Consider the following 230686-nt stretch of genomic DNA (forward strand, 5'->3'; position numbering starts at 1 on the left):
GCAAAAGGCCGCGCTCGGCATGCTCTCATCGTTGATGGGATTCGAGCTTGGTCACATTCATCAGGGGCTGATGGTCAATTTGAAGGCCGATAATGCGAAATTGCGCGAACGCGCGCGCGGGATCGTCGCAACAATCGCCGGCGTCAGCGATGCCAAAGCGGAAACGGCGCTGCGCGAGGCCGGCGGCGAGGTCAAGCCGGCAATCCTGATTGCCTGCGGTATCGTCAGCATGAGTGAAGCCGTGACGAGGCTCGCTGCTGCCGAAGGCCGGATAGACGACGCGTTGCGCGGCGCACGCGCAAGAGCCAACGGGATCAAGGGCGAAGGCCCGAACAAGGGAGCGTAGCATGAGACGGACATTCAAGGCTGCAATGGGAGCTGAGGTTGCCGCGTTGGCGTTGCTTGCGGGGCTTGCGTCGGCCCAGGCAGGTTCGCTGAAGATCGAGAGCTGGCGCAATGACGACGCCGACATCTGGAACGCGAAGATCATTCCTGCCTTCAACAAGCAATATCCCGACATTAAGATCGAATTCGCGCCTTCGGCACCCAAGGAATACAACGCCGCCCTCAACGCGCGGCTCGATGGCGGCACCGCCGGCGATCTCATCACGTGCCGTCCATTCGACGCCTCGCTCGCGCTCTATCAGAAGCATCAGCTCGACGGGGTCGACGGCCTCAAGGGCATGGATAATTTCTCTGATGTCGCAAAGGCCGCATGGCAAACGGACGACGGCAAAACCACCTTCTGCGTTCCGATCGCCTCCGTCATCGCCGGGTTCATCTACAACAAGGAAGCCTTCGCCAAGGTCGGCGTGTCCGAGCCGAAGACGCTCGAGGAATTCCATGCCGTACTCGAGAAGCTGAAAAAGGACGGGGCCTATGTCCCGCTGGTGATGGGCACGGCTGACCAATGGGAGGCCGCGACTATGGGCTTCCAGAACGTCGGTCCCGATTATTGGAAGGGCGAGGCCGGTCGCGCCAATCTGATTGCCGGCAAGGAGAAGCTCACCGACCCACAATACGTCGCGGCCTTCAAGGAGATCGCCAGCTGGGCGCCGTATCTCGGATCGGGCTTCCAGGCGCAGACCTACGCCGACAGTCAGAACCTGTTCTCGCTCGGCAAGGGCGCAATCTATGCGGCTGGCTCGTGGGATATCTCGACGTTCCGCGGCCAGGCGAAATTCGCCATGGGTGCATTCCCGCCACCGCAGCCGGCCGGCACGACGGATTGCTATATCTCCGACCACACCGACATCGCGATGGGCGTCAACGCAGCGTCGAAGAACAAGGAAGACGCGAAGAAGTTCCTGGAATGGCTGACGACGCCGGAATTCGCAACGATCTACGCCAACGCGCTTCCCGGCTTCTTCCCCCTCGCCAAGACTCCGGTGAAGGTCGACGACGACGTCGCGGCGACGATGGTTGGGTGGCGCCAGACCTGCAAGTCGACGATCCGCAACTCGTATCAGATCTTGTCGCGCGGTACGCCGAATCTCGAAAACGAGCTTTGGAACGTGTCGGCGCAGGTCGTCAACGGCAAGCTGACGCCTGATGCCGCCGGCAAGCAACTGCAGGACGGCCTCGACAAGTGGTACAAGCCCGCTAAGTGACGCCAAACCCTCTCCCCGCTTTTGCGGGGAGAGGGACTTTCCTCGTACTATTCGATAGTTGCTGCACACTCCGCTAACGCATGGCGCGAGCCTCAAGCGCGGAGAGGGACGACACGCACGGTAGGTTAATCTCTTTCCATCATGCCCGAATCGGTATCGAACATCACCGCCCAGATGCCTCGCGCAAAACTCGCGGGCCTTCTGCTGTTCTTTCTCGGACCGGCGGTCGCGATCTACACCCTGTTCTCGATCTATCCGCTCGTCGCGACGATGGCGCTCTCCACCTACACAAGCGATCCGTCTGGAGCCCGGTATTTCGTCGGGCTTGCCAACTTCGAAACGCTGCTCGGTGACGCGCTGTGGTCGAAGCCGTTCTGGAACGCTCTCGGCAACAATCTGATCTTCTTCGCCGTGCACATGTGCGTGCAAAATCCGATCGGTATCGCGCTCGCAGGATTGCTGAGCCTGCCGGGCCTGAGGTTCAAGGGCTTCTACCGCACCGTCATGTTTCTGCCGACGATGCTTTCGGTTGTCATCGTCGGCTTTTCCTGGAATCTGATCCTTTCCCCGCTCTGGGGCGTAGCTGCCGGCGCTTTGAAGGCCGTGGGGTTGGGCTCACTGTTTGCTCCCTGGCTGGGGCTCGAATCGAGCGCGCTCGTAACCCTGTCCCTCATTTCCGTCTGGCAATTCGTCGGCATCCCGATGATGTTGATCTATGCCGCGCTGCTCAACATCCCCGAAGAGCTGATCGACGCGGCACGTGTCGACGGGCTCGGACACTTCCGCATCTTCTTCCACATCAAGCTTCCGCTCGTCCTGCCGACGATCAGCCTGGTCTCGGTCTTGACCTTCGTCGCCAACTTCAACGCTTTCGATCTCATCTATTCGGTCAAGGGCGCGCTTGCGGGGCCGAATTTCGCGACCGACATTCTCGGCACGTTTTTCTACCGCACATTTTTCGGCAACCAGCTCCAGCTCGGCAATCCGACGATGGGTTCCGCGGTCGCGACCGTCATGTTCTTCATCATCCTCGTCGGCCTCTGCCTCTATCTCTTCCTCGTGCAGCGGCGCATCCGCCGTTACGCTTTCTGACGGGGCGGCGGCATGACGGCGGAGCAGCGTGCAAGGAGCTTCAGTGTTCATCTCGTCCTGATCGCCTACAGCCTGCTTGCGGTCGGCCCAATCCTGCTCGTCGTGATGAATTCGTTCAAGGTGCGCAGCGCCATCTTCGGTAGCCCGCTCGCGCTGCCGGACGCCACAACTTTCAGCCTCGTCGGCTATGAGAAGGTTTTCCGCTCCTCCCATATCCTGACCTACTATTCGAATTCGCTGATCGTGACCCTGGTCAGCATGGCGCTCGTGCTGCTGTTTGGCGCGATGGCGGCATGGGCGTTGACCGAATACCGCTTTCGCGGTTCAACGGCGCTCGCACTGTTTCTGTCGATCGGCATCATGGTGCCGATCCGGCTTGGCTCCGTCGCGATCCTCAACATGATGCGGTCCGCAGGCCTCAACGACACGCTGACGGCCCTGATCCTCGTCTACGTTGCGCAGGGCCTGCCAATGTCGATCTTCATATTGAGCGAGTTCATCCAGCAGATCCCCAAGGACTTGCGCGACGCCGCGCGCTGCGACGGTGTGCCGGAAACCCGCATCTTTTTCGAGGTGGTCGCGCCGCTCCTGCGCCCGGCTATCGCGACGGTCGCCGTCTTCACCATCGTGCCGATCTGGAACGACCTCTGGTTTCCGCTGATCCTGACGTCGAGCGACTCGACCCATACCGTCACGCTCGGGGTGCAGCAGTTTCTTGGCCAGTACATCACCGACTGGAATTCCGTGCTCGCCGCGCTGTCGATGGCGATCCTGCCGGTCGTCATAATCTACGTGGTCCTCTCGCGCCAACTCATCGCAGGCCTCACCTCCGGCGCAGTCAAATAGGTTGTCAGAATGGCCAATCTGCGCATCGAGCATCTCAACAAGCGCTATGGCGCGACGACTGTGCTCAACGACGTCAACCTGAGCATCGAAGACGGTGAATTCGTCGTTCTCGTCGGCCCTTCAGGCTGCGGCAAGTCGACGCTTCTGCGGATGATTGCCGGCCTTGACGGCGCGTCGGGCGGCGATATCCATATCGCCAGCAAGCTCGTCAATACGCTCGCACCCGCCGAGCGCGGCATCGCGATGGTGTTCCAGTCCTACGCGCTCTATCCGCACATGAACGTGCGCAAGAACATGACGTTCGGGCTGAAATTCACAGGGGTGCCGCCGGCCGAACGCGAAAGGCGCGTCGCGGAAGCGGCCCGAATGCTGCGGCTGGATGAGTTGCTCGAGCGCTATCCGCGCGATCTCTCGGGCGGTCAGCGTCAGCGCGTTGCGATCGGCCGCGCGATCGTGCGCGAGCCCGCCGTTTTCCTGTTCGACGAACCGCTCTCCAATCTCGATGCGGCCTTGCGCGTCTCGACACGCGTCGAGATCGCTAATTTGCACAGGTTGCTGAAATCGACGATCGTCTATGTCACGCACGACCAGGTCGAGGCGATGACGCTCGCCGACCGGATCGTCGTGATGAACAAGGGCTGCATCGAGCAGGTCGGCAGGCCGCTCGATCTTTACTATGCGCCGGCCAATCTGTTCGTTGCCGGCTTCATCGGCTCGCCTGCGATGAATTTCTTCGAAGCCAAGGTTGGCAGTGTCGAGGGCGGATGCGCGCGCGTGGCCGGGCCCGGCTTTCGCAGCTTCGATTTGCCGGCAACTTCATTGAAGACCGGCGACACGCTGACGGTCGGCGTCCGTCCGGAGCATCTTGGACGAGGGGAAGACGGTCCCTTCGCGGTGGAAGGCGCCGTCGAACTGGTCGAGCGGCTCGGCGAATCCTCCTTTGCTTATGTGCGCCGCGCCGACGACAGGCTGTTCGTTGCCGAGGTGCGCGGCAGGCAGACCCCGATGCCGGGCGAACGAGCTACGTTCTTTGCCGCAGCTCGGGACGTGCACGTCTTCGATGCCGCGGGCCTTCGGGTCTCGACGCAGAACGATGCTTAGCTCATGACGGGCTTCGTACGCTATCTGACCCATCCCCAGGTGAACATTGATCCGGCGATCCCCGTCCCATCGTGGGGCCTGAGTGAGATCGGGAGGGCCCGCACGGAGGCAGTCGCGGCTACGAGGCAGCTCGCACGCACCACGCAGATCATCTCCAGCGGCGAGCGGAAGGCGATCGAGACAGCCGAGATCATCGCCGCGAAGCTGAAGCTCGAGGTAGAGGTGCGGGAGGCGATGCATGAGAATGACCGATCGGCAACGGGCTTCTTGATGCCGGACGAGTTTCAGGCGGTCGCCGATCAGTTTTTCGCGCAGCCTCAAATCAGCGTTCGGGGCTGGGAGCGGGCGGTTGACGCCCAGTTGCGCATCGTCCGCGAGGTCGAACACGTCCTGGCTCGCAATCAACCGGGCGATGTGCTCTTTGTTGGCCACGGTGGCGTCGGCACTCTGCTGTATTGCCACTGTTCGGGCGTCGCGATTGATCGAACGCATGACCAGCCCGGCGCCGGCGGTTACTATTTTGCGTTCAGCAGAGAGGACCGCCGCGTACAACATTCATGGCGTCTCCTCGAAGACCTCTGATCTGATCGCGGCAAATCTCAATCGCAAATGGTCGGGTGAGGGTAGCCTGTGAGCGGCTTCGCAAATAGTCCTTTTGCCGTTAGCCGATCTTTGGACGGTCCCAGGTCGCACTTCGCGGCCGGTCGAGTTGGCGTGTCGTTGCGGGCGGCCTTGTGTCGGGGTGGACATAGGTAAAGCCGAGCCAGTTATTCGGCCGCGCGCGGATGTATTGAGGCGCATAGTCGATATCGACGCCGAGCACTGCGGCGGCGTGAAGACCCCAGCGCGGATTGTCGAGCATCGGGCGTGCGAGCGCGACGAAGTCCGCCCGATCCTCGGCGACGATCGCCTCGGCCTGATCCGGCCGCGCGATCATGCCGACCGCCATCGCGGTCAGGCCGGTGCGCTGCTTGATTTCGGTTGCAAACGGAACCTGATGGCCGGGGGATGCCGGCGGGATCGCGATGCCGGGCGCGATGTTACCGGCGGACATTGCGACGTAATCAACGCCCTCCCGCTCAAGTCCCTGCGCAAGCAGCACGGCATCCTCGAGCGTCACGCCGTCGGGATGCCAGTCGGTGCTGTTAATGCGGAAGCCGAGGGCTCTTTCTTTTGGCCATACACGCCGCACGGCGCGAGCGATCTCGACCGGAAAACGGATCCTGTTCTCGATCGAGCCACCCCATTGATCCGTCCGCCGGTTGGCGATGGGCGAAAAGAAGTTGTGAACGAGATAACCGTGAGCGCCGTGGATCTCGATCAGATCAAATCCCGCGCGGGACGCTCGTTCCGCTGAAGCCGCGAACATGCCGATCAGCCGATCGATGCCCTCGTCATCGAGTTCGTCCGGAATTGCCCAGCCTGCGTCAAACGGAAGTGCGGACGGTGCCACGGGCGTCCAGGCGCCTTCCTCGGGCGGAAGCGGTTCGCCTCTCCAGCGTTCGGGAATGGTGCGCGTCGAGGCCTTGCGGCCGCAATGCGTCAACTGGAGGCCGAGCCTGGCGCGCGACAATCCGCGAACGTTCGCAACGAGCGCCGCAAGCGCAGCTTCTTGCGCGTCGGTGTAGAGGCCGAGGCAGCCGTGCGTTCCGCGGCCGACAGCCTCCACCGCGGTCGCTTCCATGATGACCAGCCCGGCACCGGACAGCACGAGATTGCCGATGTGAATGAGATGCCACGACTGGGCGACGCCGTTGACGGCGCTGTACTGGCACATCGGTGACACGACGATGCGGTTGTCGAGATCGAGCCCTCCGATACGTCCGGGGCTGAATAGCGCGCTCATCCTGTCGTTCCCTCGCTCCCGCAATCTGGTTGACACCATGATGGCGCAGGGAACACTCCAGGCGAAGACGATGCGATCGTCGCCCCGGCATTTTCAAGGATGTGAAATTCGCCTTCGTGCGGATCGTTTCGTTTGACAGTGTGCACCTCCACCAAGAAATGTCCGGGAGAGGACGGCAAGATCAAACAAGGGCCGCCCGCAGCTGGGGTTACGGAGGAAGCTCGGTGCTCGGATTGATGCAGGATCGACCGTTACTGATCTCGAGTCTGATCGAGCACGCGGCGCGTTTCCATCCCAGGACGGAGATCGTCAGCAAGACCTGCGAGGGGACGATCCATCGCAGCAACTATGCCGGATTGCGGTCCCGCGCGGCAAAGCTCGCAAAGGCGCTGATCAAACTCGGCGTCAGGCCGGGCGATCGCGTCGCGACGCTCGCCTGGAACACCCATCGTCACATGGAACTCTATTTCGCCGTATCCGGGATCGGCGCGGTGCTGCACACCGTGAATCCGCGCCTGTTTCCCGAGCAGATCGACTACATCATCAACCACGCTGAAGATCGGGTACTGCTGTTCGACATCACCTTCGCCGATCTCGTTCAGAAGCTGCGTTCCAATCTCGTCACCGTCGAGCATCTGGTGGCGATGACGGACAGCGCGCACCTTCCGGTCCAGATTCCGGGCTGCCTCTGTTATGAGACGCTCGTCGATGCGGAAGACGACATCCTGACTTGGCCGGTGCTTGACGAGCGAACAGCATCGTCGCTCTGCTATACATCCGGCACGACCGGCAACCCCAAGGGGGTGCTCTACAGTCACCGCTCGACCATCCTGCATTCGTTTGTCGCCTGCGCGAATGATGGTCTCAAGCTGTCCAGCGGCGACAGCGTTCTTCTCGTTGTTCCGCTGTTTCACGTCAACGCATGGGGGATTCCCTACGCGGCAGCGATGTGCGGGGCCAAGGTCGTGCTGCCCGGTCCAACCTTGGATGGCAAGAGCATCTTCAACCTCGCGGCGCAGGAAGACTGCAATTTCTCGCTGGGGGTGCCGACCGTGTGGCTCGGCTTCTTCAACTACGTCGAGGAAAACCCAGAGCTCGATCTTTCCGCGATCAAGCTCGAGCGTGTGGTCGTCGGAGGATCCGCCGCGCCGCGCAGCATCATCGAAAAATTCCGCAGTGTCTTCGGCGCCTTCGTTGTCCATGCCTGGGGCATGAGCGAAACAAGCCCGCTGGGCTCCATCGGCAATCTTCTGCCGGTTCATCGCGATTTGCCGGTCGGCGACCAAGTGTCCGTTCAGTGCAAGCAGGGGCGCGCGATCTACGGCGTCGAGCTCGGGATCGTAGGCGAAGACGGAGCGCCGCTGCCGCATGACGGCGCAAGTGCCGGAAACCTGATGGTGCGCGGACCCTGGGTAGCCTCGGGCTATTTCAAGGGAGAGGGCGGGGCGGTGCTGGATGCGGAGGGATGGTTTGCGACGGGAGACGTCGCCGCCATTGACACCGACGGTTACATCCAGATCACGGATCGCTCGAAAGATGTGATCAAATCCGGCGGCGAGTGGATATCGTCGATCGACCTCGAGAATGTCGCGATCGCCCATCCGGCCGTGCAGGAGGCGGCGGTCATCGGACTGCCGCATCCGAAATGGCAGGAGCGGCCGCTCTTGGTCGTGGTCCGAAGGCCGGACACCGATCCTGCACGCGAGGACATCCTGGACTACATGTCCGGCCGTGTCGCGAAATGGTGGCTGCCCGACGATGTCGTCTTCGTGAACGAGCTGCCGCACACCGCGACCGGAAAGCTGCAGAAGACCAAGCTGCGCGAACTGTTCAAAGACCATGCATTGCCGACCTGACGTCGGCGCTGGCGTCACCGAAAAGCAGAGACCATGCCCGAACTGTTGCTGGACGATCCCGACGGTACTCTCGTGATGCTGCGAGACAGCGTCACCGGCTTTGCTGCGCGTTTTCCAGGTGCAAAGGCCCTGCGCGAGAAACGCGGGCGCGGCGGGACCATGGATCCGCTGATCTGGTCCGCAATGGCGGAAGCCGGCTGGATCGGGCTGTTGCTGCCGGAAGAATGCGGCGGCGCGGGTCTCGGGTTGCGCGAGCAGGCGGTTCTGAGCGAGGCGCTGGGGCGCGCGTTGATCGCCGAACCGACTGGCACGGCTTCCGTCTTTGCTGCGACGCTGCTTGGCGGCGCTTCGCCGGGCGCAGAGCGCAGCCGCCTGGCAGCCGGAGTGGCCGGCGGCGAGATTGTCGCGGTGCCGGCATGGACGCCCGGTGCGAAGCCGATTGTCGCACGCAACGTCGATGGCGGCGTAGCGTTGTCAGGCGAAACGCGCTTCGTCGAGGCTGCGCGTGCCGCAACGGATTTCCTTGTGGTCGCCCAGGACGCCGACGGCGTCATACTCCTGAGTGTCGCCGCGGATGCGGACGGAGTGACGATATCGGAACAGGCCGGAGTTGATGGCGGTGCGATTGCAACGGTCTCATTTTCCGATTGCGCGGTGCCGGCGGATCGCATGCTGTCGCGCGCTAACCGATCCCAGGATCTGCTCCGTCAGGCGATCCTGCATACGCGGCTGGCGCTCGCGGCCGAGCTGACTGGCGTCGCGTCGAAAGCGCTCGAGCTCACCATCGCCTATGCAAGCGACCGCGTGCAGTTCAGCAAGCCGATTGGCAGCTTTCAGGCTATCCAGCACCGCCTGGTCGACATGTGGATCGAAGCGCAACTTGCGGCCGCCGCCGTGGTCAACGCCATAGATGCGTTGCAGGGGGACGATGACGATACGGCGGAGCTTGCCGTGTTGGCGGCCAAGGCGCGGGCGGGCGAAGCCGCATTCTCGATTTGCCGGCGCGCGGTGCATCTTCATGGCGCCATGGGGTACACCGATGAATGCGACATCGGCCTCTATCTGAAGCGCGCCATCAATCTCAATGCCATGCTGGGACAGCCTGAACAACTGCGCCTGGAGTTTGTCGAACGCGAAAGCGGCTATGGCCGCGGGAGGACCTAATGGACAACAATCTGATCAAGACCGAGATCAAGGATCACATTGCGGTCGTGACGATGGATGCGCCGCCGGTGAACGCGCAATCCAAGGAGTTCGTCGAGGAGTTCATTTCGACTTTCGACGAATTGAACGAGACCCCGACGGTGCGGGTGATCGTGCTGACTGGTGCGGGAAAAACCTTCTCGGCGGGAGCCGACATCAAGTCGCGCGGAAAGGTCGGGGCGGTGCCGGGCGACACGTATCGTCATCTGCGGCGGGCGCGCGAGGTCGGGTTCTGCATCATCGAATCCAACAAACCGGTGATCGCCGCGGTGAACGGTCCGGCGCTGGGCGCTGGCCTCGGCCTCGCGCTCTGTTCGGACATCATCCTGGCGTCCGAGAACGCAGTGTTCGGCCTGCCGGAGATCGACGTCGGGTTGATGGGCGGGGTGCGGCATACGATGCGCATCATTCCTCATACGCTCGCGCGCCGCATGGTGCTGACCGGCTACCGGGTGCCGGCGGCCGAACTCTATCGCCGCGGGATCATTGAGGATTGTGTGCCTCGGGAAGAACTGATGCCTGCGGCCATGAAGATGGCCGCCGAGATCGCAAAGAAGAGCCCGATGGCACTCAAGCTCGCCAAGCGCGCGATCAATACGGTCGAAACCATGGGCCTGAAGGACGGCTATCGCTTCGAGCAGAACCTCACGGTGGAGATGACGCAGCACGATGATTCCAAGGAGGCGATGCGGGCTTTCATGGAGAAGCGCACCCCAGTCTTCAAGGACGTGCTTTGATGGCGTCCGACTGGAACGACATTCCCGACGAAGAGTTCAGGTCGGCGTTTCGCGCGTGGGTCGACCTGAACTGCCCGGCCCATCTGCGCTATATGCGCAAGCAGCGCCCGCTCTTCAACGAAGTCGCCGAATGGTATCATGCGCTGGCCGCCAAGGGCTGGCTGGCGCCCACCTGGCCGCAGGAGTATGGCGGCATGGGCCTCTCGGCGGCCAAGCACATGATCTATGTCGAGGAATGGGGACGGCTCGGCTGTCCGCGCATACCGGATCATGGCATCGGGCTTGTCGGTCCACTCCTCATCGAGTACGGCACCGAAGAGCAGAAGGCCCACTACCTGCCGCGAATCCTGTCCGGCGAGCACGTCTGGTGTCAGGGTTACTCCGAACCCAATGCGGGATCCGATCTCGCAAGCCTGAAGACATCGGCCGTGCAGGATGGCGATGAGTTCGTGGTCAACGGGCAGAAGATATGGACGACGCTGGCCCATTGCGCCAACTGGATCTTCGTCCTCGTTCGTACCGAACGTGATGCCAAGGTGCGCCAGAAAGGCATCACCGTCCTGCTGCTCGACCTGACTTCGCCCGGTGTTCGCGTCCGGCCAATTGAAAATCTGCGTGGCGAGGCCGATTTTTGCGAGGTCTTCTTCGACAATGTGCGTGTGCCATTGAAGAACCTGGTCGGCAAGGTCAATGAAGGCTGGACCGTCGCGAAGTCGGTACTTGGCCACGAACGCATCTTCCTGGGGGCGCCGACGCGCCCTGAATATGCGCTCGAGCGCCTGCGGCGGCTTGCGGATGCTCGCGGGGCGTTCGAAGATCCTGCGTTCATGTCGCGCTTCGCTCGCCTGCGACTCGATCTCTACGATCTCGGATCCGCCTTCGAGCGCTATGCAAAGGTCTTGCGCGCCGGCGGAGAGCTCGGCGCCGATGTTTCTGCTCTCAAGATCTTCACGACCGAGCTCTACCAGCGGATCACCGAAGAAATGCTCACTGTCGCCGGCGAAGAGGCGCGGCTTGCCGACGATCTCGCCGCGGGGGATATCGAGATCGATGCGATGAATCTCTTCCTCGACTCGCGTTCGCCCGCGATTTTCGGCGGCTCCAACGAGATTCAACGCAACATCCTCGCCAAGGCCGTGCTGCGGCTTCCCGGTTGAGTGCTGCGTCAGAATTCGACGTCGATCTGCTTGTCGAGGTGATCGTCCATCTTGACCGACTTCGCCGCCCGCTGCAGGACGGTGAGGTAGCGATTGAAATTCTGACGTATCCGCTCGGCGGCGCCGCCGAGGCCGATGACCATGGGCTGATTCTGGATCGTCACGGGTAACAGGACGCAGATCGTCGCGCCGCCCTGAATGGGAATGTTCTCGGCGGAGCAATATCCCTTTCCGCGGATCTGTCGAATGCGACTCATCATGTCGGGAAGCTTCACGCGATCCGGCGCGTTGGGCGTGGCGATGTTCGCACGGCGAATGATGTTGTCGACCTTCTCGTCCGACATCGTGGACATCAGGAGCCAGCCCAATGCCGATTGAGTCAGTGGTCGCAACGTTCCCTCGTCGACGTGGAAGCGAAGCGGGTGGATCGATTGCACGATCTTGACGTATTGCAGGTAGACGTCGTTGGTCGTGCCGATCGAAACGGTTTCGCCGGTGGCCGCGTGGACGTCATGCATGGCCTCGAGCGTCCGGCTGTTGCCGAACAGAGCCCGCGGAATCCAGTCGCCAAGCGATGTCACCTTGGGCGTCGGGAAGTACACGCGCATGCGCCGGTCGTAATTCAGGTAGCCCATGCTCACGAGGGTCTTGAGCAGAACGGTCGTGCTCGACGGCGGATAACCGAGGGCGAGCCCAATCTCGGACATCGCGCGCGGTTCTCGAACGTTCATGAAGAACTGAAGGATCTCCAGCGCGCGTAGCGCTGACTTCACGGTGGATGGTCCACCCGGTATCGCTGCGGATTTCGTTACCGCCGCCTGCATGTTTCGCATCCCCATCGCCGCTAACAATTCACGGATGTGAAAGTCGGCTTCACAAATGAATTATATTTTGTTTGCCCCAACTGCGCATGACAAGGTGCCTCCAGTCAAGGCCAAGGGCGCGAAAGAGTGGCCGAGCTGGAGAGGGCGTCGTGGGAAGCGGCAGGTTGCAGGGGCGCGTGGCGCTCGTCACAGGCGGAGGGCGGGGCATCGGCCGCGCTATCGCGGAAGCGTTCGCGCGTGAGGGCGCTGCGGTCGGGGTACTCGACCTGAAGGTGGACGTGGCGGAAGCCGTGGCGCGCGCCATCGTTGCAGATGGCGGCAAAGCCGTCGCGATCGTTGGCAATGCCGGCGCGCGGGCCGATGTCTTTGCTGCGGTCGATCGCCTTGTCGAGGCGTTTGGTCCGCCGACCATCCTGGTCAACAACGCGATGTGGAATCGTTACGGTCCGCTGGAGCAGCAGACCGAGGAGATGATCGGCCGAATGATCGATGTCGGCCTGAAGGGCGTGATCTGGGGTTATCAGGCGGTGCTCGCGCCAATGACCGCAGCCGGCGGCGGAGCCATCGTGAATATCGGATCGCCGTCTGCTGTGCTCGCGATGGCAAATGGCGTGATGTACAGCGCGGTGAAGGCCGCGGTGGCGGGCGCGACGCGCTCCGCCGCGGCTGAGTTCGGGCCACGCGGGATCCGCGTCAACGCGATCGCGCCGGGGCCGACGCCGACCGACGGCGCCAATCTCGTCGTCAGCGAAGAGGCGTGGGAGCGGCGCCGCGCGCGTGTGCCGATCGGGCGCCTCGGTGAGCCACGCGATGTGGCGAACGCAGCAGTGTTTCTTGCGAGCGACGAGGCGAGCTTCATCACCGGCGACATGTTGTTCGTCGATGGAGGGATTACCTACGCGTTCTCTTGAGCGCGCATCAAATGATCTTTGGCCGCCCGCAACAAGAAGAAGATCCGGGAAGATCCGCGGGCTATAGGGAGGAAGAAATGAGACTGTCGGCCGCCTATCTCGCCGTCATGGCGATCCTATCGGGTGCAATAGCGTTTACCGCGTCACCGGTCTTGGCGCAGGCGATTTCCGGGGACGTCATCAAGATTGGCGTCATGAACGACCAGACCGGTCCTTACTCCGACAATTGCGGGCCGGGTTCGGTCGTGGCCGCGCGACTCGCGATCAGCGATTTTGGCAGTGCCGTCAATGGCAAGAAGATCGAGCTCGTCGTGGCCGATGATCAGAACAAGCCGGACATCGGCGTTTCCATTGCCTTGCGTTGGCTGGACAATGAGGGGGTGGATGCGATCGTCGGCTGCTCAGCGTCCTCGATTGCGCTTGGCGTGCAAGACGTCATGAAGAACCGGAAGAAGCCTTACCTCCTGGCGGGAACAGCAGCCTCGGTGTTCACCAACGAGAAATGCTCGCCGATGACGACGCAATGGGCGATGGACACCTACGCGCTGCCGAAGGCGACGGTGAAATCGCTGTTGGCGCGAGGGCTCGACACCTGGTTCTTTGTCACCGTCGACTACTCGTTCGGCAAAGCCTGGCAGGCCGACACCACGAACTTCATCAAGGCCGATGGCGGCAAGGTTGTGGGCTCCGTCCTGCATCCGCTCAATTCCTCGGACCTCTCCTCGTTCCTGCTCACGGCGCAATCGAGCGGCGCGAAGGTCATCGCGCTGGCGAATTCGGGCTCGGACTTCGCCAATGCCATGAAACAGGCGCAGGAGTTCGGGCTTACGCAGAAGCAGCAGCTCGTTCCGCTGGGGCTGATGCTCAACCAGACACATAGCATCGGCCTGCAGCCGCTGCAGAACGTGCGCCTGACGACGCCCTTCTACTGGGATATGACCGACGAGACGCGCGCCTTCGCTAAGCGCTACCAGGCGGCGTTCAATGGCCGGGTCCCGAACGAGGCGCAGGCCAGCACCTATAGCGCCGTCACGCACTATCTCAAGGCGATTGCCGCGACGCAGACCGATGAGGGCGATGCCGTGATGCGACAGATGAAGAGCACGCCAATCAACGACTTCGAGATGAAGAACGTCAGCATCCGTGCCGACGGCCAGGTGATGCGGCCGCTCTATGCCGCGCGCATCAAGACGTCGACCGAGTCGAAATATCCTTACGACTACTACGAGATCACTGGGACCATTCCTGCCGAGGAGGCCTGGCGCCCGGCATCGGAAAGCGCCTGCGAACTCTTGAAGACACAGTGAACTCAGGGACGGGCGGGCACGACCCGCCCGTCGCCCGCTCGCGTGCCCGCGAGATGATTGAAGTGGACGTATTGGAAAATCGCTCGATGGCGCTGCAAGTGAGCAGGATATCGAAGACGGCCGCACAGCTTGGTGAAAGCCCGGTCTGGGATGTCACGCGACAGCGGCTCTATTGGGTCGACGGAGTCTCGCGCCGAATCCACGCCTACGAACCCGAGCGCGGGATCGCGCGGCACTGGGATGCGCCGTCCATGGTCGGCTCGGTCGGGCTCGGCCAAGGCGATACCCTCGTCGCAGCGCTCGCGGATGGCATCTACCGGTTCGATCTCGGCTCAGGCGAATTGACACCGCTCTTCCGCCCAGATCCGTGCGATCCGCGCCTGCGCTTCAATGACGGCAAGGTCGATCGCTGGGGGCGGTTTCTCTGCGGCACTATGGGCGTCCACGCCGAGCCGCTGGGGCAGCTCTTTCGCATCGATGCCGGTGGTGCACACACGGTGCTCGCCCACGGCATTCGTATTTCGAATGCGCTCTGCTTCAGCCCCGACGGCCGCATGATGTATTTCGCCGACAGCCTCGACCGCGCGATCCGCGCCTATAGTTATTGGCCCGGCGAGGCGTTCGATCCGGAACCGCGGATCGTCATCGACACCGGGCCATATCAGTCGGGGCCGGACGGGGCGACGGTCGATTGCGACGGTTGTCTCTGGGTTGCGCTCGTGCAGGTGGGCAAGATTGCCCGCTTCACCCCCCAAGGGAAGCTCGATCGTCTCATCGACGCGCCGACCGACTTGCCCTCATCGGTCGCCTTCGGCGGTCCCGAACTGTCGACGCTCTACGTGACCTCGATCAAGGATTCAGGATCGGGACGCGCCGTCTCGCGGCATCCGGACGGCGGCTTTCTGTTCGCGATCGACGGCCTCGGCGCGACCGGCCTGCCGGAAGCGCAATTCGGACTCCAGCCAACCCCTCCCAGTTGAGAACTCGCCTTGATGCGCCATCAACCAGCCTCGCTCGATCCTCTGTTCAAGCCGCGATCCATCGCCCTGATCGGCGCATCTGATGATGTTACGCGCATTGGCGGGCGTCCCTTGCGCTATCTGCGCGAGGGCGGTTTCGAGGGCGCGGTCTATCCGGTCAATCCAAAGCGGGACACCGTCCAGGGCATCAAGTCCTACGACTCAGTTGCGGCGCTTCCGGAGATACCTGACGTCGCCATCCTCGCAGTGCCGGCGCAGGGCACGGTCCAGGCGCTGAGAGACTGCGCGGATCGCAAGGTCAAGGCGGCGGTGGTGTTCTCAGCCGGATTTGCCGAAGCAAGCGAGCAGGGACGTCTCGCGCAGGACCAGATCGCCGGCATTGCCCGGGAGAGCGGCATGCGCGTGCTCGGCCCGAATTGCCTTGGACTGTTCAACGCCGGCATCGGCTACTACGGAACATTCTCGGCGATCCTCGATGCCGCGTTCGTCGAGCCCGGTCCGATCGCCGTCGTCTCGCAAAGCGGAGCTTATGGATCCCACATTGCCCACTTGGCGCGCCAGCGCAGCCTCGGCATCGGACAATGGATCACCACCGGGAACGAGTGCGATATCGACGTTGCGGAAGCGCTGCGTTGGGTTATCGACCAGCCCGACGTCGGGGTCGTAATGGCCTATGCGGAAGGCATTCGCGATCGCGATACGTTCATCGAGGCACTGGAGGTTGCGCGGGCGAAAGAAAAGGCGATTGTCTTCCTGAAGGTCGGCCGCTCCGATGTCGGCGCCCAGGCGGTGAGTTCGCACACCGCGGCGCTGGCGGGATCGGATGCCGTGTTCGATGCGGTGTTGCGGCAATATGGCGCCTATCGCGCGCGGACCACCGCTGAGCACCTGGACGCGACCTATGCCTGCGCGCGGGGGCTTTATCCCGCGGGCAACAGGTTCGGCATCTTCACGCTGTCCGGCGGCTTCGGCATTCAGATGGCCGACGACGCATCGGCGTGCGGGCTCGACGTCGCGCCAATGCCCGAGGCGGCGCAGGACGAGCTGAAGGCCATGCTGCCCTACGCATCGCCGCGCAATCCGGTGGACGCGACGGCGCAGGCGCTCACGGACCTCCCGCTGATGACGAGCTACATTGCCGCGATGCTGGAGAAGGGCGACTATCACCTCTTCGCCGGCATTTTCGGCAGTGGACCGGCGAGCCCCACCTTTTCGGCCTCGCTGCGCCAGGCGCTGCGGACTGCGACGGCCGGACATCAAGGTCGGATACTTGCGCTCTCGATGTCCGCGCCGCCGGAGATCGTCCGCACCTATGAGGACGACGGCTTCCTGATCTTCGAGGATGGCTCGGCGCTCGTGAACGCGTTGGCGGCGCTGGTCTGGTTTCGCCGCAGCTTCGACGCGGCGAAGCAGGCGCGCACGGCTCTGACAGCCGGCTCGCGCATCGCGCCGCCGGACGGCGCGCTCAGCGAGCACGAAGCGAAATCGCTGTTGCAGGCGGCCGGTATTGCATTTCCGAAAGAAGCGCTGGTGCGACCGGATGAGGATGCCGGCGCGGCCGCCACCGCGATCGGCTTCCCGGTGGTGGTAAAGATCTGCTCGCCGGACATCGCGCACAAGACCGAGATCGGTGGTGTGATCGTCGGTCCGCGCGACGAGGCGCAGGCTCGCGAAGCAGCCCGCACCATCCTGTCCAACGCCCGTCACAAGCGGCCCGACGCGCGGATCGAGGGCGTCATCGTCTCACCGATGATCAGGGGAGGCGTGGAGACCATTGTCGGCGTGGTGCGGGATCCGTCCTTCGGTCCTGTGGTGATGTTCGGGCTCGGCGGCGTCCTTGTTGAGGTGCTCAAGGATGTGACCTTCCGCGTCGCGCCGTTCGATGTCGCCGAGGCGCAGCGGATGATCCGCGAGATTCGCGGCTTTGCCGTGCTGGAAGGCGTGCGCGGTGCGCCGCCGGCCGACGTCGATGCGCTGGCGGCGATGCTGTCGCGGCTTTCGCAATTCGCGGCCGACAATGCCGACGTGATCGAAAGCATCGATCTCAACCCGGTTCTGGTGATGCCGCGCGGCGAGGGCGTCATGCCGCTGGACGCGTTGCTGGTGCCACGCAGCGCCGCGTCTCGCGATTGACGACTGGTTGTTAAGAAGAGGGATAGATGGCTGACGAAGCAAAGCTGACCGAGTTCTTGGACCGGGAGGCGATCCGCGACTGCATTTACCGCTACTGCCGGGGCATCGACCGGGCCGATGAAGCCACGCTGCGCAGCTCCTATTGGCCCGACGCGACCGATCGGCACGGCGTCTATTCCGGACCGGTCGAGGGGTTCTTTCTCTGGGCCCGCGAGGTGTTCAAGAGCGGCGCGCGCAACGTCCATCAGGTCGGCAACATCCTGATTGAGCTCGTCGGGCCGACGCGTGCCGCGGTGGAGACCTATTTCCTTGCCTTGCAGCGTGGTCCAGGCAAGGACGGAGTCGTGCGGCAGTTTTTCATAGCCGGGCGCTATTGCGATCTCTTCGAGAAGCGCGGCGGCGAGTGGCGCGTGGCGCGGCGCATCGTGGCGTTCGACTGGCTCGAGGAGCAGGCGGTGCCGACCGAGAGCGAGGAGGTGCGTTTTGGCCCGCGCATGCCGATCGGCGCGCCGCACCCCAACGATCCCATCCATGAAATTTTGGCCGAAGCGCGCCGTACGTAAGACGTAGGCCGTCGCGGCGAGGGAAGACAATCATGGAAAAGCGGAGGCGCGTTGTCGTCATCACCGGAGCGGCCGGCGGCGTTGGCCGTGCGCTGCTCGAAGCGTTCCATCGTGACGGCGATATCATCGTGGCCGTCGACCTGCCGGGTACCGACGTCGTCAACATCACGGCTTCGCTCGGCGGCGAGCATGCGGCGTTCTACTGCGACGTTGCTTCCGAAGACGAAGTCGTGGGTCTCGTCGCTGCGATCGAGCAACGATTTGGACAGGTCGACGTCCTCGTCAACAACGCAGCACTTGGACCAACCATGGCGGCGACCGTCGACACGGACGTCGCCTCGTTCCGCAAGGCATTGAGCGTCAACCTGCGCGGCCCGTTCGTACTCGCGCGCGAGGTGGCGAGGCGCATGATGGAGGTCGGTGGTGTCATCGTGAACGTTGCGTCGCTGGCGGGTGTGCTCGGTAATCCGAAGCGCAACGCCTATGCGGCGTCCAAGGCAGGATTGATCTCGGCGACGCGGTCGCTAGCCTGCGAATGGGCGAAGCATGGCATTCGCGTCGTGGCGATTGCACCGGGCTATGTCCGCACTCCGATGGTCGCGGAGCTTGAGCGCTCAGGCAAGGCGAATCTCGATCTGGTTCGGCGGCGCATTCCGCTCGGGCGCATGGGGCGGCGGGACGAGATCGCTGCTGTGGCGCGCTTCCTCGCCTCGCCGGAGGCAGGCTATGTGACGGGGGCGGTTCTCGCCGTCGATGGCGGCTGGCAATCCTTCAATCAGCCGGGCGATGCGTATCCACCGGTTAACGGAACGCCGGACGCCGAACTGGCGAGACCCGAGCGGCCTTCGCGGGAGCGCATCGTGCTGGTGACCGGCGGCGCCAACGGCATCGGCGAGGCGATCGCTCGGAAATTTGCCTCCGGCGGCGATACCGTGGTCGTCGCAGACATGGATGGCGATCGCGCCGCCAACCTGGTGCGCGCGCTCGGCACGAAACACATGGCCTTCGCCCTGGACGTCTCGTCGGAGCAGGACGTGCTGGCGCTGTTTGCCGCGATCAGGCAGCGCTTTGGCCGCATCGACGTGCTGGTCAACGATGCGGCGGTGGCCGATCGTTTCGTGCCGGCGCTCGATCAATCCGTGGCGGATTTCGACGAGGTTCTTGACGTGAATGTAGTTGGCGCATTTCTCTGCGCCCGCGAGGCGATCAGGCTGATGAGTGGCGGCGGCGTCATTCTCAATCTCGGTTCGATCAACACGTTCCTGCCGTTCGCGCCGCGCCACGCCTACGGCGCTTCGAAGGCAGCCATCGACATTCTGACACGATGCATGGCGGCTGAACTTGGTCCTGCCGGGTTGCGCACCGCCACCATTGCGCCGGGCTATATCAACACGCCGGGCGTGGCCGCATTGCGGGCGTCGGGCCGTATCGACGGCGCGAGGATCCGGCGCCGCATTCCGCTCGGCCGCTTCGGCGAGCCGGCGGAGGTTGCGAAGGCTGCCTATTTCCTGGCCTCGCCGGAGGCATCCTACATCAACGGGTCGATCCTCTATGTCGACGGCGGCTGGACCGCGTTCGGCGACGCCGGCGATGCGAGCACCACGAGCGATTGATGACGAGACGATGTGCGGTGATTGCTGGTGCGTCTCGGCAGGGCATGACCTTTGACGCCCTGGACGGGTCTCGTGACACGCTCGTTCTCTTTCATAGATGTGAAACTGAACCCACACGCCGTCAAAGCGGTAGTGGTGCTGCAGAACTCATGAGATGTTTTGCAAAGCGAGGCCGCGATCCAGCGCAAATGCTTTCGCATGTGGCACATCGTCGATCGCCGCGCCAACCGGAATCAATGATGCAAGCGAGGAAATGCCCGAGATGAGCAGCTCTGAGATGGGTGCACAACGCCTTGACGTCGTCGTCGTGGGCGCCGGTTTCGGCGGTTTGTATGCCGTGTACAAATTCCGGGAAATGGGCCTCAAGCTCGCGGCATTCGAGGCGGGGGGCAACGTCGGGGGCGTGTGGTACTGGAATCGCTACCCGGGCGCGCGGGTTGACCTTCCGAGCGTTGACTACAGCTATTCGTTCTCTCCCGAGATCGAGCAGGAATGGACGTGGTCAGAGGAATTCGCGTCCCAGCCGGAACTTCTCGCCTATTTCAACTTCGTGGCCGACCGGCTCGATCTGCGCAAGCACTATCAATTCAACACCCGCGTCACCAGCGCCGTCTGGGACGGGACGCGCAAGCTCTGGAAGGTCACGACTGATCGCGGCGAGACGGTCGAGGCAACCTACTGCGTGATGGCCACCGGACCGCTGTCGGTCCCCATGGATCCCCAGATCCCGGGCATTGCGCGCTACAAGGGCGAGCTGCTGCGCGCCGGCAAGTGGCCGCATCATTCGGTGAGCTTCGCCGGCAAGCGCGTCGGCGTGATCGGCACTGGATCGAGCGGCATCCAGATCGTCCAGGAAGTTGGCCGGAAGGCCGGCGAGCTCTTCGTCTTCCAGCGCACGCCAAGTTTTACCATGCCGATGCGCAACCAGAAGCTGGAGCCGGACTATGTCGCCGAGGTCAAGCGCAATTACGCTGGCCTTCGCGAGGCTGCCCGCAACAGCCCGAACGGCGGCGTGCGTCCCTGGACCACCCGCGCCTTCTTCAGCGTGACGCCGGTGCGACGTCGCGAGCTCATGGAAGACGCCTGGAAGGCCGGCGGCCTTGCAATGCTCGGGACTTTCACGGATCTGCTGAGCAATGAAGAGGCCAACGAGCATGTTGCCGAATTCGTGCGGGGCAAGGTCAACGAGGTCGTCAAGGATCCCGTCACGGCGGAAAAGCTCAAGCCGCGCGGCTATCCCATCTTCGCGCGCCGGCCGTGCCTCGATACCGAGTATTACGAGACGTTCAATCTGCCCAACGTCCGCTTGATGGACTGCGTCGCCGATCCCATTCTCGAAATCACCGAGAAGGGCGTACGGACCGAGACGGGCGAAACCGAGCTCGACATGCTGATTCTCGCGACCGGCTATGATGGGCTCACCGGCGCGCTGACGGCCTTCGATGTCGTCGGCCGCGGCGGCGGCAAGGTCAACGATAAATGGAAGCACGGTGCGAGGTCCTATCTCGGCCTGATGATGGAAGGTTTCCCGAACCTGTTCATGACCACCGGGCCGAACGGCCCGGCTGCGCTGGCCAACATCGTCAGGATCAGCGAGAACGACGTCGACTGGATCGCGAACCTGATCACACACATGGCCGATCACGACCTCGCCACCGTCGAACCGTCCAAAGCTGCGGAAGATGGATGGATGGAGCTCGTCGTCAGGATCGCGCAGCGCTCGCTGCTCAACAAGGCGAAGACCTGGTATCTCGGTGCCAACGTCAAGGATAAGCCGCTCGGACTCACGCTCTTCACGGGCGGATTTCCGAAGTATCGGGACTATTGCGCCGCGGTCGCGCAGGCGGGATATCGTGACTTCGTCTTCGAGCGCGGACGAACCCCGGTCGCGGCCTGAGGGGCGCTCCGGGATCTCACTGCAATACGATTGTCAAAGGAGGAATGCTCAAGGAACCTCCTTCCACATTCCAGCGCGATTCGATGCGTGAATGGTCTCGACGAGCGTTTGAATGCGCAGGCCAGCGCGGAAGTTGAATGGCTCCGGCCGGCGTCCAGCGATAGCGTCAAGGTAGCCCGCGGCTTCGATCGCCTTCAGGTCGTTGAAGCCAAGCTGGTGGCCGGGCGCAACGCAGAACAGGCCGTATGGTCGATGGTCAGGGCCTGCCTCGATCCGGCGGAATCCCTGACGGCCACGGTGATCATCGGTCGAGAAAAAATGCAACTCGTTGAATCGTTCCTGGCTGAAGGCGAGGGCGCCTCTGCTTCCATAAACCTCGAAGTCGTGTTGCATCTTCCGCCCTGTCGCAATCCAATTCGCCTCGATCGAGCCGGAGGTGCCGTTGGCGCAACGGAAGAAAGCTCGGCCGACGTCGTCGACCTCGACGCGCCTCCGGCCGCCCTTGCCATCCGGACGTTCCCCGATCATCGTGACGCAATCGCCCATGACGCGAGTGATCGGTCCGGCGGCTGGACTCAACAGGAATTCGGCGGTGGCTAGGGCGTGGCTGCCAATGTCGGCCAGCGCGCCGCCGCCCACCGGGTCGTGCCGGAAAGTGAACGGACCAGTGGCGTCGGCCATGTAGTCTTCGGCGTGGACCCCGCGGTAGCCGCGTATCTCGCCGAGTTCCCCGGCCGCGATCATGTTGCGTGCGAGACCCAGCATGGGGTTGCAAAGATAGTTGAAGCCGACCTGCGTCTTGACGCCGGCCGCTTCGGCTGCCTCGGCCATGTCGCGGGCGTCTGTCGCGAGCGGCGCCAGCGGCTTTTCGCAATACACATGTTTGCGCCCGGCAATCGCAGCCAGGGCCATTTCCTTGTGGAGTGCGTTGGGCGTGGTGATGTTCACGACGTCGATACCTGGGTCCGCCACGAGCGAGCGCCAGTCCGAGGTCGCGCGCGCGAAGCCGAGGGCCGAGGCTGCTTTCGCGGCTGCCTCGTCGCTGATATCCGCGATCGTATGCAGTTCCAGCTCGAACGGGAGGTCGAAGACACGCGCGGCGATGGAGTAGCCGAAAGCGTGGGTCTTGCCCATGAATCCGCTACCGATGAGGCCAATGCGAAGCTTCGGCTTGTTCATGTCGGAAATCCCTGTTCACGACGAGGTCGGAGCTGAGGCGACCTACGAAAAAATCGAGCACGTTCTGAACGGAAGACGTCTTCCGCAATAATTGTTGCGGAAAAATGTCATTGTCAATATTCAATGCAAGAGGTTATCTTCCCTGACAAACCGTCGAGGGAGGAGACCACATGACCGGCGCCACGATCCGCCTCACCATGGCCCAGGCCCTGGTGCGATGGCTGACTCAACAGTTCACAGAAATCGACGGAGTTCGCGTGCCCCTGTTCGCCGGCGTCTTCGGTATTTTTGGTCATGGGAACGTGACCTGCCTGTCCGAGGCCCTGGAGGCAGTGCAGGATCGTCTGCCCACCTGGCGCGGACAGAACGAGCAGTCGATGGCGTTGGCGGCTATCGGTTTCGCCAAGGGCAAGCTTCGGCGGCAAATCATGGTAGCGACGTCGTCCATCGGCCCCGGAGCTCTGAACATGGTAACGGCGGCGGGAACGGCTCACGCAAATCGCTTGCCCCTCCTTCTCATCGCTGGCGATACGTTCACCAATCGGCTGCCGGATCCGGTTCTCCAGCAGGTCGAGCATTTTGGTGACCCGACCGTCACTGTGAACGACGCTTTCAAGGCGGTCACGCGCTATTGGGATCGGATCACTCATCCCGCGCAGATCATCTCTTCGCTCCCGCAGGCCGTGGCCGCCATGCTCGATCCGGCCGACTGCGGCCCGGCATTCCTCGCACTCCCACAGGACACACAGGAGGTGGCCTTCGACTATCCCGAGGTCTTCTTCGAGCCCCGAACCTGGGCCATTCCGCGTCCGCGCTCCGATCGTCAGAAACTCGCGGAAGCAGCCACGCTGCTCAAGACCGCGAAGAGGCCGATCCTCATCTCCGGCGGTGGCGTGCGCTACTCGCTGGCGGGAAACGTCGTCGCAGATTTTGCGGTGAAGCGTGGAATTCCTATTGTGGAGACGATCGCCGGCAAGGGCGCGGTGACCCACTATCACCCGGCCCATGCGGGGCCGATCGGAATTATCGGCTCAACCTCAGCGAATGCACTCGCAGCCGAAGCCGACGTGATCCTTGCGGTGGGGACGCGCCTTCAGGATTTTACGACAGGATCATGGACCGCCTTCAGCGCGGATGCGCGTTTCATCTCGATCAACGCGGCCAGGTTCGATGCGGTGAAGCATCGTGCGCTGGCGGTGGTGGGCGACGCGCGGGAGACGATTGAAGAACTCGATGCGGCGCTCGGCGCGTGGCGCGTCGACCCCGCCCACATGGCGCGTGCTCAGATGCTCTTCAGGGAATGGGACGTGCTGCTCGAGTCACTGCAGGCCCCCAGCAACGCTCCGGTGCCGACCTACGCGCAAATCGTCCAGGCAGTGAATGCGTCTGCCGGCGAGAAAGACACCTTGATTTCAGCCGCCGGGGGCCTGCCTGGCGAAGTGGCAAAGGGCTGGCGCGTCAAGGCACCGAACACCTTTGACCTCGAGTTCGGCTTCTCTTGCATGGGCTACGAGGTCGCGGCCGGTTGGGGCCATGCGATGGCCAATTCCGGGCCCGGCGGACTCGGCGGCACGCCGATCGTGATGGTCGGCGACGGTACCTATCTGATGATGAACTCCGACATCTACTCGACGGTCCTGAGCGGTCACAAGATGATCGTTGTGGTCTGTGACAATGGCGGGTTTGCGGTGATCAACCGGTTGCAACAATTCAAAGGCGTGCCAGGCTTCAACAATTTGTTGACCGATTGTCGCGTTCAGAATCGCGACAATCCCCTTCACGTCGATTTTGCCAAGCACGCCGAGTCGATGGGGGCGGCTGCGCGGCATTGCGAGAGCCTCGCCGACCTTGTTGCCGCGCTCGAATGGGCCAAAGGCAACGACCGCACCACGGTGCTTTCGATCGTCTCTGATGCCTATTCGTGGGTTCCTGGCGATGCCGACTGGGACGTCGGCGTTCCCCAAATATCGTCGCGCGAGACGGTTCGAAGCGCGCGCAGGCAGCAAGACGAGATCCGCGCGAAGCAGCGCATCGGAGTGTGATGAGACATGAAAGCGAAACTTGGAATTGCCCCCATAGCCTGGTGGAACGACGATCTTGCAGAGCTGTCCGATGACGTGAGTCTGGAGGAGTGTTTGCGCCAGGCGAGCGTTGCCGGTTTTACGGGGATGGAGACCGGACGGCGCTTCCCCATGAATATGGAGGAACTCGGCCCGATACTCGCTCGATTTGGCATTTCCGTATGCGGCGGCTGGTTCTCCGGCCTTCTGCTCGACGGTGACATCGAGCGGGAAAAGGATCGCATTCGCGCCCAGATGGATTTTTTCATTGCGGCCAAGGCGCCCTGCATCGTCTACGGCGAAACTGCGCGTTCGATCCAGGGCATTCGCGCCGCGCCGCTCGATACCAAACCCAGGCTTTCGGACGAGGAGATTACGGCCTACGGACGCAAGATGACGGTGTTCGCCGAGTGGTGTGCCGGACAGGGAATGCCGATCGCTTACCATCACCACATGGCTGCGGCGATCGAGACCGAAGCTGAACTCGACCTGCTCATGGCAAATTCTGGTGAGGCGTTACCGCTGTTGTTCGATGCTGGCCACATGGCGTTTGCCGGCGGCAACGTTTTACGTGTCATCGACAGGCATCATTCCCGCATCAGCCATGTGCATACCAAAGACGTCCGCAGCAGCGTCGTCGACAGGCTCGACCGGAAACGGGAGAGCTTCCTCGACGCGGTGGTGAAAGGGGCGTTTACCGTGCCGGGTGACGGCTCGCTCGACTTCGCCGCGATCATCGCCCGCCTCGCGTCCTACGGCTACGAGGGGTGGTTCGTCGTCGAGGCGGAGCAGGATCCGAAGATCAGTCCGCCGCTCGAAATGGCCAAGAAAGGACACGCGGCGCTGATGCGCTTGATGGCGTCTGCCGGATACGAGGTCGTGCAATGAACCGTAAGGATCGGATGTCGCCGTACTCGAAGACGCGCTCAGGTCTTGCCCTGCTCGGGCGGGTTCACCCTGGTGCGAAGTCGGGATGGGAGGTGAAATGAGCATCGGGATCGGAGTCATCGGGACAGGTGTCATGGGCGCCGAGCATGCTCGGATACTCCGACGCGAAACTCCCGGTGCTCATCTTGCTGGAATTTTCGATGCCGACGCGGCTCGGGCGCAGGCAGTGGCCTCTGGAGCAACGGTCTTTTCGGATCCTCAAGCGTTGATCGCGTCGGATCGGATCGACGCGGTCGTGATTGCGTCTCCCGACGCCACACATGCGGCCCTAACACGAGCCTGCATCGAGGCGGGGAAGCCTGTTCTCTGCGAAAAGCCTTTGGCGTCTTCGGCAGCTGATGCGCTAGACGTGGTGCAGGCGGAAGTCGCTCTGGGGCGCAGGCTCATCCAGGTTGGATACATGCGCCGGTTTGACCCTGGCTATCGGGAGATCAAGCGCATGAAAGACACCGGTGAATTGGGCGGAGCCGTGTTGTTGCACAACGTGCACCGAAACGTTCGCGCGCCGGAGTGGTTCAATGGTTCGATGGCCATCACGAATTCTTTCGTCCACGAGATCGACATCAGCCGTTGGCTGTTGGCATCGGAGATGGTTTCTGCGCATGTGGAGGCTGGGCCGGGCGGCGAACCCCTCATGATCACGATGAAGACCGACAAAAACGAGATCGTTTCGACTGAGGTTTTCGTGAACGCCAGCTATGGCTATCACGTCCATGTCGAGTTGGTCGGTCGGCAGGGCACGATAGCGCTGGCTCCGGCATCGCTGACGCTGTTGAACAGAGACAGAGCTGGTGGGCATTCGTATCCGGATAACTGGGTGCCGAGGTTCGAAGAGGCGTACCGCAGGCAGATGGCTGATTGGGTCTGCGCTGTGAAGACCGGAGCGTCGGTCGGGGCGAGCGCATGGGACGGCTATGTTGCCTCGGCCATCGCAGAGCAAGTCGCTGAGGCTCTCGCCGGAAATGGTGTGGCTCCTTTGAGATATGGGCCACGTCCCTCGCTGTACGACTGATTGATAGCTGGCGAACGTGGTTGCAACGCGAGTCGTGGGAGAGGAAATGATGATCAAGTACGCAGTCGTCGGCGCGGGCTGGATTTCGCAACAAGCCTTCTTGCCGGGAGTCGGACAGTCCACAAACTCGAAGGTTACCGCAATTGTGACGGGCAATCCGGACAAGGCCTCGCGGTTGGCGGAGTTCCATGGTATTGGCCAGATTGTCGGCTATGACGGATACGATGCCCTTTTGAAGGGCTCTGACGTCGATGCGGTGTATATCGCTCTGCCGAACCACTTGCATGCTGACTACGCCGTTCGGGCGGCTCGTGCCGGCAAGCACGTCTTGGTCGAGAAGCCGCTGGCTACCAACGAACAAGATGCACTCGCCATGATTGCCGCTGCGCGCGAAGCCGGCGTGTTTCTGATGACCGCCTACAGGCTCCACAACGAGCCCGGAACTGTCGCGGTCCTTGAGCACATCCGCAACGACGCGATCGGCCGGCCGCTCTTCTTTCAATCGGTGTTCAGTTTTCAGGCGCCACCAGAGAACCACAGACTGAAAGCTGCGAGTTGGGGCGGACCGCTCCAGGATGTCGGAGTCTATTGCGTCAACGCGGCTCGTCACATCTTTGCTGAAGAGCCGATCGAGGCCATGGCGATGGCGCACCGACCGAACGATGACTCGCGCTTTCGCGAGGTGGAAGCGTCCGTCGCAGCTATGCTGCGTTTCCCTTCGGGCGGTTTGGCGCAATTCGTCGCCAGCTTCGGGGCGGCCGCCGTCGACAATTATAGGGTCGTCGGGACGGCGGGCGATCTTGAACTCGATCCCGGCTTCAGGTTCGAGACCGCAACAAAACTACGTCTGCGCCGCGACGGCGAGGTCAGCGAAACGCAGTTTCCGCAAATCGACCATTTTGGCGCGCAGGTGGAGTATTTTTCAGATTGCATCAAGGCTGGAACGCCGCCCGAGGCCGATGGCGAGGAGGGGCTGGCGGACCTGCGCGCACTGGTCGCGATTGAAACGGCCGCCCTGACGGGGCAACCGCAAACCATCACATCCCGCCCACGTGCCCGCCATCCAACGCCCGACATGGTGCGAGCTACCCCTGTAACCGACCGACGACTGGTTTTTTGAGAGTGTGACGAGTACCTTAAGCTTGGGCCAGCCCGAGTTATTCTACTTGCCGGTAACCGTTGGAATCCGCGGATTGACGTCGTTTTTCTGTAGTCGCGCTGCCAGCGCTACCGTCAAAGCCTGTGCAAGGCACATCGGAGCGGCGAGTGAGCGCGAAAACGTGTATTCATGCTCTGGAACCGCGAACAGAACGCGAGCGTTTTTAGCCAGCGGCGACAGCGTGCTGTCTGACATCGCAATGATGGGAACCCCATTGCGCCCGGCTTCTTCCACAACGTTGACGACCTCGTTTGCGTAAAAGCGGAACGACACCGCCAGGAGAACGTCCTTCTTGCGGATCGTACGCGCGATGTGCGTAGCAAGTCCGCCGCCTGCGTCGAGCAACACGCAACGCTTGCCCAGCATGGTCAATATGTAGCGAAGGAATTCAACTACGGGCGCTGAACGCAGCTGGCCGATCAGAAAAACCGAGTCGGCTCTCTCAAGAAGGCTTACCGCTTCCGAGAGGGCTTTTGGGGAAATGTCCGCGAGCATGTCCTGAAGGGAGGCAATGTCACGGACGACTAGGTCACGCAGGAAACCGACTTCGCTACGATCGGTGCGGGCGCCCAACTCGATTTCCAGAGCTCTAATGCGCGCCTCGAAGCCCGGGGCAGCGGTTGACAAGCGCCGTTGAAACAACGCCTGAAGCTCCTTGAAACCTTCATAGCCGAGTGACTGGGCGAAGCGCACGAAACTCGAGGCATGGATGCCGCAGCGATCGGCGATGGCGTTTACCGACAGGACCGCGACATCATTCGGGTTCTGGGTCAGATAAACGGCGATCTTCTGATAGGACTTGCTCATGTCATCATGGCGATCGTGGATGACACGGATCAATTCCTCATAGTCTTCCGGTGTCTTCACGTCCTGCATTTAAGGTGCTCTCGCCGTTGGTATTGGTTTCATCGTGTGAGGATGCCGACAACTTCGCTTTCGTTCGGAACGCTGTCCTCCCTGAGAGTCAGCAGTCCAAGGCATCTGCGTAGGTCAAGTATCCAGCGGTACGGCCTGACCGTTGACCGGACGGGCTAGGGACCCAAGGAGACTCTCGCGCCACTCCGTCGTTGCGCTGGTTGCGCAGCAGAATCATTGACGGGTCAGCGAACGATTATTGACACTTTTGCATATTCGCAATAACTCTTGCAAGCAAATCGAACATTCGTCGGCGGAGGAAATGGTGGCGATCAAATTCGCATTGCTCGGGTGCGGGCGCATTGGCGTCTTGCACGCCCGGAATCTTGCCAAGGCGGACGGGGCGCGCCTCGAGACGGTATTCGATCCAAACACGACTGCCGCTGAAGCGGTTGCCAGAGCGCATGGCTGCAGGATATCGACGAGTGCGGAAGATGCGATTGATAAGGCCGACGCGGTTCTGATTGCGACATCGACTGCCACGCATGCCGATCTGATCGAACTCGCGGCAAGGGCGGGCAAGGCGATTTTGTGTGAGAAGCCGATCGATCTCAGTCTCGATCGGGTACGAGCATGCCGCAGGGCCATTGAAGGCTGTAACGTGCCAATTCAGATTGGCTTCAATCGCCGCTTCGACCCCGGGCACCGGGCCGCGCGCGATGCCTGTGCCGCCGGTAAGATCGGAAAACTTGAACAGGTGGTTATCACGTCGCGTGATCCGGGGATGCCGCCGCGGGGCTACACTGCGGTCTCGGGCGGTATCTTTCGTGACATGACGATCCACGATTTTGACGTGGCGCGCTTCATGTTGAACGACGAGCCGACCGAGGTCTTCGCGACCGGCAGCGCGCTTGTTGATCCCACCATTGGATCGGAGTTCGGTGACTTCGACTCCATCATGGTGATCATGCGCACTGCAGACGGAAAGCTGTGTCACATCAACAACTCGCGACGAGCTGCCTTTGGCTACGACCAGCGGATCGAGCTCTTTGGCAGCGAGGGGATGGTCATCTCCGACAACAAGAAGGCGCACGAGCTGAAGTTTTACGGCTCGACCACGACTGATGCGGCAGAGCCTTACCTCAACTTCTTTATCCAGCGTTATGAGGAGGCCTACGAGGCCGAGATCGCAGCGTTCATTGCCGCCGTTCGCGACGCTACGCCGACCCAAGCGACGTTCGACGACGGTTACCGCTCGCTCGTGCTTGCGGAGGCGGCGGTGGAGTCCGCCAGGACCGGCAAGAAGGTCGAGGTCCGCAATTTCGCGTGACGTGAAACGTGCCTCCGGCTCTCGAATAGCAAGGATCAATCCGCACGAGGTCTCATCACCGAGAGCAGCCATGGAGAGACTGACAGTGCCCGAACCGATCGTTGGAGAACTCATATGACTTCGATGCTTGGAAAGATCGCGATTATCACGGGCGGTACGCAGGGGCTCGGTGCCGCCATCGCCAAGCTTTTCGCCGAACGCGGTGCGAAGGGCATCGTAACGTGCGGTCGTGACGAGACGAAGGGGCGGGCAAGGGCCGATGCGATCGCCACGGCCACGGGCGCGGCAGTGGTATTTGTGCGCGCTGACCTGACAAAGACCGAGGATTGCGCCAGAGTCGTGGTCGAGGCGGACAAGGTCTTCGGGCGCGTCGACGCCCTGGTGAACGCCGCGGGCGACACAAGCCGCGGCACCATCATCGATACAAGCCCCGAATTGTTCGACAAGATCTTCGCCGTCAACACGCGTGCCCCCTTTTTCTTGATGCAGGACACGATCAAGCTGATGCGCCGCGACAGAGTGCAGGGCACGATCGTCAACGTCTCTTCAATGTCGGCGATGGGTGGCCAGTCCTTCATTGCCGCTTATTGCGCATCGAAAGGCGCGCTCGACACGCTGACGCGAAATACTGCCCATGCGGTGCTGCGCAATCGCATCCGTGTGAACGGTCTCAACATTGGTTGGATGGCCTCGGAAGGCGAGCTCAACACGCAGCAGGTCTACCATGGCCGGTCTGCGAGTTGGCTCGAAGAAGCTGCCGCGCGGCAACCCTTCGGCCGACTGCTCGATCCCATCGAAGTGGCGCGCGCCGTTGCGTTCTTATCTTGCGATGAGTCCGGAATGATGACGGGAGCCACGATCAACTTCGACCAAAGCATCTGGGGCGCCTACGAGACGTCACCGCAGCCGGAAGCGCCGCTCTGAGACGATCCGGGGCCAGGGGCGTTTCTCTCTAAGATGCGTGCGCGGGCGTGACATCACGCCAGGCAAGCAGGACGTGGTCTCCCGCACTTCCGATGTCCACGCTTTCTGGTCAGGCTGCAACGGATGTCCGTGCAAGGGCACCATCCGTCACATGAAATAGACGTTGCGAGATTGCCGTTTGTGCAATATTAATTGCGCATATCGAGGAGGTGAAGCGGCCGGATAGAGCTGCCACCGCACGATGGAGGGAACGCGTGGCTTTGCTTGATGTTCGAAGCATCTCGAAGAGCTTTGGTGCCATTCGGGCACTGCACGACGTCAGCTTTTCGGTCGATGCAGGGGAAGTGGTCGGGTTGATGGGCGACAACGGCGCCGGCAAATCAACCATGGTGAAATTGATTGCCGGAAACTTCCCGCCGACCGAGGGCGCCGTTGTCGTTGATGGCAAGGCATGCCATTTCCACAGGCCGATCGAGGCGAGGGCCGAGGGCATCGAAGTTGTCTATCAGGAGCTCGCGCTGGCCGACAACCTTACGGCCACGGAGAACGTCTTCCTCGGCCGCGAAATCAAGAAGGGTTTCTGGCCGTTCCGCATCCTCGACAAGCAGGCGATGATCGGGCGCGCCGGCGAGCTCTTCGCCGAGCTCAAATCGGAAACGCGTCCCCGGGACCTCGTGAAGAAGATGTCGGGGGGGCAGCGCCAGGCTGTTGCGATTGCCCGGGCCCGGCTGTCTAATGCCAAGCTGGTCCTGATGGACGAGCCGACCGCGGCCATTTCTGTGCGACAGGTCGCCGAGGTGCTCGAGCTCATCCGCCGGCTGAAATCTCGCGGAGTATCGGTGATGTTGATCAGCCACCGCATGCCCGACGTTTTTACCGTCTGCGATCGCATCATTGTGCTCCGGCGCGGCTCAAAGGTGGCCGACAAGGAAACTGCAGCGACTTCGCCGGAGCAGATCACCGGCCTGATTACGGGGGCGATCCGTGAAGCCTAGTTCCGCCAAAGCGATGGAAGAAACGCACGCCGCAATCAGTGACGTCGTCAGCATTCGCGAGCAGACGACCTTCCAGCGAATGATGACCAGTCAGGCATTCTGGGTCGCGGCCGCACTCCTGGCTCTGGTGATCTTCATGACCTGGCTGGAGCCGAGCTTCGGAACAGCCGACAACGTAACGAACATTACGCGCAACTTCGCTCCGCTTGCGATCATGAGCCTCGGCATGACCGTGGTCATCATCACGGGCGGCATCGATCTGTCCGTCGGCTCGGTGATGGGGCTCGTTGCCATTGTCACAGGGTTGCTGCTGACCGGGCATCATTCCTGGTACGTCGCCTTTGCAGCCGGGCTCTTGGCGGGATTGGCGTGCGGAGCCTTCAACGGCTTCTTCGTTGCCTATATTGGCATGCCGTCCTTCGTCGTGACGCTCGGCATGTTGTCGATCGCCCGCTCGCTTGCTGTCGTGCTCTCCGGCAACCAGATGCTGTATCAGTTTGGTCCGGACGCGCCCATCGTCAGGGCAATCGGCCAGGCGAAATGGCCGCTCCATGCGCCAGCCAGCTGGGCGCCACGCTGGTTTCCGGAGCTCTCCTCCCATTTCTGGGTGATGGTGATCATTGCCCTCATCCTCGGCGCCATCTTTATCTTTACGGCGTGGGCGCGTCACCTCTATGCGATTGGCTCCAACGAGAACGCCGCGCGCCTGACCGGCGTGTCGGTCGACTGGATAAAATTCCAGGCGTACGTGTTTTCGTCATTCACGGCCTCGATCGCCTCGCTGCTGCTCCTCGGCTACAGCGGCTCGGCCATCAACGCGATGGGGACCGGCTACGAGCTTCGAGTCATCGCCGGTACCGTCATCGGCGGTGCCAACCTGATGGGCGGCTACGGAACCGCATTCGGTGCAGTGATAGGCTCGGCCTTCCTCGAGGTGATCCGCAACGCGCTTCTGATGGCCGGCATCGACTCGAACTGGCAGGGCGCCTTCGTTGGCATGTTCATCGTCATTGCCGTGCTTCTCGGCATGCAGACGAGTGGAACGTCGCTTGTTGCGACGATCCGCGAGTGGGTCGCGTGGAAGCGTAGTTAGGAATCCGATGGTAGTTCGGAGACTTGGAATCAACAAAGAGGGAGGAGAAACGTGCATAAACATCTATTGATGGCCGCCGTGGCGTTTTCAGCGCTCATGGGAGGACAGGCCAGCGCGCAGCAGAAGTTCACCTTTGCGCTCGTTCCCAAGAACATGAACAACCCGTTCTTCGATCAGGCGCGGGACGGCTGCAAGAAGGCGGAAGCCGAGTCCAAGGGCGCCTTCCAGTGCATGTATATCGGCCCCGGAGAGCATGGCGGCGGCGAGGAGCAGGTGCAGATCGTGCAGGACCTCGTGGCCAAGAAGGTGGACGGCATTGCCGTGGCACCGGCCAACGCGGCAGCGATGGCCGTTGCGCTCCAGGCCGCCAAGGGCGCCGGCATTCCCGTGTTGACCTGGGACTCCGACGTTCTCCCCGAGAACAAGGAGCTGCGTCTTGCCTATATCGGCACCCACAACTACGAGATTGGCGTCAACATCGCCAAGATCGTTCAGACGATCAAGCCGAAGGGCGGCACGATCTGTATCCAGTCCGGTGGCGCTGCTGCAGCAAACCACAACGAGCGCATGAAGGGTATCCGTGACACGCTGGCCGGCAAGGAGTCTGCCCAATCGCCCGGGGAACGGCTGACTGGACAGAATGGCTGGAAGGAGATCGACGGCTGCCCGCTCTACACCAACGACGATTTCCCTCTGTCGGTGCAACAATTCCAGGACATCATGGCAAAGAACCCGACTTTGGACGCATTCACGCCGACGGGCGGCTTCCCGCAATTCGTGCCGGACGCCAACCGCGCTGCGGTCGCGCCCTTCAAGGACAAGATCGCCAAGAAGGACCTGGCGTTGGTGGTTGCCGACACACTGCCGGTTCAGATCGACCAGATGAAGGAGGGGCTGTCGCTCGGCCAGGTCGGTCAGCGTCCGTTCGAGATGGGCTACAAGACCATGTTCGCCTTGAAGGACGTCAAGGAAGGCAAGGCTCCGCCTAAAGATCCGACCTATACCGGCCTCGACGTCTGCACATCCAAGAACGTCGATACCTGTATCGCGAAGTAGTCATGACGACGGCAGCGGGCTGGAAAGCCTGGCCCGCTGACCACGGCGATGCAGCAGGCCTGCTGCCAGCGCGCCGGACGCGCCTAAGCCGAGCAGCCGGTCAGTGCCGAGCCTTTCCGCTAGGAGATGGATCGCCGGTGCTGCATCACACTTGGAACACTTGCCGCGGGCAGCGCGTCAGACATTCATGCCCGGTCTCGGTGACCAGCACGGTCTCGCTGATCGCGATCCCATCGGCGGACACGTACATGTGAAACACCATACCTTCCTCAAGTGTCCAATCCGCCGTGGGCAGGAAAATGCGCGAGAAGTCGCTGGTGCGCGGGGTATGAAGCGGATAGCAGCCGAGCGCATAGCCAGTGATATTCGGGTAGTTGGGCCTCAGGCCCTCGGCCAGCATCGCGTTTCTCGCGACCGCGTCGACAGCGGCGGCAGCGGCCCCGGGCTTCACAGCATCGAATTGCAGATCCTGGATCTCGATCAGACGCTTTGCGAGATGTGACCGCTGTGACGTGATCTCGCCGATCACCGCTGAGCGCATCAGGCGGGCGCTGTAGCCGTCGACATAGGGCAGCAGCTCCATATGAAGGATATCGCCCTCGGCGAGCGGCTGCTTGGTCAGTCCGCCATGCAGGAAAGCATTGCCGACGCCTTTCGTGATGATGCCCGCGCGCGCGGCGTCTGCACCCTCTTGCAAGAACACCTGGTGGACGGCCGCTGCGACATCTCGCGCCGATCTGCCCGAACCGGCGGTCTTGAGCGCGGCTGCGATACCGAGATCGCCGATCTTGGCGGCGCGCCTGAGCACGGCGATCTCCCTTTCGCTTTTTCGCGCGCGGAGCGTCGCCATGACGCCCGAGAAGTCCACGAAATTTGCGTCCGGCAGTCTACCCGCGAGTTTCTTGAACCGACGCAGCGGCATACAATAGGACTCTTCGTCGATTCCCACGCGCGCCCTGGCGTAACCCAGGCGGGCGATCGTGTCGGCAAGGACCTGGATCGGGTCTTCCCAATCAGCGAAGGCGACGGAATCCGTCACCCAGGAGTTTTCGGTGAACGGTCCGAGGTCGACGGCCCGCAGGATCATGATCGGCTCGCCCTCGCGCGGCAGAAGGCATGCCCGGTACATGTTCTCCGAAATCGGGAAGCCGGTGAGATAGACGAGGAATTCGCTCTGGTCGATGATCAGGACATCGATGTTGCGCGCTGACATGTGCTGGCGTGCGCGCGCCACGCGCGCCTGATATTCGTCGATCGGGAACGACATCGGGAAAGTCACCCTTTTGTGTGATCAGATACGCGGCCGAGAACTCTATCCGCAGATGTCCAATATGGCGAGCATGTAGATGCGGATCATGTCGATGAAATCGACGATGTCGACGCGCTCATCGGGCATCGTGTTGTAGCGGCCGCCGGGGCCGCAGACGATGCCCTCCATGCCGCCGAAATGGTGAAGATGACCGGCGTCGGTCCCGTAGAAGCAGCTCGGAGCGACCGGCCCCGTCGGCTGGTCTTCGCCGCGTACCGTGCGATAGGCGCGGTTGACGGCAGCCACGATCGGGCTCGCGCGTGCGACCTCGAAGGGCGGCATGGTCGGCACGCCGGCGCGGTCCTCCGACATGATCTCCGCTTTCAGGCCCGGAAAGCGCGCCACCAGGGCGTCGAGTTCGCGGCGCATGTCGGCCAGCGCTCCCGCTTCGGTTTGGCCCGGCGCATAGCGGCCCGAGCCCTTGATCCGCACGTAGTCGGCGACCTGGGGCGCGCGCCATTCGTGCAACTCTCGGCCGAGCGCGCCGTGGACGACGCCGACATGGACGCGATTGATGCCTTCATGTTCCGGCGTAAGGGCGCCGGAGAACTTCATCGCATTGAGGCGCGGAATGAGATCGCATGCGGCCGCGATCGCGTCGACCGCCTCTTCGCGCTTCGACAAATGACGGGTATTGCCGGTCAGTTCAATGATGAACATGAAGGCCGCCGCGTGCATGGTCATCGCCTTCAGATCGGTCGGCTCGGAGTTGATGAAATAGTCCGCGCGCAGCCCTTGTTCGACAAGCGAGTATGTACCGACGCCGCCTTGCAGCTCGCCGACCACATAGGTCAGGATGACGTCGCCTTTGAGTTTGACGCCGGCATCGATCAACGTCTTGACGGCGCAGAAATAGGCGGCATCGCCGGCCTTCATGTTGGAGACGCCGATGCCGTAGATGAAGGCGTCGTCGACTTTGCCGGCCCAGGGGTCGACGGTCCAACCCTCGGTCACCGGGTTGGTGTCGAGGTGGCCATTGAACAGCAGGCTCTTGCCGCCGCCCACGCCTTTCCAGCGGCCGACGGCATTGACCCGGCCCTCATCGCCGAAAGAGGCGAGTTCGGTCTCGAGGCCGATCTCGCGCATGCGGCCAGCCATGAAGGCGGCGAGCTGCTTCTCTCCATCCGACTTCGAGTAGCTCTTGTGCTGCACCATGCGGGACAGGAGGTCGAGGGCCGCTGGAACGTCGATCCGGGCGAGAAGTGCGTTGTGATCCATCGAAGCAATCCTTGTCGTCAGCCGACCGGTACGGGGGAGGCGGCCATCAGTTCGCGAGTGTAGGGATGAATGTGGTCCGCATCGAAATCTTCGATCGGAAGCAGGTCGACCATCTCACCCCGGCGCATCACAGCGATACGGTGAGCGATCTGGCGGATGAGGTTGAGATCGTGGGTGATGAAGAGGAAGGCGGTGCCGGTCTCCGCGCGCAGTGCGAGAAGCAACTCGATGATCTGGGCCTGCACGGAAACATCCAGAGGCGCGGTGATCTCGTCGCAGATCACGAGCTTCGGCCGCGCCGCGAAGGCCCGTGCGATGGCAACGCGCTGCTTCTCGCCACCCGAAAGCTGGTGCGGCCAGCGGCCGGCATAGGATGCCGGCAGGCGAACCTGATCGAGCAGGCGCGGAATGTCGGCAAGACTGCCGCCATAGAGCTTGAGGGGCCGCGATAGGATCTCGCCGATCCTGTGACGTGGATTGAGCGAGGAATCCGGATGCTGGAACACGATCTGCATGTCGCGGCGATAGGCGGCGTTCATGTCGCGCGTGCTGTGGATCACTTGATCGTCGAAGGAGATTTTACCCGAGAAGTGGGCGAGCCCGGTGAGTGCGCGCGCCATCGACGATTTGCCCGAGCCGGATTCGCCAACGAGGCCGAGTATCTCGCCGGCACGGACATCCAGTCCGATCTTCTTCGTGGCTGGCGGCGGTGCGGCGCGGAACAGTCCGGCCTTGCCATAGTGGACTTCGATGTCGTAGGCAGCGAGAAGGACGTCGTCATGCGGCTCGTCATGGACGAGACGGCGTTCTGGCCTGGGCACGGCCTCCACGAGCACGCGCGTCTCTGCATGACGCGGCGCGCGGAAGATCTCGGCGGCCGGTGCCTGTTCGACCAGGCGGCCGCGCTTCAGGACCGCGACTCGGTCGGCGACCCGGCTCACGAGTGCGAGGTCGTGAGAAATATAGAGCGCGGCAACGCCAGTCTCCTGCCGCAATCGTGCGAACAGTTCGAGGATGCGCGCACCGGTGATGACGTCGAGTGCCGTGGTCGGCTCGTCGAACAGGATGACGTCGGGCCGGCAGCCGAAGGCCGTGGCAATGACGACACGCTGCTTTTCCCCGCCGGATATTTCATGCGGATAGCGCCGCATGATCGCAGCGGGATTGCTCAGATCGACATGGCCGAGCAGGTCAATGGCCAGCGCGTCGGCGTCGCGCGGCTTGAGGCCGCGATGCCGGATCAGCGCTTCGGTGATCTGCGTTCCGATGGTGAGCGTCGGATTGAGCGAGGTCGAGGGATCCTGAAACACCATCCCAAGCCGGCGTCCGCGGATCTTGGTCAGCTCTCGCGGACCCAGGCGCTGAAGGTCGATGTCGCCAAGCCGTAGCGAACCTGCCACTTCGCGGGCGTTGCTCGGTAGGTGGCGCATCAGCGCCCAGGCAAGCGAGCTCTTGCCGGATCCGGATTCCCCGACGAGCCCGAGGACCTCGCCCGGTGCGATCTCGAGCGAGATGTCGTGCAGCACATGCACCGCTCCGGCGGACGTGATGTAATCGAGCGTATAGTTCTGGATCGAAAGGGCAGGGGTCACCGCTCATCCTTCGGATTGAGAGCGTCGCGAAGGCCATCGCCCACCAGGTTGAAGGCGATGGCGGTGAGCGCGATCGCGGCCGATGGCGCGACCAGCCCCCACGGCGCCTGGTGCATGTATTGGCGAGCATCCGCTACCATCAGCCCCCATTCGGATGCTGGCGGCTGGGCGCCGACGCCGAGGAAGCTCAGCGTCGCGAACAGCATCACGGCGAAGGACACGCGGATGGTGGACTCGATCACGACCGGCGCCATGACATTGGGCAGCATCTCGCGGAAGATGATCCACGACGCGCCTTCGCCGCGCGCGATTGCGGCCTTCACATAGTCCTGATTGCGCACATTGAGCGCGACCGAGCGCGTCACCCGCGCCATGCCGGGTGCAAAAGCGATCGCGATGGCAATGACCGCATTGCCGGCGCCGTTGCCGAGCGTGGAGACCAGGAGCAGGGCCATCAGAAGACCCGGGATCGCCATCACGGCATCGTTGGTGCGCATGATCGCTTCGTCAGTGCGTCCGCCGAGATAGGCGGAGCCGACGCCGATGATCGCGCCAGCCGCGCTGCCGACGAGGGTGGCGAGGAGAGCCATCGGCACGGTCGATCGCGCCCCGACCATCAGGCGGCTCAGGATGTCGCGGCCGAATTGATCGGCGCCGAGCCAGTTCTGCCAGCCAGGCGCGCGGAACCTGCCGAGAAAATCGATCTTCTCCGGTGCATACGGCGCCAGTGCCGGCCCGAACAGGCAAGCGACAGCGACAAGCGCCAGAAGCACCACACCGACAAAACCCTGCGGCCTCCGCATCAAGCGGGTGAACAGCTCAGTCATAGCGAATCCGCCGGTCGAGAAGCGCATAGGCCATGTCGGCGAGCGTATTGGTAAGGGCGTAGGTCGTCGCCATGATCAAAGCACCCGCCTGGATCGACGGCAGGTCGCGCGTGGTGATGGCAACCATCAGCGCGCGGCCGATGCCAGGAATGGCGAAGATCTCCTCGATCACGATGATGCCGCCGAGCAAGTAGCCGACGTCGAGCGCGATGATGGTGATGACCGGCAGCAGCGCGTTGCGCAAGGCATGGCGAAACAGTACGGTCCGCTCAGGGAGTCCCTTCAACCGTGCGGCACGGATATAGTCGGACTTCAGCACGTCGAGCGTCTCGGAGCGCATCATGCGCATGACGTGGGCGATCAGGATCACTGAGACAGTGAGCACCGGCAGCGCCAGATGACGGATGCCGCCGCCGAAATCCTCGAGCGGCGAAACATAGCCGGTCGCCGGAAGCCAATGCAGCGTGTCGGCGAGCAGGAGGGCAAGGAGCGTTGCGGTGACGAACTCCGGCAGCGAGACGCCGAGATAGGCAATGAGGCTGACGCCTGTGTCGGCGAACCTGCCTTGCCGCAACGCCGCCACGACGCCGAGCGGCACCGCGATGGCGAGCGTGACCAAGATGGACGACGCGGCAAGCAGCAGCGAGCGCGACAGCGCGGCCAGCATTTCGGGGCCGACCGGCTGGCTCGTGCGCATCGAGACGCCGAAATCGCCGGTGAAGACGTGGCCGGCCCAGCGCGCATATTGCAGCCAGGCCGGATCGCCGAGTCCGAGCTTGGCCCGGAGCGCGGCCAGCACCTCGGGCGTGGCGTTTTCCCCGAGCAGCGACTGGGCTGCATCCGCCGGCAGGACCTGCGTGATGGCGAATACCAGCATCGAGACCACGACGACGGTGTAGCCCATCAGCAAAAGGCGGCGTGCAAACCAGGCCAGCGTCACCAGGCAACTCCGGTGTCAGGCGCGCTTCGGCGCGCCGGCACCGAGCGAGACGATGTCGAGGCGGAACACCGATCCGCGCGGATGCAACACATAGCCTTCGACGTAAGCCCGTTGCGCCGCCAGCAGGTCGAAGAACGCTGAAATCACCGTCGGGACCTCGGTGTTCATCATGTCCTGCGCCTTGGCGTAGAGCGCGGTGCGCTTGGCCTCGTCGTTCTCGACGCGCGCGGCATTGATGACGGCGTCGAACTCGCTGTTGTTCCAGCGGGTCTCGTTCCAGGCCGCGTTTGACGTGTAAAGCAGGTTGAAGATGGCGTCCGCCGTCGGCTGCATGTTGTAGAAGCCGACGTAGAAATTGCCTTTCTTCCAGACCTGGTCGAGATAGGTGGCGTGCGGCATGGTCTGCACGTTGATGCGGAAGCCGGCGGCCGCCGCCATCTCGCGGACGGCGACGCCGAGTTGGGTGCGGGTCGCCGGCTTGTCGGAGGCGATCAGCGTCAGATCGATGCCGTTGGGATAGCCCGCGTCGGCCAGAAGCTGCTTCGCCTTGGCGATGTCGGTCTTCTTCAGTGGAATGTTCTTGTAGAAGTGATAGGCGGAGCTCAGCGGCGTATCGTTTCCCGGCGTGCCGTAGCCGCCCGCGACGAAGCCCACGGTCGCCTCGCGATCGACTGCCAGGGCCAGCGCCTGGCGAACGCGCACGTCGTTGAACGGTTTCTGGTCGCATCCGAGATTGATGTTGAGGAACTGGCCGGAGGGCGTGCGTAGCGCCTTGACGCCATCGGCCTTGACGAGGCGCTCATACTCGCCCGGCGTGGTCGTGAGCAGCAGGTCGATCTCGCCGGAGATCATCGCCGAGGCTTCGGCTGTGCGGTCCGGATAGACCAGCAGCTCGATGCGGTCGAGGTACGGCCGCATCGGGTCGTAGTAGGCGGGGTTGCGCTCGACGATGATCCGGCGATCGGGCTCGTAGGTCGTGAGCTTGAAGGGGCCGGTGCCGTTGGCGGTGGTCGAAAGGCTGGCGAGGTCTCCGGTGACGACCTTGGCTGGAACGATGCGCGCGTTGAGGTAGGTGAGCGCCACCGGAAGGTCGGCATAAGCGCCGGAGAGCGTGAACTTGACGGTCAACGGATCGAGCGCCGCGACCTCCTTGATCGGGCCGACATTGGTGCGGCCGGGGGAGGCGGTCTTCGGATCGAGGATGGCGTTGATCGTGGCGACGACATCGTCGGCGGTCAGTGGCGAGCCGTCATGAAATGTCACACCAGGGCGCAGCTTGAAGGTCCACTCGGTCAGCGTCGCATTCGGCTCCCACGAAAGCGCGAGGTCCTGCTCGACGGTCATGTCCGGCTTCAGTCGGGTGAGGTTGGAGTAGAGCAGCTCGGTGACGAGGTATTCCGGATTCACGCGCGCCAGCATCGGATGGATGACCGATGCCGCCTGGTCGATCGACATCTGCAAGACGCCGCCGCGCCTGGGGGCCTCGGCGAGGGCGATTCTCGGCAGGATGGCGAGGCTGAGTGCGGTTCCGGCAAGGAAGTGACGGCGCGTGACGGACAGCATGGATGCGTGCTCCTTGAGTTAGCGGGCGACGACTGTTTCGGGAGACAGATCGGGACGGAATTCGGCGGACAGATAGGCGAGGACCGATTTCGCCAGCGCGACGATGTCGGAGTGGGTGGTGAATTCGCCAGGTGCATGAACTTGGTTGTCCGGCCGGCCAAGTCCGGTCAGCAGGATCTCCTGCATACCGGTCTGCTGCACCCAGCCGAAATCGGAGCAACTCGTCGCGCCCCATTTGGCGAAATCGTCCGGCGCATAGCCAAATCCGGCCGAAAGCGCCTCCTGCCAGCGCGGCCAGTGCGGGCCCGTCGGATCGGATGTCGGCATCAGGTGGCCGGTGAGGACCACCTCGACGTCAGCTCCAGGCGCAGCCGCGGCGATGGCGCGCTCGATCTCGGCACGCGCGGCCTGAAAATCTTCTTCCGGCGCATAACGCCGGCAGATGAGGACTTCGAAGAGCGACGGAATCTGGCCGCCGCATTGGCCGCCATGGGCGGCGGAAATATCGAGCTGGGCTGCGAGCGGACGTGTTGCGTGCGGCGGCGCGGGCAGGGTGGATATCCGTGCGGCGATTTTCGGTTTCAATGCCGCGAGAGCATTCAGGATCGGAAGCGCAGTCTCGATGGCGTTGGCGCTTGAGCCGATGGTCCCGGCTTCGCTTGCGTGAACGGTCTTGCCGTGGACGCGCAGCAAAAGCGTGAAAAGGCCGAAGCAGCCGGCCCAAATGCGCGACGCTGCGGCACCGTTGAAGTTGAGGATATGGCCTTCGAGAAGACCCTGTTCGGCAAGGTAACGCACCCCGGGATAGAGCCCGCCTTCCTCGTCGGTGCAAAGCAGCAGCATCGGGTCGTAGCCGAGCGGAAGGCCGATCGAATCGGCGGCGCGTAGCGCCAGCAGCACGGCTGCGATTGTGCCCTTCATGTCGGCGGCGCCAAGGCCGATCAGGCGATCGCCATCGCGCGTCAACTCGAAAGGATTAGTGGTCCAGCCGGGCGCTGCCGGCACGGTGTCGACATGGAAATACAGCCCGAGCACCGGCTTGCCCGAGCGGCGCCGCGCGATGAGATTGGTTCTGCGCCCATGCGCCGGGCCACCGGTCACGCGCCACAAATGCTCGGGCACATCGATGCGCTGACGATCCAACCCGAGCGCCGCAACGGTGCGCTCCATCAATCCGGCAAAGGCTTCGTAGCCCGCGCCGGGTGGGAAGGTCGTGTCGACCGCTACCATCCGCGCGAGATCGTCGACCGCACGTTCAACTGTCCGCTCGATTTGGGCAAAACCGTCGGCAAGCGTCGGGCTGGCCTGTCCTGGACCTGGTGTCGGAGAAACCATTTGCGATGGCTCATTTCTATATTCTATATAGAAATAGGTGAAGCTGATGGCTGTCAATTCCAAAGAATGAGGCAGACGTGACCGGTAAACAGGCAAAAGCAGCGGTAAGCGGTCCGCCGAGCCTGCCGGTTCCGTTGTACGAGCACGTCAAGCGCCAGATCGCCGAAGCGATCCTGGTCGGCGAACTGTCTCCGGGCACGGTGCTGCCCGGCGAAGTGGCGCTCGCCGCGCGATACGGAGTCGCGGTCGGTACCATTCGCCGGGCGCTGGCGGACCTGACAGCCGACGGCATGCTGGTGCGGAGGCGCAAGACCGGGACATTGGTGACAGGCCGCGCACCGCAGCACAGCCTGCGCTTCTTCTTCCAGTACTTCCGACTGCACGGCGAGGACGGCAGCCTGCAGCGTTCCGTGCCCGAAGTGCTGTCCGTCGTGTTGCGGCCAGCCGATACGGAGGAGGCTGTGCTCTTTACGGAAGCCCCGGGTGAGCCGCTGCTATGTCTCCATCGCGTGCGACGTGTCGGTCGCGTGCCTGTGATGCACTCGCGGATACGGCTCGTTGCGCGTCGCGTGCCCGATTTCCCGCGCGAGGCCGCAAACGTGCCCGCGCTGCTCTACCTCCATCTGCTCGATGCCTACGGCATCCGTATTGCCGCGGTGCGCGAGAAGCTTCTGGCAGAACTCGCCGACAAGGAGGACCGCCGCCTGCTCGCGCTGCCTTCGCCGAATGCCGTTCTGGTGATTCAGGAGGAAGCGTACGATCAAACGGGCGGGCTGGCGCTTCTGAGCGAACACCGCGTTACGACCGCGCATCATCACTACGTCAATGAGATCCGTTGACCAGGTCTTGTCGTGAGCCTCTCCAATGCGGAGCACGGTCTGCGCACCAAGCATTTCGTCTTGAACGTGCGCCAAGAGTTGCAACGACTGATCAGCTTTCTGGATGGTGACAGGCGATACCCCCATCACCGTCAGATCGCCATTCGGGATACACAGTCCTGCACACGTCGGACGCCCGGGGGCAGCGGGGATGAAAGTGGCATCCTGCTGGCGGATTGGCGGCGGAAGGAATTTCGCCGACGATGCGCGGCAGTTGGCCTCGGATGGTCGGATCGGGGATAGGTGAAGCATCACGCAGCATCCGCGTATAGGGATGTCGCGGTGCGCCGAACACGCGTGAGACAGGGCCGTCCTCCACGATGCGTCCGAGATACATGACCGCAACGCGCGAGCAGAACCATCGCACGACGCCAAGATCGTGACTAACGAATACGAACGTCAGGCCGCGCCGCGCCTGCAGATCTTTCAGCAGCAGCAGCACCTGCGCCTGCACGGAGACGTCGAGTGCGGAAACCGGCTCGTCGGCAACGATCAGCTCGGGTTCGACGGAAAGCGCACGGGCGATTCCGACACGCTGACGCTGCCCACCGGAAAACTCGTGCGGGTGGCGGTCGTAGGCGGTCGGCGGCAGGCCGACCTCCTCCAGTAACGCGATTGCGCGGTCGCGCGCGGCTCGGCCGCGGGCAAGACCGTGCACGCCAAGCGGCTCGGTCAAGGCCTGGCCGATCGTGCGTCGCGGATTGAGCGACGAATAGGGGTCCTGGAACACGATCTGCATGCGGCGGCGCAGCCGCCGGAGCGCGGATCCCCGGGCGTCAGTCACGTCAACACCGGCGAAGCGCACACGGCCGGCATCCGGCGGAATCAAGCGCAACACGGCGCGCGCTGCGGTCGACTTGCCGCAGCCGGATTCGCCGACGAGACCGAACGCCTCGCCGCGCGCGACTGCGAAGCTGACGCCGTCCACGGCGCGGACCGTCGTCGTGACCGGGCGAGGGAAGCCCTTCGTCACTGTGAAATGCTTGGCGAGATCGCGGACCTCGAGCAAAGTTTCGGACGCGGTCATTGGGTCGCCTTGGGATCGGTGACGTCGCAAAGGCCATCACCGACGAGGTTCAATCCGAGGACCAGGACAAGAATGGCCAGGCCCGGCCATATGCACAGCCATGCCGAATCCAGGATGTTCTCAAAACCATCTCGCATCATGCCGCCCCAGGTCGGCGTCGGCGGCTTGACGCCAAGTCCGATGAAAGAAAGTGAGGCCTCGGTGCGGACTGCGGTCGCCATCCAGAGCGTGCTCATGACTAGGAGATCGGTGACGATGTTGGGCAGCACATGCACGAGCAGGATACGCAGATGCGAGAAACCGAGCGCGCGGCCGGCCTCGATGAAGGCGCGCTCCTTGAGAAGCAGGACCGGTGCGCGCGCAATGCGCGCGAATGGGGCTATCGCCGTGAGCGCAATCGCCACGACGAGATTGGTGACACTCGAACCGAGCAACGCCACCATGATCATGCCGAGGATCAGGCTCGGAAACGACAGCAGGACGTCCATCACCTGCATGGTCACGAGATCGAAGCGCCCGCCGACATAGCCGCTGATCATGCCGATCGCGCCGCCAACGACGACGGCGCTGGCGATGGAAAGAAAGGACACCAGGAGGGACACCCGCGCGCCCCATAGTAGCCGTGATAGCACGTCGCGGCCGAACTGGTCGGTGCCGAGCAGGTAGTCGGAACCTGGTCCCGCCAGTCGCTCGAGTATGTTCTGTTCGAGGGGATCGTGAGGGGAAAGCCACGGCGCCAGTAGCGCGCCGGCCAGGATGATCGCGCAAAGAACGACGCCGGCGACGGTCGTTGGATCGCTCAAGAGCCGGCCGATCATTGCGCGCCGGGGTGAAGGTGCTGCGGAAAGGGCTACATCTGTCATTGCTTAACCCTCGGATCGATGAGGCCATAGCTGATGTCGGTGATCAGGTTCACGACGACGATCAGGAAGCAATAGATCACCATCATGCCCTGCAACATGGTGTAGTCGCGCTGGGTCAGCGCGCTGACGATCACCTTGCCGAGGCCGGGGCGGTTGAAGACGATTTCGGTGAGCACCGAATTGCCGATGAGGATGCCGACATATAGGCCGACCACGGTGACCACCGGGATCAGTGCGTTGGACAGACCGTGACGCCAGATAATGCTGCGCCGTGGCACGCCCTTCGCGCGCGCGGTGCGGATGTAATCTTCGCCGAGGACCTGTAGCATCGAGCTGCGCGTCACCCGGACGACATAGGCGGCCATCACGATGCCGAGGGTGACTGCGGGCAGAACGAGCTTGTGTAGGCCGTCGATCCAGTCGCCGGGGCGCGGATTGCCGATCACCGGAAACAGGTGGAGCTCCAACGCAAAGACGATCAACAGAAAAATGCCGGAAACAAAGACAGGGAAAGACAAACCGAGCAATGACAATAGGCGCGTCAGCACGTCGATCGGGCCGTTGCGGTGGAGGGCCGCCCAGACACCTGCGGGAATACCGATCAGGCAGCCGATCGCCATTGCCGCCAGCGTCAACACGATGGTGTGCGGCAAGGCTTCGGCAATCTCGGTCCAGACGGGACGATGCGTGACCATGCTGGCGCCAAGATCGCCGCGCAAGGCATGACCGAGGAACTCGAAATATTGCGTACCAATCCAGCGATCGAGGCCGAGTTCGGAGCGCAGGGCCGCGAGGGTTTCCGGAGTGGCTCGATCGCCCAGGATGGCGATCGCGGGATCGCCCGGAACCACGCGCACCAGCAGAAAGACGAGCGTCAATACCGCGAGGAGCGTCGGTATCGAAGCCAGCAACCTTCGGAGAATGAAGCCAATCACCGGACGATCCCCCAGCTTTGTCGCGGCTACGTCACTTGAAGTGCGTCGCTTCCGTCAAGAGCGGACCAAGCGACAGCGAGGCCTTCAACTCGTAGCCGTAATCGAGGTCAGTGCGGTGCGCCCAGATTTGCAAGGCCTCGGCCAGAGGAACGGCGCAGACAGCTGCGACGATCTTCTTCTGAGCCTCGACCCAGAGCGCAACCTGCTTCTCGGTATCGGTCTCGGTCTTGGCGGCGTCGATCTCCTTGTCCGCCACGTCGCAGTGGCTGAAATTGGTGACCGCCGTCGGCTTTCCGACGATGCTTGCCGAATGGAAGAACTGGGTCAGGTAGATGTCTGCCACCGGAAAGCGCGCCGCCGCGTAATAGACGATCGGGCTCAGATCCTTGCGGATTTGCTGATGGAAGGTGGCGTGATCGACGACCTGGATATCGAGATTGATGCCTGCCTTGCGGAGTTGCGCCTGCACGACCTGCATGCTGCCCAGCATCTGCGGCAACTGGGTGTGGATGATCTTGATCGTCAGGCCGTCGGGATAGCCGGCCTCCTTGAGCAGCGCCTTGGCCTTGGCGACGTCGGTGTTGACGAGGCCGACATCCTTGGAGGATCCGAGATAGCCCGCCGGAATCACGCTCTGGCCCGGGCGTGCCGTGTCAGTGCCCTGCCACTTCACGAGCTCGGGCCTGTTGACGGCGTAGGCGACAGCCTGCCGCACGCGGATGTCGTCGAGCGGTTTCGCCGTGATGTTGAGATTGAGATTGGCGAGTTCGCCTGGCTCGAACACGTCGACGATCGAGTTCGGCAACGCGCGGATGCGGTTGATCCAGGCCTGATCCTGCTTGCCGTAGATGAGGTCGATTTCGCCGTTCTGGAAAGCAAGGTCGCGCGAGGAATCGGAGGGAATGTAGCGATAGCTCACGTGCTCAAGTTTCGGCTTGCCTCGGAAATAGCCGTCGAAGGCAGCGAGCTCGAGCGACTGGTTCGGGGTGTCGGAGACGAAGGCGAAGGGGCCGGTGCCGACCGGATTGCGCGTGAAGTCCGCGCCGTATTTCTCGACCGCCTTGCGGCTGACGATATAGCCACCCGAGTAGTTGGTGACCAGCCCGAGCAAGCTCGGCACCTGTCGCGCCAGGACGATGTGGACCGTGGAGGGATCCGTCGCCTCGATGGTCTTTAATGCGGCGAAGTCGGCGGAGAAGGCAGACGTCTTGGCATCGCTTGCTCTCTTCAGGCTGAAGACGACGTCATCGGCGGTCAGCTCGCCAAAGTCGCCGTGAAACTTGACGCCGTGACGCAGATGGAACGTCCAGTCGAGCTTGTCGGAACTCGATTCCCATTTCTCCGCGAGGTCCGGCTCGATCTGCGCAGGATCCATCGTTCCCGGTTTGAAGCGCACGAGGCCGTTGTACATCCATGCCACGACGGTGCGGTCGATCGTGCTGACCGCGCGATGAGGATCGAGTTGGCCGACATCCTGGGCGGCCATGCCGACTCTTAGATCGGTCCTTGGCGCTGCCGATGCAGGTATCGCGATGAGGGTGGCGGCCGCGAGTGCCGCGCTAAGCGTGATGCGAAGCGTCATGTCTCTGTCCCTGCTGGTTGAATGATTGGTCCGCTGCAAAACGATCGATACGGAACGGCTCGAGCGGGACGTCCGTGTGTCCATCGAGGACGAGCTCGCTCATGATGGCCCCGATGGCCGGGCCGAGCTGGAAGCCGTGACCGGAGAATCCGAAGGCATGAAACAGCCCGGGCGTTGTGCGACTCGGTCCGATGACCGGAATATCGTCCGGCATTTCGCCGTCGATCCCGGTCCAGCTACGGATCACCTGAACGCCCGCGAGTTGCGGAACGAGCTGTAGCGCCTTGGCCATGACGACATAGCTTGCCTCCGGCGACGGTCGTGACGACGGAACGTCCGGATCGGAGTGCCCGCGGCCGCCGCCGAAGATCACGTTGCCGCGCCGGATCTGACGCAGGTAGACGTCGCCGCCGACGACGCCCAGATTGGGCGCAATGAAATAGGGCAAGGGCTCGGTTACGAGCAAATTGGGGTTGAGCGGCGACACCGGAACCTGTTCGCCGAATGCGCGTGCAACCGCGCCGCCCCAATAGCCGGCCGTGTTGACGAGATATCGGGCATGAAATTCGTGCTCGCCCGACGTGACGATGAACTGCGTGCCGTCGTGGGCTAGCTTGCTGACCGGCTTGAACTCGCGGATATCGGCGCCCGCATCGCGCGCGGCGCGCGCCAGAGCGGGGCTCAATAGACGCGGGTTGGCGGCGCCATCATCGGGCGCGAACGAACCGGCCACGACGTCGGGGCCGAGCCAGGGATATTGCTGATGGATCGCGTTGCCGCCAATCATGATCAGCGGAAGTCCGTTGGCCTTGGCGACGTCGAGATAGGCAATGAGGTCGGCTTCCTCGGTCTGGTTGCGCGCGAGCTTCAGGTGTCCGGTCACCTCGAATTCGCAGTCGGTGCCGATGAGCTCCGGCAGTCTGGCCCAAATGTCGCGGGAGCGTCGGGCGAGCGGCAGTTCCGCCGGATGCCGGCCCTGTTGCCGCACGCCGCCATAGTTGACGCCCGTGGCCTGGCCGCCGATCTGGCCCCGTTCGAGCAGGATGCATCGCGCGCCGCGCTTTGCAAGATGCAGGGCCGTGGAGCAGCCTGCGCCGCCACCCCCCACGATCAACACGTCGGTCGCTGTCGCGCTCATGCGGCCTCCGCGGGAAGGATGGGGATCGGCTTCACCGGCGGCTGTCCGCGCAGGCGGCCGACCTCTTCGACCGGGCAGGACAGCGTGGCCGCCAGTACCTCGGCTGCGGCTGCGCCGCAGACTCGACCCTGACAACGTCCCATCCCGACACGGGTCAACGCTTTGGCCCGATTGACCTCCGATGGCGGAAGCGTCGCGAGAGCTTCGTTCGCGGCTGCGCGCAATTCACCCGCCGTGATCGCCTCGCAGCGGCAAAGGATCGTATCAACGGCCATGTCTGCGGCGAGTTGTGTTGGAAACGGAAATGCAAGCTCCAATGCGGCGCGGAAGGTGGCGCCGGCTACCAGCGTTGCGTCGAGGCGCGCCACCGCATGCGCATCAACGGCCAGACCGCGCGCTGCGATCACAGCCCAGGCGGCGCGCGCGCCAGCCGCCTCCGCAAGATCGGCTCCCCGAATGCCGCTGCCGTCGCCGGCAAGGAACACACCTTCGACCGACGTGCGCCCGCTGGGATCTCTGCGCGGTACCCAATTGTGCTGCACGGGATCGAAGTCGAAGGGCACACCAGCGAGGTCGGCGAGTTGCGCCTCCGGCTTCAGTCCAAAGCCGAGCGCAACGGCATCGACCGCTGCCTCGTGCGTGATGCCGCGCGTGTCGCGCCAGCTCAGCGATTCGACCTGGCCGTCGCCCCCGATCGCAAGCGGTGTACCCCCCTCGATGATGGGGATGCCGTGCGCGCGCAGCCAGGTGATGTAGTAGAGGCCCTTGGCGAAAGTTGTCCCGCCCCGCATCAGCCCGAACGCTTGTGCCGCCTTGGTGGAAAAGGGCGTCGTGTCGAGCACGGCTGCAACTTGGGCGCCGGCGCGGGCATATTGATAGGCAACGAGATAGAGCAGGGGCCCCGTTCCGAGAAAGGCGACACGCGCTCCGATGGCGCAGCCCTGCGCCTTCAACGAAATCTGCGATCCGCCCAGAGTGAAGACTCCCGGCAGTGTCCAGCCCGGTAGCGGGATCACCCGATCCATCGCGCCCGTGCAAAGGATCGTCTGGGCGAATGGCACTGCCCGCGCCTTGCCGTCGCAGATCGTGTCGATCACGCCGGACCGCAAATTCCACGCAAGCGTTCGCGGGCGGAAGTCGATCGACGCGCGTAGCCGGTCGAAAGCGGCGTGTATGGCGTTCGCTTTTGCGGCCTCAAAGCCGTAGAGCGCTCGCGCAGTGCGGTGAAACCCGGTCGGTTGACGTTGATAAATTCGCCCGCCGTTCTCCGGCGCTTCGTCGATCACGGTTGGGCGCAGGCCTGCGCCGACGAGAACCTCCGCCGCACGGGTGCCGGCCGGACCGGCGCCGACGATGACGACGCTCATGGCTGCACCATCTCGCGCGACACGCGCATGCCTTCGGCTATGGGAGTGGTGCAGGCGCGCACGCGGCCGCCTCCTTCGACGCTTACCCAGCAATCCTGGCAAGCTCCCATCAGGCAGAACCCCGCACGCAGACCGTCGCCGAATTCGCTGGCGCGCAGGTGGCCGCTTTGCGCGAGAATGGCTGTAAGGAGGCTGTCGCCAGCGAGCGCGGCCGCGGGCGCGCCATCGAGCGTGAATGACACGGCGGGCCGGTCCGTCTCCGCCAGGCGGCGTAGCCTCATAGCATGTCCTCAAGCCGGCAATTGATCAGCAGTTCGGCGATGGTCGCGGTGTTGGGCAGCCGCAGAACCGTCGCGATCAGTTCGGCGATGTCACGCGGATCGCTCATTTTCTCGCGCGGCCATTTGGTGACTTGCGCGGTCATGTCGGTCGCGACGAAACTTGGGCAGATCGCAGTAGCCCGGATGCCGCGATCCCAGCCATATTGCCGCACCGCATGTGTGAGCGCGATGAGCGCAAACTTGCTCATCGCATAACCGGCGTTGGGGTTACGGACGCGCTTGCCCGACATGGAAGCGACGTTGATCACGCGTCCTTCGCCGCTCTTGGCAAGGTACGGCAGCGCAAGGCGGATGAGCCGCATCGGTGCCTTGACGTTGATCAGCATCATGGCGTCGAGCGCCGTTTCGTCGGGATCGGTGAGATCGGCTTCCGGATTGATTCCGGCCGCGTTGATCAGTCCGTCGAGCCGGCCGAAGCGGTCGATTGTCGCCGCGACCCACGCTTCCGCCGAAGGTAGTGCCTCCGCGTCATAGCGATGCAGCATCAGCCGGTCGGACTGCACCAGTCCGCGGGAATCGCGCACGCCGGCCGAGACGTGATACCCGCCGCCGATCAGGCGCTCCACCACGGCGCGGCCGATGCCGCGCGAGGCTCCGGAAACCATCACGACCCGGCCAAATGCTTCAAGCACGGGCAAGCTCCTCGGCGAAAGTGTTGGTTACGATATGACAGCGGGCAAGATGCTGTGGGGCAGCTGCCGCCAGAACCTGCGGCGCCTCGCACCCTTCGCGGCGCAAAGGGCAGCGCGGCGCGAAGCGGCATCCTGTCGGCATGTCGTTGAGAGGGGGCACGCGGCCCGGAATGGCGGCGAGCATCTGCTCTGCGCGGTCCATGCGCGGAATCGCCGAGAACAGCGCGCGCGTATAAGGATGGGCGGGCTTCGTGAAGATCTCTCGCACAGAGGCTTCTTCGACAATCTGGCCTGCATACATCACCGCAACGCGATCGGCGATCTGAGCGACCACGCCGAGATTATGCGTAATGAACAGCATGGCCATGCCGTGGCGTTCCTTCAGGTCGGCCAGCAGCCCGAGCACCTGCGCCTGGATGGTCACGTCGAGGGCGGTGGTCGGCTCGTCGGCGAGCAGCAGCGTCGGTTCGCACGCGAGCGCCATTGCGATCATCACGCGCTGCCGCATGCCGCCCGAGAATTGATGCGGATAATCGTGGAAGCGCTGCGTCGCGGATGGAATTTTGACCTCCTCGAGAACCGCAAGCGCCTTCGCCTCCGCATCCGCCCGAGACAGCGCGCGATGGACGCGCAGCGTCTCGGCAACCTGCGACCCGATGCTCATCACCGGGTTCAGACTGGTCATCGGCTCCTGGAAGACCATCGCCATGCGGTTGCCGCGCAGAGTTTCGAACTTCGTCTCACCGAGCGTTCGTAGATCGGTTCCATCGAAGAGGATACGGCCCGCCGACACGCGACCTTGCGGCTGTGGTACGAGGCCCATGATGGAGAGCGCCGTGACCGATTTTCCGCAGCCGGATTCGCCGACCAGAGCCAGGGTCTCGTTGCGTTCGAGCGTGAAGGAGACGTTATCGACGGCCGGATACCACTCCGCACGGATGCGAAATTCCGTCTGGAGATCTTCGACACGCAAGACCGGTTCGCGCATGGGACGGGGGCTGCCAGAGCGAGGACGTCACGCGCTATTCAGGTCTTTGCTATGCGTCGTGTCAATGCCATATTCCACTATACGCAAACGCAAGGTGCCATTTTTCCGCTATATATAATGGAAGGCCTTCGTGCAGGGGAGTATTTCCATTTGATGGATGATGTTTCCGGCGTTGGACCTTCTGGAAGCCTGCCGCGCGCCGTGGCCTTGCTGCGTGCGCTGGCCGCGAGCGGCGGTGAGGGGATGCGGCTGACGACCGCGGCCCAGATAGCCGGCGTGACACCGGCTTCGGCGCACAGGTTGCTGCGTATGCTGATCGACGAAGGTTTGGTGGAGCAGGATGCGCGCAACAAGTACTATCGGCTCGGTATCGAGTTCTTTTCGCTTGCCGCCCGGGCCGGAAACCCCGGCAATCTGCGGGAGGTGTGCCGGCCCGCGCTGTTGCGGCTATCGGCTTCGTTAGGCGACACGGTCTTCCTGCTGGTGCGCAGCGGATATGATGCCGTCTGTCTCGATCGCTGTGAGGGGCCGATGCCGATCCGCTCCTTTACAGGCGATATCGGGGGCAAGGTCATCCTCGGAGTCGGGCAAGGCAGCATGGCGATCCTCGCTCACTTGCCGGAAGCCGAACGCGACGAGGTGATCCGCTTTAACTTGCCGCGTCTGCTCAATTTCGGTCCGTTCGATGAAGTGTTCTTCCGCAATGAAATCGAACGGGTACGGGAAAGCGGCTGCGCGGCGCGCGGGACGGGGCTCCTGCCGGGCATGGCCGGTGTTGCCGTTGCGATCCTCGATCGCGAGCGGCGACCGCTCGCCGCGATCAGCATCGGCACCACTGTCGAGCGGCTGAATGCCGAGCGTTTGCCAACTGTGGTTCAGGTGCTAAAACGCGAGGCCGAAGCGCTGGCGGCGAAGATCAACCCGTTCGACGCTGGCTTGCGCAGGCCGGGGCAACATGCCGGCTCGTATTGAGATGTGCCACGGGTTCCGGCACGTGGACTACAAGATTTCCGAGGGCAAGCCGATCCGCGTCAGCGCGTGCCCTTCGGCTTCGAACCAAACAGATCGTGCGTTCCACTGATGCTGACCGTTCCCGAGCACTCGAACCCGCCGAAAAATCCGCAGGAGCCGGTGACCGTGACGCGCAAGTCTTTGCGCTGATACATGTCGACAGATATGCCCACGCGCGAAAAGTCGTTCGCGCTGTTCGGGAGGATCAGATCGATGTGTTCGGCCGCCCAACGTGGCACGTGCGGGTTGCTCTTCCAGAACAGTTCATTGCCGGCGTGGTGCTCGAAGTTCGGACCGACGGTGAGCGCACCGTCCATGCCCTCGAACAAGAAGCCTGTTTCGTCGATGTGAACGTTCACTCGATCGGGGGCCACTGCGAAATGCAGCGAGGTGATGTCTTGCGGCTGCGGGTCCTTGCCGAATTGCGAACTGTAGGCGTCGCTCCACTGCCCGCGGTCGCGTCCAAGTCCGAAGCCGTGCCGGCCCGGGAGGTCCCGCGTTGAAAGTGGCCTGTCGGACAGCTTTGGGCGCCAGATCTCTCGAAACCCCTTGCCGATCGTCGCGGCCATCGACAGATCGAGGGCCCAATGCGACGGTTTCTCTGGGCTTTGCCCTTCGGCGAAGGCGTCGAAGCCGTCCGTCGTCTTGGCAATGCGCAGCTTCTTGATCAGGTCTTCCCAATCCTTCGGCAGGAAGGTGACGCCGTCGAGCGTGTTCGTCGCGGCAGCGACACCGTACTTCTCGAGTTGGTGTCGAATGTAGGGCTTTTCGTCGTAGAGGCGTACATCCGGGTTGGGTCCGGCGAAGTATGTCGTCAGATCGATCTGCGGCCGAAACATGGTCAGTCGCGCCGCGATCTTCCGGTAGGTGTCGGTCGTCGTCGGGTTGGTGGTCGTCACGGGGCCGCCCTCCAAGTCGAGACTAATCTCTGTTTGGTCTAACCCGGACAGGCCCGGGTTCACGGCCGCGCGCCGAATGATGCTGCCGGCGCTGCTTAGCTTGTTGCCGGTGGAGGTCGAGTTCCTGTCGTACCAACGTAGAACTCGTTTGAACCTCCTGACTGGAAGCGTCGACAACCATCCGGGGGGCGGTATCAACAGCGAGGACGAACCGATGTCGCTGCGGAGCAGGGTACTGGATGTCCTCAACGGCCCGGCGGTCGCACGGATCCGCTTCCGGTTTCCGATCCGCGGCAGTCATGTGACGATTGCGCCGCAAACGTTCCATCATGTCGCGCGCGCGATCCGGTTGGGGCAAGTCAGTATCAGGGTTCCGACCGATCTCGCGGCAGGCGTCGCTGCGCAGTATAACGATGTCGCGCGAACCCGAGCGGACGGTACAGCGGTCGCGGCGAATACACTCGAGGTCGTGTCGGCCGCGGGGCGAATGGACGAGGCCTATATCGTCCATGAGGCCCTGCATGCGGCCTATGATCTGTTGCGTACCGGCCTTGACGCCAATGCGGAAGAGGCGTCCGCCTATGTCTGCACCGCGCTCTATTGCCGCATGACGGGCCTGCCGCGACCTCGTTGGGCGAACGGGCCGATCTACGCTAATGCCGCAGAGGTCGCTCGAACGCTGTTGTCGCAATATCAGAAGGGTGATCCCGGAATTCCCTGGGTCGGCGAGCATGAATGGCGGCTGCTGCGCGCCGGCGTGGGCTTTGATCCAGTGTATGCCAGCGGGCCCGCCGGCATTCTCACCGGATGGCTCTTCGGCCAGCAATACACCCACGATGGCTGAGCGACGGGGCCGCATCCGTTCTAACAAGCGGCAAGAGTTTCCAGCTCCTTGCCGCCATTTCCTCATCAGGATCGACGCCGCGCGGCGTCAGGCGACCAATAGGCCCAGCTTGCCAACCATGGCAAGCGAACGTTGAACGCTTTCTCGAGTCGACAGCAGCAGCGACTCGGTGGGCTGTCCGGCACTATCTGTTTGATCGACCCGGGTGGTCGGGCCGAACCTTTCGGTCATCTCGGTAATGATCTGGTCGATGGTCCGGGCACCGTCGAGCAACTGCAGGAAATCGCGGGTCCGATCGTCCTCCAACTGCACTGTTTGATGGAGGAGGTTGGTGACCAACCGACCTGTTTGCGCCTGCTTCCGTGCGAGCAGGCTTGCCTGCGGGCGGTCGGAAACTTCCTTCAAAAGAAAGGGTGGAGATACCAGGAAGGAGACCTCGCCGCTGCACGCCAGGATGAACATCGCCTCCGTCAGAACCCGTTGGTCATCGTCTGCCTGCCGGCCGCCCAGCAGCGCACGGGCGCCATCAAGCAGTTCGCCGAACGACAATGCGCGCGGCCAAGCCCGACCGAGACACAGATTCGCAGCCTTCAAGAGTGGATTGGTCACCGTGACCTTGTTGCCGTCCTGGTTCTCGAATTCCATCGCGGAATCGTCGGTCACGCAGGCGTCGGGATCTGTCGGGCTCGTGGTGGTCAGCAAATGGAACCGGGTGACGAAATCGAGGTCGATCTGGCGGGAGAGCGAAACGCTGTCGTGACAGAGCAAGGTACGCCGAAAGCCGTTACCGTCGATAAAGTCCTGATACTGGTCGCGCGCCATGAACTCATTCTCCGGGAAGCGCTGCAGCGTCGCGCGAACCTCCTCGGAATAGCCGGCAAGATAGCGTCGTGAAAAATCGGCGTCGCTCAGATATTGCAGGCCGTGGCGGCCCGCGTCCTCAACGACCTCGTGCAGTAAGAAGGCCGTAGCGCCCTCGTCGAGATCGTCGTGAAACAACAGCTCGTCGGGGGCCTTGAGGACGCGGTTGCACTGGTCGCGCATGACCGCGCCGTGCACCGTGTTGGCCTTCGAGCCCTCGCTCAGGAACTTCAGGATCGCGCGGGCCTGTCCCACCTTCTCCTTCATGCCGGTGAGGCGGCGGGTGTGATACCGCATCATGTCGCGGACCATGTCGCGAAGATGCGAGAACGGGTGCGCGTTGTAGCTGACGTAGCAGATCCCGCTTGGCGCCAGGTTCTGCTTGAAGATCATCATCATCTTCTCGCGCACCGCCCGCGGTACCCATGAATACACGCCGTGCGCGATGATGTAGTCGAACTGCCCGAACCTTGCGTCGACATTCATGATGTCGCAATGCAGGAGCTTGATGTTGCTGAGGCCCAATGTGGCGATATTTCGCTGGCCGCGCTCGATCGTCACGCCGCTCAGGTCGACACCGATGAATTCGCTGTCCGGATATTGAAAGGCCATCGGCAACAGATTGCCGCCAACGCCGCAGCCGAGCTCCAGCACCCGGCAGCGCTCGACCGGGGCCGGTTGCATGCCGTAGACGGCAGCAATGGTTGCGAGATGGTTCGGATGAGTGAGTCCGTAGACGTGGCCGGGGTAATAGACCTCGTCGTACGGTGTGGGGCCGGTGGTCGGGTGGCGATGCTCGGTGTGAATGTTCATCGTCGTCAATTCCACGAATATGCAAACTTGTCGTTCTCGATCGAGACCCGTGCTTGCTTAACCTCCTCCTTAGCGAGCGATTTGCGGAGGAATTCGCGGGACAACTCCGGCAGCAGTGTATTGGTGATGATGTTGTCAATCATGCGCCCGCCTGAATCCGGATCGTTGCAACGTGACACGATGTGCGCGACGACCGCATCGTCGTAGCTGAAGGCCGCATTGTGATTGTCGCGGATGCGCCGCCCGATCCGGTCGAGCTGCAGCCGGACGATCCCGGCGAGCACTTCGTCCGATAGGGGAAAGTAGGGGATCGAGACGATGCGTCCGAGGAGCGCGGCCGGAAATACCTTCAGCAATTCCGGCCTCAGCATCTTGGCGAGCTCTTCCGGCTCGTTGCGATATTTTGGATCGCGCGACAAACCCATGATCAGATCAGTGCCGACGTTGGTGGTCAGAATGATCAAGGTATTCTTGAAGTCGATCCGCCGCCCGTTGCCGTCCTCCATGAGTCCCTTGTCGAACACCTGGAAGAAGATCTCATGAACGTCAGGATGGGCCTTCTCCACCTCGTCGAGCAGTATCACGCTGTAAGGCTTGCGACGGACCGCCTCGGTGAGGCGACCGCCTTCGCCATAGCCGACATAGCCGGGAGGTGCGCCTTTCAAGGTCGAAACGGTGTGAGCCTCCTGGAACTCCGACATATTGATCGTGATCATGTTCTGCTCGCCGCCGTAGAGGGTCTCGGCAAGCGCAAGGGCGGTTTCGGTTTTGCCCACGCCGGATGGTCCGGCCAGCATGAAGACGCCGATCGGCTTTGACGGGTTATCCAGTTTGGCGCGGCTGGTCTCAATTCGCTTGGCGATCATCGTCAGCCCATGGGACTGGCCGACGACGCGGCGGTTGAGAATCTCCGGCAATTTCAGCACGGTTTCGATCTCGTCCCGCATCATCCGGCCGACCGGGATGCCGGTCCAGTCAGACACGACGGACGCAACCGACTGCTGGTCCACATGAGCATAGACCATCCGCTTTTCCGGATTGATGCCCTCCAGCGTTTCGAACTTGCCGCGCAGTTCCGCGCGCTTGGCAGTCGGATCCTCGCCTTCCTTGGGCTCGGACAGGATCTCGCGGACGCTGCGGATGTCCTTGACGAGCTCCTGCTCGGTGGCCCAATCGGCCTCGAGGCTCGTCAGCTTGTCCTTCAGTGCTGCGATGTCACCGTCGATGGCCACAATGCGCTCGTTGTCCTCGATGCCCAGATCGCCGTCGCTGACGAGCGCCGATCTCTCCGCCTCGCGAGCGGAAATCGCAACGCGGGCGTCCTCGATCAGGGCTGGCGTCGCGCTCTGGCTGATGGCCACGCGTGCCGAGGCGGTGTCAAGCAGGCTGACCGCCTTGTCCGGCAGCTGTCGTGAAGGAATGTAACGGTGCGACAGGTTGACGGCTGCAACGATTGCAGCATCCGAGATGCGAACACCGTGGTGCTTTTCCATCGGACCGAGAAGTCCGCGCAGCATGATGCAGCAGGTCTCGACATCGGGTTCATCGATCTGGATCGGCTGAAAGCGTCGCGTGAGTGCGGGGTCCTTCTCGATGTACTGGCGATATTCGGCCCACGTGGTGGCGGCGATCGTACGCAGCGTGCCACGGGCGAGGGGAGGTTTCAGGAGATTGGCCGCATCACCGGTGCCGGCCGCGCCGCCGGCGCCTATCAGCGTGTGGGCTTCGTCGATGAACAGGATGATGGAGGTGGGTGAGCTCTGGACTTCGTCGATCACCGAGCGCAAGCGCTGCTCGAACTCACCCTTCATGGATGCACCGGCCTGCATCAGGCCGATGTCAAGCGCACAGAGCCTTACATTGCGCAGCGGTGGCGGCACGTCGCCGGCGGCGATACGCTGGGCGAAGCCCTCGACCACCGCGGTCTTGCCGACGCCGGCCTCGCCGGTGAGGATTGGATTGTTCTGCCGCCGGCGCATCAGCACGTCGATCAATTGGCGGATTTCTTCATCCCGGCCGAGGATCGGATCCATCTGGCCCGACTTGGCCTTGGCGGTGAGATCCTGGGAGAACCGGTCGAGCGGTGTCGTCCCCTTGGGACCGGCCTGGTCTGCGCCTTCCGTGCCGGCGCCGACCAGTCCCGAGCCGTCCATCGGCTGCATGGTCTCCTCGTCAGAGCCAGCCCAGACGGCGCGGCGCTCCGCGGCCAGCGCGTCGACGTTTACCTTGGCGAATTCCTGCGAGAGATTGTTCAGCGCACGACGGATATCGTTCGACTTCAGTCCTGCCACCAGCAGATGGCCGGTGCGGATCTGGGTCTCGCCGAAGAAGAGTGTGGCATAGTGCCAGCCCCGATCGAGGAGATCGATGACCGAATTTGCGACACCCGGCATGTCGGTTTCGTTCTTGCGAAATCCATTGATGACACCGGCGAGGTCCGACAACAACCGCGACCGGTCGAGCTTGTAATGATCCACCGTGAGGCTGAGGTCGTGGCGTTCCTGTTGCAGGATATGAAACAGCCAGTGTGCAAGCTCGACGTTGCGGTTACCGGCGCTCTTGGCGTGGCGCAGCGCCTGGATGAAGGCATCGTAGCCAGCCCGGTTCAGTTTGCCCGTTACAGCTTCAAGGCTGATATCGGTCACGGCGGCACCTCCTGCTCAATTCCTCCGCGGATGCCCGGGACTTGGCGGAAATTGCCTCGAATCCCATGGAGTTAGGCGATCCGCGCGGTAGATAGGTTCAAAGCGCTGCGGCATCGGCTGCGGCATTCCGACGGGCCCTCAAGCGCTCGCCGAGCTGAAAGCGTGCATCGCGACGATATTCTTCCGTGGAGGTCCAGTTCGGCGACACCCAGGTGGTCCATCCAAGGCGTCCGCTCTGTCCGAGCCTGACCGGGACGACCTCGCCCGCTGGAATGGCGAGCTCCACCTCCCATTCGAGTTCGTCGCCGATATAGAAGAAAACGGCGTCCGCGAGCGGCTCCGACAAGTTGCGAGTCTCGGTCGGCAGGAACTGCTCGTACTGGACAAAATTCTTGACGAAGACTCGAACCCTGATCTTGTCCTCGACGCTGAATACGCGTGAGCCCAGAAGGGCGTCCCGGCCGAGCCTGGCATGCGCCCCCCCGAGCCGGCTGCAGTGACTTGGGTCGAACGAGAGCCAGGAGCCGACAAACTCGTCGATCTCGACTTTGACCTCGAACAGCCCCTGCAGGAGGCGGGTCAGCCGTGACGCACACTTCGCCCTGGGCGCGACCAGCCCGGCAAAGCTGAGCTTCGCCATGTCCGGTACGGTGTCTCGATCGGCGAAAACGTCGGAGCCCAGGCCAGCGAAGGAGCCGACATAGGCGATGAAGCGATCCTCCGCCGGCCGGTCGTGCTGTGCAATCGGCCGCGCATCGGCCCAGGCGCGAAAGAATAACTGCAGGAAGCGTCCGTTAAGGAGGTCGAGAAAGCGAGGGAAGGCGTCATCCCGCATCAGCCACCAGCCGAGACTTTCATCGGTGGCGGCAAGCGGTAGCGCGCCCTGCGGCCCCAGGAGTCCCAGAAATTTGACGAGTATCCTGAGCCGGCCATCCCGGTCGTCGACCGCCGCGAGGTTGGAGGCGGGGAACTCCAGATAAGGGACCTGACCGAGGTCGACATACTCCTCGCGGCGCGCGGCGCTGTCGCCGATCCGCGGTCGATCCGGGTTGCTGCGCTCGAGCTGCCGCAGCGTATGGAAGAAATCGAACCTCCAGGGCTCGGCCTTCATCAGGTCGATCAGCATCACAGCGGTCTCCGCGTGCCCATGCGCGGCGGCCACCGCATGATCTCGCCGCGTTCCGGCGTCGAGATGACCGTCTGGGTGAAGGTGTTGAAGCCCGAATAGTCGGCGAAGAAGCGCTCCAGCACGGCCCCGAGCAGGAAAACGCCGCTGCCTTCGAATGCCCTTTCGTCGAGAGTGACGGTGATCTCCAGGCCGCGCGCTGCACCACTACCGGTGCGCTCGCGGACCCGCCGCACCACGGGCCGGCTTTCTATGCTGCGCACGCCGCGGATCTTGCGTTCCGTGGCGTCATCGAACTGGTCGGCGAACAGGGACAGCATCTCGCGCAGTGCTCCGGCGTTCTTGCCGCCACCACGCTCGACGAGGCCAAGATAGTTCAGGCTCAGCATGTTGATCAGCCGCCAGCTGACAATTCCGCTGTTGGCGATCTCGCTGCGGCTGCGCAGCTGGGTCACCACCGGCTCACGTGGCCTGGTGGGACCAGCGATGCACATCAGATCAAGAGAGGTATCGTCCAGCAGGCGGAAGTCCGCGCCGCCCTGGCCAACCGGCAAGTGCTCCGTGAGATGCCGATTGGAGCACAGCGCCCGGACGCTGAGTTCGGCGACCGAGCCTTCGCCGCTCAGTTCCCCGGGCTCGAGCAGTGACAGGAACATATCCGTTCCGGTGTAGTCGGAGGATGCGCCGTACGTCTTCTCTTCCACCGTGCGCCGCCGGGGCAGGCGGCGCACGGTGAAATAAAGGCCTTCGACTGTTCCGCTGGTCCGGTCGACGGAAGCCGAATAGAGCGGGCGCACTGGCCGCTTGTCCTTCTCTGCCGGAAAGTGCGCGTAAACTTCGAGTACCTGGTGCGGCTCGTATTCGAGATAGCGGCTGCGATCGGGCACCACATGATACTCGTGGGTGTTCGGCTTGACGGGGATGCGATCGCTCGTCTTCTCGAACAGGTTGATCGCCGGCGCGGTATACAGCCTGAAGGTATCGGGGCGTACCGAGGCGGCAAGCCGCGAATTGTGTTCATCGAAGGCGAAGACGATATCAATCGATTTGCTGCGCAGCCGTGGCATCACGGTGCGAAGTCCCGTCAGGTTGATCCCAAGGAACTTGCGGGGAAACATGAAATATTCCCGCAGCAGCTCCGAGCCGCGAAAGATCCGGTTATCGTTGGGAAACAACGATTCGTTCTCTTCGAAGCCAACCTGCTGGACGCAGTCGGAGGGCGCACGAGCAACCACGGGATCACCGAAGTCGTCGAGATGACGGAAGTAGACGCCGCGGCAGTTCGAGATCAATTGCTCGTAAAGCGCGACGGCGTCGGATTCCGCGCCGGACAGGTAGATCGGCAGTTCGCTCGCGCGGCAGCCTGCAAACCAGGTTTCCGGCTTGGTCCGGGCTTCTGCGTCCGGCAGTTCCTCATCGAGCCGGGCCGCAGTCCGATGGGTCAACGACAGCCTGAGCCCGGCGATGACGTCGCCGCCGACGGGAATCCCGAGCGCTTGCAGCGCGCCCGCCGTCGAGAAATATTCGGCGCCGGTGACATCAAACGGCCAGAGCACGATTTCGCGGCAAAGTCGAAATCGGCAGGCGAGACTTCGTTCTCTCTCGCGGTAGGTGGCGTCGAAATAGGCGCCGCGCGCAATCTTCTTTCCGTCGCGCAACGCCGGGTCGGCATAAGGGGGCCGTGCCGTAACCAGCATGGCCGACGGGGTGGGTGCAAGGTAGTTCGGAACCAGTTGCTCAAGCAGGTTTGCAGTGAATTCCGGGAATTCGTGCTTGAGCTTGAGCTGAACACGGGCGGCGAGAAACGCGGTGCCTTCCAGCAGCCCCGTAATCATCGGATCCGAGCGATCCCGGATCAGGCCGCCGAGGCGCTCTGCGATGCCAGGATACTCTTCGGCGAAATCCCCTGCCTGCTCGTACAGCAGCGACAGTTCACGATTGTAGAAATCCAGGAATTCGCGGTTCATGCTAAAGTCGGTTGATCTGGATATCGCCGCTGTCGAGGTCGACGTCGGCGACGAATTCCACGGGGACGTTGAGCGGTTCGGCCTTCATGTCGGCGTGAACGATAAAGCGCAGCTTGAGCTGCTCGGGGCCGACCGAGCCGTCGCGGCTGACGCGGATCGTCTTGCGGTCGAGCCTTGGTTCATAAGTCGTCAGCGTCGCGCGCAGCGCGTCGGTGAGCTCGTCGTCGGTGACCTCGTCGATCGAACGGTGGGCGATATCGGGGAAGCCGTAGTTCAGGATCGATGTTCGGACGCAATCCCGACCGCTCAGATCCAGGGTCGATTCCAAAGCAATGGTATTGAGGAGCGTTTCCAGGTCATGGGAGACCTCGCGCCGGAGCAACGTTTCCGAGATCGGAAAACGGCCCGCGCTGCGCCTCCCTGCAATGACCCGCTCGCCGAATTCATCGCGCAAATTGAGCTTGTTGCGCGCATCGCGCGCTTCATGGGCCGAGCGAAAGGCCAGCATCAATGGGGGAGAGAGCCGATCCCTCTTTGGTGTAATGCTCATTTACGGTCCCCATCACGCCCGACTCGCATGCAATTCCGTGGGGCGCCAGTTGGTCTGTGACGTGACATCGCCTCAGCGGGCGATTGGGCCCGCAACGGGGCCGGTCGAGAGGTGCGATCGCAAATCGCACCGCTTGGCGCCGATTCCCGCTATTCGCAACCGGCGCCAGGCGAGGGGGCGACAATCAGGCCCATTCCTTGTTGGCAGGAACGTCCCAGCCAAACGTCGGCGAAGCTCCGGCACCGCCTTTGTCCGTCTGGGTCTTGTAGGTCATCTTCACTTTTGCGAAGTTTAGACTCACGTTTTCGGTAAGGCGGTCTTCGCCGTGCGAGCCGCCGGTCGAAACGCTGGTGACCAGAACGTGCTTCATCTCGATCTTGAGATATTCCAACGGATGCTCCCCGGCCTTGCGGACAGTCAGGATCGCGTTATCGATGTGCTTGCCGTTCGCGCAAACCTTGAAAAGTTCGGGCGTGGCCTTGTCGACGAAGTGCGTGAAGTGGAGATCCTGCACGCTGACCTTGCCCGCGCCGCCGCCCGAACCGCTGTGGAAAGTGCCGGTCTGGCTCTCGCCGAACGACCAGCTCAAAATATCGATTTCGTCCTTGTGCTTGTCGTCCAGCGACTCGCCCTTGATCGGTTCGAGCTTCAAGAAGATATCGACGGCCATTGCATGGTCCTCTCAAAATTCTACGTGTTTACGGTTGCGATGTTGCAGCATCAGGAGCTGGGGCCCGGCAGGCGTGAAACCAGGCTGAGGCCGACGTCCATCGCCTCCAATTGAAAGTGTGGACGAAGAAAAAATCGCGCGTTGTAATATCCCGGGTTCTCCTCGTTTGCTATGACCTCAACCTTCGCAGCGGCCAGCGGCTTGCGCGCTTTCTGAGCTTCTGACGACAGGGCTGGGTTGGCATCAACGTACTCGTTGATCCAGGTCTGCAGCCAGACCGTCAGCTCATCCTTCTCCTTCATGGATCCGATCTTGTCGCGAACCATGCACTTCAGATAGTGCGCAAAGCGAGACACTGCGAACATGTAGGGCAGACGTGACGACAGGTTGTCGGACGCGGTTGCATCCACGCCCTTTTCGCCGAAATATTTCTTCGGCTTGTAGAGCGACTGGGCGCCGATGAAGGCGGCCTTGTCGGTGTTCTTGCGATGGATCAGCGGGATGAGGCCCGCCTTTGCAAGTTCGTGCTCGCGACGATCGCTGATGGCGATCTCGGTGGGGCATTTCAGGTCGACGCCACCGTCGTCGGTAGGGAATGTGTGCGTCGGCAGGTTGATGACCTCGCCGCCGGACTGCACACCGCGGATGCGAGTGCACCAGCCAAACTCCTTGAAGGCGCGGTTGACGTTGACTGCCATCGCATAAGCGGCGTTGATCCAGCCGTATTTGTCGCCGGTATGCCCGTCGGTCTCCTCCTCGAAGGCGAACTCTTCGACGGGCTCCGACTTCGCGCCATAAGGGAGGCGACCCAGCGCACGCGGCATGCACAGGCCGAGATAGCGTGAGTCGTCCTGATCGCGCAGTCCCTTCCATGCGGCATATTCCGGCGTGTCGAACACCTTGCCGATGTCGCGAGGGTTGGACAGTTCGGTCCACGAATCCATTCCCATCAGCGTAGGCTCGGCGCCGCTGAAGAAGGGGGCGTGTGCGGCGCCGGCGATCTTGCTGAGATCGCGCAGTAACTGCACGTCGGTGGGGAGGTGGCTAAAGTAGTAGTCGCCGATCAGGCAGCCGAACGGCTCGCCGCCCAACTGGCCGAATTCGTACTCGTAGATCTGCTTGAACAGCGGGCTCTGGTCCCAGCGCGCATCGGGGTAAAGCCGCAGATTGCGATACAGCTCGTTCTTGGAGACGTTCATCACCCGGATCTTTAGGTTGGCGTCGGTCTCGGAATTGAAGACGAGGTAGTGGAGACCGCGCCAGGCACTTTCGATTGCCTGGAACTCGGGTGTGTGAAGGATCTCGTTCATCTGCGCGGTCAGCTTTTGGTCGATCCGCGCGATCATCTCCTCGATGGTGTCGAGCACGTCCGACTTGATGACGCTCGTGTCCTTCAACGCTTCTTGAACCAGCGTGGATACCGCGTTCTCGACCTCGGTCGCTGCGCGTTCAGTGCGCGGCTTGAAGCTTTGTTTCAGCAGAGCTGAAAACTCGTCGGCCTCGACGGTCCTGACCTGGGTGGTGGTCTCCTTATGGGCGGCTTCTTTTGCCATGGTCCCCATTCCTTCCCTTAGCTCTTGGTGTCGGGTTCGGTAGACTGGCTCGTCGCGCGCTCCCGCAGCGCAGCCATCAGTTGAGGATCGGCGAGAAGTTTCTTCAGCTGGTCCTCGGCGGCCACCTTGCCATCCATGTAGCGCAGCAAGTTGGCGAGTTGTTCCCGCGCTTCGAGCAACTTGGCGGTCGCCGGCACCTGGCGGGCGACCGCCACCGGCGTGAAGTCGGCCATCTTGTTGAACCGTAGGTTGACGGAGAGTTTTTCGTCGGATCCATCGCTGAGACGATTGGCGACGCGCGCGGTCACGCCGGGCTGAATTGCCGCCATGCGGTTGTCGAAATTGTCCATGTCGAACTCGAGAAACTTGCGTTCCTCGACCTTCGTCTTCTCGACGCCGGGGTTGTTGCCCGAGAGATCAGAGAGGACACCCATCACGAACGGAAGTTCGATCAGCCTTTCGGCGTCGTAAGGATCTTCGTACGTGATGTGCACGCGCGGTGCGCGGTTTCGCCGAATGAATTTTTGACCGCTGTCCGTAGCCATGGTTCCCTCTCTACGAAATCGCTTTGGAAGCTGATTGCGCGACGCAGGGTGACAAGGCGCCTCAGCTCACAGTCGGCAAAGCTTCCTTATGTCCAGTTAGTCCCCCCGAGCGAAACGCGGGTTCAATGCGATTTGTCGATTGTCTTGAGGGCGCCCTCGGGGAGGACATCATTCAACAGGCTAAGGAAGTCTCGCTGCGCGAGATCGCGCGCGCGATCGACCAAAAACGGGATCGGGCTGGACGGTTCGGCGGTTCGGAAAAACGACGCTACCTTCCCCAGCAGGCTCAAAGCCTGCGCCCTATTTTCTATCGAAAAAACAATATCTTGCACGTCGCTCTCGATCGTGGATGAAGGCGAGGTGGCAAGCTCAGCCATCCGTTCGATCGGCAGGTCGAAGACCTTGTCACGTCCGATGTTGATAGCAGCGCTCTCCACGTGGGAGGGCACCAGCATCCGCATCACCTCGATGAACGATTTGCCGACCATCTCCTGCGCCTGACGCACCAGCAACAGCGCCGGGTTGGATGGTTCCATTCGAGCAAAATAGTCGGCCGCCGCAGCGAGTGCTGCGGAGGCCTGCGCCGACGAGGCCAGAGCGCCGGTCGTGTCCAGCGGCACTTGTGCTTCGACGGAAGCGGCATCTTCCCCAGCTGCTGCGATCGCGGCCGGATCACGCGCCGTGACGAGACCCGCGAGCCAGGCAGCCATGCCGTTTACGAGGCCGGAGAGCCTGTCGAGGCTGACGGGTTGCCCCGAGTTCAACTTTTCGTGCCAAGCCGCCTTCATGCCGGCGACTTCAGCAGCAACCGCGGAGCACCGCGCGCTGGCGGCCTTGAGAGTGTCGAGGTCCGTCTCGCCGACGATACGCTCGATGGTCGCGAGATCGGGTCCGTCGACGTCGGCATCACCGGCGGGAATTTCGCCCTTGGCAATCTGATAGGCACGGTAGTGGAGGCTACCGTGCCTGCGGTTCTCGATCAGAGGAAGGAATTGGAGCGGGTTGATCACGGTCGGAAACACGTCGATCGCTTCGACCGTGACGGCGCGAAGGGCATAGTCGCCGTCCTCGCCCCGCGGATGCACCGCTTCCCACTGTTCACGCAGCAGCAGGTTGGTTGCCTTCAGGCAGCTGAGAAAGCCATCGAGATCGCGGTTGAGGATGGAAAACTTGGCCAGCAGCATGTTCAGACGCAGATCGCGGGTACGCGCCAGAAGGGGCTGGGCGGCAGCAAACTGGCCGGCAAAATCGACCGCTTTCGGATCGAACCGTCCGCGCTCTCCGTTGGCATTGACGACTTCGAAGAACGACATCGGCAGCAGGGATTCCGCACCTGCGAAGAAGTTGAGATACTGGACGTCTCCGATGGCATCGAGATCCGGCCCGCAGGGATCGTCGGCGGCTATGGGCTGCGTCAGGGAGGCGACATCAAGCATGCGAGGATCGTCCTCTGCTCGGCCATGGCCCCTCTACCGATCCCGTGACATCTGGCGGATCACGCAGGGGGGATCATGATCCCATTCCCTTATGGGTTAGATGCCTGCTGGTCTCGGTTCATTCCCGGCGATCATGACATTTTCGCGTGAACCGGCAAGCTCTTGGAGCCGACTACTTGAGGGCCGGGGTGGTTCTTTGGACGGCCGCTGTGGCGCGTCAGGAGGCCCGGCCCGGGGCGGACTTGCCGGCACTGCCAGTGGTGGGCAGGATTCCGTGGTTCTTGCACGACGCCTGATCTGCTCTTTGCAGCCGATCATGTGGTTAGCCAGGGAGTTTAACGCCCACATGGGCCAGCTTACCCAGGATACCCGCCTCTGCGAACTCAAGACACCTCTCGGCAAGGACGTTCTGGTTTTTGTCGGATTCGAGGGCTCGGAAGGTCTCAGCGAACTGTTCGAATATCGCATCGAGTGTCTCAGCGAAGATGCCGATCTCGACTTCGACCGTGCAATCGGCCAGCAGTGCACGCTGACGATAAAGCTGCATGAAAAGGAGCGCGAGTTCAGCGGCGTTCTGACGGAAGCCCAGTGGCTCGGGGTGAAGAACGACTATTTCAGCTACCGCATCGTCCTGAGGCCTTGGTTGTGGCTGTTGTCGCGCACCACCGATTGCCGGATCTTTCAGGACAAGAAAGCACCCGACATCATCAAGGAGGTCTTCGACGAACGCGGTTTCACCGACTATGAATCCAAGCTGACCGAAGAGGGCTCCTGTCCGAAGCTCGAATATTGCGTTCAGTACCGCGAGACCGACCTGAACTTTGTTTGTCGGCTGATGGAGCTGCACGGCATCTACTATTTCTTCAAGCACGAGGGCGGCAAGCACACACTGGTGCTGGCGGACTCCAAATCGTCGCATCGCCCGATCAACGGTCTTGCCACGATTCCCTACATCCCGCTGACGGGAGCCGACCGACGTGGCGAGCAGCACATCTACGAATGGGTCTCGGAGCGCCGGTTTCGAACCGGGAAGATCGAGCTCAACGATTACAACTATCAGAAGCCCAACGCGCAGATGATCAGCGACGCCAAGGGCTCCGAGCATTACACCCGGTCGGAGATGGAGTTTTACGACTACCCCGGCAAGTTCAAGGAAAAATCCGACGGCGAACGCTACGCGAAAATCCAGCTCCAGGCCGAGCAGGCGATGGATCGGCGGCGCCGCGGCAACGGCGACGCCGTCAACCTGTTCCCCGGTGGGCTGACGAAGCTCGAAAAGCACTCCAAGGACTCGCAGAACGTTGAATATCTCGTGGCGCGAGCCACCCATTCGTTCTCGATCGAATCCTATCGCACCGGCGGTCCCAGCGACGCCGGGCAACACGTCTATTTCGGTAGCTACGAGTTCCTGCCGAGCGATCGGCCGTTTCGAGCGCCGATGATGACGCCGAAGCCAAGGATCAACGGCATCCAGACGGCCAAGGTGGTGACCAAAGACGACAATTCGAGCGAGGAAATCGACGTCGAATCGCTTGGCGAAATTTATGTCCGCTTTTTCTGGGATCGGAAGAAGAAGCGGTCGTGCCGGTTGCGCGTGGCCCAGGTCTGGTCTGGCAAGCGCTGGGGCGGTCAGATCATTCCGCGCGTCGGACAGGAAGTGGTCGTCGAATTCCTGGAAGGGGATCCGGACCGGCCCCTGGTGATCGGCACCGTGTACAACGACGAGTACAAGCTGCCCTACGATCTGCCATCGAAGAAGACGATTGCGGGATTGAAGTCGGACTCCACCAAGGGTGGCGGCGGCTTCAACGAGTGGAACTTCGAGGACAAGAAAGGATCCGAGAAGATCACGGTGCATGCCGAGAAGGACCACGACGTGACGGTACGCGACACCGAGACACGGACCATCGGCGAAGCTGCATTCGGCGGGGACACCCGCAAGACCACGCTCAAGAACGGCAATGACAAGCTCGATATCGAATTGGGCGGGCAGCACGTCACGCTGGCCATGGACCAGTCTGTCGATGCAGGCATCAGCATCACGCTTACGGCCAATGCCAACATCACCCTGCAAGTTGGTCCTAGCCAGATTATCCTGACCCCGGCGGGCATCGTGATCAACGCGCCGACGATCGCCATGACTGCGCAAGCCGCCATGGCGCTTGCAGCCGGTGGTCCGCTTGCCGCCCACGGCACTCCAACCCTTGTCGGTTGACGGTCATGGGTCAGGTTCGGTTCCGCACGGTTCAGGATCTGCTTCAAGCCTATCCCATGGCGCGCTATGATGTTGGCAAGGCCGACGCCGACAAGCCTTCGCTGGATTTCCTTCAGGAGGCCGCGGATGCGCGCAACTGGCATCAGGCCGTATCTTTCTGCGCCTATCTGCTGCCCAGGCGCGTGGCCGTTGCCTGGGGATGTCGCTCGTTGCGACGGATGTTCGATCACTTCGACGCCAACGATGCCAGGTCGCTGAACTACGTGGAGACCTGGGTTCGGCAACCGGACGAGCAATCCCGGAACAAGGCGCTCGCCGTCGGGAATGCCAACGATCCCGAGCAGCCGGCGACATGGCTGGCGCTGGCGGCCGGCTGGTCCGGCGGAAGCGTGGTTCCCGCGGAATTTCCGCCGGTCGAAGCCAAGCCCGATCAAGCCGCACGGGCGGTACGTGCAGCCCTATTGATAGGCCTCTGCCGGCTCCCTCGTGACTCCCGTGACCGGATAATGACGGCATGCCTGGAGGATGGTATTCAATTGACACGCGGCGAACCGCGCCCTTCACGCGAACGAGAGATGTGATGGTGCTTCGCTTTGATATCGAGAACGAACCGAACCTTCCGGACGGCGGCCCTGTGTCATTTTCGGTCACCGGCAGGCGTTCGGTCGATATTGGCCGGGACCGTCACCTCGACTGGACGTTGCCAGATCCGGCGCGGATGATTTCGGGAAAGCATTGCGAGGTGCACTTTCGCGACGGCGGCTACTGGCTGCACGACGTCTCGACCAACGGCACCTTTCTCAATGGCGCCGATCAGCGCATGCGGGGGCCGCACCGGCTGCGCGACGGCGATCGGCTCACCATAGGCCACTACATCGTCGCGGTTTCGCTGGAGGATGAGGCTGGCGGGCGTGCCCCAAACCATGATGCGCAACTGCACGCACCCGTCGTCCAGCAGCATGCGAACTACCAGGAGCTTTGGGCGGCCGACCGCGACGTGCCGCCGCCGATCGATCCGCAGCAGTTGAAGAAGCCTCGCGAGGCTGCGCGACCCGTCAATCCGGAGTTTCTGGATTGGGCGGCGAGCGTCCCGGCGGCGGGTGTGGATCCTGTTCGACGTTCACCGCCGATGCCTCCATACCAGCCGTCCGCACAGGACGACATAAGCTGGGCAGCCGGTGCGGTCGCCGCGTCCACACAAGTCGAGCCGCCGCCCGCCGTGCCGACCCCGCGCCGGCCATCGGTGTGGACCGATGATGAGCCGGCGGCTGCCCGGCCGGCCCCATCGCCACCGCGACCGTACGTCGAGACGCCGCGCCCGGCGCAGGCGGCCGACGAAGGACCTGCCACCGCCACGCCAGTCGGCCGTGGCGAGTTCGCGGGGCTGGTGGCACGCGCTGCCGGATTGCCGGACAATTTCTTTGCCAACAAGACCGATCCCGAACTCGCTGAACAGCTTGGCATCATCTTGCGCATGACGGTGGATAATCTGATGGCGCTGCTGCAGGCGCGAACACAGGCCAAGCAGCTGACTCGCAGCACCAGCCAGACGACCATCCAGGCAATTGAGAACAATCCGCTGAAATTCTCGCCGACTTCCGAAGAGGCGATGCGTATTCTGTTCGGACCGCCAACGCGTAGTTACCTCGACGCGCAACGCGCCTTTGCGCAGGGCTTCAGCGACCTCAAATCACATCAGTTGAAGACGTATATGGCGATGCAACATGCTGTCCATGAGCTCATCGCCGGTATCGATCCGACACTAATGGCGCGCGAGCTCGAGCTTCAGCGCGGCGCAAGCTCCTGGCTCGGCACGAACAAGAGCAAACTCTGGGACGAATTTCTGACGCGCTGGAAGGCGCATCTCGGGCGCGACAACAGCGCACCGATCGATACCTTTATGTTGCATTTCTCGGACTATTACGACCGCGCCGACAAGGCTGGGTCAAAGTGAACTATCGGCGACCACGCGGTCGCCGACAAATTGCTAAGTGGATGCAGGAATGTCTTGGTACAGCAAGGTTTTCTGGTCAGAAGGTCTGTTTCTGCGACCGCATCATCTGCAGCAGAACGATCGCTACATCGAACATTTGCTGGAAAAACGCGTTCGCTACACAACGCCATACCCCTGGGGCTTCGCCCAGCTCGAGATCGACAAGGATCTCACCGAACAGTGTAAGTTCGCGCTGCGCAACGCGTCCGGCGTCATGCCGGACGGAACGCCGTTCGATATTCCTGCGGACTGCCCGATCCCGGAAGCGATCGAGGTGCCGGATTCGGCCGCAGGCCAGATCGTCTGGCTGATGATGCCAGTCGCGGCGCCGAACACCCGCGAGGTCGATGACGACCGCGCCGACAGTGCCAGTCGTTATGTTCGTAGTTCAGAAACCTTCATCGATTCGACCTCGGCATTGCGCATCGAGGAAGAGATCGACATCGCTTATCCGCGGTTGTCGTTCGAACTGCGCAAGACGAGCAAGCCGGGATACATGGGCCTCGGCATCGCGCGCATTCTGGAGGTGCGCGACAAGAATATCCTTTTCGACGACCGGTTCGTGCCGCCGATGCTGGTCTGTGCCGCACATCCGATCATCGAAGGCTGGCTCAATCGTATCATCGGCTGGGTCGATACCAAACTCGACGAGCTGGCGCGTTATGCGGTCGATCCGTCCTCTGGTGGCGGCTTGCAGAGCGTCGACTATCTGGTGCTGCAAGTGCTGAACCGCACGATTCCCGTGCTGACCCATTTCCAGCGTTCCGGCAGCGTGCACCCCGAGCGGCTGTACGAGGAGTTGCTGAGGTTCGCGGGTGAACTGGCGACATTTGCCACGGCGGAACGGCGCGCGCGCAACTATCCGGCGTACGATCACGACGATCTCGAGAACGTCTTCACTCCCTTGGTGAACGACATCCAGGACTTCTTGAGCGCGCGGCTGGGCCGGCGGGCGATCCGCCTCGAGATCATCGAGCGCGCGCAGAACGCGTTCGTGTCGCCGATCCGCGATCGGGCTCTGTTCCGGAATGCGACCTTGGTGCTGGAGGTTGCCGCACGGCGGCCACTGGTGGAGATCCAGAACGATTTCCCGCATCTGTTCAAGGTCGGCCCAAACACCAAGATGAGCGAGATCGTGCACGCAAATCTGCCGGGCTTGACGTTGGTGCATTTGCCGACGCCGCCGCCACACATCCGGGCCATCACGGATCACGTCTATTTCTATCTCGACCGCAAGTCGCCGCTATGGCCCGAGTTCAGCACGGCGGGCTCGATCGGGATGCACTTCTCCGGCGACTGGCCGGAGCTTGAGCTGTACCTTTGGGCTATCCTGGAAGACAGGCCATGAGCGACAGGGACAAGCCGGTCAATCCTTTCGGTCGGGGCGAACGGACGATCATCCGTCCCAACCCCGGCGGGAAGTTGCCGCCGACGCCGACCTCTCAGCCTCCTCCGGGTGAGGGACCTGCGGCACGTCCGGTCTATTCGCCATCGCCCCTGCCTTCTCCCGGCGCGCCTGCGCCAGCACCGCCATCATCATTTTCCCCTGTCCCGCAGGGCTCGAGCTACGCCGCCGCGCCGGTCAGCCATCCGACTGAGGAATGGATCTCGACACCCGCGCAAACACCGGCGCCGCAACCGATGCTGCCACCCGGACCGCCGTTGCGCGTCGACGATCTGGTCGCGCCAAACGCCAATCCGGTGATGCGTGCCGCGGGCCCATTGCTGCAACTGCTTGGCCGGTTGCGGGTGGCGCTCATGCGAGCGTCATTCGCGAGCCTGATGGAGCAGGTTGCCGACGCTATCAAATTCTTCGAGAAAGATATCCGTTCAGCCGGTATTTCCGAGCACCAGGCCAACACTGCGAAATACATCCTGTGCGCCACGGCCGACGATATCGTGCAGCACATCCCGACCGAGGAGCGCCACGTCTGGACGCAATACTCGATGCTCAGCCGGTTCTTCGGCGAGCGGGTCGGCGGCGTCCGCTTCTTCGAGATCCTCGACCATCTGAAGGCTGATCCGCTGGTCAACTATCCGGTGCTCGAACTTCAGCATGCCTGCCTTGCGCTCGGTTTCCAGGGTATTCACCGCACGTCGTCCGGCGGGCTTGCGAGCCTTCAGGTGATCCAGCGCAACCTCTATGAAGCGCTGCGCAGGGTTCGGCCGAAGACGATGAGCGACTTGTCGCCCAACTGGCGCGGGCAGGCGCTGGCTGGTCGCCGGCAGCGTCTGCGTGTACCAGTCTGGCTGGTGGCGGCCGTTGCCGCCGCGCTGCTTACCGGGTCCTATTTCGTCCTGCGGACGCTCCTGGACGGCCGGGCAGAGAACGCTGCCGAGGTAGCGCTTGCGCTCCATCCGGCCGATCCGATCGAACTCAAGCGCCGGGTCGTTGCACCACCGCCACCGCCACCGCCACCGCCGCCACCGGATCGCATCACACAGTTGCAGCGCATCCGCAATGCGCTCGCGAAGGAGAATACGGCCTGTGCCATGACGGCGGACCAGACCGCGAGCTTCATTGTTATCAGGGTCTGTGACCTGGCGTTGTTCGCGTCGGGGCAGGCCACCATTCTCGACGGCTTCAAGCCGGTTGCGGTCCGCATCGCGGCAACCCTCGACAAGGAGCCGGGACGAATCCGGGTCGTCGGCCATACCGACAGTTCGCCCATCCGCACAGTGCGCTTCCCTTCGAACTTCGAGCTGTCGGTCGAGCGCGCCAAGGCGGTTGCCGCCGCACTGAAGCCGGGCCTGACCGATGGTTCGCGCATCGACGTCGAGGGCAAGGGAGCCGATGCGCCAATCGCCAGCAATACGACCCCGGAGGGACGCGCCAAGAACCGGCGTGTCGAGATCTTTATCGAACGTAGCGAATAGGCAGACACCGCCAGCTCAGGCGGTTTGCGACAGGTAGGGTGAGATGCTTGCCAAGGACATTCTCCGCATCGTCCTCTACGGAGTTGGGCTCAGCTCGCTCGGGGCGGTGATCTATTTCGCGGGTCCCTTCATCGCGTTCGGCGACTGGCGGCCGCTGGAGAACCATATCGTCCGCCAGATCGCTATTCTGCTGCTCACCACGGCCGTGGCAGGCATCGTTGGCCTCAATCTGTTCAAGCGGCGCAAGAGTGCCAAGGAGATTGCCGACGGCATCAGCGGTGCGGATCAGCCCGTCAGCGACGAGCCGGTGCTCAAGGAGCGCATGAAGGATGCGCTCGCGACGCTGAAGACCGCCAGCGGCAACAAGTCGGGCTATCTCTACGATCTGCCCTGGTACGTCATCATCGGTCCGCCTGGCGCCGGGAAGACCACGGCGCTGGTCAATTCCGGGCTCAAATTTCCGCTCGCGCGCGGGGCGACGCCGGCGGCGATCGCGGGGGTCGGCGGCACCCGCTACTGCGATTGGTGGTTTACCGAGGAAGCGGTGCTGATCGATACGGCCGGCCGCTATACCACTCAGGATTCCAACAGCAAGGCCGATAAAGATAGCTGGCTGGCGTTCCTGGACATCCTCAAGAAAAGCCGGTCGCGCCAGCCGATCAACGGCGTCCTCGTCGCCATCAGTATCGAAGACGTGCTGACGCTGCCGAAACAGGAGCTCGCGCTTCACGCCGACGCCATCAGGATGCGCTTGCTCGAGCTTCATCAGAGGCTCAAGGTCAGCTTCCCGGTCTACGCGTTATTCACCAAGGCCGATCTCGTTGCGGGCTTCACCGAATATTTCGCCTATCTCGGCGAGGCCGGCCGCCGTCAGGTCTGGGGCGCTACGTTCCAGACCGCCGACAAAACGCAGAATCTGGTGGGGCAGATCCCGGTCGAGTTCGACCGTCTGCTGGAGCGCCTGAGCGAGGAGACACTCGATCGTCTGCAGGACGAGCCGACGCCGCAACACCGAGTGCAGTTGTTCGGCTTCCCGGCGCAGATGGCCCGGCTCAAGCCTCAGATTCACGATTTCCTCAATCAGATCTTCGAGCCGACGCGCTATCACGTGAATGCGAACCTGCGCGGGTTCTACTTCACCTCGGGTACACAGCAGGGCACGCCGATCGACCAATTGATCGGGTCGCTGGCGCGTACGTTCGGCGCAGAGGAGGTCGGTTCCGGATCCTATTCGGGCACGGGCAAGAGCTACTTCCTCGCAGACCTGATTTCCAAGGTCATCATCGGCGAGGCCGATTGGGTCTCGACCGATCGTGCCGCGGTGCGCCGCGCACTGATCCTGAAAACCGCAGCGCTGTCATTGATCGGACTGGTTTCGATCGGGCTGATCGCAGCGTGGTTGACGAGCTACAAGCGTAACTCCGATTTGATCGAGCAGAGCCTGCAGGCGGACAGCGAGTATGCAGCCGCCGGAGCGCCACTCATCAAGCAGACGCTGATCGCCGATCATGATCTCGACAAGGTGCTGCCGTTGCTCTACCGGCTGCGCAACGCCCCGGCGGGCTACGGATCGCGCAGCGAGCCGGTGACACTGTCGGCGCGCTACGGGCTCAGCCAGCACGCCCGGCTGCTGTCACCCTCGAAGGCGGCCTATCATATGGCGCTCGAGCGCATGTTCCGGCCCCGCCTGCTGTATCGCCTGGAGGAGCAGCTCAATGAGCGCATCAACGAACCTGCCTTCGTCTATGAGGCGCTGAAGGTCTACCTGATGCTCGGTGGCCTGCAGTCGCCGGACCGCGAGCTGATCCGCTCCTGGATGCAACGTGACTGGGCAGACAACCTCTATCCCGGTGCGACCAACGCGGAAGGGCGGCGTCTACTCGATGAGAATCTCGTGGCGATGTTCGACCTCGAGACCGAGCAGCCGCCGCTGGTCGAGCTCGACGGTCGGTTGATCAAGCAGGCCCAGAGCTCCTTGGCGCGCTTGAGTGTGTCGCAACGTGCCTATGAATTTTTGAAATCGGAGGCGCACGCGTCCACGGCTGGTGACTGGATCGCCAGCCGGCACGGGGGGCCCGACATGGCCGTCGTGTTCGAAACCACGACGGGGCAGCCGCTGGACGTCGTGCGGGTGCCTGAATTCTTCACCTATAACGGGTTCCATCAGAAGTTCATCGCCCGGCTGTCGGGATTGTCGGAGCGCATGAAGCGGGAGCGGTGGGTTTTGGGTGATGCCGGCCAGCAATCGGCCATCGACCAGCAGTACGACAATCTGGCCGGCGATCTGCTCAGTATCTATTCCAACGATTTCGTGACGACCTGGCGAACGGCACTCGGGAGCCTGCGCCTGAAGAAGCTGCTCGCTGACAAGCCGAAATACGAGGTGCTGAGAGCGCTTTCAGCGCCGACCTCACCGATGCGGCAAATCCTGGAATCGGTGCGCGACGAGACGATGCTGACCAAGGAACGGGCGAAGCCGGCGAACACTGCGGCGCCCGGGGCCGCCGCCGCGCCGGCACCGGCACTTTTCACCAATGTTCAGGATGGGCCGCCCGGCGCGGCGATCGAGGCACAGTTCAAACCTTATCATGCGGTGCTCGAAGGTGAGAGCACCCGCCGACCGATTGACTCGACTATCGCCAACCTGAACGACATCGCGCAGAACCTGACGCTGATCATCGAGAATCCGCAACTGACCGCACAGGCGACCGCTGCGCTTCAGACCCAGGTCGCAGCGCTTCGCAACAATGCCTCGCGCATGCCGCCGCCTTTTTCCGACATGTTGCGAGCGGCGGCCGCGGAGTTCGAAGGCAGTATCGCGGCCTCAACCGCCGGACAGATCCTGCAGACGTTGCGCGATCAGGTCACGCCGGTCTGTCAGCAGACGGTGACCAACCGTTATCCGTTTGTCCGCAGCAGCAACCAGGAAGTCCCGCTCGCGGACTTTGCGAAATTGTTCAGTCCGAACGGTATTATGGACAAGTTCTTCGCCCAGTACCTGGCACCTTACGCCGATACGTCGCGGTCGGACTGGGTCTGGCGAAAGGAGAGCCCCGTCGGCCGATCGTTCTCGCCTGACACGCTCAAGCAATTTCAGAATGCGGCCTATATCCGCGATGCCTTCTTCCAGACTGGCGGCGGCGTGCCGGCGGTATCATTCGCGATCCGGCCACCTGGGGCAGCAGGGCCAGGCGTGACCGTCAAGACCGAGATCGGCGGCACCACGATTACGAGCCCGACCACTCCTGGGCCGACTCCTGGACCGGCAGCTCCGTCCTTGTTCGGCGGTCAGCAACCCGCGCCACCGCCGCAGCCGCAGAGCAACGCACCGACGACCGTCCTCTGGCCGGGCCCGTCGCCGCGAACGGCAATTTCAGTCAGCAACGACACCGGCTCGCCGTCCGTGCTTGAGCGCGTCGGTCCCTGGTCGTTGTTCCGGATGCTGGAGGCAGGCTCGTTGGTGGCGAAAGCGGAAACCGCCAGCGCGACTTTCATCGTGGCCGGGCGCGAGCTCAACTACCAGATTTCGACCGGATCGTTGCGCAATCCGCTGAACCTGTCCGTGCTCCGCGAGTTTCGTTGCCCGACCGGAATATGACCATGCGTTGCGGCTTATTCGGCAAGATCGGTGCGAAGCGCGATTTCATCGCGATCGCAACTCCGCGCAGTTTCCTGGAGGCCTGGGAGCCATGGGTGCAGGCTGCGCTGTCGGCAAGTCGCCACCAACTCGGCTCGGGCTGGCAGCAGGCCTTCCTGACCGCGCCGGTTTGGCGATTCTGGCTCGGCGCCACGATCTGCGGCACCACGGTTGCAGGTGCAATCATGCCCTCGCTCGACGGGGTAGGACGGTATTATCCATTGACGCTACACACAGTGATGGGCGAGGGCGCCTCGCTGCCGCCGCCGAACATCGATCCGCAGGACGAATGGTTCGGGCAAGCGGAGACATTCCTGCTCTCGACCCTGGATCAGGCCGCGACCTTCGAGCAGATCTCCGATGCATTGGATCGTCTCGCGGTACCGCGACTGCAGGCGACCGTCGTCGATGGTTCACCCATCACGTCAGTGGGTGCATCAGCGATGGGGATGGCCTCGCCGGCCGACACATTCGCAGGGTCGTTTTCCGCACTTTGCGCCGCCAACCCACAAGTCTACTCCTCGGCCAGCTTCTGGTGGACCGCCGGAGGTGAAGGCTTTCCGTCAATGGCACTGTGTTGCCGTGGACTACCGGATCCGTTTCATTATTCCACGCTGCTGACTGGCGATCTCGGCCGCGCGGCATCCGGGACGGGATAACGTGCGATGACACACAACCCGTCCTTTTTCGAAGTCGGGAGCGTCACGCATACCGGACGAGTGCGGGAGCGGAACGAGGATTCGTGTCTGGTACGAACCGACGTGGGCCTGTGGGCTGTCGCTGACGGTATGGGCGGTCATGAGGCCGGCGATCTTGCCAGTGGCATCGTCGTGCAATCGCTCGATGCGATCGGCATGCCGGAGTCAGCCGCAGATCTGCTGGCGGAATGCGAGGAGCGGCTGTTCAGCGCGAACCGGCAGATCCTGGCGCTGAGTCATGAACGACACGGGGCCACCGTCGGGACCACGGCGGCGGTTTTGCTCGTACGCGACGGCTATTATGCCTGCATATGGGCGGGCGATAGCCGGGTCTACCTGATTAACCGCGGCGGCATCAACCAGGTGTCGCACGATCACAGCGAACTGGAGGAACTGATCGCCGAAGGTGCGCTGTCGCGCGAAGACGTGAAGGATTGGCCGAGCAATACCATTACCCGCGCCGTCGGCGTCGCCGATGATCCCGAGTTCGAGGTGGTGACAGGCCCGGCCGAGCCGGAGGATATCTTCGTGATCTGCAGCGATGGCCTGACCAGGCACTTGCAGGACGACGAGATCCTGCAGCACGCCGCCACGCGGCGCGCCCAGGCGGCCTGCGATGACATGCTCGCTCTGGCTCTTGATCGCGGAGGTCTCGACAACGTGACGATCGTGATCGTGCGGCTGCTGACGCCGCGATCCAGGGAGCCGACAAGATCGCCGCTCAATCGGGAGCCGCAACCATGACCCCGAACGATCCATTCCGATCGTCCTACCACGGCGTGCCGTCAGGCACCCGGCTCAATGGCATCTACGAGATCGAAGCCATGATCGGCGCGGGCGGCATGGGTGAAGTCTACAAGTGCCGCGAGATCCAGACCGGATCGCCGGTTGCGGTGAAAATGCTGCTGCCCGACATGGTTGACAACGAGGCGGCGCTCGCGCTGTTCCGTCGGGAGGCCACGGCGCTCCACAATCTTCCGCACGACGCGATCGTTCGCTACTTCCTGTTCACTGTGGAACCGGTGCTGCAGCGGCCGTATCTCGCGATGGAATTCGTGAACGGCCGCTCGCTCTCGAACATGCTCAACGAAGGGCCGTTGACCTTCGAGGCGCTGATCAAGTTGATGCAGCGCGTCGCATCGGGACTGGAGGCCGCCCACGAGCATGGTATCGTCCATCGCGACGTTTCTCCGGACAACATCATCGTGCCGCTCGATGACGTCAGGCGGGCCAAGATCATAGACTTTGGCATCGCTCGGTCGACCCAGATGGGTGACAAAACCATCATCGGATCGGGCTTCGCCGGCAAGGACAATTACGCATCGCCGGAACAGGTCGGGTTATATGGGAATGAGGTCACCGCGAAATCCGATGTCTACAGCCTCGGTCTCGTGCTGTTCCATGCGCTGACCGGACAGAAGCTCGACATGGGCGGCAGCCAGTTTCAACTGGTGGAGAAGCGCCGGCGTGTGCCCGATCTCGGTGCGGTGGACATGCGCATCCGGCCTTTGCTGGAGCAGATGCTACAGCCTGATCCGGCATTGCGTCCGACCATGGCCGAGGTCGCCAACTGGAGGCCGGCTGGTTCGGCTCAGACACCCGCCACGCCGTTGTATGGCTTCGATCCGCTGCGGCGGCCGGAAAGCGGGGCGCCGGCGCCGCAGGACAGGATGCCATCAGCCGCGCGGAGTCGGCGTAGCCGATGGCTGGGTGCGGGCGCGACGGCGGTACTGCTTCTGCTCGGCGGGGGTGGATATGCCTTCTACAAACTGGTTTGGTCGGCGCCTGGCGTAGCGGCCTTGCCGCCACCTCCGAAACTCGCCGGGACAATGTCGCCGCCGAAGGTCGACTCCGCCGGACCACAGTCGGGACGCCAGGAGCAGGTGAAGCTGCCTGCGCCACCGACGCCGACGCCGTCTCCGGCGCTCGAGGGGGCAGGGCGAGCCGAACGCATCCGCAAATATGTGGCTCAATATGCCGGCGGCGACTGCTTCTTCATCCTGCCGGTTGCCGTGAGCCAAAACGCCGCCGTCATCGAAGGCTTCGGCGCCTCGACCGCCCCGTTCGACACCTTCGACAAGGCGTTTCGGCGGGAGCAGGGATTCGAGGCTTCGGTCGGCGTCAGGCAAGTGACTGAGGCGCAATGCCCGGCCGTCAAATTCTTGCGCGAGGTCGGGAGCGATCAGGCGCGAGCGCCGCGTATCACCCTGTCGGCGACAGAGCTGAAGGCCGGCGAAACCCTCAACGGCACCATTGAGAACTTCGCCAACCGCGTGGTGGAGCTGCTCATGGTGTCGGATCGCGGCGAGGTACAGAGCCTGTCTTATCTGCTGAAGCCGGGCATCGACTCGCTATCGTTCACGCTCCCGACAGCGCGCGCGAGCGGTCCGCAACTGCTGTTGGTCGTGGCGACCCCGCAGGTCCTGGACTCGCTGCGTCAGCCGCGACCGACGGCTGCCGACACGTTCTTTCTGCAGGCGCTGAGTGAGGCTCAGCGCAACAAGGTCACGATGATCGCGGCCGCGCGCTACGTGCTGCTCACAAACTGATCGGGTGTTCAGAACTTTCCGATCACCAGGATCTTCAGATCGGCATCCGGCTTGAAGTCGCTTGCGTTATATTCGAGCGTGTTTCCGGAGGATGCCTTGAGCCGCCCCGGACAGAAGCTGACCAAGCGGTCGCTGCCACCTGGGTCGATGGTCAGCTTGAACGAGCGGATCGGCCCGGCCCAATTCGCGCCGGTCTTGAGCACGTAGGATATGCGCCGCTCCTGCAGCTTGGCGGTGTTGGCTTGGCTGTTTCCTGCGCGCCTGTCGAGCTCGGCGAGGAACGTATCCTGGACGCAATACTCCTTCCGGTAACGCGCGACTTCCTGACTGAGTGCGCTGCTACCGCGCAGGCTCGAGCGCAGGATGGTGTCAGGGCTGGAGCCGACGCTCGGCCGATACTGGTGTTCGACGATGACGGCGCGCGTGGGCGGAAACACCTGCTTGCGCACCGCCGAGGTCTTGATAACCCAGCCCGGCACATATTGCTGGCGACCGTTGTCGCTCATGCCAGCGGGCATCAGAAGCCCGTCATCCACGAGCCGGGTTCGGGTCGCCGCGGGCAGGTCGGCCACCCGGATCTCGCGGTCGCCGATCGGCAGCAGCGGCAGCTTGAGATCACGGAGCAGGGCACTGACATCCTTGCTGCCAACCATTGCACGCTGATCGATTGTCAGCGGCGCCGGGCTGCCGTCGACCTTGGTTTCGAAGTCGACGAAGTTGACCGGATCGTTTGACGGCAGTGCAATGTTCTCGGCCTCCGACAGGTCGATGTCGGGCAACGGAAAGGCGACAGTGAGCGTAACCGGCTTGGTGGTGACGTTCGTGAACTGGTAGCGAACCCTGATGCTGTCGAGCGCGATACGAAGATCCTCGCTCTCCATGGCCACATCGTTGGTGCGAACGAACTGGAGCCCACCGATCGACAATTCGGCGGCCGAGTCGTTGGCGCGTGCCGGCCAGCCGGTCGCAACCAATAGCGCGACCATCAAGGTCCTTGCCCGGAACGAGGGGCGGCTCGATGGTCCGTCCACCATGCCGGTTTCAATGCGGCGTCGCAGCATATGCCGGTTCCGTCCGGCGATCGGTCAGTCGATCGCCTTGTAAAGATCGCCCCACTCAGACTTCCAGACGCCGTCCGGATCGCACACCACGATCGCGAGCTTGACGTCGTTGGCCAGCCGGATCGCGCCGCGAAATGCGTCCTGCGCCGGCAACTGGGCGCTGACCTGGTCATTGGTCAGCCGCCCCTCGCTTGCGGAGGCCGGCAGCACGATCGCCCCGGAGGCGCCGTCATTGTCGCGTTTCAGGACCAGCGTGATCGCGTCGGGCTGGACTTCATTGACCTGCTCAAATCTATTCCTGGCCATCGTTTTGCACCGTACGCTGAAAAAGTTCGGACTATCACCGTCCAGTGATAGAATTGAACGCGATCGAGATCGCTCACCACTAATTGACGCGCCGCATTACGGCCATCTCGGATTAGTCGATCCGACGCGGCGATCGGTTCGGGGTACACTGAGGCGAACATGCTTCGTCCAACTAATTGGATCCGGGTATTCATCGTTGGCGCCGGCATTTTCGTAGCCAGCGCGCACGCCGACGATACGGTCGTACGCAGCTTTGCCGGCGGTTCTGCTGCTTCAATGGTCGGCATCATTCCGGCCGGCGAGGACGTGGAACTCGCAGGGCCGCAAGCGCTCACGGCGGATGGTCAGGGCAACCTGTTTGTGCTTGATCAGGTTAACGCCCGGATTCTCCAGTTCGATCCCAAATTGCCGAATTCCGATCCTGATGTCCTCAAGATGCCGAAGGACGTTCAGCCGACCGACCTCGTCGTCCACAACGACGACATCATGGTTTGGGACGGCGGCATACGGACGCTGAAGGCGGCGCCGGGACAGTCCACACGTGGCATCGGTGGCGACGTGATACAGCTTGAGGAGGTCTCGAGCCGTGGTGCGGACGATCAGGTCGCTGTCTCGGCTTTCGCCCAGATGGGATCGCGAGCGCCCGGCAGCGCAACCGATTTGCTTGATCAGAACACCCGCACGGCCATCATCAAGACGACGCGGCAACCCGACCGGCAATATGTTGCTTCCCGAAGCAAGGGTTCGGTGATCGCCGATGTCATTCCGGACAAGGGCAATGCCAGCGTACGGATCGAGATCCAAACCATGGTCACCAACGAGACCATTGGCCAACTCGGCCTTCGCGTGCGCAATCAGCTTGGGACGGTGGACTTTCTCGAGATTGACAACAGCGACCGCTTCTACGTGCTGGCCGAGGACGTTCCGCCATCGGGGAAGAACGCCTCCACATTCGTGGCACGCTATGCCGCGAACGGGCGTCTCGAGGGAATCTACGAGCTGCCTCTGGAAAATACCCCGCTGACCAGGCGGTTCGTCACGGTTTCGGGCGATGGCGACGTCTATTTCCTGCGAACCAAGCCGGACGGCATCGAAGTGGTGGGTGTCGGCTTCCGGCCTCTGGCCAACGCTTCGATTATCGACGTGCGGCCGTCGCGAACGGCAACCGCCCCGGCAGCGCAGCCTGACGTCAAATTCAACGCGACGGCCGCCGTGCGGCCGTCCAATCGCCAACAGGCGATCGAGACCGCGTTTGCATTCGAAGGCATCCAGTGGAAGCTGACGCAGGCGAACTACGGCAGCGATCCCGACAGCCAATGTAGCGGCTTCAGCCGCATTCGCCGGCCGTGGTATCTCCAGGGCAAAGTCAACCAGGAGGTGCGCGGCGTACCCTATTGCTGGGGCTGCCACGGTTCGCTCGCGAACTTCCGGCAGCGGATCGAGAGCGGAACGCTGGCTGGCAATGTCTGCACCCGCAACGCGCCACGGCCGGATGTTGCCGGCGTGGACTGTTCGGCATTCGTCAGCGCCGCGTGGGGACTTTCCGTCCACTACACGACCGCCGCCATCCCCGCGATCGCAGCGCCCGTGGCAAATCCCTGGGACCTCAAGCCCGGCGATGCACTGAACAAGCCGGGCTCGCACGTGATGTTGTTCCTGCGTTTCACGCCTGATCGCAAGGCGGAGGTGATGGAATCCTCGACCGGCGGCTGCAACGGCCGCGTCTGCCGCAACGTCTATCCGTTGGCGAGCCTGCTCGCGCGCGGCTACGCTCCGGTCCGCTTTCGCGCCTTTGCGGATGATCAGACGACAGTTTCGGCGAGCGTCTATCAAGAGACTGAACCGCCGGCAGGCCGCAAAACGGCAAGCAAAAGGCGCTGAACCCGGTGTGTCGTTGACGCTACAGAATGGGTAGGCATGAAGTCGAGGTGGATCACGATGCGGATGCACAGAGGACTTGATGGCAAGATCGGGCGGCTATGCGCCGCCATCGGGGTTGCCGCATTGCTCGGCCTGACAGTCCAGAACGCGCAAGCGGCGGTAGGGTTGGCGATCAGCAATCCGGACGGGGCGGCCGTGCGCGCGCTCGTGATAGGGATCGACGACTACCAGCATGTGCGCAAACTGAAGGGCGCGGTCGCCGACGCCACTGACATCGTGACCAGCTTGAAGTCCATGGGAGTTGGCGATGTCGTCGAATTGACCAACACCCAGGCCGACAGGGCAAGCGTCCTGCGCGAGATCAGCGCACTGGTGGAGCGGACAAAGACCAACGACCTCATTTTTCTGTCGATCGCCGGTCATGGCACCCAGGAGCCGGAGCGCGTCAAGGGCTCGGAGCCGGACGGGATGGAAAACGTGTTCCTGCTGCCGGGCTTCGAAACCACGCCGACTGGGTCCGTTGAACGCGTTCTGGGCAACGAGTTCAACCATTTCATCCGCCAGTTCGAGCTGCGCGGTGCGAAGGTGATCTTCGTGGCTGACACCTGCCACGGCGGTGGAATGGTGCGCGATATCGATCCGCGTGCTGCGGAGATGAGCTTCCGGCAGGTGCCGCGCTATACGTTGCTGGTCGATGAACTGAAGCCGGTGTCGGACAGCAACGATCCGAAGTCCGAGCTCGATCTCGATCACACGGCGTTCCTGGCTGCGGTCGATCGCAACACCAAGGCGCCGGAAGTGCGGATCCCCGGCATCGATGGCCTGCGCGGGGCCCTCAGCTATGCGGTCGCGCGGGCGGTGGAAGGCAGCGCCGACATCAATCACGATGGGAAGGTGACGCTCAAGGAGCTCTTCAGCAATGTTCGGCAGGTGGTCTATCAGCTCTCTGACCAGCGCCAGAACATCGTGACGATATCATCGCAGGCTCAGACGCCGGATACCGACGTCGCCTTCGAATTGACGCGCGGTGTGGTGCTGATCCAAGGGCCGGCTGCGAGAGCGGCCGCTGGTCAGGCCGGAGCGGCTGCTCCCGTCGAGGGAGAGGCGCCCGCGCCGCCGGCTGTCGCGGCCACGGCACCAACTGCTCCGACCCTTGCCGCGGCCACCAAGGAAGTTCCGACCGGCACTGGGCCGACGCCCCTCCGCCTCGCGGCACCGATCCGACTGGCCGCGCTCGACGGCAAGACGAATTATTTTGCGAGCGTGACGCCAAAGGACGTCACAGTGCTGGCTGTTCAACCGACGGACAATCCCGACCTGATCTGGGACCCTGTGTCCCACGACGTGATCGCGTGGGGTGATGTGGTTGCCTATGGGGTGGACGTTGCCAGTTTGCCGACGGTGGTTGACCGGACAGCGGCAATTCGTGAACTCAAGCGCATGGCGACCCGGTCGCCGCAGATGATGCGTATCTGGCCTGACGATCGTCAGCAGCGAGCTGGCCAGACCGTCGAAGTTGACCTGTCTGATGTGGCATCAAGGGCGGTGCTGCTGTTCAATGTGTCTGGCGATGGCACCATCCAGATGTTGTATCCGGTGGGTTCTGATGCGGCGCTGGCCCGATCGGCGAGCTTGCGGCTACCGCTCAGGGTGGGCGAGCCGTTTGGTGCGGAGCAAGTCGTTGCGGTGACCTCGCAGCAGCGCATGGTTGATCTCGAGACGGTCCTGATACAGCTCAACCGGCGCCGCGCCTCGGGGCAGATGATCAAAAGCCTCGAGCACCACTTGCCCGCGGACGCGCGGATCGCCTCGATTGGCTTTTTTAGCGCTCCCTGACTTTTGGGGGGAAGCAGGCCATGCCGCCGTCGAAGCCGATCCGCCACGAGGGATCATGGCTCGCAATTCTGCTGCTGGTGGCAGGTAGTGGGGCTGCGTCCGCAGCGCTGCTGCCGTCGGCATCTCTGCATGTCAGGACGGCAAATGCACCATGGCTTTGGCCTGTACAGGCAACGCGCGGAAAGACCAATGCCGCAAGTGTGTCCCTTGAAATACTGCCGAGCCAGACTGTGAACGTTGGCGGCAAGGTGTCGTTCGGTGTGACCGTCAGGAAGCCGGGATATCTCATTCTGGTGGATGTCGATGCGACGGGGCGGATGTCCCAGATCTTTCCGACTCCCGAGCTATTGGCGCAGTCGGACGGACGCGACATCAATCTCGTCAAGCCCGGCGTCGAATTCGTCGTTCCGACCGCGGCGGCACGGCAGCGTGGCTTCGAGTATGTCGTCGCACCGCCGACCGGGTCAGCGGTGATGGTTGCGATCCTGAGCGAGCGGCGTGTGCAATTGCTCGACTTGCCCGATTTGCCGAGCAAGCTGCAAGGGCAGGCTGAGGCGTTGAGCTATCTATCGGCCTGGACCAGTGAGCTGCGGGTGCCGGACGCCGGCAGCGGAAAGCTGGTGACCAACAATTGGTCGTTTGACGTAAAATCCTATTCCATCAAGTGAGCGTGTGAGGCTAAGGCTCTGTGAAGGCTAAAGTTTGCTTAGCCGGCTGAAGAAGCCGCCCCGGGCGATCATGTAATGAATGTCCTTCGGAAAGGGAAAAGCGCTGCGAACGTTGGAAATCGCGTGCTGGAGGAATTCCCCATGCTGTGGCGCTGGCTTATGGCTCAGCCGGGGCTGGTCGGCGACCTGCGGAATCATGAATTGATCCACGAAAGCCGGGTCCAGATCGTTCACTCTGACCAACTGGCCAAATGCCGGGAACACGTCGTAGTGACCCAAGCTCACGTTGAGAGTCTTGAGTGCAGGACGCTGTGCCTGAGCTCTGTTGCCGTCGGCCGTTGCCAGCCCGCGGCCCATCAGGTCCAGCTTCACCGATTGCGGGAGAGTTGACGGACCATAGACGATCTCGAGCGAAAGGCCGCTCCGCCCCGACAGCCACTGGTACCAGAACGTCGCATCGTCGGGCTGGGCTCTGGCGCCGTAGAGGCAGTCAAATCCCCAACATGCCGTCAGCTTCGACTGATACTTGCCGAGGCTCCCCACGAGGTTGCGCATGCCGTTACCGCCGCCGGAGTGGCATGCGATGATGAGCTTGCCGATCTGGAGCTGAGGAATGGACGTCGAGGAAGCGCCCAGGAAGTTTGCGAGAGCTCCAAGGATCTCGTCGAGGTAGCGCTCGCCCCATGTCGGGGCTGCCAGGTCCGTCACGTTGTAGTTTCCGGCAAAGCTGTCGCCGACGGCATATTCGTAGCCCAGGAAGGGCGCGATGAGCACCACGTCCTTGCCCGAATCCCGCACCTGCTCGCGCAGTCGTGCAGGATCGTTGTGGAACAGGAATTCATGGTCTTTGACGTAGAAGCCATGCAGCCAGATCACGACATCGAACTTGGTGGCTGCTGTTGCGTGCTTTGGTGGAAGGTAAAGCGCCGTCGGTTTCATGCCGGGCGCCTGCCGCTTCGTGAAGAGCGTCACCCCGGGAAAGACGTTGACGTCCTTCTGCTCAAGCTCACACGCCACCACGCAGGTCGCTCCGCTTCAGCCAAGTCAGACACAAGCTCGTCGACCGAGCCGAGGTCTTGCTCGGCGGCTCGGCACACTCGCCGCGCTAGTTGCAGACCTCGGCATTGGGATCGGCGTAGGGGCCACCTCCGCCGCGATATTCGAGATGGCAGCCGCGCTTGACGGGGCGGCACGTGAGGGAGTTACAGTAGATCTGCCCTCCCGCGCCTGATGCGCTGCGCCTGGAACCATCCGACTGCGACTTCGGGCTCGCCTGTCGCGGCGGAAGGTCCGCTGTCGGCTGCGGACTTTCGCGGGCCGAACGATCCGCGCGCGACGGGCGGTCATTCGTATTGCGCTTGGCGACCGGTTGCTTCCCGCGCCGCTTCTCGCATTCATTGTCGTCGTTGAGGAACGAGCCCTCGGCACAGGTGATCTTGCTGCACTGGTCGCCGTCGGGCCTGTAGCCGTGATCACAGATCAGCGGGCAGACCCGCGATGGCCTGAGTTTGATCGTGTCAAGAGCATCGAGACTTGCAAGCTTGACGTCCAGTTTGGTGCCCGCGTGCCGGTTGAACAGGGCGAGCGAGCGCTGCGAAGCCGCATTCCATGCGCCATCGACGGCACCGGTGAAACAGCCAACGCGACTCAACTCGCTCTGTACCGATTTGGCGAGATCGGCCTGGAGCGGCGGGGTGCTCAAAGCGGCTACCTTCGCGCCCTTGTCATCCTGGCTGGAGGCAGCGGCTGCTGCATTATCAGGGGCTGCATTCTCAATGGCAGGCTTATTGCCGGAGAGCATGCCGGCTGCCGAAGTTTCAGATGCAGTCCGCTTGCGTTCGGCCTCGGCTGCCTGCTCCTGCGCCGCCTGTTTTGTCCTTTCGGCGGCAATTCTGGCCTCATCGGCAGCCTTCAAATCCGCCGCCGCCTTCTCCTGATCAGCGCGCTGCGCCCCTTCCGAGGCAAGCCGAGCTCGCTGCTGTTCGGCCTGCCGCGCTTTCTCGGTCGCTGCAACGCGTGCGTCCTCTGCGTCGATTTTGTTCAGCTGAAGCTTGGCCAGACTTGCGTAGTATCCATCGGGATGCTGGGCAAGGAACGCGCTCAGGGCGCCCTTGTTGCCGAGCTGCAAGGCCAACTCGTAGTCTCGACGAACCTCCGACTGGGGGTTGGTCGCCGGTGTCGGTTCCTGTGTCTTGGGAGCAGGAACCAGTGCAACGTCCTCGCCGCCCAGCGAGCCGTAGACATAGGGCTCTTGTCGGTTACCCGTGGCCTGCAGAACATCGTCGCGGATAAAGCCGAAAGCCCTCCGCAAGTCGAGCCCCGGCTTTGCGATATACTTGACCAGGGCCATCGCGTACGGGCTGTTCTTGCTGTTGCCGTCGAGCGCCGTCAATCCGGCTTTCGCGGCAAATGCGATCAGCGTATTGGACACCGTGGGTTCGACCCTGGCGAGCCCGCGGCTAATTGATCTCGAGGCGACCGTCCGTTTCATCGTGTCGGCAAAAGGATTGTTGCGGCAGGCGTCGACGATCACGACCCGTAGCTGCCTCGCAGGCTCGATCGCTAGCAGGACACGGTCGAGAGAGAACGCCTCGTCGTAGATATCGGTGTCACGTTCGAGTCGCGCGTCTGTCGGGATCAGATAGTTCGTCCCATCAATCTCAATGCCGTGACCCGCATAGTATACCAGGGCAATATCGGCATCGCGCGCTTGATCGGCGAATTCTCTCAGTGCCCGCCGCATGTCGGTCGCAGCGAGGTTGAGTCTTGAGTCAACCACATCAAAACCTGCGCCCTTCAAGGTCGCGGCGATGGCCGCAGCGTCGTTGGCCGGGTTTGGAAGCAGTGGGGCATTTTGATAGCTGGAATTACCGACCACCAAAGCCACGCGCTTTGTCGCCCAAGCTGGCTGAGAGGCCAGGAACAGCGAAGCAACAAGAAGAAGACAAACTCGGAGGTGCTTGTAAAATGTCATGGCGAAACATCCAGCATCTGCCCGAAGCATGGTAGCGTCGCGAAGATCGCCGCGCAGAAAATGCTCACCGAATTCATTCGTACGCTATTGGCGGCCACCTGTCTGCGTACAGTAACAATTTCGAGCCCGATCCATTCCTTAAGTTGTCGTTCGGCCAAGTGAACGCGTTCAAGCCCGCACCGAAGATTGTGATGGGGCGCCCGCCTTGAATTGGGGCAATATCCTCCAGTGCTGTCCGCTGCCAAGTAAGGGATTGATTATAGGAGTATTTTTGGGCTTGGGTTTGACCCTTCCGCAGAACGTCGCTCGAATGACGTTTTGGCGAGCGGCGTGTGAAGGGGGCGGGAACCAGTCACGATCATTCCACCTTCGACGAGGGCGCCAAGTGGAATTTCCGACATGCTGATGCCCATATCCGCGACGCCGGACGATGTGAAATTCGGACACTCGTTTGGCTCGCAAGTCCTTCACCGGAGCGCGAAGTGCGCCGCAAGGGAGATGAACTCGAAATCCAACTTTGGAGGATTTTATGCCCATTCCGCTGAAAATCTATATCACGCCATTTGCCGAGAGAGGTGTTGTGGAGCCTGGAAAATGGAGTTGCGACATTGCAAAAAAGGCGCTGGATGTGGTCAATACGATCTGGTCAAAGGCCAAGATTTCGTTCGCGATCAACGATTGCGTGATCGACAAGCCGCTCGATATGGCAAAGAGCGCCCGCAATAATGATAAGCGGGTGCTGGATGTTCTTAGCCTCCGTCATGATCCGGACAATGCGGTCCATATTTATCTGGTCAATCCGATCCAAAATCTCTCAGCAGGCGGCAGCTCATACCTTCATAGCGATCCAGAGCCGGCGAGCTTTGTGCAGTGGTACGGCGATGACTTCGCCAATGGACGCGCCTGGGCCCATGAACTTGGTCATCTGATGAGTGTTGATCACGTCGAGATTGACTACACCAACGAGAGGCAGGCGGCGGCACTCGGCAAAAACCTGATGACGAAAGGATTGAGCGTCGGCAGCAACTTGACCACGCAGCAAGTCGAGACGGCTAAGGGCTCAAAACTGGTCAAGCGATTTGGCGGCTGACGGACGCTTGGGTACAATTGCTGCTGATCTCGCAACGCGGTGCGAGCCTCTTGCGATGATCGATTCCTATGCGTTGCCCTGCGGAGCTTTGTGAGGACGCACCAGATTGTCCGACCATGTCTCGGCGATGTGGGGAAGAGTCAGGTCGCGCTTCCGATCGAGCAGAAGTTCGAGGACGCGCGGCGGTGTCAATGGCAGCTCTTGGATACGCTTTCCGGTGGCGTTTGCAACCGCGCATGCGACGGCCGCTCCGACATTTAGGATTGGCACCTCGCCGGCACCCTTAGTACCGAGCGGCCCCATCGAGGGCGCGCCCTCGTAAAGGCTGATCTCGACCGGCACGACATCGAGCGCCAGTGGCACGCGATAGGTCTCGAAGCCGCTTTGGCAGACCCGACCGTTGCTGCCGATGGTTACTTCTTCATGCAAGGCATAGCCCAGACCCTGCACGACACCGCCCTGGATCTGGCCGTGGATCGCGCGCGGGTTCAGTGCCCGGCCGACGTCCTGAACCACACGATAGTTCAGTACCTCGACATGTCCGGTCTCCGGATCGACTGCGACCTCGCAGTCGTGGACGGCGAAGACGGGGATATCGATCGCGTCGATGAAATGGCCGGCGACGCATCCGGGCATCGCCGGCACGCCCGTGCCCGTGAAAGCGCCGGTCCCCGAGACTGGGCCATTCTTTGCCTGGGCACGGGTCGCGACCTCCGCGACGGTGCGTCCCGAGCCAGGCGCGCCAGCGATCTCAATCCGCCCCTGGCGCATGACAAGATCCTCGGGTGCCGCCTCGATCATCTCTGAAGCAACTTTCAGGAGTTTCGTGCGCACTTCCTGCGCCGCCGAGAGGCTCGCCGCACCAAGCGAGACAGTGGTGCGGCCGCCGCCGACGCCGACATCGTAACCGGCGGCATCCGTATCGGCGGCACGCACGATAACATTCTCTGGCGGTATGCCGAGCGTGCTCGCGACGATCTGCGGCAGGCTTTGCATCATCGAGCCGGATCCGATCTCGACGCCCGAGGTTACGAGCGTCGCCGTGCCATCGGCATTCATGTTCACGGTCGCGGCCGACGGACCGACAAAGACGAACCAAGTGCCAACCGTGGTCGCACGGCCATAGAGCCGCCCGTCGGCGCGATGGGATGGCCTCGTGGCCGAATCGCGCAGCGTATCCATCCGGTCGAGCATCGGGCCGAGCACGTCGGCTTCGAACACCTGGCCGGTAGCACCGAGATCCTTATCGCCGAGCACGTTGCGGCGGCGGAAGAGCAGCGGATCCATGCCGATCCTGGCGGCGATCTCATCGGTATGCCGTTCCAGCGCGAAAGTATTGTAAACGCCATTGCAGCAACGGAAGGCGCCATTTGGCGTGGTGTTGGTGTAGATGGCGCGTGAGACGAGCCGAACCGCGCCGAGCCGATAGTTTCCGCCGAGTGTGTGCGCGGTCATGGTGGTCAGGAAAATCTGCTCGCCGCCATAGGCGCCGCAGTCCATCAGGACGACGGCTTCGCGTCCGATGATATCGCCCTGCCGTGTTACCGCGGAACGGATGCGGATATCGGCATTCTCGCGAAACAGGCAGGTCAGCATTTCTTCCTCGCGGGAATTGACGAGCCGAACCGGCCGGCCACTGGCACGGGCGAGGAGGGCGGCAAAGGGCTCGATCGCGAGATCGAACTTGAGCCCGAAGCCGCCGCCAACGGGCGGCACCGTGACGCGGACCTGCGACGCCGGCACGCCCAGGAGGCGCGCGGTGGCGTTGCGGATGCCCCAGGGGACCTGCGTCGATGTCTCGATGTGGAACCGCCCGTCTTCGTAGCTTGCGACCACCGCGCGCGGTTCGAACGCGACGTGGTTCTGGCGACCGACGCGGAAGGAGCTTTCCACGATCTCGACGTCCGGCCGGGCAAAGGCGGCATCGACATCGCCGCGGACGACGGTCGCCTCCCAGGCGACGTTGCCTTCGCGCGCGCCGCCTTCGAGCAGAACCTCATAGTTGCGCCAATGGGGATGGACCAACGGTGCGTCAGGCGCGAGCGCGTCCGCCATCGTGAGCGCGGCGGGCAGAGGTTCGATCTCAAGATCGACTGCTGCGAGCGCAGCTTGGGCCTGCGCCAACGTGACGGCCGCGATCGCGGCGAGCGGTTCGCCATCATAGCGGATGACATCGCGAGCGAAGAGCGGGTGGTCAGCGATGCCGATCCCCATCATGCCGGGTGCGTCTGCTGCCGTCACGATCGCACGCACGCCGGGCATGCGGGCGGCCCTTGAGGTGTCGAGACGGGCGATACGGCCCGACGGCACGCTGGCGCGCAGCACCGCGGCGTGCAGCATGCCTGGTAGATAGCGATCGATGGTGTAGCGGGTACGCCCGCGCAGCTTGTCGGCAGCGTCGCGCCGACGGAGATCCATGGTCGCGGAAACATCGGACATGTCAGGGTCTCCCGATTATCAAGTAGCCAATGCGAGCAGCGTCGCGTCGATGATGCGTTCGTAGCCGGTACAGCGGCAGATGTTACCGGTCAGTGCCGCACGAATGTCCTCGCGCGTGGCGTCGGGTCTGGTCGTCAGGAGATGCGTCAGGCTGACCACCATGCCGGGAAAGCACATGCCGCACTGAACTGCATCGCAGGCTTCGAGCACGGCCTGGATGCGGTTCAACTGGCTGCGTGTCGCAAGGCCTTCGACCGTCTGGATCTCGCAGCCCTCGACGAGCGCGGCCGGCGTCAGGCAGGAGGGGGCAGGCTTGCCGTCGATGAGCACCATGCAGGCGCCGCAAAAGCCCTCGCGACAGACCGGCTTTGCGCCGGTCAGATGAAGTTCCTCACGCAGGATATCGACGAGCGGGCTGGCAGGATCGGCGGTGGAGGTAACGCGGTCGCCATTGACGGTCAGGCTGAGAGCCATGTGCATCCCCGATGGTCTAGGCGCCAAGCGCGGCAGCTGCCGCGCGGCGAACAAGGCCCGGCAGCATGCTGACGCGATACCAGGCTGGCGCGTCAACGCCGTCGCGCCCGACGAATTCGTCTGCCAGTTCCGTTGCGGTCCGCGCCGCTCCCTCGGCGTCGAGCGGGCGTCCAATCAGGGCGGCCTCGAGCCGCTCCCATCGCCGCGCGATGGGCTCGACAGAACCGACCGCAATCCGTGCGGCCTGCACCCGACCCACCGCATCGATGGTGACCGACAGGCTGACGATGGCCACCGGATAATCACCGGCTTTGCGCAAGGGAAGGCGGGCATGAGCAGTCTTGCGCTCGCTGCGCGGCACGACGATTTGCGTGACCAGTCGGCCGGGCGCCAATGTCGATCGGATCTTGAGAAAGTGCTCCAGCTTCATCCGTTCGCGACCGTCCCGGCCGGCGATCTCGATCTCGGCATCGAGGCAGAGCAACGCCGGTACGCAATCGGCTGCGGCGAAGTCCGGCGTTGCAAGATTGCCGCCGATCGTCGCCATCTCGCGGATCGCCGGGTTCGCGGAGCGACCGGCGGCTGCCGCAAGGACGTCGAATTCGGAGAGATCGGCCAAAGCGGCCGCGAGTGCCGCGTGCGTCACCGCGGCACCGACCTCGACCACATCGGTGCCGATCCTGATCGCTCCGAGTTCGGCGGTCCTGCCGATGGCGACATAGTGTGCTCTCAACGGTTCGTGCCGGATCGGTGATCTCATGATCCATGTGCCGCCGGCAAAGACGGCGCCGGCCGCGCCGTATTCGCTCAGCGCATCGAGCGCGTTCGCAAGCGAAGGCGCGACATAGATTGACGCCGCCGCATTGTGCGCCTCGGTCGGGGCGCTTTGCACGGAAAAGCCGGGGATCATTGGCTACGCTCCAGTCGCAGGCGATCGAGCAGCACGCCGATAATGACGATCGCGCCCAGCACGACCATCTGGACGTATCCGTCGATGCGGGTGAGGTTCATGCCGTTGGACAGGATCGTGATGAACAGCGCGCCGAGCACGGCGGTGCCGACCCCGCCGCGTCCGCCCGCCAGGCTCGTTCCGCCGACCACGGCACCCGCGATCGCCTGAAGCGACAGCGCGCCGCCAAGGTTCGGCTCGCCCGATCCGGTCCGCGCCGTCATCATGATCGCGCCGAGCGCGGCAAGGGCCGAGCACAGCACGTAGGTCGCAACCAGGATGCGTTTCACCGGCAGGCCGGCGACCGCGGCCGCGCGTGGATTGGTGCCGATGATATAGAGCGATCGCCCGAACACCGTGCATGACAGGACCAGGTGGAGTGCGATGCCGATGGCGACGGTGATTACGATGGCCGCTGGCACGCCGAAGATGCTGCCGCCATAGAAAATTTGCGAGAATAGCTTCGGCACGCCTTGCACGGGCCGACCGGAGGAGAGCGTGGTCGCAATCCCGATCGCGATGTTGTAGCTGCCGAGCGTTGCGACGAAGGGATTGACGCCGAGCAGCGCGATGACCACACCATTGAAGAGCCCGCAGGCGATGCCGAGGCCGAAGCCGGCGCCGAGCCCGGCGACCAGCACCACGCTGGTGTCGTGACCCGTCGCAGTGGCGCCGGCCATGGCGAGTGCGGCGCCGACGCTCACCATCGACACCGTCGGGCCCAGCGCGAGGTCGAAGCCGCGCGTCAGGATGACCACGGTCTGGGCCATCGCGAACAGAGCCAGGTAGCTGGTCTGCTGCGCAATATTGAGCAGGTTGGCTGGCGAGAGCACGCCATGGTCGAAGGCGGCGAAGCCGAGCAATAGCGCCACCAGCGCAGCCGGCAGCACCGCATTCCAGATCCAGCGGCCCGACAGCGGCTTGGCGCGATCCGTGTCCTTCGTCATGACGGACAATTCGAGGTCAGACACGAGCCTTCCTCCGCCGGCTGAGTTCGTCCAGCGCCACGGCCGCCACCATGATCACGCCGAGAAAGACCGGTTGAAGGCGGGAGTCGACGTGCAGAAGGTTGAGTGCATTGCCAAGGATGGTCAGGAACAGCGCGCTGATGGCGACGATCTCGACCCGGCCGACGCCACCACGCAAGCTGACCCCGCCGATGACGGCAGCCGCAATCGATTGCAGCATCATTCGGTCGCCGCCGAAGCTTGCCTGTCCGGAGCCAACCTGCGCGGTGAGCAGGATACCGGTCAACGCCGCAAGCACGCTCGAGACGACATAGGTGCCCACGATGTGGCGCTGGATTGACACGCCCGACACGACCGCCGCATCGACGTTCCCGCCGATCGCGTAGACGTAGCGGCCGAACAGCGTGCGTCGCTGCGCGAATACCATCACGAGGATCACGATTAGTGCGACATGGACGGCGGTCGGCAGGCCGAACGCCTGCGCGCGCCCAAAGCCCTTCACGAAGATGTCGGGCATGCCGTAAACGGGAATGCCGTTGGTGATCATGAGGCCGACACCTGCGGTCGCCGACATCGTGCCCAGGGTCACCACGAAGCCGGATACCTTCAGTTTTGCCACGCAGAATCCGTTGACGAGCCCGACCACGATCCCGCAGCCGAGCCCGGCTGCCACACCGCTTGCAATGATGAGAGTGGTGTTCCCGGGAAACGCGGTCGCAGTGGTCGCCAGCGTCTTGGCGGTGACGACACTCGCAAGGGCGACGACGGCGCCGACCGAGAGATCGAAGCCGCCTGCAACAATCACGAGCGCCTGGCCGCAGGCGACGATCGCCAGCAGGGAGGCGTTACGCAGGATGTTGAGGATGTTGATGATGCCGTAGAACTGGGGATCGGTCGCCGACATGCCGGCCACGAGCAGCAGCAGAAGTGCCGGCAGAAATCCGATTCGGCCCGCTATCGATCGGAGGCCGATCGAGCTCTGCGGTCCTGCGGTGACCAGCACCGTGCTCATGCAACCTCCGCCGTGAGATGATCCCGGAAGAAGCTCGAAAGCACGTTCTGCTCGGTCTTCTCGTCACCTCTCAGTTCCGCGGCAATGCAGCCGTGATGCATCACATAGAGGCGGTTCGACAGTGCCAACACCTCGGGCAATTCCGAGGACACTACGATCACGGCGGCGCCAGCCTCGACCAAACGCTTCATGAACTCGTAGACCTCGAGCTTGGCACCGACGTCGATGCCGACGCTCGGCTCGTCGAACAGGAATACGGTCAGCTCGCGCGTTAGCGCGCGCCCGAGCATCACTTTCTGGCGGTTGCCGCCGGACAGCGCACCCGCGATGCGTTCGATATTGGGCGGCCTGAGCTGCAACTGCGCCATGATACCGCCGATCCTGGCGCGCTCCGCGGCCTGTCGCAGCACGCCGAAGCGGGCGAAGGCGGGCAGGTCGAGCACCGTCATCGAGGCGTTCTCGCGGATCGGTCGTGACAGCGCGAGCCCTTCCGCGATCCGATTGGCGGGGAAATAGGCGATGCCGCGCTTGAGGCTGCGCCGTGGGGCAGGGAACTCATACGGCGAGCCGTCGATCCGGATCACGCCGGACGTCGCCGGCTCGATGCCATAGATGGCGCGGATCAGCTCCGACTTGCCGCAGCCGACAAGACCGGCGATGCCGGTGATCTCGCCGGCCCGGGCGTAGAGGTTCACATCGCGAACGCTGCCGTCGGCAAGGGTCAGGTTTTCGACGTCGACCACTACCTTGTCCGGCTTGTGCGTGATGGTCGGAAACAGCAGATCGATCTTCCGGCCGGTCATCAGCTCCACCAGCTCTCCGTCGGTCGATGTCGCAGCATCGAGGGTGCGGATGTGGCGGCCGTCGCGGAGCACGGTGACGCGGTCGGCCAGCGCGCGGATCTCGCGCATGCGGTGCGACACGTAGATCAGCCCGACATTCTGGCTCTTCAGCCGGGCGATCAGCTCGAACAGCCGCCCGGTCTCGCGCTCCGTGAGCGAAGCGGTCGGCTCATCGAGGATCAACAGGCGTACCTTGCCGAGCAGCGCCTTGGCGATCTCGGCCATCTGCTGGTGTGCGCGCGAGAGGTCATCGACCCGTCGCGACGGATCAAGGTCGAAGCCGAGCTCGTCGATGAGCGCTTGGGCGCGCTTGCGCATCTCGCGCGCACGCAAGACACTGCCGTTCGTGATCTCCCGGCCGAGAAACAGGTTCTCTTCCACGGTGAGGCTCGGAACGAGCGAGAATTCCTGAAAAACCGGGCTGATGCCGATCGCGCGCGCTCGTTGCGGCGTGAGATGGCTGATCTGCTGACCGTCGAAATGGAACCTGCCTTCGTCGGGTGGAAAGGTTCCCGACACGACATTGATCAAGGTCGACTTGCCGGCGCCGTTCTCGCCGAACAGGACGTGCAACTCACCGGCACGGACATCGAGATCGACCCGGTCGAGCGCGCGGACGCCCGTGAAATGCTTCGAAATGCCTCGCAATTGAAGCAGAGGCGCTACCGGATTCGGGGCGACGTCGACGTCCATCTGCTGCTCCGCAGGCCGTTGGGACCAGAGGCGGGAGACGCATCTCCCGCCTCGAGCTTTATTCGCAGGCTTACTTGGCCTTGACCGAGTAGACCGGGGTCCAGCTTGCCGGCGCCAGCACGAGATCCATCTGCAGTTTCGGAACGGTGGTCTTGTCGATCACCGCCGCCACCGGCTGGACAAGGCTCATCACCGGTTTCTTCTCGATGAGACGCACCGCCTGATCGATCGCGATCGCACCTTCGCCGACCGGATATTGGGTTGCGAAGGCGAGGATATCGCCGCGGTTCAGCGCGTCGAGCATGGCCTGGTTTTCGTAGGACGATACGATCTTCAAGTCGCTTCGGCCGGCCTCGGCGACGGCACCGATCGCGGCCTCAGCCGTTGGCGCGGTGCCCCAGATCACGTTCATGCCGGGATAGGCTTGCAGCGCGTCCTGGATCAGCTGGAGCTGTACAGCGACGCCGGAGTCGCCGAATTTCTCGGCCAGAACCTTGGCGTTCGGGTTCTTGGCGACGGCCTTCTTGAAGCCTTCGTTGAAAGATTCCGCCCAGCCCGAGCCAGCCGGTCCGGGGAAGGTTACGATGTTGAGCTTGTCGCCTGACTTGGTCTGCGCCAGCAGGCCTTCGCCGGTGACCTCACCCATGGCGACGAAATCCACATAGTTGGCCGCGGGCAGGGCATTGGGCGGCAGCGGGTTGGTGACGCCGACGACCGGAACGCCCTTGGCCTTCGCCTCTTCGAACTTCTTGCTCAACCCGGCGCCGGAGATGGCTCCGACGATGATGGCATCGGGACCGCTCGCCATGCAGTCATCGAATTGCGAGAGCTGCTTGGGCAGGTTCTCGTAACCGCCGGCTTCGTAGAGATTCATGTTGACGTTCATCGTCTCCGCCTGCTTGACGATGCCGTAGGCGACGGCGACCCAGAAACTGTCCTTCATGTGCGGAAAAAGGACGCAGAGCTTGTACGGTTTATCTGCCTTCGGCAGCGGCGTGTACTCCGCGGCCTTGGGCGTACCCGACGACGTGTCGTAAACCTTCATCGGGAACCATGGCGTTTCGGCTGCGGCCGGTGTCATCGCAGTGGCCGCAAGTGAGAGAGCAGCCAGGCCGAGTGCGGAGCGGATCGGCCGAAGTCGGTTGGGTGAAAGGCATATCGTGCTCGTCATAGCGCAATCCTCAGGGTTCGAATGACAGGTAAGGACCGACGACTTCGGATCCTTTTTTATGCACGCGCCACGCCGCCCGTGGGCGGCGTGGTGGCCGATGGAGATCAGGTCCACATCGCGACAGAGCGACGCTCGAAAACTTCTCGGAACTGCCGTGTGGATTCAGGGAGCAACGCACCGGTGCCCCAGTCGAGGATCACCGCGTGCTTGCGGATCACATCGAACACGTCGATCGCGCCGCTGCGATAGCGTTCGGCCACGACTTCCGGGTCCAGCCGGACATTGGCGACGCGTTCGGCTTTGATCTTGGCGCGCAGAGCTTCGGTTGCGATCTTGTCGACCTCGTAGCTGCACAGCTCTGCATCGATCGTGTGCACCACAACGCCATAGTCCTTGGCGGCGCGCTCGACCGAGACGTAGTCGTCCTTGATGTCCTCAATCACGAGATTCAGATCGCGCTCGAGAGGATCGCCGAATCCGCCGCCGCCCGCCGTTGGACGCGAAAAGATGTCGCCTTCACCGATCGGTACATCCGAGAAGATCGAGCCGAGCCGCTCCTCAGCCTTGCCGCCCGCGCGCTTCAAAGTCAGGCCGTGCGGCATGGAAGGCAGGCCGCCCTCGATGCCCCACACCACGGCGCGCTCGCGGTCGCAGATGTAGGAGATCACGGTCTTTTCGGCCTGGAGCATGCGCGACGTCTTCACCACGCCGGCGCCACCGCGCCATTTGCCGGGGCCGGGGGAGTCTTTCAGGATCTCGCATTCAGTGGTCAGGATCGGATTGGCGCGCTCCTGGCCTTCGACCGGTTGCGACATCAGCCCGGTGCCGAAGCAGGCCGTGGTGACATTGCTGCCGTCCTTTCCGTTTCTGCCCCCCCAGCCGCCCGGAAGCCAGTCGTAGAACATGAAGATCGGCTTGTCGGAGCTGCGCGCATCAAGTCCGCCGGTGAGCAGGTATTCGAGATTGAAGGCGCAGGCGAGCGCTCGTTCCGGCATGAGCTTCGACCACATTTCGTAGATCGAGTTCATGATCTTCTCGAAGGGCATAAGGAAGCCGGTGACTGCGATCGGCCATTTTGCATCGACGATCGAGCCTTCGGGCGCGATGATCTCGAAGCAGCGGTAGAAGCCGGAGTTCAGCGGCAGGTCGGGGAAGAAAGTCTTCATGCCGGCGGCGACGGCCGAGAATGTCGAGCCGAACGCCGAGTTGTAGATCGAACCGATAGTCGGATGGCTGCCGGTGAAGTCGTAGATGACGCGGTCGCCCTTGATCGTCATCTTGATGCGGATCGGGATCATACCTTCGCCGCCGGCCGGATCGCGGTCGATGAAGTCGACAGTTTCCCACTCACCGTCGGGCAGCGCCGCGATCCGCTGGCGCGCGGAGCGTTCGACATAGTCCTGCACGGCGGCAAGTCCGGTCTCGACAGTATCGCGGCCATATTTGTTGACGAGACGCAGGATCTCGCGCCCGCAAACCGCGGTCGCCTCGGCCTGGGCCTGGATGTCGCCGATGATCGAGGCGGGGTCGCGCGTGTTGGACGCGATGAGATGTGCGACGTCCTTCTTGAGACCGTTCTTGTCGAACAGGCGGATCGGCGTGATGCGCAATCCCTCGCGGAACATTTCGCGCGCGGCGACGTCGAACGAGCCGGGCACGCTGCCGCCGACATCCGACCAGTGCCCGTTGGACTGACTGAAGGCGATGATCTTGCCGTCGGTGAATATCGGGCGGATCAGGCGGACGTCGGAAAAGTGCGTGCCGCCGGCATAGGGATCGTTGATGGCGAAGACGTCGCCCTCATGCATGTCGCCATCGAAATGGCGCATGACGTCCTGGCAGGTGAAGTGCAGCGTGCCGACGTGGACGGCGATGTCCTGATTGCCCTGGGCCGCACATTCGCCCTTGGCATCGTGCAGCGCGCTCGAGAAGTCGCGGTTGTAGATGACGAAGGAGTAGCAGGTCCGCAGCACCTGCTCGCCCATCTGGTCGACGCTGGTGATGAAGGAGTTTTTGAGAACCTCAAAGGTCACGGGGTCGAGCGGGAGATCTCCGGCCATGGTTCACTCCTTCACGCGGATGATCATGTTGAGATACTTGTCGACCTCGGCGCCGGCACCGGGCGGCACGACGGTGGTCGCATCGACCTGCTCGATGATCGCGGGGCCTTGGAAGGAGAAGCCGCAGGGGAGGTCGTCGCGCGCGTAGACGGGGGTGTCGAGCCCGTTGCCGTCGAACCAGACCCTGCGGCGGCCGACCGGCTCAGGGATCACGCCGGTCGGCTCGTGAACGGCAAACTCGGCCTTGGGGACGACGCCGACAGCCTTCAGATTGAGGCGGAAGAAGCTGACCGGCGCGCTGTCGCGGCGGAAGTTGTATTCGCGCTGATGCTCGGCATGGAAGCTCTGCACAAGGTCGGCAATCGCGCCGATCGGGCGTGGTGCGTTGACCGCGAGCGAGCGCCACTGGCCGCGATACATCATGTCGATCGAGCGCTGGAGCAGGATGTCCTGCTCCGCGACACCTTCATGGGTCAGTCGCGCCAGCGCGTCGTTCTCGAGTGCGGTGAACTGCGCTTCGATATCGGCAGCGTCGGCGTCGGCCGCGTCGACCATGCTGCTCTGGGAAAAATCGTGCTGCATGTCGACCAGGAGGCAGCCGAGCGCCGAGGTCACGCCGGGGTTGGGCGGTACGATCACGACGGGGATCGCGAGCTCGCGCGCGACATCGACGCCGTGCAGGGCACCGGCGCCGCCGAAGGCCACAAGGGCGAAGTCGCGTGGATCGTAGCCGCGGCTGATCGAGATCAACCGCACCGCATCCGACATGTTGGCGTTGGCCACCTTGACGATCGCGTCCGCTGCCTCGTGCAGGCCAAGGCCGAACGGCTTTGCAACGCCATCCTCGACTGCCCGTTCGGCCAGTGCGGGGTCGAGCTTCACCTTGCCGCCGGCAAGGTTGGTGCCGAGCCGGCCGAGCGTGACGTTGGCATCCGTGTTGGTTGGCTGGGTGTTGCCGTTGCCGTAGCAGGCCGGTCCGGGATAGGCGCCGGCCGATTGCGGGCCGTTACGTAAGGAGCCGGCCGGATCGGTCCAGGCCAGCGAGCCGCCACCGGCACCGATGGTGAGCACCTCGATCGAGGCAAAGCGGATCGGATAGCCGAACTCGATGTGCCAGTCCTTGGTGATGCGTGACTGCCCTTCATAGGCCAACGACACATCGGTCGAGGTGCCGCCCATATCGAGACCGATCGAATTGGGGAAGCCGCAGAGGCCTGCGATGTAGCGGCTGGCGATGGCACCGGCGGCGATGCCGGAGCCGGCGAGGCGCGCCGCAAAATCCTTCACGCTGGCCGGCGTCATCACGCCGCCGCCGGTGTGAAGCAGCAGGAGATCGCGGGAGTAACCTTCGTGGGCGAGGCGATCGCCGAGCCGGCTCGTGTAGTTGACGACGACCGGGCTCACGACAGCATTGGCAACCGTCGTTGAAAACCGCTCGTGTTCGAAGATTTCAGGAAGCACCTGTGAGGAGATCGAGACCGGGATGTCGGGCATCTCCGCGAGCAGGATGTCGCGCATGGCGCGCTCGTTGGCGCCATTGAGATAGGCGTTCATGAAGCACACCGCGACCGCCGCGACGCCCCGGCGCTTGAGGATGTGCGCGACGTTGCGCGCTGCTTCGACGTCGAGCGGTTCGATTACCTTGCCACTGGCGTCGACCCGTTCAGGCACCGTGAGGCGGTCGCGTCGCGGAACATAGGGTTTGACGACGTCCTTGTAGGTGTCCCAGAGATCTTCCTTGTTGGCGCGGCGGATCTCGATGACGTCGCGAAAGCCTTTGGTCGTCACCACGGCGGTGCGGGGCAGGCGGCGCGTGATCAGTGCGTTGGTGGCGACCGTGGTGCCGTGCGAAAACAAGGCGACCTTGGACAGATCAATTCCCGCCTTGGACACGCCGCCCATGATCCCTTCGATGGGATCGCGCGTGGACGAGGTCTTCTCGATCCGGATGAGGCCGGTCGTCTCATCCATGATGCAGATGTCGGTAAAGGTGCCGCCGACATCGACGGCCACACGAAGGTTCTGCACCATGCGTCTTCCTTTCGAACAAGCGTTTCGCCGATCTTAGGCAGATCGGCGGCTTGTCTTCTTGACGCTGAGCGCAGGAAGTTTTGTGCGAGAGAGCGACGGGAGCGCGTGCCTTGACCGTCGGCGGATTGCCTAAGAATCGATCATTCGAACGTCAGGGGACGCAGTTTTCAGGAATTGGAGGCGCGTGAGGTCATTCGCGCCTCGCTCGGTGTACGACCGAACCGGCCGCGATAGTTGCGGCTGAATTGTGCCTGGTCCGCAAAGCCCCATTGATAGGCGATTTCCGAAATGCTCTTGCGGCAATTGGGATCGCGCAGCAGGGCGTCGCACATCGAAAGTCGCTGGTTGCGGATATAGGCGCAGACGGTCATACCCTCTCCCTCGAAAATCTGGTGCAGATATCGAAGCGAGATACCGCAGCCGTCGGCGATCATCTGGGGTGTGAGCCGCATGTCGTCGAGGCGACCGCGGATGAAATGTTCACAGCGATGGAGATGGCCGTTGCGCACGGACGAGGAGTGGCCGGTCAGCACGCGGTCGTCGGACTCGATGGCCATCGCCAGGAGCTCGATCAGATGCTTGCCCATCATCGCGCGTGCCGTCTCGTCCATCTCACCGATGCGTTCGCCGGCGAGCCGCAGCGTGTCGACGAACAGCGCGCCGACGCTCCGGTTGGCATCGAATTGCAGCGTGGCGAGACGTTCGGGGCGTGTGATGCGGGCGCGCAGCACGGCGCTGGGGATTTTCAGCACCCACAGCGCCGCCGGATCATGGTGGCTGAATTCGTAGGGCAGGTGGCTGCGCTCGATCACGAAGGCGCCGGGCCGGCAGCGCACATCCTTGCCGTCCTGCTCGAAGCGGATTTCCGCGAGCTCGGGCACGGTGATCAGGAAGGATTCTTCCCGCTCGTTCTGGAGATGCCGCTCGTGACGCTTGTAGAGCAGACCATTGGCGATGTTTCGGGATACGGAGACGGGCCCCATGGACCAGGCGCCGAGGCTGGCGTTGAAGTCGCTGCGGCTTGGAAAACGCAGGTCCAGCGAGAAATAGGTCCTGGAAACGACGTCCTGCCAGTACTGACGCCGGGCTTGCAACGGAATGTCGGTGGTCGCGTAGGTGACTTCCATGTCTCACTCCCCGCCGCCGGCTGTGTTGCATCCCCGGTCGTCGTGTCCCCGCGCAAGTGTGGCGAGGGCAGCCGGACTGCGTCAAGTCGAATAAAACGGAAACAGATATCTTAGATTTCGATTGCCTCCTCGGGCCGATGCCGGTGTTCGAGGCTCACCGGGGGCCTCGCCGGGCCGACGCCGGCAACCGCAAAGCGCATGAAATCGAGGAACGCCTTGGCGGCTTCCGACAGTTTGGTGTCACGCCGCCAGGCGAGGCCCACGTCCATGCTGGGAACCTCATCCTCGATGACGCGGGTCTCGATCCGCTGCCCTTCCAGCGACCAGGGCCGGTAGATCAGGTCGGACAGAATGGCGATACCCATGCCGCCTGCAACCATGGAGCGCACCGCTTCGACGGAGGAGGTGCGGAAGACAGTTTTCGGTTCGAGCGCCGCGTGGGTCCAATAGCGCATCGAGGTGTGCTTGGCCTCGTCGACGGTGAGCATGACGTAAGGATAAGTCGCGATCTCCGCGAGATGCACCCGCTCCGCGCGGGTCAGTGGATGCTCAGGTGCAAGCCACAGCCGGCGCGGCGACCGCAACAAGGTCTCGCTGACGAGCATGGCATTGTCGCGCAGGTTGGAGACCAGCATCACCGCGAGATCGAGCGCGCCGTCGACGAGCGCACGTTCGAGCACGTCGCGCGGGGCCTCGAACAGCTCGATCGTGATGCCGGGAAAGCTCGCCTGGAAACGCATCTGGTGGCGCGGCAGGAAATAGCCGGACACCGTGTAGGTCACGCCGATGCGCACCGTCCCGAACAGCGGCCCCGCGGACATGTGCGTGCTGCGCACCGCTTCCGCGACCGCAGCAAGAATCTGACGGCCCTGGGACAGGAAACGGCTGCCTTCCATGGTCACGGTCACGCCGTTCGGCGTGCGCTCCAGGAGGCGTGCGCAAACGGTCGCTTCGAGCTGCTGGATCGCCGCGGTCACGGCCGATTGCGAGACGTTGAGGTCCATGGCCGCCTGGCTGATGCGTCCGGTCTCGGCTGCGGCGACGAAATAGCGGATCTGTTTCAGAGAAACGGACATCGCGGTTGTTCCGATGTTTGCATAGCTCATGTCTGGTGTTTCTCAGCCCCAGCGTGCCCATGGCAACTCTCGTGCCGAACGAGGGCGTTTGGTAGGACGGCGCAGACACACCTGTTCGCCCCGACCGGTGCCGGTCGGGGCGCCAGATCGTTCGGACCTCCGGCGACTACGCCAGGGCAGACCGGAGCTTGCCCAGCAACTCCGTGCGGCTCTTGCGGGCTGCAAGCGCCTGATCCATGCCGACCTTGACGAACTTGACCGGCGTGTTGGGCTGAAGCTGCCCGATCAAGTCCATGTCCGCGGCGATGACGGTGCCGACCATGAAATAGCCACCGCCCGAGACTGCGTCACGATGCAGCACGATCGGCTCAGTGCCGCCGGGCACCTGGATCGAGCCGTAGGGATAGCAGGCATCGGTGATGTTGGAGGGATCTGAGCCGGCGCCGAACGGCGGCTCGCGCGGCACGAATTCGAGCGGCTTGCCGCCCTTGAAGCGGTAGCCGATGCGATCGGCTTCGGGCGCTACCTTCCAGGTGTCGGAGAAGAAGCCGTTGCCGGCGGCCTCGGTGATGCGGTGCCAATAGAGGCCCGGCATGGCACGCAGCTCCGTCGGCATGCCCGCCGGCTGGCCGCGCAGATCCTTTGCGACCGTGCGGCCATCCTTCACAGCTGTTGCTGCCTTGCCGACCGGCAGCTCGTCGCCGGCTTCGAGCTTTCGGCCCTTGAAGCCGCCGAGCGCGCCGAGCGCATAAGTCGAGCGCGAGCCGAGAACGACGGGAACATCGATGCCGCCGGCGACAGCGATGTAGCCGCGCGCGCCCTGCTTGAGGAAATCGAACGAGAGGATCTGGCCGCGCTTCACCTTGAAGCTGGTCCATGTCTCGCGCGGTTCGCCATCGAGCTTTGGTGGCAGCTCGGCGCCGGTGACGGCGACCGTGGCGTCCTCGGTGAATTCGAGTTCTGGCCCCATGAACACGGCCTCGAGCACGGCGGCACCTTCCGGATTGCCGACGAGCAAATTGGCCGCCGCGAGCGCGTGACGGTCCATGCCGCCGGAAAGCGGGATGCCGATGTGATAGTAGCCGGGGCGCCCGAGGTCCTGGACGGTGGTTGCAAGACCCGGCTTGAGAACCTTAATGGCCATGGAGGACTCCATCGAGCTTGCGGTTATAGGTATCAATATCGCGGTTGAACTCGGTCAGCGAGAACGAGACGTCGCGAATGATCGGCGCAAAACGCCCGGCATCGACATCGGCGACCGCCGCGTCATAGGCTGCCCTGTCGATCGGCTTCCACTTCACGATGTCGCCCGGCCTGAACAGGCACATGAAGTCGCGCAGATAACTGATCTTCTGATTTGGATCGTAGATCGGCATCGGCGTGATGCCGAACATCTGGTAGCCGCCAGCACCGCGCACTGAATAGATGCAACTGAAACATCCACCGTGCCCGACGGTGAGCTTGGGCGTGTCCGTGCGCGGCCGCAGATATTTCGGTGCCTGAAGCTGCCGCTTGCGCTCCACCATCTGGTAGAGGAAGGGCAGGCCTGCAACGAAGCCGACCATCGAGACGAACCAGGGGGCGCTTGAATGCGCCTTGATGAAGGCATCGACGCTATCGAGCCCGTTGATGCGCGCGGCGTATTCGAGATCGGTGCCGTTGGGATCCTGATGCCGCTCGCGGAAGCGCATCAGGGTCTCGTTCGTCCAGGGATCGTTGTAGAGCACGGGGATTTCGATGATCCGCGTCTTGATCACCGGCTCGGATTTCTCGGACCCCGTATCCAACCGCTTCAGCTCGGTGAGGAGATCGTCGGGCTTGATCTGGTCAGGGTCGAACTTGACCTGATAGGACGCATTCGCCGGGCAGATCTCGGTCACGCCCTTGATCTTGGCGTCGCGCAGCGCATTGGTGACGAAGAGGCTTTTGAAGAATGCCTCCAGCGACATCGCTTCGCCGACTTCGGCGAAGATGTGCTCATCACCGCCAAAGGAAAATCGGGTTTGCATGACTAGCGGCCTCCTGTTGCTGACGGGGCGGGTTCTCTCGCGATCATGGGGCAACCTTTGCGGTCGGCAACGGCGCCGCAAGCGTCGCGGCATGGGACTCCAGCCATGGCTCGAGCCAGGCCGTATGAAAGCGTCCGGCCTGCACATCGGCATCGCGTGCGAGCGCCTGATGCAGTGGCTTCGTCGTCGCCAGACCCTCGACGTTGAGCTCGGCAAGCGCGCGTTCGAGCTTTCGGATCGCTCTCGGCCGGTCCTTGTCATGCACGATCAGCTTGCCGAGCAGGCTGTCGTAGAAGGGAGGCACCGTGTAGCCCTGATAGAGCATGCTGTCGAAGCGTACGCCGTCGCCGCCGGGCACGCCGAGCGCGCTGACGGTGCCGGGATTCGGCAGAAAATTCTTCGCGGGATCTTCGGCGTTGATGCGGACCTCGATCGAATGACCGCTGACACGCACTTCGTCCTGGCGGATACGCAAACGCTCGCCGCCGGCGATCTGGATCATCTCACGCACGAGGTCGATGCCGGTGATCATCTCCGTCACGGGATGCTCGACCTGGATGCGGGTGTTCATCTCCAGGAAATAGAAGTCGTGCGTCCTGTCGTCGTAGAGATATTCGAGCGTTCCGGCGCCGCGATAGTTGACCGCTTTGGCCAGCGCGACAGCAGAGGCGCAAAGCGTTTCACGGACCGCTGGAGCCAGTGAAGGCGAGGGCGCTTCTTCCCAGACCTTCTGGCGGCGACGCTGCAACGAGCATTCGCGCTCGAAGCAATGGATGACGTCGTGTCCGTCGCCAAGCACCTGCACCTCGATGTGCCGCGCGCCTTCGATCAGCTTCTCGACATAGAGCCGGCCATCGCCAAACGCTGCGAGCGCCTCGGCCTGCGCCTGCGGCATCAAATGATGAAACTCGTCCGCCGAGCGTGCGATCCGGATGCCGCGTCCTCCGCCGCCGGCCGCGGCTTTGATCATCACGGGGAAGCCGGTTTGTTCGATCAGCGCGAAGGTGGCCTCGACCGACTCAAGGGGCCCTTGGCTGCCGGGGACGGTCGGAACGCCGGCGGAAGCAGCCGCCTCGCGCGCGGCGACCTTGTCGCCCATCAGCCGGATCGATTGCGCGGTCGGGCCGACGAAGATCAACCCCGCCGCCTCGACGGCCGCCGCGAACTCGGCATTCTCGGCCAGGAAACCGTAGCCGGGATGAATGGCGTTCGCGCCGGTGCTCTTGGCCGCGTCGAGGATGACGGCCTGGTTGAGATAGGATTTGGACGCCTGGGGTGGGCCAATCTCGATCGACTCGTCGGCAAGCCTGACGGCGAGCGAGTCCTTGTCGGCCTTGCTGTAGACCTGGACGGTCGCAATGCCGAGCTCGCGCGCTGCGCGGATGATGCGCACCGCGATCTCGCCGCGATTGGCTATGAGGAGCTTTTTGATCGCCATGGAGATGCGGAAAGCCTCAAACGTCGATTTCGGCGATCGGCTGGCCGGCCATCACGGGTTCCTCGTTCTCGGCGAGGAAACGCAGGATCTTGCCGGCAGCGCCAGCCTTCACCTCGTTGAACGATTTCATCACCTCGATCAGCCCGATCGTGTCGCTATCCGCGACGACGTCACCGTCGTCCTTGTAGACCGGCTTGTCCGGCGCAGGCTTGCGGTAGAAGATGCCCGGAAGCGGCGAGAATATCTGTTGGGTTGCCATGGGTTCCTCGTGACGTGATTGCGTTGGTTGTCGGCGAGCCGGTTCAGCGCGCCGTGAGATAGGGACGGACCGCTTCGCGAACAGCCTCTGCGATCGCTACCGCGTTTGGCGTATCGGAATGGATGCAGATCGAATCGGCGCCGACGGTGATGTCGTTTCCAGCCACCGTCCGCGTCTTGCCTTCGCTCACGGCGCGCGTGCATCGTGAGGCGGCATCGATGGGGTCCTTGGCCTCGTGCTCGCGGGTGATGATGAGGCTGCCGTCGGCGTTGTAGTCGAGGTCGGCATAATATTCGGCGACGAAGGTGTGGCCGCGCCGCTCGTAGACCTTTTGATGCAGCGTTCCCTTCATGCCGAGCAGGGGCACCTTGTAGACGTCGGCCGCATCCGCCACGGCTTCCGCGATGTCCTCGTTCCGCGATGCCATGCCGTAGAGCGCGCCGTGCGGCTTGATGTGATTGAGCGCCATGCCCTCAGCGTCGAGGAACGCCTTGAGCGCGCCGATCTGATAGAGCAGGCAGTTGGCCAGCTCCTCGCGGCTGATTTTCATCTCCCTGCGGCCAAAGCCCTGCAAGTCCGGCAGCGAGGGGTGCGCGCCGACCTTGACGCCGAACTCCTTGGCGAGCTGTACCGTCTTGCGCATGTGATTGAAGTCGGAGGCGTGAAAGCCGCAAGCGACGTTGGCGACGTCGATATGGGGCATCAGTGCCTTGTCGTCGCCCATCTTGTAGAGGCCGTAAGCCTCGCCCATGTCGCAGTTGATCACGACCATGTCTCCATTTCCTCCCAACGACTTTGCAGACGAAGAAGCAAGGCCGTCCGGGGTGCGCCTGGCGTGCCCCGGACGGCGCATTGCCGGCTTACTTGGACACCAGATAGTCGAGCGGAATCTTCTCCGAGATCGTCCACTGATCGACCACCTTTGGCTTGCCAGCCTCGGTGTCGACGATCAGGTAACGGCCCTGGTTCTGATGGTGGATGTCCTTGGTGAAGGTGCGCGGCCCGAACAGTGTGGATTCGTTGTTCATCTTCTCGAGCTCGGCCACGACGGCGGCCGCATCGGTCGACTTGGCGCGTTCAACCGCCTTGGCCCAGACGTCGATCAGGACGTAGCCGGGATAGACGTACTGGCTGGACGGATCGCCACCGGTAACTTCCTTGTACTTCTTGTTGAACTCATTGACCTTGGGATTGGGGTCGTCGCCATAGACCGATCCCTGTACGGGGACATAGAAGTTCGAGAGGTCAGGCACGGCGTTCAGCCAGTAGCTGCCGTCGACGCCGGAGCCGTTCAGGATCATCGATTTGATTCCGGCGGCGCGGATCTGCTTGATGGCCGAAACGGCGCCCGGCATCATCGTGCAGAGCATGATGGCATCCGGTTCCTTCGGCAGGCTCTTGATGCGCGTGATCTGCGAGGCGATCGAGGCGTCATCGTTCTTGAAAGTATCGCTGCCGACGAGCTTCGCTTCCTTCAGATGCGGCATCTGCCAGTCGAAGCCGTCGCAGATTCCCTTGTTATAGACGGTCCAGCTATCGAGCAGCCGGTAGAAGTTGCGCGCGTTCTTCTTGTTGTAGGCCCACTCCGCCATGGTCGCGCCTTGTACGGCCGCGAGCACCGAGGCTGAGAACGAGAAGGGGCCGACGCCGGGAATGCCGGCCTTGATCGACTCCGCGCAGAGGAAGAAGGAAACCTTGCCCGCCGCTTGCGCCTGTAGCGCGGCGGGCGCGCCGAAATCGTAGTCGCAGGAGACGATGACGAGGTCGGCGCCCTGGTCGAGCACCGCAAGTCCGGCTTTGGCGCCTTCGGCCTGGTCGGTCTTGGTGTCGGCGAAGACGGGCTTAATCTTCTTGCCGAGCAGGCCGCCAGCCTTGTTGATCTCGTCGATCCGGATCAGGGCCGCATCCTGCGCCGGCTTGTCATAGGCCTGCATGAATCCGGATGCCGCGGTCGCAAAACCGACGACGATCTCGTCGGCCGCCTGGGCCGGCGTGAACCAGAGCGCGGACGCTCCGGCCAGAATGCCAAGTACTGTATTCAAACGCATGAGCCACTCCTCCAATTGAGCAAACGAACGTCAGTTCAGTTCCTTCAGCGCCGTCTGGACGGGTCGCGCCAGACGCCGCTGCAACGGCCATCCGCGCCAGGAGAATTCCTGGTTGCGGGTCAGTCCCGTGGGCAGGTACATCAGGATGACGATGGTGATGATGCCGATCGCGATCTCCTGGACGCCATTCGGCAATGCGACGGTGTGGCCGCCGAGGCTGATGCCCTTCTCGAGATTGCGGAACAGCTCGATCAGCACCGACATCACGACCACGCCCGAGACGGCCCCGCTGAGGCTGTACATGCCGCCGACCACCAGCATCGACAGTGTGACGAAGGTCGTCCGCAGATAGAACGCGCCCGGATTGACGATGCTGAGGAAGTGAGCGTAAACGGCACCGGCGAGCCCGATGATGAAGGCGCTGACGACGAATGCGATGAGCCGCTCGCGGACGATGTCGATGCCGGAGGCGCTTGCGGCGACCGCTTCGTCGCGCGTGGCGCGGAGCGCAAGCCCCGAGCGCGAGATCGAATAAAGGTAAGCGATCGCGATAGCGACCCCCGCACCGAGCCACCCGATCCAGACATTCATGGTCGGCGGAATGCCGACGATCGAGCCTTGTCCGCCCGTCACCGAGTCCCAGTTCGAATAGACGTTGTTGACGACGCCGAGCAGGCCGAAAGTCGCGATCGACGCGGCGATGCCCGACAGGCGCATAATCACGCGCCCGATGATCAGCGCGAACAGTGCCGCGAACACGCCCGAGATCGGGGTCGCCACCCACATGGGCAGTTGGGTATGCAGCAGCCAGGCCGGCAGTCCCTTGAGCGTGATCGACTTCATGACCGGCGGGATGGCGAGCCAGGCGGTCATGTAGGCGCCGAGGCACATGAAGCTGATATGGCCGAATGACAGGAGGCCGGAATTGCCGACGAAGACGTAGAGGCCGACGACCACCATGATGTTGATGAACATCTCGACCGCGGTGCGGTTGAAGGCCCGGCTGCCGAATTGATAGGTGAGGGCGGCCATGATGAGCAGCGCCACGATCAGGATGATCGGTGTCACGATCGTCTGCCGGATGACGGATGGTCGCGTCGACATTCGATCAGACTCTCTGCTTGGCGGATTTCGGTGCGAACAGGCCCTGCGGCCGCACCAGGAGCACGACGATGACGGCGCCGTAGACGAAAGCGTCGCGGAACACGCGGGCGTCATGCGGCAAGGTTGCCTGGAACACGACGCTCGCCCCGCCGATCAGGAAGCCGGCGGCAACCGCTCCCGGAATGCTGCCGAGACCGCCGATCACGGTCGCAATGAAGGCGATCAGCATCACATTGGCGCCCATGCCGATGTCGGCGGTGCCGGAGTTGGTGGCCAGGATCAGGCCGATCGCTGCGGCCAGCATGCCGCTAATGGCGAAGGCCAGCAGGATCACGCCATTGGCGCGGACGCCGAGCATGCGGGCCATGGTGAAATTCTCGGCCGCCGCCCGCATCTCCAGCCCATAGCGCGTTCGCTTGAGGAACAGGACGAGCACGATCAGAACGACCAGCGTAATGACGATGGTCACGACCTGCAGCATCGGGATGTGAGCGCCGAGGAACTCCACCGGCAGGCCGAGGCTAGGCCACAGCGTGATTGATTTTGGCCGGCTCGAATAGAGCATCAGCAGGAGGTGCCGAATGACGAAGCCGAGCGCGAAGGATGCGATCATCATCGTCGCCGGATTGGTGTTGCGGAACCGGCGGAAGACGACGATCTCCGAGAGGATCGACAGCGTGGCGCCGATCAGCAGGAGAAGCGGGATCAGCAGATAGAACGGCAGTTGACCTGCAAACACGACCGCCGCCGCACTGATCGACGGCCACAGCATGGCGAACACGCAGAAGGCGATGAAATCGCCATGGGCGAAATTGACGAGCCGCATGACGCCGAAGATCAAGGCGATTCCGAGCGCACCGAGGGCGTAAAGGCTGCCGAGGCTCAGGGCGTCGAAGACGATCTGCAGGATCTCCGTCATCTCAGTGATCTCCGAAGCCGAAATAGGCCTGCTTCAGGCGATCATCCTTGATCATGTCGGCGGCTGCCCCCTCCAGCACGATGCGACCGCCGCGGATCAGGACCATCCGTCCACCGGTCATCATGGCGCGGGTCGAGCTTTGCTCGACGATCAGGAGCGTGAGCTTGCGCTGTGCCCGCAGCCGCACCAGGATCTCGTAGACCTGGTCGATGATCTTTGGCGCGAGGCCGAGCGACGGTTCGTCGATAGCCATGATGCGCGGTGCGGCCATCAGGGCGCGACCGATGACGAGCATCTGCTGCTGGCCGCCGGAGAGCATGCCGGCCGGGGTGTGGCGGCGCTCGGCCAGCATCGGGAATTCCTCGTAGACGGACTCCAGGTCCTCTGCGATCTTCTTCCGGTCGGTCCGCATGCCGGTGCCGACCTTCAGATTTTCCTCGATCGTCAGCGCGCCAAAGACGTTCCGCCCCTCCGGCACCAGCGAAAATCCGCGTCGGGCGATGTCTTCCGGTGCTGCGCCGGCGACTTTTACGCCGTCCATCGTGATGGAGCCCGATCCGGGCGGCACGACGCCCGCAATGGCGTTGAGCAGGGTCGACTTGCCGGCTCCGTTCGGGCCAGTCACGAACAAGACTTCGCCTTCGTCGATTTTCAGCGTGACCCCACGCAGGGCCGTCAAGCGCCCGTAGCTGACCGTGATGTCGTCGACGGCGAGCAGCGTCATGACGCGACTGCCTCTTCAGCGACGATCGGCGGAATCAACTCGTCGCGCTGCGTGCCCATATAGGCGTGTCGCACGGCATCGCTGTCGCGGATCTCTGCGGGTGTACCGATTTCGATGATTTCGCCGGAGTCGAGGACGAAGATGCGCTCGCAGAGTTCGAGAACGAGGCCGATATTGTGTTCGATCAGGAGCACGCCGACGTTGAGCTCGCTCGCGATCCGCCGGATGCTTGCGGCGAGATCGTGGCTCTCGTGTTCCGACATGCCGGCTGCAGGCTCGTCGAGCAGCAGATAGCGCGGCGTGCACATGATGGCGCGGCCGATAGCGACGCGGCGCTCGTCGGTGTAGGGCAGGGCGCCCGCGATGGTGCCCGCCAGATGTGAAATGCCGAGCCAGGCCAAGACACGCTCTGCCTCCGCAATCGCATCACGACGGGCCTGGCCGAGGCCGACGCCAGTTACCTCCAGGTTGTCCATCACCGGCAGGTCGCGGAAAAGTCGGCCCGACTGGAAGGTCCGGGCCACGCCTTTGCGGCGCAGCTTGTGCGCCGCAATGCCGTTGAGCGGCTCGCCTTCCAGTTCGACGCTACCGACGCCAACCGGCTGAAAACCCGTAAGCACATTGATAAGGGTGGTCTTGCCGGCCCCATTGGGGCCGATCAGCCCGGTGATGCGCCCCCGCGGTACCGCCAGGGTAACCCCGGACAACGCTTTCAAGCCTTCGAATTGGACGCTGACATCGCGAGCGACCAACTCCAAGCCACCGGACATCATCTCAACGCCTTCTCACCCGCGAACCGATGGATTGATTTTTCCGTTCCGCCGGGTGATTGTAAAATTCGAAATATCGTTCACTGATATCGGAAATTTTGATGTCTCTGACGTTCCGTCAGGTTCGGCATTTTATCGCCACGGCCGAAACCGGACGCGTTTCGGCGGCCGCGGCCGCTCTGAACGTGACGCAGTCGGCGGTTACGGCCTCGATCAAGGCGCTGGAAGCCGAGCTCGGCCGCAAGCTGTTCGACCGTCACTCGAACGGCGTGACGCTGACCTTCGACGGACAGGAGTTTTTGCAGCGCGCCCGCGCCATCGAGGCGAGTGTGTCAGATGCGATGCGCGGCCCGCATCGCTGGGGAACGCAGGTTGACGGCACCGTCGACGTGGCCGTCAGCTATACCGTCGCTGGATATTTCCTGCCGCCGCTATTGTCCCGTTTCTGGCGTTCCTTTCCAGGTATAACGGTACGCCTGCACGAATTTCAGCGCGATGCGATCGAGCAGAGTCTGATCAGCGGCAGCGTCGATGCGGCGGTCATGCTCGTCTCGAATCTGCATGACCGGCACTCCATTCGCTCGCGGCTGTTGCTGCGCTCGCCGCGTCGCTTGTGGACGTGTGCCAATCATCCGCTCCTCCGGAAAGACAGCATCAAGCTCGCGGATCTGGCGAGCGAACCCTATCTGATGCTGACCGTCGACGAAGCCGAACGCTCCGCAATGTGTTACTGGCAGCACACGACGCACGTTCCGAACGTCATCTTCCGCACTTTGTCGGTCGAGGCCGTTCGCAGCATGGTTGCGACCGGCATGGGAATCACCATCCTTTCGGACATGGTCTATCGTCCGTGGTCGCTCGAGGGACATCGCATCGATCACAAGACACTCGATGATGATGTCCATACCATGGATGTCGGGCTTGCCTGGAAGAGCAAGGCGAAGCTTTCTCCGGCGGCTCGCGCGTTCTGCGAGTTCGTCGCTCATTCCTACCCCGGGTCTGAACCGGTCCAATTCGACTAGCGGATGCTTCTTACATGCTCCGGAACGGGAATGATTGCGCTTCTGGGTTTCAGTGCGCCCCGAGATAGGCGGCCTGGATACTCTCGTCCGACCTGAGTTGGGCGCCACTGCCTTGATCGACAATCGTGCCATTCTTCAGGACATAGCCACGGTCGGCGATTGCCAACGCCATATGAGCGTTCTGCTCGACAAGCAGGATCGTGACCCCGCGCTTGTTGATCGTCTCGACAATATCGAAAATGCGCTCAACGAAGAGGGGTGAAAGTCCCATCGATGGCTCGTCGAGCAGGAGTATCCGCGGGCGCTGCATGAGCGCGCGGGCCACGGCGAGCATTTGCTGCTCGCCTCCCGACAGCGTACCGCCAAACTGCTTGCGTCGCTCGGCAAGCCGCGGGAACAGGTCGAGCATCTCGGCCATTCGGCTGGCGATATCGGCCTTCGAGCCGACCGTGAAGGCGCCCATCTCGAGGTTCTCGATCACGGTCAAATCGGCAAAGATGCGGCGCCGCTCCGGGACATGCGCGAGTCCAAGGCGCACGACTTCATGCGGCGGCACCGATCCGAGCGAGCGTCCGTCCAACAGGACGTCGCCGGAGCGGATTGGTAGCAGGCGCGAGATCGCACCAAGTGCTGTAGTCTTTCCTGCGCCATTGCTGCCGATAAGCGTAACAATTTCGCCTTCGTTCACTATCACCGATAGATCGCGGATCGCGTGGATTGCTCCGTAGAACACGTCGATATTTTTGACTTCAAGAAGAGGACGGCCGGCCACTCCCGATACATTCGTCATGACGTCTTTCCGCTCTCCGATGTGGCCGTTCGCGCCGCAACGCCGCGCCCGAGATAGGCTTCGATCACCTTCGGGTGCGCCCTGATGTCGTCCGCTCCGCCCTCAGCGATCTTGCTGCCGTAGTCGAGTACGACGATGTGATCGGAAACGGTCATGACAAGCCGCATGTCATGCTCGATCAGCACGACCGCAATGCCAAGCTCCGAGCGGATCTGCAGGATCAGCGCCTTGGCGTCCTCCGTTTCCTGCGGATTCATTCCGGCGGACGGCTCGTCGAGCAGCAGGAGCTTTGGCCTCGTGGCAAGCGCGCGTGCGATCTCAAGACGCCGTTGCTCGCCATATGCAAGACCGCCCGCGGACGTGTCCACTTTGTCGGCGAGGCCGACAAATTCAAGCAGTTGAAAAGCGTCCGCGATCGCGGAATGCTCCTCATTTGCGTAGACGCGCGTGCGGAAGAGAGCCCCCCAATACCCTGAACGCATATGCATCGATCTTGCGACGACGACATTTTCGAGCGCCGTCATTCCCGCGAACAGGCGGATATTCTGAAAGGTCCGCGCAAGGCCTGCGGCCGCGACTTGATCGGGCCGGAGGCCGACTAGGTCAACGCCGTCGAGCAACGCCACGCCAACGTCGGGCCGGTATATTCCGGTGATCAGGTTGAAGAAGGTGGTCTTGCCCGCACCGTTCGGCCCGATCACCGAAATGATCGACCCGCGCTCTACTTTGAGAGTGACGTTGTCAACTGCGGTCAGGCCGCCGAACGACTTGCGCAAGTTCGTCACGTCCAGAAGGAGATTGCTGGTCACGAGGCTCTCCTCGCGTCACGGGCCGAGATTGGACGCCGTTCGGCAGGGACCAGTCCACGCGGACGGTACAGCATCATGGCGATAAGAATGAGGCCGAAGATCAGCCGTTCGTATTTGGATGGCTCGAACTGCGTCGGCAGGTTGGCGAAGGACCAGCCGAAGATCTCAAATCCGGTCGCGCGCAGGTGGTTCAATCCCGCCGAAAGCGATTTGAGGACCTGCAGATTGAGGATCGTGACGAGTCCGGCCCCCATCATCACGCCTCGTATCGAGCCGAGTCCACCCAGCACGATCATCGCGAGAATGCCGATCGACTGATTGAAATCAAAACTTTCGGGGCTGACGAAGGTCTGCTTCGCGGCAAAGAGGACGCCCATTGTGCCCGCAAAGGCCGCGCCGGTCGCGAAGGCGATCAGCTTGGTCCTGACCAGCGGAACGCCCATGGCTTGCGCTGCGATCTCATCCTCGCGGATTGCAACCCACGAGCGCCCGATACTGGAGCTGTCCAGCCTGCGATTGGCCAGCACGGCTACGAGAACCAGCGCCAGCACGACAGCGTAATAGATCAGCGCCTGCCATTTGAAAGCAGGCGCCGTCGTGGCAGTCGCGAGGGCGCGAGCGGCCTCTGTGAGCGGCTGCGCAATCCCCGCGACCCCTTGCGGGCCGTTGGTGATGTTCACGGGCTTGTCGAGGTTGTTGGCCAGGACCCGGATGACCTCGCCGAAACCGAGCGTGACGATCGCGAGATAGTCGCCTTTCAACCTTAGCACCGGTAGTCCGAGCAGCGCGCCGGCACCAGCGGCGACAAAGACGGCGACGATCGCGATGACGAAGAACGCATCGCCTTGCAGTGGAAATCCCGAGCCAAGCAACGCGGCTCCGTGGGGAGAGCTGAGAATGGCCCAGAGGTAGGCACCGACCGCGAAGAACGCGATGAATCCGAGATCCAGCAGGCCGGCAAAACCGACCACGATGTTCAGTCCCAGCGCCAGGACCGCAAAGATGCCGACCTGAATGGCGACATCCAGATAGAATGTGTTGCGCATCCCGATGACGGGCAGGGCACACAGCAGCACGAAGGCCAGCACGAGCCGGCCAACGCGCGGATCGGTCTTGTCGAAGTCGCTCGCTATGAAGAGCGGGACGAGAAGCGCGAGGAACGCCACCGTGTCGATCAGGCCATTGCCAGTGAAGACGAAAACACAGAGCAGGGTTACGGCTAGCGTATAAGCAATCAACCACGTGGATCTATCGGGAAACCGGCCCTGGGCCATGAACTATACCTTTTCCGTGGAGGGACGCCCGAGAAGGCCCGTAGGTTTGAAGATCAAAATGAGAATGAGGATGCCGAAGGCGAAGATGTCCTTGTATTCGGTGCCGATGGCATTGTTCGTCAGGATGGGAACGAACGTGCCGATCAACATCTCGATCAGGCCGAGGACGATACCGCCAACCATGGCGCCGGGAATTGACCCGATGCCACCGAGGACCGCCGCGGTGAAGGCTTTCAGGCCAGGAATGAACCCTGAGAACGGATCAACTCGGCCGAACTGCAGCGCGTAGAGCGTTCCCGCGACGCCGGCGAGCCCGCCACCGATAATAAAGGTCAGCATGACGATGCGGTTGACGTCGATGCCCATCAGGCTCGCCGCCATGCGGTCGGTCGCGACCGCGCGGATCGCCTTTCCAAGTCGCGTCTGACTGACGGTATATCGGAGCCCCGCCAGCATCGCTCCAGCAACAATCAAGATGACGAGCGATTTCATCGGAACGCTGTCGTTGGGGGTCAGCGGCAGCGGAATGTCGAAGAAGGGCATCGATGGGAACGGCCGGATGAACTGGCCGAAGAGGCTTTCGACGAAGCGCACTGCGTCTTGCAGGAAAAGGCTGATTCCGATGGCCGTGATCAGCGGAGCCAGCTTTGGTGCGTTCGAACGTCGCAAGGGCCGGTAGGCGACGCGCTCCGCGAGGCCGGCGAGCGCGGCCGAGACCGCTGCCGCGACAATCATGGCAAGCACCAGTTGGGCGACAGGATGGAGTGGGGAGCCGGCCAGGACATAGGTGAGCAGTTCGACCGCGACGACGGCGCCCACCATGAAAATCTCGGAGTGGGCAAAATTGATCAGGCCCAGGACGCCGTAGACCATCGTGTAACCGAGCGCGATGGTTGCATATAGAAGCCCGAGGATGAGCCCGTCCGCCAGCGTCGGCGGGAGCAATTCGAGAGCCAACTGGAAGGACATGTCGCAGCTTTCCGAAGGCGCGGTTGCCGCGGGGCGCGCCCGGTGTGAGTCAGGGATCGGGGGAGATTTGAGCCGCGGGGCGGAGGGCCCCGCGGCGGCCGTGGAGCTCGATCGCGGCCGGGTCAGGACCCGCCGGGAGCCGCGACGTCGATGACCTTGACGATCTTGTTGGCGTCAGCCGACTTGCCAGCTTCGATCACAACGTATTTCGCACTCGCGATGTCACCGCGATTGTTGAAGGCGACCGGGCCGGTCACACCGTCGAACTTGACGTCGCGAACCGCCGCTGCCACCGCCGCGCGGCTGGGCATGGTGCTGCCCTTGGCCTTGGCTGCAGCGACGATCGCCTCGATGACCACGCGAGCGCTGTCGTATCCGTAGGCGGAGTAAACCTCCGGATCCTTGTTGAACTTGGCCTTGTAGGCCTGCGCGAAGGCCGCGGCGGCCGGCATTTGCGAGAGCGGCAACGCAGTCGTCGTAAAGTAGGCGTTCGCCATGTTCTCCGGCCCGGCGATTTTTTGCAGATCGCCGCTGTCCAGGCCGTCGCCACCAAGGAAGGCCGCCTTGAGGCCCTTTTGCCGCATCTGCTTGATGATCAGGCCGCCCTGGGGGTAGGTGCCACCGTAGTAGATGAGATCGGGCTGGTCGACGCGGGCGCGATTCAGGATGGACGAGAAGTCGGTCTCATTCTGGTCCATGCCGGTGGACAAGATGACATTGGCGCCGTTCTTTCGAACCGCCGCTTCAAAAGTCTGGGCGATGCCGGAGCCATAGGCCGACTTATCGTTGATGATGTAGACCTTCTTTGCCTTCAACGTCTCGGTCGCGAAATTGGCGCCTGCCGGCCCTTGAAGGTCGTCGCGGCCGCAGATGCGGTTCGCGATGGCGTGCGTTGTCTCGCGATCGGTAATCGCTGGATTCGTGTTGGCCGGCGAGACCATCGCGAGATTGTCTTTGGCATAGACTTCCGAGGATGGAATCGCCACGCCGGAATTGTAGTGGCCGACGACGCCGAGCACGGCAGGGTCGTTGAGGATCCGGTTGGCGTTGGCAACACCGACGTTCGGCGTGGCCTGGTCGTCCTCCGGCTGAAGCGAGAGTTGGAAACCCATGTCGGTCAGTTGCTTGCCGAACTGGGCGACGGCCAGCTGGGCGCCGAGCATGATGCCTTCGCCCGCCACGGATTGCTGTCCCGAGAGAGGCGATTGCGTGACGATCTTGATTGCACCTTTTTCTTCCGCGATCGCTGCGCAGGAGAGCAGCACCAGGCCGGTGGTTGCCGCAGCTAGAGTCTTCATCAATTTCATGGTGACTTCCCCCTTTTCGAGAGCGCCCGATCGGCTTACCCAGATCGGCACAAACACGCCTGGGATGGGATCATCGATTGGGGGAGTTCCGCTGGCTATTTGGCGGCTTGCGTCATCATGACGTTTGCTTACGCTCACGCAGCGTCAAATAGCGCCAGAATGCATGGTCCGGGCGAAAGCCCTGTGCCATCGGTGTCAGCGATTTGGGGAGCTGATTGGCGGCAGCTTCGTCCGGCCCGCGGCCAGCCGAGCACGGGTGGGCCGTTGGCGAGATGTGGCGAGGCTGGTGACTGCCAACGCTCGACGACATCCGGTCGTCCTGCCGATCAGAGCAGCAATTGAAGCCTAAAAACTGGACATTTGTCGATAGTGCGCCGCGCTGGCGAACGGCGCCAGTTAGGCGATCGCTGCTTTCTTGTCGGGGTATCTCCGTCGGCCGTGGCACCCAAATCGGTGCGACGATGCCCGGGGGGATTACGGATCGAGGCGTCTCTGCTTGCGCGGCGGCGGGGTTTCCATATTATGCTTTTGGAGCATCAAATAGCGTCAGGTGCGAATGGTCCAGGCGAAAGTCATTGTGAAATCGGCGGAGGATTCCGCCAGCGAGATGCAGCGATCCTTTGCGGAGAATCTTCGTCTGGCCTGCAGTTACGCGCCGTCCGTTTCGGAGGTCTGTCGTCGCCTCGATATCAACCGCACGCAGTTCAACCGCTATCTGCGCGCGGCGGCGCGTCCGTCGCCCAATATCCTCAATCGCTTGTGCGATTATTTTGGAGTTGAAGCGACAGAGTTTCATCTTCCACCGCCGCAATTTGCGCGCATCGTAGCGCTCAAGCGGCGTACGTCGAAGCCGCGTCCACCTTACGCAGACGCGATCGACAAGCTGCGCGCGGCCTCGCTCCCGGCGCTGCGCGGCTATGTCGGCTACTATCACGTATATTATTATTCGATGAGTTCGCCAGGGATGATCCTGCGCGGGCTCACGCATCTGTTCACGCACCAGAACCAGGTCTACTACCGGCGCATCGAACACTTCTCCGATCCGGAGCGGCGGGGTGCCGCCTACAAGTGCCGATATTCCGGCGCCGCCTTGTTTCTCGAGGATCGGATATTTCTGGTCGATTCCGAAACGCTGACCGGCAACGAGGTCACTCAGACCATTCTGTTCCCTTCGCGGCGCAACAAGATCGCCCGGCTGACCGGGCTGATCATGGGCGTGTCATCCGGAAGCCAGCGCAGAATTGCCTGCTCCCGCGTGCTCTTCGAATGGTTGGGTGCGGAGATCGCAATCCGGCCCGCGTTGACGAACTGCGGGCTGTTTGCACCCGATGCGCCGGCGATCCCGCGGTCGATACGGGACATGATCGAGAATACGATGCAGCCGGGCGTACCGCTGTTCTATCCAGTTGACGCATGACGTAGCAGCCGCCGTTCACGACACCGGCGCTAGAGCATGATCCGGAAAAGTGTGCAGCGGTTTTCCGAAAAGATCATGCTCAAGCAATAACCCAGAGCGCGATCACGATTCATCTTAATCTCATCGCGCTTTAGGTGCGACTTGAACGCGTTTGCCGCGCGTGACTGTGATCCGGTAGCGCCTCGGACAATTCCAGCCAAAGCCGGACGAGCGCTGCCTCGGCCGTCTCCTCGTCGCCATTCTCCACGCCAAGACGCCAGAGTGGGGCGCCGGCCGCGTAAGCGCCGGGTGTGAGGCCGCCTTGCTCGCACTGGCTGACTGCCCGCAACCGACATCCTCTTCGGATAGCAGCATCGAAAGCATCAAGGAGAGCATCATTGCTCACGATCGTGCCTGCTCCGAACAACCGCAGGACGGCTCCGTCAAGCTCTGCCAGCGCCGCTGAGACCATGCCGGCGGGCATGCCGGGTGAAATCGTCAGAATCGCCACGCGAATATCGCCGAAACGCCGTGGGCGAAACTGCGGCGCGTCAATCGGTGGTGTGACGGAACGAAACGAATCCGAAGCGCGGGAGTGGCGCTTGACCAGTCCGGTTGCCGCGACCGTGCGCCCGGCGAAGGCTAGCCACACACCAGGCGGCGCGGTGAGGGCTGATTGAAGCGCGAGCTGGAGATTCGGTTCAGCGTCACCGCCCGTGCCGAGTGGGCGCATCGCGCCGCTCAGGATAATCGGAAACGGCGCACCCGCCAGAGACTGACTGAGCGCGGCTCCGGTGAAACTCATCGTATCCGTGCCATGCGTGACGACTGCGCCGTCGCCGGACCAGCCTTCGAGATGTGAAATAATTCGGTTCCAGTGTTCGCGGCCAATGTCGGCGCTATCGACAAGGGGATCGAACGAGCAGATCGACAAGCGCGCGCCGGGCGGTCCAAGCGTGGCGGCGGCGTCCTCCAACACGCCCGCGGCGGGCGTGAGTCCGTCGGCAGATCCGCGCATGCCAATCGTTCCGCCCGTGTGAATGAGCAGGATTTCGGGGCTTCGCTCGCCTGACAGCCCGGCTGCGAGATCTGCGTCCACCTTCATCGATCCCGTGCCGCCTGTGCTGCTGAGTGTGCCTGACATCACGCCTGGACGCCTGCGACGGCACCTCCCGATCGAAGCAAGCGGTGCCTTCCCGCAAGCGAACGGTCAACCAGCTCGCGCGCGACGAGATCGGTGACGTCGATGAGCTTCTTGCTGGTTTCGATATCCGAGATCAGCGGCAATTCGGTGCAGGCGAGAATGACATGATCCGACGTCAGCCTGTCGACGAGGGTCTGAAGGCGTGGCCGCAGCGAGGGATCGCGACTTCCGAGCCGCTTCACGTCGAGAATGAGATTGTGCAGCTCCGCGGTGTCGGCCGGCGTCTCGATCGCGACGATGTCCTGCAGCGACTGGTAGGCAGACCACGGTCCGAGGCTCGTGACCGGAGCGGCACCCAGGAGCGCAACGCGGTCGACCCGGTTGCGTGCAACCCAGGCGGAGAGCGCGGATTGGAAGGACACGAATTCTCCGGGCAGGCGGAGCGAAATGATGCGCGGCGCGAACAAGTTGAGTGTATTGCAGGCGACTGCATAAGCATCCGCCTGTACCGCTATCGCGGCGATCGTTTGTTTTAGGCTATTCCAGACGATCTCTTCGTTTTCTTCGAGGTCCATCGACAGGCCCAGCGTGGGCTCCGACAAGACCACCACCCGCGGGGCGTCGAGATCGCCGCGGAAGTCGCCGCCAAAAAGCATCTGATTGCGGGCAAGAACCTTGCTCCAGAGATCGATTCCGGCCTCTGGGCCCGAGCCGGCAACAATCCCAATCGATGCGCGCGTTGCCCCTTCTGTCGTCGGCTTCATAGCGTCGGCCTTGTTTGCGTGGCGTGTGTTCGTAGATCGTCTTTCGCGACCTCCGAGCCAATTTCGCTTTCTGTCGCTTGATGATGCGAAACGATGCTGGAAGCGCGCCAGAGAGCGTGGCCATGCCGAGCGCGGCCCGATGTTCCTGAGGCTGCGACACGCGTGATCGGCATGGCTCTCTTTCGCCCGCCGCGATCGTCGCTTCCACGCTCAGGCGCGATTGCATCCGTTCATGTTTTGCATTGTCAGGCTTTTGTAACCAGTTGAAATTGCAACATTATTGCGTTTTCATGGTGCCCATGATGATGTGCCGCTTGAGCGAACTCCCAAATCATTGCTTCAAATTTTTGGCTTTGACCGCGATCGCGGCCGCCGCTGTGCGATTCTCAACGCCGAGTTTGGAATAGATTTGCTCGAGGTGTTTGTCGACGGTACGCGGGCTCAGGCCCAGGATCTGCGCTATATCCCGGTTGGTCTTTCCCTTGGACAGCCAAGACAGCACTTCGCCTTCGCGTGTGGTCAGACCTAGCTCCCTTGAAAATTCCGCTGGCGCATCGGCGCCGGAATCCTTGGCGAGGCGGAGCAGGAATTCGTTCGGGCCGAGCTTGCCCATATATTGCAGTCGCAATTGCTCGTTGCCGGGGAAGCAGGACATGATCGTGGTCTTCGCGGCGGTTTTGCCCTTCTGCACCTGGTCCAGCCATTGCGGCATTGGGGCGCGCAGCACGAAATCCTCGATGGCGTCGTTGGCCAGGGTATCTCCGAGAAGCTTTTGGGCCTGCGGCGTTGCCCACAACAGCTTGCCATGGCCGTTGACCGCGAGCAGATAGCGGCCGGAGACGTCGAGGGCTGCGCGCGCGCTCTGGGTCATGCGCGCATTGGCGAGGTGGACGCGGATCCGCGCCAGCATCTCCTCGACCACGATCGGCTTCGTCACATAGTCGACGCCACCGGCTTCCAGCCCGCGCACGATGTGCTCGGTCTCGGCCAGTCCCGTCATGAAGATGATCGGGACACCGTCGAGGCCGGCATCGCGCTTCAACCGCTTGCAGGTCTCGAACCCGTCCATGCCGGGCATCACCGCATCCAGCAGCACGATGTCGGGCGTGATCTGGTCGACGATCCGCATCGCGGATGCGCCGTCAAGCGCGACCATCACGGTCATGCCGGCGCCATCGAGCGCGTCGGTCAAGAGCCGCAGCGTTTCCGGGGAATCATCGACGACGAGGGCGACGTCGCGCTTTTTCGGGTCAGTGATCATAGCTGTGCAAGGTTTTGAGCGCCGCCATGTATTGGTCGAGATCGAAGCGGTCGACCAGCGTGCGCATCTGCGAGACGAAGTCGGCGTGTTCGGGATGCTCGGTGCCGATTTCGTCGAGCTTGAGCTGGATCGCCCTGACATAGCCGAGCTGGCCGAGGCCGATCAGCTCCTCGACATATTTCACCGGCGGCCGCGACCCGCTCTCCGGCCTCCAGAGCGGCACCGCTATCTGGTCGGCCTCATATTGCCATTCGATCCTGAGCAACTGCCTGATGGTTTCGAGCAGCCTCGGGATGTCGATCGGCTTCATCAGGTAGCCGTCATGGAACGGCTGCGCCAGCGGCGTGCCGTGTGCTTCGAGCGCGCTTGCCGATACCATCAGGATGCGCGCTTGGTGATGGCCGTTTGCGCGCAGGGTCTCCGCGACCGTCCAGCCGTCCATGCCGGCCATCGAGATGTCGAGCAGGAAAAGATCGGGCCGGCAGTGCTGCGCCAGCGCGAGGCAGGCTGGTCCATCCGGCGCGCTGAGCAGGATGAAGCCGAGCGGCGTCAGCACCTCGCGCAGAAGGTCGCGATGGGTCGGATCGTCATCGGTGATCAGGATGGTCTTGCGCGGGCCGAGATAACCATAGACCGGGGCTTCCACCGGCGCCTCACGCCTGGGATTGGTGACCTCGGAGAGCAAGAGCTTCACACGGAACGTGCTGCCGCCGCCGACCGTGCTGGTCACCTTGATGTCGCCGCCCATCACGCCCGCGAGCAGGCGGCTGATGGTGAGTCCGAGGCCGGTACCGGTCTGCGGCTGCGAAACGCCAAGCGCGCCGCGCTCGAAGGGGGCAAAGATGCGCTCGAGATCGTCCGTCCGGATACCGGGCCCGGTGTCCGTCACCTCGAACTCGGCGACCGGGCTGCGGTAATGCACCACGAACTGAACGCTGCCGGCTTGCGTAAACTTGATCGCGTTCGACAGGAGATTGATCAGGATCTGCCGCAGTCGCTTCTCGTCGGCATAGACCACGACGGGCAGCACCGAAGGCCGCTTGAACACGAAGTCGATGCCCTTGGCCGCCGCCTGAACGCGGAACATGCCGACGAGTTGATCGAGGAAATCGCTCAATCGCACCTCGTCGCGCGACAGATAGAGCCGCCCAGCTTCGATCTTGGAGATATCGAGGATGCCGTCGATCAGTCCAGAGAGGTGGTCTGCGCTGCGACGCACCACCCGCACCTGATCGCGCGGGCGGGCCTGCAGGCTGCTGTCCTGCTCCAGGAGTTGCGCATAGCCGGAGATTGCGTTCAGCGGCGAGCGCAGTTCATGGCTCAAGCCGACGACATAGCGGCTCTTGGCGAGATTGGCTGATTCTGCGACTTCCTTGGCGCGTTGCAGTTGCGCATCGGTCCGCTTGTGCGCGTCGATCTCCTGGATCAGCAGCGTGGTCTGGCGCCGCGTCTCTTCTTCCGCCGCGCGTCGGCTCTGCTGCGCCAGCACGAACAGCCAGGCGACCACGCCGATGATGATGATGAGCGCAAAGAACACCTTCCATAGTACGTCCGCCAACAGCGCGTCCGCGTGCACGGTCGCCGATGTCTGCAGGTAGATCAGCCCCAGCGTCAATCCCGTCAGGCCAGCGGAGACCGCGAACACGCCCAGATAACGTCCGAACTGCGAGTTGATCCGCGCATAGATCGCCTCGGGCAACATCTTGCCAAGCGTCTCCGACACCTGCGCGCCGGCCCGCGCGTGCGGCTTGCAGAGATCGTGGCAGCGGGCATCGAGCGAGCAGCACAGCGAGCAGATCGGTCCGGCATAGGCGGGGCAGGAGGCCATGTCCTCCGGCTCGAACGAATGCTCGCAGATGCAGCACTGGATCGCCTCGACGTTCTGCCAGCTCCGCTTTGGCTTGCGGGCAATGTAATACTTGCCGTCGGTGGCCCAGGCTATCAGCGGTGCCGAGACGAAGGCCGCCGCGAGTGCGACGAAGGCTGACAGCGCCTTCGCGGTCGGACCGAAAAGGCCGTAGAATGCGCTGATCGAGACGATTGTAGCGATCGTCATGGCGCCGACGCCGACCGGGTTGATGTCGTAGAGATGCGCGCGCTTGAATTCGATCTGCGGCGGGCGCAGGCCGAGCGGTTTGTTGATGACGAGATCGGCGACCAGCGCGCCGACCCAGGCGATCGCGACGTTGGAGTAGAGCGCTAGCGTCTGCTCCAGCGCCTTGTAGACGCCGATTTCCATCAACAGCAGCGCCACCATGACGTTGAAGACCAGCCAGACCACGCGGCCAGGATGGCTGTGCGTCAGCCGCGAGAAGAAGTTCGACCAGGCGATTGAGCCTGCATAGGCGTTGGTGACGTTGATCTTGACCTGCGAGAGGATGACGAAGGTGCCGGTGAGCGCCAGCGCCAGATCTGGTTGCGACAGCACATAGCGAAATGCTTCGAGATACATGTTCGCGGGCTCAGCGGCCTGTTCGATGGCAACGCCGTGGCTCAACGCGAAGTAGGCGAGGAAGGAACCGACCAGCAGTTTGAGCGCGCCGAAGATGATCCAACCGGGACCAGCGCCGAGCAGGGCGATCCACCACGAGGTCCGCGAGGTGCGGCGGTCGCGCGGCAGGAAGCGCAGGAAGTCGACCTGCTCGCCGATCTGCGCCACGAGCGAGAACACCACCGAGGCTGCGGTGCCGAACAGCATCAGATCGAGATGGCCGCCTGGATCGCCATGTTCGCCAGCGAATTTCCGCCACTCGGTAAAGGAATGCGGATTGGCATAGGCGATCGCCAGGAACGGGAGCACGTGAAGGATGATCCAGATCGGCTGGGTCCAGAGCTGGAAGCGGCTGATCAGGGTGATGCCGTAGGTCACCAGCGGAATGATGACGATCGCGCTAATGAGATAGCCGAGCGGCCGTGGGATGCCGAAGCACATCTCCAGGGCGGCGGCGAGAATGACCGCCTCGAACGCGAAGAAAATGAAGGTGAAGGACGCGTAGATCAGGGAGGTGATCGTCGAGCCGATGTAGCCGAAGCCGGCACCGCGGGTCAGCAGGTCGATGTCGATGCCGCATTTCGCGGCATAATAGGCAATCGGGAGTCCGCAACTGAAGATGATGAAGCTGACGACCAGGATGGCAGCGGTCGCGTTGGCGGCGCCGTAGTTCAGCGTGATGGTGCCGCCGATCGCTTCCAGCGCCAAAAAGGAGATTGCGCCGAGTGCAGTGTTGGCGACGCGGGCAGCGGACCAACGCCGCGCGCTCTTGGCGGTGAAGCGCAGCGCGTAGTCTTCCAGCGTCTGGTTGGCGACCCATTGATTGTACTGGCGCCTGACGCGGTCTATCCGCTGCCGCCCTGCCACTTCCTTACTCCTCGCCGCAAACGATCGATCCTCTCGATCGTCAGCAAACCCCGTACCAAAACCTACGTCGCTATTTTGCGGTGCAATATACGCAATCTTGCGTATCTGTGCAGTGCACAATTCTGGGCAATCCTCGCCTGACCAAAAAGCGCGTTCTCGAACCAATGGGGTGCTTATGTCAGACGAAACAAACCAGGGCCTGCAGTCGGCATTGCGCCGTAAGCTGCTGATGGGAATGGCAGCTATTCCCGCCTTGACCATGCTTCCGCGGTCATCTCTTGCGCAGACGCCTGCAACTTCCGCGGTCAACACAACGGGACTCGCGGTCACCGACACAGAGGTGACCGTTGGCATCCTCCACTCTGCGACCGGCACGATGGCGATCTCGGAAACCGGCTCGATCGAGGCCGAAAAGCTCGCGATCGAGCAAATCAACGCCGCCGGCGGCGTTCTCGGTCGTAAGATCAAGTTCATCCAGGAGGACGGCGCCAGCGACTGGCCGACCTTTGCGGAGAAAGCCAAGAAGCTGCTGGTCAACGACAAGGTCGCGGCCATCATGGGCTGTTGGACCTCGGCATCGCGCAAGGCGGTGCTGCCGGTCGTCGAGCAGTACAACGGCATGCTCTACTACCCGACCTTCTATGAAGGTCTCGAGCAGTCCAAGAACGTGATCTACACCGGCCAGGAAGCGACCCAGCAGATTCTCGCGGGCCTGAACTGGATCGCCAAGGAGAAGGGCGCGAAGACCTTCTTCTTCATCGGTTCGGACTACATCTGGCCGCGCACCTCGAACAAGATCGCGCGCAAGCACGTCGAGAACGTGCTGAAGGGCAAGGTCGTCGGCGAGGAATACTATCCGCTCGGCAATACCCAGTTCAACTCGGTCATCAACAAGATCAAGCTGACCAAGCCCGACGTAATCTTCACCGACGTGGTCGGCGGCTCGAACGTCGCGTTTTACAAGCAGCTCAAGGCCGCCGGCATCGACCTCGCCAAGCAGCCGCTGCTGACGATCTCGGTGACCGAAGACGAAATCGACGGCATCGGCGGCGAGAACATCGCGGGTGCCTACGCCTGCATGAAGTACTTCCAGTCGCTCGACAACGCCAACAACAAGGCCTTCGTGCCGGCGTTCAAGAAGATGTGGGGCGAGAAGACCGTGATCGGAGACGTCACGCAGGCTGCCTATCTCGGCCCGTGGCTGTGGAAGCTGACGGTAGAGAAGGCGGGCTCCTTCGACGTGGACAAGATCGCCGCGGCCTCGCCGGGCGTCGAGTTCAAGGGCGCTCCGGAAGGCTATGTGCGCATCCACGAAAATCATCACCTCTGGTCGAAGACCAGGGTGGGACGCGCCAAGCTCGATGGTCAGTTCGAGCTGATCTACGAGACCGCCGATCTGGTCGAGCCCGATCCGTTCCCCAAGGGCTATCAGTAACAGGGACTACCGGTAAGACGCGGCGTCCGTCGCGGTCTCCCTCAACACCAAGCCGCTCCCTGGCGTGGATCAGCAGTCCGCGCCCAAGACCCCCGCGTCGCGAACCTGTTCGCGACGCGGGACCCTATCCCCGACGGAGGATATCGATGTTCGGCGACTACTCGATTGGCGACCTCGGCTCCATCTTCGTCATGCAGGGCTTTGCGGGACTGATCCTGTTCTCGGTCTACGTCCTGATGGCGCTGGGTCTTGCGATCATCTTCGGCCAGATGGGCGTGATCAACATGGCCCATGGCGAGTTCATGATCCTGGGGGCCTACGTCACCTGGATGACCTCGAATTTATTCCAGTCCTACCTGCCGGGTCTGTTCGGCGGCTACTTCTTCCTCGCGATGATCCTGGCCTTCGTCGCGTCCGGTGCGCTGGGAATGCTGGTGGAATGGGTGCTGATAAGGCACCTCTACAAGCGACCGCTGGACACGCTGCTTGCGACCTGGGGCCTCAGCCTGATGTTGCAGCAGGCCTATCGCTCCGTGTTCGGTGCGCGCGAGGTCGGCGTCGAGCTGCCGCAATGGATGCTCGGGTCGCTGCAAGTGACCAGCAGCATCGAAGTGCCGATCAATGGCGTCTTCGTGATGTGTCTTACCGTGCTGATCACCATCTCCGTCGCCTACGTGATGTACAGGTCGCGCTGGGGTCGCCAGGTGCGCGCCGTCGTGCAGAACCGCATCATGGCTGGTGCGGTCGGCATCAACACCGAAAAGGTCGATCGCTACACCTTCGGCCTCGGTTGTGGGATCGCAGGCGTCGCTGGAAGCGCCTTCACGATGATCGGCTCGACCGGGCCGACGTCCGGACAGCTCTACATCGTCGATACATTCCTGGTGGTCGTGTTCGGCGGCGCCGCGAGCCTGCTCGGCACCATCGCCTCGGCCTTCTCGATCTCACAGACACAATCCACCCTCGAGTTCTTCATGTCGGGCTCGATGGCCAAGGTGCTGACGTTGCTCGCCGTTGTCGGGATCCTGATGCTGCGGCCGCAGGGGCTGTTCGCCCTTAAGGTCCGCAAGTGAGAAATAGAGGCTGATGCAATGACCGACAATCGCTTCTTCAATCGATCGGAGCTCATCGGAATTCTGGTGCTTGCGGTCCTCCTGGTGGTGATCCTTCCGCTCACGCTCGATGTCTTCCGGCTCAATCTGGTCGCAAAATATCTGACCTATGCCTTCGTCGCGCTCGGGCTGGTGATCTGCTGGGGCTATGGCGGCATTCTCAGCCTCGGGCAGGGCGTGTTTTTCGGTCTCGGCGGCTACTGCATGGCGATGTTTCTCAAGCTCGAAGCATCGAGCGTCGAGAACACCAAGATCCAGTCCACACCGGGAATTCCCGATTTCATGGACTGGAATCAGATCACCGCGCTGCCGTTCTTCTGGAAGCCCTTTCACAGCCTCACCTTCACGATCGCCGCCATTGTTCTGGTGCCCGGTATCTTCGCCCTGATCATCGGCACGGCGATGTTCAAGCGCCGGGTCGGCGGGACCTATTTCGCCATCATCACGCAGGCCGTCGCGGCCATCCTGACCATCCTGATCGTAGGGCAGCAGGGCTACACGGGCGGCATCAACGGCATGACCGACCTGCGCACGCTGAAAGGGTGGGACGTCCGTCCCGACCACGCCAAGATCGTCCTGTACTTCTTCGAAGTCGGATGCCTGTTCGTCTGTGTCATGATCGCTCAGTTCGTCCGGCACTCCAAGCTCGGGCGCATTCTGGTCGCGATGCGGGAGAAGGAGGACCGGGTTCGGTTCTCCGGATATAGCGTCGCCAACTTCAAGATTTTCGCGTTCTGCATCGCGGCCGTATTCGCAGCGATCGGCGGCGCCATGTTCGCGCTCAATGTCGGCTTCATGTCGCCGTCCTTCGTCGGCATCGTGCCGTCGATCGAGATGGTGATTTACACTGCGGTCGGCGGCCGGCTTTCGATCCTCGGTGCGGTCTACGGCACGCTGCTGGTCAATTTCGCCAAGACCGGCCTGTCGGAATCCTTTCCCGAACTGTGGCTCTTTGGATTGGGCGGGTTGTTCATCGCCGTGGTCCTTGCCTTCCCGAACGGTCTCGCCGGGATCTGGGGTGACTATGTGCAGCCGCGCATCGACCGCCTGATCTCGTCGCGCAAATCGAAACCCGACGGCGGCTGGACCGACAGCTCGGTCGCCGACGGCGCGCCTGCGGAGTGAGGAGATCATCATGCTCATAGGTCACCAGCCCAAGGATTTCCTGCTCGCGGTATCCGGCCTGACCGTCTCCTTCGACGGATTCAAGGCGGTCAACGATCTCTCCTTCTATGTCGACGAGAACGAAATTCGCGTCATCATCGGCCCCAACGGTGCCGGCAAGACCACCGTGCTCGACCTGATCTGCGGCAAGACCAAAGCAACCTCGGGCTCGATTCAGTTCCGCAGCCAGGAGCTGACCCGGATGAAGGAAAACGAGATCGTGAAGGCGGGGGTCGGCCGCAAGTTCCAGAACCCCTCGATCTATGACGATCTCACCGTGTTCGAGAACCTGGAAATTTCCTACCCGCGCGGCCGCTCGGTGTTCGGTGCGCTGACCTTCACCCGTGACGCCGCGGTGCGCGACCGCGTGCATGAAGTTGCCGAAATGATCTTCCTGAAGGATCGGCTGAACGTGAATGCCGACCTGCTCAGCCACGGCCAGAAGCAGTGGCTCGAGATCGGCATGCTGCTGATCCAGGACCCGGACCTCCTGATGCTGGATGAACCCGTCGCCGGCATGAGCGTGTCCGAGCGCGCCAAGACTGCCGAGCTTCTCAACCGCATCATCAAGAACCGCTCGGTGCTGGTGATCGAGCACGACATGAAGTTCGTCGAGGACATCGCGCACAAGGTCACCGTGCTGCATCAGGGCCAGATCCTCTCGGAGGGCACGATGGAGAAGGTGAAGAACGACCCCAAGGTCATCGAAGTGTACCTCGGTCATTAAGGAGCGGCGCATGTTGGCAATTTCCGATCTTCACGTCGCCTACGGCCAGAGCGAAGTGCTGCACGGTCTCAACGTCAAGGTTGCGCCCAACGAAATCGTCGCGATCATGGGCCGCAACGGTATGGGCAAGACGACGCTGATGAAGTCGCTGATGGGCATTTTGCCGGCGAAGAGCGGCTCCGTGACCATGGACGGCGCCGAGCTCGGCGCGCTCAAGAGTTACGAGCGCGTCGCCAAAGGCCTCGCCTATGTGCCGCAGGGACGGATGATCTTCTCGACCATGACGGTGAAGGAGAACATCGAGACCGGGCTGGTCGTCGCCGGCGAATCCGAGGTGCCCGGCGATATCTACGAATTGTTTCCGGTGCTGCTGGAAATGAAGGGTCGCCGCGGTGGCAATCTCTCGGGCGGCCAGCAGCAACAGCTCGCGATCGCACGCGCACTCGCGACCAAGCCGAAGGTGCTGCTGCTGGATGAGCCGACCGAAGGCATCCAGCCCTCGATCATCAAGGACATGGCGCGGACCCTGAAGCGCATCCGCGACGAGAAGGGGCTCTCGATCGTCGTGTCCGAACAGGTCCTGAGCTTTGCGCTCGATATCGCCGATCGCATGCTCGTCATCGAGAACGGCGAGATCGTCCGCGACGATCCGCGGAACTCCGTCGATGCCGCGCAGGTCTCGAAGTATCTGTCCGTCTAATCAACCGTGTAAAAGGGGAGCATCTCGATGCCAGAGACACTGATCAAAGTCGATCTCACCAAATCGGCCTATGAAAACGACATGGTGCACAATCGCTGGCACCCCGATATTCCGATCGTGGCGTGGGTCAATCCGGGCGATGACTTCATCATCGAGACCTATGACTGGACCGGCGGTTTCATCAAGAACAACGATTCCGCCGATGACGTGCGCGACATCGACCTGTCGATCGTGCACTTCCTCTCCGGCCCGATCGGTGTCAAGGGTGCCGAGCCCGGCGACCTCCTCGTCGTCGATCTCCTCGACGTCGGTCCGCTCAAGGAGAGCCTCTGGGGCTTCAACGGATTCTTCTCCAAGCAGAATGGCGGCGGCTTCCTCACCGATCACTTCCCACTTGCGCAGAAGTCGATCTGGGACATCAAGGGCCTCTACACCTCCTCACGCCATGTGCCCGGTGTGAATTTTGCGGGCCTGATCCATCCCGGCCTGATCGGCTGTCTGCCCGATCCGAAGATGCTGGATACGTGGAACAAGCGCGAGGCGGAGCTGATCTCGACCAATCCGACCCGCGTGCCTGGCCTTGCCAACCCGCCGTTCGCGCCGACCGCGCATGGCGGCCGGGCCAAGGGCGATGCCAAGGCCAAGATCGGTGCCGAGGGTGCGCGCACCGTGCCGCCGCGCGAGCATGGCGGCAATTGCGACATCAAGGATCTCTCGCGCGGCTCAAAAATCTACTTCCCGGTCTATGTGCCCGGCGCCGGTCTCTCGATGGGCGATCTGCACTTCAGCCAGGGCGACGGCGAGATCACTTTCTGTGGTGCCATCGAGATGGCCGGCTGGCTGCATCTGAAGGTCGAGGTGATCAAGGACGGCATGTCGAGGTACGGCATCAAAAACCCGATCTTCAAGCCGTCGCCGATCACGCCGAACTACAAGGACTATCTGATCTTCGAGGGTATCTCGGTCGATGAGGCCGGCAAGCAGCACTATCTCGACGTTCACATCGCCTATCGCCAGGCCTGCCTGAATGCGATCGAGTATCTGAAGAAGTTCGGTTACTCCGGCGCCCAGGCCTACTCGATCCTCGGCACCGCGCCGTGCCAAGGCCACATCTCGGGCGTGGTCGACGTGCCCAATGCCTGTGCCACCCTGTGGCTGCCGACCGAGATCTTCGACTTCGACGTGATGCCATCGGCGGCCGGTCCCATCAAGCACATCACGGGTGATATCCAGATGCCGATATCGCCGGACAAGTAATCCCTGCGCGAGAAGGAGGCGGGGCGGCTTCGTCTTTGCCGCCCCGCATCCGCCGCGGGTTGGGTTGAACAGACAACAGCGTAGGGATGATGCGATGCCGGTCTATGAATATTGCTGTGACGACTGCGGTCCCTTTAAGGACCTGCGCCCGATGGCCGAATGCGACGATCCGCAGGCGTGTCCGCAATGCGAGGTCCTCGCGCCGCGAGTGATTCTCACCGCGCCGAATTTCTTCTGCATGCCCTCGGAGAAGCGAAAGGCCCACGCCGTCAACGAGCGCAGCACGCACGCGCCGCAGACGCTCGCGCAATACAAGGCCTCGCATGGTCCCGGTTGCGGCTGCTGCTCGACAGGCAAGACAAAGCCGGCGCGGCTGACGACCAAGACGAGAGGTGGCGCCAAGGGCTTTCCGACCGCGCGTCCCTGGATGATCAGCCATTGACGTTCACGCGGCCGTCTGATCGGCGGCCAATTCAAACCAGAACAGAAGGCATCGCCAATGCTTCACGGTGACATTTCTTCCAGCAACGACACGGTCGGCGTCGCGGTCGTCAACTACAAGATGCCGCGGCTGCACACCAAGGCCGAGGTGCTCGACAACGCCCGCAAGATCGCCGACATGATCGTGGGCATGAAGACCGGCCTGCCGGGCATGGATCTCGTGATCTTTCCGGAATATTCCACGCACGGCATCATGTACGACTCGAAGGAGATGTACGACACCGCCTCGTCGATCCCGGGTGCGGAGACGGAAATCTTCGCGGACGCGTGCCGCAAGGCCAAGGTTTGGGGCGTCTTCTCGCTCACCGGCGAACGTCACGAGGAGCATCCGCACAAGGCGCCGTACAACACGCTGATCTTGATGAACGACAAGGGCGAGATCGTCCAGAAATACCGCAAGATCATGCCGTGGGTGCCGATCGAGGGCTGGTATCCGGGCAACTGCACCTATGTGTCCGAGGGGCCGAAAGGCCTGAAGGTCAGCCTGATCATCTGCGACGACGGAAACTTCCCGGAGATCTGGCGCGATTGCGCCATGAAGGGCGCCGAACTGATCGTGCGCTGCCAGGGCTATATGTATCCGGCCAAGGAGCAGCAGGTGCTGATCTCGAAGGCCATGGCCTGGGCCAACAACGTCTATGTCGCGGTGGCTAACGCCGCGGGCTTCGACGGAGTCTACTCGTATTTCGGCCACTCCGCGATCATCGGCTTCGATGGCCGCACCTTGGGTGAGACCGGCGAGGAGGAATACGGCATCCAGTACGCGGGCCTATCGAAGAGCCTGATCCGCGATGCGCGCCGTAACAACCAGTCGCAGAACCACCTCTTCAAGCTGCTGCATCGCGGCTACACTGGCATGATCAATTCCGGCGAGAGCGCGAAGGGCCTGGCTGCCTGTCCCTACGACTTTTATTCGAAGTGGATCGCCGATCCCGAAGGCACGCGGGATATGGTCGAGGCGATGACCCGCTCGACCGCGGGAACGGCCGAATGCCCGATCGAAGGCATTCCCAACGATAAATCCGCGACCAACTACTAGGGCACGTACTCATAAATCGTGGTGATTCCCGCTTTGACCAGACACCCGACCGTCTTTGTGCGAGACCGCAGTAATACGCGAAGGGCCATCAAGCGACGTTCCAAATGAAGGGGGCCGCCAACTGAGGCGGCCTTACTCTGCGGGCTGGTCGCTCAACGATTTTCGTGGCGATCGTTCAAGCTATCAACTTCTCGATCGTCTCCGGCAAAAAAGCCTCGTTGGGCAAGCGCTCTGGCCCGACCATTGACGCCGGCAGAGGAGACAATTGGCGATTGCGCATACGTTCGGCAACCCGGGCCCTTCGGGCCCTGGCTTCTTCCCCGAACTCCACCCTCAGCTTTGTTGCGAGACGTGCCGAAGTTCGCAACCGGCGCATCCGCTCGCGTCTTTCCTCGACGTAAGGCAAAAAGTCACTCCGATTCCAATTCCTGTTCGAGATAAGAATGTCACTTACAATCCTGACATCTCGCGCGGCAATGGATACTCCTTGACCAGTAATTGGATCGTTATGCCCGGCGGCATCGCCGACGAGAACCACGCCAGGAGCGGTCGGATCGTCCACCCAGTGATCTTCGTTAGAGAACGAATTGAAGGGACCGATTGGGGTGCCGGCAAGGACAGCCTCCGCATAGGGCAGGCACTTCAGCCGGAAGGCCCGCAAGAGCCTCGCCTCTCTATCCGGTCCAGCAAACTTCGCTCGATCGGCAAAGTCGTAGGCCGCGTAAAGCCGAACCAGATCGTTACCCTGCGGAAAGATCAAATAGTGCAGACTGCCCTCGGTCCCGATTGTCTGTATGTTTCGAGGGAAAGCCGGAACGTTCGCAACGAGCATTCCACCGATGAGACTGTGCGGTTCATCCGCGAGAACGGAGAAGCCTAGCTGCTTTCTCACGGTGGAGTTGCGGCCGTCGGCGCCAATGACAAGGCGCGGCTTGAGTTGGATCGGTGATCCATCGGATACAAATGATACGGTCGGTCGATTGCCTGCCGTGACTTCGATATCTTTGATACCATTTAGGACTTTCGCTCCGGCCGCCCTCGCCGACACAGAGAAAGCGTTACACATCGTCGGATGGCCGATACACAGAGCGCCAGCGACGTCGGGCAACAGCTTGGAAACGTCTAATGCCCGCTCCTCGGCGACCTCGGGTGACCAGTTTTCATCGTAGGGAATGTTGCGCTCAATGTGCAGGCCGCCGTTCTCGTAAAGAACGTCGAGAAGCCCCAAGCGTTTGAACTCTACGACTCCCCAAGGCGGCATGTATTCGCCGCGTACCCGATCAGGATAAGTCGTTTCACGTTCTAGAACGAAGACTTCCAAACCATTTCTGGCCAAAACGGTGGCCAAAACGCCACCGGCAATTCCTCCACCAACAATGACGACATCCGGCGCCAAATCAGCCATGTATTCTCCAAATCAATAAGAAAACCAAAGCAGCACAATCAGTCACGACGACAAAATCAGAAAGTGACACGACCTTGACGGCCAAAAAAATGCGTCACCTCTTTGATAGCCTCCGCCTCTACCAATATTGAAATGCCTGTTCCAAACAGAGTCAACCGGAAGCAGGGGGCAAACTTTTGTGCAACTCCGCTGGCGATGCCGAGCCAGCACAAAGAGCACGGGCAGAGGAGGGCCCCCGGTCGCGGCGGCTGTAGCTATTGGCGTTTCTATCAGCCGAGTTCTTCGAGGCGGCGGGTCTGACGCGCGATCAGCCGTTCGATGTCGGCAATGTCTGCGGCCGACAGCGCTGCGCCCGGCTTGCGCAGGGTTGCGGATGCTATGACGCCACGCCTGGCCAGAACATATTTACGAACGGCAAGGCCAGGGCCGGGCTGTTGCTCGTAACGAGCCAGCGGCAGATAGGAATCGAACAGGTCGTGGGCGCGATCGACGTTGCCCGCCGTGTGGGCGCGCCGAACGTCGACCATCATCTCCGGATAGGCGAAGCCGGTCATGGCACCGTCGGCGCCGCGGCCGAGTTCCTCGGGCAGGAAGACGCCACCGTTTCCGACCAGGATCGAAATTCGCCGCGCTCTGCCGGCATCGCTGGCTGCACGCAGCGCGGATAGCTTGGCAAGGCCCGGCCAATCCTCGTGCTTGAGCATCACCAGATTGGCCAACCGCTCAACGATGGTCAGGATCACTTTGGGCGTGAACTGCACTTGAGTCGTCAGCGGAAAATCCTGGAGCACGAGCGGCGCGCCGGCGATCGCCTCGGCGACCATGTCGTAGTAGCCGACGATCTGATCGTCGGTGCGCAGCGAGGAGGGCGGCGCCACCATGACGCCTGCGGCGCCATCGTCCATCACCGCGCGGGTCAGCTCAGCCATGGCGGCCAAACCCGGCGCCGATACGCCAACGACGATCGGAACGCGGCCAGCGGCGCGAGCGAGGACGTGGCGAACCAGCCGCCGGGACTCTTCCGCGGTGAGCTTGGGCGCCTCGCCCATCATGCCGAGCAATGTGAGCCCGGTTGCCCCCTTCTCCAGATAGAAGTCGACCATGCGATCGGTGCTGTCGAGGTCGAGCGCTCCGGTGTCGGTGAAAGGTGTTACGGCGATCACGTAAACGCCGTTCGCAGTTTCGTTGAGCAAAGCCATGGGGGTTTCTCTTGTCTTCAGGAGGCTGTTGGGCAGGGGACAGTCAGTTGATCTCGCAGCGGCAGACAGAACTAGGATGTCGCGACATCGGCTTGAACCCATTCGAGAGCAGAGATCACGCCGCTGATGAGATTGCTGGCCAGGAGATGCTCACTTGTGAGATCGCTGCCGCCGCGGACTTCGATCAGTGAATCGCCGATGCGATCGATCTGCCGTCGCATCTCGCGTGCGAGCTTGATGGCTTCGTCCTCCTCGATCGCCTGAAAGCGGAGGCGCTCACCAGGGCGAAGCTGGGCCAGCCGGGGAAGATCCGCGGAGATGACGGTGGCAATTTTCGGATAGCCACCGGTCGTCTGGCGATCGGCGAGCAGGATGATCGGCTGGCCGTTACCGGGAATCTGGATGCTGCCGAAGACGATGCCATCGGAGACGATCCCCACGGCGCCCGCATGGGCGACCCGGGGTCCTTCGAGCCGGCAGCCCATGCGATCGGACAGGGGAGTGACAGCGTAGTCGGAGCCGAGGAACGTTGCGATACCCTCGGCGCTAAAGGCGTCGTCCTGCGGGCCGAGGAGGACGCGGACAGGTCCATTCGGTCGGACGCGGCAGGCGGGGGACACCATGAGATGCGGCCTGCCCGGCAAACCCGGGAGCGCCAGTGGCAGCAGATCGCCCTTGCGCAGCGGACCGCCGTTGAGCCCACCGAGCTGGCTGCGCGAATGCGTCGCCACGCTGCCGAGCATCGGCTTGATCTGAAAGCCGCCAGAGACGGCGAGAACGGCACGCGCTCCGTCCCGCGCCGCGCCGATCACGAGGTGCTGGCCTGATTTCAAATCATGCGTCTCGTGGGAGGTAACCGGACGGCCATCGATCATCATCGCAAAATCGGCGCCGGCAAGCGCGATGCGTATGTCACCATTGACGCAAGCGAGCACCGGACCGGCCAGGGTGACTTCGAGCGCAGCGGTGCCGACGGTATTGCCGACCAGCGCATTGGCGATTGCGAGCGCAATCGGATCCATCGCCCCGGACTCGGAAATGCCGAACCGTTGCCAGCCGCGACGGCCGAGGTCCTGAATTGTCGTGGCGAGACCGGGCTCGATTACTTCAAGATGTGCAGACATCGCGCCGCTCACGCCGTGTGCTCTTCTTTTTCGGCGATGATCTCGCCGGCTTCCGCGGCGCGTTCGAGTGCAGCACATTCGGCACTGCCGATCGGACGAAAGCGAACGAGATCGCCGGCGCGAAACAGGAAGGGCTCGGTCTCGCGCCGCGGATCATAGGAGCGCACGGGCGTGCGTCCCAGCATGTGCCAGCCGCTTGGTGCGGGGAGCGGTGGAGAAATGGCGGCCTGCTGGCCTCCGACGGAGACGCTGCCTGGAGGCACGACCAGCCTTGGCTCGGGGCGCCGGTCGACGTGAAGGAAGGGATCGAGCCCGCCGAGATAGGTCAGCCCGGGCATGAAGCCGATCATGTAGACGCGATATTCAGCCGCGCTGTGCCGCGCCACGATGTCGTCGGTCGTCGTATTGAGGCGTTGAGCAAGCCAGTCGAGATCCATCCCATTGTCGCCGCCATAGGCGACGGGAACGGTCCAACGACGACGAAGCTGTCCCTCCGGCGCCACCGGCGGCCACAGCGCCATGATCTCGGATTCGACATCGCCTCGTGACAGTACGGTCGGATCGAAGCAGACCAGCAGCGTGCGGTAGGTCGGTACGAGTTCCACGATACCGCGCAGCGCGCGATCGGTCAGCGCGCGGTCGAGATCGACGACGCGCGCATTGACCTCCGCGGCGATCCCGTCTCCGACTTCGACGGTCAGCGCTGCGTCGCCGGACCGGCGGAAACGCGGCAGAGCGTAGAGAGCGTCGGATGTCATGCTTGTTGATCGCTCGTCATAAGATTTATGGCCGCGCTCTACTCTTCGAAAAGTGACGCAGTCCCATGCAAGCGGCGCGCCGGATTCCTCGTGACCTGCGCCTCACGCCATGTCTATATCGTACACGCGCGAAACGAGGACGACGATGACTCTGATCGATATGAACTGCGACATGGGCGAGGGCTTTGGCGTCTACACGCTCGGCGACGACGCCGAGATGCTGCGAACCGTCACCTCCGCGAACATCGCCTGCGGCTTCCATGCCGGCGATCCGCTGGTGATGCATCGCACCTTGACGGACGCGAAGGCCAACGGCGTGCAGGCGGGTGCGCATCCCGGCTTCCTCGATCTCTGGGGCTTTGGCCGCAGGCCGATCCAAGGCGAGCGTCCCGCCGACATCGAGAAGATCGTCCTCTATCAAGTGGGCGCCCTGATGGCGCTGGCATCCGACGCCGGTTGCGTCATTCGCCACGTCAAGACGCACGGCGCGCTCGGCAACATCGCGGCCGAGGACCGCGATCTCGCTGAAGCGGTGGCACGGGCGATCCGCACCATCGATCGCAACCTGATCTTCGTGGTGATGCCCGGTCAGGAGACCGAGCGCGCCGGCGAGAAATTCGGCCTGCCGCTGGTGCGCGAGATCTATGCCGATCGGGCCTATGCCGACAACGGCAATCTGGTGTCGCGTCGTCTTGCGGGCGCCGTGATTCATGATGCGGAGGTCGCTTCCGAGCGGGTCATTCGCATAGTCGAGGATCGCGCCATCACCTGCCTGTCGGGAACGCGGCTGCCGACCCGGATCGACAGCGTCTGCGTCCATGGCGATACGCCGGGTGCGGTCGCGATGGCGCAGCGCCTGCGCGAGCGGCTGGCTTCGGCCGGCATCACCCTTGCCCCGATGTCGGAGGTCATCGGCGCCTGATTTCGGGCGCAGGCGATCATCGTTCCTCATTCCAGCATCAGATGGGTGAGGACGGTGGCCGCGGCATGAAAATCCTCGATCCGCATCGCTTCATGCGGATTGTGGCTGCCATTCTGGTTGCGCACGAACAGCATGACGCTGGGGATGCCGGCATTGGCGAACACCGCCGCATCGTGGCCCGCACCGCTCGGCATCGACAGATGCGGGATGCCGAGACGATCGGCGATGCTGCCGAGCTGGCGCAACAAATCTGCGCTCATCACCGCCGGCTGGCTCCCGGTTCGCTCTCCGAGCGCGAAGCGGACGCCGCGCCTGGTCTCGATCTCGGCGACGAACGTCAGAAGCCGGGCGTGGATTTCATCCAGGAGATCGCGATCGGCGCTGCGCACGTCGAGACAGAAGTTGAGCTCACCAGGGATCTTGCTGAAGCCGTGCTGGCTCGCGTCGGTGAAGACCTCGCCGAACGTGATGGTCGCGGCTCGGCCGGCGCCGTCGAGCTCGCTCCAGAACCGGTCGAGTGACTGGATCAGGTCCGAGACCGCGAACACCGCGTCTTGACGGTACCGGCGCGGCACCGCGCCGGAATGCCCGTAGCTGCCGAGGCAACGTGCCTTGCGATAGCGAAAACTGCCGCTGATGCCGGTGACGAGACCAAGCGGAATCTTCTCCGCTTCCAGCGCCGGTCCTTGTTCGATATGCGTTTCGACGAAGCCGTGGACGCGCTCGGGCGTGAGCAGCCGTTCGCCCTTGGCGACCCCTTCAGGCGACAATCCTAGCTCGCGCATGTGGTCGCGAAGCGGGCGTCCAGTGTCGGAGCGGGGCAGATCGAGCAACTCGGGGGGCAGCAGGCCGAGCAGGGTGCGGCTGCCGATATAGGAGGCAGGAAACCAGTTGCTCTCCTCGGCGCGGGTCGCGACGACGATGACCGGACGTCTCGGCCGTTGGCCCGCACGCTTCAGTCCAGCGATCGCGGCAAGTCCCGCGATGACGCCGGCGGCCCCGTCAAAGTTGCCCCCGTGCGGCACAGAGTCCAGATGCGAGCCGACGACCCAGGCCGGAAGATCGGGCTCCGTTCCCGAAAGAGTGAGCAATAGATTGCCGGCGGCGTCGACGGCGCGGATGAGTCCGAGCCCGGCGGCCTCCTTGCTGATGAGATCATGCGCGCGCTGTTCGCCGGTACCATAGGCATCGCGGGTCACACCCGGCTCGTCGTGGCTCTGCTCCGCCAATTGATCGAAGAGGCGAACCGCGAGCTCGCGGTCCGCGCTGAGCAGCGGGTGAATGGTCATGCGCGCGCTCCGCGGCGTTGCGGCCAGACCGCAGGGTTAACAAGGAAACGAGGCCGTTCGCCGGCGAGCGCCGCGAGGACGCCGCTGGCGACGTCCTCCGCGGTGCGGGCAAGGCTCGCTTCGGTCGAACCGGCGATGTGCGGCGTCAGTAGCAGCCGCGGGTGGTGGAGCAGGGGATGATCCGCCGGCATGTTTTCGCTTGCGAAGACATCGAGACCGGCACCGGCAAGCGGGCCATTGTCGAGCGCATGGATGAGGGCCATCTCGTCCACGACGCCGCCACGGCCGGTGTTCACCAGAAACGAGCCCGGCCGCATGGCCGCAAATTGCGTCGCGCCGATCAGCTCTTTGGTGGATGCAGTCAGCGGCAAATGCAGCGAGACGATATCGGATCGCGACAGCAGGTCACGAAGCTCGGCGACAGGCTCGACGCCGGTCTCCGCGTAGATTTCCGGCGCGGTTTCGAGGGAATGGGCAATCACCTTCAGCCCGAGCGCCTTCGCGAGAAACGCGGTCTGGCGGCCGATGCTGCCGAAGCCGACAACGCCGAGCGTCAGCCCATGAAGCTCCACGAGCCGGGTGCGGTATTTGAAGCCGAAATCACCGGCGCGCGTGGCGCGGTCGGCTGCGGCCAGCGACTTGGTGAGTGCGAAGATCAGTGCAATCGCGTGCTCGGCAACGGCGCGCACATTGCTCTGCGGTGCATTGACGACGGCGATTCCGCGTGTGGTTGCGAGCGGAACGTCGATCGCATCCACACCAACGCCGTGGGAGCCGATCACCTGGAGCGCCGGCGCAGCCTCGATCGCGGCGGTCGGAAAGCCGGCGCTGCGCGTCACGACGACGACGCAGTCGCCAGCCTCCCGGACGAGCGTTTGTGCATCGACGACCTGTTTGAGATGACGCAGCGTGAGCCCGCCCCGCACGAGGAGATCCAGCCCAGCCCGATGGATCGGCTGAACGATCAGGCAGGTTCGCGAAGCCTCGGCCATGCTCATTTCCTGTGCATCGGGAGCCTAAAAAATACCATGTGAACTCCAATGGTATACCATTAACCTGCGGGCATGGAGTTTTTCAAGAGTTGAAATTCGGCTTCGCAAACGAGAGCAGCCGGCGCGCTGAAAACGCATTGAGCCGGCCGGCGAGATGGAGAGAGAAGGTGGCATTCGTCGGGAGACACTCGTGACCGCAACGTCAGCCGATGCGCCGATCCTGAAACTGAAGGACATCCGCAAGCGCTTCGACGCGAACGAGGTGCTGAAGGGCGTGTCGCTCGACGTTGCCGCCGGCGAAGTGATCTCGATCATCGGCGCCAGCGGCTCCGGCAAGAGCACGTTTCTGCGTTGCGTCAATCTGATGGAGATTCCCGACGAAGGTTTCATGGACTTCGGCCGTTTCTCCTTCGACTACATCGAAGGGGCGCGGCGCCAGCCGACGCCGCTCCAGCTCCGCGAATTGCGCGCGCAGATCGGCATGGTGTTCCAGAGCTACAATCTGTGGCCGCACATGACGGTGCTCGAAAACGTCATCGAGGCGCCGGTGCGGGTCAAGAAGGTGCCGCGCAAGGAGGCGATCGAGCAGGCGGAGGCGCTGCTCCAGCGCATTGGTCTGTACGAGAAACGCGGCGCCTATCCCTCGAAATTGTCCGGCGGCCAGCAGCAGCGCGTCGCGATCGTGCGGGCGCTGGCGATGAAGCCGGAGGTGATGCTGTTCGACGAAGTGACATCCGCGCTTGATCCCGAGTTGGTCGGCGAGGTGCTGGAGCTGATGGGATCGCTCGCCACCGACGGCATGACCATGCTGCTGGTCACCCATGAGATCGCGTTTGCGCGCGACGTGTCCTCGCGCGTCGTCTTCTTCGATCAGGGCGTCATCGCCGAGGCGGGGGCGCCGCGCGACATCCTCGCAGAACCCAAGAGCGATCGTCTGCGCCAGTTCCTCAAGCGCGTCCTGCATCAGGGGGTGGCCGGATGACCTTCACCCCGTTGTTTCACCGGATCTGACGACGATGAACCTGACGAACATCAAAGAGTGGATCGTCGACTTCGCGGCCTACGTGCCTGGCTTCGCGAAGGCTGCCGGGATCGTTCTCGTCTTGACGCTGCTGATCATCATCGTGAGCTGGATCTGCGGTCTGATCGCGGCGCTCGGCAAGCAATCGCGATTGAAGTTCGTCCGCTCCGCCGCATCCTTCTATGTCTGGTTCATCCGCGGCACGCCGACCCTCGTGCAGGTGTTCATCGTCTATTTCGGCTTTCCGCAGCTCGGCCTGAAACTGTCGCCATTCGTCGCCGGCACGCTCGCGCTCGGCATTTCCAGCGGCGCCTATGTCGCCGAAACCATCCGAGCCGGCCTCACCGCGATCCCGAAGGGCCAGATGGAATCCGCGCTAGCGCTCGGCATGAGTCGGGCCGGTGCGATGCAGCGCATCATCCTGCCCCAGGTGTTCCGCATCATTCTTCCCTCGCTGACCAACGAGGCGATCGCGGCGCTGAAGAACACCTCGCTGCTGTCCACCATCACGGTGGTCGAGCTGACGCTCTATTCGCAGCTCCTGATCGCCAGCACTTTCCGGCCCTTCGATTTCTACATTGCCAGCGCGTTGATCTACCTCGTCATGACGTCGCTGCTCTCCAGGCTCGCGCACTGGCTCGAGCGGCGTTACGCGCTTCGTTACTGACCTTCAAGGAAGCGACAATTCACGGACATGCAAGCCACAACCACGAAAGGACCCGATTGATGATCTCGCGACGGCAATTCTCCCTCCTGGCAGTCGGCATCGGCCTGACGCTCGCAACTCCCGCATCCGCCGCCGATCTCGAGCTGATCCAGCCAGGCAAGCTGCTGGTGGCGACGCAGGGCACGTTCGCCCCCTTCTCCATGCGAGGGCCGGATGGTGAACTCGATGGCCTGGAGATCCGCGTCGTCAAGGAGATCGCGCGTCGTCTCAAGCTTGAATACTCGCCCGTCATCAGTCAGTTCGATGCCGCCCTCGTCGGCCTTCTCGCCGGTCAGTACGACATGACCAGCGTTTCGATGGACATCACGGCGGCGCGTCAGAAACAGGTGACCTTCGCCGACGGCTGGCTCGCATCGGGGGCCATGATCCTCACCCGCAAGCAGACTGGGATCCGCACCGGTGAAGATCTGAAGGGTAAGAATGTCGGCACCGTCGCCGCCTCGACCTTCGGCAAGATCGCCGAGCAGAACGGCGCCACGCTGAAGAGCTACAAGGCGGAAGTCGACGCGGTACAGGATCTCGTCAACGAGAATCTCGACGCCGTTGTCACCGATGCGGTCGCCGCTAACTACGCGATCAAGGCCAGGAAGTTGCCGCTGGTCACCGGCGAGGGCACACTGAGCCAGGTCCAGAAGGGATTCGCCATCCAGAAGGGCAAGCCGAACCTGACCAAGGCGATCAACGGTGCCTTGGCGGATATGATCGCCGACGGTACCTATGCGAAGCTGACGAGCGACCTGATCGGTTTCGATCCGCATCCGAAAGAGCCGATCCGCAGCGAGCTCTGAGCAATCGCTGCAAACGTCGAATCAATTTCGCCCGGCTGTTCCGGTAGCTTCGGAGACAGCCGGGCGCAGCAGTGAAGGAAATTGGCGACATGCCGCGCAGGCCGACTACAGCGAGGAAGGCATCCAGCCGACATCAGCCCTCGTCCGACGTGTCCGTTCTGCTCGCGCCGACCGAGAAGAGCCTGAGCCAGCTCGCTTATGAGCGTATTCTGGACTTGCTGGTGAAACGCGAGCTGCCGGCCGGCACGGTGATGCAGGAGCGGCGGCTCGCTGAGTTTCTCGACATTTCGCGGACGCCGATCCGCGAGGCGCTCTATCGCCTGGAAACCGAGGGGCTGGTGGCGCGTGCGCCCGGCAACAGCCTGATCGTCAAGGAATTCTCTCTCCATGAGTTCATCGAGATCCTGCAGGTCCGCCGGGTTCTCGAGGCCGAGGCGGCGGTGCTGTCGATCAATCGCATTGCGTCGCCGGAGCTTGATGATGTGGAGGCGCACATTCTGCGCCTGCGCGAACGCGGCGATCCCAATACGCCGGAGAATCGCGAGATCGACAGGCGGTTCCACGAGCTGCTCGCCGAAAACAGCGGCAATGCCGTCCTCGCGGGCTTGATCCGCGATCTGCGGCTAAAGACCCAGATGTTCAATCTCAGCCGTCTGCCGGAGCGGTTCATTCCCGTCCACAACGAGCACCTGGCCATCATCGCTGCATTGCGGGCCAAGGACCCTGCGGCAATTCGTGCCGGCATCGACGCTCATATTGAGAACATCAAGCTCAGCATCATGCGCAAGCTCGGCGCGATCGGCTGATCAGGCGATCGACGCGAAGCGGCGAGGTGACCAGGCTGCGCTCGATGGTCTGATCTATCCCGCCTCAAGGACGGCGCCGAAGGCGTCCGCTGGATCGAGAACTGCGTACGCTCGGCCGGCGCCGACTCGGTGTGGGAAAAGGTGCTTGACGAAGCGGCAGAAGCCGGGTTCGGTGGTCTCGAGCTCGGACTTACGGCTATCTGCCCCCCGATACAGCGCGGTCTCGGGCGCGTTTGAGCGGCGTGGGCTCAGCATCGTTGCCGGGACCATCTTTGAGGGATTTGGTCTCTCCGAAAAATCGTGACAATCTGCTCCGGCAAACTGATGAGATCTGCCCGCTGATCGTGAGCCTTCCCAAACCCGCGATGATGGCCAGCGTCATGAGGCGCCTTACCTCACGGTCATGGATTGGGGACACGACGTGCGCGACTTCGCAGCCGGCCATTTGGATCGCGCGCCGCGCCTTGGAGCAAGCTGGAGCGCGACCTCGCAAGACCGGCTCGATTCTCGGCGATCTCGTGGCCAGCCGCGATTTCCTGCGGCGAGCAGGCTTCTAGTATAACCGAACAGAAAGTGAGACCAGCAATGACAGTCAAGATCGGCGTGATCGGCTCGGGAGCCATCGGCCGCGACCATGCCCGCAGGATCAATCACGTGCTCGCGGGAGGCAAGATCGTTGCCGTCACCGACGTGAACCGGGCGGCGGCGGAGGCCGTCAAGGCGGACGTGGCACCGGATGCGGCGATCTACGCGACGGGGGAGGAAGTGGTCGCGGCGAAGGACGTCGATGCGGTTCTCGTCACCTCCTGGGGCGCGACGCACGAGCAATATGTTCTCGCAGCCATTGCCGCCGGCAAACCCTGCTTCTGCGAGAAGCCGCTCGCCACGACGGCGGAGGGCGCGCGGCGGATCGTCGAGGCGGAGGTGGCGCTCGGTCGCCGGCTCGTGCAGGTCGGCTTCATGCGGCGCTATGATGCGGGCTACGTCGCCCTCAAGCAGGCGATCCGGACGCAAACGGGAGCGCCGATCATGGTCCATGCCGCCCATCGAAACCCCACGGTGCCCGAGGCCTACGTCACGCCGATGGCGATCCACGACACGCTGATCCACGAGATCGACGTGCTGCGCTGGCTGCTGGACGACGACTACGTCTCGGCCCGTGTGCTGTTTCCACGTCGGGCCGCGCGGTCGCATGCCAAGCTGCGCGACCCGCAGGTGGTGGTGCTCGAAACGAAGAAAGGCGTTCTGATCGACGTCGAGATATTCGTGAACTGCCACTACGGCTACGACATCCAGTGCGAAATCGTGGGCGAGGACGGAACCGCATGCCTTCCCGAACCCATGGCGGTCGAGCTGCGGCTCGGTGCGAAACTGCAGAACGAAATCCTGACCGATTGGAAGGACCGTTTCGTCGCAGCCTATGACGTCGAGCTTCAGGACTTCCTGAAAGCAGCGGCGGCGGGGACGGCAACGGGTCCGAGCTCGTGGGACGGCTATGTCGCGGCGATCACCTCCGATGCCTGCGTCGCTGCGCAGGAAAGCGCAGGCGCGCCCGTCGCCATCACGATGGCGGACCGGCCGTCGCTCTACCGCTGACAAGGAGCCGGCCGATGAGCAAACTCGACGTTATCACCATCGGAAGATCTTCGGTCGATCTCTACGGCGCGCAGGTTGGCGGGCGACTGGAGGACATGGGATCGTTCAACAAGTACATCGGCGGCTCTCCGACCAACATCGCTTGCGGGGCGGCGCGGCTCGGACTGAAGTCCGGGCTGATCACCCGCGTCGGCCACGAGCACATGGGCCGGTTCATCCGCGAACAGCTCCAGCGGGAAGGCGTCGACGTGCGTGGGGTCAAGACCGACCCCGCGCGTCTGACTGCGCTCGTCCTGCTCGGCATCCGCGATGAGGACCAGTTCCCGCTCATCTTCTATCGCGAGAACTGCGCGGACATGGCACTCTCCGAGGACGACATCGAGGAGGCCTTCATCGCCGATGCCCGTGCGCTCGTGGCGACCGGTACGCATCTGTCGAACCCACGCACCGAAGCAGCCGTCCTCAAGGCGCTGCGGTTCGCCCGCGCCCACGGCGCCCGCACCGCCCTCGACATCGACTATCGCCCGAACCTCTGGGGCCTTGCCGGCCACGATGCGGGTGAGAGCCGCTATATCGAGAGCGACGCCGTCACCAGGAAGCTCCAAGGCACGCTTTCCCTCTTCGACCTGATTGTCGGGACGGAGGAGGAGTTCCACATTGCCGGCGGCTCGACCGACACAGTCGCCGCGCTGCGTGCGGTCCGGGCGCTGACCCCGGCGACACTCGTTTGCAAGCGCGGGGCGAAGGGCGCAGTCGCCTTCGCGGCGGACATCCCCGACAATCTCGACGACGGCGAGATGGGCCCGGGATTTCCGATTGAAGTCTTCAACGTGCTCGGCGCCGGCGACGGCTTCTTCGCCGGGCTCCTGCGCGGCTGGCTCGACGACGAGAGCTGGCCGAAGGCGCTCGAATACGCCAACGCCTGCGGCGCCTTCGCGGTCAGCCGCCACGGCTGCACGCCGGCCTATCCGTCCTGGGAGGAGCTCCAGTTCTTCCTGAAGCGCGGCATCAAGGTGAAGGCGCTGCGCCATGACGCCGAGCTCGAACAGATCCACTGGGCCACCAACCGGTCGGGCGACTGGTCGGAATGCCGGGTGTTCGCCTTCGACCATCGTTCGCAGCTCGAGCAGATGGACGGCTATACGCTCGCCAAGGGTGGCGCCTTCAAGGAATTGTGCCTCGAGGCTGCGCTCGAGGTGCAGGGTGGGAAGCCTGGCTACGGCATCCTTTGCGACAACCGCATCGGCCGGCGCGCGCTCCACGCCGCCTCCGGTTCGGGCCTCTGGATCGGCAGGCCCTGCGAATGGCCGGGCTCGCGGCCACTCTCCTTCGAGCCGGAGCTGGGGGCAGACTGCGGGACCCTCGGGGAGTGGGCGCGCGAGAACGTCGTGAAGGTGCTCTGCTTCTGCCATCCCGATGACGACGCGGCGACGCGCGCCGCGCAGGAGGAGAGCGTCAAGCGCCTGTTTGAGGCATCACGGCGCAACAATCTCGAATTCCTGCTGGAGATCGTGGCGTCGAAGGTCGGCGCGGTCGACGATGGGACGACGGCGACGCTGATCCGGCAGTTCTACGCCGCCGGTATCTATCCGGACTGGTGGAAGCTCGAACCGCTGGCGAGCGCCGCCGCCTGGGATGCTGCCTGCAGGGCGATCGAGGAGCACGACCGCTATACCCGCGGCATTGTCGTGCTCGGTCTCGATGCGCCCGAGGCCGAACTCGCCGCAAGCTTCCGCGTCGCCGCCGGCTTCCCGCTGGTGAAGGGCTTTGCGGTGGGGCGCACCATTTTCGCCGAGGTGGCGCGGACATGGTTCAAGGGGGGCATGTCCGGCGAGGCCGCCGTCGCCGAGATGGCACGGTGCTACCGCCGGCTCTGCGAGATCTGGGACGAGGCGCGCGCGGTGGCGCGGGAGAAGGCAGCATGACCAGGACGATCCGACTGACGGCGGCGCAGGCCATGGTGCGATGGCTCTCGGTGCAGATGACGGAAGAGGGCGGGCGCTTCATCGAGGGCGTCTGGGCGATCTTCGGCCATGGCAACGTCGCCGGTCTCGGCGAGGCGCTGCACGGCATCGGCACGGCGTTGCCGACTTGGCGCGGCCAGAATGAGCAGACGATGGCGCATACGGCTATCGCCTATGCCAAGACCATGAAGCGTCGCAAGGCGATGGCCGTGACCTCGTCGATCGGCCCCGGCGCCACCAACATGGTGACGGCGGCTGCGCTCGCACATGTGAACCGCCTGCCGGTCCTGCTCATCCCCGGCGATGTGTTCGCCAACCGTCGCCCGGATCCGGTGTTGCAGCAGGTCGAGGATTTCGACGACGGCACGGTCACGGCCAACGATGCCTTCCGGCCAGTGGTGCGCTACTTCGATCGCATCACGCGACCCGAACAGTTGTTGACCGCGCTACCGCGCGCGCTCGCCGTGATGACCGATCCGACCAATTGCGGGCCGGTGTGTCTGGCCTTCTGCCAGGACGTTCAGGCCGAGGCCTACGACTATCCGGAGGGCTTCTTCGAGGCCAAGATCTGGCGCATCCGCCGGCCGCTGCCCGACCCGCGCGAGGTCGAGGAGCTCACCGGGCTGATCCGCGCGGCCAGGAAGCCGGTGCTGATCTCGGGCGGCGGCGTGATCTATTCCGGCGCCGAAGCGACACTCGCCGCTTTCGCCGCGAAGCATAACATCGCCTTCCTGGAGACCCAGGCCGGCAAGGGGGCGAACGCCTGGACCGATCCCCTGAACTTCGGCTCGCCCGGCGTGACCGGTTCGGAATGCGGCAACGCGCTCGCGTCCGAGGCAGATCTCGTCATTGGCGTCGGCACGCGCTTCCAGGATTTCACGACCGGCAGCTGGGCCTTGTTCAAGAACGGCGCCCGCAAGCTCGTCTCGATCAATCTGCACGGCTACGACGCCACCAAGCACGGCGCGATCGGTGTGGTCGGCGATGCCAAAGTGGCGCTCGAACAGCTCTCGGCCCTGCTAGGCGACCACAAAGCGCAAGCCCCGGATGTCGCTTCGCGCGCCGCCTGGCACGCCAAGGTGAAGGCGGTGACGGCTGCGCCGGAGGGGATGGCCAACGTGCTGCCGACCGACGCGCAAGTGATCGGCGCGGTGCAGCGGGTCGCGACCGATAAGACGGTCGTCATGTGCGCCGCCGGCACCATGCCGGGCGCGCTGCATGTCCTGTGGCAGGCGGCAGCGGGCGGTTACCACATGGAATACGGCTATTCCTGCATGGGTTACGAGGTCGCCGGCGCGCTTGGAATCGCGCTCGCCGCGCCGGATAAGGAGGTCGTCTGCTTCGTCGGCGACGGCTCCTACATGATGGCGAATTCCGAACTTGCCACCGCCGTCATGCGTCGCGTCCCCTTTACCGTCGTGCTGACTGACAACCGCGGTTATGGCTGCATCAACCGGCTGCAGATCGAGACCGGCGGCGCGGAGTTCAACAACCTGTACAAGGACTGCGCCATCGAGGCCGGACCGGAGATCGACTTCGTCGCCCATGCCCGCTCCATGGGCGCGCATGCCGAGAAGGCGACGAGCATCGCCGATCTCGAGGCCCGCATCGTCGCCGCGCGTGGCCGGACCAAGCCGACCGTCATCCTGATCGACACCGATCCCGTGCCCGGCACCGGCGCCGGCGGTCACTGGTGGGACGTCGCGGTGCCAGAAGCCGGCGGCCCAGAGCGCCTGGAAAAGGCGCGAGAACGTCACGCAGTCAATTCACGATTTCAGCGCACTTTCGATTGAGGCCCTCTCATGATCCTGTACGGTACCAACCCCATCGCTTGGTCGAATGACGACGACTGGAGCATCGGCGACCATCTCTCGCTCGAAGACTGCCTCGGCGACTGCCGGACGATCGGGTTTGACGGCATCGAAAAAGGCCACAAGATGCCCGATGATGGCCGGGCGCTCAAAGCGAAGCTTGCCGAATACGGCCTGCGTTTTGCCGCCGGCTGGCATTCGACCAATATTCTCGTAAACGATATCGACACGGAGAAGAAGAGCCTTCAGAGCTTCATCGATATGGTGAGGGCTGCCGGTGGAGATCATATCAACGCGTGTGAGTGTTCGAACACGGTGCATGGCGACGACGGTGCGGCGGTCAACAATCGTCCGATCATGACCGATGAACAATGGGATCGCTTCTCGAAAGGATATGAGGAGCTTTCGAAATACGCTCACGATCAGGGCGTGAAGATGGGGTACCACCACCACATGGGCACCATCATTGAAAGCGGGGCCGATATCGACCGCTTCATGGAGATGGCCGGTCCCCATACCCGGTTGTTGTTCGACACCGGCCATGCTTTCTTCGGAGGTGCCGATCCATTGGAGGTCGTGCGCAAAAATATCGGCCGCATCACTCACATCCATTGCAAGAATATTCGCCCTGCGATCATGCGCGAGGTGCGTGAGAAAGGTCTGAGTTTCCTCGAGGGCGTGCGGCGAGGAGCGTTCACGGTACCGGGCGATCCGGAAGGCTGCATCGACTTCGAGCCGGTGCTGACGACTGCCGCCCAACATGGCTATTCGGGCTGGATCGTCATCGAGGCCGAGCAGGACAGCCTCGTGCGCGAACCGCTGAAATATCAGGGCATAGGCTTGCGCACGCTCAAGGAAATTGCCGCGCGCGTCGGGCTTGCGTAAGCACGATTGGTTGTCATGCCGCCGTCTGTGCGGCACGTCGGGAGAGACACATGGCGGAATTGCTGCGCAAGCCTTTTGGCACACACGGCAAGGTGCACGAGATCACGCCGCAATCGGCGGGTTGGCGCTATGTCGGCTTCTCGCTCTACCGGCTGCGTCCGGGCGAGCGTGCCGCGGAAACGACGGGAGATCGCGAGGTCGTCCTGGTCATGGTCGAGGGCAAGGCCTCCGTGACTGGCGGTGGGCAGGATTGGGGCAGTCTCGGCGAGCGCATGAACGTCTTTGAAAAGACGCCGCCACATTGCGTCTACTTGCCGAACGGTGCGGCCTGGGAGGCGACCGCGGAAACCGAGTGCACGATCGCCGTCTGCTCGGCCCCTGGCAAGGGGCTGCACGCGGCACGCCGGATCGACCCCCAGGGGATCCGTCTCACTGAGCGCGGCAAGGGAACGAATACGCGCTACATCAACAATATCGCGATGGAGAACGAGGACTATTGCGACAGCTTGCTGGTCACGGAGGTCTTCACCCCCGCGGGCCACTGGTCCAGTTACCCCTCACATCGCCATGACGAGGACGATTTCCCGCGTATCACCTATCTCGAAGAAACGTACTATCATCGCATCAACCCATCCGACGGCTTCGGCATTCAGCGTGTCTACACGGACGATTCGCAGCTCGACGTGACGATGGCCGTGCATGATGGAGACGTGGTTCTGGTTCCGCGCGGGCACCACCCCTGCGGCGCGCCCTATGGCTTCGAGATGTATTATCTCAACGTCATGGCCGGCCCCTTGCGCAAATGGCGTTTCCTGCCGAGTCCGGCGGTCGAATGGATCATGAAACGCGACGCCTGAGACGCGCCGCGAGGCCGTGTGATTCATCCTAATCTCATCGCGCTTTAGAAATCGGATACCTTTCCGACCGTAAATCCGGCAAAGCGCTCCGGCCGGTAGGGTTTGGGATCGACGATCGGCGCCGCGCCGGTCACCAAGTCCGCGACGAGGTGTCCGGACGCTGGGCCGATACCAAAGCCGTGGCCACTGAAGCCCGCGGCCAATATCAGCCCGGGCAGGCCGGACGCTTCCCCGATGACCGGCACGCCATCGGGCGTCGAGTCGATGTAGCCGCCCCATGCGGCGGTGATCTTCGTGTCCTTCAGTGCCGGTAACAGCTCGAGGGCGCGCCGATGCGTAAGTTCAATCGTGCTTTGATCGGGTGTGGGATCCAGGATGCGAACGCGCTCCATGGGTGTCTGGCCGCCGACGTCCCAACGGCGGAGCGTTTCATGTTCCGACCTCACGCCTTCGAGGCCGCCAGGGAGCAGACTGCGCCAGCGGCGCAAGAACATCGGCAGGAATTGCGGGGCGAAGCGGAGCTGCTGCGCGGTCGGATCGACGCGGCCGCGACCACTGATCGCGAGTGTATATCCGCCGTCGCCGCGTTTCGTCACCGAAACGGCGGTGGTGTGGAGCGCGTCCGGCAGGCCCTTCGCGCCTGCCGAGACGGACAGGATGGACGAGCGGATCGAAGCGAGCGGAAGGCGGATGCCCGCCTGGTGGCAGAAGGACGAGGACCACGCGCCGCCTGCCAGTATCGCGACGGGCGTGCGAATTGCGCCGCGCTCCGTCACGACCGCGCTGACGCGGCCACCCTCTGTCTCTAGCACGCGAGCCGCGCACATCTGGTGCACGGTGCCCCCACGCCTGAGGATCGCCCGCGCGACCGCCGGGGCTGCATTGGCGGGATCGGCGGTTCCGTCGGTTGGCGAGAAGACGCCGCCCTTCCAGATGCGCCCGGTCGCCGCGCCGCGCTGCGTCGCCTCGGTCGCATCGAGCATGTGCGTGGTCACGCCGGCCGTTCGAGCGAAATCGCGCCAGCGCGCCCAGCCATCGAGCTCGGCCTCATCGTTGCTGAGGTAAAGGAGGCCGCAGCGAGAGAAGCCGGTGCTCTCGCCGCTTTCGGCGCCAAAGCTCTCCCACAGGTCCAGGCTCTTGGTTGCGATCGGCAACTCTCGCGCATCGCGGTTCTGCTGGCGGCACCAGCCCCAGTTTCGGCTGGATTGCTCGGCTCCGATCCGCCCCTTTTCCACGAGAGCGACGCTGAGGCCCCGCAGGGTGAGATAGTAGGCTGCGAACACCCCGATAATGCCGCCTCCAATGACCACCACGTCGGCGCTGCTGGGAAGATCCGGCGAGGTCTCGATATGGCTAAGTGGCGCGGGCATCATGACGTCCTAGACTTCGCTCGCTGCATCGTAAGTCGCGCATCGGCGCGGACGGCGCTGGATTTGATGGTAGTCCAGCATTTTATGCTGTATCCTCACGATCCTGCAAAACGGCATTCTGCCCGAATGATGTGACGTCAGCGGCAGACAACGGACGCAGGATAAGTGGGTTTCTGGCTGATTTGGCCAAATTTTCTGCTGTGCCTTTCGGCGCGTGTCCAATGGAGGATCGTCAATGAAGCTGGATCGGATCGACATCAAGATCCTCCACGAACTCCAGAAGAACGGTCGCATCACCAATGTCGAGCTCGCCGAGTTGGTCAACCTGTCGCCGAGCCCATGTCTCATGCGTGTGAAGAGACTGCAGAGCGAGGGCTACATCGAGGGCTATTCGGCCCAGATCAATGTGCGCAAGCTCGGACAGACGCTGACCGTGTTCACGGAAGTGACGTTGAAGAATCATAGACAAATCGACTTTGCCCGCTTCCTGTCGGCGGTCGACAAGGTCGACCAGCTGATCGAATGCCATCTCGTCTCGGGAGGTTACGATTACATGCTGAAGTTCGTCACCGCCAGCATCGGCGAGTACCAGACGATCATGGAGCGGCTGACGGACATGGACATCGGCATCGACAAGTATTTCAGCTTCGTCGTCCTGAAGTCGCCCATCGTGCGCACGCAGATGCCGTTGACCAGCCTTTTTCCAGCTTGATCGCGCGCTGCGCCAGCCGCTTCTACTGGTGGCAATAGGCCCGCACTTCTTCGGCATTCTGTTTCAGGCTATCGAGCCAGGTGGGATCGAGTTTGGGGACCGAAGAGAACAGGAGCCGCGTATAAGGGTGTTGCGGTGCCGCCAACCGGTTCGGCGTGATCTCCTCGACCTTTTGGCCGCGATACATCACGATGATCTCGTCGCAGATCGCCTCGACGACCGACAGGTCGTGGCTGATGAAGATGTAGGAGAGGCCGAGCTCGCGCTGCAACTCCTTCAGTAGCTCGACGACCGCGGCCGCCACGACCGTATCGAGAGCCGACGTGATCTCGTCGCATAGGATAAGTGTCGGCTCGGCAGCGAGCGCTCGAGCGAAGTTCACCCGCTGCTTTTGACCGCCTGAAAGTTCTCCCGGCAATCGATGGCGCACCGATTTGGGGAGATGGACCAGATCGAGAAGCTCGCTGACGCGCGCATCGCGCGCCTTGCCCTTCATGCCGTGATAGAAGGTGAGGGGACGCCTCAAGATGTCTTCCACCGACTTCGCGGGGTTGAGCGCTGTGTCGGCATGCTGGAACACGATCTGAATCTGGCGGAGCTCGTTGCGGGTGCGGCCGCGGCCCGCTTTCCCCAATTCGCGCCCGTCGAAGATGATGTCGCCCGCATGGGCCGGCAGGATCCCGGCAATCGCCCGGGCGAGGGTTGACTTGCCGCAGCCGGACTCGCCGATGACGCCGAGATTCCGTCCCCGATCCAGCTTGAGGCTGACCGCCTCGACGGCGCTGATCAACGGCTGTCCATCACGCTTACGTGGGCCGTAGCCGACGGTCAGATTATCGACCTGAAGCAGGTGACCGCTTGTCGTGCCCTCGTGTTCAGGTTCGCGCTGCTGTGCCTTCGGCCGGAACGCCGCCAGCAGTTCCCTTGTATAGGGGTGCCGGGCCTCCTCGAGGATATTGCTGGTCGTACCGGTTTCCTGGACCGTGCCGTCTTTGAGCACGACGATCCTGTCGGCGATCTGGGCGACGACGGCCAGATCGTGCGAGACGTAGACGCCGGCGATGTTGTGCTGCGCCGTGACAGCCTTGAACGCGCGCAGCACCTCAACCTGGGTCGTGACATCGAGCGCCGTGGTGGGCTCGTCGAAGATGACGACCTTCGGCTGGCCGATCAGCGCCATCGCGGCGGCGAGGCGCTGCAACTGACCGCCCGAGACCTGGTGCGGATAGCGGTTGCCGATCGTTTCCGGCTCCGGCAATGACAGCGCTTTGAACAGCGAAAGGGCTTTCGCTTGCGCGTCAGCGGCGGACATCAGCCTGTGAATACGTGCCACCTCGATGACCTGGTCCATGATGGTGAGTGCAGGGTTGAAGGCGGCCGCAGCGCTCTGCGGCACGTAGGAGACCCTCGTCCCGCGAATGCCAGCGCGTTCTGCTTCCGAAAGTTTCACCATGTCGACGCCGGCCAGGCGCACCTCGCCGCCGGTGATCGCGCAGCCTTGCCGGGTGTAGCCCATCAGCGTCATGGCAATCGTGGTTTTGCCCGAGCCGCTCTCGCCGATGAGGGCGACGATCTCGCCTTCGGCGATGTCGAGGCTGACGCCCTTGATGATCTCGACCCGCCTGCCTGCGTCGGTCGTTGCCTCAACCCTGAGATTGCGGATCTCGACGAGGTTTCCGGTCATTCGGCGCTCCGGTCGCGGATCCTGCTCGGCAGGTTGTCGATCAGAAGGTTGACGCTAATCGTGAGGCTTGCGATGGCGAGCGAAGGAAAGATCACCGCCGGTGCCCCAAAGGGCAGGCCGCCGATATTCTCGCGAACCAGCGCTCCCCAGTCGGCATAGGGCGGTTGCACGCCGAGCCCGAGAAAGGACAGGCCGGAGAGCAGGAGCACGATGAAGACGAAGCGCAGGCCGAGGTCGGCAAGCACGGGACCGAGAATGTTGGGAAGGATCTCGGAAGCGATGAGATAGGGCAGGCCTTCGCCCCGAATGCGGGCGACCACCATGAAGTCCATTGTGTTGACGTTGACGGCGAGAGCGCGGGCGAAGCGGTAAGCTCCCGGGGTGTAGATCACCGAGAGTGTCGCAATCAGCGCCGGGATCGACGAGCCAACCGCGGCGACCACGACGAGACCGAACAGCTTGCTCGGAATCGAGTTGAGCGCATCGAGAAACCGGCTCAGCATGCTGTCGAACCACCCGCCGGCAACTGCTGCCGTCATGCCGAGCGCGACGCCGCTGAAACAGGCGATGGAGACGGCGGCAAGCGAGATGCCAAGCGTGTAGCGCGCTCCCATCAGGATGCGCGAAAAGATATCGCGGCCGAGATAGTCGGAGCCAAACCACAGCTCTCGGCTCATGGGCCCGAAATAATCGGTATCGACGATATCGCCGACCGAATGCGGGATAATGTGCGGAGCAAAAACGGCGACGCCACCCCAGAGAAGGATGATGCTCAGCGCCGACGCGCCTATGAGATTGAAGCGATAGCCCAATCGCATGCCGAACCGGCCGAACGAAGTCGCTCTCGTCATCGCAGCCTCGGATTGGACAGGACGGCGATGATGTCGGCGGCCGTGATCAATGCCAGATAACCCAGGCAGAAGATCATCGCGCAGGTCTGGATCAGCGGCAGGTCGCGGGTCGAAACGGCATCGACCATCAGCTTTGCGACACCGGGATAGTTGAAGATGGTCTCCACGATGATCACGCCGCCGAGCAAATACGATAGCGAGAGTGCGACCGAATTGACGATGGGGCCAAGCGCATTGGGCAGCGCATGTCTCAGCACCAGCCGGGGGCGCGAAGCGCCCTTGAGGAGTGCCATCTCCACATAGGGCGTGTTCAATGTCTCGACCACGGCGGCGCGGGTCATGCGGATCATCTGCGCCGAAACGCCGAATGTGAGCGTCACGACCGGCATCGCGTAGATCCGCATCAGGTCGTACAACGACTTGGCCTCGTTGGTGAGGGACAGCGCCGGCAGCCATTTGAGGTAGACCGCGAAGAGCAGCACCGCCAGGGTTGCGATCATGAACTCCGGCACCGAGATGATGCCGATGGTTGCGACGGTCACGATGCGATCGTAAAGAGTGCCGCGCCACATAGCGGCAGTGATGCCAAGCGTCAGGGCGAGCGGCACGGCGAGCGAGGCGGTCAATCCTGCAAGCTTCATCGTGTTGGCGAACCGTCCGCGTATCAGATTAGCGACCGGGACGTTGTTTGCATAAGACGTGCCGAAATCGCCCTGGAAGAGGCCGGCCATCCATCTCAGGAAGCGGATGATCGCGGGATCATTGAGATGCATGGCCTTGCGCAGACCCTCGACGGCTTCGGGGGTCGCGGATTGGCCGAGCAAGATCGTGGCCGTATCGCCGGGCAAAAGCGCGGTGGCGAAGAAGACGGCAAAGGAAACGATCACGAGCGTGATCAAGGCGATGAGAAGCCGCCTCACCACAAGCGACGCAACTTGTCCTCTCACATTCGCGCTCCCGCACCACGCCGGGTTTTTCAGCTCATGGTTCCGATGGCAGGAGCCAGAGCAGGGACCTCGCTATGCGCCGGTCAGGCGGTAAGCCAGACGTACTCGGCGAAGGCGTAGCCCATCATACCGCCGAGCGGGTTGGGCTCCAGTCCCTTCAGCTTGGCAGTGATGGCATCCACATTGGAGATGTAGGCCGGAATGATGGTGCCCGCTTCTTCCGACACCAGGACCTGCATCGCGTTATAGATCTCGCGGCGCTTGGCCTGATCGAGCGAGCCGCGGGCCTCGATCAGCATCTTGTCGAATTTTTCCGAGCTGAACCGGCTTTCGTTCCACGGCGCATCCGACTTGTACAGCAGGGAGAACAAGATGTCCGGCGTCGGACGCGGGTTGATGTTGCCGAAGTGGATCGGCGCCTTCAGCCAGTAATTGCTCCAGTAGCCGTCGGAGGGTACGCGCTTCACATCGAGCTTCATGCCGATCTGGGCGGCCGTCGCCTGGACGATCATGGCCATGTCGATCGCCGAACCGGCCGCATCGGAGGTGATGACCTCAATGGTCTGGCCGAGAACGCCGGCTTTCTGGAAATGGAATTTGGCCTTTTCCGGATCGAACGATTTAGGCTTGAGGGCCGCGTTGTGGTAGAAGTTGGCGGGCGACACCGGTTGATCATTGCCGACGACGCCGAAGCCGCGCAGTGCCGATTTGACGATCTGCTCGCGGTTGACGACGTATTTCATGCCCTCCACGAAATCCCGGTTGTTGCCCGGCACCATGTCCATGCGCATGTTCAGGTCGGTGTAGGTGCCCGACGTGGTCGTCGACAGCGCGAAACCAGTCTGGCCTTCGAGCAGGCGCACCGATCGCGGGTTGATCGACGCGGCGAGTTGGATGTCGCCGGACAGCAGGGCGTTGATCCGGGCGTTTTCATCAGGAATGGCGAAAAACTCGAATGAATCGACGTTCGGACCGCTCTTGAAGTAGTTGGGATTTCGTACGCCGATCGAGCGCTCGCCGGGTTCGAATTTCTTGCACGTGAAGGCACCGGTCCCGTTACCTGCGGAGAAATCGGTCGTGCCGTCGGCCACGATCATGAAGTGATGCATGGACAGGATCGTCGGGAGATCTGCGTTGGGGCTCGCTAGCGTCACCTCGACGGTCGTCTTGTCGACGGCCTTGAAGTCGGTCATTTGGGAAGCGATCGCCGCGACTTTCGACCCGGTTGCCTTGTCCAGGTGGCGCTTCAGCGAGAAGATGATGTCGTCGGCGCTGAGGTCCTTGCCGCTATGGAAGGTGACGCCCTTCTTCAGCTTGATCGTCCAGGTTTTGGCATCGGCGCTCTCGATCGACTCGGCGAGCTCCATCTGGGGCACGCCTGCCTGGTCGAGGAATGTCAGGCGGTTGTAGAAGGAGCAGCAGCGCACATAGTCGGTCGACAGTGAGGCTTTGGCCGGATCGAGCGTGTCGGCGGTCGAGGAGGACCAGGCCGCCGCTTTCAGAGCGCCGCCTTTCACGGGTGTCGCCGCCAACGCTTGCGACGCGCGGCCGAAGACCGCGCCGGCGGCAGCCAGTGCCACGCCATTGGCGAGCATGAACTTCAGGAGGTCGCGGCGCGAAGCCCCGCGCCGAATAGCGCTCTCGACCATGGCGTCGTCTGAACAGGACCAGTTCGTCGTCGTGTCGCTCATGTCAATCCCTCGTCGCTGGCTAAGGCTATGGCTCTTGCTGCGGTGAGCGGCAGATTGTTCTGTCGCGCCATTATGGTGGATGCCGGCCCGGTCTCTGCAAAACGACCAGGCCGCGGCGCCCCTTAAGGACTGCATTCTTTCCCGCGGTCGAAGTCTGGCAGGATAGTCCCGCGGCTGTGGCCGAAAAAACCACGGACCGCGGCACAAAATTGCGAAGATGCCTCGGTTTCTAGTATTTCGGACCTGCTTGCAGCCGCCCCATTGTGCATGCCTACTAATATTGCAGTGCGGCGCGAACTTCGGCATCGGCCAGCGTATCGTCGAGCGTCCTGGCGGTGCGCTCGATGATGGCGTCGATATCGGACTCCGAGCAGCAGAGCGGCGGGGCATAGCCCAACACGCCTGTCGGGAAAGCCCGGATGACGAGGCCGTGTTTCCAGGCGCGATCGAAAATGCGCTTTGCTGGTTCGGCTGCGGCGGGAAGCGGTGTCTTGCGTTGCTTGTCGGTGACGAGTTCGATGGCGGCAAGCATGCCACGGCCCCGCACATCCCCGACAAGGGGATGATCCCTTAGCGACTGAAGGCCCGCCATCAGACGTGCACCCGCCTTAGCACCATTCGCGAGCAAGCCGTCTTCATAGAGACGCAGCACTTCAAGGGCGACCGCGGCACTGACCGGATGCGCGGAGTAGGTATAACCGTGGCCGATGGCGCTGGAACCCGCCGCATCGGCGATCGTGTCGTAGACATGATCCGACAGGAACACCGCGCCCATCGGCACGTATCCAGAGGTCAATCCCTTGGCGACGGTCATGAGGTCCGGGACGATTTCGTCCTCGCTGCACGCGAAAAGCGGTCCGGTCCTGCCGAACCCGGTGATGACCTCGTCCGCAACGAAGAGGATGCCATAGTCCTTGCACCGCGCGCGCATCGCTTTCATCCAGCCTTTGGGCGGCACGAGCACACCGCCTGAGCCCTGGATCGGCTCGGCATAGAATGCGGCGACGCGTTGCGGGCCTCCGATCTCCTCGATTTTCGCATCGAGCGCAGCCAGCGAGGCTGCGATGATGGCGTCCCCGTCCGCTCCGGCTGGATTGCGATAGACATAGTGCGACGGAATCCTGTGCTGCCAGTTGAACGGCAAGCCGAACCCGGCATGGAAAGCGGGCAGGGCCGTCAGCCCGGCGCCGACGGCCGACGAGCCGTGATACCCCTGTTCGACGGTGATGAAATGCTCACGCTGCGGCTCGCGGCGGGCGTGCCAGTAGTAACGGATGAAGCGGACCGTGCTGTCGACTGCATCCGAACCGCCGAGCGTGAAGTAGACGTGGTTCAGGTCACCGGGAGCTCGCTGCGCCAATTCCGCGGCGAGCCGGATCGCCGGCTCCGAGCCGAGGCTGAAATAGCCCGTTGCGTAGGGAAGATCCTGCATCTGCCTGGCAGCGGCCGCAACGATACTCTCATGCCCATAGCCGGCATTGACGCACCAGAGCCCGGCAAAGCCGTCGATGAGCTGATGTCCGGAAGCGTCCGTCACGGTCGCTCCCTTGGCCGACTTCAGCACCCTGACGCCGGCCGCCTCATGCCCCCGGTAGGATGTGACGGGGTGGACGAGATGAGCCCGATCGAGCTCGATGAGTGAATTGCTGAGCATCAAGGTCTCCGCTTATCCAAAAGCCTGGCTGGCGAGGGCGAATGCCGTGAATGTCGCGCCGCTGGACCGGGCAACGACGGGGCGCTGCATGACAATGCCCTCGTCCACCGGGACGAGGCCCTTGTCCGTGAGCCAGGCTTCCAATTGAGAGGCCTCGGCAGTATCCACGCGAACGAAGCGTCCTTCCCGCCCGGCCATGAAATAGGCGAGCAGAGCCTTCCCGCCGTCCGCGTTCGCGGCCACAACAGGACCGATCACCTCACCTCTGCCGAAGGCGCGTGACGCCGCAAATCCGGCGATCCTTTGGCCATCACCGAGCACCGCGAGATGGCCGACCTTCACGAGGGCACGGAGCAGATCTTCCCGGCCAGCACCGTATGAGCTCCTGTCGAGCGCGAGGATCTCCGGGATATCGCGAGGCTCTGCCGGCCGGACATTGGCGGGCAAGGTGACACGCAAGGCGTGTCCCTGATGCTGGACGATTGTTCCGGTTCGGCAAAAGCCGAGCTTCTGATAGAGCGGCAGGCCTTCACTCGTTGCAACGAGCCTCAGCGCACGCTCTCCCGCCAGCGCGATGGCTGCCTCCATGAGCTGACGGCCCAATCCGCGTCCACGAGCGGCTTCATCGACGATGACCATATTGATGGTTGCGACATCCCGCTGGTAGGGCGTCATCAGAACCGTCCCGACAACGGTCGAAGCATTCGCGTCCAGCGCGACGAATCCCGCGCTCAGGTCGAGTGCCAGTTGCCAGTCCTCGAGCCGGTGCGGCCACTTGGCTTGACGTGAAAGGCGCAACGCACCTTCGAGATGTTCGGGGCGGAAGGCGGTGAGCGAGATGGTGCTCTGGGTCATCGAGTCGTTTTCCTGTCCGGCGCCAGTCTCGTATTTTGGCGACGTGCAGATCGTCTGAAGGCCGCCGCGCGAACGATATCTTCCACCGCAGCCAGCGGAAAAGCCGCATCTTATGCCGCACGAGTGCTCTATTGTTGCGGCTCTGACATTGCGCGAGTACACCAGGATAGGGATGATGAGCCAGTTTCGTCCTAAATTCGTGACCTTCGACTGCTACGGCACGCTGACGAATTTCCAGATGGCGGAAGCGGCGCAGGATCTCTATCGCGCGCGTCTACCCGAACCGCAGATGGCTGCGCTCGTGCGGGATTTCGCGGCGTATCGGCTCGACGAAATTCTCGGCGACTGGAAACCCTATGCCGACGTGATCCACAATGCGCTGGAGCGCGCATGCAAGCGCAATGGCGTTGCCTTCAAGGCCGAGCATGCGCAGATGGTCTATGACCGCGTGCCGAGCTGGGGGCCGCATCCCGACGTTCCTGCCGGGCTTTCCAAGGTTGCCAAGGAGATTCCGCTCGTCATCCTCTCGAACGCCATGAATGCGCAACTTCCTTCCAACGTGGCGAAGCTTGGAGCGCCTTTTCACGCCGCACTCACCGCCGAACAGGCTCGATCCTACAAGCCTCGCATGAAGGGGTTCGAGTATATGTTCGATACGCTGGGCTGCGGGCCTGAGGACGTGGTGCACTGCTCATCGTCCTTCCGCTACGACCTGATGACCGCTCATGATCTCGGCATCAAGAACAAGGTGTGGGTCAATCGGGGGCACGAGCCCGCGAATCCCTACTACGGCTACGTTGAAATCAAGGACATCGGCGGCCTGCCAGGCGTGTTCGGACTCTGAGCTGGCGGGATCTGCGGTGAAATACGTCTCCTACTGGCACGATACCGCACCAGACTTCTCCGGCGGCGCCGAAGGTCCCGTCGAGGGGCACTATGACGTCGCGGTGATCGGTGGCGGCTTCACGGGCCTGGGAGCCGCGCGCCAGCTCGCGAAGGCAGGAACCAGGGTCGTTGTCCTGGAGGCAGACCGGGTGAGCTGCGGAGCATCGGGCCGCAACGGTGGACATCTCAACAACGGTCTGGCCCACAGCTATCTTGCCGCCAAGGCGGAGTTGGGGACGGAGCGAGCCATCGCGCTTTACCGCGCACTTGATGCCTCGATCGACACGCTCGAGGCGCTCATTGCGGAGGAGGGCATTGCCTGCAACTTCCGCCGTGCCGGCAAGCTGAAGCTCGCCTCCAAGCCCAAGCACTTCGATGCCATCGCGCGGAACTTCGAAGCGGTCCATCGCGAGGTGGATCCGGACACCGCGTTGCTGTCGCCCCAGGATCTAAGCTCGGAGATCGGTTCGCCCTTCTTTGGCGCGATGCTCTCGAAGAAGAGCGCGATGATGCATATGGGGCGCTATGGCGTCGCACTGGCCGAGGCGGCCAAACGCCGCGGCGCGATCATCTTCGAGAAGGCTCCGGTCACCGCGCAGGTGCCGGAAGGATCGCGCCACCGCTTGACGACGCCTCGTGGCAGCGTCACCGCCGATCAGGTGCTGCTGGCGACAGGCGCCTACACCACACCGAACTTTCCCTACTTCCGTCGGCGCATCATCACCGTCGGCAGCTTCATCATAGCGACCCGTCCGCTGGACGCGGCCGAAATCGCGGCCACCATGCCGGGCAACCGCACGTGCGTCAATTCGATGAACGTCGGCAATTATTTTCGGCTGGCACCCGACGATCGCCTGATTTTCGGCGGCCGCGCGCGCTTTTCGGCGACATCAGATCAGCGTTCCGACGCCAAGAGTGGCGCCGTGCTCATCGACAGTCTCACGCGAACCTTCCCGCAACTCGCCGGCATCCCGATCGACTATTGCTGGGGCGGGCTCGTCGACATGACCAGCGATCGCTACCCGCGCGCCGGCTATCAGGACGGGCTATGGTATGCGATGGGCTATTCCGGCCATGGTGCGCAGCTGTCGACCCATCTCGGCATGATCATCGCCGATGCGATGCTGGGACACGAAGATCAAAACCCGACGAAAGGCCTCGACTGGCCCGCGGTGCCCGGCCATTTCGGCAAGCCATGGTTCCTGCCGCTGGTGGGGATGTACTACAAGATGCTTGATCGCCTTCAATAGTCCCGCCTCGCGGTGCGAGCGGAGAGGGCGCGAGCATACGCCCCCGTCGTTCCGTCGTCGCCTAGACTAGCCCAACCCGCCGATGTGGAAGGTCTTCATCTCGAGATATTCCTCGATCCCGACCTGCGCTCCCTCGCGCCCCAAGCCGGATTGCTTGACACCGCCGAAAGGGGCCACCTCCGTCGACACCATGCCGGTGTTGAGACCGATCATGCCGGCTTCTAGCGCCTCCGCAACACGCCAGGAGCGCTTCAGGTCTCTGGTATAGAAATAAGCCGCCAGGCCGAAGGGCGTCGCATTTGCAATCGCAATCGCCTCCTCGTCGGTCTCGAAGCGGAAGAGAGGCGCGACAGGACCAAATGTCTCTTCGTGCGCCAGCACCATATCGGTGGTCGCCTCGGTCAGGACGATCGGTGCGGTAAATTGCGGACCCTTGGGCTGCGTCACCGGTCGGGCGGCAATACGGGCGCCCTTGGACAGCGCGTCGGCGACGTGGCGGTTGATCTTGCTGATCGCCACCTCGTTGATCATCGGTCCAATCGCCACGCCGGGTTCGAGACCTGATCCCACCTTCATCTTTTCGACGCGGGCGACGAGCTTGTCCGCGAAGGCATCATAGACGCCGGCTTGCACGAGGATCCGATTGGCGCAAACGCAGGTCTGGCCGCCATTGCGGAACTTCGACATGATCGCACCTTCGACCGCGAGGTCGAGATCGGCATCGTCGAAGACGATGAAGGGCGCATTTCCGCCGAGTTCGAGGCTCAGCCGCTTGACGCTGTCTGCGGCGCCGCGCATGAGCAGCGAGCCGATGCGCGTCGAGCCTGTGAACGAGATCTTGCGCACTGTTTCGTTGGCCATGATCTCCGCGCCGATCTCTGTCGGCAGGCCGGTGAGAATATTGATGACGCCGGCGGGAATTCCGGCGCGCTCGGCCAGCACCCCGAGAGCCAGCGCCGAATAGGGCGTGAAATCCGACGGCTTGATCACGACGGTGCACCCCGCCGCGAGCGCGGGAGCCACCTTGCGCGTGATCATGGCGTTCGGGAAATTCCAGGGCGTGATGATTGCGCACACGCCCACCGGCTCCTTGAGAACAACGATGCGCCGATCGGGCGTCGGCGAGGGGATCGTCGTGCCGCCGATACGCCGGGCTTCCTCCGCGAACCATTTGACGAAGGAGGCACCGTAGCGGATCTCGCCCCTGGACTCGTCCAACGGCTTGCCCTGTTCGAGCGTCAGAATGCGCGCCAGATCGTCCAGATGCGCGATCATGAGCCCATGCCAGGCTTCCAGAAGCGCGGCGCGCTCGGCGTTGGTCTTCGCACGCCAGGTGGCGTAGGCCTTGGCCGCCGCGGCAATAGCGGCGTGCGCGTCGTCCCGCCCCATATTCGGTACGGTGCCAAGGATGGCCTGCGTTGCCGGGTCGATCACGTCGATCGTCGCTTCCGAGAGCGCTCCCAGCCATTGGCCGCCGATCAAGCCCTGCTGGCGGAAGAGCTCTTTGTCGTTCAGCTTCTGCATCTGCTGATCCTTCGATTAGGAGAGACGGGAAAGCACGGCTGCGGTGATCGCCTCGGTGCGCTCTTTGCCTGGCACCGTGCCGATGCCACGGGACGTAGTGGCCTCCAGCGCCGCCATGATGCGTATTGCGGCGTCAGTCTCGCCCAGATGCTCGAGCATCATCGCCCCGGACCAGATGGCCGCGATCGGGCTGGCAATGCCGAGATGGGCGATGTCCGGTGCCGAGCCATGAACGGGCTCGAACATCGAAGGAGCGCTGCGGTCCGGGTTGACGTTGGCCGAGGCGGCAAAGCCGAGTCCGCCCTGGATGGCGGCGCCGAGATCGGTCAGGATGTCGCCGAAGAGGTTGGATGCGACGACAACGTCGAGGCTCTCCGGCGCCATGACCATGCGGGCAGCAAGCGCGTCCACGTGGTAGCTCATGCATTCGACATCCGGATAGTCGGCGGCGACCAGCCGTGTCACCTCGTCCCAGAAGACCATCGAGTATTTTTGGGCATTCGACTTGGTGACCGAGGCAAGTTTTCCGCGTCGCTTGCGCGCCTGGTCGAATCCGAATCGCAATATTCGTTCCACGCCGGCGCGCGTAAACACCGAGGTCTCGACCGCGATCTCGGCGGAGGTGCCCTGATGCACGCGTCCGCCGGCGCCCGAATATTCACCTTCGGTATTCTCGCGGATGCAGAGAATGTCGAACTCGGTTGCCTTCAGCGGGCCGTTGACGCCCGGGAGCAGGCGGTGCGGCCGAACATTGGCGTACTGCGTAAATCCCTTGCGAATCGGCAGCAGGAGACCGTGCAGCGACACGGCATCGGGTACCTCCGCCGGCCAGCCGACCGCGCCGAGCAGAATGGCATCGAACCCCTGCAGCGTCTTGATGCCATCAGCAGGCATCATTGCGCCCGTTTCCTTGTAGAAGGCGCAGGACCACGGAAATCTCGTGCCATTGAGCACGAAGCCCGAATGCTTGGCGGCAGCCTCGAGCACGGTCCATGCGGCTTCTGTCACATCGCGGCCGATCCCATCACCGGGAATGAGTGCGATTGCGTAATTCTTCACGAAAGCTCCTGGATGTGGATGAGCACGCTGCTCGAGCGGTGGTTGGTGCAGCTCGGACTCATGACACCGTGACGTAGATCTTGCGGACGGTCTCGATGGTTTTCCAGACGCCGGTGAATCCCGGCTTCATGACGAAGCTGTCGCCGGCTCTGAACGTGAGCGGGGCGCCGCCGTCCGGCGTAATCTCGATCACACCGGCGAGGATGTGACAGAACTCGAAAGTTTCCCCCTTGATGGAGCGCGTTTCGCCCGGCGTCGCTTCCCATACGCCGGTATGCACGAGCTCACCCTTGGCCATGTCTTGCGCCCAGGTCTTGTAGTGGGGAGCGCCGGCAATGAGCCGCTCCGGCATGGGGCCGGATTCCTTCGGGGCGAAAGCCGGGTTGGGATCGATCAGTTTCAGCAGCAAGTTTGGCTCCTTTCAGTAACCACGGGTCCGATCCACGAGCCCGATGAGATCGAGGCCCGCCTCATATCGCTTGATGTTGTCGATGACTGCGCGCGCGGCGGTATCCGCCTGGGTTGCGCTTGCCACATGCGGGGTCAGCAGCACTTTCGGGTGGGCCCAGAAGCCATGATCGGCAGGCAGAGGCTCCGGTTCTGTGACGTCGATGACGGCGCCGGCGAGCTGGCCGGCATCCAGAGCGGCCAGCAGCGCAAGGTGATCGAGCTGCGCGCCACGCCCTGCATGGACGAGGGCTGCGCCTTTTGGCAGCCGCGCAAAAAGTTCGCGATCCAGGATCCCATGCGTGGCCTCGGTGAGAGGCAGCAGGCAGACGAGGATGTCGGTCTCACCGAGCATCTGGTTGAGACCGGCCTGGCCGGAATATGTTGCAACGCCCTCGATCGTCTTGTCCGATCGGCTCCAGCCGCTCAGGCGAAAGCCGAAGGGCTTCAGGCTCTCCAGCACGGCGCAGCCGAGCACGCCAAGCCCGAGCAGCCCGACCCGCCGGTCGGCAGCCTGCTTCTGCGGCAAGGCCCGCCACTCGTGTCGCCGCTGCAAATCAAGATAGGCCGGAAGGTTGCGGTGGAGCGCCAGCACTGCGAGGGTGGCATACTCCTGCATCATCCGGATGATGCCGTCTTCCACCATCCGGACCACCTTCACCTCGGACGGAATCGCCTTGATCGGAAATTGGTCGATGCCGGCCCCGACTGAAAACAGGATTTCAAGCTTGCGGTACCGTTCGAGCGCCTCCGGCACGGTCCAGCTGATGATGTAACGTACGCCGTCGGGATCGACCGTGGCCGGACCGATCGCGAATGGCAGGTGCGGGAGTTCGCGGGCGAAGGCCTCACGAAAAACCGCTCCGCGCTGCGCGTCGGAATTGAAGAGAAATGTCATGTGTCGAATTTGGTCGCACAGGGAATGGCGATCTCGCCGGGTTGAGCCATGCTACCGGACCGAGCTTCCAACCGGTGCCGAATGCGACCGCGATTTGGTGGATTGTTTCGTACGGCGGCTGTTCTGAAACGTAATCTGCGGCGAGGCTCGGTTTATGCTGAGACTGACCGGAGCCTTGGAGCCCATCCAGGAGTAGCGGCTTCGACCCATGTCAGGCCGATCAGGGGGAGACATGAAGCCCCGCACGACCAGTTCGCTCACGATCGATGCTTTCGATGCGCGCGCCGTCGACATCGATACGGTCGAACTCGAGCAGCTTTACACCCTCTCGATCGGCGTCGGCTGGCCGCACCGGCCCGAGGACTGGCAGTTTTTGCGTGAGATGGGCTACGGCATCGTGGTTCACGATGAAATCGGACGGGTGCTGGGATCGGCCATGTGGTTTCCCCATGGGACGGATTTTGCCACCGTCGGCATGGTCATCACCTCACCCCGCCTTCAGGAGCTTGGCACGGCCCGGTGGCTCATGAAGCGCGTTCAGTCCGCGTGCAGGGGACGCAATCTCCGCCTCAACGCCACGCGCGCGGCGCACAAGCTCTATCGCTCGCTCGGCTTTCGCACCGAGCGAACGGTGTTCCAACGTCAAGGCGAGGCACGATCCGGCGAGATGCCGGGCCCTCTCGAAGGAGCCGAGCTACGTCGTCTGGACGCGGGGGATCTGCCGGCCATCGCCGAACTCGATGCGCAAGCGTTCGGCGCTTCGCGCCGGACGCTGCTTGCTGCTCTACTTCCGCAATCGGTGGGATTCGCGCTCTACCGGCACGGTCGCCTCGAGGCCTTCGCGCTGTGCCGCCCGTTCGGGCGGGGGCATGTCGTGGGGCCGGTGGTCGCGTCAAACGACGCGGACGCGATCGTGGTGATTGCGCCGCATGTCGCCGCCCATGAAGGAGAGTTTCTGAGGCTCGACACGCACCTCGCCGAGGGCGAGTTCAGCTCCTTCCTGGCCCGGTCAGGCCTTGCCTTTTTCGACACCGTTACCACGATGTCGCTGGGAGGAGATTTTCGTGATCCGAATATCCGATCTGGAAAGCAGCCCGTAACTTACGGGCTCGCAAGCCAAGCGCTCGGTTAAGCCAAAATCATTGGGCGTCCGCCATGCCGGCCTTGTGCAGTTGGCATTCCCTGGGCAGATCGAAGTCGTAGCTGGAAGGAACCGCGATCGTCCATTCCGGACGGATCGAAGTCGGGGAATGCGTCGGCCGGCGCCGTCTTATTGCAATTCCAGCCCCGCAACGACGATTGACAGTCAATTATTACATGTATAAAAATATGCAAATTCATATATTATGAGATGCCTGAATGGACACGCATCCGCTCAAGCTCAAGGTGCAGTCGGTTGTTGCGGAGACGCCGTTCATTCGGAGCCTTGTGTTCGGCGTGGAGGGCGGTGCCGTGCCGCGATGGCAAGCGGGTGCGCACATCCGCGTGTCGCTCCCGAATGGGGGGGATCGGCCGTATTCCCTGATGGCTTTGCCGGGCCTGGCTGAAGGCGCTGTCGCGCTGGGGGTGTTGCGTGAGGAGATGTCGACCGGCGGCTCGCAGTTCATGCATGCGCTGAAAACCGGCGACATCGTGAGAGCGACCGCACCGGTCAACAATTTCCCTCTGCAGGGAGGATCCGCGCCGGCGCTGCTGTTCGCCGGCGGCATCGGCGTCACGCCGATCCTGTCCATGGCTGCGGAGCTGAACGCGCGGGGAATTCCATACCGCCTGCATTATGCCGGACGAACGCCGGGGCGGCTGGCCTTCCTGCCGCAGTTGCAGGCGATCTGTTCAAAAGGCTTGGCGGTTCACTACGACAGCGATGAGTCCCGCCTGGATGTCGCGGCGGCGCTCGGCGATGCGCCCGCAGATGCTCACGTCTACGTCTGCGGCCCTGCGGGCATGATCGATGCGGTGAAGGCGGGCGCGCTCTCCAGGGGCGTCCCGGCAGATCGCATCCATTTCGAGCTGTTCAAGGCGGAGCAGCCCGGCTCTCCCAACAAGCCGTTCGAGGTCGAGCTCAAGTCGACAGGGCAGGTCATTACGGTTGCCACAGATCAGAGCATCATCCAGGCGCTGGAGGCGGCAGGGCTCGACGTCCTCTACGACTGCCAGCGGGGCGATTGCGGCATCTGCCAGTGTGGCGTGATCGCAGGCGTGCCCGATCATCGCGACGTCATTCTCAGCGACGACGAGAAAGCGTCCAACAAGGTCATGCAGATCTGCGTGTCGCGTGCGAAATCGGAACGGCTCGTGTTGGATCTCTAACGGGGAGGCAAGGGGGCGCCATGGCGAAGTACGGAAATAATGCCCGCGCGATCGAGCGGCTGGTGCGTGACGCCGAGGTGCATCGCGACGTCTATGTCGACCAAGAAATCTTCGAGCTCGAGATGGAGCATCTGTTCCCGAATAGCTGGATCTATGTCGGGCATGCCAGCCAGTTGTCGAAGCCCGGCGATTTCATCACCGCCAATATCGGCCGGCAACCGGTCATGGCCAGCCGCCATACCGACGGCTCCATCCACGTGTTCTACAACCGCTGTCCACACAAGGGCGTGAAGATCGCTTCCGAGCCCTGCGGCAATACCGGCAAGTTCTTCCGCTGTCCCTATCATGCCTGGTCGTTCAAGACCGACGGCTCGCTGCTCGCGATCCCCCTGAAGAAGGGCTACGAGGGAACCGGCTTCACGGACACTCAGGCGAACGAGGGGCTATCGAAGGTCAAGAACGTCGTTATCTATCGCGACTTCATCTTCGCGCGACTGAGCGACAGCGGCGTCTCCTTCGAGGACTATTTTGGCGAAAGCCTGTCGACGATCGACAACATGGTCGACCGTTCGCCGGAGGGGAAGCTGGCCATCGAGGCCGCGCCGATCCGCTACATGCACACCTGTAATTGGAAGATGCTGGTCGAGAACCAGACCGATACCTGCCATCCGATGGTGGCGCATGAGAGCTCGGCCGGCACCGCCGTCAAGGTCTGGAAGCGCGAGCAGGGCGACTCCACGGAGACGCCGATGGCCGTGCAGCTCTACGGGCCCTTCATGAGCCCGTACGAGTTCTACGAGCAGAGCGGCATCCGGATCTGGCCGAACGGCCATGGTCACACCGGCGTCGCCAATTCCATCCATTCCAACTATTCGGACATCGACGGCTATCTAGGCCAGATGGTCGCAGCCTATGGCGAGAAGCGGGCTCACGAGATCCTGGGAGAGGTCCGGCACAACACGGTCTATTTCCCGAACATCATGGTCAAGGGTGCGGTGCAGATTGTTCGCAATTTCATCCCGATCGCGGTGGACAAGACGCTGGTGGAGAGCTGGGTTTATCGTCTGGTCGGCGCGCCCGACAAGCTCTATGAGCGTGCGCTGATGTACAACCGCTTCATCAACGCGCCGACCTCGATCGTCGGGCATGACGATCTCGAAATGTACGAGCGCGCCCAGGAGGGGCTGAAGTCCAACGGCAATCAATGGGTCAATCTGCGCCGGCTCTACGAGAGTAACGAAGAGCAGGACGTCACTGCGGTCATCAATGGCACGTCGGAGCGCCAGATGCGGAACCAGTTTCATGCCTGGGCCAAATTCATGACCATGGACATGGACAAGCACGTCGAGGCCGCGGAATGATCAACGAGAAGACCATCGCGGATTTCATCTATCGAGAGGCCGAGCTTCTCGACACGATGCAGTGGCAGGCGTGGCTCGATCTGTTTCATCCCGAGGGCCGCTACTGGATGCCGCTCGAATGGCAGCAGCAGGATCCGGTGCTTCAGCCCTCGCTGATGTACGAAGACCTGTTGCTGCTGAAAGTGCGCGTCGAGCGATTGGCCGGCGAGCGTACCTTCAGCCAGAAGCCGAAGAGCCGTTGCCACCATCTGCTGCAGGCGCCGCAGATCGTTGCGTGCGACGCCGCGGGCGGCGTGTTCAAGGCGCGGACATCCTACATCTACACCGAGACGCGCGGCGACTTGCTGGAGCGCTATTCGGGGTGGGCGTCGCACGATCTGGTCCAGGTCGGCGATAGCCTGAAGATCAAGCTCAAGCGCGTCGATCTCGTCAATTTCGACGCGCCGTTCGGCAATATCCAGCTCTTCATGTGAGTATGCCTTGACCGCTGCATCCACAGTCCATGCCCGCTTCCGCGAGATCGCCCTCCGTCGGGGGGAGGCCGGCTTTCTCAATGTCCTGCCGGAGACAGCCGACATCTACGGCATCGCGGCCGGCGAGATTTCATATCGTGCCATGCTCGAACGGGTGGAGCGCTGGCGCACGGCGTTTGCGGACCGCGGCTATGGCGAAGGCCATCGGGTCGGGCTTCTGCTCCAGAACCGGCCGGTCTTCGTCGAGCTGTGGTTCGCGCTGAACGCGCTCGGTGTTTCCGTGGTGCCGATCAACCCGGATTTGCGCCTCAGCGAGCTCGAATACATCATCGCGCATTCCGAGATGAATGCGGCATTTGTCCTCGCTGAACGGCGCGACGAGGTCGAGACGGCGTCGCGCCAGGCCGGCCGGCCGATTCCGGTGGTGACGGACAGCGGCGACATTCCGGCTCCGTTCGGCGGCCCGCGGCCGGCGAGTGCGGGTGACGGCTCGACCGAATGCGCGTTGCTCTATACCTCGGGAACGACCGGCCAGCCCAAGGGCTGTGTGCTCACCAACACCTATTTCCTGCATTCCGGAAACTGGTATCGTGATGTCGGCGGGTTGATCGATCTGAAGGGCGATGGCGAGCGGATGATCACGCCGTTGCCGCTGTTCCATATGAACGCGATGGCGGTCTCGCTGATGGCGATGCTGTCGGTCGGTGGCAGCCTGACCATGCTCGATCGCTTCCATCCGCGCACGTGGTGGAATTCGGTGCGGGACAGCCGGGCGACCTGCCTGCATTATCTCGGCGTCATGCCCTCGATGCTGATGAGCGCGCCGCCGTCTGCGCAGGATCGCGCGCACACCGTGCGGTTCGGCTTCGGCGCAGGCGTGGACAAGCTGCTGCACGCGCCATTCGAGGCGCGCTTCGGCTTTCCGCTGCTCGAGGCCTGGGCGATGACCGAGACCGGAAGCGGCGGCGTGATTGCCGCGAACGTCGAGCCGCGCAAGGTTGGCACGAGCTGTTTCGGCCATCCGGCGCCCGAAGTCGATGTTCGGATCGTGGACGATGGCGGCAACGATACGCCGATGGGAACGCCGGGTGAGCTATTGGTGCGGCGCGCGGGTGTCGACCCGCGCTACGGCTTCTTCAGGGAGTATCTGAAGAATCCGGAAGCGACCGCCGAGGCCTGGAAGGACGGATGGCTCCGCACCGGCGATATCGTGTCGCGCGATGCGGATGGCGACCTTCATTTCGTCGATCGCAAGAAGAACGTGATCCGGCGCTCCGGCGAGAACATTGCCGCGGTCGAGGTCGAATCCGTTCTGAACCGCCATCCTGCGATCCGGCAGGCCGCGGTCGCCGCGACGCCCGATCAGGTGCGGGGTGACGAGGTCGCGGCTGTCATCATCGCCGAGCAGGCCGGTGCCGACCGCGCGCTCGCCGAAGACATCGTAGGCTGGAGCCTCGAGCAGATGGCCTATTACAAGGCGCCGGGCTGGATCTGCTTCGTCGATCAACTTCCGCTGACCGCGACCGAGAAGATCCAGCGCGGCGGACTGAAGGATTTCGTCGCGAAGCTGATGCGCGATGGCGCGTTCTTCGATCTCCGCGATCTCAAGCGGCGGCAGGTTTGAGACATGCCGTTTGCAGGGAGCCGATCATGAGCCAGACCCGCACCACACTCATCACCGGAGGCAATTCGGGGATCGGCGAAGCGCTGGCGAAGAAGCTCGTCGACAAAGGACAGAGGGTCGTCTCGGTCGGGCTGGAGAAGCCGGACTGGACCCACGATCTGCTCACGTCCTATCGCGCCGACCTGACCAGCATCGCGGAGACGCGGGCGATTGCGCAGGAGATCTGCCGGGATCATGCCGTCGATTGTCTCGTGCACAATGCGGGCATCATCCTGCCGAACCTGCTGCCCGACGCGAAGCCGGAAGACATCTTGACGCTGGCGCAGTTGCACCTGGGCGCGCCGATGCTGCTGACCCAGGCGGCGATGGAGGGAATGCGTTCGCGCCGCTTCGGGCGGATCGTGTTCGTGAGTTCGCGCGCCGCCATGGGCGCGGCCACGCGCTCGGCCTATTCCGCCACCAAGGCCGGCGTGCACGGCATGGCGCGGACGTGGGCGCTGGAGCTGGCGTCGAGCGGAATCACGGTGAACGTGGTCGCGCCCGGCCCGATCCTGACCGACAATTTCTGGGGCGTCATCCCGAAGGGGTCCGAGCAGCAGGAGCGGATGGCGCGCAACGTTCCGGTCGGGCGGCTCGGCTCACGCGAGGACGTGGCCCATGCGATCAGCTTCTTCCTCGACGAGCGCTCGGACTTCGTGACCGGGCAGGTGCTCTATGTCTGCGGCGGCACCAGCCTCGTCGGACTCGGTCCCTGACCGTAGAGCATGATCCGGACCCGGAGGGCCGCGTTAGCGCAAAGTGTGAAGCGGTTTTCCCTCGCGACAAGCGCGGAACGCGTTTGCGCGGAGATCATGCTCCAACAAACGGGGTCAGATCTGGTTCTGGCGGATGTTCTCGACCATCTTGGCCAGCACGCGGGCGCAGACCTCGATCTCGTCGGGATCGATGCCCACGGTTAGCCGGTCATAGTTCTTCTCCATGATCGGCCAGATCTTTCGCAGGAGGGCCTCGCCATCAGGTGTCAAGCCAACGACGCGGCGACGCTGGTCCTCTTCCGCGATCTCGCGTTTGACGAGACCCGATGACACCATCGACTCGACCATGCGGCTCGCGGTCGACTGCTCGGTGACGGCGAGAACGGCGATCTCGTTCACGGTCAGGGTCTTGTAGATGAACAGGACCGACAACGTCCGGAATACGACGTTGTTGACGTTGTGCTCGCTCAGATCGCGGTTCTGATCGAGGTTCCAGCGATTGGCGAGCCGGTTGAAAAGATAGGGAACATAGCTTTGCAGCTGGTCCCGTGTCCGCGGTGGACCGGATTTCCATCTGCTCCTGGATTCTTTGGCCATTATTTCCTGCGACTCTGCTTCGTGCTCTCGGTGCGAAGTTTTGAGGAGAGGGACCGCAACACCGAAAGTGCGGTCTCCAGTTCCTCGGCGGGGATACTCTCGAGCCGATTGCTGAGATGCTTCTTGTGCACGTCAGCCGCCTTCCTGAACAGCGCGTCGCCCTTCGGCGTCAGGCGCACGATGAACGACCGGCGGTCCTCGCTCGACATTTCCTTGCTGATGAGATCGTCAGCCAGAAGACGCTGCACCAGCCCCGAGACGTTGCCGCCGGTCACTTTCAAGTTCTGCGACAACTGTCCGAGCGCCATTCCGTCCCGGTAGCGATCGAGCTGGGCGAGCACGTCGAACTTCGCCAGCGACAAGCCGAACTCCGAGTTCAGCATGGAATTCAGGGACGCAAAGAGTTCGCTATGCAGAGACAGCAGTTGCAGCCAAAGCCGGGTTTCGATCTGCCCGAACACGGGACCAATGCTCTCTTTGAGTGCTGCGGGCATCGCATAACCATCGCGTACAGAGTGTCTTGGTAAGGGGGAAATTACAGCGGGTCTTCTGCTCCGATTAACGCCTTGAGAATCGCAGTCAAGATGTCCGATCTTGACGTCCACGGAGGCGAACGGCAATCCGATCCCGTGCCGTCCCCGACGACGTCAGGCGAAGGTCCTGATGGTCTGAATCACGCCGTCGAGCTCCTTGCCCGCGCTGTCCTTCAGCGCCGCTTCCCGCAGCCGGCGCGCCCAGTCGGCGGCATCCTCGCGCTGCTCGACCAGCTTGATCGCGGCCAGCGTCTTGTCGAACTTCGACAGGCCGCGGCTGTGGGTATCGGAATAGCCTTTGACCAGCCGCCGGCATTGTAGGATTTCGACGCCCAACTGATAGTTGGCCTGGACCGCCTCTGCCGCGGCCTTGAGCCATTCGTCCCGATGGGCTGTTTCAACGGCGTGACGCAACGAGCCGCGGCGCATGCCGCGAAGTCCGCCCACGACATAGAGCGTGAGGAACCAGGGCAGCGAATAGGTCCGCACCCGACGTCCCTTGTTGACGCGACGGTCGAGCCAGCCGAGGAGGCGCGGCCTGCCGCCAAGCCAGCGGCCGAAGCTCGCCGGCAGCATGCCCATGACCTCCTCCATGCGGGGATGCATGAACTCGGTGGTCTGGAGCACCTGGTCCTGCGACAGCTCGAGCTCGCCCTCGATCCGCGCGCGGCGGCTGGATCTGGTCTTGAGATCGGCCACGCGAATGACGTCGTCATAGGTCATGGCGTTGGCGAGATATTTTGCCGCGGCCTGCGTGAAGGCAAAGTTTCTGGAGGCGCCGCCAGAGCTCCGATCGGTAGCGTGGAGCTTGCCGAGGATGTCGAGATATTCGCCGCCATAGGCGGCGTCCTGGAAATCGACGACCTTCTTCAGCCCGGCCCGGCTCATGGCCTGTACGGCCTCGGGCAACTCCTTCGTCAGCCGGGCGATGAGACCGGCAAGGCGCGGATCCACAGCCGTGGGAGAGGGAGCGTTATCGGCTGCCTTGGGTGGCGGCGGCGTCGCCGGCTCCGGGGATTTCGACTGCACCCGGTCCAACGCAGCCTCGAACGCGCGGACACTGGCCGCCGCGCCTTTCCCGCCGGCGCGGATCACGTCGAGATAGCTCTCGCGGCTGAAGGGCAGCACGCCGGCGCCTGCAAGCGCGCCGAACATCGCGGCCGAGATGACGCTGCCATTGGCGGTCGCCAGCGCGTTCATGTCGAAGATGATCTCGGTCTTGGCGGCTACCCCGATGGCGCCGGTCACCGCACCCTTGTCGGCGATGCCGTTGCCCGGCGCGATCTTCTCGCCGATCGCAAACGACCGGTGATTGGACGCGATCAGCGTCGTGCGGTCGGGCGTCACCAGGCCGCGCAGGATCGAGCGTCCGGCCTCCATGAATTCCGCCGCCATGACCACATCCACATCGCCGGGCGTCGGCATCAGCGACAGGATCGGCTTGCGGCCATCGAGCGGCGGCATCGCCTCGATGTAGTAGATCGTGGCGCCGGTGCGCTGGGCGACACCGGGCACCGAAGTGGACTGCGCGACCCAGGCATGGTTCTCGGCGAGCTGGACGATCCAGTCGGTCAGGACGCCGCCGCCTTGGCCGCCCATCGCGACGATGGCGAGGGAGATCGGCCGCTCGGTCGCGTCACCCGCGGCGGGAAGGGCCAGTCGTACCGTCTCGTCTCTCATGCCAGCGCCTCGAGTGCCGGACGCCGGCGGTCGCGCCGCCGTTGCAGCCAGCCGATCACGGCCATGGCGACCTTGGACTTGAACTTGTCCCAGCCGTTCGGATTGTGAATGACGTCGGCGCGATAGAACGAGGGACACAGCACGGCCGCTTCCGCGACCTCGCCGCAATTGCCGCAGCCGACGCAGGAGTTATCGATCGCCGCAACGGGATCGTCGCGCAAGGGATCGTCCAGTTGCTTCACCGACAGCGACGGGCAGCCTGAGAGGCGGATGCAGGCATGGTCACCGGTGCAGACGTCCTCGTCGACGCCGAAACGTTCCTTGACGATGCGGACGCCGTCCTTGATCGCCTTGTTCATCTGCGGCTTCACGCGGCGCTGCTTGTTCAGCATGCATTCGGAGGAGGCGACGATGACCTTGGGACCTTCCTCCTTCGTCGTCAGCGCTTCCTTCAGCGTGTCGCGCATCCGGCCGACATCGTAGGTGCGGTCGATCTGCCGGACCCATTGGCCGCCGATGCCCTTCACGGCCTGCACGATCGAATTGTTGGTGTTGCGCCGCTTGTTGATCGCGCGCGATGACAGGATGTCCTGACCGCCGGTCGCCGAGGTGTAGTAGTTGTCGACGATGACGAAGACGCCGTCATGCTTGTTGAAGACGGCGTTGCCGATGCCGCTGGTCAATCCATTGTGCCAGAAACCGCCGTCGCCCATCACGGCGATCGAGCGCTTGTCGGCCTTGACGTTGAAGGCGGAGGTCGAGGCCGGGCCAAGGCCAAAACCCATGGTCGTCGCGCCGATGTTGAAGGGCGGGAGGATCGAGAACAGATGGCAGCCGATGTCGGCGGAGACGTGGTGCTGGCCAAGCTCCTCCTCGACGAGCTTCATGGCGGCGAAGATCGGCCGCTCCGGGCAGCCGGTGCAAAGGCCGGGCGGACGCGCCGGTACGACCTGCTTCAGCTTCTCCACTGCGGGGTGATTGAGCACGGGGGCTGCGTCCGGCGCCGGCGGCCGGTTGCCCAGAAGCCGCGGCTCGGTCTTCTCCAGGAATTCTCTGACGCCGCCGAGCAGGACCTGCGCGGTGTAGTCGCCGCCCATCGGCAGCACGTCCTTGCCGTGGACGCGCGCCTGGATGTCCTTGCGGCGCAGCACCGTGTTGATCGCCTGCTCCAGATATTCCGGCTGACCTTCCTCGACGATGAGAACGGCCTCCTTGTCGAGACAGAACTCCGCAACCTCCGTGTCGATCACGGGGTAGGTGACGTTCATGACGTAGAGCGGGACCTGCGTGTTGCCATAAGCATCCGAGAGCCCGAGATATTGCAGCGCGCGGATCACGTTGTTGTACATCCCGCCCTGCATGATGATGCCGACCTTGCCCTGGTTCGGCCCCATCCACTCGTTCAGTCTGTTGTCCCTGACGAACTCGACCGCCGCGGGCATCCGCGTCTTGATCTTCTCCTGCTCATGCTCATAGGCCGCCGGCGGCAGCACGATGCGGCCGACATCGCGCCTGGGATTGTTCAGCGCGTCCTTGATGGTGTGAGCCGGCTTGACATTGTCCTTGCAGGCAAAGCTTCCATGCATGTGACAGGCGCGCACGCGCACCTCGAGCATTACAGGGGTATTCGAGACTTCCGAGAGCTCAAATCCCTTCTCGATCAGGTTGACGATGCATTCATGGTCGGGACGCGGATCCAGGAGCCACATCTGCGATTTCATCGCGAAGGCGTGGGTGCGCTCCTGCATGATGGAGGAGCCTTCGCCGTAATCCTCGCCGACGATGATCATGGTGCCGCCGGTGACGCCGCCGGAGGCGAGATTGGCCAGCGCGTCGGAGGCCACGTTGGTGCCGACCGTGGACTTCCATGCCACCGCGCCGCGCAGCGGATACATCACGGAGGCCGACAGCATCGCCGCCGCTGCCGCTTCATTGGCGGAGCTCTGGAACACGACGCCGAGATCGTCGAGCACGTCCTTGGCGTCGGCCAGCACGTCCATCAGGTGCGAGATCGGCGAGCCCTGGTAGCCGCCGACATAGGCGACACCCGATTGCAGGAGTGCCTTGGTGATGGCGAGAATGCCTTCGCCACGGAAGGTGTCGCCGTCGCCGAGCCGGAGATCCTCGACTTCGCGAGCAAAAGACCGTTCCGCCATTGCAGCCTCCAGAAATATGCGATAGCATACGTTTACATGTGAAGTAAGTCAACGCCGTGCCACGCCATCGCGCTTGCGGATCTCTGTTCCGGAGGGCGATCATGAGCCAGCGACAGAGTAGGGCCAATGCTGAAGCTGCCGCGCTTTAAAGCTGCCGCCGTCCAGGCCTCACCTGTATATCTCAACGCGAGCGCGACCGCCGACAAGGCAGCCTCACTGGTGCGTGAGGCAGCCAGCCATGGCGCGCGGCTCGTCGCGTTCCCTGAAGTGTTCGTTCCAGGCTATCCCTACTGGAACTGGATCACCGATCCCGTCACGGGAAGCGCATGGTTCGAGAAGCTCGCCAAGGCATCGATCCTGGTGCCGGGTCCGGAGATCGACGTCGTCCGCAAGGCTGCCCGCGATGCGGGATGCTACGTCGTGCTCGGCGTCAACGAGCGCAGCCCGGTCTCGCTGGGTGCAATCTACAACACGCTGGTCTTCATCGGGCCGGATGGCGCGCTGCTCGGCAAGCACCGCAAGCTGGTACCGACCTGGGCAGAGAAGCTGACCTGGACCGGCGGTGACGGATCGAGCCTGCGCGTCTATGATACCGAGATCGGGCGTCTCGGCGGGCTCGCGTGCGGCGAGAACACCAACACGCTCGCGCGCTTTGCGCTGCTCGGGCAGGGTGAGTTCGTGCACGTCGCAAGCTACATCTCGCTTCCCGTCGCGCCGCCCGACTACGACATGGCGGAGGCGATTAAATTGCGCGCGATTGCTCACTCCTTTGAGGGCAAGATCTTCACGATCGTGTCCTGCTCGACCGTGTCGGAGGAGATCATCGCGGCCATGGAAACCGTCGTCCCGGACGCGCGGGCGCGCCTGCAGCGCAAGTCGAGCGCATTCTCCGGGATCATCGGGCCGGACGGCCGCGTGGTCGGGGATCCCCTGATCGACGATGAAGGTATCGTCTACGCCGACATCGACCTCGAGCGCTGCATTCAGCCGAAGCAGATGCATGACATCGTCGGGCACTACAACCGGTTCGACATTTTCGATCTGAGGGTCAATCGTCGCCCGCTCGCGCCGCTTGGCCTCTCGGAGGGAGAGCACGCTGCGGGCGAAGCGGGGGAACAGGCGGGCTTCTCGTCGATCCCCGGAAAATCGGAATGACGGCTCCGGCGGCGCCGCCTTCCGCTGCGCCTTCGCGACAGGACTTTTGAGACGGGACTTTTGAGACAGGACTTGGAGGACAGGATGCGCGAAAACATCATCGGCCGGGCCAATGTCGAGGATACCCCCGAGCTCAAGGCCTATTACAAGGACCTCGAAAAGTACGAGGCGGGCGCGCTGTGGACGGTGGCAAACAAGATCGAGCCGTGGCAGCCGCAGTCGGCATCTATTCCCGTGCTCTGGCGCTACAGCGATCTGCGTGAGCACGTGCTGCGCTCGGTGGAGCTGGTCTCGCCGGAGAAGGCGGGACGGCGGGTGATCTACCTCAACAATCCCGGTCGCCGCGAGGTGTCGGCCGCGGTCGGCTGGCTCTATTCGGGATTGCAGGTGATGCATCCGGGCGAAGTGGCCTCGGCCCATGCGCACTCGGCCTCCGCCCTGCGCTTCATCATGGAAGGGGCGGGCGCCTACACCATCGTTGACGGTCACAAGATGACGCTGGGGGCGCGCGATTTCGTGCTGACGCCGAACGGCACTTGGCACGAGCATGGCGTCGAGGGTAACGGCTCGGTCTGCATCTGGCAGGATGGGCTCGATATTCCCCTCGTCAATGCGCTGGAAGCCAATTTCTTCGTCGTGCATCCGAAGATCCAGCAGGAGGAGTCCGGCTACCCCGTCGACGACATGACCAGGACCTGGGGCAATCCCGGTCTTCGGCCGGCTGACTCGAAATGGTCGAAGGGCTATTCGCCCATGTTCAAATACGAGTGGGAGCCGACCTACGACGCTTTGCGAAAATATGCCGCCGCGACCGACGGATCGCCCTATGACGGCATCCTCATGAACTACGTCAATCCGATCACCGGCGGGCACGTGATGCAGACGATCGGCGCGAGCATGCAGTTGCTGCGGCCGGGCGAGACAACGAAGTCGCATCGGCACACCGGAAGCTTCATCTACCAGGTCGCCAAGGGAAGCGGCTATTCGGTGATCGGCGGCAAGCGCTTCGAGTGGCAGGAGCGTGACATTTTCTGCGTTCCCTCCTGGGCCTGGCACGAGCACGGCAATGCATCTTCGAGCGAGGATGCCTGCCTGTTCTGCTTCAACGACCTGCCCGTTATCGAGGGCCTCGGTCTCTACCGGGAAGAGGCCTATGGCGACAATGCGGGTCATCAGCCGGTCGCCGCCTGACGTGTCCTTGCAGAATTCAACCAGAAAAGTCGGATAAAAACCTTCATGCGTCTTGTCACCTACACCCTGGGCTCCAGCGGCGCCCGCCTTGGAGTTCTCGTCAATGGATTGGTTGTCGACGTCGAGCGCCTGGGGGCATCGCGTGACCAGGCTTGGCCGTGCGACATGCTGTCGTTCATCGACAACGGCGCGACGCTGCTGCCGGCGCTGAAGGAGTGCCTGGAGAGCGCCAGCGGTCGCCTACCGGTCGGCTCCGCCGTTCCGATCGAAGATGCAAAGCTGCAAGCGCCGATTCCGCGACCGCGGAAGAACATCTTCGGCATCGGGCTGAACTACCGCGCGCATGTGGCGGAGTCCGCCAAGAGCCTGGATACGGACAAGGATCTGCCGAAGCAGCCGGTCGTTTTCTCCAAGCCGCCGACCTCGGTAATTGGTCCCGGCGCGGCCATCCAGCACAATGCGAAGATGACGCAGCAGCTCGACTGGGAGGTCGAGCTCGCCGTCATCATCGGCAAGACCGCGACGCGCATCCCGGTCGAGAAAGCGATGGATCACGTCTTCGGCTATTCGGTGATGATCGATATTTCCGCGCGCGACAATCGCCGCGCCGGCCAGTGGATCTTCTCCAAGGGCATGGACACCTACGCGCCGTTCGGCCCCTGCATCGTGACGGCGGACGAGATTCCCGATCCGCATGATCTCAGGCTCTGGCTGACCAAGAATGGCGTCATGAAGCAGGACTCCAACACCAAATACATGATCTTCGATATCCCGGTCCTGATTGCCGACATCTCGTCGGGCATGACGCTCGAGCCCGGCGACATCATCGCGACCGGAACGCCCGAAGGCGTCGGCGCCGGCATGTCTCCGCAAGAATGGCTGTGGCCCGGCGACGTCGTGGAAGCCGGCGTCGATGGCGTCGGTGTCATCAGGCACCCCGTTGTTGCGATCTGATGACGCAGTTCTCATTCGATCGCGAATTGAGGTTCGGGGATTGCGACCCCTCGGGCATCGCCTACTTTCCGTCCTACCTGAACATCCTCAACGGCGTCGTCGAGGAGTTCTGGGCGACGATCGGTTTTCCATGGCCGGAATTGATCACGGTCCGGAAGATCGGGACCCCGACGGTGCATCTCACCTGTGATTTTTCACGGCCGTCGAAGTTCGGCGATCTCCTGACGTTCAGCCTGCACATCAGCAAGGTCGGCCGCGCCTCGCTCCATTTGGCGCACGTGGTCTCGGGTGCAGGCGGGACGCGGTGGAAGGCCCGCCAGATCCTTGCCGCGACGTCTCTCGTCGATCACCATGCCGTTTCCTGGCCCGACGACGTCCGTACCGCGCTCGTGGCGCGTTTGCACGTGGGGGAGGGCACGGAGGTAGTTTCCTGATGATCTCGTTCTTCATGACGTTCTCCGATCCGGCCGGCGAACGCCGGATCCAGTCCGATGATCTTGCCGCCGCGGCGGCCGTGATCGGATCGGTCCCGCACATGACCGAGGGCTTGCTGTTCACGCCGCTGGAGCATTCCGTCGACCACCCCCACGGGGCCGATGGTTCGGGTCCGACCTTCGCCGTTCAACTGCGCTTTCCGGACCTCTTCGCCTGCGAAGCGGCACTCGACCGCGGCGGAGTTCTCGCTAACCTCGCGGCGGGTGGAGGCCTGCCGAGCCTTGCGGGACTCGATGTCACGCATCAGGCGATGGTGACGCGCTCGTTTTCGGTCGACCTTGCCGCGCATCCCGAGGGAACGACGAGCCCGTGCAGCTACCTCGTCCACTATCCCGGGCCGGCTGACGATCTCAATGCCTGGAACCTGCATTATCTGGAGCATCATCCGTCGATCATGCGGACCTTCCCGAACGTTCGCCAGGTCGAGATCTACACGGGCATCGATTGGGTCGACCGGTTGCCGTCGCGGCGGGTCGCGTACATGCAGCGCAACAAGCTGCTGTTCGACAGCCCAGACGCGCTGTCGCACGCGCTGGCCTCAGACGTGATCAAGCGCATGCGTGCGGATTTCGTCCAGTTTCCGCCGTTCGCGGGGGGCAACAAGCACTTTCCGATGCTGACGAGGACGGTTCGGCTCAAGAGGTCTCAGGGCGCGGACTGATTGACGGCAGTCAGCCTTAGCCGGATGGATGCGAGCTGGACGAAAGCAAGGTAGCTGGCCGCAAGCTCGTCGTAGAGCGGTGCTTGGCGGTCACTCGAAGCGGCTCACCTGGGCCGTGACAGCTTTGCTTTTTGCAGCGTTGATTGGCTGCTTGCTTCTGACCTCCGGTTGCGCTTGACCAGCTTCAGAAATGCCAAGGGTACGGGCCCGAGCTCGTCAGGACTCCTTGTGACGGCATGAAGTGTACGACGCATGTTCGGGCGCAGTTTGATCGTAACGAAACCTTGCTGATCCAGCGGCAACGCCAGTTCGGGCATGATAGTGAGCCCAAGCCCCTCGCTCACCATGCTCGTTAGCGTTGCATTGTCGCGCACAAGGCAGACAATGTCGGGATTGCTGGAGGCGGTCGCCAAGAGTTCCTGAACGAGCGTTTCGCACCCGCCTCCAGACAACAGCATGCGTTGCCCGTCCAGATCCTTCAGTGCAACGGATGTTCTTGCGGCGAAGGCATGCCCATGAGGTACCAGCACGACGTAATCATCCTGGAAGACAGGCAACGCGGTCAACTCCGCGAGCGTGCGGCTGGTGAATCCGACCTCAACGATCCCCGCTTGGACCCATGCGGTAACTTCAGGATCGGTTCCTTCGTAGAGCGTCACCGAAATATCGGGATGGGCGGCACGAAGCTGACGAAGCCAGCCCGGCAACAAGCGTATCGCGGCACTCTGGACAACGCCGATGCGCAAGCTGCCGCTCAATGCGGCTGAACGGCGGACGCTGCCTGCGAGGCGCTCGACCGCCGCCAGGACCGCGCGGGCCTCAGCCAGCGCCGCGACGCCTGCGCTCGTCAGCGTGACGCCATCCCGACCCCGCACAAGAAGCTGTGCACCCAGTGTTCTCTCCAATGCGGCCACCGCCTGGCTGACCGCTGACTGCGACAGGCACAGATGATTGGCCGCAATTGTGAAATTGCCTTTCTCCGCGACACCGCAAAAGCAGCGTGTCTGGACCAGAGTGATATTAGAAAACAAGATCGAGTCTCATGCGTAGGATTAATTTGACTGATGCTATAGCGCCGACTAGCAATCCTGCAAAGCGAGAAAGCAAAGCGGAATTTTGCGATGTCCACCGTTGACCACGATCAATTGACTGTTGGTTTGGCCCAGATTGCGCCGGTCTGGCTGGAGCGCAGGGCAACAACGGAAAAAGTGGTCGATTGTTGTGTGAGAGCAGCGAATCGTGGCTGCAGCTTCGTCGCGTTTGGCGAGGCGCTTGCGCCCGGTTACCCCTTCTGGATCGAGCACACCGACGGCGCACGATTTGAGTCAAGCCTTCAGAAGGAAATTCACGCGCATTACCTCGATCAAGCCGTCCAGATTGAGGCCGGCCACCTCGAGCCCGTGACCAAGGTTGCCGAGGAACTTCGCCTCGCGGTGATGCTTGGGATTATCGAGCGCCCGGCTGATCGTGGCGGCCACAGCGTCTACTGCTCACGCGTCCACATCGGCAGCGACGGGAAGATCGCGTCAGTACATCGCAAGTTGATGCCGACGTATGAAGAACGCTTGAGCTGGGCGCCTGGCGACGGCAACGGCCTGCAAGTACATCCCGTCGGCCCTTTCAATGTCGGTGGGCTCAACTGTTACGAAAACTGGATGCCGCTCTCGCGTGCAGCACTTTATGCGCAGGGCGAAGATCTGCACGTGGCCCTTTGGCCGGGTAACTTGCGCAATACGGAAGGCACCACGCGCTTCCTCGCTCGTGAAGGTAGGAGCTATGTGTTAGCCGTCTCTGGCCTAATGCGGAAAAGTGACGTGCCGCCGGACAGTCCCGCGAGAGCCATGCTTGAAAAATGCCCGAATGTGCTGGCGAATGGTGGGTCATGTATCGCCGGGCCGGACGGCGAGTGGATCGTTGCGCCTGTGACGGACATCGAGGACTTGATCGTTGCAACACTGGATCAGCGGATGGTACGGCGCGAGCGGCAGAATTTTGATCAGGCAGGCCACTATTCACGGCCGGACGTGACGCGCCTGCTGGTCAACCGCAACCGGCAAGCGATCGCGTCGTTCAGTGAGCACGCCGAATAGTGCTTCGGATACGTCTCCTCCTGGCTTCATATCAGGAAACTCCTGCGAGGTCGCCTCGTTGTGCTGTATACAATCATCCGATCAAATGGGGCTCGTATTCGAAAATGTTGAACTTTGCGCTGGTGGCGGTGCTTGTTGTTGCACTCGGTGGGATTTTGTTCGGCGTGAGGTATATGCGGCGCGAGGAATATTTGCCGTATCATGCCGTCGTGGCCGGAAAGCCTTTCGCTGAACTCGATCCCGGAGTTCAGGCGGTCATTCTCGGTATGCTAAAAATCATCGGGGGCGGCTTCGCTACCCTTGGTGTCACGTTGTTGTGGTTGTGTTTCGCGCTTCATGAGGGTGAGCGCTGGGCACCGTGGGCGATCCTGACCATCTCGGCTGCCGCGCTCGTACCGATGTTGTATGTAGCCACCACACTGCGGACGTTCCGACCCGGAGCGCCAATACCTGTGCGGCCGACACTCGTTATGATGCTCTTGATTGCAATCGGTGTTGGGCTGTCTCTGCTGGCACGCTAAGGCCCACGTTGGTCCGCTTTCAGGCTAAGATCGGACCGAGGGAATGACTGGTCACGAGATGAGCGTCGAGATCCGTCACCTGCTCGACCACAAGCATCACATTCCGACCGTTGCGGCGTGGCAGCAAGCGGAGTTTGGCTATCTGAGCCCCAACAGCACCGTGGCGCAACGTGCCGAACGGCTGAGAGGCGCCAGTGACAAAGCGCGCCTGCCGATCTCCCTGGTGGCGATCTCAACCGATGAGGGCGATCTCGTCGGCTCGGCCAACATCGCTGCGACCACGCTAATCCATAAACATCTCACGCCCTGGTTGTCGTCGGTATTTGTGCCGCCGGCGCAACGTGGCAGAGGCATTGCCTCAAAGCTCGCATTGGCCGCGATCTCGGAAGCCGATCGGCTCGGGTTCGACAAGATCTATCTTTTCACGCCAAGGAACGAAGCCCTCTATGCGCGTCTCGGCTGGGAGACGTTCGAGCAGGCTGCGATCAACGGTGTCCCGGTTTGTCTGATGGCGAGGGCTACGCGATGAACAGTGATTGACAGCTTCGAACCAGTTGAGGTCATTCAAAAAACCGGAGAGGTTGCGAGCCATGCAACGGGCGGTAATTATTTTGGTTATTTTGCTTGTAAGCTCCGTTGCTGCGCGCGCCGGCCAAGTTGTAAATGAGGTTTACCGGGATCTCATTAGGCCGCACGGGCACCCGCGCGGTGCCGCTATCTCACAAGCCGCGCTCGATTTTTGCTATAGCCAGACTGGTGACATTCGAGGCCTTGCGGATACCGCTGCATTCAAACAGTGCATGCTCGGTCGCGGCTATCGGTGGCAAACTACGAGGATACAGGGGAGGCCGGCACCCGAAAATGGCCCGGACTGGTGTATAGCACATGACATGATGTGTTAGTTCGCCTTAGATGGCCGGCAACCGAGCAGATGCGGGAATATCTTTAGCCCAAGTCCGTTCCGGGCCGACGTCACCGGTCAGGCGAACATAGTAAAAGGCCGCCAACTGCGGCGGCCTCTTGTTCACTTATCGCTTCTTTGGTTTTGGCTTTGTAGCGGGTCTCTGTGTAGCGATTTCCGTGCGGACAGCTTGTGCTTCTTGAGCCAGCCGTAAAGCCCGAAGCCGCTCCATATTCGCGCGAACGGCGACAGCCTTAGCTTCGGCTTCTTGGAGTGCCGTCTCGGCTTCCGCTCTAGCTAGTCGCAGCCTGTTAGCTTTGGCAAGCTGCTCTGGAGACTGACTGTCGGGTTTGCCCGACATCAAACGCGCAGGTTTTCTGCGCTGCTTTTGCCACGCTTGGGGTCGACTTTGACTTCGTAGGAAATCTTTTGGCCTTCTGCCAAGCCAGAAAGTCCGGCGCGTTCTAGTGCGCTGATATGCACGAAAACGTCTTGGCCGCCGTCATCCGGCGCGATGAAGCCGAACCCCTTTTGACCGTTGAACCACTTCACCGTACCCGTTGCCATTGGCGTTTCCTCTATGTTTGTTCCTTGGAGGAATACCACAATGGGGTCGTTTTGGACACAGCGCCCTGTATCTAACGCCCGCTGGCTCACCGGGAGCGGCACCGGATCGATGGCGCGAGGCCGGAAGCTGAGTAGCGCAGGTTCCACTGCCAAGGACCCCACCCGCCTTTATCGAGGCGGGTTCAATCCACTGTGAAGCCAGCCCATAGCTTCGGAATTAATCGGGTCTGCGGGAGCTTGTGCTTCGTATATCGTTGGGCAGTTAGTACACCTCAAGGTTCGGTGCTCGAACCCCGGTCTTCCCGGTACAACCCTGAGAACCGCCACCTTGCCTCCGCACCTCGGGCAGCGGGGCCACATCGTCTCGCGGGGTGAAAGCTTGTTAGTGAGCTGCGCGTCGAGCATGAGACGCTCCCTTCTACTGTGAGGGCGGGAGCACAACACTCTCAGTCACCGATAAAGGCCACGGGCGGCGCGGTGATGACGGCAGCCTACGCCCAACGCACGCATCGCGTATAGCAAAAAAGACACACAAAAACCCGGCGAAAGGTGCCAACTGTGGCAGCGTCAATGCCTTGTCTGGTCCATTTCGAACGTGAACTTAGCCTGCAGCACCGGGCCGTTGTCATCTTGGACTTCGATGGCCATTCGGTGCCGTGGGGAGCTATCGCCGTTACCCCTGACTGCGTTCTTTGCCATGTCTACCAATGAGCGAGCAGCTTCTTCCTCTACGGATTCAACGTCGGGGAGTTCTATCCCTTCAAGGCGCAGCCGAATTGGTTATGGTTGTTTGGGGTTCGTGGCTGCGACGCTCGGAAGCGCGCGGGTCGGACGCTTATCATTGGGTTTCTTGACTGGGGCGGCAATCAATCCCTCTCGAATGGCCTGTTTCCGGGCCAGCTTGCGAGCGCGGCGAATCGCCTCGGACTTCTGGCGTGCCGCTTTTTCCGAGGGCTTCTCATAGAAGCTTGCCCGCTTCATTTCTCTGAACACGCCTTCGCGTTGCATTCTCTTTTTAAGAATTCGAAGCGCCTGCTCGACATTATTGTCGCGAACCAAGACTTGCATTCGTTAGAACTCCTAATTCGCCGCACTATGTCTGAAAAGACGCAGCCTGCGACGCAGAGCGCCGCGACAACTTAAGTGGCCAACCGTCATATGGTTCCCCGCCGACTACGTCAATCCAGACATCGTGACCGGCTGTTGGCAGGTCTCTGAAGGGGTCACGTGTCAAACAAATTCGGAAAAGTAGCATATCGTCGCGCCGGCGGCCATGGGCTACTTTGCATGGGGTTGTTTTCGATGTTTTGGTTGTGGGCTCGCCGAAGCCTCGGGACGGAGCCTGATCTCGCCCTTTAGTGCCCGCCCAGATAGGCGGAGATCAGCCGGGGATCGTGGATCAGATCTTTGGCAGGGCCGGACTGCACGACCTCGCCGGTCTCCAGCACATAGCCGTAGTCGGCGGTCTCGAGCGCGGCGCGCGCGTTCTGCTCGACCAGCAGGATGGAGACGCCCAGCTCGCGCAAGGATGCGATGGTGCGGAAGATCTCGCGCACGATTAGTGGTGCGAGGCCAAGGCTCGGCTCGTCGAGCATCAGCAGTTTCGGCTTGGCCATCAGCGCGCGCCCCAGCGCGAGCATCTGGCGCTCGCCGCCGGAGAGCGTGCCGGCGGCCTGGCGCTGCCGCTCCTTCAGTCGGGGGAAGCGATCATAGACCTCATCGAGGGTCTTCTGGACGCCGGAGCGGTCGCGCAGGCTGTACGAGCCCAGGAGAAGGTTGTCGGCAACCGACATCTCGGAGAACAGCTCGCGCTTTTCGGGCACGAGGCAGAGCCGGCGCTCGACGCGGTCCTCGACGGACATCCTGCCGATGTCGCCGCCCTGGAACATCATGCGGCCGCGCGATGCGAGCAGCCCGATGGCTGCCATCAGCAGCGTGGTCTTGCCGGCGCCGTTCGGGCCGATGACGGTGACGATCTGCCCTTCCTCGACCGACAGCGAGACGTTGCGGACGGCTTCGACGTTGTCGTAGCAGACGGTCACGTCGGTCATGGAAAACATTTCGCTCACGCGACGCCTCCGAGATAGGCCTCTTGCACCCGCTCGTCGTTGCGGATCGCGCTCGGGACGCCCTCGCAAAGCTTGGACCCGAAATCGAGCACCACGATGCGGTCGACCAGCGACATCACGAATTCCATGTCGTGCTCGACGATGAGGATAGTGAGGTGATCCGCCCGCAGCGAGCGCAAGAGCTCCGCAAGCCTCAACTTTTCCTGGCGGCGCAGGCCGGCTGCCGGCTCGTCCAGCACCAGCAATGCGGGGTCTGCGGCGAGTGCGCGCGCGATCTCCAGGATGCGCTGATTGCCGAGGGGAAGATTGCCCGCGAGCTCGAACGGCTTGTCGCCAAGCCCGACGCGCTCGAGCTGCATCAGCGCCTCATGCCGGGTGCTGGCTTCCTCGCGCTGGTTGAGGCGGAAGGCGCCGGCAAGCAGGCCGGTGCTGGTGCGGCCGTAGGTGCCGAGCATGACGTTTTCGAGGAGGCTCATGCGCGGCCGCAGCTTCACATGCTGGAATGTCCTGGCGACGCCGGCCCTGGCGATGCGGGATTGAGGATCACGCGTGATGGGACGTCCCGCAAAGACGATCTCGCCCTTGTTGACCCGGAGCGCACCTGTCAGGCAGTTGAACATCGTGCTCTTGCCGGCGCCGTTCGGTCCGATCACGGCAAGAATTTCACCGGATCGCACTTCGAAGCTGACATTGTTGACCGCGACGAGGCCGCCGAACCGGCGCTCGGCGCCATCGACCTTCAGAAGAAGCTCGCCCGGCGTCGGCTGGGGACGGCGCGATAGCGGCGGCGCCGGCTGCGGCCGCTCGCGTTTTGTCTTCGGCAGATAGCGCGCAACGAAAGGCACGATGCCCTGCCGCGCCCATTGCAGGAACAGGATGAACAGCGCAGAGAAGGCGACGATCTCGAGCTGCCCGGATGCGCCCTTGGCGATCAGCGGCAGGTAATCCTGCACGCTGTTCTTGAGCAGGGTGACAATGGCGGCGCCGACGACGCCGCCGAGCAGGCTGCCCGCGCCGCCGACCATCGTCATCATCAGATATTCGATGCCCATGCCGGCGTCGAACGGGCCCGGGCTGATGAAGCGGCTCATATGTGCGTAGAGCCATCCGGAGAGCGAGGCCAGGAAAGCCGCGATCACGAAGGTTACGAGCTTGATCTGGAAGGCATTGATGCCGAGACTTTCGACCAGCGTGTTGCCGCCGCGCAGCGCCCGCATGGCGCGGCCGAGCCGGGAGTCCAGGAGATTGTAGCCGAGGAAGAGCACCACGGCGACAATGCCCCAGATCAGGAAATAGATCTGCGCGCTGGAGACGAGCGCGAACGAACCGAGGCTGATCGGCGGGATCGACGAGATGCCGTTGAAACGGCCGAGCCCTTCGACGTTGCCGAACAGGAAGCCGATCGCAAGCCCCCATGCGACGGTCGAGAGCGACAGGAAATGGCCCTGAAGCCGCAAGGTGACGACGCCGAGGACCGCCGCGACGCTGCAGGTCAACACCACGCCAAACAGGAGGCCGAGCCAGGGCGATTGCCCGTTCAAGGCGGAGACCCAGGCGGTCGCATAGGCTGCGATGCCGACGAACGCTGCCTGTCCGAACGACACGATGCCGCCGACGCCGGTGAGGAGCGCAAGGCCGATGGCGACGAGCGAATAGATGCCGATATAGTTCATCAGCGTGACGCTGAACGGGCTCAGGACGAGGGGCGCGAGTGCGAGGCACACCACCGCTGCCACTGCCGCAAGCTGGACATGAAAGCGGGTCATTCCTCGATCTCCTCCTCGGAATGCAGCGAGGCGAGGGACCGCCAGATCAGGATCGGGATCAGCAGCGAGAACACGATGACGTCCTTCAGCGCGCTGCTCTGGAAGGATGCGAAGCTTTCGAGAATGCCGACACCTACGGCGCCGATCGCGGCACCGGGATAGCTGGTCATGCCGCCGACGATGGCGCCGACGAACGCCTTGAGACCGATCAGGAAGCCGGAATCGTAGAACACGGTATTCACCGGCGCGATCAGAATGCCCGAAACGCCCGCCATCAGCGAGCCCAGGAGATAGGCGATGGTGCCGGCACGCGCCGGCCGTATTCCCATCAGCCGGGAGCCGGTCCGGTTCACGGCCGTGGCGCGCAGGGATTTGCCGACCAGCGTGAAGTCGAAGAAGAGATAAAGGAGGCCGCTGAAGACGAGCGCCGCGATCACGATCAGCATGGTCTGGCCCGAAATCAGGACGCCGGCGAACTCCGTCGAGAACGACGTCAGCGGTTCGGTCCGAACCCCTTCGGGACCGAAAAACAGGAGACCAAGGCCCACCAGCGCAAAGTGCAACGCCACGGACACCGTCAACAGCAGGAGCACGGTACCGTCGGCGATCGGGCGGAACACGATCCGGTCGAGCAGCGGGGAGATCGGCGTGATCAGCATCAGCGCGAGCACGAGCCGGACGGCCAGCGGCGGGTCCATGCGCATGACGAGCCAGGCGGCGCCGACTACCGCCAATGGCAGGACCAGATAGAAGAGAAGTGCGCGCGGCAGGAGGCGAATCTCACCGTCGCGCATGAGCGAAATGATTTCGATCAGGGTTGCGAGACAGGCCAGGATCACGACCAGCGCGCCGGTCCCCGGAAAGCGCTTGGCGTCGAGGGCGGCCAGCGTCAGCGCGGTGAACGCGGCGATGTCGCCAAAGGGAATGAAGATGACCCGCGTCACCGTGAAGATGAGGACGGTTCCGATCGCCACCAGCGCGTAGACTGCGCCGGTGGCGATCCCGTCGATCGCAAGAATGGCCGCGATGTCGCTCGTCATTGAGACGCCGTTCCCCCGTTCTGACCGCCTGCCGTCTTTCGTTTATGGCGCGTACTTCCAGGCGCCGCTGGTCAAGCGGACCACGACCAGCGAGCGCTCGTCGACGCCGGTCACTGCACCGGGCTTGAAGTTGTAGACGGCATGCACGCCGGGCAGTTCCTTGGTGCTGAGGATGGCGTCCCGGAGCGCGGTACGGAATTCCGCTGTGCCGGGCTTTGCGGTCTTCAGCGCCCGCTCGGCGGCGTTGGCAAAGATCAGCCAGGCGTCGAAGGAGTAGGCGGAGAACCCGTCGGTGGTCGGAATGTTGTGGGTCTTCTGGTAGATCGCGCGGAAATCGAGCGCGATCTTCTTGGCAAAGTGCTCGTCCGGAAGCTGCTCGGCCACGATCACGGGGCCGGCGGAGACCTGGATGCCATCGGCGGCCTTGCCGCCCACATTGACGAAGTCCGGATTGACGAGCGCCACAGTGCCGTAGGTATTTCCCTTGAAGCCGCGCTCGGAGAGCGTGAGGAGAGGCAGCGCGCCCTGCGTGCCGGAGCCACCGATCAGCACGGCGTCGGGACGTGCGGCCATGACCTTGAGGATCTGCGCGGTCACCGAGGTATCGGTGCGGGCATAGCGCTCGTTGGTCTGGACCTTGATTTCGTCAAGGGGCTCGGCGGCCTTGGCACCGTTATAGACGAGGTCGCCCCACGCATCGGAGAAGCCGATATAGCCGATGTTCTTCATGCCGTCGCGCTTCATGCGATCTTGCGACGATCTTGACGAGGAGTGAAGCCGGCTGCGGCACCGAGACGACCCATTGCTCCGGCGATTCCGGAAGCTTGCCGATCGGCGAGACCGCGATCATCGGCACCTTCAATTCGCTGGCGACGGCCGCCATGGCGATGGTCGAGGGCGCCGTCGCCGTGCCGATCAGGAGGTCGACCTTCTCTTCTTCGACGAGCTTGCGCGCGTTGCGCGTCGCGGCCGACGGATCGGAGCCGTCGTCGAGCTGGATCAGGCGGACGGTCTCGCCGTTGATCGTCTTCTTGTATTCATAGGCGGCATTGATGCCGCGCCCATAGGGGATGCCGATCGACGAGCCGTTGCCGCTCAGCGAGGTGACAAAGCCGATGGTGATGTCGGCCTGCGCAGCCGGCGCTGCGAAGACGCCGGCGACCAGTGCGATTAGGCTAAGAGTCTTCTGCCGCATTTGCGTTGTCCTCCATAGATGCTGGGTACGAATGTCTGGAAGCCGGGCAGGGAGCCCGAGCCGCGAACGAACCGATTGAAGGCATTGCTGCAGCGCCAGACGCGGCGAAAGAAAGTTCGCTCGGCCGGGCGTCAGCGGCCATGGCGAGGCGTGCCGCTCAAATGGCGGGTGGGTCGGTGGAAGCCGGCGGGCATCTGTCGAAGCGAAGGAAGGCAAATGCCGCAGCCGCGTTGCGCGACCGGCGATGTTGCTGCCGGCCATTCAGGCCTGACGATAGTCCACGCGATCGAGTCTCTCAAAATCGGTGCCCTGCAACATCATTGTCATGGCCACCGGCCAGCTGCCGGGGGCGGATTACTTAAAGCCTAAAGTATTATCCGTGGCGTCGTCAACACGTGTCACGGCGCTGTCAGAAAAAAATGTTGTTGCATACAATTCCGTCAGAGTGCGCCATTTCCTTGGTCTCTTTGACCCACGAAATCCTCCTCCTCGTCGCGATCAGGAGGTGCGCTTGGCCGGCTCCGCCGCGCGCATTTGACGCGACAATTAGTTTATGGTTGAAATATCTCCATCGGCAGCCGGCGGCCGATCCTCCCGTCACCGTTTGAGGAGAAGGGCGATGCGCATCTTCTGGCAAAGTTTCGTCGATGCGAGCGTGAATGCGCCCTATATGGCGCTGCTGTCGGAGTATCTCAACAACATCGCCGCGCCCGGTACGACGGTTCATGTCGAGGGCATTTCGCCGCCGGATCGGGAGTTCGGCCGGCTCGCTGAATTGCGCTGTGCCGTTCAGGCGATCGACAACGGCATTGCAGCCGAGGAGGCCGGGTTCGACGCGTTCGTGATGGGTCACTTCCAGGATCCCGGACTTTACGAGCTCCGTTCGACGCTCGCCATTCCCGTGATCGGAACTGGCGAGGCGACGTTGCTTGCGTCCTCGCAACTCGGCCGGCGCCTCGGCCTCGTGACGCTCGATCCCGTCTTCGAGGTCTGGCACTACGAACAGGCCGAACGTTACGGCCTTGCGGATCGCGTCGTCCACGTGACCGGCCTCGGCTGCAAGCCGGAGGACTTCGCAAGTGCGTTCGCGGGCGATCAGGTGGCCCATGCCCGGATGATCGCGGATTTTATCGCCTGCGCCCTTCCGCTGGTGGAGCGCGGGGCCGACGTGGTGATCCCTGCCGGTGTGCTGCCGGGTCTGCTGATTGGGCGGGAGCACGGCATGAAGGTCGGACACGCGCCTGTGGTGAATTGCGCCGCGATGGCGTTGAAGAGCGCTGAGATGTGGGTACAGCTCAGGCGGCTCAATGGCACCGAGCCGAGCCGAGGGCCGAGCTTCAAGCGTGCCAGCGCACTCGCCCGCGACGATTTCCGCGCGCTGCTCGCGCGTAACGAGCGTTAGCGCCGGGGGCACCGACCAGTTCTGGAGAGCAAGACATGATGAGACCCGAGAAGATCCTTTACGAGACCGAAGTGACGGCAACCGGAGGCCGCGACGGCAAGGCCGCGAGTGCCGACGGCCTGCTGGCGGTGTCGCTGTCCTTGCCGAAATCGCTGGGCGGACCCGGCGGCGAGGGGACCAACCCGGAGCAACTCTTTGCGGCCGGTTATGCCGCGTGCTTTCTTGGCGCCGTCAAGCTCGTGGCGCGCACCCGGAAGATCGTGCCGTCGGCCGAGCCGTCCGTCACTGCGAAGGTTGCCATGGGACCGGTCCCTGTCGGCTACGCGCTCGCGGTTGAACTGAAGGTGAGCCTGCCCGGCGTCGAGAAATCGGTGGCGGAGGAAATCGTCGCAGGCGCGCACGAGCGGTGCCCTTATTCGAACGCGACTCGCGGCAATATCGATGTGAAGCTGGCGGTGATCTGAGGCGGGTAAGCAAGGCAGGCAGCCGGTGAAAAATTCGCTTCGCACGCCGTACGACGGCATCGTGATGGCGGCTCCCGTCACGATCCCCTATGTGCGCTATTCCATCGACAGCGCGCAATGGTGGATCGGCCGGGCGCTGAGCGCGCTCGTTGCGCAGGCCGGCATCAAGGCTTCCGACATCGACGGTCTGTGCGTCTCCAGCTTCACCATGGGAACCGACAGCGGGATCGGACTGACGCAGCATTTTGGGTTGTGCGTGAGATGGCTGGACACGATCCCGCTCGGCGGGGCCAGCGCCATCGCAGCGTTGCGGAAGGCCGCGCGCGCGGTTCAGGCGCACGATGCCGACATCGTGGCTTGCGTGGCCGGCGACACCAACCACGTCGATTCCTTCCGCCTGACGCTCGAGAATTTCTCGCGCTTCAACCAGGATGCGGTCTATCCCTATGGTGCGGGCGGCGCCAATGCGAGCTTCGCGCTGATTGCGCGCAACTATATGCGGACGTTTGGCGTCACGCGCGAGGATGTTGGCAGGATCGCGGTCGCCCAGCGCGCCAACGCGCTGCGCAACCCGCATGCGCTGATGAAGGCGCCGCTGACGATCGAGCAATATCTGGCGGCCCGTCCGATTTCCGATCCCATTCATCTCTTCGATTGCGTAATGCCCTGCGCCGGCGCCGAGGCCTTCCTTGTGATGCGGGACGAGACCGCGGCATCGCTCGGATTGCCGGCCGCGCGATTGCTGTCGACGATCGAGCGGCACAACGCTTTCGCCGACGACCAGATGCAGGTGAGGGGCGGTTGGGCGATGGACGTCGGTGAGCTCTACGCGATGGCCGGCGTGAGGCCTGACGATCTCGATATCGTCCAGACCTATGACGACTATCCGGTCATCACGATGATGCAGTTCGAGGATCTCGGCTTCTGCAACAAGGGCGAGGGCGCAGAATTCGTGCGCCAGCACGATCTCACGATTGACGGCGACTTCCCGCACAATACCTCGGGCGGACAGCTGTCGGTCGGACAGGCCGGTGCAGCCGGCGCCTATCTCGGTCTCGTCGAAGGGCTGCGGCAGGTCCTGGGAGCAGCCGGTCCCACACAAGTGAAGGATGCAAAGCTCGGTTTGACCTCGGGATTCGGTATGATCAACTATGACCGCGGCCTGGCCTCGGGTGCCGCGATCTTTGCAGGGCCTTCGCGATGATCGATCCGATTGAACCGCCTCGGCGCAAGAACCCGCTGCTGCGGACGCGGCTACCTGCATCGCCGCCGCGGCCGCGCAGCAGAACATCGCACGGGTTCACGCGCGCCGCCGCCGAAGGACGCTTCATGCTCCAGCGCTGCGAGGGCTGCGGCGCCTTCGCGTATCCGGCACGCGAGGCGTGCCCCGCCTGCCTGTCGGCCGGTCTTGCGTTCGTCGATGCGCCGCGTCGCGGCACCCTCCTGGCTGAGACGACGGCGCGCGTGCCGAGCGACGTCTACTTCCGCGAGCGGGTGCCCTGGCGCATTGGGCTCGTCAAGATGGACGTCGGTCCGACGATGGTGGCGCATCTGCATGCCGACTGTAGCGAGGGCGCGCCCGTCCTCATGTCGTTTCAGCTCGACAAGAGCGGTCAGGCGGTGGCCTTTGCCCGACCCGAGGGGGAGACCCCCAACATGGCAGATGACAGGCAGTGGCGGGAAATGACGGCCGATCCGAAGTTCCGGCGGGTGCTGGTGACCAACGGCCGCAGCGTGGTCGGCCAGGAGGCCGTTGCGGCGCTGAAGGCTGCGGGCGCAAAGACGGTGTTCGTCGGCGTCGCCGAACCGTGGCGGCCGTTTGCCGGCGAGAAGCTGCTGCGCGGGCAGGAGGGGATCGAAGTCGTGACGCTCGATGCGGCCGACGAAAAGTCGGCGACTGATCTCGCAGCCGACATCGGCGGCAAGGTCGATATCCTCGTCAACACGACGGAATATGTGCGGCCCGGCGGCCTCCTGGACCGCAGGGGCACGAGCATCGCGCGCGACGAGATCGACCAGGCCTATCTCGGCTTCATCAATCTCGCGCAGGCCTTCGGGCCCGCGATGCGGATGCGCGGCGCTGATGGCATCAACAACAGCGTCGCCTGGGCCAACATCCTCTCGGTCTACGCGCTGGCGAACTGGCCCGCTTTCGGCGCCTACTCGGCGTCGCAAGCGGCCTGCCTGTCGCTGTCTCACTGTCTTCGCGCGGAGCTGAGGCCCGGCGGCATCAAGGTGATGAACCTGTTCACGGGACCCGTTGACACCGAGTGGTTCCAGACCGTGCCACCACCGAAGGTCGCGCCGCGCGCGGTCGCGCAGGCGATCGTGTCCGGGCTCAGAGGCGGACTCGAGGAGATGTATGTCGGGGACGTCGCGGAGGAAATCCGGCAGCGTCTCGCCGCCAATCCGAAAGCGCTCGAGCGCGAGCTCGACAGGTGAAGCTAAGGTTTTAACCAAGCCGGAGGACGTGACAATGCAGAGCAAGAAACTCCTGGAGCTGGCGGGCGCGATTTCTTCCGGCGCGGTGCGCGTCGTCGATCTGACCTTTACGCTCAGTCCCGATTTTCCGGTCATCGTGTTGCCGCCGGAATTCGGGCAGGCGGCGCCGGTCCGCATCCAGGAGATTTCGCGCTATGACGGTCGCGGTCCAGCCTGGTACTGGAACAACGTGACGTTCGGCGAACACACCGGCACGCATTTCGACGCGCCGATTCACTGGTTCACCGGCAAGGATCTGCCGAACAATGCCGTCGACTCCATGCCGACGAAGGACATGATCGCGCCGGCTTGCGTCATCGACTGCTCCGCGGAGGCGGCGAAGGATCCGGACTTCTTGCTGACGGTCCCGCTTGTCGAAGCCTGGGAGGCAAAGCACGGACGCATCCCCGAGCGTCACTGGGTTCTGCTGCGTACCGATTGGTCGAAGAAGGGTTGGCGCGATTACTCCAACCTCAGGGACGACGGCGCGCACACGCCGGGCCCGAACCCGGCCGTCATGAAATGGTTGGTGGAGGAGCGCGGCATCATCGGCTTCGGCACCGAGACCATCGGCACCGATGCGGGGCAGGCCGGCCATTTCCAGCCACCGTATCCTGCGCATCATTTCCTGCATGGCGGCGGCCGGTACGGCCTTCAGTGCCTCTGCAACCTCGATCTGCTTCCCGCTACCGGCGCGGTCATCGTGGCTTCGCCCCTGAAGATTCAGAACGGCTCCGGCAGTCCGCTACGCGTGATCGCGCTGGTGGCGTCGAGCTGACACGGCGGATGGCGCTTGCCGTATAGAAGAAACGAAAGAAACGAAAGACAGGTGCCATGATCTCGATGAAAAATCTGCTGGCTTCAGTTGCGCTGCTCGTCGCCGTTCCGGAGGTCGCGCAGGCAGACATCCTCGTCGGGTTCATCACCGGCCTCAGCGGGCCGGTGTCCTCGATCGGGATCCCGAACGCGAAGGGGATTGCGGCGGGCGAGGCCTATGTCGGCGAGATCGGCGGCGAGAAGCTTCGCGTCATTTCGCTCGACGACGGCTCCGATCCGACGGCGTCTGCGCGCAACGCGCGCAAGCTCGTCGAGCAGGAGAAGGTCGATATTCTGATCGGCACGTCAGGCGCGCCGCAGACGCTGGCGATGGCAACCGCCGCTATCGAAATGAAGATTCCGATGATCGCGGTATCTCCGATCGCGCCGGTGCCGCCCGGCGATGGCGGTCCCTGGGTCGTGCAGACGCCGCAACCGACGCCGCTCCTCGTCCAGGGCATCGTCGATCATATGAAGGCGCGAGGGCTGAAGACCGTCGCATTCATCGGTTTCTCCGACGCCTTTGGCGACCTGATGTACGATTCGCTCGCGCAGAGCGCCAAGGCGGCCGACATCAAGATCATCGCCAATGAGCGATACGCCCGGTCGGATTCCTCGGTGACGGCCCAGGTGCTGCGCGCGCTCGCGGCGCGGCCGGACGCCATTATGCTCGGGGGTACGGGAACGCCGGGGGCGCTACCGGTGATCGCTCTGTCCGAGCGCGGATATAAGGGACCACTGTATGGCAATCACGGCCTCATCAGTGCCGATTTCCTGCGCCTCGCCGGCAAGACTGCCAACGGCATCATCTGCCCGACCGGGCCGGTGACCGCGGCGGAGCAGCTTTCGGCCGACAATCCGATCCAGAAGGTTGCGCTGGCTTTCCGCGCGGCCTTCGAGAAGGCGAATGGCGAGGCGCCAACCGACTCGTTCTCTTCCTATTCCTTCGACGGCTGGCTGATATTCACAGATGCGGCCAAGCGCGCGATGGCGACTGGCGCCAAGCCGGGCTCGCTGGAATTCCGCACTGCGCTTCGCCAGGCGCTGTTCACCACTAAGGAGGTTGTCGGAACGCAGGGCGTCTACTCCTACACACCAGCGGATCGGCACGGCGTCGATGACCGCTCGCGAATCCTGGTTCAAATCGAGGACGGAAAATACAAGCTACTGCCCTGATCGGGCGCGATCGTGACGGAGAGCAACGTGCAGGCAAAAGCCGGCAAGACGGTAGAGCAGGGCAATGCGATGCTGCTGCCCTGGGCGCGCGCTGTCGAGCTGTTTCCACCGTCGGACAGGATCCTCTCCACGATTCTGACGCGGCAGGCCGAGCGCTACGGCGATCGCGTCCTGCTAGTCGCCGGAAAGGCGCGCTGGACCTATGCACAGACGGCCGCGATCGCGGCCGCATCGGCCCAAACGCTCATCGACGCCGGCATCAAGCCCGGCGACCGGGTCGCGCTGATGTGCTCGAACCGGCCGGAATTTCTCCAGGTGTATCTGGGCTGCGCATGGCTCGGCGCGATCGTGGTGCCGATCAACACCGCGCTACGGGGCTTCCAGCTTTCCCATATTTTTCGTAACTCGCGTCCCGCGCTGCTCGTCGTCGAAGCTCCGTTTCTTACGGCCATCGAGACCGTCGACGCTGACGTCGAACTGCCATCTCAGACATGGACGATCGGGTCTACGACTGGGACGAAGATGTCGTCGATACCATTGCCCGCCCTCAGGATTGGCGCTTCCCCAGGCGCGGTGCGTCCAGGCGATGCCGTTGCCATCCTCTATACGTCAGGCACCACGGGTCCTGCCAAAGGCGTGTGCTGTCCGCAGGCGCAGCTGTTCTGGTGGGGCATCTATTCGGCGCGGGCGCTGGGCATCGGCGAGGGCGACGTGCTGTTCACGACGCTGCCGCTGTTCCACACCAATGCGCTGAACGCATTCTATCAGGCGCTGTTGAACGGGTGCACATACGTCCTGGAGCCGAAATTCTCGGCGTCAGGTTTTTGGGCGGGCGCGCGAGCGCACGATGCGACTGTTGGTTATCTGCTCGGCGCCATGGCGTCGATGCTGCTGGCGCAGCCCAAAACCGAAGATGACAGGGGTCATCGGCTTCGCGTCGCGCTTGGTGGCGGCGTGCCGCCACAGATCCACCAGCCGTTCCTCGAACGGTTCGGAGTGCCGCTGGTCGACGGCTATGGGTCGACGGAGACCAACTTCGTGTTCGCGGGGACGATCCCGTCCGATCGCCCGGGGACCATGGGGTACCTTGCCGACGGCGTCGAAGCCCGCATCGTCGATGAAAACGATTCAGAGGTGCCTGATGGGCAGGCCGGCGAGCTCGTCCTTCGCGCCAGAGAGCCCTTTGCGTTCGCCACCGGCTATTTTGGCATGCCGGAGAAGACGGTCGAGGCCTGGCGAAATCTGTGGTTTCACTCTGGCGATCGCGTGGTCCGGGATTCCGATGGGCATTATCGCTTCATCGACCGCATGAAGGACTCGATCCGGAGGCGCGGCGAAAACGTATCCTCCTGGGAGGTCGAACAGACTATCCTGTCGCACCCCGCCGTTGCGGCTTGCGCCATTTACCCGTTGCCGTCCGAACTGGGGGAGGACGAGGTCGCGGCCGCGATTCTGCTCGAGCCTGGCCAATCATTGGAGCCCGTCGACATCGTCAGGCATTGCGAAGGGCAGATCGCCTATTTTGCCATTCCCCGCTACGTGCGCATCGTGAGCCAGATGCCGCTGACGGAGAACGGCAAGATCAAAAAGGCTGTGTTGCGCGATGCGGGCGTGACGGCGGATACGTGGGACCGCGAGGTGGCCGGCATTCGGGTGCGGCGCTAGAGCATGATCCGGAAAAGTGTGAAGCGGTTTTCCGAAAAGATCATGCTCAAACAACAACCTAAAGCGCGATGACGATTCATCCCAATCTCATCGCGCTTTGGTCGCGGCGTCGGCTCATGGCTTCTGCATTGTGTCCCTGACGGCGCCCTTGAGCTCGTCGAGCTCGCTGGTCAACCCATCGAGCCGATCAGCCGGGAATCCGGCCAGCAGCTCGGCCAGCCATGAGCCATGCCTCTTGGCCATGCGTCTAAACGCTTTCCGGCCTTCGACGGTCATGCAAACGATCTGAACGCGCCGGTCCAGCTTTGAAGGCGTGCGGGTGATGTAACCATCCTCGACCAGGCGATCGACGATGGGGGTGAGGTTTCCGGCGGAAACCATCAGGCGCTTGGGCAGCTCTCCCAGAACCAATCCGCTCGGCTCGCGGTCAAGCTGGGCCAGAACGTCGAAGCGTGGCATCGTGAAATCGAATTCCTCGCGGAACCGGCGCCGCAGCTCGCCCTCGATCAGGGTCGTGCACGCGAGCAGCCGGAGCCAAAGCCGTGTCTGAGCCCTATACTCGACCTCCTGATCAACCCCGTTCTTGGGCGAAACAGGTGGGGACTCCTTCGCGAGTGCCAAATCGAATCTCCTAGGGCATCTAGGCCTGTTGAAAGGCGACGACTTCGACGTCGTCGCAAGATAGTTTATGCCAAAAGTAAATTCAAGGCTCGTTCAGGACGCGCCGAGGCGGCTCTCAGTATAAAGAATTTGCGTCACTCGGATGGATCACGCACCGAACGGCAATCACTGCGGCTTGCCGACAGGCCTCCTTGACAATCCCTTGGCGAGTATAAATATTTTATACGTAAAATAACTTGGTGGTGCGAAGGCCTCTGCCGCGACATCCGGGTCTATTTGGGCAATCGGCTCGGACACGATCCGATTGGACACTATCCCGTCGGGGATGTCAGGTCGGTTAGATTCCGACATCCCGCCTTGTCAGGCTCGTCGTTCGATCATGGCAGAATGGGTGCGTGGTAGGTGAAAGTCATCATCAAGAGCGCAGCCAGGATCATGACGATCGGGAAGTGCACGAAGAATTGCACAGAGGTGTAGCCGATCAAGTCCTTTGACTTCAATCCGAGCACGCCAAGCAGAGGCAGCATCCAGAACGGGTTGATGAAATTCGGCAGCGTCTCGGCGATGTTGTAGACCATGGTGGTCCAGCCCAGATGAGCTCCGATTTCGTTGGCCGCCTTCATGATGTAGGGCGCCTCGATGATCCATTTACCACCGGCTGACGGGATGAAGAAGCCGAGCACCGCGGAATAGATTCCGATCAGGAACGAGAAAACGGTCGAGTTGACCGAGACGTGTGCGAACCAGTGAGCAATGGTATCGGAAAGCGTCAAGCCGCTGCCGTTTGGCACCTTGGTCAGCATGTGTGCGATGCCGGCGTAGAAAGGAAACTGCAGCAGCAGGCCCGAAATGCTCGGCGTTCCCTTGGAGAAGGCCTCGAGGAGGCTGCGGGGACGCCAGTGCAGGAGAATGCCAAGCACCAGAAACACGAAATTATAGGTGTTCAGGCCTGACAGGGTGATCAGCGGATTGCCGGATTGAAAGGTTTGCCAGAGCCAACCCGATGCCAGTGCCACGATCAGAATGGTCAGAACGGGGCTGAACTCGAGAAAATCGCCAGGCCGTGCCGGCTTCTTTGGCTCGATCCGGTCGTCATCAAGAGACACGCCGAGATCCTCTGCCGTTCTCGTCAGTGCCTCATTTGGTGCGGTCAAATAGCAGATCGCGGCAGAAAGAGCTGTCACGACGATAATCGTGACGAGGTTTTGCCACGTCAGGATCGTCTCGGAGAAGCCGATGACCCCGGTGATCGGCAACAGCGAGCTCGGAATGCTTGCCGCGTTGGCCTGAAGCTGGGCGACCGATGAGGTGATGCCCAGCGTGAAGCCGCACCCGAGGCCAAGATAGCCCGCCGCACCGGCTGCGCGATAGTCGAGCTTGATGTCCTTGCGTCGCGCGATCTCGCGCACCAAGAGGCCCGAGAAGATCAGGCTCAGACTCCAGTTCAGCAGCGACAGAAGGATGCTCAGGACGCCGACGAAGACCACGGCGCCGCGCGCGCTGGAGGGTACGCCGGCCAGCCATCGCATCAATGCTGAGATCGGCGGCGACATCGCAACCACATAGCCACCTACGGCGGCCAGCGCCAACTGCATGGTGAAGGGAATGAGATTCCAGAAGCCGTCGCCAAAGGCGCGGCTGACCGCAAGCGGTGAGCCGCCATGCGCGATCGTACCGAGCGCGATTACGACCACGGCGATCAGCACGAACACATAAGCATCGGGAAACCAGCGCTCTGCGAAGCTGACCATGTACTGCGAGAATCTCGCAAGCGGGTTGGCCTGTGTCGGCACCTTCTCCAGGAAGACGGCTTTATGTGTCGTATCGGTCATTGCGGCCCCCATAGTCGCGTTGGTGTTGCGTTCAGTTGATGATTTGCCGATCAGAGCGCGAGCGTTAGTTCCGAGAGCGGAACGGATTGACAGGTCAGGCACTGGTCGGTCGCGCTGTCGCCGTCGTTGAGCTGAGCGACGTTGCCGTCGACGACGCGCATGAGGCAGCTCTCGCACTGGCCGACGCGGCAGCCGCTAGGCAAGGACAGGCCCGCCGCTTGGGCCGCATCGAGAATCGTCCCGAGTTCCGGCGTCCAGGTGAAGCTGCTGTCACTGTCGGCAATGTGGACGGTCTGCGGCTTCAGCGTTCGCGGTACGATCGGCGGCGAGGCGAAAGATTCCGTGAATATGTCGAAGCGCGGGACGCCTCGCTCGACCAGCTGAGTCGTCATCGACGTCGTGAAGTCCGGCGAACCGCAGAGATAGGCGAGGGGCCTCAGCGGCAGTAACGGTTCGATCGCCGACAGATCCAGCCGGCCAGCGTAGTCGTAGTCCGCGGGGCAACCATCTTGCGCGCGCGGTGCCGAATATGCCGTGACAAGCTCGAGCTCCGACAGCAGGTCAGCGAGCTCCCGCAACCGCCGGGCGAAGGCATGCTCGCTGCCGTTGCGGCAGCCATAAAGCAGCAGAACCTTGGTAACGCGCTCCGCCGGCTCCCGTCGCGCCAGCGCTTCGAGATGACTAATAAAGGGCGTGATGCCGATTCCGGCGGCAAGAAAGATCAGCGGCCGGGGTCCCTTGAGCGGTGGAGCAAAAATGCCCTTGGGCGACCCGATCTGAACCTCATCGCCGACGGCGAGACGATGGACGTGATCGGAAAGGCGAACCGCATCGCCGATAAGGCTTGAATCGCCGGACCGCCGCTTCTTGACAGCGATTGACAGTACATCCCGGCCGTCATGGCCGGTCAGTGAATATGCGCGGGCGACATCGAGCCCCGGCACGCTGAGCAGAATGTGTTGCCCTGGGCGAAACGCGGGGATCGCGCCGCCATCGCGCGGTGCAAGATCCAGCCCGACGACATCGTTGGCCTCGGTACGAACGGCGACGACCACAAAGCCGCGCTTGCCGGTCCAGTGACCGCGGCTCGCGGTCTCGTCCTTGCGGATGTCGCAAGTCGTGGCGCGCAGCGGCACTGAACCGCTCACTGGATCGCGCGTCGCATCGCTCAAGGCATCGTTCATATTCGACGTCGGCGATCCGGCGGGCGGAATCGCATCGCGTCCCAGCGGGGGACAATCTTCCCACCAGCCGAATTCGGCGACGGCGACGCGATCGTCGAGCGCATCATTCAGCCGCACGCGCAGCCGGACTTCGCCGGTTGGGGTTTTGACGATCGCCCAGTCGCCGTCACTGAGGCCGCGCCCCGCTGCGAGCGTCGGGTTGATTTCGATGGCCGGATCGGGCGTCTTCTTGCGAAGGGAGGCAACGTGACGATGCGAGCTGTGGACGAACCAGCCGCTCTTGGCCGTCGTGAGCACCAGCGGAAAGCGACTGTCGGAAGGCTCTGTCAGCGGACTTTCGGCAGGCTCGATATGGCCCGGCAATGGCGCGTAGCCATGTTCAAGCATCAATTCCGAATAGATCTCGACGCGGCGGGTGGGGGTGGCGAAGCCCGCAACCGCGCCGTCCTGTCCTGGCAGAGCGTATTTCTCATGACGAAGGAGCTGGGGGAAACGCAGGCCCTCGGGATGCCGGCGCAACTCTTCGACCGTCACACCGAGGGGGGCGAGCTGATAATTCCAACCGGCGTGGATATCGCCGCCGCCGAAGAACTCATCGACGTGGCCCAGCCTGACCGCGAGTTCGGTTGCGATTTCATAGTCTGCCTTGCTGGCGCCGAGCCGTGGCAACATCTGCGGGCGAAACTGGATGGTCTCGACGGCCTCCTGCGTGATCTCGAAGCCGATTTTCAGGGCGTCCCGTTCCCACGGCATGTTTGCCGGCAGCACGATGTCGGCGTTCGCGCCCGTCGGATTCATGAACATGTCGACGTGGACGTGGAAGTCGAGCGCGCGCAGCGCCTCGCGATTGCGCGAAGAATGCCCCTGCGACACCATGAAATTGGTGCCGAAGCTCATCAGTGCCTGGACCCGGTAAGGCTCGCCGGTCAGAACTGCACGGCTGAAATCCCGAGCCGTGATCCATCCCCGGCTTGGCGGCCCGAGCGGCAGGTCGTTGAGGCCGAGCGCCTTGGCCTGTTGCTCCGGTGGCAACAAGGCATAGTCGTTGACGGTGCGCGTCGGAGGCGGTGCCAGCCAGACATTGCCGCCAGGCCTGTCGCACGCGCCGGTGAGCGCGTAAAGCGTCGCAATGACCCGCTCGATCATCGTCGCGTTTGTGTGCTGACCAACGCCGGTCCAAGAATGATACGCGAGCCGTGGGCTGTTCTCGAACAGCTCGTAGAAGGCCGCGATCTTGCTCTCGTCGAGCCAAGTCAATTCGGCCACGCGAGTGATCGTATAGGGCGTTGCCTCGGCGGTTAGAAGGCAGAAGGCTGTTGCCGCCGTGATCGCACGGCCATTTTGTGCGGTGAGTATGATCCGACCGTCCAGCCTGCAGCAGGCAGGATCGAGTTCCGCGACGCGAGTATCGACAGCGCGCGCCGCTCCGGACCGGTCCAGCGCGACGAAACTGTCCGTCGGTTGATCGGCCCAGAGTTCGCTTGCACGAACGAAGCGGCCCGTGTCGGTGTCGATCAGCAGCGGTCCGTTGGTCCAGCGCGTCACGAAATCCGTGTCGTATGATGTCGTTGTGATGAGGTGCCGGATCGCGCCCATCGCGAGCGCGCCGTCCGCGCCGGGGCGGACACGCAACCAGATGTCGGCCTGTTGTCCGGATCCGTTCGGTTTGGGATCGACCACCGCGACGCGCGCACCGCGCCGCCGTGCATCGGCGACACGCGTTGCCTGGGCCAGCCAGGTGCGGGCCGGATTATGACCCCACAGCACGATGACGTCGGCACGTTCATAATCGGGAACGCCGATGCCGCGTCCGAAGGTCAGGGCATGGGCAAAGTCCTTGTGCCAGCCGCAGATTTCGATCGCGTAGATCAGATTTGGACTGCCGAAGCAGCGGATGAAGCGCTCGACCCATTCGAAGCTGTCGACCATCGGCGTGCCGCTCGGCGTGGTGACGGCGAAGGCCACGGCTTCGGCACCGGACGTCTTGCGAATGTCGCCGAGCTTTTGGGCGATCTCGCCCAGCGCCTCGTCCCAGGAGATTTCGATCCAGCCGGGATCGGTGGAGTCACGGGGCGCCGTCCGGCGAAGGGGTTGGGTCAGGCGGCGCGGACTTTGCACCATCTCGGGTGCGGCGCGGCCTTTCGCACACAGCGCTCCGCCGGTCGGATGTCTGGGCAGCGGCTCGACACCGATCAGCTGCCCGTTCTTGATGACCATGGTCGAGCCGCATCGGGATCGACAGAGCGTGCAATAGCCGGGTACGCGCTGCGCCATAAGGAAGGCCATACCGTCTGAAGGGTCAACAATAGTAGCGCATTACTGTAAAGCGCTACATAATGTCATCTGCGGCGTATCCGTCGTCAAGCCCTTTTATTGTGCGGTAGCCAAACCTGACTATTGTGCCGCCGACGAACCGGATGATTCCGGAGACGACGAAGCGGGATGGGAATGGACCAGAATTTACGGGAGCAGGTGCTGCAGCAGGTGCGCGCGGAGATCATTTCCGGTCAGAGCATGCCGGGGTCGATGTATTCCGTGCCGACGCTTGCCGCGAGCCTCGGCGTATCGACGACGCCCGTCCGCGAAGCGCTGCTCGAATTGGCGCGCAGCGGGTTGATCGAGCCGATGCGCAACCGCGGCTTCAAGGTGGTCGAGCCGACCTTGACCGAGCTTCGCAACCTCTTTGATCTCCGCGAGGTGCTGGAGCTCCACGCGGCAACGATCGTCGCGCGCAAAAAGAAGGACCTCAAGGAGCTGGTTCGCTTCGCCGATGAGGTCGCCCGTGCGGTCAAGAACGAGGACATCAGGCTGTACCTCGAAGCCGATCGAACCTTTCACCAACTGCTGACGGCGGCGGCGGACAATGCGCGCCTGACCGAAATGGTGATGGGATTGCGCGACCAGATGCGGCTTTACGGCATCAAGTCGCGCGCGGGCCTTGCACGTCAGAATGAATCCGCCGCGGAGCACTATCAGATTATCGAACTCGCGATGGCCGGCGAGGAGGTAGCCCTCACCAGCCTTTTGAGGCGTCATATCAGAGCCTGGGAGCCGATCTTCATTGAGGCACTGTCGCGGATGACAAATCCGCGCGAGCCGATCGTCGCCAGCCGCGATCGTGGACGGTAGGCGCAGCCTCTCACGGGATTCTTCGCGCTTTCACGAGAGTTGCGCAGTTGCGTGTGCGATACGCTTGCATGCATCTTCGAGTTCGACAGCGGAGGTCGCGTAGGAAATCCTGAAATATGGTGAGAGGCCGAACGCCGAACCCGGAACGACTGCGACGCCCGCTGCGTGCAGAAGATGCGCAGCAAAGTCGTTGTCGCTCTCCAGTGTTCTCCCCTCAGGAGTGATTTTGCCGATCACGCCGGCGCAGCTCGCGAACGTGTAGAAGGCGCCCTCGGGCACGCGGCAGGTGATGCCGTCGATCCTGTTCAATGCGCCGACGACAAGATCGCGCCGCTCTTGAAACGACCGACAGCGATCGCGGACAAAATCCTGCGGGCCATTCAGCGCTTCGATGGCTGCGGCCTGACTGACCGACGAAGGGCAGGAGGTCGACTGGCTCTGCACGAAGGCCATGGCCCGGATCAGGGCGCTTGGCCCGCCGCCATAGCCGATGCGCCAGCCAGTCATCGCGTAGGCCTTCGACACGCCGTTGACGGTCAGCGTCCGGTTGCGCAGAGCCGGCTCGATTGCTGCCGGCGTAACGAAGCGAAAGCCGTCGTAGACGATATGCTCATAGATATCGTCGACCATCAGCCAGACGTGCGAATGCTCGAGGAGCACGTCGAGGATCGACCGGTAGTCGGCCTCCGAGTAGGCTGCGCCGGACGGGTTGGACGGCGAGTTCAGCATGACCCATCGCGTGCGAGGCGTGATGGCGCGCTCAAGATCGTCGGTCGACAGCCGAAAGCCATTGGCCTCGGAACATGGCACCAGCACCGGCGTGCCGCCAGCGATGGCGACGATGTCGGCGTACGTCACCCAGAACGGCGTCGGGATGATGACCTCGTCGCCAGGATTGATGGTGGCCATCATGGCGTTGAAGAGCACCTGCTTGGCGCCGGCTGACACGGTGATCTCGTCCTGCGCGAACTCGAGCCCGTTGTCGCGCTTGAACTTTGTGCGAATGGCGGCCTTGAGTTCCGGCGCGCCGTCCAATGTGGTATACTTGGTCGCGCCGGCGCGCATCGCGCGCTCGGCTGCATCTTTGATCGGGTCCGGCGTGTCGAAATCAGGCTCGCCCGCGCCGAGGATGATGACGTCCCGGCCCTGGCGCTTCATCTCCGCAGCGAGCCCGCTGATCTTCAGGATCTCCGACACGCCAATCGACGCAAGGCGGTGGGAGGGGCGGAATGACGCCGAGCCGTCGAGGGGTGCGTTCATGCGTCCACTCCTTACGCCACGTCGAACTTGACGCCTTGGGCGAGCGGCAATGTCCGGCCGAAATTGATCGTATTGGTCGCGCGGCGCATGTAAGCCTTCCAGGCATCCGAGCCCGACTCGCGCCCGCCGCCGGTTTCCTTCTCGCCGCCGAAAGCGCCGCCGATTTCGGCGCCGGAGGGGCCGATATTGACGTTGGCGATGCCGCAATCCGATCCGCGCGTCGATAGGAAAGCTTCGGCTTCGCGGAGATCGTTGGTGAAGATCGAGGACGAGAGTCCCTGCGGGACCGCGTTGTGCAGGTCGAGCACCGCATCGAAGTCACGATATTTGATCACGTAGAGAATGGGCGCGAAGGTCTCGTGCTCGACGGGGCCGATTTGTCCTGCGATCTCGACCAGCGCCGGGCGGACATAATAGGCCTCATCGGCGCCGTCGGAGAGGAGCCGCTCGCCGCCGAATACCGTGCCGCCCGCGGCGCGCGCCTCGCTCAGCGCTTTCTGCATCGCGGTGAAGGCTGCTGCGTCGATCAGCGGGCCGACCAGGGTGCCGTCCTTGAGCGGGTCGCCGACGGTCACGGACGCATAGGCGTGCTTCAGGCGCGGCACCAACGTCCCGTAGATGCTTTCGTGAACGAAGAGACGTCGCAAGGTCGTGCAGCGTTGACCTGCCGTGCCCATGGCAGCGAACGCGGCTCCGCGCAATGTCAGGTCGAGGTCGGCCGTCGGCGCGACGATTGCGGCGTTGTTGCCGCCCAGTTCGAGGATCGCGCGCGCAAAGCGTTTTGCGAGTCGCGGTCCGACGACACGACCCATTGCCGTCGAGCCGGTCGCCGACACCAGAGGCACCTTTGCGTGATCGACGAGGATTTCACCGATCTCGCGGCCGCCAAACAGAACGGTGGAAAGCGCGTCCGGCGCCTTGCCGCCGTCCGCCCTGAAGCGCTCGAGCGCGCGATCGAACAGCGCTTCCGTCGCAAGCGCCGTCAGCAGCGTTTTCTCGGACGGTTTCCAGGCGATGCTGTTGCCGCAAATGAGCGCCAGCGCCGCGTTCCAGGACCATACGGCGACGGGGAAGTTGAATGCCGAGATGATCCCGGTGACGCCGAGCGGATGCCAGCTTTCCATCATCCGGTGCTCGCTGCGCTCCGTCGCGATGGTTAGGCCGTAGAGCTGACGCGACAGGCCTACCGCGAAATCGCAGATGTCGATCATCTCCTGGACTTCGCCGAGGCCCTCGGACGCAATCTTGCCGGCCTCGATCGATACGAGCTTGCCGAGCGCCTGTTTGTTGGCGCGCAATTCCTCGCCAAGCAGGCGAACGAGCTCGCCGCGTTTCGGGGCGGGGACAAGTCGCCATTCGAGGAAGGCCGCGTGCGCCTTGTCGATTGCGGCCCGCGCATCTGCGGCACCGATTTCGTTCACATGGCCCGTGATCTCGCCGGTGATCGGCGATCGTGCAATCAGCTGGCCGCCGGTGTAGCGGCTCCGCTTGACGCCAAGTGTGCTCAGGAGCGTGTCTGCCTCGCCCGCCAGGGATTTGATGGCGCGTGTTGGAATCCGGGTCGTGATGGTCATGGCGGTTTCTCTTGGATGATTGAAAGGCGTTCGATCAGGCCATCGCCCGGCGCGCGAGGTGTGGCGAGCCTAGCTGGGCCAGAGCTTGCTCCAGGGAGTCTCTTTCTGCCTGCGCGTAAAGCTTCATTTCATCGTGAACCTTGGCGCCGAGGGCGGTCTCGAACGCAACCTGGTTCGAGCGCGCGGCGTAGTTCTGCTGCTGGTTGGTGCCGAGATTCGACTGGAAGATTCCTGCCGCACTGACGGGGAGGAAATCCTCGTAAACGATCGGATCGTAGCGCAGAAAACCTGCCGCCACCAAATCATCGAGGCTGGAGGACAGAGTGTGGCCCTCGCGGGCCTGAAGGCCAACGGGCGTTGCCGAATAGCGGAAGAAGGCCAGGCCTTGCGAGCGAAGCTCCGACCAATCATCCGGGAACACCTTGAAGCGCTCGGCCAGTTCGCTGTCGTAGTCGCGCACGGTCGCGCCTACCTGCCGCACGGAGGCGAGCAGTCGGTCGTAGAGCTCGCGGCCTTTGGGCGTGAGCGCAACGCCACGCTGCTCGATCTCGCCGAACCGAGCCGTATGCGTCCCTGGAGTACTCTTGGCATTCGCTTGCCTGAAGAGAATCGGCTCTTCCAGCGCCTTGAAGCTGGTCTGGCGCAACAGGATCGGGCAGTCGCGGCGTGGTGGGCCTTCGATCACTGCCTTCGGCGCAATGCCGCGTTGGGGCATACCGGCCTGCACGGCGTCGATGTCGAGCGTGCGCGGCGTCAGATGGTTGATATGAGGGCCTTTGAAACTCACGACGTCGGCGATCAGTCGATGAGCGTCGTGCAGCCGTTTGTAGACCTCGAGACCGACGGTTGCCTCGCTGTGCCAGCGGAAGGTCTCGAGGGCCTCGCGAACGAACTGCTCGGCCTGCGTAATGGTCAGGTGACCTTCCATCTCGAATATGCGCGTGAGTTCGAGGGCCCGCGGCGTGAAGATGCGACGCCCGGCGAGAATGCGCTCAGCATCCAGGCGAAGAGTGTCGTCCTCGATCAGGTCGAGGCGCAGCAGCGAGGTGAACACCCGGAAGGGGTTGCGGCGGAGCGCTGTATCGCCGATCGGCCGAAACGCCGTCGCGTGGACGGGCACGCCGGCCACGGACAGATCATAGTAGCCCACCGGGTGCATACCCATCACCGCAAAGACGCGACGCATGTTGAACAATTCGTCCGCACGCCCCAAGCGGATGGCGCCATGGCGCTCGACGTTCAACCGCTCGAGTTCATCGCTTCGTTCGAGGCTCGCACGGAGCTGCTCGTGCCGCCGCAACGCTTCGCGATTGATATCGTTGACGAGTTCTATCAGGGTGCCGTATTGCGGCACTTCGGCCCGATACATTTCCGACATGGCGCGGGAAAACAGAGTGCGGATCTCGTCTGCGTTCGCCCGCAGCGCTGGCATTGGAATTCTCCGTTGACGGATCGGCCGTCATATCCGGCTCGACCATGGTCATGCATTTTCATCATGATCGTGCGATTAAATCTTGCATAAGTCGCCAATTCAAACGATGTTTGCTCAGAAGATCATTCTGAATTGGAATGATGAAATGGACCCGCAAACACCTCGTCGCTTCCTTCCGTCGACCGCCATCTTGGCGGCGTTTGAGGCCACCGCGCGGACCGGCAGCATGACGCTGGCTGCGCGCGAGCTTCAGCTGACTCAGAGTGCTGTCAGCCGGCAGATCAAGATTCTGGAGGAGCAGCTCGAGGTCGAGCTCTTCGTCCGCGAGCGCCAGACCGTTCGACTGACCTTGGTCGGTGAATCCTATGCCCGCGAGGTTCGCGAGGCGCTGCACAAGATCAGCACGGCCTCCTTCAATCTCCATGCGAACCCGAGGGGTGGCACGCTCAATCTCGTCATCCTGCCGACGTTCGGCACGCGCTGGCTCGCGCCGCGCCTGCCCAGGTTTCTGGCTGCGAATCCCGGGATCACGATCAATCTCACGACCCGCTTGTCCTATTTTGATTTCCGGGCCGAGTCCCTGGACGCGGCGATTCACTTCGGTCAGCCGGAGTGGCCTGGGGCCGAGATGGCTCTCTTGCGATCCGAACAGGTCGTCCCTGCGTGCAGCCCCGGCGTGAAGCGGCAATATCGCTTCAGTGTTGCAGGCGATCTTCGAAAGGCCCCGCTGCTCAGCATCTCGACCCGCTTTCATGCGTGGGATCGGTGGTTTTCCGTTCACGATGTGTCGGGCAGAACCGCTCAGGGGATGGTGTTCGACCAGTTCGCGACCGCAGCCCAGGCGGCGATCGCCGGCCTCGGTGTAGCGCTGCTGCCGACCTTCCTGATCCAGGATGAGCTCGCAAGCCGCAAGCTGGTCCGCGCCCTCAACCTGCCGATGGAAAGTCCCGAACGCTATTACCTCGTCTGGCCTTCCGAACGGGCGAAGTACCCGCCGCTCGCGGCGTTTCGGGAATGGCTGGTCACGGAAACCGCGCCTGACCGCTGATCAAGATGCACTGGACCTTTTCCCGGCGGAGCGCAATAATTTCCCGTCGTTTTGTTCGGAAACAAGCAATTTGGAGGGTTGAAAATGGCACGCCCGGCGGATGTGAGGAAGGATCAGGATCTCCTCAACATCCTGATCGCAAATGCGCGGACGTCGATCTCCGATATCGCCAAGGCGCTTGGCGTGTCCCGCGCGACCGCGCAGGGCCGCATGGCGAGGCTGGAAAAGGAGGGAACGATCGCCGGCTACACCGCCGTTCTCGGCAAGCAGGAACATGTCACGGCGATCTCGGCGATCATCCTGATCGAGCTTGAGGTCAAGCAGCAAGGCAACGTGATTGCAGCCCTGCGCAAGAAGGCCGAGGTCGTCCATTGCTACACGTTGAGCGGTCCGTTCGATCTGTTCGTGAAGATCAATTGCGCGACCTCAACTCATCTCGACGAGATCATCGACTGGATCGCTGAGATGGACGGTGTACGCCGCACCACGTCATCCATTCTTCTCGCCAGAAAATTCGAAAGGTGAATAGGGCGCAGGCAAAACTCTGCCTCAAAGGTGTTGTCGCTGCCCGATTTTCCGGCAAAATTGCTCATTTCCCATCGAAATAGAACTTGACCCGGCGGATTGTAACAAAGTTAGCGTGATAGCCGGCGGTTTGGCTATTCATGTCGTCCCGATGCTCCCGGATAAAACATTCAAGAAGGAGCAATCGAAAAATGAATGGTGCGTCCGCTCTCGTGAGCATGCTGTCCGGATACGGCGTCGAAGTCATTTTTGGCGTCCCCGGCGATACCAACGTCGCCTTCTACGAGGCTTTGCGAACGACGAGGGATGCGCCGCGTCATATCATGTGCCGCGATGAGCGCTCCGCGGTGTTCATGGCGGACTGCTATGCGCGCTTGTCCGGCAAGCCGGGCGTGGCGGAGGTGCCGAGTGGCGCGGGCGCGCTTTATGGTCTGCCCGGCGTAGCCGAAGCGAACAAATCGTCGGTACCGCTGATCCTTCTCGTCAACGACATTCCCCAGCCCGGCGTCGGCCGCGGCACCCTGACCGAGCTGCCCGTCGAGGAGTTGTTCAAGCCGATCAGCAAGCGCGCAGAGACGCTCGCTCATATTGGAAAACTGCCCGAGCTGGTGCGGCGTGCCTTCCGCGAGGCGACAGGCGGTCGTCCGGGCGCCGTCGTGCTCGCATTGCCGGAGGACGTTCTCTATCAGGAGCTTCCGGAAGCAGCCGTGTCGCTGCACGTCGAGCCGCAGTGCCGACAGGCGCCGTCGTTCCGAAGCAGGCCGCCGGATGGCGATCTCGACGCTGCCTGCAAGGCCATCCTTGCCGCCGAGCGTCCGCTGATCGTCGCTGGCGGTGGCGCCAATCGCTCCGGCGCGGCGGCCGCCATCACGGCGTTTGGCGAGCGGCTCAGCATACCCGTTGTCACCACCATCACAGGGCAGGGCGTCATTCGCGATGACCACAAGCTCGGCATTGGGATCATCGGCGACAATGGCTTCCATCCGCACGCGGTGTGGGCTCTCGGACGTGCCGACCTCGTGATCTATGTCGGCTGCCGCATGGGTTCGGTCGCCACCATGAATTGGCAATGGCCGGTGCCGAACGGGGAGACGCGCATCGTCCAGATCGATCTCGAGCCGGAGGTCATCGGCAACACCTACGCCATCGACCATCCGCTCGTAGGCGACGCGCGAGCCGTGATCGATGCTCTACATGCCAAAGTACCCGTGGACCATGTGCCCGCCACGGCGGGATGGGTTGGCAACATCAACAGCCGGCGTGCGGAGTTCTGGGATGTCATGGCGCCGCATCTCGAGAGCGACGCAGTTCCGCTTCGTCCCGAGCGGGTCATTGAGACGCTCAACCGCTTCATGCCGGTGCCCTGCAATGTGGTGTCGGATGCCGGCACGCCGACACCCTACGCGACGCGCTTCCTGCGGCTGCGCGATCCGCAATCCAAGCTCGTGATCCCGCGATTTTACGGAGGGCTCGGTTATGCCATTCCAGCAGTGATAGGGGCATATTTTGCAGCGCCACATCTGCGGCCCGTCGGCTTGTTCGGCGACGGTTCGCTCGGCATGTCGGCGGGTGAACTGGAGACGTTGTCGCGGCTGCAGATCCCGGCCGTGCTGGTTCATTTCAACAACGCCTGCTTTGGCTGGATCAAGGCGCTGCAGCGGGTCGTCGACCGCGACCATGCCCGCAAGGCGCCCGGGCACGGCGAGGCCGTTCCGGTCAACGACCCGAATTTCAGCGTGGACTTCGGCAACTACGACATGAGCAAGCTCGCCGCCGTCTACGGGATCCGCGGCTTTCGCGTCGAGACGCCCGCGCAACTGGAGACCGCTCTTCGTGAAGCATTCGCGCTTAGCGAGCCGGTTTTCGTCGACGTCGCGATCGAATCCATCGCCGATCGCCTGCCGCCGGTGTTCTCGTGGCTGAAGAAAGTGGGCGCCGATCCGGCGGCGATTGGCGTCCAGGCAGCTCTCTAGAAGGGGTTCGAAATGGCTCATCCATTGCAGAAGATCGCAGTCCTTGGCGCCGGGCAGATCGGCGCCGTGATCGCCGGGATGCTGGCGGCGCACGGGCACGAAGTTACGTTGGCCGACGCCTCGGAAGCGCAACTCGGCTTGAGCGCAGGACAAACCTTCGCTACCAAGGTCGTGGACGCTGGAGAACTCCATGCGGTGCGCGGTTTCCTGAAGGACCAGGATATCGTCGTCAGCGCCTGTCCGTATTTTCTCAATCAGGGTATCGCGCGAGTCGCTGTGGAGACCGGAACGCACTATTTCGACCTCACGGAGGACGTGGCGACGACGGCCTATATCAAGGAGATCGCGGCGGCTGCCGACGTGATGCTGGCGCCGCAGTGCGGGCTCGCGCCGGGGTTCATCTGCGTGCTCGGAGCCGACATGGCGGCCCGTTTCGATACGGTGAAGGCCATCAAGATGCGGGTCGGTGCGCTGCCGCTCTACCCCACCAATGCCTTGCGTTACAACGTCACCTGGTCCGTCGACGGACTGATCAACGAATACTGCAATCCCTGCGAGATCGTGTTCGACGGCAAGTCGATTTTGGTGCCGGCGCTCGAGGGCGTCGAGAGCGTGATGATCGACGGCGTCGCCTACGAGGCGTTCAACACCTCGGGCGGGCTTGGCACATTGACGGAGACGCTGGCCGGTAAGGTCCGCGACATGAGCTACAAGACGCTGCGCTATCCCGGTCATGCCGAGATCATGAAGCTCCTGCTGCAGGGCTTGGGGCTGGCCGACGATCGCGAGACCATGCGTCGTATCCTCAACCGCGCCGCGCCGTTCACCCGAAAGGACGTCGTCGTGATCTTCGTGACGGGCATTGGCGAGCGCAACGGGCGCATGGAGGAGGACAGCATCGTGCTCCGCTACGACGGCAGGCCGGAGCTCGGTGCGATCCAGCTCACCACGGCTGCCGGTTGCGTCGCGATGGTGGAGCTGTTCCTCGCGGGCAAGCTGCCGGCAAAGGGGTTCGTGCGGCAGGAGGATGCGAGCCTTGCCGATTTCCTCGCGACACGCGAGGGCGGCCGGCTCGCGAGAGAGGCGCGCAGCTCCGAGACGAACGATTTTGCAGGACGGTTCTCCACCAAGAGAGCCGCTTAGGGAGCGCAGAGACCGATAGACCGGTCGCGTCAGAATCAGGGTTTGAGGAATTCAACTGGAGAGGGGAGGCCTGGTATGGTCAATCGTCGTGAAATCGGATCGCTCGTTGGGCTCGGGGCCGCTGCGGTGGCTATGGCGGCCGGCTCCGCTGTGTCCCAGGCCGTTGCCCAGACGCAGCCAGCCGAGAGCACGTTTGCTCAAATTCGCAGAACGAAAAGGCTTCGTATCGCCGGAATAGTCGGGACCGAGCCCTATTATCACAAGGATATCGCCACGGGGCAGTGGTCGGGCTTCTGCGTGAGCATGGCAACCGATCTCGCCAAGGCACTCGAGGCCGAGGTCGAGATCATCGAGTCGACCTGGGGCACCTCGGTGCTGGATCTTCAGAGCAACAAGATCGACATCATGTTCGGCCTCAGCCCGACGCCGTCGCGCGCCCTGATCCTCGAATTCACGCGCCCGATCATGAACAACACCTTCACGATCATCGCCAAGTCCGGTTTCGAACCGAAGACATGGGAAGATCTCAACAAGCCGGAGGTGCGGGTTGCCGTCGATATCGGCTCCACCCACGATCTCTACGCGCGCCGTACGCTGCCCAAGGCAACGCTGGTCGCATTGAAGACGCCCGATGAGGCCGTGCTGGCGGTGCAGGCCGGGCGGGCAGATTGCCTGATCCAGGTTGCGATGCTCTCGCTGGTCACGGTCAAGAAGAATGCGAAAGTGGGCAAGGTCATCATCCCGACTCCGATTGCCGCGCAACCGACCTGCTGCGGCGTACGCGTGGACGTCGATACCCGCTTCCGCACCTATGTCGACAACTGGCTCGAATACAGTCGCTCCCTTGGCGCGTTGCGGGAGTGGATTCTCACGAGCCTGTCGCTGGTCAATATCCAGGAGCAGGACATTCCTCCCGGGCTCCAATTTTGATTTCAAACTGCCCGCGTCTTCAGATGACGCGGGCAGTTTCGTCTCAATAGCGTCGTTGAATTTGGGCCAACCAGCGTACGACGAATCAGGGAACATCGGATCGATGCAACATGGGCGACATCCTCCGCTGGGCTATTCGCAATCGCTGAGCATGGGATAGCTGTGATGCATTATGACTGGAGTTTCGGTTTCCTTCTGCAATACAGCAAGCTGATCGGTGTCGGGACCGCCTACACGATCGGCTTTACGATCCTGACCGCGGTGAGCGGATTTGTAATTGGATGCGTGGTCGCAATCGCAAGCCTGTCCAAAATGCGGTTCGTCTCGACCCCGCTCGTAACGCTGGTCGAGGTGTTTCGCTGTACGCCGGTATTGGTGCAATTGGTGTGGATCTATTACGCGCTTCCAGTGCTCATTGGCGTAGAACTTTCGCCCGCGGTGGCTGCGTTCATCGCGCTCAGCTTCTACGGTGGCGCCTTCTATTCGGAAATCATTCGTGGCGGCATCGTATCGATCGACATGGGGCAATGGGATGCTGGCCGCGCGCTGGGCATGCGTCGCTTCGATCTGATGAAGCGCATCGTCATGCCGCAAGCCCTAAAGCGGATGATTCCTCCGCTCGTCAACCAAGCGGTGCTGCAACTGAAGAATACTTCGCTGCTCTCGGTCCTGGCGGTCCCGGACCTGCTTTACCAAGGTCAGCTCATCACATCCGCGACCTATCGGCCGCTTGAGACCTACACCATGATCGCAGTCATCTACTTCCTCATCTTGTTCCCGATGACGCGCGCTGCGAGCGTGCTCGAAGCGCGGCTGGCGCGGTGAGGCACGGCGATGTCCATCAAAGAGGGAAGCGCTCCCGTGTCTGATGTCCCGATGATCGAGCTGGCTCACGTGAAGAAGGCGTTTGGCCCCGTCAGCGTCCTGAAGGACATATCGCTGCGGGTGCCCCGCGGCGGTGTCGTCGCGCTGATCGGTCCGAGCGGATCGGGTAAGTCGACGCTGCTGCGGTGCCTCAATCTGCTGACCATCCCCGAGAGTGGTTTTATCCGGGTCGGCCAAAGCACCATGGATTTTACCAATGGGCACAAGCTGCCGGCTGACAGGGAGCTCGCGGCATTCCGCGCGCGGACCGGCATGGTGTTCCAGAACTTCAACCTGTTTCCGCATATGTCGGCCATCCAGAATGTGATGGAGGGACCCGTCACGGTTCTGAAGGTCGAGCCGGAGATGGCCCGCGAGACGGCACTTGGGCTCTTGGACAAGGTGGGGTTGAAGGACAAGGCGGAGGTCGCCCCCGACAAGCTGTTCGGCGGCCAGAAGCAGCGCGTGGCAATCGCGCGTGCTTTGGCGATGAAGCCGCAAGTGATGCTGTTCGACGAGGCGACGTCCGCGCTCGATCCCGAGTTGGTCGGCGAGGTTCTCGCCGTAGTCCGCCAACTCGCGGCGGAGGGAATGACCATGGTGCTCGTGACTCATGAAATGGCATTTGCGCGCGAGGTCGCGGACACCGTCGTCTTCATGCGCGATGGCGTCGTCGTGGAAGAGGGGCCCGCTCGGCAGGTGATCGACACGCCGCGTCAGCCCGCAACGCGAACGTTTCTCAGCCACTTCCATAGCAGTGGCTTGCCGTCAGTTGCCGCGAACGGATGATTGCCTGACGAGCTGCGGCCGGGTCGAGGGGAATGAATCAAGACAGGACAGCACTCCGCATCGCCGTGATCGGTGCCGGCATCGTCGGCGCTGCGACCGCATGGGAGCTCATCAAGGACGGCCACGAGGTCACGCTGATCGAGCCGGGCGAGCCGGGCGGACGCCAGTCGGCAAGCTATGGCAACGGCTCGTGGATCAGCCCGGCTTCGATCATCCCCATGTCGATGCCCGGCCTGTGGCGCAAGGTGCCGGCCTATCTCTTCGACCCGAACGGACCGCTCGTGCTGCGCTGGACGGCACTGCCCGTGTTGGTGCCCTGGCTGCTGCGATTTCTTGCCGCCGGATGGACGGTTGCGAAGGTCGAGCGGACCGCGCGCGCGCTCGCATCGATCCTGCGCGACGGTCCCGCGCGCCACGCCGCGCTCGCGAAGGAAATCGGCAAGCCGGATTGCATACGCCGGACCGGTCTGCTCTATGCCTACCCCGATCGCAAGGCGTTCGAGGATGAATCGCTCGCGTGGCGGCTTCGTAAGGACAACGGGCTGCGATGGGTCGAGCTGGATGCCGGCGAGTTGCGTCGTGGCGAACCCGATCTGAGTTCCGACTATCAGTTTGGTGCATTCGTTCCCGAAGGCGCCCACTGTATCGATCCCGGCGCCTATGTATCTGACATCGTCGATGCCGCGCGGGTGCGGGGCGCCGTCATTGTCAAGGCGAACGCAACCGGCTTTGTCATGGCCGGCGACCGTCTTGCAGCTGTCGTCACAGATCATGGCCGCGTCGAGTGTGATCGGGCCGTGATCTGCGCCGGCATCTGGTCAAAGGTTCTTGCCGAGGCCGCAGGCAATCGCGTGCCGCTGGCGAGCGAGCGCGGCTATCACGGCGTGATTGCATCGCCCGCGGCCGGCCCGAGGCTTCCGATCATGCCGAGCGATGGACGGATGGCGAACACGCCGACCCCAGCCGGCCTGCGGCTTTCGGGACAAGTCGAACTCGCGCAAGTCGAGGCCGAGCCGGACTGGGCGCGCGTCGAAATTCTCGTCGGTCACGCTTTGCGGACCTATCCCGGTCTCGGATCACGTGCGGAGCTGACGATCGATCGCTGGATGGGGCATCGGCCATCGACGCCGGACGGCCGTCCCGTCATCGGCAAAGCATCGGCGTCGGAAGACATCTTCCACGCCTTCGGACACGGACACATCGGCCTGGCGTCAGGCCCGATTACGGGCCGGATCGTCGCCGATCTCATTGTCGGCAGGGATGCCGGCATCGATCTCGCACCGTTTTCCGCGACACGTTTTCACAACTGACCTGGAGACCACAATGAAGCTGCGAGGCGGCTGCACGAACTACGGAGAGACGATCGGAGTCCTGATGCTGGACACGAGGTTTCCGCGCCCACGTGGCGACATCGGGAATGCGCTGTCCTACGACTTTCCCTTACGCTACAAGATCGTGCGCGGGGCCCATGCGACCAAGATCATGGGCGACCATCCCGACTCGAGCCTTCTCGAGCCGTTCGTGGTGGCGGCCCGGGAATTGGAAGCCGAGGGTGTCAAGGCGATCACGACGAGCTGCGGGTTCCTGGCCCCGTTCCAGAAGCAGCTCGCCGCGGCGGTGAATGTTCCGGTCTTCACCTCCAGCCTGATCCAGGCGCCGCTGATCCATGCGATGCTGCCGCCGGGCAAGATTATCGGCGTCTTTACCGAGCGCGGACATCACATGAATGACGACCATTTCCGCGGTGTTGGCTGGTCGGCGAATGACATCCCCGTCCAGATCCAGGGCATGAAGCCTGATGCGCAGTTTCCGGCGACCTATATTGTTGGCCGGGAGGAGCTGGACACCGATGTGCTGCGAGCCGAGATGATCGAAATGACCGAAGCCTTCATGGCCTCCTGCAAGAACCCGGGTGCCATCCTCTTCGAATGTACCAACATGTGCCCGTTCTCGAAAGACGTCGCGGAAGTGTCGGGACTCCCTGTCTTTGATATCAACACGATGATCAACTTCTTCTATCGCGCGGCCAATCCGGTCCCGTTTCTGAGATAAGACACGAGATGGCGTTACTTGGGTTTACCGGCCCGTATGGTTTGGCTCGCTTATTCGTTCCGATCCCGGTTCACACGCGATACTTGGCGGACTTCATCATCACTACGTCCAAGTTTAGGTTCTCGGTACACACAGGTGGCTGAATTTCCAATCAACTGCTCTGCCGATGGAGCAGGGTGAAACGCGTATCGATGACGGCCTGTTCCGGCTCGCCGTCTGGGTGCGAGATCCTTGCGATGATCAGCCGCGCGGCTTCCTTCCCGATCAGGTCGCCAGGCGGGCGGATGGTTGTCAACGACGGATTGGAGGCCGCGCTGAAGCTCAAGTCGCCGAAGCCCACCACGGACAGGCGCTCGGGGATTGCAATGCCGAGGCGCTGGCACTCGAAGATCACGCCGAGGGCGATATGGTCGTTGGAGCAGGCAATCCCGTTCACGTTCGGAAAGCGATGAAGGGCCTCGCCGAGCAGCATGGCGCCGACCTCGGCGCTCGACGGCGCAGGATGCTGGATGATCTCCGCAGTGACGTCCGGCACGTTCCGCGCCGTCTCGACGAAGCCCTGGGCGCGCCGTGCAGCGCGACGATCCTCGTGCAGGCGGGCGCCAAGAAACAGCAATCGCTTGCGTCCTCGCTGAACGAGATGCGACGCGGCGGCGTGACCGACCTGGTCGTGGTGAAAGCCGACCGCCATGTCCATAGTCTGGGAACCGAGCTCCCAGATTTCGACAACCGGCACGTTGCTTTCACGCAACAGCCTGCGTGTCGCAGCGCTGTGGGAGAGGCCGGTCAGAACGATAGCGGCGGGGGCCCAGGACAGTGCCGTGCGCACCAGACTTTCCTCGTCGTGCTCTTTGTACTCGGTGTGGCCGAGCATCACCTGCAGTCGCTGCTTGCCGAGTTCTTCCTGCATGGCCGCGACGGTCTCGGCAAAGAAAGCATTGCGGACGGATGGCACAATGATGCTCACGACGCGCGATGAGGCCGCAGCCAGGCCGCCGGCCATCAGGTTCGGCACGTAGTCGAGCGCTTCGATGGCGCGTGCGATCGAGTCGCTCGCCGCCGCTGAAACCGCATCGGGCTTCCTGAAATAGAGGGACACCGTGGACGGCGAGAGCTCGGCGCGCGCCGCCACATCCATGATCGTGACCCGTTGCATCTTGCGCCGGGTGCGTGTGGGCTTTGGTGCCGCCATTCCCTTGGTGGTCCAAAATAATAGCGCTGCAATCTAGCCGAGGTTCTGTCCGCAATACAATCGCATTCTTCTTGTCAGAAAAATATGATATGATGATCAAATAGATACGCGAAGATCCCATCTCCTGGCCCGCCGGATCGAGTTGGAGCCGGCGGACGTTTTCTTGGCCTTTGATTTCAGAAATCGTAGCGCTATTGTCGGCTGCAGCGGCTTCACCGGCCGTAGGGATGCGGGACGGGAGAACAGGCCTCATGGCTTCGGTCAGCCTGCGCAAGCTTGAGAAGAGCTATGGCGCGTTTCGCGTCGTCAAGGCCATCGACCTCGAGATCATCGACGGCGAGTTCGTGGTGCTGGTTGGTCCGTCGGGCTGCGGCAAATCGACGACGCTGCGCATGATCGCCGGACTCGAAAGGATCAGCAGCGGTGAGATCCGGATCGGCGATCGTATCGTCAACGATCTGCCGCCGCGCGAGCGCGACATTGCCATGGTTTTCCAGGACTACGCGCTCTACCCGCACAAGACGGTACGCGAGAACATGGGGTTCAGCCTGAAGGTGCGGGGCGCGAGCGCGGCGGAAGTGGACGCAAAGATCAGGGTCGCGGCGGAGATGCTTGGCATCACCCATCTTCTCGACCGGCGGCCGGGACAGCTCTCCGGTGGACAGCGCCAGCGGGTTGCGATGGGCCGGGCCATCGTTCGGCGGCCGCAGGTGTTCCTGTTCGATGAGCCGTTATCCAATCTCGACGCGAAGCTGCGCGGTCAGGTGCGCACGGAAATCAAGAAGCTACACCAGACAATAGGGACCACCATCGTCTATGTGACCCACGATCAGGTCGAGGCGATGACGTTGGCCGATCGCATTGTCATTCTTCGCGGCGGCGACATCGAGCAGATCGGAACGCCCGATGACGTCTACAACAATCCGGCGAGTGTGTTCGTCGGCGGCTTCGTCGGCTCTCCGTCGATGAACTTCGCCAAGGCCAGGGTTGCCCATGGCTGTCTCGATTTCGCCGACGGCAATCGTCTGCCGCTTACGGCTTTGACCGGCACCGGGATCTCGGCGGCTGATGGGCGCGATTTTATCGTCGGCATCAGGCCCGAGCATTTCACATCCGGGACGTCCGATGTCGGCCTGAATTGCGAGGTTCAGGTCGTCGAGCCGCTCGGCTCCGATACGCTGGTGCATTTTTCGGTGGGCGGCGCGACATTGACCGCGCGGCTGCCGCCCGAGTTGCGCCCGCAAACCGGCGAAACGTTCAAGCTGGGCCTCGACCCTGCGAAGATTCATCTGTTTGATGCGGAGACGGAGCGTGCCTTGCAGTGAGAAGTGCCCGGCGAGGGCGTCAACAACAAGCTAGAAATGTCGCGAGCAAGCGGCGATCTTAATCGGGAGGACGGCATGAGTTTGGGACGCATTTCAAAGATAACAGGACTGCTGCTCGGATTTGGAGCATTCGCATTCGCAACCGGCGCGTCCGCCGAAACCCCGTTGAAGGTCTTCATCACAAGCCAGGGGCAGCCCGGCATCTGGCGCGCGGTGCTCGATCAATACGAAACGCGCAATCCGGGCGTCAAAGTCACTATCGAACTGGGCGGCGCGACCTCAGATCTGCAGGCGCAATATCTCAACACAGTCATGACGGCGAAGGACTCTTCACTCGATGTGTTGATGCTCGACGTCATACGGCCGGCGCAGTTTGCGGCTGCGGGCTGGACCAGCCCGTTCGCAAGCGAAAACATGTCGGCTTATCTCCGCGCCTATGCCGAGGCGAACACCGTCAATGGCAAGGTGGTGGCGCTCCCCGCCTTTGCGGATTCCATGTTCCTCTATTATCGCAAGGACCTGCTCGACAAATACGGGCTCCAGCCGCCAAAGACCTGGGACGAGCTCGCTGCCGCCGCGAAGAAGATCGCGGACGGTGAGAACAATCCGAATTTGCAGGGCCTTTCGTTTCAGGGCAAGGCGATCGAAGGTGCGGTCTGCACTTTCCTCGTACCGTACTGGAGCCAGGGCAAGGCGGTCGTGAAGGACGGCAAACTCGATTTCGATCGTGAAGCCGCCACGAAATCGCTCGCGCTCTGGAAGAGCTTCGCCGACAGTGGTGTCGCCAAGAAGAACATTGCCGAGGTTGCGACCGACGACACGCGCAAGGAATTTCAGGCCGGCAACGTCGTATTCGCGGTGAACTGGGCCTACGCTTGGGCCATGACGCAGGGCACCGACTCCGCCGTGGTCGGCAAGGTCGGCGTCGCGCGGCTCCCGGCGGTCGAGGGCGGCGAACAGACGACTTGCCTCGGCGGTTGGGAGTGGGGCGTCTCCGCCTTTTCCACGCATCAGGAGGAGGCGAAGAAGCTCGTCGAATACCTGTCGAGCCCCGAAGTCTCCAAATTCATGGCCGTCAACGGCTCATTGCTGCCGACCTACGGCAGGCTCTACAAGGACGCGGACGTAACCAAGGCGGTGCCGTGGTTCGCCGACGCTCAGCCGATTGTCGAGACCGCGAAGCCGCGTCCGGTGACGCCGCGTTACAACGAGGTCAGTGAAGCGATCCGGACCACGGTCAACGCGGTGCTTGCTGGCGTGACCACGCCGGCGGACGGCGCCACCCAGATCGAGGCGCGCCTGAAGCGGATCCTCCACTAAGGCACGTTCCGGCGACGAGTGGGTGTGTTTCTGTCCGCATCCCGCTCGTGGTCGCGAATTCCTGCGGTCGCCTTGTGCGCAATCCGGATCGGACTTAATGACGATGACATTCACGTTCAAGAACGCTGCCGGTCGCGTGGGTGCGCGACGTGCGAGGCTGTCGCGCTGGTTTGATCCGGACGAAACGACGCTCGCCGTGCTGCTCTTGGCACCCGCCGCGATCCTGCTCAGTGTGATGATCGTCTATCCGGTGGGCCGGCTCATCTACACGAGTTTTCTCGACCTGTCGCTGACGTCGGGCCTGCCGGCGCGATTCGCCGGGTTCGCGAACTTTCAGCAGATGCTGGAAGATCCGGTCTTTTGGCAGGCGACCTGGAACACGATCCTGATCACGCTCATCACCGTGCCCGGCGCGCTGATCGTCGGGCTCGGGCTTGCGCTGCTCGCCAATCTGCCGTTCCAGATGCGATGGCCGGTGAGGCTCTCGCTCCTGATTCCGTGGGCGCTGCCGCTCGCGTTCACGGGCCTGATCTTTGCCTAGTTCTTCCATTCGGAATACGGCGTCGTCAACGACGTGCTCAATCGGGTCGGCCTGCCGGGCGTGATCTGGTTCAATTCGCCGCGTCTCGCGTTCGCCGCGATCTGCCTCGCCATCATCTGGAAGGCCTCGTCCTTCATGGCGATGATCATTCTCGCCGGATTGCAGACTATTCCGCGTTCGCTTTACGAGGCCGCGGACGTCGACGGGGCAGGGC

Annotated in this window: 197 protein-coding genes and 5 pseudogenes (2 of these 202 cut by a window edge); 101 read left to right on the top strand and 101 right to left on the bottom strand. The window is 62.8% G+C overall.

Translation table 11 applies throughout. The features are described 5' to 3' along the window. The 6 genes from NLM33_RS00530 to NLM33_RS00555 all read left to right on the top strand — a co-directional run. Nucleotides 1-346, top strand: the 3' end of a protein-coding gene (locus NLM33_RS00530) for an N-acetylmuramic acid 6-phosphate etherase (protein ID WP_254093742.1). The gene continues 605 nt to the left of window position 1, outside the view; 346 of the gene's 951 nt are visible here — the last part of the coding sequence; its start codon lies off the left edge, out of view; it ends in the stop codon at nucleotides 344-346. 1 nt (nucleotide 347) lies between these two features. Then, complete coding sequence (locus tag NLM33_RS00535; RefSeq protein WP_254093744.1) at nucleotides 348-1610, top strand: ABC transporter substrate-binding protein; 1263 nt, start codon at nucleotides 348-350, stop codon at nucleotides 1608-1610. 174 nt (nucleotides 1611-1784) lie between these two features. Continuing rightward, nucleotides 1785-2702, top strand: a complete 918-nt coding sequence (locus tag NLM33_RS00540; protein WP_371930098.1) for a carbohydrate ABC transporter permease — start codon at nucleotides 1785-1787, stop codon at nucleotides 2700-2702. Between the two features lie 12 nt (nucleotides 2703-2714). Next, entirely contained in the window at nucleotides 2715-3548 is an 834-nt protein-coding gene (locus tag NLM33_RS00545; RefSeq protein WP_254093746.1) for a carbohydrate ABC transporter permease, read from the top strand. A gap of 9 nt (nucleotides 3549-3557) precedes the next feature. Beyond that, the gene (locus tag NLM33_RS00550) at nucleotides 3558-4649 is read left to right on the top strand and encodes an ABC transporter ATP-binding protein (protein ID WP_254093747.1); all 1092 of its coding nucleotides are present in this window, start codon (nucleotides 3558-3560) and stop codon (nucleotides 4647-4649) included. Nucleotides 4650-4652: 3 nt separating this feature from the next. Continuing rightward, nucleotides 4653-5231, top strand: coding sequence for a histidine phosphatase family protein (locus NLM33_RS00555; RefSeq protein WP_254093749.1), 579 nt, complete (start codon nucleotides 4653-4655; stop codon nucleotides 5229-5231). Nucleotides 5232-5310: 79 nt separating this feature from the next. Here the strand turns inward: NLM33_RS00555 and NLM33_RS00560 are convergent, their stop codons facing one another. After that, nucleotides 5311-6495, bottom strand: coding sequence for an NADH:flavin oxidoreductase/NADH oxidase (locus NLM33_RS00560; RefSeq protein WP_254093751.1), 1185 nt, complete (start codon nucleotides 6493-6495; stop codon nucleotides 5311-5313). Between the two features lie 224 nt (nucleotides 6496-6719). Between NLM33_RS00560 and NLM33_RS00565 the strand changes: the two genes are divergently transcribed. Genes NLM33_RS00565 through NLM33_RS00580 form a run of 4 tightly spaced genes read left to right on the top strand, consistent with a single transcriptional unit; the run spans nucleotide 6720 to nucleotide 11448 of the window. Next, nucleotides 6720-8351 (top strand): 3-(methylthio)propionyl-CoA ligase, encoded by a 1632-nt coding sequence (locus tag NLM33_RS00565; RefSeq protein WP_254093753.1) that lies wholly within the window; start codon nucleotides 6720-6722, stop codon nucleotides 8349-8351. Between the two features lie 33 nt (nucleotides 8352-8384). Continuing rightward, a complete protein-coding gene (locus NLM33_RS00570) occupies nucleotides 8385-9515 on the top strand; it encodes an acyl-CoA dehydrogenase family protein (RefSeq protein WP_254093755.1) in 1131 nt (376 codons plus the stop codon). Next, nucleotides 9515-10291: an enoyl-CoA hydratase/isomerase family protein gene (locus tag NLM33_RS00575; RefSeq protein ID WP_254093757.1), complete on the top strand. Its 777-nt coding sequence runs from the start codon at nucleotides 9515-9517 to the stop codon at nucleotides 10289-10291. The genes NLM33_RS00570 and NLM33_RS00575 overlap by 1 nt, the downstream gene beginning before the upstream one ends. After that, a complete protein-coding gene (locus tag NLM33_RS00580) occupies nucleotides 10291-11448 on the top strand; it encodes an acyl-CoA dehydrogenase family protein (RefSeq protein WP_254093759.1) in 1158 nt (385 codons plus the stop codon). Before NLM33_RS00575 ends, NLM33_RS00580 begins: the two co-directional genes overlap by 1 nt. A gap of 8 nt (nucleotides 11449-11456) precedes the next feature. Here the strand turns inward: NLM33_RS00580 and NLM33_RS00585 are convergent, their stop codons facing one another. Next, nucleotides 11457-12272, bottom strand: coding sequence for an IclR family transcriptional regulator (locus tag NLM33_RS00585; protein ID WP_254093761.1), 816 nt, complete (start codon nucleotides 12270-12272; stop codon nucleotides 11457-11459). 149 nt (nucleotides 12273-12421) lie between these two features. Here NLM33_RS00585 and NLM33_RS00590 point away from each other — a divergent pair, with 149 nt between their 5' ends. The 7 genes from NLM33_RS00590 to NLM33_RS00620 all read left to right on the top strand — a co-directional run bounded on the left by NLM33_RS00590 (nucleotide 12422) and on the right by NLM33_RS00620 (nucleotide 21676). Further along, nucleotides 12422-13183, top strand: coding sequence for an SDR family NAD(P)-dependent oxidoreductase (locus tag NLM33_RS00590; protein ID WP_254093763.1), 762 nt, complete (start codon nucleotides 12422-12424; stop codon nucleotides 13181-13183). Nucleotides 13184-13260: 77 nt separating this feature from the next. After that, entirely contained in the window at nucleotides 13261-14490 is a 1230-nt protein-coding gene (locus NLM33_RS00595; protein WP_254093765.1) for an ABC transporter substrate-binding protein, read from the top strand. A gap of 86 nt (nucleotides 14491-14576) precedes the next feature. Beyond that, entirely contained in the window at nucleotides 14577-15470 is an 894-nt protein-coding gene (locus NLM33_RS00600; RefSeq protein ID WP_254093767.1) for an SMP-30/gluconolactonase/LRE family protein, read from the top strand. A gap of 12 nt (nucleotides 15471-15482) precedes the next feature. Next, nucleotides 15483-17603, top strand: a complete 2121-nt coding sequence (locus tag NLM33_RS00605; protein ID WP_254093770.1) for an acetate--CoA ligase family protein — start codon at nucleotides 15483-15485, stop codon at nucleotides 17601-17603. Between the two features lie 26 nt (nucleotides 17604-17629). Beyond that, nucleotides 17630-18166 (top strand): nuclear transport factor 2 family protein, encoded by a 537-nt coding sequence (locus NLM33_RS00610; RefSeq protein ID WP_254093772.1) that lies wholly within the window; start codon nucleotides 17630-17632, stop codon nucleotides 18164-18166. Between the two features lie 32 nt (nucleotides 18167-18198). Next, nucleotides 18199-19779, top strand: coding sequence for an SDR family oxidoreductase (locus NLM33_RS00615; RefSeq protein ID WP_254093773.1), 1581 nt, complete (start codon nucleotides 18199-18201; stop codon nucleotides 19777-19779). Nucleotides 19780-20041: 262 nt separating this feature from the next. After that, a complete protein-coding gene (locus tag NLM33_RS00620; protein ID WP_254093775.1) occupies nucleotides 20042-21676 on the top strand; it encodes an NAD(P)/FAD-dependent oxidoreductase in 1635 nt (544 codons plus the stop codon). A 48-nt stretch (nucleotides 21677-21724) separates the two neighbouring features. Here the strand turns inward: NLM33_RS00620 and NLM33_RS00625 are convergent, their stop codons facing one another. Continuing rightward, on the bottom strand, nucleotides 21725-22855 hold the full coding sequence (locus NLM33_RS00625) for a Gfo/Idh/MocA family protein (protein WP_254093777.1): 1131 nt from the start codon (nucleotides 22853-22855) through the stop codon (nucleotides 21725-21727). 170 nt (nucleotides 22856-23025) lie between these two features. Here NLM33_RS00625 and iolD (NLM33_RS00630) point away from each other — a divergent pair, with 170 nt between their 5' ends. The 4 genes from iolD (NLM33_RS00630) (at nucleotide 23026) to NLM33_RS00645 (ending at nucleotide 27995) form a co-directional block, all read left to right on the top strand. Beyond that, nucleotides 23026-24897, top strand: coding sequence for a 3D-(3,5/4)-trihydroxycyclohexane-1,2-dione acylhydrolase (decyclizing) (gene iolD / locus NLM33_RS00630; RefSeq protein ID WP_254093778.1), 1872 nt, complete (start codon nucleotides 23026-23028; stop codon nucleotides 24895-24897). A 6-nt stretch (nucleotides 24898-24903) separates the two neighbouring features. After that, nucleotides 24904-25803, top strand: coding sequence for a myo-inosose-2 dehydratase (gene iolE / locus NLM33_RS00635; protein ID WP_254093779.1), 900 nt, complete (start codon nucleotides 24904-24906; stop codon nucleotides 25801-25803). 97 nt (nucleotides 25804-25900) lie between these two features. Continuing rightward, nucleotides 25901-26875 carry a Gfo/Idh/MocA family protein gene (locus NLM33_RS00640; protein ID WP_254093780.1) on the top strand — a complete coding sequence of 325 codons (975 nt, stop codon included), beginning with the start codon at nucleotides 25901-25903 and terminating at the stop codon, nucleotides 26873-26875. 49 nt (nucleotides 26876-26924) lie between these two features. Next, nucleotides 26925-27995 carry a Gfo/Idh/MocA family protein gene (locus NLM33_RS00645; protein ID WP_254093781.1) on the top strand — a complete coding sequence of 357 codons (1071 nt, stop codon included), beginning with the start codon at nucleotides 26925-26927 and terminating at the stop codon, nucleotides 27993-27995. A 42-nt stretch (nucleotides 27996-28037) separates the two neighbouring features. Here NLM33_RS00645 and NLM33_RS00650 read toward each other — a convergent pair whose 3' ends face one another. Beyond that, nucleotides 28038-28910, bottom strand: coding sequence for a MurR/RpiR family transcriptional regulator (locus tag NLM33_RS00650; protein ID WP_254093783.1), 873 nt, complete (start codon nucleotides 28908-28910; stop codon nucleotides 28038-28040). Between the two features lie 304 nt (nucleotides 28911-29214). On the opposite strand from NLM33_RS00650, the gene iolG reads away from it, so the two are divergent. From iolG to NLM33_RS00675, 5 genes are all read left to right on the top strand, one after another. Continuing rightward, entirely contained in the window at nucleotides 29215-30219 is a 1005-nt protein-coding gene (gene iolG, locus NLM33_RS00655) for an inositol 2-dehydrogenase (RefSeq protein ID WP_254105612.1), read from the top strand. Between the two features lie 114 nt (nucleotides 30220-30333). After that, on the top strand, nucleotides 30334-31143 hold the full coding sequence (locus tag NLM33_RS00660; RefSeq protein WP_254093785.1) for an SDR family oxidoreductase: 810 nt from the start codon (nucleotides 30334-30336) through the stop codon (nucleotides 31141-31143). A gap of 254 nt (nucleotides 31144-31397) precedes the next feature. After that, on the top strand, nucleotides 31398-32138 hold the full coding sequence (locus tag NLM33_RS00665) for an ATP-binding cassette domain-containing protein (RefSeq protein ID WP_254093787.1): 741 nt from the start codon (nucleotides 31398-31400) through the stop codon (nucleotides 32136-32138). After that, on the top strand, nucleotides 32128-33231 hold the full coding sequence (locus NLM33_RS00670) for an ABC transporter permease (RefSeq protein ID WP_254093789.1): 1104 nt from the start codon (nucleotides 32128-32130) through the stop codon (nucleotides 33229-33231). The genes NLM33_RS00665 and NLM33_RS00670 overlap by 11 nt, the downstream gene beginning before the upstream one ends. A gap of 51 nt (nucleotides 33232-33282) precedes the next feature. Further along, the gene (locus tag NLM33_RS00675) at nucleotides 33283-34287 is read left to right on the top strand and encodes a substrate-binding domain-containing protein (protein ID WP_254093791.1); all 1005 of its coding nucleotides are present in this window, start codon (nucleotides 33283-33285) and stop codon (nucleotides 34285-34287) included. A 145-nt stretch (nucleotides 34288-34432) separates the two neighbouring features. Here NLM33_RS00675 and NLM33_RS00680 read toward each other — a convergent pair whose 3' ends face one another. From NLM33_RS00680 to NLM33_RS00710, 7 genes are read right to left on the bottom strand one after another with little or no spacing between them, the layout of a single operon-like run. After that, entirely contained in the window at nucleotides 34433-35554 is a 1122-nt protein-coding gene (locus NLM33_RS00680) for a Xaa-Pro peptidase family protein (RefSeq protein WP_254093793.1), read from the bottom strand. Between the two features lie 45 nt (nucleotides 35555-35599). Next, on the bottom strand, nucleotides 35600-36814 hold the full coding sequence (locus NLM33_RS00685; RefSeq protein ID WP_254093795.1) for a M20 family metallopeptidase: 1215 nt from the start codon (nucleotides 36812-36814) through the stop codon (nucleotides 35600-35602). A 17-nt stretch (nucleotides 36815-36831) separates the two neighbouring features. Next, a complete protein-coding gene (nikE, locus tag NLM33_RS00690; protein WP_254093796.1) occupies nucleotides 36832-38406 on the bottom strand; it encodes an ABC transporter ATP-binding protein in 1575 nt (524 codons plus the stop codon). Then, nucleotides 38403-39233, bottom strand: coding sequence for an ABC transporter permease (locus NLM33_RS00695; protein WP_254093799.1), 831 nt, complete (start codon nucleotides 39231-39233; stop codon nucleotides 38403-38405). Before NLM33_RS00695 ends, nikE begins: the two co-directional genes overlap by 4 nt. Further along, nucleotides 39226-40173: an ABC transporter permease gene (locus NLM33_RS00700; protein WP_254093801.1), complete on the bottom strand. Its 948-nt coding sequence runs from the start codon at nucleotides 40171-40173 to the stop codon at nucleotides 39226-39228. The genes NLM33_RS00695 and NLM33_RS00700 overlap by 8 nt, the downstream gene beginning before the upstream one ends. 15 nt (nucleotides 40174-40188) lie before the next feature. Then, nucleotides 40189-41736: an ABC transporter substrate-binding protein gene (locus tag NLM33_RS00705; RefSeq protein WP_254093803.1), complete on the bottom strand. Its 1548-nt coding sequence runs from the start codon at nucleotides 41734-41736 to the stop codon at nucleotides 40189-40191. 18 nt (nucleotides 41737-41754) lie between these two features. Continuing rightward, nucleotides 41755-43071, bottom strand: coding sequence for a M20 family metallopeptidase (locus NLM33_RS00710; protein ID WP_254093805.1), 1317 nt, complete (start codon nucleotides 43069-43071; stop codon nucleotides 41755-41757). Nucleotides 43072-43148: 77 nt separating this feature from the next. Here NLM33_RS00710 and NLM33_RS00715 point away from each other — a divergent pair, with 77 nt between their 5' ends. After that, nucleotides 43149-43910, top strand: coding sequence for a GntR family transcriptional regulator (locus NLM33_RS00715; RefSeq protein WP_254093807.1), 762 nt, complete (start codon nucleotides 43149-43151; stop codon nucleotides 43908-43910). Nucleotides 43911-44001: 91 nt separating this feature from the next. Here the strand turns inward: NLM33_RS00715 and NLM33_RS00720 are convergent, their stop codons facing one another. Genes NLM33_RS00720 through NLM33_RS00760 form a run of 9 tightly spaced genes read right to left on the bottom strand, consistent with a single transcriptional unit; the run spans nucleotide 44002 to nucleotide 52822 of the window. Then, nucleotides 44002-44976 carry an ABC transporter ATP-binding protein gene (locus NLM33_RS00720; protein WP_254093809.1) on the bottom strand — a complete coding sequence of 325 codons (975 nt, stop codon included), beginning with the start codon at nucleotides 44974-44976 and terminating at the stop codon, nucleotides 44002-44004. Then, a complete protein-coding gene (locus NLM33_RS00725; protein ID WP_254093811.1) occupies nucleotides 44973-45839 on the bottom strand; it encodes an ABC transporter permease in 867 nt (288 codons plus the stop codon). Before NLM33_RS00725 ends, NLM33_RS00720 begins: the two co-directional genes overlap by 4 nt. Continuing rightward, nucleotides 45836-46774, bottom strand: a complete 939-nt coding sequence (locus NLM33_RS00730; RefSeq protein ID WP_254093813.1) for an ABC transporter permease — start codon at nucleotides 46772-46774, stop codon at nucleotides 45836-45838. Before NLM33_RS00730 ends, NLM33_RS00725 begins: the two co-directional genes overlap by 4 nt. A 31-nt stretch (nucleotides 46775-46805) precedes the next feature. Continuing rightward, on the bottom strand, nucleotides 46806-48356 hold the full coding sequence (locus NLM33_RS00735; RefSeq protein ID WP_254093815.1) for an ABC transporter substrate-binding protein: 1551 nt from the start codon (nucleotides 48354-48356) through the stop codon (nucleotides 46806-46808). Continuing rightward, on the bottom strand, nucleotides 48334-49494 hold the full coding sequence (locus tag NLM33_RS00740) for an FAD-binding oxidoreductase (RefSeq protein ID WP_254093816.1): 1161 nt from the start codon (nucleotides 49492-49494) through the stop codon (nucleotides 48334-48336). Before NLM33_RS00740 ends, NLM33_RS00735 begins: the two co-directional genes overlap by 23 nt. Further along, nucleotides 49491-50861, bottom strand: coding sequence for an NAD(P)/FAD-dependent oxidoreductase (locus NLM33_RS00745; protein WP_254093818.1), 1371 nt, complete (start codon nucleotides 50859-50861; stop codon nucleotides 49491-49493). The genes NLM33_RS00740 and NLM33_RS00745 overlap by 4 nt, the downstream gene beginning before the upstream one ends. Next, complete coding sequence (locus NLM33_RS00750; RefSeq protein ID WP_254093820.1) at nucleotides 50858-51142, bottom strand: (2Fe-2S)-binding protein; 285 nt, start codon at nucleotides 51140-51142, stop codon at nucleotides 50858-50860. Before NLM33_RS00750 ends, NLM33_RS00745 begins: the two co-directional genes overlap by 4 nt. Further along, the gene (locus tag NLM33_RS00755; RefSeq protein ID WP_254093822.1) at nucleotides 51139-51834 is read right to left on the bottom strand and encodes an SDR family NAD(P)-dependent oxidoreductase; all 696 of its coding nucleotides are present in this window, start codon (nucleotides 51832-51834) and stop codon (nucleotides 51139-51141) included. Before NLM33_RS00755 ends, NLM33_RS00750 begins: the two co-directional genes overlap by 4 nt. Beyond that, nucleotides 51827-52822 carry an ABC transporter ATP-binding protein gene (locus tag NLM33_RS00760; protein WP_254093823.1) on the bottom strand — a complete coding sequence of 332 codons (996 nt, stop codon included), beginning with the start codon at nucleotides 52820-52822 and terminating at the stop codon, nucleotides 51827-51829. Before NLM33_RS00760 ends, NLM33_RS00755 begins: the two co-directional genes overlap by 8 nt. Before the next feature lie 153 nt (nucleotides 52823-52975). On the opposite strand from NLM33_RS00760, the gene NLM33_RS00765 reads away from it, so the two are divergent. Beyond that, complete coding sequence (locus tag NLM33_RS00765; RefSeq protein WP_254093824.1) at nucleotides 52976-53794, top strand: IclR family transcriptional regulator; 819 nt, start codon at nucleotides 52976-52978, stop codon at nucleotides 53792-53794. 59 nt (nucleotides 53795-53853) lie between these two features. On the opposite strand, the gene NLM33_RS00770 is transcribed toward NLM33_RS00765, so the two are convergent. Beyond that, a complete protein-coding gene (locus tag NLM33_RS00770) occupies nucleotides 53854-54732 on the bottom strand; it encodes a hypothetical protein (protein ID WP_254093825.1) in 879 nt (292 codons plus the stop codon). Between the two features lie 214 nt (nucleotides 54733-54946). Between NLM33_RS00770 and NLM33_RS00775 the strand changes: the two genes are divergently transcribed. Beyond that, the gene (locus tag NLM33_RS00775; protein ID WP_254093826.1) at nucleotides 54947-55576 is read left to right on the top strand and encodes a hypothetical protein; all 630 of its coding nucleotides are present in this window, start codon (nucleotides 54947-54949) and stop codon (nucleotides 55574-55576) included. An 87-nt stretch (nucleotides 55577-55663) separates the two neighbouring features. Here NLM33_RS00775 and NLM33_RS00780 read toward each other — a convergent pair whose 3' ends face one another. The 9 genes from NLM33_RS00780 to NLM33_RS00820 form a co-directional block, all read right to left on the bottom strand. Continuing rightward, the gene (locus NLM33_RS00780; protein WP_254093827.1) at nucleotides 55664-57250 is read right to left on the bottom strand and encodes a class I SAM-dependent methyltransferase; all 1587 of its coding nucleotides are present in this window, start codon (nucleotides 57248-57250) and stop codon (nucleotides 55664-55666) included. Nucleotides 57251-57255: 5 nt separating this feature from the next. Continuing rightward, nucleotides 57256-59895, bottom strand: coding sequence for a type VI secretion system ATPase TssH (tssH, locus tag NLM33_RS00785; RefSeq protein ID WP_254093828.1), 2640 nt, complete (start codon nucleotides 59893-59895; stop codon nucleotides 57256-57258). A 97-nt stretch (nucleotides 59896-59992) separates the two neighbouring features. After that, nucleotides 59993-61057, bottom strand: a complete 1065-nt coding sequence (gene tssG / locus NLM33_RS00790; RefSeq protein WP_254093830.1) for a type VI secretion system baseplate subunit TssG — start codon at nucleotides 61055-61057, stop codon at nucleotides 59993-59995. Further along, entirely contained in the window at nucleotides 61021-62988 is a 1968-nt protein-coding gene (gene tssF / locus NLM33_RS00795) for a type VI secretion system baseplate subunit TssF (RefSeq protein ID WP_254093832.1), read from the bottom strand. The genes tssG and tssF overlap by 37 nt, the downstream gene beginning before the upstream one ends. 1 nt (nucleotide 62989) lies before the next feature. Then, the gene (gene tssE / locus NLM33_RS00800) at nucleotides 62990-63538 is read right to left on the bottom strand and encodes a type VI secretion system baseplate subunit TssE (RefSeq protein ID WP_254093835.1); all 549 of its coding nucleotides are present in this window, start codon (nucleotides 63536-63538) and stop codon (nucleotides 62990-62992) included. 184 nt (nucleotides 63539-63722) lie between these two features. Next, entirely contained in the window at nucleotides 63723-64208 is a 486-nt protein-coding gene (locus tag NLM33_RS00805; RefSeq protein ID WP_254093837.1) for a type VI secretion system tube protein Hcp, read from the bottom strand. A gap of 50 nt (nucleotides 64209-64258) precedes the next feature. Further along, entirely contained in the window at nucleotides 64259-65761 is a 1503-nt protein-coding gene (tssC, locus tag NLM33_RS00810) for a type VI secretion system contractile sheath large subunit (protein WP_254093839.1), read from the bottom strand. 17 nt (nucleotides 65762-65778) lie between these two features. Beyond that, the gene (tssB, locus tag NLM33_RS00815) at nucleotides 65779-66306 is read right to left on the bottom strand and encodes a type VI secretion system contractile sheath small subunit (RefSeq protein ID WP_254093840.1); all 528 of its coding nucleotides are present in this window, start codon (nucleotides 66304-66306) and stop codon (nucleotides 65779-65781) included. Nucleotides 66307-66428: 122 nt separating this feature from the next. Then, nucleotides 66429-67742, bottom strand: a complete 1314-nt coding sequence (locus tag NLM33_RS00820) for an ImpA family type VI secretion system protein (RefSeq protein WP_254093841.1) — start codon at nucleotides 67740-67742, stop codon at nucleotides 66429-66431. Between the two features lie 346 nt (nucleotides 67743-68088). On the opposite strand from NLM33_RS00820, the gene NLM33_RS00825 reads away from it, so the two are divergent. The 9 genes from NLM33_RS00825 to NLM33_RS00865 are packed head-to-tail and all read left to right on the top strand — an operon-like array spanning nucleotide 68089 to nucleotide 81711. Further along, the gene (locus NLM33_RS00825; protein WP_254093843.1) at nucleotides 68089-69957 is read left to right on the top strand and encodes a type VI secretion system Vgr family protein; all 1869 of its coding nucleotides are present in this window, start codon (nucleotides 68089-68091) and stop codon (nucleotides 69955-69957) included. 5 nt (nucleotides 69958-69962) lie between these two features. After that, nucleotides 69963-70538 (top strand): hypothetical protein, encoded by a 576-nt coding sequence (locus NLM33_RS00830; protein WP_254093845.1) that lies wholly within the window; start codon nucleotides 69963-69965, stop codon nucleotides 70536-70538. Next, nucleotides 70538-71911: a type VI secretion system-associated FHA domain protein TagH gene (tagH, locus tag NLM33_RS00835; RefSeq protein ID WP_254093847.1), complete on the top strand. Its 1374-nt coding sequence runs from the start codon at nucleotides 70538-70540 to the stop codon at nucleotides 71909-71911. The genes NLM33_RS00830 and tagH overlap by 1 nt, the downstream gene beginning before the upstream one ends. Before the next feature lie 49 nt (nucleotides 71912-71960). Next, nucleotides 71961-73298 carry a type VI secretion system baseplate subunit TssK gene (tssK, locus tag NLM33_RS00840; RefSeq protein ID WP_254093848.1) on the top strand — a complete coding sequence of 446 codons (1338 nt, stop codon included), beginning with the start codon at nucleotides 71961-71963 and terminating at the stop codon, nucleotides 73296-73298. Next, complete coding sequence (gene tssL / locus NLM33_RS00845) at nucleotides 73295-74827, top strand: type VI secretion system protein TssL, long form (RefSeq protein WP_256570505.1); 1533 nt, start codon at nucleotides 73295-73297, stop codon at nucleotides 74825-74827. Before tssK ends, tssL begins: the two co-directional genes overlap by 4 nt. 43 nt (nucleotides 74828-74870) lie before the next feature. Continuing rightward, nucleotides 74871-78425 carry a type VI secretion system membrane subunit TssM gene (tssM, locus tag NLM33_RS00850; RefSeq protein WP_254093849.1) on the top strand — a complete coding sequence of 1185 codons (3555 nt, stop codon included), beginning with the start codon at nucleotides 74871-74873 and terminating at the stop codon, nucleotides 78423-78425. Then, nucleotides 78422-79123 (top strand): type VI secretion system-associated protein TagF, encoded by a 702-nt coding sequence (tagF, locus tag NLM33_RS00855; protein WP_371929885.1) that lies wholly within the window; start codon nucleotides 78422-78424, stop codon nucleotides 79121-79123. Before tssM ends, tagF begins: the two co-directional genes overlap by 4 nt. 6 nt (nucleotides 79124-79129) lie before the next feature. After that, nucleotides 79130-79906, top strand: a complete 777-nt coding sequence (locus NLM33_RS00860) for a PP2C family serine/threonine-protein phosphatase (RefSeq protein ID WP_254093851.1) — start codon at nucleotides 79130-79132, stop codon at nucleotides 79904-79906. Next, nucleotides 79903-81711 (top strand): serine/threonine-protein kinase, encoded by a 1809-nt coding sequence (locus NLM33_RS00865; protein WP_254093852.1) that lies wholly within the window; start codon nucleotides 79903-79905, stop codon nucleotides 81709-81711. Before NLM33_RS00860 ends, NLM33_RS00865 begins: the two co-directional genes overlap by 4 nt. A gap of 8 nt (nucleotides 81712-81719) precedes the next feature. On the opposite strand, the gene NLM33_RS00870 is transcribed toward NLM33_RS00865, so the two are convergent. After that, a complete protein-coding gene (locus NLM33_RS00870; RefSeq protein WP_254093853.1) occupies nucleotides 81720-82772 on the bottom strand; it encodes a DUF4424 domain-containing protein in 1053 nt (350 codons plus the stop codon). A gap of 24 nt (nucleotides 82773-82796) precedes the next feature. After that, nucleotides 82797-83078, bottom strand: coding sequence for a hypothetical protein (locus NLM33_RS00875; RefSeq protein WP_254093854.1), 282 nt, complete (start codon nucleotides 83076-83078; stop codon nucleotides 82797-82799). A 159-nt stretch (nucleotides 83079-83237) separates the two neighbouring features. Between NLM33_RS00875 and NLM33_RS00880 the strand changes: the two genes are divergently transcribed. The 3 genes from NLM33_RS00880 to NLM33_RS00890 are packed head-to-tail and all read left to right on the top strand — an operon-like array spanning nucleotide 83238 to nucleotide 87463. After that, nucleotides 83238-84959 carry a hypothetical protein gene (locus NLM33_RS00880; RefSeq protein ID WP_254093855.1) on the top strand — a complete coding sequence of 574 codons (1722 nt, stop codon included), beginning with the start codon at nucleotides 83238-83240 and terminating at the stop codon, nucleotides 84957-84959. A 36-nt stretch (nucleotides 84960-84995) separates the two neighbouring features. Then, the gene (locus tag NLM33_RS00885; RefSeq protein ID WP_371929886.1) at nucleotides 84996-86795 is read left to right on the top strand and encodes a caspase family protein; all 1800 of its coding nucleotides are present in this window, start codon (nucleotides 84996-84998) and stop codon (nucleotides 86793-86795) included. 20 nt (nucleotides 86796-86815) lie between these two features. Continuing rightward, nucleotides 86816-87463: a DUF4384 domain-containing protein gene (locus tag NLM33_RS00890; RefSeq protein WP_254093857.1), complete on the top strand. Its 648-nt coding sequence runs from the start codon at nucleotides 86816-86818 to the stop codon at nucleotides 87461-87463. A gap of 27 nt (nucleotides 87464-87490) precedes the next feature. Here NLM33_RS00890 and NLM33_RS00895 read toward each other — a convergent pair whose 3' ends face one another. Together NLM33_RS00895 and NLM33_RS00900 are read right to left on the bottom strand one after the other, a co-directional pair. Continuing rightward, nucleotides 87491-88483, bottom strand: coding sequence for a hypothetical protein (locus NLM33_RS00895; RefSeq protein WP_254093859.1), 993 nt, complete (start codon nucleotides 88481-88483; stop codon nucleotides 87491-87493). Nucleotides 88484-88568: 85 nt separating this feature from the next. Then, entirely contained in the window at nucleotides 88569-90437 is a 1869-nt protein-coding gene (locus tag NLM33_RS00900; protein ID WP_254093861.1) for a caspase family protein, read from the bottom strand. 529 nt (nucleotides 90438-90966) lie between these two features. Here NLM33_RS00900 and NLM33_RS00905 point away from each other — a divergent pair. After that, nucleotides 90967-91527, top strand: a complete 561-nt coding sequence (locus tag NLM33_RS00905; protein WP_254093863.1) for a hypothetical protein — start codon at nucleotides 90967-90969, stop codon at nucleotides 91525-91527. A gap of 66 nt (nucleotides 91528-91593) precedes the next feature. Here the strand turns inward: NLM33_RS00905 and NLM33_RS00910 are convergent, their stop codons facing one another. From NLM33_RS00910 to NLM33_RS01010, 21 genes are all read right to left on the bottom strand, one after another. Further along, nucleotides 91594-93966: a xanthine dehydrogenase family protein molybdopterin-binding subunit gene (locus tag NLM33_RS00910; protein WP_254093865.1), complete on the bottom strand. Its 2373-nt coding sequence runs from the start codon at nucleotides 93964-93966 to the stop codon at nucleotides 91594-91596. 18 nt (nucleotides 93967-93984) lie between these two features. Continuing rightward, entirely contained in the window at nucleotides 93985-94440 is a 456-nt protein-coding gene (locus tag NLM33_RS00915; protein ID WP_254093867.1) for a (2Fe-2S)-binding protein, read from the bottom strand. Between the two features lie 16 nt (nucleotides 94441-94456). Then, nucleotides 94457-95350: a xanthine dehydrogenase family protein subunit M gene (locus tag NLM33_RS00920; protein WP_254093869.1), complete on the bottom strand. Its 894-nt coding sequence runs from the start codon at nucleotides 95348-95350 to the stop codon at nucleotides 94457-94459. Then, nucleotides 95347-96360 (bottom strand): ABC transporter permease, encoded by a 1014-nt coding sequence (locus tag NLM33_RS00925; protein WP_254093871.1) that lies wholly within the window; start codon nucleotides 96358-96360, stop codon nucleotides 95347-95349. The genes NLM33_RS00920 and NLM33_RS00925 overlap by 4 nt, the downstream gene beginning before the upstream one ends. Continuing rightward, entirely contained in the window at nucleotides 96353-97369 is a 1017-nt protein-coding gene (locus NLM33_RS00930) for an ABC transporter permease (protein ID WP_254093873.1), read from the bottom strand. Before NLM33_RS00930 ends, NLM33_RS00925 begins: the two co-directional genes overlap by 8 nt. Beyond that, nucleotides 97366-98904 (bottom strand): sugar ABC transporter ATP-binding protein, encoded by a 1539-nt coding sequence (locus tag NLM33_RS00935; RefSeq protein ID WP_254093875.1) that lies wholly within the window; start codon nucleotides 98902-98904, stop codon nucleotides 97366-97368. Before NLM33_RS00935 ends, NLM33_RS00930 begins: the two co-directional genes overlap by 4 nt. A gap of 70 nt (nucleotides 98905-98974) precedes the next feature. Then, the gene (torT, locus tag NLM33_RS00940; RefSeq protein WP_254093876.1) at nucleotides 98975-100075 is read right to left on the bottom strand and encodes a TMAO reductase system periplasmic protein TorT; all 1101 of its coding nucleotides are present in this window, start codon (nucleotides 100073-100075) and stop codon (nucleotides 98975-98977) included. Nucleotides 100076-100179: 104 nt separating this feature from the next. Beyond that, nucleotides 100180-102135 carry a hydantoinase B/oxoprolinase family protein gene (locus NLM33_RS00945; protein ID WP_254093877.1) on the bottom strand — a complete coding sequence of 652 codons (1956 nt, stop codon included), beginning with the start codon at nucleotides 102133-102135 and terminating at the stop codon, nucleotides 100180-100182. Nucleotides 102136-102138: 3 nt separating this feature from the next. After that, nucleotides 102139-104163 (bottom strand): hydantoinase/oxoprolinase family protein, encoded by a 2025-nt coding sequence (locus NLM33_RS00950; protein WP_371930099.1) that lies wholly within the window; start codon nucleotides 104161-104163, stop codon nucleotides 102139-102141. Nucleotides 104164-104333: 170 nt separating this feature from the next. Further along, a complete protein-coding gene (locus NLM33_RS00955) occupies nucleotides 104334-105293 on the bottom strand; it encodes a helix-turn-helix domain-containing protein (RefSeq protein ID WP_254093879.1) in 960 nt (319 codons plus the stop codon). Nucleotides 105294-105403: 110 nt separating this feature from the next. Then, nucleotides 105404-106369: a LysR family transcriptional regulator gene (locus NLM33_RS00960; protein ID WP_254105614.1), complete on the bottom strand. Its 966-nt coding sequence runs from the start codon at nucleotides 106367-106369 to the stop codon at nucleotides 105404-105406. A gap of 166 nt (nucleotides 106370-106535) precedes the next feature. Beyond that, nucleotides 106536-107513, bottom strand: a complete 978-nt coding sequence (locus tag NLM33_RS00965) for a biotin-dependent carboxyltransferase family protein (protein WP_254093880.1) — start codon at nucleotides 107511-107513, stop codon at nucleotides 106536-106538. Further along, on the bottom strand, nucleotides 107503-108378 hold the full coding sequence (locus NLM33_RS00970) for an allophanate hydrolase subunit 1 (RefSeq protein WP_254093882.1): 876 nt from the start codon (nucleotides 108376-108378) through the stop codon (nucleotides 107503-107505). The genes NLM33_RS00965 and NLM33_RS00970 overlap by 11 nt, the downstream gene beginning before the upstream one ends. A gap of 43 nt (nucleotides 108379-108421) precedes the next feature. After that, the gene (locus tag NLM33_RS00975) at nucleotides 108422-109816 is read right to left on the bottom strand and encodes an acetyl-CoA carboxylase biotin carboxylase subunit (protein WP_254093884.1); all 1395 of its coding nucleotides are present in this window, start codon (nucleotides 109814-109816) and stop codon (nucleotides 108422-108424) included. 16 nt (nucleotides 109817-109832) lie between these two features. Beyond that, a complete protein-coding gene (locus NLM33_RS00980; RefSeq protein ID WP_254093886.1) occupies nucleotides 109833-110075 on the bottom strand; it encodes an acetyl-CoA carboxylase in 243 nt (80 codons plus the stop codon). A gap of 43 nt (nucleotides 110076-110118) precedes the next feature. After that, complete coding sequence (locus NLM33_RS00985; RefSeq protein WP_254093888.1) at nucleotides 110119-110847, bottom strand: LamB/YcsF family protein; 729 nt, start codon at nucleotides 110845-110847, stop codon at nucleotides 110119-110121. 88 nt (nucleotides 110848-110935) lie between these two features. Beyond that, nucleotides 110936-112123 (bottom strand): ABC transporter substrate-binding protein, encoded by a 1188-nt coding sequence (locus tag NLM33_RS00990; protein ID WP_254093890.1) that lies wholly within the window; start codon nucleotides 112121-112123, stop codon nucleotides 110936-110938. A 30-nt stretch (nucleotides 112124-112153) separates the two neighbouring features. Next, the gene (locus NLM33_RS00995) at nucleotides 112154-113227 is read right to left on the bottom strand and encodes a branched-chain amino acid ABC transporter permease (RefSeq protein ID WP_254093892.1); all 1074 of its coding nucleotides are present in this window, start codon (nucleotides 113225-113227) and stop codon (nucleotides 112154-112156) included. Nucleotides 113228-113231: 4 nt separating this feature from the next. After that, complete coding sequence (locus NLM33_RS01000) at nucleotides 113232-114146, bottom strand: branched-chain amino acid ABC transporter permease (protein WP_254093894.1); 915 nt, start codon at nucleotides 114144-114146, stop codon at nucleotides 113232-113234. A 1-nt stretch (nucleotide 114147) separates the two neighbouring features. Next, nucleotides 114148-114870: an ABC transporter ATP-binding protein gene (locus NLM33_RS01005; RefSeq protein WP_254093896.1), complete on the bottom strand. Its 723-nt coding sequence runs from the start codon at nucleotides 114868-114870 to the stop codon at nucleotides 114148-114150. Next, the gene (locus NLM33_RS01010) at nucleotides 114867-115643 is read right to left on the bottom strand and encodes an ABC transporter ATP-binding protein (RefSeq protein ID WP_254093898.1); all 777 of its coding nucleotides are present in this window, start codon (nucleotides 115641-115643) and stop codon (nucleotides 114867-114869) included. Before NLM33_RS01010 ends, NLM33_RS01005 begins: the two co-directional genes overlap by 4 nt. Before the next feature lie 98 nt (nucleotides 115644-115741). Between NLM33_RS01010 and NLM33_RS01015 the strand changes: the two genes are divergently transcribed. After that, complete coding sequence (locus NLM33_RS01015) at nucleotides 115742-116662, top strand: LysR substrate-binding domain-containing protein (protein WP_254093900.1); 921 nt, start codon at nucleotides 115742-115744, stop codon at nucleotides 116660-116662. A 49-nt stretch (nucleotides 116663-116711) separates the two neighbouring features. Here NLM33_RS01015 and NLM33_RS01020 read toward each other — a convergent pair whose 3' ends face one another. The 5 genes from NLM33_RS01020 to NLM33_RS01040 all read right to left on the bottom strand — a co-directional run bounded on the left by NLM33_RS01020 (nucleotide 116712) and on the right by NLM33_RS01040 (nucleotide 121811). Further along, nucleotides 116712-117452: an ABC transporter ATP-binding protein gene (locus tag NLM33_RS01020; RefSeq protein WP_254093903.1), complete on the bottom strand. Its 741-nt coding sequence runs from the start codon at nucleotides 117450-117452 to the stop codon at nucleotides 116712-116714. Further along, the gene (locus NLM33_RS01025; protein WP_254093905.1) at nucleotides 117449-118261 is read right to left on the bottom strand and encodes an ABC transporter ATP-binding protein; all 813 of its coding nucleotides are present in this window, start codon (nucleotides 118259-118261) and stop codon (nucleotides 117449-117451) included. Before NLM33_RS01025 ends, NLM33_RS01020 begins: the two co-directional genes overlap by 4 nt. Continuing rightward, complete coding sequence (locus NLM33_RS01030) at nucleotides 118258-119535, bottom strand: branched-chain amino acid ABC transporter permease (RefSeq protein WP_254093907.1); 1278 nt, start codon at nucleotides 119533-119535, stop codon at nucleotides 118258-118260. The genes NLM33_RS01025 and NLM33_RS01030 overlap by 4 nt, the downstream gene beginning before the upstream one ends. Before the next feature lie 3 nt (nucleotides 119536-119538). Beyond that, complete coding sequence (locus NLM33_RS01035) at nucleotides 119539-120504, bottom strand: branched-chain amino acid ABC transporter permease (protein WP_254093909.1); 966 nt, start codon at nucleotides 120502-120504, stop codon at nucleotides 119539-119541. Nucleotides 120505-120626: 122 nt separating this feature from the next. Beyond that, a complete protein-coding gene (locus NLM33_RS01040) occupies nucleotides 120627-121811 on the bottom strand; it encodes a branched-chain amino acid ABC transporter substrate-binding protein (RefSeq protein ID WP_254093911.1) in 1185 nt (394 codons plus the stop codon). A gap of 556 nt (nucleotides 121812-122367) precedes the next feature. On the opposite strand from NLM33_RS01040, the gene NLM33_RS01045 reads away from it, so the two are divergent. Continuing rightward, on the top strand, nucleotides 122368-123228 hold the full coding sequence (locus tag NLM33_RS01045; RefSeq protein WP_254093913.1) for a helix-turn-helix transcriptional regulator: 861 nt from the start codon (nucleotides 122368-122370) through the stop codon (nucleotides 123226-123228). A 130-nt stretch (nucleotides 123229-123358) separates the two neighbouring features. On the opposite strand, the gene NLM33_RS01050 is transcribed toward NLM33_RS01045, so the two are convergent. From NLM33_RS01050 to NLM33_RS01065, 4 genes are all read right to left on the bottom strand, one after another. Continuing rightward, the gene (locus tag NLM33_RS01050; RefSeq protein ID WP_254093915.1) at nucleotides 123359-124312 is read right to left on the bottom strand and encodes an asparaginase domain-containing protein; all 954 of its coding nucleotides are present in this window, start codon (nucleotides 124310-124312) and stop codon (nucleotides 123359-123361) included. Between the two features lie 38 nt (nucleotides 124313-124350). Then, on the bottom strand, nucleotides 124351-125115 hold the full coding sequence (locus tag NLM33_RS01055) for an aspartate/glutamate racemase family protein (RefSeq protein ID WP_254093917.1): 765 nt from the start codon (nucleotides 125113-125115) through the stop codon (nucleotides 124351-124353). 331 nt (nucleotides 125116-125446) lie between these two features. Then, a complete protein-coding gene (locus tag NLM33_RS01060; RefSeq protein WP_254093919.1) occupies nucleotides 125447-126376 on the bottom strand; it encodes a response regulator transcription factor in 930 nt (309 codons plus the stop codon). After that, on the bottom strand, nucleotides 126366-129734 hold the full coding sequence (locus NLM33_RS01065) for an ATP-binding protein (protein WP_254093921.1): 3369 nt from the start codon (nucleotides 129732-129734) through the stop codon (nucleotides 126366-126368). Before NLM33_RS01065 ends, NLM33_RS01060 begins: the two co-directional genes overlap by 11 nt. Nucleotides 129735-129909: 175 nt before the next feature. On the opposite strand from NLM33_RS01065, the gene urtA reads away from it, so the two are divergent. The 8 genes from urtA (at nucleotide 129910) to NLM33_RS01105 (ending at nucleotide 137669) form a co-directional block, all read left to right on the top strand. Continuing rightward, the gene (urtA, locus tag NLM33_RS01070) at nucleotides 129910-131169 is read left to right on the top strand and encodes an urea ABC transporter substrate-binding protein (RefSeq protein ID WP_254093923.1); all 1260 of its coding nucleotides are present in this window, start codon (nucleotides 129910-129912) and stop codon (nucleotides 131167-131169) included. A 146-nt stretch (nucleotides 131170-131315) separates the two neighbouring features. Then, nucleotides 131316-132242: an urea ABC transporter permease subunit UrtB gene (urtB, locus tag NLM33_RS01075; RefSeq protein ID WP_254093925.1), complete on the top strand. Its 927-nt coding sequence runs from the start codon at nucleotides 131316-131318 to the stop codon at nucleotides 132240-132242. An 18-nt stretch (nucleotides 132243-132260) separates the two neighbouring features. Then, nucleotides 132261-133406 carry an urea ABC transporter permease subunit UrtC gene (gene urtC, locus NLM33_RS01080; protein WP_254093927.1) on the top strand — a complete coding sequence of 382 codons (1146 nt, stop codon included), beginning with the start codon at nucleotides 132261-132263 and terminating at the stop codon, nucleotides 133404-133406. Between the two features lie 10 nt (nucleotides 133407-133416). Beyond that, nucleotides 133417-134172 (top strand): urea ABC transporter ATP-binding protein UrtD, encoded by a 756-nt coding sequence (gene urtD, locus NLM33_RS01085; protein ID WP_254093929.1) that lies wholly within the window; start codon nucleotides 133417-133419, stop codon nucleotides 134170-134172. Nucleotides 134173-134182: 10 nt separating this feature from the next. Further along, on the top strand, nucleotides 134183-134872 hold the full coding sequence (gene urtE / locus NLM33_RS01090; RefSeq protein ID WP_254093931.1) for an urea ABC transporter ATP-binding subunit UrtE: 690 nt from the start codon (nucleotides 134183-134185) through the stop codon (nucleotides 134870-134872). A gap of 27 nt (nucleotides 134873-134899) precedes the next feature. Further along, nucleotides 134900-136129: a formamidase gene (fmdA, locus tag NLM33_RS01095; RefSeq protein ID WP_254093933.1), complete on the top strand. Its 1230-nt coding sequence runs from the start codon at nucleotides 134900-134902 to the stop codon at nucleotides 136127-136129. 94 nt (nucleotides 136130-136223) lie between these two features. Then, on the top strand, nucleotides 136224-136571 hold the full coding sequence (locus NLM33_RS01100) for a zinc ribbon domain-containing protein (protein ID WP_254093934.1): 348 nt from the start codon (nucleotides 136224-136226) through the stop codon (nucleotides 136569-136571). A gap of 57 nt (nucleotides 136572-136628) precedes the next feature. After that, complete coding sequence (locus NLM33_RS01105) at nucleotides 136629-137669, top strand: aliphatic amidase (RefSeq protein ID WP_254093935.1); 1041 nt, start codon at nucleotides 136629-136631, stop codon at nucleotides 137667-137669. 175 nt (nucleotides 137670-137844) lie between these two features. Here the strand turns inward: NLM33_RS01105 and NLM33_RS01110 are convergent, their stop codons facing one another. From NLM33_RS01110 to pxpB, 4 genes are all read right to left on the bottom strand, one after another. Continuing rightward, a complete protein-coding gene (locus NLM33_RS01110; RefSeq protein WP_254093936.1) occupies nucleotides 137845-139074 on the bottom strand; it encodes an NAD(P)/FAD-dependent oxidoreductase in 1230 nt (409 codons plus the stop codon). Nucleotides 139075-139343: 269 nt separating this feature from the next. After that, nucleotides 139344-140273: a dihydrodipicolinate synthase family protein gene (locus NLM33_RS01115; RefSeq protein ID WP_254093937.1), complete on the bottom strand. Its 930-nt coding sequence runs from the start codon at nucleotides 140271-140273 to the stop codon at nucleotides 139344-139346. A gap of 71 nt (nucleotides 140274-140344) precedes the next feature. Next, on the bottom strand, nucleotides 140345-141397 hold the full coding sequence (locus NLM33_RS01120; RefSeq protein ID WP_254093938.1) for a biotin-dependent carboxyltransferase family protein: 1053 nt from the start codon (nucleotides 141395-141397) through the stop codon (nucleotides 140345-140347). 8 nt (nucleotides 141398-141405) lie between these two features. Beyond that, nucleotides 141406-142155: a 5-oxoprolinase subunit PxpB gene (pxpB, locus tag NLM33_RS01125; RefSeq protein ID WP_254093939.1), complete on the bottom strand. Its 750-nt coding sequence runs from the start codon at nucleotides 142153-142155 to the stop codon at nucleotides 141406-141408. A 145-nt stretch (nucleotides 142156-142300) separates the two neighbouring features. Between pxpB and NLM33_RS01130 the strand changes: the two genes are divergently transcribed. After that, nucleotides 142301-143077, top strand: coding sequence for a LamB/YcsF family protein (locus NLM33_RS01130; RefSeq protein WP_254093941.1), 777 nt, complete (start codon nucleotides 142301-142303; stop codon nucleotides 143075-143077). Nucleotides 143078-143103: 26 nt separating this feature from the next. On the opposite strand, the gene NLM33_RS01135 is transcribed toward NLM33_RS01130, so the two are convergent. Both NLM33_RS01135 and NLM33_RS01140 read right to left on the bottom strand, forming a co-directional pair. Next, nucleotides 143104-144366 (bottom strand): Zn-dependent hydrolase, encoded by a 1263-nt coding sequence (locus NLM33_RS01135; protein WP_254093943.1) that lies wholly within the window; start codon nucleotides 144364-144366, stop codon nucleotides 143104-143106. Continuing rightward, on the bottom strand, nucleotides 144363-145358 hold the full coding sequence (locus tag NLM33_RS01140; protein ID WP_254093944.1) for a hydroxyacid dehydrogenase: 996 nt from the start codon (nucleotides 145356-145358) through the stop codon (nucleotides 144363-144365). Before NLM33_RS01140 ends, NLM33_RS01135 begins: the two co-directional genes overlap by 4 nt. A gap of 190 nt (nucleotides 145359-145548) precedes the next feature. On the opposite strand from NLM33_RS01140, the gene NLM33_RS01145 reads away from it, so the two are divergent. The 11 genes and pseudogenes from NLM33_RS01145 to iolB all read left to right on the top strand — a co-directional run bounded on the left by NLM33_RS01145 (nucleotide 145549) and on the right by iolB (nucleotide 155813). Beyond that, on the top strand, nucleotides 145549-146340 hold the full coding sequence (locus NLM33_RS01145) for an amino acid ABC transporter ATP-binding protein (protein WP_305880480.1): 792 nt from the start codon (nucleotides 145549-145551) through the stop codon (nucleotides 146338-146340). A 34-nt stretch (nucleotides 146341-146374) separates the two neighbouring features. After that, nucleotides 146375-147046 carry an amino acid ABC transporter permease gene (locus tag NLM33_RS01150; protein ID WP_254093945.1) on the top strand — a complete coding sequence of 224 codons (672 nt, stop codon included), beginning with the start codon at nucleotides 146375-146377 and terminating at the stop codon, nucleotides 147044-147046. Between the two features lie 59 nt (nucleotides 147047-147105). After that, a complete protein-coding gene (locus NLM33_RS01155) occupies nucleotides 147106-147894 on the top strand; it encodes a transporter substrate-binding domain-containing protein (RefSeq protein ID WP_254093946.1) in 789 nt (262 codons plus the stop codon). Nucleotides 147895-147983: 89 nt separating this feature from the next. Further along, a complete protein-coding gene (locus NLM33_RS01160; RefSeq protein ID WP_254093947.1) occupies nucleotides 147984-148700 on the top strand; it encodes a GntR family transcriptional regulator in 717 nt (238 codons plus the stop codon). Between the two features lies 1 nt (nucleotide 148701). Beyond that, a pseudogene (locus NLM33_RS01165) lies at nucleotides 148702-148835 on the top strand (gfo/Idh/MocA family oxidoreductase); the annotation flags it as partial. Beyond that, nucleotides 148830-149178 (top strand): annotated as a pseudogene (locus NLM33_RS49525) (AP endonuclease); the annotation flags it as partial. The pseudogenes NLM33_RS01165 and NLM33_RS49525, both read left to right, overlap by 6 nt. A gap of 107 nt (nucleotides 149179-149285) precedes the next feature. Next, nucleotides 149286-150296, top strand: a complete 1011-nt coding sequence (locus NLM33_RS01170; RefSeq protein WP_254093949.1) for a Gfo/Idh/MocA family protein — start codon at nucleotides 149286-149288, stop codon at nucleotides 150294-150296. Nucleotides 150297-150310: 14 nt separating this feature from the next. Further along, complete coding sequence (iolC, locus tag NLM33_RS01175) at nucleotides 150311-152221, top strand: 5-dehydro-2-deoxygluconokinase (protein ID WP_254093951.1); 1911 nt, start codon at nucleotides 150311-150313, stop codon at nucleotides 152219-152221. Next, on the top strand, nucleotides 152218-154053 hold the full coding sequence (gene iolD / locus NLM33_RS01180) for a 3D-(3,5/4)-trihydroxycyclohexane-1,2-dione acylhydrolase (decyclizing) (protein ID WP_254093953.1): 1836 nt from the start codon (nucleotides 152218-152220) through the stop codon (nucleotides 154051-154053). Before iolC ends, iolD (NLM33_RS01180) begins: the two co-directional genes overlap by 4 nt. A 9-nt stretch (nucleotides 154054-154062) precedes the next feature. Further along, nucleotides 154063-154956 (top strand): myo-inosose-2 dehydratase, encoded by an 894-nt coding sequence (iolE, locus tag NLM33_RS01185; protein WP_254093954.1) that lies wholly within the window; start codon nucleotides 154063-154065, stop codon nucleotides 154954-154956. Nucleotides 154957-155006: 50 nt separating this feature from the next. Next, on the top strand, nucleotides 155007-155813 hold the full coding sequence (iolB, locus tag NLM33_RS01190; RefSeq protein ID WP_254093955.1) for a 5-deoxy-glucuronate isomerase: 807 nt from the start codon (nucleotides 155007-155009) through the stop codon (nucleotides 155811-155813). Nucleotides 155814-155857: 44 nt separating this feature from the next. On the opposite strand, the gene NLM33_RS01195 is transcribed toward iolB, so the two are convergent. After that, entirely contained in the window at nucleotides 155858-157183 is a 1326-nt protein-coding gene (locus tag NLM33_RS01195; protein ID WP_254093956.1) for an FAD-binding oxidoreductase, read from the bottom strand. A 235-nt stretch (nucleotides 157184-157418) separates the two neighbouring features. On the opposite strand from NLM33_RS01195, the gene NLM33_RS01200 reads away from it, so the two are divergent. Further along, nucleotides 157419-157895, top strand: a complete 477-nt coding sequence (locus tag NLM33_RS01200) for an Lrp/AsnC family transcriptional regulator (protein WP_254093957.1) — start codon at nucleotides 157419-157421, stop codon at nucleotides 157893-157895. 22 nt (nucleotides 157896-157917) lie between these two features. Here NLM33_RS01200 and NLM33_RS01205 read toward each other — a convergent pair whose 3' ends face one another. The 6 genes from NLM33_RS01205 to NLM33_RS01230 all read right to left on the bottom strand — a co-directional run bounded on the left by NLM33_RS01205 (nucleotide 157918) and on the right by NLM33_RS01230 (nucleotide 165577). Continuing rightward, nucleotides 157918-159579 (bottom strand): ABC transporter ATP-binding protein, encoded by a 1662-nt coding sequence (locus NLM33_RS01205; protein WP_254093958.1) that lies wholly within the window; start codon nucleotides 159577-159579, stop codon nucleotides 157918-157920. Then, entirely contained in the window at nucleotides 159576-160430 is an 855-nt protein-coding gene (locus NLM33_RS01210) for an ABC transporter permease (protein WP_254093959.1), read from the bottom strand. Before NLM33_RS01210 ends, NLM33_RS01205 begins: the two co-directional genes overlap by 4 nt. Continuing rightward, on the bottom strand, nucleotides 160427-161377 hold the full coding sequence (locus NLM33_RS01215) for an ABC transporter permease (protein ID WP_254093961.1): 951 nt from the start codon (nucleotides 161375-161377) through the stop codon (nucleotides 160427-160429). The genes NLM33_RS01210 and NLM33_RS01215 overlap by 4 nt, the downstream gene beginning before the upstream one ends. Nucleotides 161378-161460: 83 nt before the next feature. Next, the gene (locus tag NLM33_RS01220; RefSeq protein ID WP_254093963.1) at nucleotides 161461-163068 is read right to left on the bottom strand and encodes an ABC transporter substrate-binding protein; all 1608 of its coding nucleotides are present in this window, start codon (nucleotides 163066-163068) and stop codon (nucleotides 161461-161463) included. A 274-nt stretch (nucleotides 163069-163342) separates the two neighbouring features. Then, nucleotides 163343-164722, bottom strand: coding sequence for an aspartate aminotransferase family protein (locus NLM33_RS01225; RefSeq protein WP_254093965.1), 1380 nt, complete (start codon nucleotides 164720-164722; stop codon nucleotides 163343-163345). Nucleotides 164723-164734: 12 nt separating this feature from the next. Further along, the gene (locus NLM33_RS01230) at nucleotides 164735-165577 is read right to left on the bottom strand and encodes a GNAT family N-acetyltransferase (RefSeq protein WP_254093966.1); all 843 of its coding nucleotides are present in this window, start codon (nucleotides 165575-165577) and stop codon (nucleotides 164735-164737) included. A gap of 175 nt (nucleotides 165578-165752) precedes the next feature. Between NLM33_RS01230 and NLM33_RS01235 the strand changes: the two genes are divergently transcribed. After that, nucleotides 165753-166421 (top strand): haloacid dehalogenase type II, encoded by a 669-nt coding sequence (locus NLM33_RS01235; protein ID WP_254093968.1) that lies wholly within the window; start codon nucleotides 165753-165755, stop codon nucleotides 166419-166421. Nucleotides 166422-166437: 16 nt separating this feature from the next. Next, nucleotides 166438-167712, top strand: a complete 1275-nt coding sequence (locus NLM33_RS01240) for an FAD-binding oxidoreductase (RefSeq protein WP_254093970.1) — start codon at nucleotides 166438-166440, stop codon at nucleotides 167710-167712. Nucleotides 167713-167778: 66 nt separating this feature from the next. Here NLM33_RS01240 and NLM33_RS01245 read toward each other — a convergent pair whose 3' ends face one another. The 4 genes from NLM33_RS01245 to NLM33_RS01260 form a co-directional block, all read right to left on the bottom strand. Further along, nucleotides 167779-169236, bottom strand: a complete 1458-nt coding sequence (locus NLM33_RS01245) for an NAD-dependent succinate-semialdehyde dehydrogenase (protein WP_254093971.1) — start codon at nucleotides 169234-169236, stop codon at nucleotides 167779-167781. Nucleotides 169237-169251: 15 nt separating this feature from the next. Further along, the gene (locus NLM33_RS01250; protein WP_254093972.1) at nucleotides 169252-170295 is read right to left on the bottom strand and encodes a tartrate dehydrogenase; all 1044 of its coding nucleotides are present in this window, start codon (nucleotides 170293-170295) and stop codon (nucleotides 169252-169254) included. A gap of 58 nt (nucleotides 170296-170353) precedes the next feature. Beyond that, the gene (locus NLM33_RS01255; protein WP_254105616.1) at nucleotides 170354-170647 is read right to left on the bottom strand and encodes a cupin domain-containing protein; all 294 of its coding nucleotides are present in this window, start codon (nucleotides 170645-170647) and stop codon (nucleotides 170354-170356) included. A 69-nt stretch (nucleotides 170648-170716) separates the two neighbouring features. Continuing rightward, complete coding sequence (locus NLM33_RS01260) at nucleotides 170717-171640, bottom strand: glyoxylate/hydroxypyruvate reductase A (protein WP_254093973.1); 924 nt, start codon at nucleotides 171638-171640, stop codon at nucleotides 170717-170719. A gap of 232 nt (nucleotides 171641-171872) precedes the next feature. On the opposite strand from NLM33_RS01260, the gene NLM33_RS01265 reads away from it, so the two are divergent. The 6 genes from NLM33_RS01265 (at nucleotide 171873) to NLM33_RS01290 (ending at nucleotide 178163) form a co-directional block, all read left to right on the top strand. After that, on the top strand, nucleotides 171873-172772 hold the full coding sequence (locus tag NLM33_RS01265) for a GNAT family N-acetyltransferase (RefSeq protein ID WP_254093974.1): 900 nt from the start codon (nucleotides 171873-171875) through the stop codon (nucleotides 172770-172772). A 227-nt stretch (nucleotides 172773-172999) separates the two neighbouring features. Further along, a complete protein-coding gene (locus tag NLM33_RS01270) occupies nucleotides 173000-173950 on the top strand; it encodes a PDR/VanB family oxidoreductase (protein ID WP_254093975.1) in 951 nt (316 codons plus the stop codon). A 20-nt stretch (nucleotides 173951-173970) separates the two neighbouring features. Further along, entirely contained in the window at nucleotides 173971-175311 is a 1341-nt protein-coding gene (locus NLM33_RS01275; RefSeq protein WP_254093976.1) for a Rieske 2Fe-2S domain-containing protein, read from the top strand. Beyond that, nucleotides 175308-175784, top strand: a complete 477-nt coding sequence (locus NLM33_RS01280; protein WP_254093978.1) for an aromatic-ring-hydroxylating dioxygenase subunit beta — start codon at nucleotides 175308-175310, stop codon at nucleotides 175782-175784. The genes NLM33_RS01275 and NLM33_RS01280 overlap by 4 nt, the downstream gene beginning before the upstream one ends. Nucleotides 175785-175791: 7 nt before the next feature. Further along, nucleotides 175792-177408, top strand: coding sequence for an ATP-dependent acyl-CoA ligase (locus NLM33_RS01285; protein ID WP_254093980.1), 1617 nt, complete (start codon nucleotides 175792-175794; stop codon nucleotides 177406-177408). Between the two features lie 26 nt (nucleotides 177409-177434). Next, nucleotides 177435-178163, top strand: coding sequence for an SDR family NAD(P)-dependent oxidoreductase (locus tag NLM33_RS01290; RefSeq protein WP_254093982.1), 729 nt, complete (start codon nucleotides 177435-177437; stop codon nucleotides 178161-178163). A gap of 114 nt (nucleotides 178164-178277) precedes the next feature. Here the strand turns inward: NLM33_RS01290 and NLM33_RS01295 are convergent, their stop codons facing one another. From NLM33_RS01295 to NLM33_RS01310, 4 genes are all read right to left on the bottom strand, one after another. Further along, entirely contained in the window at nucleotides 178278-178760 is a 483-nt protein-coding gene (locus NLM33_RS01295) for a MarR family winged helix-turn-helix transcriptional regulator (RefSeq protein WP_254093983.1), read from the bottom strand. After that, nucleotides 178760-179254 (bottom strand): MarR family winged helix-turn-helix transcriptional regulator, encoded by a 495-nt coding sequence (locus NLM33_RS01300; protein ID WP_254093985.1) that lies wholly within the window; start codon nucleotides 179252-179254, stop codon nucleotides 178760-178762. The genes NLM33_RS01295 and NLM33_RS01300 overlap by 1 nt, the downstream gene beginning before the upstream one ends. 153 nt (nucleotides 179255-179407) lie before the next feature. Beyond that, entirely contained in the window at nucleotides 179408-180973 is a 1566-nt protein-coding gene (locus NLM33_RS01305; RefSeq protein WP_254093987.1) for an indolepyruvate oxidoreductase subunit beta family protein, read from the bottom strand. Then, nucleotides 180970-183129, bottom strand: a complete 2160-nt coding sequence (locus NLM33_RS01310; RefSeq protein ID WP_254093989.1) for an indolepyruvate ferredoxin oxidoreductase subunit alpha — start codon at nucleotides 183127-183129, stop codon at nucleotides 180970-180972. Before NLM33_RS01310 ends, NLM33_RS01305 begins: the two co-directional genes overlap by 4 nt. Before the next feature lie 126 nt (nucleotides 183130-183255). On the opposite strand from NLM33_RS01310, the gene NLM33_RS01315 reads away from it, so the two are divergent. From NLM33_RS01315 to NLM33_RS01335, 5 genes are all read left to right on the top strand, one after another. Next, a complete protein-coding gene (locus NLM33_RS01315; protein WP_254093991.1) occupies nucleotides 183256-184284 on the top strand; it encodes a carbon-nitrogen hydrolase family protein in 1029 nt (342 codons plus the stop codon). Between the two features lie 84 nt (nucleotides 184285-184368). Beyond that, nucleotides 184369-185475, top strand: a complete 1107-nt coding sequence (locus NLM33_RS01320; RefSeq protein WP_254093992.1) for a cupin domain-containing protein — start codon at nucleotides 184369-184371, stop codon at nucleotides 185473-185475. Nucleotides 185476-185520: 45 nt separating this feature from the next. Then, nucleotides 185521-186429 carry a fumarylacetoacetate hydrolase family protein gene (locus NLM33_RS01325; RefSeq protein WP_254093993.1) on the top strand — a complete coding sequence of 303 codons (909 nt, stop codon included), beginning with the start codon at nucleotides 185521-185523 and terminating at the stop codon, nucleotides 186427-186429. Further along, the gene (locus NLM33_RS01330; RefSeq protein WP_254093994.1) at nucleotides 186429-186863 is read left to right on the top strand and encodes a thioesterase family protein; all 435 of its coding nucleotides are present in this window, start codon (nucleotides 186429-186431) and stop codon (nucleotides 186861-186863) included. The genes NLM33_RS01325 and NLM33_RS01330 overlap by 1 nt, the downstream gene beginning before the upstream one ends. Continuing rightward, nucleotides 186863-187585, top strand: coding sequence for a hypothetical protein (locus tag NLM33_RS01335; RefSeq protein WP_254093995.1), 723 nt, complete (start codon nucleotides 186863-186865; stop codon nucleotides 187583-187585). The genes NLM33_RS01330 and NLM33_RS01335 overlap by 1 nt, the downstream gene beginning before the upstream one ends. Here NLM33_RS01335 and NLM33_RS01340 read toward each other — a convergent pair. Both NLM33_RS01340 and NLM33_RS01345 read right to left on the bottom strand, forming a co-directional pair. Beyond that, nucleotides 187570-187674 (bottom strand): annotated as a pseudogene (locus NLM33_RS01340) (IS5/IS1182 family transposase); the annotation flags it as partial. The gene NLM33_RS01335 and the pseudogene NLM33_RS01340 overlap by 16 nt on opposite strands. 15 nt (nucleotides 187675-187689) lie before the next feature. Continuing rightward, nucleotides 187690-188616 carry a LysR family transcriptional regulator gene (locus tag NLM33_RS01345; RefSeq protein WP_254093996.1) on the bottom strand — a complete coding sequence of 309 codons (927 nt, stop codon included), beginning with the start codon at nucleotides 188614-188616 and terminating at the stop codon, nucleotides 187690-187692. A 90-nt stretch (nucleotides 188617-188706) separates the two neighbouring features. Here NLM33_RS01345 and NLM33_RS01350 point away from each other — a divergent pair, with 90 nt between their 5' ends. The 3 genes from NLM33_RS01350 to NLM33_RS01360 all read left to right on the top strand — a co-directional run bounded on the left by NLM33_RS01350 (nucleotide 188707) and on the right by NLM33_RS01360 (nucleotide 190725). Next, nucleotides 188707-189675: a carbon-nitrogen hydrolase family protein gene (locus tag NLM33_RS01350; RefSeq protein ID WP_254093997.1), complete on the top strand. Its 969-nt coding sequence runs from the start codon at nucleotides 188707-188709 to the stop codon at nucleotides 189673-189675. 104 nt (nucleotides 189676-189779) lie between these two features. Further along, a complete protein-coding gene (locus tag NLM33_RS01355; RefSeq protein WP_254093998.1) occupies nucleotides 189780-190196 on the top strand; it encodes a hypothetical protein in 417 nt (138 codons plus the stop codon). A 43-nt stretch (nucleotides 190197-190239) separates the two neighbouring features. Further along, the gene (locus NLM33_RS01360) at nucleotides 190240-190725 is read left to right on the top strand and encodes a GNAT family N-acetyltransferase (protein WP_254094000.1); all 486 of its coding nucleotides are present in this window, start codon (nucleotides 190240-190242) and stop codon (nucleotides 190723-190725) included. A gap of 732 nt (nucleotides 190726-191457) precedes the next feature. On the opposite strand, the gene NLM33_RS01365 is transcribed toward NLM33_RS01360, so the two are convergent. The 7 genes and pseudogenes from NLM33_RS01365 to NLM33_RS49535 all read right to left on the bottom strand — a co-directional run bounded on the left by NLM33_RS01365 (nucleotide 191458) and on the right by NLM33_RS49535 (nucleotide 197734). Then, complete coding sequence (locus tag NLM33_RS01365) at nucleotides 191458-191664, bottom strand: cold-shock protein (protein ID WP_254094002.1); 207 nt, start codon at nucleotides 191662-191664, stop codon at nucleotides 191458-191460. A gap of 567 nt (nucleotides 191665-192231) precedes the next feature. After that, the gene (locus NLM33_RS49530) at nucleotides 192232-192441 is read right to left on the bottom strand and encodes a hypothetical protein (RefSeq protein ID WP_371930100.1); all 210 of its coding nucleotides are present in this window, start codon (nucleotides 192439-192441) and stop codon (nucleotides 192232-192234) included. 3 nt (nucleotides 192442-192444) lie between these two features. Next, nucleotides 192445-192732 carry a 30S ribosomal protein S21 gene (rpsU, locus tag NLM33_RS01370; protein WP_254094004.1) on the bottom strand — a complete coding sequence of 96 codons (288 nt, stop codon included), beginning with the start codon at nucleotides 192730-192732 and terminating at the stop codon, nucleotides 192445-192447. Between the two features lie 287 nt (nucleotides 192733-193019). Next, a complete protein-coding gene (locus NLM33_RS01375; protein ID WP_254094006.1) occupies nucleotides 193020-193733 on the bottom strand; it encodes an ABC transporter ATP-binding protein in 714 nt (237 codons plus the stop codon). Continuing rightward, nucleotides 193730-195499 (bottom strand): ATP-binding cassette domain-containing protein, encoded by a 1770-nt coding sequence (locus NLM33_RS01380; protein WP_254094008.1) that lies wholly within the window; start codon nucleotides 195497-195499, stop codon nucleotides 193730-193732. The genes NLM33_RS01375 and NLM33_RS01380 overlap by 4 nt, the downstream gene beginning before the upstream one ends. Continuing rightward, nucleotides 195496-196539, bottom strand: a complete 1044-nt coding sequence (locus tag NLM33_RS01385; RefSeq protein WP_254094010.1) for a branched-chain amino acid ABC transporter permease — start codon at nucleotides 196537-196539, stop codon at nucleotides 195496-195498. Before NLM33_RS01385 ends, NLM33_RS01380 begins: the two co-directional genes overlap by 4 nt. Nucleotides 196540-196581: 42 nt before the next feature. Then, a pseudogene (locus NLM33_RS49535) lies at nucleotides 196582-197734 on the bottom strand (ABC transporter substrate-binding protein). A gap of 619 nt (nucleotides 197735-198353) precedes the next feature. Here NLM33_RS49535 and NLM33_RS01400 point away from each other — a divergent pair. The 7 genes from NLM33_RS01400 to NLM33_RS01430 are packed head-to-tail and all read left to right on the top strand — an operon-like array spanning nucleotide 198354 to nucleotide 205738. After that, nucleotides 198354-199136 (top strand): aspartate/glutamate racemase family protein, encoded by a 783-nt coding sequence (locus tag NLM33_RS01400; RefSeq protein ID WP_254094016.1) that lies wholly within the window; start codon nucleotides 198354-198356, stop codon nucleotides 199134-199136. Nucleotides 199137-199171: 35 nt separating this feature from the next. Next, nucleotides 199172-199600 (top strand): organic hydroperoxide resistance protein, encoded by a 429-nt coding sequence (locus tag NLM33_RS01405; RefSeq protein ID WP_371929887.1) that lies wholly within the window; start codon nucleotides 199172-199174, stop codon nucleotides 199598-199600. A 25-nt stretch (nucleotides 199601-199625) separates the two neighbouring features. Then, entirely contained in the window at nucleotides 199626-200804 is a 1179-nt protein-coding gene (locus tag NLM33_RS01410; RefSeq protein WP_254094018.1) for a thiolase family protein, read from the top strand. After that, nucleotides 200801-202042: an SDR family NAD(P)-dependent oxidoreductase gene (locus tag NLM33_RS01415; RefSeq protein ID WP_254094020.1), complete on the top strand. Its 1242-nt coding sequence runs from the start codon at nucleotides 200801-200803 to the stop codon at nucleotides 202040-202042. The genes NLM33_RS01410 and NLM33_RS01415 overlap by 4 nt, the downstream gene beginning before the upstream one ends. A gap of 34 nt (nucleotides 202043-202076) precedes the next feature. Next, nucleotides 202077-202859, top strand: a complete 783-nt coding sequence (locus tag NLM33_RS01420) for a cyclase family protein (RefSeq protein WP_254094022.1) — start codon at nucleotides 202077-202079, stop codon at nucleotides 202857-202859. Between the two features lie 56 nt (nucleotides 202860-202915). Beyond that, complete coding sequence (locus tag NLM33_RS01425; protein WP_254094024.1) at nucleotides 202916-204073, top strand: ABC transporter substrate-binding protein; 1158 nt, start codon at nucleotides 202916-202918, stop codon at nucleotides 204071-204073. 27 nt (nucleotides 204074-204100) lie between these two features. Then, nucleotides 204101-205738, top strand: a complete 1638-nt coding sequence (locus NLM33_RS01430) for an ATP-dependent acyl-CoA ligase (RefSeq protein ID WP_254094026.1) — start codon at nucleotides 204101-204103, stop codon at nucleotides 205736-205738. Between the two features lie 114 nt (nucleotides 205739-205852). Here NLM33_RS01430 and NLM33_RS01435 read toward each other — a convergent pair whose 3' ends face one another. The 3 genes from NLM33_RS01435 to NLM33_RS01445 all read right to left on the bottom strand — a co-directional run bounded on the left by NLM33_RS01435 (nucleotide 205853) and on the right by NLM33_RS01445 (nucleotide 211661). Continuing rightward, complete coding sequence (locus NLM33_RS01435) at nucleotides 205853-206359, bottom strand: MarR family winged helix-turn-helix transcriptional regulator (RefSeq protein WP_254094029.1); 507 nt, start codon at nucleotides 206357-206359, stop codon at nucleotides 205853-205855. 377 nt (nucleotides 206360-206736) lie between these two features. After that, nucleotides 206737-208191 carry a short-chain fatty acid transporter gene (locus NLM33_RS01440; RefSeq protein WP_254094031.1) on the bottom strand — a complete coding sequence of 485 codons (1455 nt, stop codon included), beginning with the start codon at nucleotides 208189-208191 and terminating at the stop codon, nucleotides 206737-206739. A 50-nt stretch (nucleotides 208192-208241) separates the two neighbouring features. Further along, entirely contained in the window at nucleotides 208242-211661 is a 3420-nt protein-coding gene (locus NLM33_RS01445) for a molybdopterin-dependent oxidoreductase (RefSeq protein WP_371929888.1), read from the bottom strand. Between the two features lie 162 nt (nucleotides 211662-211823). Here NLM33_RS01445 and NLM33_RS01450 point away from each other — a divergent pair, with 162 nt between their 5' ends. Further along, a complete protein-coding gene (locus tag NLM33_RS01450; RefSeq protein WP_254094035.1) occupies nucleotides 211824-212504 on the top strand; it encodes a GntR family transcriptional regulator in 681 nt (226 codons plus the stop codon). A gap of 30 nt (nucleotides 212505-212534) precedes the next feature. On the opposite strand, the gene NLM33_RS01455 is transcribed toward NLM33_RS01450, so the two are convergent. The 3 genes from NLM33_RS01455 to NLM33_RS01465 are packed head-to-tail and all read right to left on the bottom strand — an operon-like array spanning nucleotide 212535 to nucleotide 216770. Then, entirely contained in the window at nucleotides 212535-213764 is a 1230-nt protein-coding gene (locus tag NLM33_RS01455) for a pyridoxal phosphate-dependent aminotransferase (RefSeq protein WP_254094037.1), read from the bottom strand. 11 nt (nucleotides 213765-213775) lie between these two features. Next, nucleotides 213776-215338: an aldehyde dehydrogenase family protein gene (locus NLM33_RS01460; RefSeq protein WP_254094039.1), complete on the bottom strand. Its 1563-nt coding sequence runs from the start codon at nucleotides 215336-215338 to the stop codon at nucleotides 213776-213778. Between the two features lie 34 nt (nucleotides 215339-215372). Further along, a complete protein-coding gene (locus NLM33_RS01465; protein WP_254094041.1) occupies nucleotides 215373-216770 on the bottom strand; it encodes a VOC family protein in 1398 nt (465 codons plus the stop codon). 145 nt (nucleotides 216771-216915) lie between these two features. Between NLM33_RS01465 and NLM33_RS01470 the strand changes: the two genes are divergently transcribed. From NLM33_RS01470 to NLM33_RS01510, 9 genes are all read left to right on the top strand, one after another. Beyond that, on the top strand, nucleotides 216916-217818 hold the full coding sequence (locus NLM33_RS01470) for a LysR family transcriptional regulator (protein ID WP_254094043.1): 903 nt from the start codon (nucleotides 216916-216918) through the stop codon (nucleotides 217816-217818). Nucleotides 217819-217902: 84 nt separating this feature from the next. Then, entirely contained in the window at nucleotides 217903-218343 is a 441-nt protein-coding gene (locus NLM33_RS01475) for an Lrp/AsnC family transcriptional regulator (protein ID WP_254094045.1), read from the top strand. Between the two features lie 191 nt (nucleotides 218344-218534). After that, nucleotides 218535-220316 (top strand): thiamine pyrophosphate-binding protein, encoded by a 1782-nt coding sequence (locus NLM33_RS01480; RefSeq protein WP_254094047.1) that lies wholly within the window; start codon nucleotides 218535-218537, stop codon nucleotides 220314-220316. Between the two features lie 24 nt (nucleotides 220317-220340). Next, nucleotides 220341-221459 (top strand): saccharopine dehydrogenase family protein, encoded by a 1119-nt coding sequence (locus tag NLM33_RS01485; RefSeq protein WP_254105618.1) that lies wholly within the window; start codon nucleotides 220341-220343, stop codon nucleotides 221457-221459. 75 nt (nucleotides 221460-221534) lie between these two features. Beyond that, the gene (locus NLM33_RS01490; protein ID WP_254094049.1) at nucleotides 221535-222389 is read left to right on the top strand and encodes a transporter substrate-binding domain-containing protein; all 855 of its coding nucleotides are present in this window, start codon (nucleotides 221535-221537) and stop codon (nucleotides 222387-222389) included. A 165-nt stretch (nucleotides 222390-222554) separates the two neighbouring features. After that, the gene (locus NLM33_RS01495; RefSeq protein WP_254094051.1) at nucleotides 222555-223214 is read left to right on the top strand and encodes an amino acid ABC transporter permease; all 660 of its coding nucleotides are present in this window, start codon (nucleotides 222555-222557) and stop codon (nucleotides 223212-223214) included. Nucleotides 223215-223250: 36 nt separating this feature from the next. After that, a complete protein-coding gene (locus NLM33_RS01500) occupies nucleotides 223251-224042 on the top strand; it encodes an amino acid ABC transporter ATP-binding protein (protein WP_305880481.1) in 792 nt (263 codons plus the stop codon). Between the two features lie 32 nt (nucleotides 224043-224074). Beyond that, entirely contained in the window at nucleotides 224075-225352 is a 1278-nt protein-coding gene (locus NLM33_RS01505; protein ID WP_254094052.1) for an FAD-binding oxidoreductase, read from the top strand. A 13-nt stretch (nucleotides 225353-225365) separates the two neighbouring features. Then, nucleotides 225366-226094, top strand: coding sequence for an aspartate/glutamate racemase family protein (locus tag NLM33_RS01510; protein WP_254094053.1), 729 nt, complete (start codon nucleotides 225366-225368; stop codon nucleotides 226092-226094). 151 nt (nucleotides 226095-226245) lie between these two features. On the opposite strand, the gene NLM33_RS01515 is transcribed toward NLM33_RS01510, so the two are convergent. Next, nucleotides 226246-227232: a LacI family DNA-binding transcriptional regulator gene (locus NLM33_RS01515; RefSeq protein WP_254105620.1), complete on the bottom strand. Its 987-nt coding sequence runs from the start codon at nucleotides 227230-227232 to the stop codon at nucleotides 226246-226248. Between the two features lie 305 nt (nucleotides 227233-227537). On the opposite strand from NLM33_RS01515, the gene NLM33_RS01520 reads away from it, so the two are divergent. The 3 genes and pseudogenes from NLM33_RS01520 to NLM33_RS01530 form a co-directional block, all read left to right on the top strand. Next, nucleotides 227538-228611, top strand: a complete 1074-nt coding sequence (locus tag NLM33_RS01520; protein WP_254094054.1) for an ABC transporter ATP-binding protein — start codon at nucleotides 227538-227540, stop codon at nucleotides 228609-228611. Between the two features lie 75 nt (nucleotides 228612-228686). Further along, the gene (locus tag NLM33_RS01525; RefSeq protein WP_254094055.1) at nucleotides 228687-229931 is read left to right on the top strand and encodes an ABC transporter substrate-binding protein; all 1245 of its coding nucleotides are present in this window, start codon (nucleotides 228687-228689) and stop codon (nucleotides 229929-229931) included. A gap of 103 nt (nucleotides 229932-230034) precedes the next feature. After that, nucleotides 230035-230686 (top strand): annotated as a pseudogene (locus tag NLM33_RS01530) (carbohydrate ABC transporter permease); it runs 290 nt beyond the window's last position.

The organism is Bradyrhizobium sp. CCGUVB1N3 (assembly GCF_024199925.1).
GTDB lineage: Bacteria > Pseudomonadota > Alphaproteobacteria > Rhizobiales > Xanthobacteraceae > Bradyrhizobium.

Excerpts from the sequence above, each read along its gene's own strand:
- NLM33_RS01150 (WP_254093945.1), top strand. The coding sequence starts at position 146,375 with ATGAACCTGACGAACATCAAAGAGTGGATCGTCGACTTCGCGGCCTAC.
- NLM33_RS01505 (WP_254094052.1), top strand. The coding sequence starts at position 224,075 with ATGAATCAAGACAGGACAGCACTCCGCATCGCCGTGATCGGTGCCGGC.
- NLM33_RS01055 (WP_254093917.1), bottom strand. The coding sequence starts at position 125,115 with ATGAAGCCGACGACAGAAGGGGCAACGCGCGCATCGATTGGGATTGTT.
- NLM33_RS00910 (WP_254093865.1), bottom strand. The coding sequence starts at position 93,966 with ATGTCCGATGTTTCCGCGACCATGGATCTCCGTCGGCGCGACGCTGCC.
- NLM33_RS01455 (WP_254094037.1), bottom strand. The coding sequence starts at position 213,764 with ATGAACGCACCCCTCGACGGCTCGGCGTCATTCCGCCCCTCCCACCGC.
- NLM33_RS01270 (WP_254093975.1), top strand. The coding sequence starts at position 173,000 with ATGGACACGCATCCGCTCAAGCTCAAGGTGCAGTCGGTTGTTGCGGAG.
- NLM33_RS01335 (WP_254093995.1), top strand. The coding sequence starts at position 186,863 with ATGATCTCGTTCTTCATGACGTTCTCCGATCCGGCCGGCGAACGCCGG.
- tssE (WP_254093835.1), bottom strand. The coding sequence starts at position 63,538 with ATGAGCATTACACCAAAGAGGGATCGGCTCTCTCCCCCATTGATGCTG.
- NLM33_RS01045 (WP_254093913.1), top strand. The coding sequence starts at position 122,368 with ATGGTCCAGGCGAAAGTCATTGTGAAATCGGCGGAGGATTCCGCCAGC.
- tagH (WP_254093847.1), top strand. The coding sequence starts at position 70,538 with ATGGTGCTTCGCTTTGATATCGAGAACGAACCGAACCTTCCGGACGGC.
- NLM33_RS01135 (WP_254093943.1), bottom strand. The coding sequence starts at position 144,366 with ATGACCATTCACCCGCTGCTCAGCGCGGACCGCGAGCTCGCGGTTCGC.
- NLM33_RS01525 (WP_254094055.1), top strand. The coding sequence starts at position 228,687 with ATGAGTTTGGGACGCATTTCAAAGATAACAGGACTGCTGCTCGGATTT.
- NLM33_RS01015 (WP_254093900.1), top strand. The coding sequence starts at position 115,742 with ATGTCTCTGACGTTCCGTCAGGTTCGGCATTTTATCGCCACGGCCGAA.
- NLM33_RS00935 (WP_254093875.1), bottom strand. The coding sequence starts at position 98,904 with ATGGACGTCGACGTCGCCCCGAATCCGGTAGCGCCTCTGCTTCAATTG.
- NLM33_RS00775 (WP_254093826.1), top strand. The coding sequence starts at position 54,947 with ATGTCGCTGCGGAGCAGGGTACTGGATGTCCTCAACGGCCCGGCGGTC.
- NLM33_RS00985 (WP_254093888.1), bottom strand. The coding sequence starts at position 110,847 with ATGGTCGTGATCAACTGCGACATGGGCGAGGCTTACGGCCTCTACAAG.
- NLM33_RS01510 (WP_254094053.1), top strand. The coding sequence starts at position 225,366 with ATGAAGCTGCGAGGCGGCTGCACGAACTACGGAGAGACGATCGGAGTC.
- NLM33_RS00975 (WP_254093884.1), bottom strand. The coding sequence starts at position 109,816 with ATGGCGATCAAAAAGCTCCTCATAGCCAATCGCGGCGAGATCGCGGTG.
- NLM33_RS00680 (WP_254093793.1), bottom strand. The coding sequence starts at position 35,554 with ATGTCGTTCCCGATCGACGAATATCAGGCGCGCGTGGCGCGCGCACGC.
- NLM33_RS01160 (WP_254093947.1), top strand. The coding sequence starts at position 147,984 with ATGCCGCGCAGGCCGACTACAGCGAGGAAGGCATCCAGCCGACATCAG.
- iolE (WP_254093954.1), top strand. The coding sequence starts at position 154,063 with ATGATCCTGTACGGTACCAACCCCATCGCTTGGTCGAATGACGACGAC.
- NLM33_RS00860 (WP_254093851.1), top strand. The coding sequence starts at position 79,130 with ATGACACACAACCCGTCCTTTTTCGAAGTCGGGAGCGTCACGCATACC.
- NLM33_RS00905 (WP_254093863.1), top strand. The coding sequence starts at position 90,967 with ATGCCCATTCCGCTGAAAATCTATATCACGCCATTTGCCGAGAGAGGT.
- NLM33_RS00710 (WP_254093805.1), bottom strand. The coding sequence starts at position 43,071 with ATGGTTTCTCCGACACCAGGTCCAGGACAGGCCAGCCCGACGCTTGCC.
- NLM33_RS01480 (WP_254094047.1), top strand. The coding sequence starts at position 218,535 with ATGAATGGTGCGTCCGCTCTCGTGAGCATGCTGTCCGGATACGGCGTC.
- NLM33_RS00960 (WP_254105614.1), bottom strand. The coding sequence starts at position 106,369 with ATGTCCGTTTCTCTGAAACAGATCCGCTATTTCGTCGCCGCAGCCGAG.
- tssC (WP_254093839.1), bottom strand. The coding sequence starts at position 65,761 with ATGGCAAAAGAAGCCGCCCATAAGGAGACCACCACCCAGGTCAGGACC.
- NLM33_RS00625 (WP_254093777.1), bottom strand. The coding sequence starts at position 22,855 with ATGAACAAGCCGAAGCTTCGCATTGGCCTCATCGGTAGCGGATTCATG.
- NLM33_RS00805 (WP_254093837.1), bottom strand. The coding sequence starts at position 64,208 with ATGGCCGTCGATATCTTCTTGAAGCTCGAACCGATCAAGGGCGAGTCG.
- NLM33_RS01350 (WP_254093997.1), top strand. The coding sequence starts at position 188,707 with ATGTCCACCGTTGACCACGATCAATTGACTGTTGGTTTGGCCCAGATT.
- NLM33_RS01365 (WP_254094002.1), bottom strand. The coding sequence starts at position 191,664 with ATGGCAACGGGTACGGTGAAGTGGTTCAACGGTCAAAAGGGGTTCGGC.
- NLM33_RS01420 (WP_254094022.1), top strand. The coding sequence starts at position 202,077 with ATGCAGAGCAAGAAACTCCTGGAGCTGGCGGGCGCGATTTCTTCCGGC.
- urtB (WP_254093925.1), top strand. The coding sequence starts at position 131,316 with ATGTTCGGCGACTACTCGATTGGCGACCTCGGCTCCATCTTCGTCATG.
- NLM33_RS00965 (WP_254093880.1), bottom strand. The coding sequence starts at position 107,513 with ATGGCCATTAAGGTTCTCAAGCCGGGTCTTGCAACCACCGTCCAGGAC.
- NLM33_RS00585 (WP_254093761.1), bottom strand. The coding sequence starts at position 12,272 with ATGCAGGCGGCGGTAACGAAATCCGCAGCGATACCGGGTGGACCATCC.
- NLM33_RS00545 (WP_254093746.1), top strand. The coding sequence starts at position 2,715 with ATGACGGCGGAGCAGCGTGCAAGGAGCTTCAGTGTTCATCTCGTCCTG.
- NLM33_RS00735 (WP_254093815.1), bottom strand. The coding sequence starts at position 48,356 with ATGACGCTTCGCATCACGCTTAGCGCGGCACTCGCGGCCGCCACCCTC.
- iolD (WP_254093778.1), top strand. The coding sequence starts at position 23,026 with ATGACCGGCGCCACGATCCGCCTCACCATGGCCCAGGCCCTGGTGCGA.
- NLM33_RS01280 (WP_254093978.1), top strand. The coding sequence starts at position 175,308 with ATGATCAACGAGAAGACCATCGCGGATTTCATCTATCGAGAGGCCGAG.
- NLM33_RS01260 (WP_254093973.1), bottom strand. The coding sequence starts at position 171,640 with ATGACATTTCTCTTCAATTCCGACGCGCAGCGCGGAGCGGTTTTTCGT.
- NLM33_RS01210 (WP_254093959.1), bottom strand. The coding sequence starts at position 160,430 with ATGACGAGAGCGACTTCGTTCGGCCGGTTCGGCATGCGATTGGGCTAT.
- NLM33_RS01290 (WP_254093982.1), top strand. The coding sequence starts at position 177,435 with ATGAGCCAGACCCGCACCACACTCATCACCGGAGGCAATTCGGGGATC.
- tssB (WP_254093840.1), bottom strand. The coding sequence starts at position 66,306 with ATGGCTACGGACAGCGGTCAAAAATTCATTCGGCGAAACCGCGCACCG.
- NLM33_RS00885 (WP_371929886.1), top strand. The coding sequence starts at position 84,996 with ATGAAGTCGAGGTGGATCACGATGCGGATGCACAGAGGACTTGATGGC.
- urtC (WP_254093927.1), top strand. The coding sequence starts at position 132,261 with ATGACCGACAATCGCTTCTTCAATCGATCGGAGCTCATCGGAATTCTG.
- NLM33_RS01275 (WP_254093976.1), top strand. The coding sequence starts at position 173,971 with ATGGCGAAGTACGGAAATAATGCCCGCGCGATCGAGCGGCTGGTGCGT.
- NLM33_RS00605 (WP_254093770.1), top strand. The coding sequence starts at position 15,483 with ATGCGCCATCAACCAGCCTCGCTCGATCCTCTGTTCAAGCCGCGATCC.
- NLM33_RS01315 (WP_254093991.1), top strand. The coding sequence starts at position 183,256 with ATGCTGAAGCTGCCGCGCTTTAAAGCTGCCGCCGTCCAGGCCTCACCT.
- NLM33_RS00825 (WP_254093843.1), top strand. The coding sequence starts at position 68,089 with ATGGGCCAGCTTACCCAGGATACCCGCCTCTGCGAACTCAAGACACCT.
- NLM33_RS01110 (WP_254093936.1), bottom strand. The coding sequence starts at position 139,074 with ATGGCTGATTTGGCGCCGGATGTCGTCATTGTTGGTGGAGGAATTGCC.
- NLM33_RS00945 (WP_254093877.1), bottom strand. The coding sequence starts at position 102,135 with ATGGCCGGAGATCTCCCGCTCGACCCCGTGACCTTTGAGGTTCTCAAA.
- NLM33_RS01355 (WP_254093998.1), top strand. The coding sequence starts at position 189,780 with ATGTTGAACTTTGCGCTGGTGGCGGTGCTTGTTGTTGCACTCGGTGGG.
- NLM33_RS01035 (WP_254093909.1), bottom strand. The coding sequence starts at position 120,504 with ATGTCCTTCCAGTTGGCTCTCGAATTGCTCCCGCCGACGCTGGCGGAC.
- NLM33_RS00740 (WP_254093816.1), bottom strand. The coding sequence starts at position 49,494 with ATGAGCGCGACAGCGACCGACGTGTTGATCGTGGGGGGTGGCGGCGCA.
- tagF (WP_371929885.1), top strand. The coding sequence starts at position 78,422 with ATGACCATGCGTTGCGGCTTATTCGGCAAGATCGGTGCGAAGCGCGAT.
- NLM33_RS01020 (WP_254093903.1), bottom strand. The coding sequence starts at position 117,452 with ATGACGAATGTATCGGGAGTGGCCGGCCGTCCTCTTCTTGAAGTCAAA.
- NLM33_RS01325 (WP_254093993.1), top strand. The coding sequence starts at position 185,521 with ATGCGTCTTGTCACCTACACCCTGGGCTCCAGCGGCGCCCGCCTTGGA.
- NLM33_RS01440 (WP_254094031.1), bottom strand. The coding sequence starts at position 208,191 with ATGACCGATACGACACATAAAGCCGTCTTCCTGGAGAAGGTGCCGACA.
- NLM33_RS01170 (WP_254093949.1), top strand. The coding sequence starts at position 149,286 with ATGACAGTCAAGATCGGCGTGATCGGCTCGGGAGCCATCGGCCGCGAC.
- NLM33_RS00575 (WP_254093757.1), top strand. The coding sequence starts at position 9,515 with ATGGACAACAATCTGATCAAGACCGAGATCAAGGATCACATTGCGGTC.
- NLM33_RS00660 (WP_254093785.1), top strand. The coding sequence starts at position 30,334 with ATGACTTCGATGCTTGGAAAGATCGCGATTATCACGGGCGGTACGCAG.
- NLM33_RS00570 (WP_254093755.1), top strand. The coding sequence starts at position 8,385 with ATGCCCGAACTGTTGCTGGACGATCCCGACGGTACTCTCGTGATGCTG.
- NLM33_RS00600 (WP_254093767.1), top strand. The coding sequence starts at position 14,577 with ATGGCGCTGCAAGTGAGCAGGATATCGAAGACGGCCGCACAGCTTGGT.
- NLM33_RS00645 (WP_254093781.1), top strand. The coding sequence starts at position 26,925 with ATGATCAAGTACGCAGTCGTCGGCGCGGGCTGGATTTCGCAACAAGCC.
- NLM33_RS00705 (WP_254093803.1), bottom strand. The coding sequence starts at position 41,736 with ATGCTGTCCGTCACGCGCCGTCACTTCCTTGCCGGAACCGCACTCAGC.
- urtD (WP_254093929.1), top strand. The coding sequence starts at position 133,417 with ATGCTCATAGGTCACCAGCCCAAGGATTTCCTGCTCGCGGTATCCGGC.
- NLM33_RS01245 (WP_254093971.1), bottom strand. The coding sequence starts at position 169,236 with ATGCAGAAGCTGAACGACAAAGAGCTCTTCCGCCAGCAGGGCTTGATC.
- NLM33_RS01230 (WP_254093966.1), bottom strand. The coding sequence starts at position 165,577 with ATGACCCAGAGCACCATCTCGCTCACCGCCTTCCGCCCCGAACATCTC.
- NLM33_RS01515 (WP_254105620.1), bottom strand. The coding sequence starts at position 227,232 with ATGGATGTGGCGGCGCGCGCCGAGCTCTCGCCGTCCACGGTGTCCCTC.
- NLM33_RS00875 (WP_254093854.1), bottom strand. The coding sequence starts at position 83,078 with ATGGCCAGGAATAGATTTGAGCAGGTCAATGAAGTCCAGCCCGACGCG.
- NLM33_RS00880 (WP_254093855.1), top strand. The coding sequence starts at position 83,238 with ATGCTTCGTCCAACTAATTGGATCCGGGTATTCATCGTTGGCGCCGGC.
- NLM33_RS00830 (WP_254093845.1), top strand. The coding sequence starts at position 69,963 with ATGGGTCAGGTTCGGTTCCGCACGGTTCAGGATCTGCTTCAAGCCTAT.
- NLM33_RS01450 (WP_254094035.1), top strand. The coding sequence starts at position 211,824 with ATGGACCAGAATTTACGGGAGCAGGTGCTGCAGCAGGTGCGCGCGGAG.
- NLM33_RS01265 (WP_254093974.1), top strand. The coding sequence starts at position 171,873 with ATGAAGCCCCGCACGACCAGTTCGCTCACGATCGATGCTTTCGATGCG.
- NLM33_RS01220 (WP_254093963.1), bottom strand. The coding sequence starts at position 163,068 with ATGAGCGACACGACGACGAACTGGTCCTGTTCAGACGACGCCATGGTC.
- NLM33_RS01460 (WP_254094039.1), bottom strand. The coding sequence starts at position 215,338 with ATGACCATCACGACCCGGATTCCAACACGCGCCATCAAATCCCTGGCG.
- NLM33_RS01415 (WP_254094020.1), top strand. The coding sequence starts at position 200,801 with ATGATCGATCCGATTGAACCGCCTCGGCGCAAGAACCCGCTGCTGCGG.
- NLM33_RS00640 (WP_254093780.1), top strand. The coding sequence starts at position 25,901 with ATGAGCATCGGGATCGGAGTCATCGGGACAGGTGTCATGGGCGCCGAG.
- NLM33_RS00550 (WP_254093747.1), top strand. The coding sequence starts at position 3,558 with ATGGCCAATCTGCGCATCGAGCATCTCAACAAGCGCTATGGCGCGACG.
- torT (WP_254093876.1), bottom strand. The coding sequence starts at position 100,075 with ATGACGAGCACGATATGCCTTTCACCCAACCGACTTCGGCCGATCCGC.
- NLM33_RS00990 (WP_254093890.1), bottom strand. The coding sequence starts at position 112,123 with ATGCGTTTGAATACAGTACTTGGCATTCTGGCCGGAGCGTCCGCGCTC.
- fmdA (WP_254093933.1), top strand. The coding sequence starts at position 134,900 with ATGCCAGAGACACTGATCAAAGTCGATCTCACCAAATCGGCCTATGAA.
- NLM33_RS01030 (WP_254093907.1), bottom strand. The coding sequence starts at position 119,535 with ATGGCCCAGGGCCGGTTTCCCGATAGATCCACGTGGTTGATTGCTTAT.
- NLM33_RS00930 (WP_254093873.1), bottom strand. The coding sequence starts at position 97,369 with ATGAGCACGGTGCTGGTCACCGCAGGACCGCAGAGCTCGATCGGCCTC.
- NLM33_RS00615 (WP_254093773.1), top strand. The coding sequence starts at position 18,199 with ATGGAAAAGCGGAGGCGCGTTGTCGTCATCACCGGAGCGGCCGGCGGC.
- NLM33_RS00725 (WP_254093811.1), bottom strand. The coding sequence starts at position 45,839 with ATGACAGATGTAGCCCTTTCCGCAGCACCTTCACCCCGGCGCGCAATG.
- pxpB (WP_254093939.1), bottom strand. The coding sequence starts at position 142,155 with ATGACATCCGACGCTCTCTACGCTCTGCCGCGTTTCCGCCGGTCCGGC.
- NLM33_RS01235 (WP_254093968.1), top strand. The coding sequence starts at position 165,753 with ATGAGCCAGTTTCGTCCTAAATTCGTGACCTTCGACTGCTACGGCACG.
- NLM33_RS01050 (WP_254093915.1), bottom strand. The coding sequence starts at position 124,312 with ATGAAGGTGGACGCAGATCTCGCAGCCGGGCTGTCAGGCGAGCGAAGC.
- NLM33_RS01360 (WP_254094000.1), top strand. The coding sequence starts at position 190,240 with ATGACTGGTCACGAGATGAGCGTCGAGATCCGTCACCTGCTCGACCAC.
- NLM33_RS01060 (WP_254093919.1), bottom strand. The coding sequence starts at position 126,376 with ATGATCACTGACCCGAAAAAGCGCGACGTCGCCCTCGTCGTCGATGAT.
- urtA (WP_254093923.1), top strand. The coding sequence starts at position 129,910 with ATGTCAGACGAAACAAACCAGGGCCTGCAGTCGGCATTGCGCCGTAAG.
- NLM33_RS01400 (WP_254094016.1), top strand. The coding sequence starts at position 198,354 with ATGCGCATCTTCTGGCAAAGTTTCGTCGATGCGAGCGTGAATGCGCCC.
- NLM33_RS01320 (WP_254093992.1), top strand. The coding sequence starts at position 184,369 with ATGCGCGAAAACATCATCGGCCGGGCCAATGTCGAGGATACCCCCGAG.
- NLM33_RS01445 (WP_371929888.1), bottom strand. The coding sequence starts at position 211,661 with ATGGCCTTCCTTATGGCGCAGCGCGTACCCGGCTATTGCACGCTCTGT.
- rpsU (WP_254094004.1), bottom strand. The coding sequence starts at position 192,732 with ATGCAAGTCTTGGTTCGCGACAATAATGTCGAGCAGGCGCTTCGAATT.
- NLM33_RS00555 (WP_254093749.1), top strand. The coding sequence starts at position 4,653 with ATGACGGGCTTCGTACGCTATCTGACCCATCCCCAGGTGAACATTGAT.
- iolE (WP_254093779.1), top strand. The coding sequence starts at position 24,904 with ATGAAAGCGAAACTTGGAATTGCCCCCATAGCCTGGTGGAACGACGAT.
- NLM33_RS01255 (WP_254105616.1), bottom strand. The coding sequence starts at position 170,647 with ATGCCGGAGCGGCTCATTGCCGGCGCTCCCCACTACAAGACCTGGGCG.
- NLM33_RS01385 (WP_254094010.1), bottom strand. The coding sequence starts at position 196,539 with ATGACGAGCGACATCGCGGCCATTCTTGCGATCGACGGGATCGCCACC.
- NLM33_RS01120 (WP_254093938.1), bottom strand. The coding sequence starts at position 141,397 with ATGTCTGCACATCTTGAAGTAATCGAGCCCGGTCTCGCCACGACAATT.
- NLM33_RS01495 (WP_254094051.1), top strand. The coding sequence starts at position 222,555 with ATGCATTATGACTGGAGTTTCGGTTTCCTTCTGCAATACAGCAAGCTG.
- NLM33_RS01380 (WP_254094008.1), bottom strand. The coding sequence starts at position 195,499 with ATGACCCGCTTTCATGTCCAGCTTGCGGCAGTGGCAGCGGTGGTGTGC.
- NLM33_RS00970 (WP_254093882.1), bottom strand. The coding sequence starts at position 108,378 with ATGCAAACCCGATTTTCCTTTGGCGGTGATGAGCACATCTTCGCCGAA.
- NLM33_RS00955 (WP_254093879.1), bottom strand. The coding sequence starts at position 105,293 with ATGGAAGTCACCTACGCGACCACCGACATTCCGTTGCAAGCCCGGCGT.
- NLM33_RS00610 (WP_254093772.1), top strand. The coding sequence starts at position 17,630 with ATGGCTGACGAAGCAAAGCTGACCGAGTTCTTGGACCGGGAGGCGATC.
- NLM33_RS01115 (WP_254093937.1), bottom strand. The coding sequence starts at position 140,273 with ATGGCTTTGCTCAACGAAACTGCGAACGGCGTTTACGTGATCGCCGTA.
- NLM33_RS00915 (WP_254093867.1), bottom strand. The coding sequence starts at position 94,440 with ATGGCTCTCAGCCTGACCGTCAATGGCGACCGCGTTACCTCCACCGCC.
- NLM33_RS00535 (WP_254093744.1), top strand. The coding sequence starts at position 348 with ATGAGACGGACATTCAAGGCTGCAATGGGAGCTGAGGTTGCCGCGTTG.
- NLM33_RS01195 (WP_254093956.1), bottom strand. The coding sequence starts at position 157,183 with ATGCCCGCGCCACTTAGCCATATCGAGACCTCGCCGGATCTTCCCAGC.
- NLM33_RS00765 (WP_254093824.1), top strand. The coding sequence starts at position 52,976 with ATGGATGATGTTTCCGGCGTTGGACCTTCTGGAAGCCTGCCGCGCGCC.
- iolB (WP_254093955.1), top strand. The coding sequence starts at position 155,007 with ATGGCGGAATTGCTGCGCAAGCCTTTTGGCACACACGGCAAGGTGCAC.
- NLM33_RS01005 (WP_254093896.1), bottom strand. The coding sequence starts at position 114,870 with ATGACGCTGCTCGCCGTCGACGACATCACGGTCAGCTACGGGCGCTTG.
- NLM33_RS00745 (WP_254093818.1), bottom strand. The coding sequence starts at position 50,861 with ATGAGCGTCGTCATCGTCGGCGCCGGTCCGGCCGGCACCCGTGCGGCG.
- tssK (WP_254093848.1), top strand. The coding sequence starts at position 71,961 with ATGTCTTGGTACAGCAAGGTTTTCTGGTCAGAAGGTCTGTTTCTGCGA.
- NLM33_RS01100 (WP_254093934.1), top strand. The coding sequence starts at position 136,224 with ATGCCGGTCTATGAATATTGCTGTGACGACTGCGGTCCCTTTAAGGAC.
- NLM33_RS00595 (WP_254093765.1), top strand. The coding sequence starts at position 13,261 with ATGAGACTGTCGGCCGCCTATCTCGCCGTCATGGCGATCCTATCGGGT.
- NLM33_RS01225 (WP_254093965.1), bottom strand. The coding sequence starts at position 164,722 with ATGCTCAGCAATTCACTCATCGAGCTCGATCGGGCTCATCTCGTCCAC.
- NLM33_RS01300 (WP_254093985.1), bottom strand. The coding sequence starts at position 179,254 with ATGCCCGCAGCACTCAAAGAGAGCATTGGTCCCGTGTTCGGGCAGATC.
- NLM33_RS00685 (WP_254093795.1), bottom strand. The coding sequence starts at position 36,814 with ATGGATCACAACGCACTTCTCGCCCGGATCGACGTTCCAGCGGCCCTC.
- NLM33_RS01000 (WP_254093894.1), bottom strand. The coding sequence starts at position 114,146 with ATGACGGAGATCCTGCAGATCGTCTTCGACGCCCTGAGCCTCGGCAGC.
- NLM33_RS01295 (WP_254093983.1), bottom strand. The coding sequence starts at position 178,760 with ATGGCCAAAGAATCCAGGAGCAGATGGAAATCCGGTCCACCGCGGACA.
- NLM33_RS01465 (WP_254094041.1), bottom strand. The coding sequence starts at position 216,770 with ATGCCAGCGCTGCGGGCGAACGCAGACGAGATCCGCACTCTGTTTTCC.
- NLM33_RS01425 (WP_254094024.1), top strand. The coding sequence starts at position 202,916 with ATGATCTCGATGAAAAATCTGCTGGCTTCAGTTGCGCTGCTCGTCGCC.
- NLM33_RS00980 (WP_254093886.1), bottom strand. The coding sequence starts at position 110,075 with ATGGCAACCCAACAGATATTCTCGCCGCTTCCGGGCATCTTCTACCGC.
- NLM33_RS00900 (WP_254093861.1), bottom strand. The coding sequence starts at position 90,437 with ATGACATTTTACAAGCACCTCCGAGTTTGTCTTCTTCTTGTTGCTTCG.
- NLM33_RS01155 (WP_254093946.1), top strand. The coding sequence starts at position 147,106 with ATGATCTCGCGACGGCAATTCTCCCTCCTGGCAGTCGGCATCGGCCTG.
- NLM33_RS00620 (WP_254093775.1), top strand. The coding sequence starts at position 20,042 with ATGAGCAGCTCTGAGATGGGTGCACAACGCCTTGACGTCGTCGTCGTG.
- NLM33_RS00695 (WP_254093799.1), bottom strand. The coding sequence starts at position 39,233 with ATGACTGAGCTGTTCACCCGCTTGATGCGGAGGCCGCAGGGTTTTGTC.
- NLM33_RS01010 (WP_254093898.1), bottom strand. The coding sequence starts at position 115,643 with ATGATGTCCGGTGGCTTGGAGTTGGTCGCTCGCGATGTCAGCGTCCAA.
- NLM33_RS00540 (WP_371930098.1), top strand. The coding sequence starts at position 1,785 with ATGCCTCGCGCAAAACTCGCGGGCCTTCTGCTGTTCTTTCTCGGACCG.
- NLM33_RS01520 (WP_254094054.1), top strand. The coding sequence starts at position 227,538 with ATGGCTTCGGTCAGCCTGCGCAAGCTTGAGAAGAGCTATGGCGCGTTT.
- iolD (WP_254093953.1), top strand. The coding sequence starts at position 152,218 with ATGACCAGGACGATCCGACTGACGGCGGCGCAGGCCATGGTGCGATGG.
- tssM (WP_254093849.1), top strand. The coding sequence starts at position 74,871 with ATGCTTGCCAAGGACATTCTCCGCATCGTCCTCTACGGAGTTGGGCTC.
- NLM33_RS01040 (WP_254093911.1), bottom strand. The coding sequence starts at position 121,811 with ATGAAATTGATGAAGACTCTAGCTGCGGCAACCACCGGCCTGGTGCTG.
- tssL (WP_256570505.1), top strand. The coding sequence starts at position 73,295 with ATGAGCGACAGGGACAAGCCGGTCAATCCTTTCGGTCGGGGCGAACGG.
- NLM33_RS00920 (WP_254093869.1), bottom strand. The coding sequence starts at position 95,350 with ATGATCCCCGGCTTTTCCGTGCAAAGCGCCCCGACCGAGGCGCACAAT.
- NLM33_RS01305 (WP_254093987.1), bottom strand. The coding sequence starts at position 180,973 with ATGAGAGACGAGACGGTACGACTGGCCCTTCCCGCCGCGGGTGACGCG.
- NLM33_RS00780 (WP_254093827.1), bottom strand. The coding sequence starts at position 57,250 with ATGAACATTCACACCGAGCATCGCCACCCGACCACCGGCCCCACACCG.
- NLM33_RS01205 (WP_254093958.1), bottom strand. The coding sequence starts at position 159,579 with ATGACCGGAAACCTCGTCGAGATCCGCAATCTCAGGGTTGAGGCAACG.
- NLM33_RS01130 (WP_254093941.1), top strand. The coding sequence starts at position 142,301 with ATGACTCTGATCGATATGAACTGCGACATGGGCGAGGGCTTTGGCGTC.
- tssF (WP_254093832.1), bottom strand. The coding sequence starts at position 62,988 with ATGAACCGCGAATTCCTGGATTTCTACAATCGTGAACTGTCGCTGCTG.
- NLM33_RS01200 (WP_254093957.1), top strand. The coding sequence starts at position 157,419 with ATGAAGCTGGATCGGATCGACATCAAGATCCTCCACGAACTCCAGAAG.
- NLM33_RS01470 (WP_254094043.1), top strand. The coding sequence starts at position 216,916 with ATGGACCCGCAAACACCTCGTCGCTTCCTTCCGTCGACCGCCATCTTG.
- NLM33_RS00560 (WP_254093751.1), bottom strand. The coding sequence starts at position 6,495 with ATGAGCGCGCTATTCAGCCCCGGACGTATCGGAGGGCTCGATCTCGAC.
- NLM33_RS01310 (WP_254093989.1), bottom strand. The coding sequence starts at position 183,129 with ATGGCGGAACGGTCTTTTGCTCGCGAAGTCGAGGATCTCCGGCTCGGC.
- NLM33_RS00750 (WP_254093820.1), bottom strand. The coding sequence starts at position 51,142 with ATGAGGCTACGCCGCCTGGCGGAGACGGACCGGCCCGCCGTGTCATTC.
- NLM33_RS00650 (WP_254093783.1), bottom strand. The coding sequence starts at position 28,910 with ATGCAGGACGTGAAGACACCGGAAGACTATGAGGAATTGATCCGTGTC.
- NLM33_RS00580 (WP_254093759.1), top strand. The coding sequence starts at position 10,291 with ATGGCGTCCGACTGGAACGACATTCCCGACGAAGAGTTCAGGTCGGCG.
- NLM33_RS01475 (WP_254094045.1), top strand. The coding sequence starts at position 217,903 with ATGGCACGCCCGGCGGATGTGAGGAAGGATCAGGATCTCCTCAACATC.
- NLM33_RS01490 (WP_254094049.1), top strand. The coding sequence starts at position 221,535 with ATGGTCAATCGTCGTGAAATCGGATCGCTCGTTGGGCTCGGGGCCGCT.
- NLM33_RS01405 (WP_371929887.1), top strand. The coding sequence starts at position 199,172 with ATGATGAGACCCGAGAAGATCCTTTACGAGACCGAAGTGACGGCAACC.
- NLM33_RS01330 (WP_254093994.1), top strand. The coding sequence starts at position 186,429 with ATGACGCAGTTCTCATTCGATCGCGAATTGAGGTTCGGGGATTGCGAC.
- NLM33_RS00760 (WP_254093823.1), bottom strand. The coding sequence starts at position 52,822 with ATGCGCGAACCGGTCTTGCGTGTCGAAGATCTCCAGACGGAATTTCGC.
- NLM33_RS00820 (WP_254093841.1), bottom strand. The coding sequence starts at position 67,742 with ATGCTTGATGTCGCCTCCCTGACGCAGCCCATAGCCGCCGACGATCCC.
- NLM33_RS01140 (WP_254093944.1), bottom strand. The coding sequence starts at position 145,358 with ATGGCCGAGGCTTCGCGAACCTGCCTGATCGTTCAGCCGATCCATCGG.
- NLM33_RS00870 (WP_254093853.1), bottom strand. The coding sequence starts at position 82,772 with ATGCTGCGACGCCGCATTGAAACCGGCATGGTGGACGGACCATCGAGC.
- NLM33_RS00995 (WP_254093892.1), bottom strand. The coding sequence starts at position 113,227 with ATGTCGACGCGACCATCCGTCATCCGGCAGACGATCGTGACACCGATC.
- NLM33_RS00865 (WP_254093852.1), top strand. The coding sequence starts at position 79,903 with ATGACCCCGAACGATCCATTCCGATCGTCCTACCACGGCGTGCCGTCA.
- NLM33_RS00720 (WP_254093809.1), bottom strand. The coding sequence starts at position 44,976 with ATGACCGCGTCCGAAACTTTGCTCGAGGTCCGCGATCTCGCCAAGCAT.
- NLM33_RS00890 (WP_254093857.1), top strand. The coding sequence starts at position 86,816 with ATGCCGCCGTCGAAGCCGATCCGCCACGAGGGATCATGGCTCGCAATT.
- urtE (WP_254093931.1), top strand. The coding sequence starts at position 134,183 with ATGTTGGCAATTTCCGATCTTCACGTCGCCTACGGCCAGAGCGAAGTG.
- iolC (WP_254093951.1), top strand. The coding sequence starts at position 150,311 with ATGAGCAAACTCGACGTTATCACCATCGGAAGATCTTCGGTCGATCTC.
- NLM33_RS01105 (WP_254093935.1), top strand. The coding sequence starts at position 136,629 with ATGCTTCACGGTGACATTTCTTCCAGCAACGACACGGTCGGCGTCGCG.